203 protein-coding genes, 3 tRNA genes, 2 pseudogenes and 2 riboswitches (2 of these 210 running past the window's edge) are annotated in these 229,159 nt (G+C 73.0%); of the genes and pseudogenes, 105 read left to right on the top strand and 103 right to left on the bottom strand.

The genetic code is table 11. The annotated features are described in order from the left end of the window. The 4 genes from AC6CH9_RS11175 to AC6CH9_RS11160 all read right to left on the bottom strand — a co-directional run. Window positions 1–134: the 5' portion of a helix-turn-helix domain-containing protein gene (locus tag AC6CH9_RS11175; protein WP_082140876.1), read on the bottom strand. It extends 121 nt beyond the left edge of the window; 134 of the gene's 255 nt are visible here — the first part of the coding sequence; the start codon lies at window positions 132–134; its stop codon lies beyond the left edge, outside the window. A gap of 171 nt (window positions 135–305) precedes the next feature. Beyond that, entirely contained in the window at window positions 306–590 is a 285-nt protein-coding gene (locus AC6CH9_RS11170) for a hypothetical protein (protein ID WP_498154933.1), read from the bottom strand. Between the two features lie 109 nt (window positions 591–699). Further along, window positions 700–999 (bottom strand): Hpt domain-containing protein, encoded by a 300-nt coding sequence (locus AC6CH9_RS11165; protein ID WP_498154957.1) that lies wholly within the window; start codon window positions 997–999, stop codon window positions 700–702. A 41-nt stretch (window positions 1,000–1,040) separates the two neighbouring features. Then, window positions 1,041–1,436, bottom strand: a complete 396-nt coding sequence (locus tag AC6CH9_RS11160; protein ID WP_498154956.1) for a response regulator — start codon at window positions 1,434–1,436, stop codon at window positions 1,041–1,043. A gap of 70 nt (window positions 1,437–1,506) precedes the next feature. Between AC6CH9_RS11160 and AC6CH9_RS11155 the strand changes: the two genes are divergently transcribed. The 3 genes from AC6CH9_RS11155 to AC6CH9_RS11145 are packed head-to-tail and all read left to right on the top strand — an operon-like array spanning window position 1,507 to window position 5,452. Beyond that, window positions 1,507–4,416: a response regulator gene (locus tag AC6CH9_RS11155; RefSeq protein WP_498154932.1), complete on the top strand. Its 2,910-nt coding sequence runs from the start codon at window positions 1,507–1,509 to the stop codon at window positions 4,414–4,416. Then, window positions 4,386–4,889 (top strand): pyruvoyl-dependent arginine decarboxylase, encoded by a 504-nt coding sequence (locus tag AC6CH9_RS11150; RefSeq protein WP_498154931.1) that lies wholly within the window; start codon window positions 4,386–4,388, stop codon window positions 4,887–4,889. Before AC6CH9_RS11155 ends, AC6CH9_RS11150 begins: the two co-directional genes overlap by 31 nt. Next, window positions 4,886–5,452, top strand: coding sequence for a hypothetical protein (locus AC6CH9_RS11145; protein ID WP_498154930.1), 567 nt, complete (start codon window positions 4,886–4,888; stop codon window positions 5,450–5,452). The genes AC6CH9_RS11150 and AC6CH9_RS11145 overlap by 4 nt, the downstream gene beginning before the upstream one ends. 54 nt (window positions 5,453–5,506) lie before the next feature. Here the strand turns inward: AC6CH9_RS11145 and gcvH are convergent, their stop codons facing one another. From gcvH to gcvP, 3 genes are read right to left on the bottom strand one after another with little or no spacing between them, the layout of a single operon-like run. Next, on the bottom strand, window positions 5,507–5,884 hold the full coding sequence (gene gcvH, locus AC6CH9_RS11140) for a glycine cleavage system protein GcvH (protein ID WP_498154929.1): 378 nt from the start codon (window positions 5,882–5,884) through the stop codon (window positions 5,507–5,509). A 36-nt stretch (window positions 5,885–5,920) separates the two neighbouring features. After that, a complete protein-coding gene (gcvT, locus tag AC6CH9_RS11135) occupies window positions 5,921–7,153 on the bottom strand; it encodes a glycine cleavage system aminomethyltransferase GcvT (RefSeq protein ID WP_498154928.1) in 1,233 nt (410 codons plus the stop codon). Further along, entirely contained in the window at window positions 7,150–10,215 is a 3,066-nt protein-coding gene (gcvP, locus tag AC6CH9_RS11130) for an aminomethyl-transferring glycine dehydrogenase (RefSeq protein ID WP_498154955.1), read from the bottom strand. The genes gcvT and gcvP overlap by 4 nt, the downstream gene beginning before the upstream one ends. Before the next feature lie 131 nt (window positions 10,216–10,346). Beyond that, window positions 10,347–10,453, bottom strand: a riboswitch (glycine riboswitch). A 119-nt stretch (window positions 10,454–10,572) separates the two neighbouring features. Here gcvP and AC6CH9_RS11125 point away from each other — a divergent pair. After that, on the top strand, window positions 10,573–10,899 hold the full coding sequence (locus AC6CH9_RS11125; protein WP_498154927.1) for an SdpI family protein: 327 nt from the start codon (window positions 10,573–10,575) through the stop codon (window positions 10,897–10,899). Here the strand turns inward: AC6CH9_RS11125 and AC6CH9_RS11120 are convergent. The 3 genes from AC6CH9_RS11120 to AC6CH9_RS11110 form a co-directional block, all read right to left on the bottom strand. Further along, on the bottom strand, window positions 10,812–11,675 hold the full coding sequence (locus AC6CH9_RS11120; RefSeq protein WP_498154926.1) for a formate/nitrite transporter family protein: 864 nt from the start codon (window positions 11,673–11,675) through the stop codon (window positions 10,812–10,814). The two genes, AC6CH9_RS11125 and AC6CH9_RS11120, sit on opposite strands and share 88 nt — an antisense overlap. A 122-nt stretch (window positions 11,676–11,797) precedes the next feature. Beyond that, window positions 11,798–13,288: a lactate/malate family dehydrogenase gene (locus AC6CH9_RS11115; protein WP_498154925.1), complete on the bottom strand. Its 1,491-nt coding sequence runs from the start codon at window positions 13,286–13,288 to the stop codon at window positions 11,798–11,800. A 184-nt stretch (window positions 13,289–13,472) separates the two neighbouring features. Then, window positions 13,473–14,390 carry a LysR family transcriptional regulator gene (locus AC6CH9_RS11110; RefSeq protein ID WP_498154924.1) on the bottom strand — a complete coding sequence of 306 codons (918 nt, stop codon included), beginning with the start codon at window positions 14,388–14,390 and terminating at the stop codon, window positions 13,473–13,475. A 216-nt stretch (window positions 14,391–14,606) separates the two neighbouring features. Here AC6CH9_RS11110 and AC6CH9_RS11105 point away from each other — a divergent pair, with 216 nt between their 5' ends. After that, window positions 14,607–14,993 carry a CBU_0592 family membrane protein gene (locus AC6CH9_RS11105; protein WP_498154923.1) on the top strand — a complete coding sequence of 129 codons (387 nt, stop codon included), beginning with the start codon at window positions 14,607–14,609 and terminating at the stop codon, window positions 14,991–14,993. On the opposite strand, the gene AC6CH9_RS11100 is transcribed toward AC6CH9_RS11105, so the two are convergent. The 3 genes from AC6CH9_RS11100 to AC6CH9_RS11090 are packed head-to-tail and all read right to left on the bottom strand — an operon-like array spanning window position 14,994 to window position 17,586. After that, entirely contained in the window at window positions 14,994–15,422 is a 429-nt protein-coding gene (locus AC6CH9_RS11100) for a DUF1761 domain-containing protein (protein ID WP_498154922.1), read from the bottom strand. A 44-nt stretch (window positions 15,423–15,466) separates the two neighbouring features. Further along, window positions 15,467–16,357, bottom strand: coding sequence for an endonuclease/exonuclease/phosphatase family protein (locus AC6CH9_RS11095; RefSeq protein ID WP_498154921.1), 891 nt, complete (start codon window positions 16,355–16,357; stop codon window positions 15,467–15,469). 44 nt (window positions 16,358–16,401) lie between these two features. Next, window positions 16,402–17,586: a pyridoxal phosphate-dependent aminotransferase gene (locus AC6CH9_RS11090; RefSeq protein ID WP_498154954.1), complete on the bottom strand. Its 1,185-nt coding sequence runs from the start codon at window positions 17,584–17,586 to the stop codon at window positions 16,402–16,404. 247 nt (window positions 17,587–17,833) lie between these two features. Between AC6CH9_RS11090 and AC6CH9_RS11085 the strand changes: the two genes are divergently transcribed. The 5 genes from AC6CH9_RS11085 (at window position 17,834) to AC6CH9_RS11065 (ending at window position 21,731) form a co-directional block, all read left to right on the top strand. Then, complete coding sequence (locus AC6CH9_RS11085) at window positions 17,834–18,424, top strand: hypothetical protein (protein ID WP_498154920.1); 591 nt, start codon at window positions 17,834–17,836, stop codon at window positions 18,422–18,424. 65 nt (window positions 18,425–18,489) lie between these two features. Then, window positions 18,490–19,092: a DnaJ family domain-containing protein gene (locus AC6CH9_RS11080; RefSeq protein WP_498154919.1), complete on the top strand. Its 603-nt coding sequence runs from the start codon at window positions 18,490–18,492 to the stop codon at window positions 19,090–19,092. 176 nt (window positions 19,093–19,268) lie between these two features. Next, window positions 19,269–20,438: an alpha/beta hydrolase gene (locus AC6CH9_RS11075; RefSeq protein WP_498154918.1), complete on the top strand. Its 1,170-nt coding sequence runs from the start codon at window positions 19,269–19,271 to the stop codon at window positions 20,436–20,438. A gap of 91 nt (window positions 20,439–20,529) precedes the next feature. Further along, complete coding sequence (gene arr, locus AC6CH9_RS11070) at window positions 20,530–20,940, top strand: NAD(+)--rifampin ADP-ribosyltransferase (protein WP_498154917.1); 411 nt, start codon at window positions 20,530–20,532, stop codon at window positions 20,938–20,940. Window positions 20,941–21,095: 155 nt separating this feature from the next. Next, window positions 21,096–21,731, top strand: a complete 636-nt coding sequence (locus tag AC6CH9_RS11065; RefSeq protein WP_498154916.1) for a VanZ family protein — start codon at window positions 21,096–21,098, stop codon at window positions 21,729–21,731. Here the strand turns inward: AC6CH9_RS11065 and AC6CH9_RS11060 are convergent. Continuing rightward, window positions 21,644–22,165 (bottom strand): low molecular weight protein-tyrosine-phosphatase, encoded by a 522-nt coding sequence (locus AC6CH9_RS11060; protein ID WP_498154915.1) that lies wholly within the window; start codon window positions 22,163–22,165, stop codon window positions 21,644–21,646. The genes AC6CH9_RS11065 and AC6CH9_RS11060 overlap by 88 nt on opposite strands. 85 nt (window positions 22,166–22,250) lie before the next feature. On the opposite strand from AC6CH9_RS11060, the gene AC6CH9_RS11055 reads away from it, so the two are divergent. Then, a complete protein-coding gene (locus AC6CH9_RS11055) occupies window positions 22,251–23,159 on the top strand; it encodes an SDR family oxidoreductase (protein ID WP_498154914.1) in 909 nt (302 codons plus the stop codon). 325 nt (window positions 23,160–23,484) lie between these two features. Here AC6CH9_RS11055 and AC6CH9_RS11050 read toward each other — a convergent pair whose 3' ends face one another. From AC6CH9_RS11050 to AC6CH9_RS11015, 8 genes are read right to left on the bottom strand one after another with little or no spacing between them, the layout of a single operon-like run. After that, window positions 23,485–24,525, bottom strand: a complete 1,041-nt coding sequence (locus AC6CH9_RS11050) for a sugar phosphate isomerase/epimerase family protein (RefSeq protein ID WP_498154913.1) — start codon at window positions 24,523–24,525, stop codon at window positions 23,485–23,487. Next, window positions 24,522–25,778 (bottom strand): dihydrodipicolinate synthase family protein, encoded by a 1,257-nt coding sequence (locus AC6CH9_RS11045; protein ID WP_498154912.1) that lies wholly within the window; start codon window positions 25,776–25,778, stop codon window positions 24,522–24,524. Before AC6CH9_RS11045 ends, AC6CH9_RS11050 begins: the two co-directional genes overlap by 4 nt. Next, complete coding sequence (locus AC6CH9_RS11040) at window positions 25,775–26,983, bottom strand: Gfo/Idh/MocA family protein (RefSeq protein ID WP_498154911.1); 1,209 nt, start codon at window positions 26,981–26,983, stop codon at window positions 25,775–25,777. The genes AC6CH9_RS11045 and AC6CH9_RS11040 overlap by 4 nt, the downstream gene beginning before the upstream one ends. Window positions 26,984–26,991: 8 nt before the next feature. Continuing rightward, on the bottom strand, window positions 26,992–27,774 hold the full coding sequence (locus AC6CH9_RS11035) for an ABC transporter ATP-binding protein (RefSeq protein WP_237841047.1): 783 nt from the start codon (window positions 27,772–27,774) through the stop codon (window positions 26,992–26,994). Further along, a complete protein-coding gene (locus tag AC6CH9_RS11030; protein WP_472862814.1) occupies window positions 27,767–28,525 on the bottom strand; it encodes an ABC transporter ATP-binding protein in 759 nt (252 codons plus the stop codon). The genes AC6CH9_RS11035 and AC6CH9_RS11030 overlap by 8 nt, the downstream gene beginning before the upstream one ends. After that, the gene (locus tag AC6CH9_RS11025; protein ID WP_498154910.1) at window positions 28,522–29,757 is read right to left on the bottom strand and encodes a branched-chain amino acid ABC transporter permease; all 1,236 of its coding nucleotides are present in this window, start codon (window positions 29,755–29,757) and stop codon (window positions 28,522–28,524) included. Before AC6CH9_RS11025 ends, AC6CH9_RS11030 begins: the two co-directional genes overlap by 4 nt. Then, window positions 29,741–30,625, bottom strand: a complete 885-nt coding sequence (locus AC6CH9_RS11020; protein WP_024841626.1) for a branched-chain amino acid ABC transporter permease — start codon at window positions 30,623–30,625, stop codon at window positions 29,741–29,743. The genes AC6CH9_RS11025 and AC6CH9_RS11020 overlap by 17 nt, the downstream gene beginning before the upstream one ends. Before the next feature lie 7 nt (window positions 30,626–30,632). Further along, window positions 30,633–31,871 carry an amino acid ABC transporter substrate-binding protein gene (locus AC6CH9_RS11015; protein ID WP_498154909.1) on the bottom strand — a complete coding sequence of 413 codons (1,239 nt, stop codon included), beginning with the start codon at window positions 31,869–31,871 and terminating at the stop codon, window positions 30,633–30,635. Between the two features lie 217 nt (window positions 31,872–32,088). Between AC6CH9_RS11015 and AC6CH9_RS11010 the strand changes: the two genes are divergently transcribed. Then, on the top strand, window positions 32,089–33,153 hold the full coding sequence (locus tag AC6CH9_RS11010) for a LacI family DNA-binding transcriptional regulator (RefSeq protein WP_498154908.1): 1,065 nt from the start codon (window positions 32,089–32,091) through the stop codon (window positions 33,151–33,153). Between the two features lie 70 nt (window positions 33,154–33,223). Here the strand turns inward: AC6CH9_RS11010 and AC6CH9_RS11005 are convergent, their stop codons facing one another. After that, the gene (locus AC6CH9_RS11005) at window positions 33,224–34,072 is read right to left on the bottom strand and encodes a class I SAM-dependent methyltransferase (RefSeq protein WP_498154907.1); all 849 of its coding nucleotides are present in this window, start codon (window positions 34,070–34,072) and stop codon (window positions 33,224–33,226) included. 191 nt (window positions 34,073–34,263) lie between these two features. On the opposite strand from AC6CH9_RS11005, the gene AC6CH9_RS11000 reads away from it, so the two are divergent. The 3 genes from AC6CH9_RS11000 to AC6CH9_RS10990 are packed head-to-tail and all read left to right on the top strand — an operon-like array spanning window position 34,264 to window position 36,841. Then, a complete protein-coding gene (locus AC6CH9_RS11000) occupies window positions 34,264–35,268 on the top strand; it encodes a WXG100 family type VII secretion target (protein ID WP_498154906.1) in 1,005 nt (334 codons plus the stop codon). Next, window positions 35,265–36,080: a hypothetical protein gene (locus AC6CH9_RS10995; RefSeq protein WP_498154905.1), complete on the top strand. Its 816-nt coding sequence runs from the start codon at window positions 35,265–35,267 to the stop codon at window positions 36,078–36,080. Before AC6CH9_RS11000 ends, AC6CH9_RS10995 begins: the two co-directional genes overlap by 4 nt. Next, window positions 36,077–36,841, top strand: coding sequence for a hypothetical protein (locus AC6CH9_RS10990; RefSeq protein ID WP_498154904.1), 765 nt, complete (start codon window positions 36,077–36,079; stop codon window positions 36,839–36,841). Before AC6CH9_RS10995 ends, AC6CH9_RS10990 begins: the two co-directional genes overlap by 4 nt. Before the next feature lie 28 nt (window positions 36,842–36,869). Here the strand turns inward: AC6CH9_RS10990 and idi are convergent, their stop codons facing one another. Further along, window positions 36,870–37,466 (bottom strand): isopentenyl-diphosphate Delta-isomerase, encoded by a 597-nt coding sequence (gene idi, locus AC6CH9_RS10985; protein ID WP_498154903.1) that lies wholly within the window; start codon window positions 37,464–37,466, stop codon window positions 36,870–36,872. Between the two features lie 230 nt (window positions 37,467–37,696). Here idi and AC6CH9_RS10980 point away from each other — a divergent pair, with 230 nt between their 5' ends. The 4 genes from AC6CH9_RS10980 to AC6CH9_RS10965 all read left to right on the top strand — a co-directional run bounded on the left by AC6CH9_RS10980 (window position 37,697) and on the right by AC6CH9_RS10965 (window position 41,954). Next, the gene (locus tag AC6CH9_RS10980) at window positions 37,697–38,791 is read left to right on the top strand and encodes an iron chelate uptake ABC transporter family permease subunit (protein WP_498154902.1); all 1,095 of its coding nucleotides are present in this window, start codon (window positions 37,697–37,699) and stop codon (window positions 38,789–38,791) included. A 38-nt stretch (window positions 38,792–38,829) separates the two neighbouring features. Then, window positions 38,830–39,903, top strand: a complete 1,074-nt coding sequence (gene fepG / locus AC6CH9_RS10975) for an iron-enterobactin ABC transporter permease (protein ID WP_498154953.1) — start codon at window positions 38,830–38,832, stop codon at window positions 39,901–39,903. A 122-nt stretch (window positions 39,904–40,025) separates the two neighbouring features. Next, window positions 40,026–40,808 (top strand): ABC transporter ATP-binding protein, encoded by a 783-nt coding sequence (locus tag AC6CH9_RS10970; RefSeq protein WP_498154952.1) that lies wholly within the window; start codon window positions 40,026–40,028, stop codon window positions 40,806–40,808. A gap of 93 nt (window positions 40,809–40,901) precedes the next feature. Then, the gene (locus AC6CH9_RS10965) at window positions 40,902–41,954 is read left to right on the top strand and encodes an ABC transporter substrate-binding protein (protein ID WP_498154901.1); all 1,053 of its coding nucleotides are present in this window, start codon (window positions 40,902–40,904) and stop codon (window positions 41,952–41,954) included. On the opposite strand, the gene AC6CH9_RS10960 is transcribed toward AC6CH9_RS10965, so the two are convergent. From AC6CH9_RS10960 to AC6CH9_RS10950, 3 genes are read right to left on the bottom strand one after another with little or no spacing between them, the layout of a single operon-like run. Beyond that, on the bottom strand, window positions 41,879–42,970 hold the full coding sequence (locus AC6CH9_RS10960; RefSeq protein ID WP_498154900.1) for a squalene cyclase: 1,092 nt from the start codon (window positions 42,968–42,970) through the stop codon (window positions 41,879–41,881). The genes AC6CH9_RS10965 and AC6CH9_RS10960 overlap by 76 nt on opposite strands. A gap of 40 nt (window positions 42,971–43,010) precedes the next feature. Beyond that, the gene (locus AC6CH9_RS10955) at window positions 43,011–44,390 is read right to left on the bottom strand and encodes a permease prefix domain 1-containing protein (protein ID WP_498154899.1); all 1,380 of its coding nucleotides are present in this window, start codon (window positions 44,388–44,390) and stop codon (window positions 43,011–43,013) included. After that, window positions 44,390–44,764: a PadR family transcriptional regulator gene (locus tag AC6CH9_RS10950; protein ID WP_498154898.1), complete on the bottom strand. Its 375-nt coding sequence runs from the start codon at window positions 44,762–44,764 to the stop codon at window positions 44,390–44,392. The genes AC6CH9_RS10955 and AC6CH9_RS10950 overlap by 1 nt, the downstream gene beginning before the upstream one ends. A gap of 154 nt (window positions 44,765–44,918) precedes the next feature. Between AC6CH9_RS10950 and AC6CH9_RS10945 the strand changes: the two genes are divergently transcribed. Next, window positions 44,919–46,202, top strand: a complete 1,284-nt coding sequence (locus tag AC6CH9_RS10945; RefSeq protein ID WP_498154897.1) for a glycosyltransferase — start codon at window positions 44,919–44,921, stop codon at window positions 46,200–46,202. A 4-nt stretch (window positions 46,203–46,206) separates the two neighbouring features. Then, a complete protein-coding gene (locus AC6CH9_RS10940; RefSeq protein WP_498154896.1) occupies window positions 46,207–46,554 on the top strand; it encodes a DUF6389 family protein in 348 nt (115 codons plus the stop codon). Between the two features lie 169 nt (window positions 46,555–46,723). Here AC6CH9_RS10940 and AC6CH9_RS10935 read toward each other — a convergent pair whose 3' ends face one another. Further along, entirely contained in the window at window positions 46,724–49,435 is a 2,712-nt protein-coding gene (locus AC6CH9_RS10935; protein WP_498154895.1) for a pectate lyase family protein, read from the bottom strand. A 428-nt stretch (window positions 49,436–49,863) separates the two neighbouring features. Next, window positions 49,864–49,946: transfer RNA gene (locus AC6CH9_RS10930), tRNA-Leu, on the bottom strand. Between the two features lie 326 nt (window positions 49,947–50,272). Between AC6CH9_RS10930 and AC6CH9_RS10925 the strand changes: the two genes are divergently transcribed. The 7 genes from AC6CH9_RS10925 (at window position 50,273) to pknB (ending at window position 59,797) form a co-directional block, all read left to right on the top strand. Further along, window positions 50,273–50,980: an FHA domain-containing protein gene (locus AC6CH9_RS10925; protein ID WP_047230883.1), complete on the top strand. Its 708-nt coding sequence runs from the start codon at window positions 50,273–50,275 to the stop codon at window positions 50,978–50,980. Between the two features lie 10 nt (window positions 50,981–50,990). Beyond that, entirely contained in the window at window positions 50,991–51,494 is a 504-nt protein-coding gene (locus AC6CH9_RS10920; RefSeq protein ID WP_498154894.1) for an FHA domain-containing protein FhaB/FipA, read from the top strand. Between the two features lie 6 nt (window positions 51,495–51,500). Then, window positions 51,501–52,916, top strand: coding sequence for a Stp1/IreP family PP2C-type Ser/Thr phosphatase (locus AC6CH9_RS10915; RefSeq protein WP_498154893.1), 1,416 nt, complete (start codon window positions 51,501–51,503; stop codon window positions 52,914–52,916). Continuing rightward, the gene (locus AC6CH9_RS10910; RefSeq protein ID WP_498154892.1) at window positions 52,916–54,562 is read left to right on the top strand and encodes an FtsW/RodA/SpoVE family cell cycle protein; all 1,647 of its coding nucleotides are present in this window, start codon (window positions 52,916–52,918) and stop codon (window positions 54,560–54,562) included. The genes AC6CH9_RS10915 and AC6CH9_RS10910 overlap by 1 nt, the downstream gene beginning before the upstream one ends. Next, entirely contained in the window at window positions 54,559–56,025 is a 1,467-nt protein-coding gene (locus AC6CH9_RS10905) for a peptidoglycan D,D-transpeptidase FtsI family protein (RefSeq protein WP_498154891.1), read from the top strand. The genes AC6CH9_RS10910 and AC6CH9_RS10905 overlap by 4 nt, the downstream gene beginning before the upstream one ends. Further along, the gene (locus tag AC6CH9_RS10900; protein WP_498154890.1) at window positions 56,022–57,623 is read left to right on the top strand and encodes a serine/threonine-protein kinase; all 1,602 of its coding nucleotides are present in this window, start codon (window positions 56,022–56,024) and stop codon (window positions 57,621–57,623) included. The genes AC6CH9_RS10905 and AC6CH9_RS10900 overlap by 4 nt, the downstream gene beginning before the upstream one ends. Before the next feature lie 110 nt (window positions 57,624–57,733). Beyond that, on the top strand, window positions 57,734–59,797 hold the full coding sequence (gene pknB / locus AC6CH9_RS10895) for a Stk1 family PASTA domain-containing Ser/Thr kinase (protein WP_498154889.1): 2,064 nt from the start codon (window positions 57,734–57,736) through the stop codon (window positions 59,795–59,797). Between the two features lie 146 nt (window positions 59,798–59,943). On the opposite strand, the gene AC6CH9_RS10890 is transcribed toward pknB, so the two are convergent. The 4 genes from AC6CH9_RS10890 to AC6CH9_RS10875 are packed head-to-tail and all read right to left on the bottom strand — an operon-like array spanning window position 59,944 to window position 62,391. Then, on the bottom strand, window positions 59,944–60,603 hold the full coding sequence (locus AC6CH9_RS10890) for an aminodeoxychorismate/anthranilate synthase component II (RefSeq protein ID WP_498154888.1): 660 nt from the start codon (window positions 60,601–60,603) through the stop codon (window positions 59,944–59,946). Beyond that, on the bottom strand, window positions 60,600–60,794 hold the full coding sequence (locus AC6CH9_RS10885; RefSeq protein WP_253051602.1) for a hypothetical protein: 195 nt from the start codon (window positions 60,792–60,794) through the stop codon (window positions 60,600–60,602). The genes AC6CH9_RS10890 and AC6CH9_RS10885 overlap by 4 nt, the downstream gene beginning before the upstream one ends. Continuing rightward, window positions 60,794–61,573: a class E sortase gene (locus AC6CH9_RS10880; RefSeq protein WP_498154887.1), complete on the bottom strand. Its 780-nt coding sequence runs from the start codon at window positions 61,571–61,573 to the stop codon at window positions 60,794–60,796. The genes AC6CH9_RS10885 and AC6CH9_RS10880 overlap by 1 nt, the downstream gene beginning before the upstream one ends. Further along, window positions 61,570–62,391 carry a DUF881 domain-containing protein gene (locus tag AC6CH9_RS10875; protein ID WP_498154886.1) on the bottom strand — a complete coding sequence of 274 codons (822 nt, stop codon included), beginning with the start codon at window positions 62,389–62,391 and terminating at the stop codon, window positions 61,570–61,572. Before AC6CH9_RS10875 ends, AC6CH9_RS10880 begins: the two co-directional genes overlap by 4 nt. Before the next feature lie 320 nt (window positions 62,392–62,711). Here AC6CH9_RS10875 and AC6CH9_RS10870 point away from each other — a divergent pair, with 320 nt between their 5' ends. Further along, the gene (locus AC6CH9_RS10870; protein ID WP_141389771.1) at window positions 62,712–62,963 is read left to right on the top strand and encodes a cell division protein CrgA; all 252 of its coding nucleotides are present in this window, start codon (window positions 62,712–62,714) and stop codon (window positions 62,961–62,963) included. Between the two features lie 135 nt (window positions 62,964–63,098). On the opposite strand, the gene AC6CH9_RS10865 is transcribed toward AC6CH9_RS10870, so the two are convergent. Then, window positions 63,099–63,911, bottom strand: coding sequence for a rhomboid family intramembrane serine protease (locus tag AC6CH9_RS10865; protein WP_498154885.1), 813 nt, complete (start codon window positions 63,909–63,911; stop codon window positions 63,099–63,101). 107 nt (window positions 63,912–64,018) lie between these two features. Continuing rightward, window positions 64,019–64,558, bottom strand: coding sequence for a peptidylprolyl isomerase (locus tag AC6CH9_RS10860; RefSeq protein ID WP_498154884.1), 540 nt, complete (start codon window positions 64,556–64,558; stop codon window positions 64,019–64,021). Between the two features lie 142 nt (window positions 64,559–64,700). Here AC6CH9_RS10860 and AC6CH9_RS10855 point away from each other — a divergent pair, with 142 nt between their 5' ends. After that, complete coding sequence (locus AC6CH9_RS10855; RefSeq protein ID WP_498154883.1) at window positions 64,701–65,822, top strand: hypothetical protein; 1,122 nt, start codon at window positions 64,701–64,703, stop codon at window positions 65,820–65,822. A gap of 93 nt (window positions 65,823–65,915) precedes the next feature. Beyond that, a complete protein-coding gene (locus tag AC6CH9_RS10850; protein ID WP_498154882.1) occupies window positions 65,916–66,665 on the top strand; it encodes a hypothetical protein in 750 nt (249 codons plus the stop codon). A 26-nt stretch (window positions 66,666–66,691) separates the two neighbouring features. On the opposite strand, the gene AC6CH9_RS10845 is transcribed toward AC6CH9_RS10850, so the two are convergent. The 6 genes from AC6CH9_RS10845 to gyrB form a co-directional block, all read right to left on the bottom strand. Then, window positions 66,692–66,764: transfer RNA gene (locus AC6CH9_RS10845), tRNA-Ala, on the bottom strand. Window positions 66,765–66,803: 39 nt separating this feature from the next. After that, window positions 66,804–66,923, bottom strand: coding sequence for a DLW-39 family protein (locus AC6CH9_RS10840; RefSeq protein WP_208863433.1), 120 nt, complete (start codon window positions 66,921–66,923; stop codon window positions 66,804–66,806). A gap of 28 nt (window positions 66,924–66,951) precedes the next feature. Next, window positions 66,952–67,025, bottom strand: a tRNA-Ile gene (locus AC6CH9_RS10835). Window positions 67,026–67,150: 125 nt separating this feature from the next. After that, window positions 67,151–68,095, bottom strand: coding sequence for a DUF3566 domain-containing protein (locus tag AC6CH9_RS10830; RefSeq protein WP_498154881.1), 945 nt, complete (start codon window positions 68,093–68,095; stop codon window positions 67,151–67,153). Continuing rightward, window positions 68,092–70,731: a DNA gyrase subunit A gene (gene gyrA / locus AC6CH9_RS10825; protein ID WP_498154951.1), complete on the bottom strand. Its 2,640-nt coding sequence runs from the start codon at window positions 70,729–70,731 to the stop codon at window positions 68,092–68,094. The genes AC6CH9_RS10830 and gyrA overlap by 4 nt, the downstream gene beginning before the upstream one ends. A 174-nt stretch (window positions 70,732–70,905) precedes the next feature. Continuing rightward, the gene (gyrB, locus tag AC6CH9_RS10820; RefSeq protein ID WP_498154950.1) at window positions 70,906–72,978 is read right to left on the bottom strand and encodes a DNA topoisomerase (ATP-hydrolyzing) subunit B; all 2,073 of its coding nucleotides are present in this window, start codon (window positions 72,976–72,978) and stop codon (window positions 70,906–70,908) included. Between the two features lie 566 nt (window positions 72,979–73,544). Here gyrB and AC6CH9_RS10815 point away from each other — a divergent pair. Then, window positions 73,545–75,092, top strand: coding sequence for a hypothetical protein (locus tag AC6CH9_RS10815; protein WP_498154880.1), 1,548 nt, complete (start codon window positions 73,545–73,547; stop codon window positions 75,090–75,092). Window positions 75,093–75,225: 133 nt separating this feature from the next. On the opposite strand, the gene AC6CH9_RS10810 is transcribed toward AC6CH9_RS10815, so the two are convergent. From AC6CH9_RS10810 to dnaA, 5 genes are all read right to left on the bottom strand, one after another. Then, entirely contained in the window at window positions 75,226–75,726 is a 501-nt protein-coding gene (locus AC6CH9_RS10810; RefSeq protein WP_087472626.1) for a DciA family protein, read from the bottom strand. Between the two features lie 160 nt (window positions 75,727–75,886). Further along, window positions 75,887–77,197: a DNA replication/repair protein RecF gene (gene recF, locus AC6CH9_RS10805; RefSeq protein ID WP_498154879.1), complete on the bottom strand. Its 1,311-nt coding sequence runs from the start codon at window positions 77,195–77,197 to the stop codon at window positions 75,887–75,889. A 43-nt stretch (window positions 77,198–77,240) separates the two neighbouring features. Next, window positions 77,241–78,179 (bottom strand): phosphogluconate dehydrogenase (NAD(+)-dependent, decarboxylating), encoded by a 939-nt coding sequence (gene gnd, locus AC6CH9_RS10800; RefSeq protein ID WP_498154878.1) that lies wholly within the window; start codon window positions 78,177–78,179, stop codon window positions 77,241–77,243. Between the two features lie 61 nt (window positions 78,180–78,240). Then, window positions 78,241–79,371: a DNA polymerase III subunit beta gene (gene dnaN / locus AC6CH9_RS10795; RefSeq protein ID WP_378230279.1), complete on the bottom strand. Its 1,131-nt coding sequence runs from the start codon at window positions 79,369–79,371 to the stop codon at window positions 78,241–78,243. 1,345 nt (window positions 79,372–80,716) lie between these two features. Beyond that, window positions 80,717–82,135, bottom strand: a complete 1,419-nt coding sequence (dnaA, locus tag AC6CH9_RS10790; protein WP_053370370.1) for a chromosomal replication initiator protein DnaA — start codon at window positions 82,133–82,135, stop codon at window positions 80,717–80,719. Window positions 82,136–82,680: 545 nt separating this feature from the next. Between dnaA and rpmH the strand changes: the two genes are divergently transcribed. The 8 genes from rpmH (at window position 82,681) to AC6CH9_RS10750 (ending at window position 88,942) form a co-directional block, all read left to right on the top strand. Continuing rightward, window positions 82,681–82,818 carry a 50S ribosomal protein L34 gene (gene rpmH / locus AC6CH9_RS10785; RefSeq protein ID WP_034225701.1) on the top strand — a complete coding sequence of 46 codons (138 nt, stop codon included), beginning with the start codon at window positions 82,681–82,683 and terminating at the stop codon, window positions 82,816–82,818. Between the two features lie 6 nt (window positions 82,819–82,824). After that, on the top strand, window positions 82,825–83,193 hold the full coding sequence (gene rnpA, locus AC6CH9_RS10780) for a ribonuclease P protein component (protein ID WP_498154877.1): 369 nt from the start codon (window positions 82,825–82,827) through the stop codon (window positions 83,191–83,193). Further along, on the top strand, window positions 83,190–83,528 hold the full coding sequence (yidD, locus tag AC6CH9_RS10775) for a membrane protein insertion efficiency factor YidD (protein WP_498154876.1): 339 nt from the start codon (window positions 83,190–83,192) through the stop codon (window positions 83,526–83,528). Before rnpA ends, yidD begins: the two co-directional genes overlap by 4 nt. Window positions 83,529–83,588: 60 nt before the next feature. Then, complete coding sequence (gene yidC, locus AC6CH9_RS10770) at window positions 83,589–84,677, top strand: membrane protein insertase YidC (RefSeq protein WP_498154875.1); 1,089 nt, start codon at window positions 83,589–83,591, stop codon at window positions 84,675–84,677. A gap of 40 nt (window positions 84,678–84,717) precedes the next feature. Then, window positions 84,718–85,245: a Jag family protein gene (locus AC6CH9_RS10765; protein ID WP_498154874.1), complete on the top strand. Its 528-nt coding sequence runs from the start codon at window positions 84,718–84,720 to the stop codon at window positions 85,243–85,245. Window positions 85,246–85,562: 317 nt separating this feature from the next. Further along, complete coding sequence (rsmG, locus tag AC6CH9_RS10760) at window positions 85,563–86,249, top strand: 16S rRNA (guanine(527)-N(7))-methyltransferase RsmG (RefSeq protein WP_498154873.1); 687 nt, start codon at window positions 85,563–85,565, stop codon at window positions 86,247–86,249. A gap of 237 nt (window positions 86,250–86,486) precedes the next feature. Further along, window positions 86,487–87,548, top strand: coding sequence for a ParA family protein (locus AC6CH9_RS10755; RefSeq protein WP_498154872.1), 1,062 nt, complete (start codon window positions 86,487–86,489; stop codon window positions 87,546–87,548). Beyond that, window positions 87,545–88,942 carry a ParB/RepB/Spo0J family partition protein gene (locus AC6CH9_RS10750; RefSeq protein WP_498154871.1) on the top strand — a complete coding sequence of 466 codons (1,398 nt, stop codon included), beginning with the start codon at window positions 87,545–87,547 and terminating at the stop codon, window positions 88,940–88,942. Before AC6CH9_RS10755 ends, AC6CH9_RS10750 begins: the two co-directional genes overlap by 4 nt. A gap of 1,540 nt (window positions 88,943–90,482) precedes the next feature. Here AC6CH9_RS10750 and AC6CH9_RS10745 read toward each other — a convergent pair. The 8 genes and pseudogenes from AC6CH9_RS10745 to AC6CH9_RS10710 form a co-directional block, all read right to left on the bottom strand. Next, window positions 90,483–91,403 (bottom strand): D-alanine--D-alanine ligase family protein, encoded by a 921-nt coding sequence (locus AC6CH9_RS10745; protein WP_498154949.1) that lies wholly within the window; start codon window positions 91,401–91,403, stop codon window positions 90,483–90,485. A 204-nt stretch (window positions 91,404–91,607) separates the two neighbouring features. Continuing rightward, entirely contained in the window at window positions 91,608–92,960 is a 1,353-nt protein-coding gene (locus AC6CH9_RS10740) for an aminotransferase-like domain-containing protein (protein ID WP_498154870.1), read from the bottom strand. 79 nt (window positions 92,961–93,039) lie between these two features. Then, the gene (gene trxA, locus AC6CH9_RS10735) at window positions 93,040–93,372 is read right to left on the bottom strand and encodes a thioredoxin (RefSeq protein WP_087470418.1); all 333 of its coding nucleotides are present in this window, start codon (window positions 93,370–93,372) and stop codon (window positions 93,040–93,042) included. 46 nt (window positions 93,373–93,418) lie between these two features. Then, window positions 93,419–94,447, bottom strand: coding sequence for a thioredoxin-disulfide reductase (gene trxB, locus AC6CH9_RS10730; RefSeq protein WP_498154869.1), 1,029 nt, complete (start codon window positions 94,445–94,447; stop codon window positions 93,419–93,421). A 195-nt stretch (window positions 94,448–94,642) separates the two neighbouring features. Next, entirely contained in the window at window positions 94,643–96,508 is a 1,866-nt protein-coding gene (locus tag AC6CH9_RS10725) for a protein kinase family protein (protein WP_498154868.1), read from the bottom strand. Between the two features lie 97 nt (window positions 96,509–96,605). Then, complete coding sequence (murJ, locus tag AC6CH9_RS10720) at window positions 96,606–98,519, bottom strand: murein biosynthesis integral membrane protein MurJ (protein ID WP_498154867.1); 1,914 nt, start codon at window positions 98,517–98,519, stop codon at window positions 96,606–96,608. Then, window positions 98,516–100,843, bottom strand: a complete 2,328-nt coding sequence (locus AC6CH9_RS10715) for a DUF6049 family protein (protein WP_498154866.1) — start codon at window positions 100,841–100,843, stop codon at window positions 98,516–98,518. The genes murJ and AC6CH9_RS10715 overlap by 4 nt, the downstream gene beginning before the upstream one ends. Before the next feature lie 128 nt (window positions 100,844–100,971). Further along, a pseudogene (locus AC6CH9_RS10710) lies at window positions 100,972–101,559 on the bottom strand (NUDIX hydrolase); the annotation flags it as partial. Between the two features lie 171 nt (window positions 101,560–101,730). On the opposite strand from AC6CH9_RS10710, the gene AC6CH9_RS10705 reads away from it, so the two are divergent. Beyond that, entirely contained in the window at window positions 101,731–103,164 is a 1,434-nt protein-coding gene (locus AC6CH9_RS10705) for a CCA tRNA nucleotidyltransferase (RefSeq protein ID WP_498154948.1), read from the top strand. A 111-nt stretch (window positions 103,165–103,275) separates the two neighbouring features. Here AC6CH9_RS10705 and AC6CH9_RS10700 read toward each other — a convergent pair whose 3' ends face one another. Then, window positions 103,276–104,814 carry an MDR family MFS transporter gene (locus AC6CH9_RS10700; RefSeq protein WP_498154865.1) on the bottom strand — a complete coding sequence of 513 codons (1,539 nt, stop codon included), beginning with the start codon at window positions 104,812–104,814 and terminating at the stop codon, window positions 103,276–103,278. A 388-nt stretch (window positions 104,815–105,202) separates the two neighbouring features. On the opposite strand from AC6CH9_RS10700, the gene AC6CH9_RS10695 reads away from it, so the two are divergent. After that, window positions 105,203–106,420 (top strand): epoxide hydrolase family protein, encoded by a 1,218-nt coding sequence (locus AC6CH9_RS10695; protein WP_498154864.1) that lies wholly within the window; start codon window positions 105,203–105,205, stop codon window positions 106,418–106,420. 35 nt (window positions 106,421–106,455) lie between these two features. On the opposite strand, the gene AC6CH9_RS10690 is transcribed toward AC6CH9_RS10695, so the two are convergent. Beyond that, entirely contained in the window at window positions 106,456–107,841 is a 1,386-nt protein-coding gene (locus tag AC6CH9_RS10690; RefSeq protein ID WP_498154863.1) for an MFS transporter, read from the bottom strand. 180 nt (window positions 107,842–108,021) lie between these two features. Here AC6CH9_RS10690 and AC6CH9_RS10685 point away from each other — a divergent pair, with 180 nt between their 5' ends. Further along, entirely contained in the window at window positions 108,022–109,740 is a 1,719-nt protein-coding gene (locus AC6CH9_RS10685; protein WP_498154862.1) for a glycosyl hydrolase family 18 protein, read from the top strand. A gap of 179 nt (window positions 109,741–109,919) precedes the next feature. Here the strand turns inward: AC6CH9_RS10685 and AC6CH9_RS10680 are convergent, their stop codons facing one another. After that, on the bottom strand, window positions 109,920–111,011 hold the full coding sequence (locus tag AC6CH9_RS10680; protein ID WP_047230909.1) for an inositol-3-phosphate synthase: 1,092 nt from the start codon (window positions 111,009–111,011) through the stop codon (window positions 109,920–109,922). Continuing rightward, window positions 111,008–111,700 (bottom strand): PadR family transcriptional regulator, encoded by a 693-nt coding sequence (locus AC6CH9_RS10675; protein ID WP_498154861.1) that lies wholly within the window; start codon window positions 111,698–111,700, stop codon window positions 111,008–111,010. Before AC6CH9_RS10675 ends, AC6CH9_RS10680 begins: the two co-directional genes overlap by 4 nt. Window positions 111,701–112,104: 404 nt before the next feature. On the opposite strand from AC6CH9_RS10675, the gene AC6CH9_RS10670 reads away from it, so the two are divergent. The 5 genes from AC6CH9_RS10670 (at window position 112,105) to rplI (ending at window position 116,461) form a co-directional block, all read left to right on the top strand. Next, a complete protein-coding gene (locus tag AC6CH9_RS10670) occupies window positions 112,105–114,522 on the top strand; it encodes a transglycosylase domain-containing protein (protein WP_498154860.1) in 2,418 nt (805 codons plus the stop codon). 153 nt (window positions 114,523–114,675) lie between these two features. Then, window positions 114,676–114,966: a 30S ribosomal protein S6 gene (rpsF, locus tag AC6CH9_RS10665; RefSeq protein ID WP_172819989.1), complete on the top strand. Its 291-nt coding sequence runs from the start codon at window positions 114,676–114,678 to the stop codon at window positions 114,964–114,966. 145 nt (window positions 114,967–115,111) lie between these two features. Beyond that, on the top strand, window positions 115,112–115,657 hold the full coding sequence (locus AC6CH9_RS10660; protein ID WP_047230913.1) for a single-stranded DNA-binding protein: 546 nt from the start codon (window positions 115,112–115,114) through the stop codon (window positions 115,655–115,657). 101 nt (window positions 115,658–115,758) lie between these two features. Further along, window positions 115,759–115,995 (top strand): 30S ribosomal protein S18, encoded by a 237-nt coding sequence (rpsR, locus tag AC6CH9_RS10655; protein WP_021481584.1) that lies wholly within the window; start codon window positions 115,759–115,761, stop codon window positions 115,993–115,995. Window positions 115,996–116,014: 19 nt separating this feature from the next. Beyond that, window positions 116,015–116,461: a 50S ribosomal protein L9 gene (gene rplI / locus AC6CH9_RS10650; RefSeq protein ID WP_047230914.1), complete on the top strand. Its 447-nt coding sequence runs from the start codon at window positions 116,015–116,017 to the stop codon at window positions 116,459–116,461. 76 nt (window positions 116,462–116,537) lie between these two features. Here rplI and AC6CH9_RS10645 read toward each other — a convergent pair whose 3' ends face one another. After that, entirely contained in the window at window positions 116,538–117,833 is a 1,296-nt protein-coding gene (locus AC6CH9_RS10645) for an MATE family efflux transporter (RefSeq protein WP_498154947.1), read from the bottom strand. Between the two features lie 473 nt (window positions 117,834–118,306). Here AC6CH9_RS10645 and dnaB point away from each other — a divergent pair, with 473 nt between their 5' ends. Continuing rightward, window positions 118,307–119,674 (top strand): replicative DNA helicase, encoded by a 1,368-nt coding sequence (gene dnaB / locus AC6CH9_RS10640; RefSeq protein WP_313662838.1) that lies wholly within the window; start codon window positions 118,307–118,309, stop codon window positions 119,672–119,674. A 143-nt stretch (window positions 119,675–119,817) separates the two neighbouring features. Here dnaB and AC6CH9_RS10635 read toward each other — a convergent pair whose 3' ends face one another. Further along, the gene (locus tag AC6CH9_RS10635) at window positions 119,818–120,573 is read right to left on the bottom strand and encodes an SAM-dependent methyltransferase (RefSeq protein ID WP_498154859.1); all 756 of its coding nucleotides are present in this window, start codon (window positions 120,571–120,573) and stop codon (window positions 119,818–119,820) included. Window positions 120,574–121,349: 776 nt separating this feature from the next. Here AC6CH9_RS10635 and AC6CH9_RS10630 point away from each other — a divergent pair. Next, complete coding sequence (locus tag AC6CH9_RS10630) at window positions 121,350–121,616, top strand: hypothetical protein (RefSeq protein ID WP_498154858.1); 267 nt, start codon at window positions 121,350–121,352, stop codon at window positions 121,614–121,616. Between the two features lie 357 nt (window positions 121,617–121,973). Here the strand turns inward: AC6CH9_RS10630 and AC6CH9_RS10625 are convergent, their stop codons facing one another. Beyond that, window positions 121,974–123,920 (bottom strand): sigma-70 family RNA polymerase sigma factor, encoded by a 1,947-nt coding sequence (locus AC6CH9_RS10625; protein WP_498154857.1) that lies wholly within the window; start codon window positions 123,918–123,920, stop codon window positions 121,974–121,976. A gap of 536 nt (window positions 123,921–124,456) precedes the next feature. On the opposite strand from AC6CH9_RS10625, the gene AC6CH9_RS10620 reads away from it, so the two are divergent. The 9 genes from AC6CH9_RS10620 (at window position 124,457) to AC6CH9_RS10580 (ending at window position 136,527) form a co-directional block, all read left to right on the top strand. Then, the gene (locus AC6CH9_RS10620) at window positions 124,457–126,505 is read left to right on the top strand and encodes a DUF6923 family protein (RefSeq protein ID WP_498154856.1); all 2,049 of its coding nucleotides are present in this window, start codon (window positions 124,457–124,459) and stop codon (window positions 126,503–126,505) included. Between the two features lie 108 nt (window positions 126,506–126,613). Next, the gene (locus tag AC6CH9_RS10615; RefSeq protein ID WP_498154855.1) at window positions 126,614–126,775 is read left to right on the top strand and encodes a hypothetical protein; all 162 of its coding nucleotides are present in this window, start codon (window positions 126,614–126,616) and stop codon (window positions 126,773–126,775) included. A gap of 26 nt (window positions 126,776–126,801) precedes the next feature. Continuing rightward, on the top strand, window positions 126,802–128,220 hold the full coding sequence (locus AC6CH9_RS10610) for an XrtP-associated glycosyltransferase (RefSeq protein ID WP_498154854.1): 1,419 nt from the start codon (window positions 126,802–126,804) through the stop codon (window positions 128,218–128,220). After that, window positions 128,217–128,765, top strand: coding sequence for an exosortase S (gene xrtS / locus AC6CH9_RS10605; protein ID WP_498154853.1), 549 nt, complete (start codon window positions 128,217–128,219; stop codon window positions 128,763–128,765). The genes AC6CH9_RS10610 and xrtS overlap by 4 nt, the downstream gene beginning before the upstream one ends. After that, complete coding sequence (locus AC6CH9_RS10600; RefSeq protein ID WP_498154852.1) at window positions 128,762–129,910, top strand: acyltransferase family protein; 1,149 nt, start codon at window positions 128,762–128,764, stop codon at window positions 129,908–129,910. The genes xrtS and AC6CH9_RS10600 overlap by 4 nt, the downstream gene beginning before the upstream one ends. Before the next feature lie 23 nt (window positions 129,911–129,933). Continuing rightward, window positions 129,934–131,178: a non-hydrolyzing UDP-N-acetylglucosamine 2-epimerase gene (gene wecB / locus AC6CH9_RS10595; RefSeq protein ID WP_498154851.1), complete on the top strand. Its 1,245-nt coding sequence runs from the start codon at window positions 129,934–129,936 to the stop codon at window positions 131,176–131,178. 295 nt (window positions 131,179–131,473) lie between these two features. Next, a complete protein-coding gene (locus tag AC6CH9_RS10590; protein WP_498154850.1) occupies window positions 131,474–133,573 on the top strand; it encodes an SGNH/GDSL hydrolase family protein in 2,100 nt (699 codons plus the stop codon). Window positions 133,574–133,735: 162 nt separating this feature from the next. Next, window positions 133,736–135,658 (top strand): sensor histidine kinase, encoded by a 1,923-nt coding sequence (locus AC6CH9_RS10585; RefSeq protein WP_498154849.1) that lies wholly within the window; start codon window positions 133,736–133,738, stop codon window positions 135,656–135,658. After that, the gene (locus AC6CH9_RS10580) at window positions 135,655–136,527 is read left to right on the top strand and encodes a VOC family protein (protein ID WP_498154848.1); all 873 of its coding nucleotides are present in this window, start codon (window positions 135,655–135,657) and stop codon (window positions 136,525–136,527) included. The genes AC6CH9_RS10585 and AC6CH9_RS10580 overlap by 4 nt, the downstream gene beginning before the upstream one ends. A 12-nt stretch (window positions 136,528–136,539) precedes the next feature. On the opposite strand, the gene AC6CH9_RS10575 is transcribed toward AC6CH9_RS10580, so the two are convergent. Genes AC6CH9_RS10575 through AC6CH9_RS10565 form a run of 3 tightly spaced genes read right to left on the bottom strand, consistent with a single transcriptional unit; the run spans window position 136,540 to window position 139,408 of the window. Next, window positions 136,540–137,532, bottom strand: coding sequence for a DUF8320 family protein (locus tag AC6CH9_RS10575; protein ID WP_498154847.1), 993 nt, complete (start codon window positions 137,530–137,532; stop codon window positions 136,540–136,542). Then, a complete protein-coding gene (locus AC6CH9_RS10570) occupies window positions 137,529–138,731 on the bottom strand; it encodes a sensor histidine kinase (RefSeq protein ID WP_498154846.1) in 1,203 nt (400 codons plus the stop codon). Before AC6CH9_RS10570 ends, AC6CH9_RS10575 begins: the two co-directional genes overlap by 4 nt. Beyond that, window positions 138,728–139,408 (bottom strand): LuxR C-terminal-related transcriptional regulator, encoded by a 681-nt coding sequence (locus AC6CH9_RS10565; RefSeq protein ID WP_498154845.1) that lies wholly within the window; start codon window positions 139,406–139,408, stop codon window positions 138,728–138,730. Before AC6CH9_RS10565 ends, AC6CH9_RS10570 begins: the two co-directional genes overlap by 4 nt. A gap of 329 nt (window positions 139,409–139,737) precedes the next feature. On the opposite strand from AC6CH9_RS10565, the gene AC6CH9_RS10560 reads away from it, so the two are divergent. The 3 genes from AC6CH9_RS10560 to AC6CH9_RS10550 all read left to right on the top strand — a co-directional run bounded on the left by AC6CH9_RS10560 (window position 139,738) and on the right by AC6CH9_RS10550 (window position 148,560). Next, entirely contained in the window at window positions 139,738–140,016 is a 279-nt protein-coding gene (locus tag AC6CH9_RS10560) for a hypothetical protein (RefSeq protein WP_498154844.1), read from the top strand. A gap of 985 nt (window positions 140,017–141,001) precedes the next feature. Beyond that, window positions 141,002–146,506, top strand: coding sequence for a DUF7927 domain-containing protein (locus tag AC6CH9_RS10555; RefSeq protein ID WP_498154843.1), 5,505 nt, complete (start codon window positions 141,002–141,004; stop codon window positions 146,504–146,506). A gap of 230 nt (window positions 146,507–146,736) precedes the next feature. After that, on the top strand, window positions 146,737–148,560 hold the full coding sequence (locus tag AC6CH9_RS10550; RefSeq protein WP_498154842.1) for a DUF5979 domain-containing protein: 1,824 nt from the start codon (window positions 146,737–146,739) through the stop codon (window positions 148,558–148,560). A 347-nt stretch (window positions 148,561–148,907) separates the two neighbouring features. Here AC6CH9_RS10550 and AC6CH9_RS10545 read toward each other — a convergent pair whose 3' ends face one another. Further along, window positions 148,908–149,444 carry a hypothetical protein gene (locus AC6CH9_RS10545; protein ID WP_498154841.1) on the bottom strand — a complete coding sequence of 179 codons (537 nt, stop codon included), beginning with the start codon at window positions 149,442–149,444 and terminating at the stop codon, window positions 148,908–148,910. Window positions 149,445–149,856: 412 nt separating this feature from the next. Between AC6CH9_RS10545 and AC6CH9_RS10540 the strand changes: the two genes are divergently transcribed. Further along, a complete protein-coding gene (locus AC6CH9_RS10540; protein ID WP_498154840.1) occupies window positions 149,857–151,758 on the top strand; it encodes a glucoamylase family protein in 1,902 nt (633 codons plus the stop codon). A 142-nt stretch (window positions 151,759–151,900) separates the two neighbouring features. Here AC6CH9_RS10540 and AC6CH9_RS10535 read toward each other — a convergent pair whose 3' ends face one another. Genes AC6CH9_RS10535 through AC6CH9_RS10525 form a run of 3 tightly spaced genes read right to left on the bottom strand, consistent with a single transcriptional unit; the run spans window position 151,901 to window position 154,523 of the window. Then, entirely contained in the window at window positions 151,901–152,917 is a 1,017-nt protein-coding gene (locus AC6CH9_RS10535) for a LacI family DNA-binding transcriptional regulator (RefSeq protein WP_498154839.1), read from the bottom strand. Next, on the bottom strand, window positions 152,914–153,576 hold the full coding sequence (locus AC6CH9_RS10530) for a beta/alpha barrel domain-containing protein (RefSeq protein ID WP_498154838.1): 663 nt from the start codon (window positions 153,574–153,576) through the stop codon (window positions 152,914–152,916). The genes AC6CH9_RS10535 and AC6CH9_RS10530 overlap by 4 nt, the downstream gene beginning before the upstream one ends. Continuing rightward, entirely contained in the window at window positions 153,573–154,523 is a 951-nt protein-coding gene (locus AC6CH9_RS10525; RefSeq protein ID WP_498154837.1) for a sugar-binding transcriptional regulator, read from the bottom strand. Before AC6CH9_RS10525 ends, AC6CH9_RS10530 begins: the two co-directional genes overlap by 4 nt. A 151-nt stretch (window positions 154,524–154,674) precedes the next feature. Here AC6CH9_RS10525 and AC6CH9_RS10520 point away from each other — a divergent pair, with 151 nt between their 5' ends. The 6 genes from AC6CH9_RS10520 to AC6CH9_RS10495 are packed head-to-tail and all read left to right on the top strand — an operon-like array spanning window position 154,675 to window position 161,115. Further along, window positions 154,675–155,679 carry an ABC transporter permease gene (locus AC6CH9_RS10520; RefSeq protein WP_498154836.1) on the top strand — a complete coding sequence of 335 codons (1,005 nt, stop codon included), beginning with the start codon at window positions 154,675–154,677 and terminating at the stop codon, window positions 155,677–155,679. A 25-nt stretch (window positions 155,680–155,704) separates the two neighbouring features. Beyond that, the gene (locus tag AC6CH9_RS10515; protein WP_498154835.1) at window positions 155,705–156,715 is read left to right on the top strand and encodes a substrate-binding domain-containing protein; all 1,011 of its coding nucleotides are present in this window, start codon (window positions 155,705–155,707) and stop codon (window positions 156,713–156,715) included. Between the two features lies 1 nt (window position 156,716). Further along, window positions 156,717–158,276: a sugar ABC transporter ATP-binding protein gene (locus AC6CH9_RS10510; RefSeq protein WP_498154834.1), complete on the top strand. Its 1,560-nt coding sequence runs from the start codon at window positions 156,717–156,719 to the stop codon at window positions 158,274–158,276. 32 nt (window positions 158,277–158,308) lie between these two features. Continuing rightward, window positions 158,309–158,968 carry a KpsF/GutQ family sugar-phosphate isomerase gene (locus tag AC6CH9_RS10505; RefSeq protein WP_087470396.1) on the top strand — a complete coding sequence of 220 codons (660 nt, stop codon included), beginning with the start codon at window positions 158,309–158,311 and terminating at the stop codon, window positions 158,966–158,968. Window positions 158,969–158,970: 2 nt separating this feature from the next. Beyond that, window positions 158,971–160,446 (top strand): FGGY family carbohydrate kinase, encoded by a 1,476-nt coding sequence (locus tag AC6CH9_RS10500; protein ID WP_498154833.1) that lies wholly within the window; start codon window positions 158,971–158,973, stop codon window positions 160,444–160,446. 21 nt (window positions 160,447–160,467) lie between these two features. Next, window positions 160,468–161,115: a transaldolase family protein gene (locus tag AC6CH9_RS10495; RefSeq protein ID WP_498154832.1), complete on the top strand. Its 648-nt coding sequence runs from the start codon at window positions 160,468–160,470 to the stop codon at window positions 161,113–161,115. A 98-nt stretch (window positions 161,116–161,213) separates the two neighbouring features. On the opposite strand, the gene AC6CH9_RS10490 is transcribed toward AC6CH9_RS10495, so the two are convergent. From AC6CH9_RS10490 to AC6CH9_RS10475, 4 genes are read right to left on the bottom strand one after another with little or no spacing between them, the layout of a single operon-like run. Next, window positions 161,214–162,383 carry a glycoside hydrolase family 1 protein gene (locus AC6CH9_RS10490; RefSeq protein ID WP_498154831.1) on the bottom strand — a complete coding sequence of 390 codons (1,170 nt, stop codon included), beginning with the start codon at window positions 162,381–162,383 and terminating at the stop codon, window positions 161,214–161,216. 23 nt (window positions 162,384–162,406) lie between these two features. After that, the gene (locus tag AC6CH9_RS10485; protein ID WP_498154830.1) at window positions 162,407–163,300 is read right to left on the bottom strand and encodes a carbohydrate ABC transporter permease; all 894 of its coding nucleotides are present in this window, start codon (window positions 163,298–163,300) and stop codon (window positions 162,407–162,409) included. 1 nt (window position 163,301) lies between these two features. Further along, window positions 163,302–164,225, bottom strand: a complete 924-nt coding sequence (locus tag AC6CH9_RS10480) for a carbohydrate ABC transporter permease (RefSeq protein WP_047230920.1) — start codon at window positions 164,223–164,225, stop codon at window positions 163,302–163,304. 15 nt (window positions 164,226–164,240) lie between these two features. Continuing rightward, window positions 164,241–165,530: an extracellular solute-binding protein gene (locus tag AC6CH9_RS10475; RefSeq protein WP_498154829.1), complete on the bottom strand. Its 1,290-nt coding sequence runs from the start codon at window positions 165,528–165,530 to the stop codon at window positions 164,241–164,243. Between the two features lie 139 nt (window positions 165,531–165,669). Between AC6CH9_RS10475 and AC6CH9_RS10470 the strand changes: the two genes are divergently transcribed. The 3 genes from AC6CH9_RS10470 (at window position 165,670) to AC6CH9_RS10460 (ending at window position 170,521) form a co-directional block, all read left to right on the top strand. After that, a complete protein-coding gene (locus tag AC6CH9_RS10470; protein ID WP_498154828.1) occupies window positions 165,670–166,410 on the top strand; it encodes a TetR/AcrR family transcriptional regulator in 741 nt (246 codons plus the stop codon). Then, a complete protein-coding gene (locus AC6CH9_RS10465) occupies window positions 166,407–169,817 on the top strand; it encodes a GH36-type glycosyl hydrolase domain-containing protein (RefSeq protein WP_498154827.1) in 3,411 nt (1,136 codons plus the stop codon). The genes AC6CH9_RS10470 and AC6CH9_RS10465 overlap by 4 nt, the downstream gene beginning before the upstream one ends. A gap of 110 nt (window positions 169,818–169,927) precedes the next feature. Beyond that, a complete protein-coding gene (locus tag AC6CH9_RS10460; RefSeq protein ID WP_498154826.1) occupies window positions 169,928–170,521 on the top strand; it encodes a hypothetical protein in 594 nt (197 codons plus the stop codon). A 17-nt stretch (window positions 170,522–170,538) separates the two neighbouring features. Here the strand turns inward: AC6CH9_RS10460 and AC6CH9_RS10455 are convergent, their stop codons facing one another. Together AC6CH9_RS10455 and AC6CH9_RS10450 are read right to left on the bottom strand one after the other, a co-directional pair. After that, entirely contained in the window at window positions 170,539–171,339 is an 801-nt protein-coding gene (locus AC6CH9_RS10455) for a methyltransferase domain-containing protein (protein ID WP_498154825.1), read from the bottom strand. Window positions 171,340–171,383: 44 nt separating this feature from the next. After that, window positions 171,384–172,502 (bottom strand): 3-keto-disaccharide hydrolase, encoded by a 1,119-nt coding sequence (locus AC6CH9_RS10450; RefSeq protein ID WP_498154824.1) that lies wholly within the window; start codon window positions 172,500–172,502, stop codon window positions 171,384–171,386. A 144-nt stretch (window positions 172,503–172,646) separates the two neighbouring features. Here AC6CH9_RS10450 and AC6CH9_RS10445 point away from each other — a divergent pair, with 144 nt between their 5' ends. Next, window positions 172,647–173,303 (top strand): GntR family transcriptional regulator, encoded by a 657-nt coding sequence (locus AC6CH9_RS10445; protein ID WP_498154823.1) that lies wholly within the window; start codon window positions 172,647–172,649, stop codon window positions 173,301–173,303. Between the two features lie 40 nt (window positions 173,304–173,343). Here AC6CH9_RS10445 and AC6CH9_RS10440 read toward each other — a convergent pair whose 3' ends face one another. Beyond that, entirely contained in the window at window positions 173,344–173,781 is a 438-nt protein-coding gene (locus AC6CH9_RS10440) for a hypothetical protein (protein WP_498154822.1), read from the bottom strand. A 276-nt stretch (window positions 173,782–174,057) separates the two neighbouring features. Between AC6CH9_RS10440 and AC6CH9_RS10435 the strand changes: the two genes are divergently transcribed. The 6 genes from AC6CH9_RS10435 to AC6CH9_RS10410 all read left to right on the top strand — a co-directional run bounded on the left by AC6CH9_RS10435 (window position 174,058) and on the right by AC6CH9_RS10410 (window position 177,764). Next, a complete protein-coding gene (locus AC6CH9_RS10435; protein WP_498154821.1) occupies window positions 174,058–175,359 on the top strand; it encodes a hypothetical protein in 1,302 nt (433 codons plus the stop codon). A gap of 24 nt (window positions 175,360–175,383) precedes the next feature. Then, a riboswitch (Fluoride riboswitch) is annotated at window positions 175,384–175,458 on the top strand. 42 nt (window positions 175,459–175,500) lie between these two features. Next, window positions 175,501–176,049, top strand: a complete 549-nt coding sequence (locus tag AC6CH9_RS10430; protein WP_498154820.1) for a universal stress protein — start codon at window positions 175,501–175,503, stop codon at window positions 176,047–176,049. Next, window positions 176,046–176,483 carry a FluC/FEX family fluoride channel gene (locus AC6CH9_RS10425; RefSeq protein ID WP_498154819.1) on the top strand — a complete coding sequence of 146 codons (438 nt, stop codon included), beginning with the start codon at window positions 176,046–176,048 and terminating at the stop codon, window positions 176,481–176,483. The genes AC6CH9_RS10430 and AC6CH9_RS10425 overlap by 4 nt, the downstream gene beginning before the upstream one ends. After that, window positions 176,480–176,857: a fluoride efflux transporter FluC gene (locus tag AC6CH9_RS10420; RefSeq protein WP_498154818.1), complete on the top strand. Its 378-nt coding sequence runs from the start codon at window positions 176,480–176,482 to the stop codon at window positions 176,855–176,857. Before AC6CH9_RS10425 ends, AC6CH9_RS10420 begins: the two co-directional genes overlap by 4 nt. Before the next feature lie 104 nt (window positions 176,858–176,961). After that, window positions 176,962–177,447, top strand: coding sequence for an SRPBCC domain-containing protein (locus AC6CH9_RS10415; RefSeq protein ID WP_498154817.1), 486 nt, complete (start codon window positions 176,962–176,964; stop codon window positions 177,445–177,447). Next, window positions 177,444–177,764: an ArsR/SmtB family transcription factor gene (locus AC6CH9_RS10410; protein ID WP_498154816.1), complete on the top strand. Its 321-nt coding sequence runs from the start codon at window positions 177,444–177,446 to the stop codon at window positions 177,762–177,764. The genes AC6CH9_RS10415 and AC6CH9_RS10410 overlap by 4 nt, the downstream gene beginning before the upstream one ends. A gap of 10 nt (window positions 177,765–177,774) precedes the next feature. Here the strand turns inward: AC6CH9_RS10410 and AC6CH9_RS10405 are convergent, their stop codons facing one another. From AC6CH9_RS10405 to AC6CH9_RS10375, 7 genes are all read right to left on the bottom strand, one after another. Then, window positions 177,775–178,380 carry a flavodoxin family protein gene (locus tag AC6CH9_RS10405; RefSeq protein WP_498154815.1) on the bottom strand — a complete coding sequence of 202 codons (606 nt, stop codon included), beginning with the start codon at window positions 178,378–178,380 and terminating at the stop codon, window positions 177,775–177,777. A 137-nt stretch (window positions 178,381–178,517) separates the two neighbouring features. Next, window positions 178,518–178,964, bottom strand: a complete 447-nt coding sequence (locus AC6CH9_RS10400; protein WP_498154814.1) for a PDZ domain-containing protein — start codon at window positions 178,962–178,964, stop codon at window positions 178,518–178,520. Beyond that, window positions 178,961–179,389, bottom strand: a complete 429-nt coding sequence (locus tag AC6CH9_RS10395; RefSeq protein ID WP_498154813.1) for a hypothetical protein — start codon at window positions 179,387–179,389, stop codon at window positions 178,961–178,963. The genes AC6CH9_RS10400 and AC6CH9_RS10395 overlap by 4 nt, the downstream gene beginning before the upstream one ends. Beyond that, window positions 179,386–180,615 carry an NRAMP family divalent metal transporter gene (locus AC6CH9_RS10390; protein ID WP_472862718.1) on the bottom strand — a complete coding sequence of 410 codons (1,230 nt, stop codon included), beginning with the start codon at window positions 180,613–180,615 and terminating at the stop codon, window positions 179,386–179,388. The genes AC6CH9_RS10395 and AC6CH9_RS10390 overlap by 4 nt, the downstream gene beginning before the upstream one ends. After that, window positions 180,612–181,118: a hypothetical protein gene (locus AC6CH9_RS10385; RefSeq protein WP_498154812.1), complete on the bottom strand. Its 507-nt coding sequence runs from the start codon at window positions 181,116–181,118 to the stop codon at window positions 180,612–180,614. Before AC6CH9_RS10385 ends, AC6CH9_RS10390 begins: the two co-directional genes overlap by 4 nt. Before the next feature lie 74 nt (window positions 181,119–181,192). Next, window positions 181,193–181,846, bottom strand: a complete 654-nt coding sequence (locus AC6CH9_RS10380) for a response regulator (protein ID WP_047230933.1) — start codon at window positions 181,844–181,846, stop codon at window positions 181,193–181,195. Further along, entirely contained in the window at window positions 181,843–182,949 is a 1,107-nt protein-coding gene (locus AC6CH9_RS10375) for a sensor histidine kinase (protein WP_498154811.1), read from the bottom strand. The genes AC6CH9_RS10380 and AC6CH9_RS10375 overlap by 4 nt, the downstream gene beginning before the upstream one ends. A 168-nt stretch (window positions 182,950–183,117) precedes the next feature. Here AC6CH9_RS10375 and AC6CH9_RS10370 point away from each other — a divergent pair, with 168 nt between their 5' ends. Next, the gene (locus AC6CH9_RS10370) at window positions 183,118–185,271 is read left to right on the top strand and encodes a hypothetical protein (protein ID WP_498154810.1); all 2,154 of its coding nucleotides are present in this window, start codon (window positions 183,118–183,120) and stop codon (window positions 185,269–185,271) included. 146 nt (window positions 185,272–185,417) lie between these two features. Then, complete coding sequence (gene catA, locus AC6CH9_RS10365) at window positions 185,418–186,071, top strand: type A chloramphenicol O-acetyltransferase (RefSeq protein ID WP_498154809.1); 654 nt, start codon at window positions 185,418–185,420, stop codon at window positions 186,069–186,071. Window positions 186,072–186,105: 34 nt separating this feature from the next. Here catA and AC6CH9_RS10360 read toward each other — a convergent pair whose 3' ends face one another. The 3 genes from AC6CH9_RS10360 to AC6CH9_RS10350 form a co-directional block, all read right to left on the bottom strand. Continuing rightward, complete coding sequence (locus tag AC6CH9_RS10360; RefSeq protein WP_498154808.1) at window positions 186,106–186,768, bottom strand: ANTAR domain-containing protein; 663 nt, start codon at window positions 186,766–186,768, stop codon at window positions 186,106–186,108. 104 nt (window positions 186,769–186,872) lie between these two features. Continuing rightward, the gene (locus AC6CH9_RS10355; protein ID WP_498154807.1) at window positions 186,873–187,889 is read right to left on the bottom strand and encodes a zinc-dependent alcohol dehydrogenase family protein; all 1,017 of its coding nucleotides are present in this window, start codon (window positions 187,887–187,889) and stop codon (window positions 186,873–186,875) included. An 88-nt stretch (window positions 187,890–187,977) separates the two neighbouring features. Next, window positions 187,978–188,733: an ANTAR domain-containing protein gene (locus tag AC6CH9_RS10350; RefSeq protein ID WP_498154806.1), complete on the bottom strand. Its 756-nt coding sequence runs from the start codon at window positions 188,731–188,733 to the stop codon at window positions 187,978–187,980. 141 nt (window positions 188,734–188,874) lie between these two features. On the opposite strand from AC6CH9_RS10350, the gene AC6CH9_RS10345 reads away from it, so the two are divergent. Together AC6CH9_RS10345 and AC6CH9_RS10340 are read left to right on the top strand one after the other, a co-directional pair. Beyond that, window positions 188,875–189,504, top strand: a complete 630-nt coding sequence (locus tag AC6CH9_RS10345) for a PAS and ANTAR domain-containing protein (protein WP_498154805.1) — start codon at window positions 188,875–188,877, stop codon at window positions 189,502–189,504. Window positions 189,505–189,577: 73 nt separating this feature from the next. Next, window positions 189,578–190,243 (top strand): flavin reductase family protein, encoded by a 666-nt coding sequence (locus AC6CH9_RS10340; RefSeq protein ID WP_498154804.1) that lies wholly within the window; start codon window positions 189,578–189,580, stop codon window positions 190,241–190,243. A gap of 53 nt (window positions 190,244–190,296) precedes the next feature. Here AC6CH9_RS10340 and AC6CH9_RS10335 read toward each other — a convergent pair whose 3' ends face one another. After that, window positions 190,297–191,169, bottom strand: coding sequence for an alpha/beta fold hydrolase (locus tag AC6CH9_RS10335; RefSeq protein ID WP_498154803.1), 873 nt, complete (start codon window positions 191,167–191,169; stop codon window positions 190,297–190,299). A gap of 168 nt (window positions 191,170–191,337) precedes the next feature. Between AC6CH9_RS10335 and AC6CH9_RS10330 the strand changes: the two genes are divergently transcribed. Continuing rightward, on the top strand, window positions 191,338–193,281 hold the full coding sequence (locus AC6CH9_RS10330) for an AfsR/SARP family transcriptional regulator (RefSeq protein ID WP_498154802.1): 1,944 nt from the start codon (window positions 191,338–191,340) through the stop codon (window positions 193,279–193,281). 30 nt (window positions 193,282–193,311) lie between these two features. Here AC6CH9_RS10330 and AC6CH9_RS10325 read toward each other — a convergent pair whose 3' ends face one another. After that, a complete protein-coding gene (locus AC6CH9_RS10325; protein WP_498154801.1) occupies window positions 193,312–193,884 on the bottom strand; it encodes a TetR/AcrR family transcriptional regulator in 573 nt (190 codons plus the stop codon). 76 nt (window positions 193,885–193,960) lie between these two features. On the opposite strand from AC6CH9_RS10325, the gene AC6CH9_RS10320 reads away from it, so the two are divergent. From AC6CH9_RS10320 to AC6CH9_RS10295, 6 genes and pseudogenes are all read left to right on the top strand, one after another. Next, the gene (locus AC6CH9_RS10320; protein WP_498154800.1) at window positions 193,961–194,539 is read left to right on the top strand and encodes a dihydrofolate reductase family protein; all 579 of its coding nucleotides are present in this window, start codon (window positions 193,961–193,963) and stop codon (window positions 194,537–194,539) included. Window positions 194,540–194,773: 234 nt separating this feature from the next. Then, window positions 194,774–195,394, top strand: coding sequence for a hypothetical protein (locus tag AC6CH9_RS10315; protein ID WP_498154799.1), 621 nt, complete (start codon window positions 194,774–194,776; stop codon window positions 195,392–195,394). After that, window positions 195,391–195,642: a hypothetical protein gene (locus AC6CH9_RS10310; RefSeq protein ID WP_498154798.1), complete on the top strand. Its 252-nt coding sequence runs from the start codon at window positions 195,391–195,393 to the stop codon at window positions 195,640–195,642. The genes AC6CH9_RS10315 and AC6CH9_RS10310 overlap by 4 nt, the downstream gene beginning before the upstream one ends. Before the next feature lie 281 nt (window positions 195,643–195,923). Beyond that, window positions 195,924–196,247: a transposase gene (locus AC6CH9_RS10305; protein ID WP_498154797.1), complete on the top strand. Its 324-nt coding sequence runs from the start codon at window positions 195,924–195,926 to the stop codon at window positions 196,245–196,247. Beyond that, a complete protein-coding gene (locus tag AC6CH9_RS10300; RefSeq protein ID WP_498154959.1) occupies window positions 196,247–196,408 on the top strand; it encodes a hypothetical protein in 162 nt (53 codons plus the stop codon). The genes AC6CH9_RS10305 and AC6CH9_RS10300 overlap by 1 nt, the downstream gene beginning before the upstream one ends. A 13-nt stretch (window positions 196,409–196,421) precedes the next feature. After that, window positions 196,422–196,844: pseudogene (locus tag AC6CH9_RS10295) on the top strand (IS5 family transposase); the annotation flags it as partial. Window positions 196,845–196,902: 58 nt separating this feature from the next. Here AC6CH9_RS10295 and AC6CH9_RS10290 read toward each other — a convergent pair. The 5 genes from AC6CH9_RS10290 to AC6CH9_RS10270 all read right to left on the bottom strand — a co-directional run bounded on the left by AC6CH9_RS10290 (window position 196,903) and on the right by AC6CH9_RS10270 (window position 200,347). Beyond that, on the bottom strand, window positions 196,903–197,049 hold the full coding sequence (locus AC6CH9_RS10290) for a hypothetical protein (RefSeq protein ID WP_498154958.1): 147 nt from the start codon (window positions 197,047–197,049) through the stop codon (window positions 196,903–196,905). A 243-nt stretch (window positions 197,050–197,292) separates the two neighbouring features. Further along, window positions 197,293–198,057 carry an anti-sigma factor domain-containing protein gene (locus AC6CH9_RS10285; protein WP_498154796.1) on the bottom strand — a complete coding sequence of 255 codons (765 nt, stop codon included), beginning with the start codon at window positions 198,055–198,057 and terminating at the stop codon, window positions 197,293–197,295. Then, a complete protein-coding gene (locus AC6CH9_RS10280; RefSeq protein WP_277514315.1) occupies window positions 198,041–198,613 on the bottom strand; it encodes an RNA polymerase sigma factor in 573 nt (190 codons plus the stop codon). Before AC6CH9_RS10280 ends, AC6CH9_RS10285 begins: the two co-directional genes overlap by 17 nt. Window positions 198,614–198,743: 130 nt before the next feature. After that, on the bottom strand, window positions 198,744–199,466 hold the full coding sequence (locus AC6CH9_RS10275) for a class F sortase (protein ID WP_498154795.1): 723 nt from the start codon (window positions 199,464–199,466) through the stop codon (window positions 198,744–198,746). Next, on the bottom strand, window positions 199,463–200,347 hold the full coding sequence (locus tag AC6CH9_RS10270) for a DUF4397 domain-containing protein (protein ID WP_498154794.1): 885 nt from the start codon (window positions 200,345–200,347) through the stop codon (window positions 199,463–199,465). Before AC6CH9_RS10270 ends, AC6CH9_RS10275 begins: the two co-directional genes overlap by 4 nt. 370 nt (window positions 200,348–200,717) lie before the next feature. Between AC6CH9_RS10270 and AC6CH9_RS10265 the strand changes: the two genes are divergently transcribed. Both AC6CH9_RS10265 and AC6CH9_RS10260 read left to right on the top strand, forming a co-directional pair. Next, complete coding sequence (locus tag AC6CH9_RS10265; protein WP_498154793.1) at window positions 200,718–205,745, top strand: glycoside hydrolase domain-containing protein; 5,028 nt, start codon at window positions 200,718–200,720, stop codon at window positions 205,743–205,745. Between the two features lie 159 nt (window positions 205,746–205,904). After that, window positions 205,905–206,516 carry a hypothetical protein gene (locus AC6CH9_RS10260; protein ID WP_498154792.1) on the top strand — a complete coding sequence of 204 codons (612 nt, stop codon included), beginning with the start codon at window positions 205,905–205,907 and terminating at the stop codon, window positions 206,514–206,516. Window positions 206,517–206,523: 7 nt separating this feature from the next. Here the strand turns inward: AC6CH9_RS10260 and AC6CH9_RS10255 are convergent, their stop codons facing one another. The 3 genes from AC6CH9_RS10255 to AC6CH9_RS10245 all read right to left on the bottom strand — a co-directional run bounded on the left by AC6CH9_RS10255 (window position 206,524) and on the right by AC6CH9_RS10245 (window position 209,802). Further along, window positions 206,524–208,185 (bottom strand): ATP-dependent DNA ligase, encoded by a 1,662-nt coding sequence (locus tag AC6CH9_RS10255; RefSeq protein ID WP_498154791.1) that lies wholly within the window; start codon window positions 208,183–208,185, stop codon window positions 206,524–206,526. Window positions 208,186–208,357: 172 nt separating this feature from the next. Beyond that, a complete protein-coding gene (locus tag AC6CH9_RS10250) occupies window positions 208,358–209,389 on the bottom strand; it encodes a cation diffusion facilitator family transporter (protein ID WP_498154790.1) in 1,032 nt (343 codons plus the stop codon). After that, a complete protein-coding gene (locus AC6CH9_RS10245; protein WP_498154789.1) occupies window positions 209,386–209,802 on the bottom strand; it encodes an ArsR/SmtB family transcription factor in 417 nt (138 codons plus the stop codon). The genes AC6CH9_RS10250 and AC6CH9_RS10245 overlap by 4 nt, the downstream gene beginning before the upstream one ends. 89 nt (window positions 209,803–209,891) lie before the next feature. Between AC6CH9_RS10245 and AC6CH9_RS10240 the strand changes: the two genes are divergently transcribed. The 3 genes from AC6CH9_RS10240 to AC6CH9_RS10230 are packed head-to-tail and all read left to right on the top strand — an operon-like array spanning window position 209,892 to window position 212,183. Beyond that, entirely contained in the window at window positions 209,892–210,227 is a 336-nt protein-coding gene (locus AC6CH9_RS10240) for an ArsR/SmtB family transcription factor (protein ID WP_047230949.1), read from the top strand. Continuing rightward, complete coding sequence (locus AC6CH9_RS10235) at window positions 210,224–210,961, top strand: cation efflux transmembrane domain-containing protein (protein ID WP_498154788.1); 738 nt, start codon at window positions 210,224–210,226, stop codon at window positions 210,959–210,961. Before AC6CH9_RS10240 ends, AC6CH9_RS10235 begins: the two co-directional genes overlap by 4 nt. Window positions 210,962–210,998: 37 nt before the next feature. Beyond that, complete coding sequence (locus tag AC6CH9_RS10230; protein ID WP_498154787.1) at window positions 210,999–212,183, top strand: SLC13 family permease; 1,185 nt, start codon at window positions 210,999–211,001, stop codon at window positions 212,181–212,183. A gap of 71 nt (window positions 212,184–212,254) precedes the next feature. Here the strand turns inward: AC6CH9_RS10230 and AC6CH9_RS10225 are convergent, their stop codons facing one another. Further along, the gene (locus AC6CH9_RS10225) at window positions 212,255–212,800 is read right to left on the bottom strand and encodes a GNAT family N-acetyltransferase (RefSeq protein ID WP_498154786.1); all 546 of its coding nucleotides are present in this window, start codon (window positions 212,798–212,800) and stop codon (window positions 212,255–212,257) included. Window positions 212,801–213,070: 270 nt separating this feature from the next. On the opposite strand from AC6CH9_RS10225, the gene AC6CH9_RS10220 reads away from it, so the two are divergent. Together AC6CH9_RS10220 and AC6CH9_RS10215 are read left to right on the top strand one after the other, a co-directional pair. Continuing rightward, window positions 213,071–213,556 carry a SigE family RNA polymerase sigma factor gene (locus AC6CH9_RS10220; RefSeq protein ID WP_498154946.1) on the top strand — a complete coding sequence of 162 codons (486 nt, stop codon included), beginning with the start codon at window positions 213,071–213,073 and terminating at the stop codon, window positions 213,554–213,556. Beyond that, entirely contained in the window at window positions 213,553–214,560 is a 1,008-nt protein-coding gene (locus tag AC6CH9_RS10215) for a hypothetical protein (RefSeq protein WP_498154785.1), read from the top strand. Before AC6CH9_RS10220 ends, AC6CH9_RS10215 begins: the two co-directional genes overlap by 4 nt. 63 nt (window positions 214,561–214,623) lie before the next feature. On the opposite strand, the gene lepB is transcribed toward AC6CH9_RS10215, so the two are convergent. Then, on the bottom strand, window positions 214,624–215,424 hold the full coding sequence (gene lepB, locus AC6CH9_RS10210) for a signal peptidase I (RefSeq protein WP_498154784.1): 801 nt from the start codon (window positions 215,422–215,424) through the stop codon (window positions 214,624–214,626). A 4-nt stretch (window positions 215,425–215,428) separates the two neighbouring features. Further along, window positions 215,429–215,569 (bottom strand): hypothetical protein, encoded by a 141-nt coding sequence (locus AC6CH9_RS10205; protein WP_498154783.1) that lies wholly within the window; start codon window positions 215,567–215,569, stop codon window positions 215,429–215,431. A 386-nt stretch (window positions 215,570–215,955) separates the two neighbouring features. Here AC6CH9_RS10205 and AC6CH9_RS10200 point away from each other — a divergent pair, with 386 nt between their 5' ends. Both AC6CH9_RS10200 and AC6CH9_RS10195 read left to right on the top strand, forming a co-directional pair. After that, window positions 215,956–219,339, top strand: a complete 3,384-nt coding sequence (locus AC6CH9_RS10200; protein ID WP_498154782.1) for a CARDB domain-containing protein — start codon at window positions 215,956–215,958, stop codon at window positions 219,337–219,339. A 312-nt stretch (window positions 219,340–219,651) separates the two neighbouring features. Further along, the gene (locus AC6CH9_RS10195) at window positions 219,652–220,542 is read left to right on the top strand and encodes a hypothetical protein (protein WP_498154781.1); all 891 of its coding nucleotides are present in this window, start codon (window positions 219,652–219,654) and stop codon (window positions 220,540–220,542) included. A 124-nt stretch (window positions 220,543–220,666) separates the two neighbouring features. Here the strand turns inward: AC6CH9_RS10195 and AC6CH9_RS10190 are convergent, their stop codons facing one another. Next, window positions 220,667–221,956, bottom strand: coding sequence for an MFS transporter (locus AC6CH9_RS10190; protein WP_498154780.1), 1,290 nt, complete (start codon window positions 221,954–221,956; stop codon window positions 220,667–220,669). Between the two features lie 3 nt (window positions 221,957–221,959). Between AC6CH9_RS10190 and AC6CH9_RS10185 the strand changes: the two genes are divergently transcribed. Further along, window positions 221,960–222,640 (top strand): FadR/GntR family transcriptional regulator, encoded by a 681-nt coding sequence (locus AC6CH9_RS10185; RefSeq protein WP_498154779.1) that lies wholly within the window; start codon window positions 221,960–221,962, stop codon window positions 222,638–222,640. A 27-nt stretch (window positions 222,641–222,667) separates the two neighbouring features. On the opposite strand, the gene AC6CH9_RS10180 is transcribed toward AC6CH9_RS10185, so the two are convergent. Genes AC6CH9_RS10180 through AC6CH9_RS10170 form a run of 3 tightly spaced genes read right to left on the bottom strand, consistent with a single transcriptional unit; the run spans window position 222,668 to window position 224,526 of the window. Next, window positions 222,668–223,105 (bottom strand): VOC family protein, encoded by a 438-nt coding sequence (locus tag AC6CH9_RS10180; protein ID WP_498154778.1) that lies wholly within the window; start codon window positions 223,103–223,105, stop codon window positions 222,668–222,670. A gap of 9 nt (window positions 223,106–223,114) precedes the next feature. Next, a complete protein-coding gene (locus AC6CH9_RS10175) occupies window positions 223,115–224,353 on the bottom strand; it encodes an MFS transporter (RefSeq protein WP_498154777.1) in 1,239 nt (412 codons plus the stop codon). Further along, a complete protein-coding gene (locus tag AC6CH9_RS10170; protein WP_498154776.1) occupies window positions 224,350–224,526 on the bottom strand; it encodes a hypothetical protein in 177 nt (58 codons plus the stop codon). Before AC6CH9_RS10170 ends, AC6CH9_RS10175 begins: the two co-directional genes overlap by 4 nt. A gap of 72 nt (window positions 224,527–224,598) precedes the next feature. On the opposite strand from AC6CH9_RS10170, the gene AC6CH9_RS10165 reads away from it, so the two are divergent. Beyond that, window positions 224,599–225,246 carry a nucleoside/nucleotide kinase family protein gene (locus AC6CH9_RS10165; RefSeq protein ID WP_498154775.1) on the top strand — a complete coding sequence of 216 codons (648 nt, stop codon included), beginning with the start codon at window positions 224,599–224,601 and terminating at the stop codon, window positions 225,244–225,246. Window positions 225,247–225,294: 48 nt separating this feature from the next. On the opposite strand, the gene AC6CH9_RS10160 is transcribed toward AC6CH9_RS10165, so the two are convergent. Further along, a complete protein-coding gene (locus tag AC6CH9_RS10160; protein ID WP_498154774.1) occupies window positions 225,295–225,777 on the bottom strand; it encodes a glutathione peroxidase in 483 nt (160 codons plus the stop codon). A 134-nt stretch (window positions 225,778–225,911) separates the two neighbouring features. On the opposite strand from AC6CH9_RS10160, the gene AC6CH9_RS10155 reads away from it, so the two are divergent. From AC6CH9_RS10155 to AC6CH9_RS10140, 4 genes are all read left to right on the top strand, one after another. Beyond that, on the top strand, window positions 225,912–226,478 hold the full coding sequence (locus AC6CH9_RS10155) for a DUF6993 domain-containing protein (RefSeq protein WP_498154773.1): 567 nt from the start codon (window positions 225,912–225,914) through the stop codon (window positions 226,476–226,478). 141 nt (window positions 226,479–226,619) lie between these two features. Next, window positions 226,620–227,414 carry an SDR family NAD(P)-dependent oxidoreductase gene (locus AC6CH9_RS10150; RefSeq protein ID WP_498154772.1) on the top strand — a complete coding sequence of 265 codons (795 nt, stop codon included), beginning with the start codon at window positions 226,620–226,622 and terminating at the stop codon, window positions 227,412–227,414. A 75-nt stretch (window positions 227,415–227,489) separates the two neighbouring features. Continuing rightward, the gene (locus AC6CH9_RS10145; RefSeq protein WP_498154771.1) at window positions 227,490–228,185 is read left to right on the top strand and encodes a DNA alkylation repair protein; all 696 of its coding nucleotides are present in this window, start codon (window positions 227,490–227,492) and stop codon (window positions 228,183–228,185) included. 136 nt (window positions 228,186–228,321) lie between these two features. Next, window positions 228,322–229,159: the 5' portion of an N-acetylglucosamine kinase gene (locus AC6CH9_RS10140; protein ID WP_498154770.1), read on the top strand. Its footprint extends 266 nt past the window's final position; only the first 838 of its 1,104 coding nucleotides appear in the window; its start codon is at window positions 228,322–228,324; its stop codon lies beyond the right edge, outside the window.

The raw sequence follows: 229,159 nt of genomic DNA, 5'->3' as shown, positions 1-229,159 counted from the left end.
GCGATCTGCTCGAGCGTGACGTCCTCAGACAGGTTCGACAGGACGACCCGCTCGCGGCGGGTCAGCGGGGCGATCGGCGTGGCGATCAGCTCCGACGGGGCCGCCATGGGGCGGACCAGCTCGATGGTGCTCATGTTCTCCTCCAGGTGCTCTCCGGGCACGTCATCCCCACGTGGCGTAGTTCCGGTGTGGTGCTACATGAAGAGATGGACCAGGAGCCGATTCATGACGCGACTTCTCGCGGCGAGTTTCAGGACGTCGGTCCCGAGCGGGGCAGATCGTCAGATACCTCGTGTTTGACCAGGTCAGGAGGCGTGCGCGTAGGAGAGGAGCAGCAGGGCGACCGCCGTGAAGTCCTCCGCGGACCCCACCGGACGCACCACGACGCTCACGCTCATCTGCTCGACGGTGGGAACCATGCCTTGGGCGAGGTCCTCCTGCAGCGTGCGCTCGACCGCGTCGCTCAGGGCGGCCATGGCCGCGTCGACGGAGTTCTGCGGCCCCGACGAGAGATAGGTCGGCGTCGGCACGCGCGGGCCGCGGTGCTCGCGAGAGAACGCGGGGTCGGGTGCCGTCACGGTGTCGATCATGGGATTACCCCCTGCCTGTGCGGGGGGACCGTCCCCTCCGTACGACCCACAGTGGAGTGCCGCCCTTGAGGGAATCTCACGGCCTCCGCAGGAGAACCTCAGGATTGGCTCAAGACCCGGGATCGCGGACGTCGCCCCGGCCGGCGGTCAGCGCGCGCAGGTGTTGCAGGGCCGGTCCGACGGCGCGGTTCCCGCCCGCACGCAGCGCCGTCTCGAGCGCGCGTGCGGCGGCGGTCGTCCGGTCGTCCCCGAAGGTCCCCGCGGAGCCGGCGACCGCATGGCAGAGTGACGCGGCCTCGAGCACGGCCTCGGGCGTCGGCGCGCCCGCGTCCCCGTTCCGCAGCAGTCGGGTCACCTCCTCCACCCGCGCGGCGTTCCGGGCGCGCGCACGCTCCCGTAGAAGGTGCATCACGGAGTCGAGACGGTCCTCCTCTTCCCCGGGCGCCGCCGTCACGACGACCACCCGAGGAGAGCGGCCAGCCGAGGGGCGAGGTCGAGGGCGTCGAACGGCTTGGTGATGACCCCGGCCGCGCCCAGCCCGTCGAGACGGGAGATCTCACTCGCCCCGACCTTGGCCGTGAGGAACACGACCGGCACGTCGCGCAGCGCCGGACGGGCCCGCAACCGTGCGAGGACCGTCGGCCCGTCGAGCACCGGCATCATGACGTCGAGCACGATGGCGTCCGGCAGCACCCGCTCCGCGACCTCCGTGCCGCTGTCCCCGTCCTCGGCGACGTGGACCTCGTACCCGCCGACCACGCGGAGCGCGAGATCGACCACCTCGCGGATCGACGGGTCGTCGTCGATCACGACCACCCGCCGCCTGCTCGCCCCTGCCGCCTCCATCGTCACGACGCTAGCGGACAAGCGCCCGCCAGGCAGCGCGCGCGCCCGGTCGGTCCCCTACGCTCGACGCATGGAGGCACAGCGGGGGGACGCCGAGCGCGTGCACGACCCGTTCGTCCGCTGGTGCTGGGTGGTCGGCGCGCTGCTCGTCCTGCTCGTCGTCCTGCTGGCGAGCCCTCTCGACGAGCCGACCCGACGCGGCATCTCGCAGGTCTCCATCGTCGTGGCCGGCGCGACCGCCGCCGCGAGCTGCGGCTGGCGGGCCGCACGCTCGACAGGACGTCGGCGGCGGGCGTGGAGCCTCCTGTCCATCGGTGGCGCGATCGGCCTCGTGGGGAACCTCTACGCGGGGCTGGTCGCCGACCCCACCACGGGCGACGTCGCGTACATCACGGCACTGCTCCTGGGCGTCGTCGGCCTGGCCTTCTTCCCGACCGTGCGCCCGCGCGGCAAGGAGATCGGCCGGATGCTGCTCGACAGCGTCGTCGTGGGCGGGTCCGTCCTGTACATCGCCCTGTACGCCGTGACGATCGGCCCGGACACCGGGTCCGGCTCCGGCTCCGCGGCCGTGACCGCCTACCTGCTGCCGGTGGTGGACGCCCTGCTCGCGACGTTCGCCGTCCTCGTCATGACCCGGTCGAGCGCGTCCGAGCGGGTGCCCCTCGTGCTCGTCGGGAGCGGCTTCGTGCTCTACGCCGTGGCCGACGTCGCGTTCGCCCTGCTCTCCGCCGACGGGACCTTCACGTTCGGCAGCCCGATCGACGTCGGCTGGGTCGGTGGGTACCTGATGATCGCTCTCGCCGCGCGGCACCGGACCGCCTCCGGGAGCCCCGTCGCGGACCAGCCCGCCGAGGGGTCGGCGGTGCTCGGTACGACCGTGACGTTCTGCCTGTTCCTCGCCGCGGCGCTCGTCCGCGTGGCCCAGTCGTCGACGGGCGTCTCGTGGGCGCCCAACGCCCTCTGGGTCGTCGTGCTGGTCGCGGTCGTCGCGCGCCAGGTGCTCGTGGTCGCGGACAACGAGTCGCTGCTGCACGGCCTGGAGCGCCGGGTCGAGGAGCGGACCTCCCAGCTGCGCGCCCTGGCGAGCGAGCGCGCCCGCACGCTCGAGTCCGTCGCCGACGGCATCTACGGCGTCGACCCCGACGGCCGGGTCACGTTCGTCAACCCCGCCGCCTCCCGGACGCTCGGCGCGAGCCAGGAGGCCCTCATCGGGCAGGACGCGCACGCGGTCTTCCACGCGCCGGACGCGGACGGCAACGCCTACCCCGCGGGGTCCTGCTACGTCACCGAGGCCGTGCGCGACGGCGTCACCACCGTCGCGGAGCAGGACCTCTACCTGCGGGGGGACGGGTCGGAGGTCGCCGTCGAGGTCACGGCGAGCCCGCTCAAGGACGACGGCCGCACGCTCGGAGCGGTCGTCGTCTTCCGCGACATCACGGACCGCCGGGAGGTCGAGCGGCTCAAGGACGAGTTCGTCTCCGTGGTCAGCCACGAGCTGCGGACGCCGCTGACCTCCATCCGCGGTGCTCTGGGCCTGCTCGACAGCGGGACGCTCGGCCCCCTGCCCGAGCGGTCCGCACGCATGGTCCACGTCGCGCGCCTGAGCAGCGAGCGGCTCAACCGGCTCGTGGACGACATCCTCGACATCGAGCGCATGGACTCCGGGACGACGCCCCTCGAACGCGCCGACCACCGCGTGGCGGACCTCGTCACGACGGCCACGGAGCAGGTCGGGCTGCTGGCGCGCGAGGCGGGGGTCGAGATCGTGCAGGAGCGCACCGACCAGGTCGTGCGCGTCGACGGCGACCGCATCGTGCAGATGCTCACGAACCTGCTGAGCAACGCCGTGAAGTTCTCGCCTCGCGGGACGACCGTCCGCGTGTCTGCCCGGGGCGCGGGCGACCTCGTCGAGCTCCAGGTCGAGGACGAGGGCCGCGGCATCCCGCCCGACAAGCTCGAGGCGATCTTCGGCCGGTTCGAGCAGGTCGACGCGTCCGACTCGCGCGAGCGGGGCGGGAGCGGCCTGGGCCTCGCGATCTCGCGGAGCATCGTCGAGCGCCACGGGGGACGGCTCTGGGCCGAGAGCAGCGGGGAGGGGACGGGCTCGACCCTCCGTGCGACGCTCCCGTCGGCCGTGCCGCAGGCCGACCACCCGCCGCGCGTCGTCGTGGTGGACGACGACCTGTACGTCGTCGACGTCCTCCGCTCGGTCCTCGAGTCGCGGGGGTACGACGTCGTCGGGGTGACCGACAGCGCGCGGGCGTTCGCCGCCATCGAGGCCGCCCGGCCCGCCGCCGTGGTGCTCGACCTCGCCATGCCGGGTCGCGACGGGCACAGCGTGCTCGACCGGGTCCGTCGTACTGCCGCGACGGCCGACGTGCCCGTCGTCATCGTCTCCGGGTCGCAGCCCTCGAAAGCGGTCACGACCGCCTCGCTCGCCGACCGGTGGCTCGTCAAGCCGGTCGATCCCGCCGAGCTCGAGCGCACCGTCCGGGAGGTCATCAGCCTGCGCCCGCACCACGAGCACGTCCTCGTGGTCGAGGACGACCCGGACCTGGGTGAGGTGCTGCGCGCCCTCCTGCAGGGCGCCGGGCTCGTCGTGACCCTCGCGCGGAGCGTCGGGGAGGCCCGGGACGTGCTCGCTACGCCGGAGGAGCCGGCGCTCGTCGTCCTCGACCTCGCGCTCCCCGACGGCGCCGGCCGCGAGGTCGTCGCGGCGCTCCGGCAGGACGGACGCCTGAGCCGCGTCCCGCTGGTGGTGTACACCGGGGCGCGGCTCGACGCGCGCGAGCGCGCGGGGCTCCGGCTGGGAGATACGGTCTTCCTGCGCAAGGGGAGCACCTCCCCCGAGAAGCTGCTGGAACCTGTGCTCGAGCTGTTGGACACGGCCGCGGGCCGGACGAGCATCGAGCCAGGACGACCAGGCGAGAGCCTGAGGACGGAGGACGCATGGCGCCCCGAGGCCCCACCATCTACGTGAGCCACGGCACGGGCACCGGGAGGACCGAGCTCTCGGCCTTCGACGCCGCGCTCGCGGACGCCGGTGTCGGCGACTTCAACCTCGTCCGGCTGAGCTCGGTCGTCCCGCCCGGGTCCCAGGTCGTCGAGGTGGACCGGCTCGAGCAGGGGTACGGCGACCACGGAGACCTCCTCTACTGCGTCTACGCCGAGGCGCACGCCGTCATGCCGGGCCACGAGGCGTGGGCCGGCGTGGCCTGGTCGCTCCGGGACGACGGGAGCGGCGCCGGGCTCTTCGTCGAGCACGAGGCGCCGTCGCACGAGCAGCTCGAGCTCGACCTCACGCTCAGCCTCGAGGACCTCTCCGCCACGCGCGGGCACCGCTTCAGCCCGGCGGGACGACGAGTCACCGGCGTGCGGTGCGAGACCTTGCCGGTGTGCTCCGTGGTCGTCGCGGCCTACCGCCGTCAGGGCTGGGACGGAGCGGAACGGTGACCGGCGGCGCGACGGGTGCCGGGCGCGCCGCGGTCACCTTCGAGGAGGCGGTGCACGGCGACCTCGCCGACCGGTTCTGGGAGCTCTATCTCGAGGCGTTCGAGCCGCTGCGGACGCGCGCGGCCGCCCGGCACGTGCTGCACCGCGAGGAGTTCGACGAGGAGATGAGCGACCCGCGGGTCCTCAAGCTTCTCGCCCACGACCACGACGGGACCGCGGTCGGGCTCACCACCCTGGCGACCGACCTCGCGGCCGTACCCTGGGTGAGCCCCGAGTTCTTCGCTGCGCGGTACCCCGAGCACGCCGCGCGGGGCGCCGTCTGGTACATCGGCTTCACGCTCGCCCACCCTGGTCGCCGCGCCAGCCGGACGTTCATGGACATGATCGACGCGCTCGTCGCGCACCTCGCCGCGCACCGCGTCGTGTGCGCGTACGACGTCTCGCGGTTCAACGACGACTCGCTCCGCTTCGCGGAGAACCTGCGCCGTCATCTCGAGCGGACGCAGGACGTCCAGGTCGAGACGGTCGACCAGCAGACCTACTACGCCACGACGTTCCGCTGAACCTCGTGGCGTGCGGCTCGTGCCGGGGCGGTCCGCACCGCCCCGGCACGGGCGTCAGTTCCCGACGTGCGCCGCGTACTGGTCCGGGGTGAGCAGGTCGCCCGTCTCCACGACGTCGACCTTGAACAGCCAGCCGTCCGTGTACGGGTCGGAGTTGACGACCGCCGGGTCGTCGATCGCGGCCTGGTTCACCTCGACGACGGTGCCCGTGACGGGCGAGAAGAGCTCCGACACGGACTTGGTGGACTCCACCTCGCCGATGACGCTGCCCGCGGTCACCTCGGAGCCCACCTCCGGCAGCTCCAGGTAGACGATGTCACCGAGCGCCTCGGCAGCGGTCGCCGTGATGCCGACGACGGCCGGGCTCGAGCCGTCGATCCACTCGTGCTCCGCCGTGTACTGCAGGTGGTCCGGGAACTTGGCCTCGGTCATGGGGTACTCCTTCGAGCTCTGGGACGGCTGGGCGGGTCAGGACTGCTGGGGACGACGGTAGAACGGGAGCGGCACGACCACCACGGGCTCCGCGCGGCCGCGCACGTCGACCGCGAGCTCGGTGCCCTCCGCCGAGAGCTCCGGCGTCACGTACGCGAGCGCGATCGGGTGGCCCAGCGTCGGCGAGGGCGCACCGGAGGTCACGGTGCCGACCCGGCGCGCGGACTCCCCCACCGCTCCCCCGGGCTCGGCGTCGGTGAGCACGACGGCGTAGCCCGCGCGGGCGGGACGGCGCCCCAGGCCCTTCAGGCCGACGAGCACGCGCGCGGGCGCGGACGCCCGGCGCGCCGCGAGCGCGGCCCGACCGACGAACTCGAGCGGCGTGCCGTCGTCGGCGACCTTGTCGAGCTTCACCACGCGGCCGAGTCCTGCCTCGTACGGCGTGGTCGTCGTGTCGAGCTCGTGCCCGTACAGCGGCATGCCCGCCTCCAGGCGCAGCGAGTCGCGCGCGGACAGGCCCGCCGGGACGAGGCCCAGCGGCGCACCGGCTGCGAGCACCGTGCGCCACAGGTCCGCGGCACGGTCCGCGGGCACGAACAGCTCGAAGCCGTCCTCCCCCGTGTACCCGGTCCGTGCGACGAGCGCGTCGACCGGACCGGCGGCCGTCGACAGCGCGAGCGGGACGGCCGCGTAGTACTTCAGGTCGCGCACGGCCCCGGCGGCGTCCGAGCCGGCCGCGTCCGTCAGGCCGACGACGATCTCCTCCGCGCGGGGGCCCTGGACCGCGACGAGCGCCGTGTCCGCGCCCTGGTCCGTGACCGTGGCGTCGAACCCCGCGGCGCGGGCCACGAGCTCGCGCGCGACGAGGTCCGCGTTCCCCGCGTTCGCGACGACGAGGAACCGCTCCGCACCCAGCCGGTACACGACGAGATCGTCCAGGACCGCCCCGTCCTCCTGGCAGATCATCGTGTAGCGCGCCCGCCCCGGCGCGACCGCCGTGAGGTTGCCGACGAGCGCATGGTCCAGCGCGGCCGCCGCCTGCGGGCCGGCGACCTCGATCTCCCCCATGTGCGAGAGGTCGAACAACCCCGCGGCCTCCCGGACCGCGCGGTGCTCCGCGAGGTCGGACGTGTAGCGCAGCGGCATCAGCCAGCCGCCGAAGCTCGTGAGGTTCGCACCCAGCGCGACGTGCTCGTCGTGCAGCGGGCTGCGCCTGTCGGTCGGCCCGCCGGTCGGCTGGTCGATCAGGTCGGTCGGCTGGTCGGTCATGCGAGGTCTCCCGTCACGTAGGACTCCACAGGCGGGCACGAGCACACCAGGTTGCGGTCGCCCCGCGCACCGTCGATGCGGCGCACCGGCGGCCAGTACTTCCCGGCGCGCAGGCTCGCGACCGGGTACGCCGCGAGCTCGCGCGAGTACGGCTTGTCCCACTCCTCGGCGACGAGAGCCGCCGCCGTGTGCGGGGCGCCACGCAGCGGCGACTCCTCCACGCTCCAGCGGCCCGAGGAGACGGCGTCGATCTCGCCGCGGATCGCGACGAGCGCGTCGACGAACCGGTCGAGCTCGGCGAGGTCCTCGCTCTCGGTCGGCTCGACCATGAGCGTGCCCGCGACCGGGAACGACAGCGTCGGCGCGTGGAACCCGTAGTCCATGAGCCGCTTCGCGACGTCCTCCGCCGTCACGCCGGTCTCCGCCGTGATCGGGCGCAGGTCGAGGATGCACTCGTGCGCGACCAGGCCGTTCGGCCCGGTGTAGAGCACCGGGTAGTGGTCGGCGAGGCGGCTCGCGACGTAGTTCGCCGTGAGCACCGCCGTCTTCGTGGCCTCGGTGAGCCCGTCCGGACCCATGAGCGCGACGTACGCGTACGAGATCGGCAGGATCCCGGCCGACCCGTACCGCGTCGCCGAGACGGGGGTCGCGGTGGACGCGCCCGGCGCGAGCGGGTCGCCGGGGAGGAACGGGACGAGGTGCTCGGCGACGGCCACCGGGCCGACACCCGGTCCTCCCCCGCCGTGCGGGATGCAGAACGTCTTGTGCAGGTTCAGGTGCGAGACGTCGCCGCCGAACTCGCCCGGGCGCGCGAGGCCGACGAGCGCGTTGAGGTTCGCCCCGTCGATGTACACCTGACCACCGGCCTCGTGTACGAGGTCGCAGACCTCGCGAACGTGCTCCTCGTAGACGCCGTGCGTCGAGGGGTACGTGATCATGATCGCCGCGACCCGGGGCCCGTGGTCGGCGAGCTTCGCCCGCAGGTCTGAGAGGTCGACCTCGCCGCTCTCCGCGGTCTTCACCACGTCGACCTTCAGACCCGCGAGCGCCGCCGACGCTGCGTTCGTCCCGTGCGCCGACGCCGGGATGAGGCACACGTCGCGCTCGGTGTCACCGCGCGACACGTGGTAGTCGCGGATCGCCAGCAGGCCCGCGAACTCGCCCTGCGACCCGGCGTTCGGCTGCACCGAGACCCCCGCGTAGCCCGTGATCTCCGCGAGCGCGGACTCCAGGCCGCCGATGAGCTCTGCGTAGCCGCGCGCCTGGTCGGCAGGCACGAACGGGTGGAGGTCCGCGAACTCCGGCCAGGAGATCGCCTCCATCTCGGCCGTCGCGTTGAGCTTCATGGTGCACGAGCCCAGCGGGATCATCGTGCGGTCCAGCGCGAGGTCCTTGTCCGAGAGCCGGCGCAGGTAGCGCAGCATCGACGTCTCGGAGCGGTGCAGGTGGAAGATCGGGTGCTGGAGGTACGGCGTCGCGCGGCGTGCCCACGTCGGGAGCTCGCGGTCGGTCCCGGCGGGGGAGACGGCCTCGCCGTCCGCCTCGCTTCCGCTCATGACCAGGCCGCTACCTCGCGAGGTAGAGGCCTGGTCCGACGAGGTAGAGGCCCGGTCCGCGAGGCCGAAGGCCTGAAGCACCGCAGCGAGGGTCGCGGAGGTGGTGGTCTCGTCGCAGGCGATCTGTACATGGTCGGCATCAGGGTTGTACAGATTGATTCCCGCTGCTGCCGCGGCTCGCACGATCTCCTCGCCACGGCCGGGGACGAGGGTGCGGACGGTGTCGAAGAAGGCGTCGTGCTCGACGGTGACGCCGCCCGCGCGCAGGGCATCCGCGAGGGTGGTGGCGTGCGCGTGCGTGCGCTCGGCGATCGCGCGGAGGCCGTCGGGGCCGTGGTAGACGGCGTACATCGACGCCACGACGGCGAGGAGCGCCTGCGCGGTGCAGATGTTGCTCGTCGCCTTCTCGCGGCGGATGTGCTGCTCGCGCGTCTGGAGCGCGAGGCGGTAGGCGGTGTCGCCGTCGGCGTCGATCGAGACGCCCACGAGCCGGCCGGGGAGCGAGCGCTCCAGACCCTTGCGCACGGCCATGAAGGCCGCGTGCGGTCCGCCGTAGAACAGCGGGACGCCGAACCGCTGGGCGGAGCCCACGGACACGTCGGCGCCGAGCTCACCGGGAGAGACCAGCAGCGTCAGGGCCAGCAGGTCGCTCGCGACCGTCACCAGCGCACCCGCGGCCTTGGCCTGCGCGACGACGGGGCGCCAGTCCACGACGCGTCCCGACGCCCCGGACTGCTGGACGACGACGCCCACGAGCTGTGCGTCGTCGTCCACCCCGGCGGGGAAGGCTCCTGCGGCGCGGGCCGCGGCGAGACCGGCGTCCAGGCCACCCGACAGGTCGGCGACCACCACGGGCAGGCCGACGGCGTGCGCGCGACCGAGCGTCACCGCGAGCGTCTGGGGGAAGAGGTCGGCGTCGAGGGCCACGTAGCCGCTCTTCGCACGCGACGCCCGCCACATGAGCGCGACGGCCTCGGCCACCGCGGTGGCCTCGTCGAGGAGCGACGCGTTCGCGACGTCCAGGCCCGTGAGGTCCTCGACGACCTGCTGGAAGTTGAGGAGCGCCTCCAGACGACCCTGCGAGATCTCCGGCTGGTACGGCGTGTACGCCGTGTACCAGGCGGGCGACTCGAGGACGTTGCGGCGGATCACCGGGGGAGTGACGGTGCCGTAGTAGCCGAGCCCGATCATCTGCGTCTTGACGACGTTCTTTCCGGCCAGCGCGCGCAGGTGCTCCAGCACCTCGGTCTCGGTGCGCGCCGCGGGCAGGTCGAGCGGACGCTCGGAGCGGATCGACGCGGGGACCGCCGCGTCGACGAGCGCGTCGAGCGTGGCGTAGCCGAGCTGGTCGAGCATCGCCCCGACCTCGCGCCCGCGCGGGCCGAGGTGGCGCGGCGCGAACGCGCCGGACGCGGCGTTGTGCCGTGAGCTGGGGTCGAAGGACGGCTGGGTCACGAGGGACTCCCGGTGGAGGGGACGACGGCGGGTCCCTCCCCGCTCTGTCATCGGACGCACGCGTCGACCTGAGAGTTTTGCCGGTCCGCCGTGCCGCGAGGGCCGGGGCGCGCCGACTTGCACCGTCGGTGGGCCGAGGCCGCCGGGGGTCCGACGGGCGCACGGCCGCTTTCCAGAGTTGCCTCACCTCGACGGTACGGGGGCCTGAGAGATTCCCGGGGAGGGTTTGCTCCTTCGGCGCCGGCGCCGGTCCGCTGGACCAGGTGCCGAGCTCTCCCGTCGTGGTTCGGGCGGCAGTACTGCAGTTGTGGGCTCGATCATACCGGGCAGCCGTGTGCCGCCGCCGCGACGTCCGGAGCGTCCCCGCGCTCTCTGCGAACCCGTCCGCACCGCACCGGTCGTGGCAGGGTGGGTGCCGTGAACGCCGATGCGTGGGCCGACGTCGTGCTCCTGCTCGTGCTCGCCGGTGCCGGGGTCCTGCTCGTCTGGTGCGCCCGGGCGACGGCGTCCGGGTGTGTGGGTCGCAACCAGGTCGCCGGGATCCGCACCGCGACGACGCTCGCGAGCGACGAGGCGTGGCGGACCGCCCACCGTGCGGCGCGAGGCCGACCGGAGCCGGTGACGCGCGCTCGGCGGGCGGGATCGCGTCAGGCGGGCTCGGAGACCAGCTCGCGCTCCGCCGTCGGGCCGGGCTGCGGCTCCTGCACCCCACGGCGCGCCGCCGGGCGGCCGTAGGTGAGGTAGAGCGGGAGGCCGGTGAGGAGCAGGCCGCCGACGAGGTTGCCGAGCACGGTGGGGATCTCGTTCCAGACGAGGTAGTCCATGATCGTGAACTCGCCCCCGAGCAGCAGCCCGGACGGGAACAGGAACATGTTGACGATCGAGTGCTCGAACGCCATGAAGAAGAACAGCATCACGGGCATCCACATCGCGATGGCCTTGCCGGGCACGTCCTTCGCGATCATCGCGCCGACGACGCCCATGGACACCATCCAGTTGCACAGCATGCCGCGCACGAACAGCGTGAGCATGCCCGACGCCCCGTGCTCCGCGTACCCGACCGTCCGGCCCTCGCCGATGTGCCCGATCGCCTGACCGACCTCGTTGGGCGGGGTGTCGAACCCGTACGTGACGACGATCGCCATCATCACGGCGACGGCGAACGCGCCGAGGAAGTTCCCCACGAACACGAGGCCCCAGTTGCGCAGGACGCCGCGCACCGTGATCCCGGGCCGCTTGTCGAGCCAGGCCAGGGGGCCGAGGACGAACATGCCGGTGAGCAGGTCGTACCCGAGCAGGTACAGCAGGATGAACCCGACGGGGAAGAGGACGGCGCCGGGGATCGCGTGGCCCGTCGTGACCGTGACCGTCACGGCGAACGCGGCGGCGATCGCGAGGATCGCGCCGCCCATCGTCGAGCGCACGAGCGTGTCGCGCGTGGACAGCAGGACCTTGTTGGCGCCGGCGTCGATGATCGTCGGGACGAGCTCGGCGGGCTTGACGTAGGACATGGGCGGGCTCCGGTCTCTGAGGCGACGTCGCGGCAGGGGAGCGCCCGACGGCGCGTCCCACGCTAGGAACCCGCGGTTTCGACCGCGTTCCCGCGGGGGAGCGACCTCGTTACCGGGGTCGCTCAGCGCGTGGGGAGGCCCTGTGAGAACTCCGTACCGGGCGCGGGCTCGACCGTGACGGACCGGACCGTCGCGAGTCGCCGGACCGCGCGCTCGAGGGCCCGCGTGCGGCGCGGAGTCGCGCGGAAGGTCACGACGATCCGCCCGGCCCGGCCGTCGTCGTCCACCGGCTCCGTCGCCAGCGAGTCGAAGCTGACCCCGCGCGTCGAGAACACTCCCGTGAGCGCCGTGAGCGTGCCGGGCTGGTCGAGGCCGTGCACGGTCGCGACCCACGCGGTCTCCGCACCGCCCCGGCCCGACGGCGCCCGGTCGCCGGTCGCGGTCGACGCACCCGGGGCGGGCGCACCGGTCCGGGCACGCTCCCGGCCGGCCGGTCGGTCGTCGTCCTGCGGCGCCGTGCTCGCGGCGACCATCCGCTCGATGCCGTCTGCCGCGTGCGCGAGGCGGCGCCCCTCGTCGTCGGGCAGGTCGTCGAGGAGCACGCGCGTCCACCCGCCCGGCCCGAGGACCACCGGGACGCCGAGTACGCCGCGGAACGGGCCGCCGTCGGGCGCCCCGCGGCCGCCGGTCGGGCCGGCGAGCCGTCCGCCGAGCTCGCCGTCGAGGGCCACCTGACCGGCGACGACGATCTCGCGGCCGTCGAGGATCACCTCGAGCAGGTCGACGGTCGCGCTGGCCGTCCCGGCGGGCGTCTTGGCGCCCGACTGGTGCGTCATCCAGGGCCGCGTGACGAGCCGCAGGTCCGCCGGCCACGTGTCGATGCGGTCGAACGCCGCGCCCATGTCGTCGGCGGCGACGCGCGCGAGCTCGTCCTTCGCGGCCGCGATCTCGGCGGGCAGCGCGTCGAGCGTGCGGCCCCGGCGCAGCGCCGCGACGGCGCGGGACAGCTCGTCGGCGTCGAGCCCGCTCACCCGGACCGTCGACCACAGCGGCACGGCGTCCTCGCCGTGCTGACCCCCGACGAACCCGCCGACGCGATGCCGACGCACGCCCAGCTCGACCGCGAGCTCACGCCGGAAGCGCAGCGTGTCGAGCCACGCGCCCATCCCGAGCACGCGGTGCCGACCGAGGCGCTCCGCCATGACGGCGACGCCGAGCTCCACGGGGTTCGTCACGACGATGACCACCTCGTGCCCCGACCCGTGGCGCGCGATCGCGTCGGCGTACTCGGCGAGCACGGCGCCGTTCGTGGCGGCGAGGACCCGGCGGTCGGGATCGGCTCCCGTCCGGGCCGGGGGCGTCAGGCCCGCGGCGACCACGATCACGTCCGCCGTGACGTCCTCGGGGGAGTGCGCGACGTCGAGGAGCGGCGCGTGCTCGTCGTACGCGTCGACCAGGTCGGCGCGCAGCCCGTGCACGGCCCGGCCCGACGCCCCGCCCGCACGTCCCACGAGCTGGAGCCGCGCCGTCGGCGGGAGCACCCGCCGCTCGACGATCTGCGTGCACACCTGCCGGCCGACGTCTCCCGTCGCCCCCACCACCGCTACGTCCACCCCGGCAGGCTACGTCCCGGCCGACGAGCCCGGGAGATCTTCCTGTGCTCCGGCGAGGGCACGCGCAAGAACCGCAACCTGGGCGCGCCGAGGTAGAGCCATGGTTCGCCGAGGTAGAAACCCGGTCGACGACCTCCGCAAACCACGGCTCTACCTCGCACGACCACGGCTCTACCTCGACGCGTCAGGCGAAGGCGATGTCTGCCGCGGCGGCGACCATCTCGTCGAGCACCGCGGAGACGACCGGGCGGGGTTCGTGGCGGGTCGCGCGGTGACGCGCGACGAGGCGGCGCGAGCCGAGGCCGGGCAGGCCGACGACCGTGACGCCGTCGGGCACCTCGTCCGACGCGCCGCCCTCGACCGCGAGCGCCGGGAGCATCGCGACGCCGAGCCCGGCCGCGACGAGCGACAGCGCGACGTCGAAGTCGTAGTAGTTGTGCTGCGTGCGCACGGTCCCGCCGAGACCGCGGGCGAGCCGGCGCAGGGCGCGTGCCGCGGCGGTGCCGGGCTCGGGTCCGAGCCAGACGACGTCGCGCACGTCGTCGAGGCGGGTCGGGGTGGGCATGCTCGCCGGGACCACGAGCCGCCACGGCTCGTCGAGCAGCACGATCTCGCGCGTCCCGCGCGGGGCGGGGGAGTCGGCCTCGTAGTCGCGCTCCAGGAGCACGACGTCGAGCTCGCCCGCGCGCAGGAGGCGCAGCGCCTCGGTGGGCTCGCGCTCCTGCACGTCGAGCTCGATGCCCGGCGCCGTCTCCGCCAGACGCCCGGCGACGGGCGCGACGACGGCTCGGATCGCCGTCTGGAACGAGCCGACCGCGACGCGGCCGCTGACCTCGTCGCCCAGCGCCGCGAGCGCCTTGCGCGCCTCGACGAGCTCGGTCTCGATGCGCTCGGCCGTCTCGGCGAGCACGCGCCCGGCCGGGGTGAGGGTCACGCCGCGCGGGCCGCGGTCGAGCACGACGACGCCCTCCTCCGCCTCGAGCCGCTGGATCTGCTGCGAGACCGCGGACGGGGTGACGCGCAGGAGATCTGCTGCCGCGAGAATGCCCCCGCCACGGTGCACGGCAAGGAGAAAACCAAGTCTGCGTGGGTCCGTCGCCATGTAGAGATGCTAAACGGCCGGTGCAGAATACTTCGATTGTGCTGAAGCCCCGGAGGCCTCACACTTGTCGTGGCGCCGGTCGGTTACCTCCTCCTCCTTACGGGTCGGCGCCCGAGCTTCCGCACCACCCGCGCCACCAGCCACCGGCCCGGAGCGCACAGCCACCGCAGCGTCGCGGTACCCCCCTCCACCCCTCTTCGTCACCGGAGTACCGCTGTGCCCGTCACCCTCGACGCGTTCGTCATGTTCCTCGGCTGGATCGGCGCCGCCGCCGGCGTCGTCGCCTACGCGATGGTCAGCCGCGGCCGCTGGGCCGCGTCGTCCGCCCCGTTCCAGCTCACCAACCTCACCGCCGCCGGCCTCATGGGCATGGTCGCCGCCGCGAACGGGGTGTGGCCGTCGGTGGCCGCCAACATCGTGTGGATCCTCATCGGCGTGCAGGCGATCGTCGTGATCGTCCGCGCGCGGGCGCGCCGCCGCGCGACCGTCGTCGACGAGGCGACCCCGGCTGCGGTCGTCCCGGGGGCGGCCACGACCGTCGCCGCCGACCCGGTCCTGCCCGACGGCGACCCCTCGCCGCGCGAGGTCGGGCTCGCCGCCTGACTACACCCCGGCGGGCGTGATGAGCCCGATGAGCAGGCCCATCACCAGCACCGTGACCAGCTCGTGCGCGGCGTTGAGGACCGTGAGCCCCGCCGGCCGGCCCTCGAACGCGTCGTGCGTGACGAACCGCGCCGCGGTGAAGCCCGCCCACAGCACGACGGCGGTCAGCAGCGCGTTGCCGAGGTAGCCACCGCCGTAGAAGGACCACGCGAGGTAGGTCGCCCCCGCGAGCACCCACGCGGTGACGAAGCTGACCACGAGGGTCACGACGATCGGCACGACCGCGTCGCGGCCCTCCCCGGACGGGTCGACCTTCGCGACGCGTATCCAGTACGTGCCGAACACCTTCGGCGTGTACCAGACCGAGCCCACGACCATGCTCGACACCGTCGCGGCCAGCACCGCCCAGTAGTTGATCTCCGGAACCATCGGACCGCTCCCTCGCGTCGACGCCGTCGCTCGGAGCGTAGCGCTCAGGCCGTCGCGTCCGCCTGCGGTTCGACCACCACGTCGACCACGACCGCGCGGTGGTCGGACAGGCCCGTGTCGACGGCGGTCGCGGGGCCGAGGGCCCGGACCGTCGCCTGCCCGGGGGTGGAGTCGGCGAGCACGTGGTCGATCTGCCGCGCGGGCCGGTCGACGGGGTGGGTCAGCACGTCGGCGAGCGACGTGAACCCGGTGATCTCCGCGGGCTCGGGCGCCCGCAGGTTGAGGTCGCCCAGCAGCACGAGCGGGCGGGGGAGCGGCGCGCAGGCCCCCGCGAAGGACCGGAGCTGGTCGGCCGTGAACTCGGGCCGGGACGTGGTGTGTGCCGTCACCACCGTCAGCGGCCCCCACGGCGTCACGACGGCGGCCGCGAGCGCCGCGCGGGGCTCGTCCGGGACGACGCGGAAGGGGACGAGGCGCGCGGCACCGGTGCTCGTGCCGGGCGTCCGGCGGCGGATCCGCGAGCGCCACGGCATCCGGTCGAGCTCGAGCCGCGACCACCGGGCCACCGGGAACCGGCTGACCAGCCCGATCCCGTAGGACGCGACGCCGGGCACGCGCCGCACCCCCGATCCGGGTCGTGCGGCGCGGACCCACGCGCCGGAGACGCCGCGCAGCGTGGGAGAGAAGTGCCGGTGTTCTGCGCGCAGCGCCTCCGCCGCGACGGCGACGAGGTCGGCGCGCTGCGAGCGGGGCGAGTCCCGCTCGACCTCCTGCAGCGCGAGCACGTCCGCGTCGAGGTACGCGACCGCCCGGGCGAACCGCTCGACGTCGACCGTCCCGTCGAGCGCGGCGCCGTGCAGCGCGTTGAACGTCGCGAGGCGCAGCACGCCGTCGGGTCGCGGGGGCAGTCCGGGAGCGGCGGGGTCGGTCGGCACCGCACGATCCTCGCGCGAGCCCGCGACGGTCGCGACCAGACGCGTCAGAGGGTGCGCCGCCAGGCGACGATCCGTTCCACGGCCTCGGCGACCGTGGCCGGGGCCGCCGCGAAGGAGAGCCGCACCCAGTCGCCGCCGCGGACGCCGTCGAAGTCGGTGCCCGGGGTGAGCGCGACGCCTGCCTCGGCGAGCAGCCGCTCGCACCACGTCACGGAGTCGAGCCTGTCCTCGGAGACGTCCGCATAGACGTAGAACGCGCCGTCGGCCGGGGCGACGCGAGACCACCCCAGGTCGTCGAGCCGCGACAGCACGAGCGCGCGCGACGCCGCGTAGCGCGCGACGTTCTCGGCCGCGGCCGCGTACCCCTCGGGCGAGAACGCCGCGACGCCCGCGTGCTGAGCGAGCGCGGGAGGGGACAGCGCGACGTTCCCCGCGAGCGCGTCGACCGGCCCGACGAGCTCGTCCGGCAGCACGAGCCACCCCAGTCGCCAGCCCGTCATCGCCCAGTACTTGGAGAACGAGTTGACGACGACGGCGCCCTCGCCGACGTACCGCGCCGCGGTCGGCAGCGCCGCGGGCGAGGCCCCCGCCGCGTCGTCGTACGTGATGCCGTGGTAGATCTCGTCGCTCACGAGGCGGACGTCGTGGTCGGCGCACCACGTCGCGACGGCGTCGAGCTCGGCGGGCAGGATCATCGTCCCCGTCGGGTTCGCCGGGCTCGCGACGACCAGTCCGTCGAGGCCGCCGCCGTAGTACGCCTCCATGAGCTGCGACACCGTGGGCTGGTAGCGCGTCTCGGGTCCGCAGTCGAGCTCGACGACCTCGCAGCCCAGCGCGCGCAGGATGTTCTTGTACGCGGGGTAGCCGGGGCGGGCCAGCGCGACGCGGTCGCCGACGTCGAACGCCGCGAGGAACGCGAGGAGGAACCCGCCGGAGGACCCGGTCGTCACCGCGACACGCCCGGGGTCGACCTCGATGCCGTACCAGCGGCCGTAGTGCTCCGCGATCGCCCGGCGCAGCGCCGGGACGCCGAGCGACTCCGTGTAGCCGAGGTCGCCGTGCTCCAGCAGCTCGATCGCCCGGCGGCGGACGACGTCCGATGCGCCCGTCGACGGCTCGCCCGCGCACAGGTTGAGGACGGACGCCCCCGCGTCGCGCAGCCGGTTCGCCTCCGCGAGCACCTCCATCACCGCGAACGGCGGCACGTGCGAGCGGCGCGAGACCTTCATCGACCCAGACATGGAGCCATCATGCCGGGTCAACGGGACCCGACCGCCGCCGACCCAGAGGTTGTCGCCGTCGCACGGCGCCGAACCTGGGGTGACGGGCGGTTCGGCGGTCGGACGGCGCACGAACCCCGGGTTCGACGCCGGGTCAGCGCCGGGTCGGTCATCCGTTCGAGGGATGTCGGCGACGGCGAGGTGTCGGTCGTCCGGGCGACGCGCCGTCGTCGGCCGACGGGGTCGGATGGACGGTATGACCGAGGACGTGTGGGACGACGGCTCCGACGACGGCCGCGGCGAGGCGTTCCGGCCGGTCCGGGGGTGGGGCGTCCTGTGGCGCAGCGCGTTCGTGCTGTGGCACGGCGGGCACGAGTACGTCGTGGACGTGGACTTCCTCGACTGGGACGAGCGGATCCGGCTCTACCGCGATCGCCGCCTCGTCGACGAGCAGCGGTCCCGGGCGCGCTTCGACCTCCCCGGTGCGCGGATCGAGGCCCGGATGAGCCTCTACGGGATGCGGTACGTGCGCGTCGTCGACGCCGTGGGAGACGTCCGGGACGTCCCGCCGATGCCCGGGACGGCCGAGGCGTGGCGGGACCGTATGGACCGCGAGCGCCCGACGGCGAGCCGCGCCGTCGGCGTCGCCGCGTGGGTCGTGCTCGTGGTCGCGCTCGTGACGCAGGTGCCACAGCTTCTCGACCTCGTCTCCGGGTTCACCGGCTGGACGCCACCGTTCGTGCCCGACCTGCCCGCCTCCGTGAACACGGTGCTGTCCGTCGCCGGCGTGGTCGCCGCCGTCGACCGCGGGCTGCGGCGTCGCTACCACCCGCTCCTGGACGGCTGACCGGCGGCTCGTGCGGCGTCGCACCACGTGCCTAGGGTGGAGGGACGCCGACAGAGGAGGTTCTCGTGTTCCGACGACGGTCCCGCAGCGCCCCCGACGACGACCCGGTCCGGCGAGCCGCGCACTACCGGGTCGACCGCGAGACCGCGCGCGAGAAGTCGGAGCTCGGAGACCCGGGACAGGCGGGTGCGCCCGGTCCCGCCGGGCACGGGGCGCCCGCCGCCGAGTCCCAAATGCCCGACGACGCGGCCGCACCCCGCGGCCCGCGTCGTGTACGACCCGAGGACCGCGCGTTGTACGTCGATGCGGTGATCGACCAGGCCATCCGACGAGGGGAGTTCGACGACCTCCCGCTCGCGGGCAAGCCGATCCCCGGGCTCACCGGGACGCACGACCCCGACTGGTGGCTCAAGTCGGTCATCGAGCGCGAACAGCTCACCGGGCTGGGCCCTCCGGCGATGCTGCTCAAGCAGGAGGACCGAGAGCTCGACGACCGGCTCGACCGCGAGCTCGACGAGACGACCGTCCGCGACATCCTCGCGGACTTCAACGCGCGCGTCGTCGATGCCCGCCGCCAGCTCCTGGGCGGGCCGCCCGTGGTCACGCCGACACGCGACGTGGACCACGAGGTCGCACGCTGGCGCGCACGGCGGGAGCAGAGCACCTAGCCCGACGATCTCGCCCGCCTGCGGTCCGGCCGACCGCCGTCGAGCACGACATGGGGGTCGCTATCGGGCTGAAAACGGCCCGCATGTCGTGCTCGGCGTTGCTTCTGGAATCCCTGGACGGTCCCGGCGCCGGCCGCACCGAGCGGCTTTCGGCCCGCGCGCCTAGGGTCGGCGGCATGGTCGACTGGCAGCCCGACGTCCTCGGGGACGACTACGAGCAGCTCACGCTGCCGCTCGCCCCCGACGACGAGGGCGACGTCGTCGCCACGCTCGTGCGCCGCCGTCGGGCGGGGGGAGACGACGCGGACGGGCGCGGCCAGCACCTCGACGTCCTGTACGTCCACGGGTGGTCCGACTACTTCTTCCAGACCGAGCTCGCCGACTTCTGGGAGGCGCACGGCGCGCGCTTCCACGCGCTCGACCTGCGCAAGTACGGGCGCAGCCTGCGCCCCGGCCAGACGCCGGGGTACGTCACGGACCTCGCGACGTACGACGAGGACCTCGAGGCCGCGCTGGCGGCGATCGGCCACCGCGGTGACGGGCGCTCGCCGCGCGAACTCGTCCTCATGGGCCACTCGACGGGCGGCCTGACGCTCAGCCTCTGGCTCGCCCGGAACCCCGGCCGTGCGGCGGCCCTCGTCCTCAACAGCCCGTGGCTGGAGTTCCAGACGCGCGAGGTGGGGCGCCTCCTGCTCGAGCCCGTGATCGGGGCCCGGGCGCGCCTCACGCCGACGCGGCCCCTGCCCAACGTCGATCTCGGCTTCTACACGCGCTCGGTGAGCAAGGACTTCGACGGCGAGTGGACGTACGACCTCGCGTGGCGTCCCCAGCACGGGTTCCGCACCACGCCCGCGTGGCTGTCCGCCGTGTTCCGCGGGCAGCAGACCGTCGCGCGCGGCCTGACCATCGGGGCGCCGGTGCTCGTGCTGCTCTCCGCGCGGAGCACGCTGCTGCCCCGCTGGACGCCCGAGATGATGCACACGGACACGGCGATCGACGTGGACGGCGTCGCGCAGCGGTCCGTCCAGCTCGGCGACCTCGTCACCGTCGCGCGCCTCGACGGCGCCCTGCACGACGTCGTGCTCTCCGCCCGGCCCGTGCGCGCGCTCGCGTACGGGCGCATCGCGCAGTGGGTCGGTGCGTACCTCCCGCGTCCCGCGCCCGTCGTCCCGGACGTGCCCGACGACGCCGCCCCCGTTCCCGACGCCGCACCACCCGCGTCGCGCCGGCTGGGCCTGCTGCTCTCCCGCCTCAGCGCGGGCGCCCACCGCGCCGGGCGCGCCGTCGCGCGCACGGTCGGCTCCGCCGTCGGGACGCTGCGCGGCACCCGGGCCGGCCGCCGGTGAACGGCGTCCGCACGAGGCCGGCCCACGACCCCGCACCCCCGTCCTGGGCGTCCCGCCGCACCGAGCGTGGTCACGGGCCTACGGTGGGCTCGTGAGCCAGGCACTGGACGAGGGGCCGTTCTTCCACGGCACGAAGGCCGATCTCCGGACGGGCGACCTGCTGACCGCGGGCTTCCGGTCGAACTACCGGCCCGAGGTCACCATGAACCACGTGTACTTCACCGCCCGCGTCGACGGCGCCGGCCTCGCCGCCGAGCTCGCGGCCGGCGACGCGGTACCTCGGGTCTACCAGGTCGAGCCGACGGGTCCGTTCGAGGACGACCCCAACGTCACCGATAAGAAGTTCCCGGGCAACCCGACGCGGTCGTACCGGAGCAGCGCACCGCTGCGGGTCGTCCGCGAGGTCACCGACTGGCCGCGCCTGAGCGAGGAGGCGCTGGCGTCCTGGCGCGCGCGACTCGCGGCTCTGCGGTCCGACGAGCGGGGCGAGATCATCAACTGAGGGCTGCGCGCCCAGGCATCGTGCAGGGGCCGTCTACCCCCGCAGGGGGAGGGCGCCGGGTCCGGGTTCGCCCTGTCGGTGGATACCCCGGCGGCGGGGCACCGCTACCGTCGACGGCGTCGTGCGCGGCGTCGCCAGCTGAAGGAGCGGTTCGAGTGTTTCGCGAGGTCCCCGTCCTCCCCGTCGTCGTCCCGCTGGGGGCGGTGGTCCTGGCGGTGCTGCTGTGGCGTCTGCGCCGGGCCGGGCGGCTCACCGTGCCGCGGGCCGCCGTCGCGCTCGCGCTCGCCGTCTACGCGGCCGGGGTCGTGGCCAACACGGTGTTCCCGATCTTCCTCGACAAGCCGGTGAGCAGCGCCCCGTGGAACGCCCACCTGGCCCTCGTGCCCCTGGCGGACTACGAGGTCGCCGACGCGGTGATGAACGTCCTCGTGTTCGTGCCGCTGGGGCTGCTCCTGCCGCTCCTCCTGGCGCGGACGTCGTGGTGGCGCGCCGTGGCGGCGGCGGCGGCCTTCAGCCTGGCGATCGAGGTCGTCCAGTACGTCACCTCGCACCTGCTCGGGGGCGGCCACATCGCCGACGTGGACGACCTGCTCTTCAACGTCGTGGGCGGCGTGCTCGGCTACGCGCTGTTCACCCTCCTGTGTCGCGTCCCCGCGCTCGACGCGTTCCTCGACCGTTTCCGCTGGTCCTCGGGTGCTCCTGCTCAGGCGTCGAGCTGCGCGCGGACGAAGTCGACGATCCCGTCCGCGGCGGCCTCCACCTCGGCGAGGCAGTCCTCGAAGTCCTGCTGACCGCCGTACCAGGGGTCGGCGATGTCGAGCACGTGCTCGGGCTCACCCGCCGCGACGCGGGGCGCGGCCGGGTCGAACGAGCGGTACATCCGCACCGGGCCGGTGGCGTCGAGGCGGCGCAGGGCGCGGGCGTGCTGGGACGTCATCGCGAGCACGAGGTCCCGCGCGACGAGGTCCCCCGCGCGCACCTGGCGGGCACGGTGCGTCCCGTCGACGACGTACCCGTGCTCGGCGAGGACGGCCCGCGCGCGACGGTCGATCGGGTTCCCCCGCTCCTCGTCGCTGATCCCCGTCGAGTCCACCACGACGCGGTCACCGAGCCCGGCCGCCTCGAAGCGGTCGCGCAGGACCACCTCGGCCATGGGGGACCGGCAGATGTTCCCGGTGCAGACGGTCATGACGCGGTAGGGCGCAGGGGCCTCGGCACTGGTCATGGGCCCATTCTGCGCGAGGCGCGCGCGGTCCTCACGTGCGGTCGGTCGCCGGGCGACCCGCGAGCGCCGCGTCTACCGTGAGGACATGATGATCGGGGCGGGGTCGGGGCGGATCGCCGTGACGGGCGCGAGCGGGCTCCTGGGGTCGAAGCTCGCGTTCCGCCTCGCCGCCGAGGGCGCGAGGCAGCGCCTCGTCGTGCGCGACGCCGCACGCGCGCCCAGCCTCGGCGACGACCCGCTCCCGGAGTCGGACGTCGCCGTCGTCGGCGGGTACACGGACACGCGCGGGATGGTCGCGGCGTTCACGGACGTCGACACCGTGTTCCTCGTGTCCGCCCGCGAGGACCTCGACCGCGTCGCGCAGCACCGCGCGGCGGTCGACGCCGCCATCGCCGCCGGGGTCGGGCACATCGTCTACGTGTCGTTCGTCGGCGCGGCGCCGGACGCCGTCTTCACGTTCGCGCGCGACCACTGGCGCACCGAGGAGTACATCCGTGCGACGGGTGTGCGCCACACGTTCCTGCGCGACAACCTCTACCACCGCGGGCTCGCGCTCATGGTCGGCGACGACGGCGTGATCCGGGGACCGGCGCGCGACGGGAGGGTCGCGGCCGTGTCGCACGACGACATCGCGGACGTCGCGACCGTCGTCCTGCTCGACGCCGACGCGCACCGCCACGACGGTGCCACCTACGACGTCACGGGGCCCGAGGCCCTCACGCTCGGCGAGGTCGCGGAGGCCCTGTCCGCCGCGACGGGCCGCGAGATCACGTACCACCCCGAGACGCTCGACGAGGCGTACGCGTCACGCGAGCGCTACGGGGTGCCGCGGTTCGAGGTCGACGGCTGGGTGTCGTCGTACACGGCGATCGCGGCGGGCGAGCTCGAGCGCGTGAGCGACACCGTCCCCCGGCTCGTCGAGCGCCCCGCGCAGTCGTTCGCCGCATGGCTCGACGACTACCCCGAGGAGTGGGCGCACCTGCGTCCCGCCTGACCCGGCGTCTCCACGCCGTGCGCGAAAACCCCTGGCGCGGTCCGTGGGCGCGGACGTACCGTCGTCGTACACGCGAAAGGAGGTGGTCCTGGAAGTGAAGATTCTTCGGACTCGTGAGGTGGTTGCGCGCTAGTCGTCGCGCAACCGATCCAGCAACGGACCGGATGCGGTGAGCCCGTGAACCGGGCGGGGTCTCCCGAGGGGAGGCGCCCGACGGCGAGCGAGTACCACGCAACCACCGGAGCCCGCGGGTGTCGTGCCCTCGTCCAGCACGACAGGAGGAACCCTCCAGCCCGCGGGCTTCCTGCTGCCCACCCCCAGGCACTCACCCCAGGGAGAGGTGGGGCTCCACGAGCTCGGTGTAGCGGCGGGCGAGGGTGGCCACGACGTCCGCGCCGGGGGCGGCCCAGATGTCGCCGTTGAAGATCTCGACCTCCACGTCGCCCGTGTAGCCCGCCGCGGCGACCGAGCGCGTGAACGCCGTGAAGTCGACGTGACCGTCGCCCATCATGCCGCGGCCCAGCAGCGTGTCCGCGGGGAGCGGGGTGATCCAGTCGCACACCTGGTAGCTGACGATGCGGCCCCCCGCGCCGGCTCGCGCGATCTGCTCGTGGACCCTCGGCTCCCACCACAGGTGGTACGTGTCGACGACGACGCCCACCTCCGCGGGTGCGAACGGTTCCGCGAGGTCGAGGGCCTGCTCGAGCGTCGAGACGACGCCGCGGTCCGCCGCGAAGATCGGGTTCATCGGCTCGATGCCGAGCGTCACGCCCGCGTCGCGCGCCGCCGGGACGAGGGCGGCGATCGCCTCCGCCGCGCGCGCCCGTGCACCGATCAGGTCGCGGTCGCCGTCGGGCAGGCCGCCCGGGACGAGGACGAGGGTCGGCGCTCCGAGCGCGGCCGTCTCCGCGATCGCGGCGAGGTTGCTCGCGTGGGCCGCCGCGCGCGCGTCCGGGTCGCTCGCGGTGAAGAAGCCGCCGCGGCACACGGAGGACACCCGTAGCCCGACGTCGCGCACCCACCGCACGGCGGTGTCGAGCCCGACCTCCGCGACCGGCTCGCGCCACAGCCCGATCGCCGGGAGCCCCGCGGCCACGCACCCGTCGATCGCCTCGCGCAGCGACCACCGCGCCGTCGTGCGCTGGTTCAAGGAGAGCCGCGCGAGCCGCGGGTCGCCGGGCTCCGGGGTCGGCACCCGTGCGGCCACCCCGCTCGGCACATCCACGAGACCCGCCCCGCCGAGCAGGTGGTCCTGGTGCGTCCCGCCACCAGCACGTGCCGAGACCACCCGGTCGGCGGGCAGGATCACCTGGTCGGCGGAAGACCGGGGGCCGGAGGACGGGAACTCCGAGATCTCGGTGCTCATGCGACCACCTCGTCGGCACGGGCGGGGACGGACACGACGGTGGTGGACGTCGCCGGGCTCGTCCCGGGACCGGCCTCGGTGCCGACCTCGATGCCCGCCGCGGCGAGGACGAGGCCGAGGCGGTGCGCGGCGAGGTCCGGGTCCGGCAGGAGGCGGGCCTCGTTCGCGAGCTCGAACGCGCGCGCGAGGTGCACGACGCTCCGGGCCGACTGCAGGCCGCCCACCATCGTGAAGCCGGGCTGGTGGCCTGACAGCCACGCGAGGAACGCGATGCCGGTCTTGTAGTAGTACGTCGGCGCCTCGAACACGTGCCGCGAGAGCGCGAGCGTCGGCGCCATCTCGGCGTCGTAGCGCGAGAGGTCACCGTCGTCGAGCGCCGTCAGCGCGGCCGAGGCGGCAGGCGCCACGGCCGCGAACGCGCCGAGCAGCGCGTCGGAGTGCCGCTCCCCGTCGCCCCGGACGAGCTCGGGGTAGTGGAAGTCGTCGCCCGTGTACAACCGGACGCCCTCGGGAAGTACGGCGCGTAGCCCGACCTCGTGCGCCGCCGAGAGCAGGGACACCTTGACCCCGTCGACCTTCGCGGCGTGGGCGCGCACGAGGTCGACGAACGTCGCGGTCGCGGTGTCGACGTCCTCGGACCCCCAGTACCCGCGCAGGTTCGGGTCGAACGCCTCGCCGAGCCAGTGCAGCACGACCGGCTCGCGCACCTGGGACAGGATCGCGTCGTACACGCGCACGTAGTCGTCGGCCGACGTCGCGACGCGCGCGAGGTGCCGCGACGCCATGAGGACGACCTGCGACCCCGTGCCCTCGACGAACTCGACCTGCTCGGCGTACGCGCCGATCACGTCGTCCACGGTCCGCAGGTCCTCGGGCGACCGGTGGTCGGTCCCCGCGCCCGACGCGATGCGCGCGCCGAGCTCGTGGGCCTGAGCCGCGCTGCGCGACACGAGCTCCTGGACCGCGGGCCAGTCGAGACCCATGTTCCGCTGCGCGGTGTCCATCGCCTCGGCGACGCCCAGCCCGTACCGGAACAGGTGCCGACGGAACGCGAGCGTCGAGTCCCAGTCCACGACGGCCGGCGCGCCCGGGACGTTCTCGCCCCGCGGGTCCGCGACGACGTGCGCCGCCGCGAACGCGACGCGCGAGGCGTACGGGCCGGGGTGGTCCGCCCACTCCCGGGGCGCACGCAGCTCGACGAGCCGCGTACCGCCGTCAGCCAGCGGGATCCGCACCCCGCGCGCGCCGCTCACGCCCCCGCCCCGGACGCCGCGCCCAGCTCGACCCGCCGCCCTTCGCGCGACGACGTGTACCCCGCGTCCACGAGGCGCAGGCCGCGCACGCCGGCGTCGAAGTCGTAGGGGTGCGGCCGCCCGCCGTGGACGTCGCGCAGGAACTCCTCCCACTGCGCGCGGAACCCGTTGACGAACTCCTGGTTGTCCGGGATCTGCTCCCACTGGGCGCGGAAGTCCTGGTCTGTGGGCAGGTCCGGGTTCCACACGGGCTTGGGCGTGCGGGCGCGCGACTGGATGCGGCACCCGAACAGCCCCGCGACCGCGGACCCGTGCGTCCCGTCGACCTGGAACTCGACGAGCTCGCCCCGGTCCACGCGCACCGCCCACGAGGAGTTCACCTGCGCGAGGATGGGGCCGTCCGCCCCGGCGAGCTCGAAGATCCCGTACGCCGCGTCGTCGGCCGTCGCGGCGTAGGGCTTGCCGTGCTCGTCCCAGCGCTCGGGGATGTGGGTCACGGCCTTCGCCATGACCGCCTCGACCGGCCCGAACAGGTTCTCCAGCACGTAGTTCCAGTGGCAGAACATGTCGAGGACCATCCCGCCGCCGTCCTCGGCGCGGTAGTTCCAGCTCGGGCGCTGCGCGGGCTGCCAGTCGCCCTCGAACACCCAGTACCCGAACTCGCCGCGGACGGACAGGATGCGGCCGAAGAACCCGCCGTCGATCAGTCGCTTGAGCTTGAGCAGGCCGGGCAGGTACAGCTTGTCGTGCACGACGCCGTGGATCACCCCGGCCGCGCGCGCCGCCTCGGCGAGCTCCTCGCCCTCGGCCACGGACTCCGCGATCGGCTTCTCCGTGTACACGTGCTTGCCCGCCGCGAGCGCCTTGAGGATCGCTTTGGTGCGCTCCGACGTGACCTGCGCGTCGAAGTAGATCGTGGCCGTCGGGTCTGCGAGCGCCGCGTCGAGGTCGGTCGTGTACTCGGCGACGCCGTGGCGCGCGGCGAGCTCCGCGAGCTTGGCGCGGTTGCGGCCCACGAGCACGGGCTCGACCTGGAGGTGCGTGCCGTCGTCGAGCTCGACGCCGCCGTCGTCCCGGATCGCGAGGATCGAGCGCACGAGGTGCTGGCGGTACCCCATGCGACCCGTCACGCCGTTCATGACGATGCGCACGGTGCGGGTGATCGGTCGGTCGCCCCCTGCGGCGTCCGTGGTCTGGCTGGTCATGCGGGCGGTCATCCGTTCTGCGAGAGCGAGCGCTCGGCGGGCCGGCCGCCGAGGTAGAGCTCGGAGAGCTGGGGGTCGGCGAGGAGCTCGGGCGCGGGTCCGGTGATGTGGACGCGGCCGAGGTCGAGCACGCACCCGATGTCCGCCGTCTCGAGCGCGCGGCGCGCGTTCTGCTCGACGAGCAGCACCGCGACGCCGGCGTCGCGCATGCGCACGACCTGCTCGAACACCGTCGACGTCGTCTTGGGGTCGAGGCCCATGGACGGCTCGTCGAGCAGCACGACCTCCGGGCTCACCATGAGCGAGCGCGCGAACTCGACCTGCTTCTGCTGCCCGCCCGAGAGCAGGCCCGCGAGCTGCTTCCACCGCTCGCCCACGATGGGGAAGAGGTTCTGCACGAACGCCACGCGCTCCGCGATCTTCTGCTTGTCGCGCAGGGTGTACGCGCCGAGGAGCACGTTCTCCGCGACCGTCATCTCGCGGAACACGCTGTGGCCCTGGAGCACGTGCGCCAGTCCGGACGTGAGCATCTCCTGCGGCCCCTGGCCCGTGACGTCGCGCCCGCCGACGAGGATGCGGCCCGAGCGCGGCTTGAGCAGCCCGCTCGCGACCTTGAGCACCGTCGACTTGCCCGCGCCGTTCGGCCCGACGAGGCACACGACCGTGGCCGCCGGGACCTTGATCGTCAGCCCGCGCAGCACCATCGCCGCGCGGCCGTACCCGGCCTGGATGTCGTCCAGCTCGAGGAGGTACTCCTGCTTCGCCCCCGTCCCGGGGGTCGGGTCAGACACCAAGGTAGGCCTCCAGCACTCGCGGGTCGGCTTGCACGACGGCGGGGGTGCCCTCGGCGATCGGCCGGCCCCGGTCGAACACGATGACGTGGTGGGACAGGCTCATGACCATGTCCATGTTGTGCTCGACGACGAGGAACGTCTTGCCCTCGGCGTTGAGCTCCTGCACGAGCGTCCCGATGCGGCCGATGAGCGCCGGGTTCACGCCGCCGGCCGGCTCGTCGAGCATGATCGTGTCGGGGTCGCCCATGAGGACGCCCGCGAGCTCGAGCAGCTTCTGCTGCCCGTAGGACAGGTTGCGCGCCTCGACGTTCTCCAGGTGGTCGATGCCGACGCGCACGAGCAGCGCGCGCGCCTTGTCGATCTCCTCGGGGTTGCGCGCCCCGGCGAGCAGCTCGCGCACCTTCGTGCGCCGGACCGCCACGAGCATGTTCTCGAGGACGGTCATGCGCGGGAACACACGGCAGAGCTGGAAGCTGCGCCCGATCCCGGCGCGCGCGATCTTGTGCGGCGCGCGCCGCGTGATGTCCTCGCCGCGGAAGGTGACCGTGCCGGAGTCCGGCTTGATCATGCCCGTCACGCAGTTGAAGAACGTCGTCTTGCCGGACCCGTTCGGGCCGATGAGCGCGTTGATCTTGCCGTGCTGGAACGTGACCGTCGCGTCGCGGACGGCGTGGACGCCGCCGAACGACTTGGTGAGGCCGACGGTCTCGAGGTTGCGGGTCGTCGGGGGTGCGGTCGTCGTGCTCATCGGTCCTTCTCCTCTCCCGTGCCCTCCGCGGTCGGCTCGCCTGCCGCGTGCTGTCCCTGCTGCGCGACGGCGGCGGGCGGCTCGGCAGGCGGTTCACCGGTCGGCTCGGCGGCCGCGGCGCGGTTGCGCTCGAGCAGCTCGGCCGCGGTCATCTCGCGGATCGAGGAGTCCTGCGGGCCGAAGCGCTTGAAGAGGGCCTGGGCCGCGGGGATGATCCCGTCCGGCATGAAGAGGACGACGACGCCGAGGAGCAGGGCCGTGGCGACGAGGTGGAACTGGGTGTCGCCGAACTCGAGCTTGAAGTACTCCAGGCCCGTGCCGACGACGACAGCGCCGAGGAGCGGGCCGAACAGGTGCCGGACACCCCCGAACAGGGCCATGAGCACCATGTAGGAGCCGAGCATGATGGAGAACTGGAAGATCGGGTCGAGGTCGCCGAACCACAGGGCGTACATGCCGCCCGCGAGTCCCGTGAACGTCGCGGAGACGACGTAGGCGACGAGCTTGTAGTTGCGCGTCGGGACGCCGAGCGCCTGGGCCTTGTCCTCGTCCTCGCGGATCGCCTTGAGCCCGGTGCCGAAGCGCGAGCGGTCGATCGCCCACCACGCGACGAGCATGACGACGAGCAGCGCGGCGAACAGGTAGAAGAACGTGCGGTGGTGCTCGGGCCGCAGCAGGTCAGGGAACGGGCGCGGGACGACGAGGCCGTCGGACCCGCCCGTGAAGGACCCCCACGCCTGGAAGACGAGCAGCAGGATGAGGACGAACGAGATCGACACGATGACGAACGACGCGCCGCGCACGCGCAGCGCCGCGATCCCGACGGGGATGGTGACGAGCAGGACGAGCGCGCCCGCGACGAGCCACGCGACGAAGCTCGGGAGACCGAGGTCGCGGATCAGCAGGCCGGTGCCGTAGGCGCCGAGCCCGAAGAACGCGGCGTGGCCGAGCGAGACGTACCCCGTGAAGCCGCCCATGAAGTTCCAGGCGGTCGCGGTGCACGCGTAGCTGAGGACGACGATGCCGGCCGACAGGATGTACGCGTTGGGTGCCATCGTCGGGAAGGCCAGGACGAGCACGGCGAGGACGACGAGCGCGGCGAGGCGGACGACGCGCCCCCAGGGGCGGCGTGCGGTGGGTGCGACGACGGCCGAGGCCGTGCCTGCGCCGTCGGGCACCGCGCGGGCGGCCGCGCGGCGGCTCGCGGGACGGGTGTCAGAAGCGTTGGGCAAGGCGACCTCCGAAGAATCCCTGGGGTCGCAGCATCAGCGTCGCGAAGAGGGCGACGTAGAAGATGGTCTGCGCCCACGTGGTGCCGAGCGGCACCTGGAGCAGGCTCTGGCCGATCCCGAGCACCATGGCGGCGATCGCGGCGCCCGGGATCGACCCCAGGCCGCCGACGACGATGATCGCCATGAGCGGGCCGATCCAGTGCCAGTGCAGCGACGGGTAGATCGTCGCGTCGAGCGACAGCGCGGTCCCGCCGATCGCGGCGGTCGCGAGGCCGAGGCCGAAGCCGTAGCCCGCGACGCGGTCGGTCTTGATGCCGACGAGCTGCGCGGCCTCGCGGTGCTGGATCGTCGCGCGCAGCGCCTGGCCGAACCGGCTGTGCTTCATGAGCAGGTACAGCAGCGCGAGCGAGAGCGCCGCGAGCCCGAAGGCGACGAGCTTCACGACGGCGATCCGCGCCCCGAAGAACTCGATGCTCGCGCCCGAGTACGGGAGCTGGATGCGCCGCTGCGTGCCGCTCCAGACGAAGCCGATCATGCCCTCGATGAAGAGCGCGACGGCGAACGTGAGGAGGACGGACATCATCGTGAGCGTCGCGGGCCGCAGGCGCGTGATGAGCAGGCGCTGCATGCCCACGCCGACGAGGAAGAACAGCGGCACCGTGATGACGAGCGACAGCAGCGGGTCCATGCCGGTCTGCTGGTTGAAGAACCAGGCGAGGTACGCGGCGAGGATGAGGAACGCCGAGTGGGCGATCATCACGACGCGCATCACGCCGAAGTACAGGGTGAGGCCCGCTGCCAGGAGGGCGTAGAGCCCTCCCAGCAGCACGCCGAGCACGAGGCTCTGGAAGAGGAGCGTTCCTGTCACGAGGCGATCACCAGGCCGGCTTGGGGAAGACGAAGTCGGCTTCCTTGGCGTCCTGCGGCAGGACGATCTGGATCTCGCCGTCCACGTACTGCTGGATGAGGTGGGCGCCCTGCGGCTTGCCCGTCTCGTCCCAGGTCAGCGGCCCGACGACGGTCTCGACCTCGTTGCTGCGCAGCCACGAGATGAGCTCCTGCTGGCACTCGCCCTGCTCGGCGCACCCGACGGCCTCGACCGCGGCGGCGACGACCTGGCCGGTCGTGTACGCGTTGGCCTCGTCCTCGCCGGGCGGGTTGCCGTGCAGCTCCGTGTACCGCTCGACGAAGTCGACGTTGGACGGCCAGCTCGCGGTCTCGGTGTAGCCCGTGGGCGAGAGGATGCCCTCGGTCTTCGAGCCGATCGCCGCGGAGAACTCGGGGTTGGTCGGCGCCGTGGAGAACGCCGCGAGCTGCGGCTGGTAGTTGAGCTGCTGGAGGGCGACGATGAGGTTCACCGCGTCCTGGTACTGCGTGCCGCCGATGACCATGTCCGCGCCCGAGTCGTTGATCTTCGCGGCGATCGAGGAGAAGTCGGTCGTGTTGGGCGGGTACACCTCGTCGACGACGATCTCGAGACCGGCGTCGGCGAGCTTGTCGCGCAGGCCGTAGGCAGTGCCCTGGGCGAAGGGGTCGTCCATCGAGGCCACCGCGACCGTCTGGGGACGCTCGCCCTCGGGCATGTCGAGGATGTGGTCGGCGAGGTAGTTGTAGTGGTCGTCGGCGACGGCGGGGGCCGCGTAGAAGAGGTTCTCGAAGCCCTGCTCGAACACCTCGTTCGCGGCGCCGGCCGGCTCGACGAAGAGCATCCCGTACTCCTCGGCGACGCGGGCGCTGGGCACGACGAGGCGCGTGGAGAACGGCCCGAACACGAGGTCGACCTCGTCCTGCGCGATGAGCGCCTCGTAGTCCTGGACCACGCGGTCCGCGTTGGACTGGTCGTCGAGGATCTTGAGCTCGACCTGTCGCCCGAGGAGGCCCCCGTCCTCGTTGACGAACTGCGCCCAGGCCTCGTAGCCGCGCTGGACGCCCTTGCCGGGCTCGGAGAAGTCGCCGGTGAGCGGGAGGGAGATGCCGATGACGATCGGGTCGTCGGACCCGCCGCCCCCGCCCTCGCCGTCGGACCCTCCGGAGCACGCCGTGAGGACGAGCGCGGTCGCGGACACGCCGGCCGCGAGGGCGAGCGCGCGGCGTGAACGGGGGCGGGTGGACATCCGTGGAGTCGACCGAGAATGCATGGACGTGACTCTCCCTACTTCGTCGTAGTGAAGACCTGAGGCCGTACTGCTCCGTACGAGACTGCTTGTTTGCGAAAGCGCTTTCGTAAGCGCTTCCGCTAGAGTACGGTGCGGACAGCGGATGTGGCAAGCGTCACGTCGGGGAGGGCCCTCGGGCCGCCGACCGGGCGACGCACGGACGAGCGGAGCAGGGGTGCGTCGAGAGAGTCGGACCACGAAGGGTCGCAGCGCGCTGCGGCTGGTCGACGTCGCCGAGCGGGCGGGCGTCTCGCTCGCGACGGCGTCGCGCGCGCTGTCGGGCAGCGACGGCGTCTCGGAGGTGCTCGCGGAGCACGTCCGCGAGGTCGCGACGGAGATGGGCTACATCGCCAACCCGCACGCGCGCACGCTCGCCGGGGGCACGACGTCGGTCGCGGGCCTGCTCGTCTACGAGATCGGCGACCCGTACTTCTCCGAGATCGCGAGCGGCGTCGTGCGGGTCGCCACCGAGCACGGCTGGAGCGTGCAGATCAGCCACACCGAGCGCGAGCCCAGCGCCGAGGTCACGCAGATCCGGCTCATGCGCGCGCACCGCGTGGGCGCGATCCTCGTCGCCGGGTCCGGGTACGTCGAGCCTGCGATGGAGGCCGACGCCGCGCGCGAGCTCGAGGCGTTCCAGGAGGCCGGGGGGCGGGTCGTCGTCATCGGGCGGCACCACCTGCACAGCGACGCGGTGCTCCCGGACAGCGAGGCGGCGGCCGCGAGCCTCACGGACCACGTCCTCGGTCTGGGCCACCGGCGCCTGGCCGTCGCCGCCGGGCCCGAGCGGCTCACGACCGTCGCGGACCGCATGGCCGGCATCCGGAGCGCGGTCGCGGCCCACGGCCTCGACCCGGACGAGCTGTTCGTCGTGCACGCGCCGTTCACGCGCGAGGGCGGGCGCGACGCCACGCAGCGCATCCTCGCCCAGCGCCCGGACACCACGGCGATCCTCGCGCTCAACGACGCCATGGCCACGGGCGTGCTGTCACTGCTGCGCGAGCGCGGCGTCGTCGTGCCGCGCGACATGTCCGTCACGGGGTTCGACGACATCCAGGTCGCCCAGGACCTCGCGCCCGCGCTGACCACGGTGCGCCTCCCGATGAGCGAGATGGGAGCGACGGCGTTCGAGCTGGCGCTCCGGCCGCCGTCGGGCCGCCCCCGCCGCAAGCGCACCGACCACGAGCTCGTGGTCCGCGACTCGACGGCCCCACCCCGCCCCGGCCCGCTGTGGGCATGAATTGGGCCCGGTTCTCGCCGCAGAACCGGGCCCAGTTCATGCCCACAGCGGTGGGGCGGGTGGGGGCATCTCAGAACGGCTTGCGGGCCACGACGAGGAACCGCGGGGCCTCGTCCACGAACTCGTGGCCCGCGGCGAGGTGCAGGTGCAGGGCACGGAGCGGCGCCTCGTACCGCGCGACCGCGTCGGGGGAGAGCGACGCGAGGTCGGGCACCTGCCACGCGATGAGCTTGAGGTACCAGAGCACGGACGACAGGTCGCGGAAGCGGCGCAGTCCCTCGTGCTCGCGCGCGACGTCGACGACGAAACCCGCCTCGCGCAGGACCTCGACCGCGGCCTCGAGCGTCACCGAGTCCGGGTCCCACGGGAGCTCCGTGCCGAGCGCGGTGTTGAGACGCAGGCCGTCGCGGGTGTCGACCTGCTGGGTGAGGAACACCCCGCCCGGCTCGAGCACACGCAGCACCTCGTCGGGATCGAACTCCTCGTGCCGGTCCAGCACGACCGCGAACTGGCCGTCGAAGAACGGCAGGAGCTGCTCGTCGTCGCCCTCCACGGACCGGACGTCGACGCCCAGGGGCTCGAGCCGGCGCCGTGCCACGGGCAGGTTCGGCGCCCAGCCCTCCGTCGCCGCCGACCCGGCGGGCAGCGGCCCGAGCGTGGACAGCAGCTCGCCGCCGCCGGTCCCCAGGTCGAGCACCGGCCCGCGGCCGCTGCCGACCAGCTCGCGCGCGAGCGCGGCGTAGTCCCACGGCAGCGGGTCCTCGACCACGCGCTCCGCCACGGGCGAGAGGTCGAACCCGACCACAGGCACCGCACGGGCCCAGGCGACGTGCTCCTCGAACGAGGCGTCCCGGGCGGGGACGGGCACGTCGGTCGCCCGGTCGGAGGTGGCGGGGGTGTCGGGGACCGCGGCAGGCATGCCTCGATTGTCACCCGCTCCGGCGCCGACGCCGAACATGCGCGCCGGGCCCGTCGCGCACCGACGGGGAGTCCTCCCCATCGCCGCCGGGCGGCCGTGCACGGTAGCCTCCCCGATGCCCGTTTCGTGCGTTCCGTGATGCGCGGGGCGCGGCGGGGACACGGATCGACCGACGAGGGGACGAGGACGACGTGAGCGGGATGTGGGGCGCCGACGTCACCGAGCTGAGGAGGCTCGCGCAGTCGCTGCGCTCCGCCTCCGACCAGCTCGTGAGCACGACGTCCGAGGTCAGCGGCCTCGTGGAGGCCGCCGGCCGGTGGCAGGGCGGCGACGCCGACCAGTTCCGGGGCGAGTGGACCGGATCCTCGGTGGCGCTCCTGCGCGGGGTGAGCCAGACGCTCGCCGAGGCGTCGCAGGCGGTGCTGCGCAACGCCGACGAGCAGTACCTGACGAGCACCGAGGGCGGCACGATCCCGTCCCCCGGGGTGCCCGGCCCGGGCGTGCCCACGGGCCCCGGCGGCGGGCCGCTCGGTGGCGGGACCCCGCTCGCCGGGTCGATCTGGGACGTCGGCGAGACCCTCGTGGAGGCGGGGACGTACGTCCTCGACGGGCTGAAGGCCTGGAAGGTCGGCCAGTCCCTCACCGCGTTCCTCCAGGCCAGCCGCCTCGCCGACCTGTCCGACGCCGCCGCGAGCGCGTCGGTCTTCGCGCGCGGCATGGTCCTCGACGACGCGATGGGGTTCCTGGGCGGGCTCGGGACGGCGGGCCGGCTCGTGGGCGGCGTCGGCGGCCTGTTCGGCGTCATCGGCGGCTTCAACCAGATGTTCAACACCGAGTACGACGGCGTCCGGGGCGGCGTGGACCGGGTCATGGGCGGCCTGTCGGTCGTGGGCGGCGCGGGGACGATGCTCATGATGGCGGGCATGCTCACCAACCCGGTCGGCATCGGGATCGTGGTCGGCGCGGGCGTCGTCGCGGGCGCCTGGGCGCTGGGGAACCTGGTCGTCGACAACTGGGACGCGATCTCCGGGTTCGCCACCAACCCCGGCCCGTACCTCGCCGACGGGTGGAACACCGTGACGGACTTCGCGGGCGACGCGGTCGATACGATCGGGGACGTCGCGTCCGACGTCGGGGACGCGATCGGCGACGGTCTCTCCGCCGCCGGTGACTTCGTCGGAGGGCTCTTCTCGTGACCCAGCAGACCATGCGGTGGTCCGCGTCGGACATCGCCGCGGCCGAGAGAGCGCTGGAACGGGCCGTCGCGGGCGAGGTCACGCACGTCGTCACGCTCACCGACGAGGAGATCGTCATCCTCGACGGGCTCCAGAACCCCCAGCTCGTGGCCGTCCCGTGGCTCGACGCGCAGGAGGGCGCGGACCGCGCGCTCGTGGGCCGCGTCGCGCTCCGCTCGCTCCTCGCCCGCGGCATGGTCGTGCCGAGCGAGGACGCGGGCGCGGCCGAGCCCGTGGACGGCCGGCCGGCCGTCGGCATCGAGGCCGTCCCGGAGATCACGGGCCCGCTCGTCCTGCGCCGCACCGCGCACGCGATCCTGTCCGTCGAGCGCACGACGTCGATCGGCCGGCACTGGGTGTACGTCTACCTCCACGAGGACGACCGCGTGCTCGAGGAGGAGGTCGCCCCGAGCGGCCACCACGCGTTCAGCGTCTACCCGCTGGCCGAGCTCCCGGGCCGGCTCGCGGTCTTCGTCGACCCGCGCTCCCAGGCCCTGCTCGACGGCCGCTCCCAGACGTTCACGCCCGACGAGTTCGCGGCCCAGGCGCCCACCCTCCCGGAGCTGGCCGGGGCGCTGGCCGTGACGACGATCGGCGCGGTGCGCGCCGGCTCCGACGTCCTGGAGCAGGTGAGCGTCTACGCGACCCCCGACGGCGTGTACACGGTCCGGGGCGGCGAGCACGGGGCCGACGGCGCGCCGACGTCGCTCACGCTCTCCGAGGTCGGGTCGGCCACGGTCCGCCGTCTCCCGCTCGAGCTGCTCGGCCGATGAGCGGGCCGACGCCGGCGACCGGTGCGCGCGCGACGCGCAAGGTGCGGTACCACGCCGAACGGTCGGGCCTCGGCACGGTCCGGCACGTGTCGGCGGCGACGCCGAACGCCCCGGCGTGGGCGGTGACGGTGGTCGTGGTGCTCGTGTTCTCCGTCGGGCCGGCGCTCGTGGGGAACGCGGGGCCCGCCGCGATCGGCTACCTCCTGCCGTCGTTCGCGGCGATCGCCGCCGTGATCCTCTGGTTCCTCGGGTCCGAGAAGCTGGTCGTGCTCGACCACGGGATCCTCGTCGGCTCGTTCGCCCCGTTCCTGCGCCCGGTCGCGGTGCCCTTCGCGGCATTCGACGTCCGGACCGTGCGCGCCGCCGTCGCGAGCCCGCGCACCCTCGGTCTGCTGCTCACCGACCGCGGCGTGTCGACGGCGTCGCGCACCGTGCTCTGGTCGCGCCGTACCGTGACCTTCGTGGGGGTCGCGCCGAGCCAGCTCCGGCAGGCGCGCGCGCGGGGGCTGCACGTCGACCTCGCGACCGCGACCGCCGTCGACCTCTGGGTCTTCTCGGCGCGCGACCCGCGTCGCCAGGAGCAGGTCGTCCGCGCGCTGGGCGACGCCGCGCGCGCAGCCGGGGTGCCCGGCGCGGAGCACGTCGAGGCGCTCGCCCTGCCCGCGCAGCCCGTGGAGGTCTCGCCGGAGGGCGCCGACCGTCTCGCGGTCCCGGAGCGGCTGCGCAGCGCCCGGGCGCGGCACCCGCAGACGACGCGCTGAGCGTCTCGCGGACCATCGGCCGCCGGCGTCAGGCGGAGGTGGGTCCGAACGCCGCGGCGAGGCGCGCCGCCGGGCCCTCGCCCTCGGTGCTCGCGGCGCCGAGAGCGGCGACCTGGAGCACCATCCACGGACTGAACGCCCACGGGGTCGCGGCGACCGCGCGCGCGACGTCGCGCGGGTCCGCCCAGGCGGTCTCCATGACCTCGTCGGGGTTCGGCACGACCGTGCCCGCCGCGCGCGCCGCGTAGACCGGGCAGATCTCGTTCTCCACGACGCCGGAAGCGTCGACGGCGCGGTAGCGGAAGCCCGGCACCGCGACCTCGAGGCCCGCGACCTCGAGGTCGAGCTCGTGCCGCGCGTGGCGGACGATCGACTCCTCGGTGGTCTCGGTCCAGCGCGGGTGCCCGCAGAAGGAGTTGGTCCACACGCCCGGCCACGTGCGCTTCGCGAGCGCGCGCCGCGTGAGCAGGAGGCGGCCCGCGTCGTCGAGCACGTAGCAGGAGAAGGCGAGATGGAGAGGTGTCTCGGTCGTGTGGACCGCGGCGCGCTCGAAGGTGCCGGTCCGGCGACCCTGGTCGTCGACGGTGACGACGTGGTCGGCGGCGACGGGGACGTGCGAGGTCATGCGGCCACTCTCGCACACGCCGGACCTGCACGGGGAAACGCTGTCAGGACTCCGCGGGACCCCGCGGCGGGGCCCGGGAGGAAAGCCTGGCGAGGCTCGGCCGTGAGGGGAGTCACCCCGACGGCGCGCCCCACCGCCTTGCCGGGCCCACCCTGGCGTGAATTAAGGTGAGGGTAACCTCACTGGGCCTCCACCGACCGGGCACGCGCCCCCGAGCAGATCCGAGCACCATGACCTCGCCCGCGACCGCCGACGCTCCGGTCGGCGTCCCCGACGGGACCCTCCGGCCCGCGACGGACCGCGTCGACCGCCCGGCCGGGGTCGCCCGCACGAACGCGGGGCGCAGCCTCGGGCTCCTCGTCGCCGTCGTGGTCCTCGTGCTCGCGATCGTGCTCAGCCTCGTCGTCGGCTCCAAGCCGGTCCCGCTCGGCACCGTCTGGGACGCGCTCACCGGGTACGACGGCTCGGGCGACCACGTGATCATCCGCGACCTGCGGCTGCCCCGCACGATCGTCGGCCTCCTGGTCGGCGCCGCGCTCGGGGTCTCGGGCGGGCTCATCCAGGCCATGACGCGCAACCCGCTGGCCGACCCGGGCATCCTCGGCGTCAACGCCGGGGCGGCCTTCGCCGTCGTGCTCGCGGTCGCGTTCCTCGGGTTCACGGACATCCAGTCCTTCATCTGGTTCGCGTTCGCCGGGGCGGTCGTCGCGACCGTGGCGGTCTACGCCATCGGGTCGCAGGGGCGTGGGGGAGCGACGCCGGTGCGCCTGACCCTCGCGGGCGTCGCGCTCGGGGCCGTCCTGGGCGGCATCTCGCAGGGCATCACGCTGCTCGACCCCGCGGCGTTCGACCGCATGCGCTTCTGGGGCGCCGGCTCGCTGGCCGGCCGCACGATGGAGATGGCCGGCACGATCGCGCCGTTCGTCGTGGTCGGGCTCGTCATCGCGCTCGTCGTCGCCCGCCCGCTCAACACCATCGCGCTCGGCGACGACCTCGCGAGCTCGCTCGGCGCGCACGTCGGGCGCACGCGCATCCTCGTCGGCGTCGCGGTGATGCTCCTGTGCGGCGCCGCGACGGCGGCCGCCGGGCCGATCGCGTTCGTCGGGCTCATGGTGCCGCACGTCGCGCGCTGGACGGTCGGCCCCGACCAGCGCTGGATCCTCCCGTACTCGGCCGTGCTCGCGCCGGTCCTGCTGCTCGTGTCCGACGTCGTGGGCCGCGTCGTCGTGATGCCCGGCGAGCTCCAGGTCGGGATCGTCACGGCCTTCGTCGGTGCGCCCGTCCTCATCGCGCTCGTGCGCCGCTCGAAGGCGAGCGGGCTGTGAGCGCCCCGGTCCGGGACGACGCGCCCGTGGGACCGCGCGTGGGCGAGCCCGCGCCCGACCGCACGCACCGCCTCGACTTCGGCCGCCCCACGCGCGTCGTGCGCGGGCTCGGCGGCCGCGCGAGCCTCCGGCTCGACCTGCGCACGCTCGGGGTGTGCGGGGCGCTGCTGCTCGTCGCGCTCGCGATCGGCGTCGTCGCGCTGACCACCGGCGACTACCCGCTCACCGTCCCGCAGGTCCTCCAGGCGCTCGTGGGCGCGGCCGACGGCCCGGTCCACATGGTCGTCGTCGAGTGGCGCCTGCCGCGCGCGCTCATGGCGCTCGTGCTCGGCGCCGCGCTCGGTGCGAGCGGCGCGATCTTCCAGTCCCTCACGCGCAACCCGCTCGGCAGCCCCGACGTCATCGGGTTCAACACCGGCGCGTACACGGGCGCGCTCGTCGTCATCATGCTGCTCGGCGGCGGGTACGTCGGCGTCGCGGCGGGCGCGCTCGTCGGCGGCATCGTCACCGCGGGCGTCGTGTACCTCCTGGCGTACCGGCGCGGGGTCCAGGGGTTCCGGCTCATCATCGTCGGCATCGCCGTGTCCGCGATGCTCGCGTCCGTCAACCAGTGGCTCATCATCAAGGCCGACCTCGAGACCGCGATGGCGGCCGCCGTGTGGGGGGCGGGGTCGCTCAACGGTATGACGTGGGCGCAGGCGGTGCCCGCGTGCGTGCTCGCGGCGCTCCTCGCGCTGCCGCTCGTGTGGCTGGCGCCGCGCATGGGGCTGCTGGAGCTCGGGGACGACGCCGCGGCCGCACTCGGCCTGCGCAGCGAGCGGGTGCGCCTCGCCCTCGTCATCGTCGGCGTCGCGCTCACGGCGCTCGTCACCGCGGCGGCCGGGCCCATCGCATTCGTCGCGCTCGCTGCCCCGCAGCTCGCGCGCCGCCTCACCGGCGCCGCGGGCGTGCGGATCCTCCCCGCCGCCGTCATGGGCGCCGTCCTGCTCGCGGCGAGCGACCTCGTCGCCCAGCGCGCGTTCGCGCCCACCCAGCTCCCCGTCGGCGTCGTCACCGTGAGCGTCGGCGGCGCCTACCTCGTCTGGCTCCTCGTGCGCGAGGCCCGCAAGTGACCACGAACCCGCAGACCGGAAGGACCTCGGTGGCTCTCACGAACCTCGCGGCCGCCCCGAGCGGCGCCGTCGCCGACGCGTCGACCGACGCGCGCGCGGACCGCGTCGCGCCCGCCGACCGCCTGCACGCCGAAGGGATCACGGTCGGCTACGACGACCGCGTCATCTCCTCCGGCCTCGACGTGAGCATCCCCGACGGGTCGTTCACCGTGATCGTCGGGCCGAACGCGTGCGGCAAGTCGACGCTGCTCCGCGCGCTGTCGCGCCTGCTCAAGCCGTCGCAGGGACAGGTCGTGCTCGACGGCCGCTCGATCTCCTCGATCCCCGCGAAGGAGGTCGCGCGCCGCCTCGGGCTCCTGCCGCAGACGTCGATCGCCCCCGAGGGCATCACGGTCGCGGACCTCGTCGCGCGCGGGCGCTACCCGCACCAGAAGCTCCTGCGGCAGTGGTCGCGCGAGGACGAGGCCGCCGTGGTCGGGGCGCTCGCCGCGACCGGGACGACCGAGCTCTCGGGCCGCCTCGTCGACGAGCTCTCCGGCGGGCAGCGCCAGCGCGTGTGGGTCGCGATGGTCCTCGCGCAGGAGACCCCGATCCTCCTGCTCGACGAGCCGACGACGTTCCTCGACATCGCGCACCAGATCGAGCTGCTGGAGCTGTGCGCCGACCTCAACCGCGACCGCGGGCACACGCTCGTCGCCGTGCTGCACGACCTCAACCACGCGTGCCGGTACGCGACCCACCTCATCGCCATGAAGGACGGCGCGATCGTCGCCGAGGGAGCCCCGGCCGACGTCGTGACGGCGGAGCTCGTCGAGGGCGTGTTCGGCCTGCCGTGCCGGATCATCGCCGACCCCGTGACGGGCACCCCGCTCGTCGTGCCCGAGGGTCGTCCCCGCCGCGTCTGACCGCGACCCCGTTCCCCGCCGGTCGACCCACCCGCCCGACCGGCCCCCCACCGTCCTGCGCTCGCCCGCACCGCCTCGTCGGAGGAGCATCGCATGACCCGCAGCACCCGTCCCTCGTCCACCCTGCCCACGCTGGCCCACGAGACCCGGCCCCGGCGCGCGGTGCGTCCCCTCGCCGCCGGCACGATCGCCGTCGGGCTCGCGGCCACGCTCGCCGCGTGCTCGACCGCCACCGACCCGGGCGCCGACGGCGCGGCCCCGTCCGCGGCCGCGGAAGACTGGACCTGGACGTCCTCGGGCTACGGCACGACGTACGAGCTCGACGAGGCGCCGGACACCCTGGTCGTCGACGGCTACACCGCCGCGGCGCTGTGGGACTACGGCGTGCGGCCCGCCGGGGTGTTCGGCTACGGCTTCTCCGACGCCGGCGCGCTGTCGATCGGCAACGCCCGGGTCGACGAGATGGAGGTCGTCGGAGCCGACGCCGAGCTCAACCTGGAGAAGCTGCTCGCGCTCGAGCCCGACCTCGTGATCGGGTTCGGCAACGAGGACGGCACGGCCTGGACCTGGTGGGACGACAAGGTCACCACGGAGGCGACGGCGGTCGCGCCGTTCGTCGGCATGAAGTTCTCGGGCCGCCCCGTGGTCGAGGTGATCGAGGACTACGCGTCGCTCGCGCAGTCGCTCGGCGGCGACGTCGACTCACCGGAGGTCACGGAGGCGAAGGCCGCGTTCGACGACCGGCTCGACACGCTGCGCGGCATCGCGGCCGAGAAGCCGCTGACGATCCTGCCGCTCAACGGCGCGGAGCAGCTGTGGGTCGGTCAGAAGAACCTGGGCCAGCTCGCGCTGCTCGAGGAGCTGGGCTTCACGATCGGCGGGCCGCAGGACCAGGAGGGCTGGGCCGAGCTGAGCTGGGAGCGCGTGCCCGACCACCCGGCCGACGTCGTGCTGAGCTACACGGGATCCGACGAGGCGATGGCCGCCACCCCGGTCTACGCCGAGCTGCCCGCCGTGCGGGCGGGCCAGGTCGTCGGGTGGGACGACAAGCGGCCGTTCACCTACGCGAGCTACGTCGAGTGGTTCGACGAGCTCATCGCGGTGCTCGACGGCGCGGAGGTCGTCTCGGGACCGCCCGCGTCCTGACCGTCCCACCAGTCGAGGACGACTGTCGCGTGGTAGGTGAGCCAGCGTGACGGCTCGCCCGCGGGGGCGTCGACCTCGAACCACACCCGGCCCGGGTGCCGCCGGCCCTGGAGCCAGGTGCCGTCCGGGCGCCGGGCGCGGCGGACGTGCTCGACGGCGTCCGCCGCGCGCGGGTCCGGCGGCGTCCCGTCGAGGAGCGAGGCCTCGCGGAGGTAGACCAGCGCGTTGAGCACGCTGTAGTACCAGCGGAACGGGTACGCGAGGCGGAACACCCAGTCGCCGACAGGCTCGCCCGTGCTCAGGCGGCGGAACAGGCCCCGGCGCAGCAGGTACTCCTCGCCGGACCGTCGCGCCGCGCGCAGCTCGTCGCCACCGCCCGCGAGCTCCTGGTACGCGAGGAGGCCCTTGAGCGCGTTGAGCGTCGAGTGGAACGACGACACCGTGGCGCCCTCCACCCACTCGCAGTTCCACCCGCCGTCGGGCAGCCGGCCTCGGAGCACCGCGGCGAGCAGCTCCGACACGTCGACCCCGAGCCATGCACCCGCCGCGAGCGTGTAGCCGTTGATGCACCAGTCGACCTCGCCGCCCCAGTAGGGCAGGTCGTCGTACTCCCAGCGGCTGTGCGCCGCGAGCAGCTCGGGCGTGCGGCGCGCGCGCAGCACGCCCGGGTCGAGCCCCCACTCGCGCAGCGCGACGAGCGACCAGGTCGTCGCGGTCCAGGGCTGGCCCTCCTCGGGCCTGCCACCGGCGTCGTACGCGGCGTCGGTCGCGGCGTCGACGGCGCCCACGTCCGCGGGGAAGTACGCGCCGCCGGCCCACTGGCCGTCGGGGTCCTGCAGCGCGAGCAGGCGCGCGCCGAAGCCCTCGGTCGCCACGCGTGCGCGCGTCGCCTCCCACACCTCGGGTGGCGCGTGCACGACGTCCCGCTCGACCCTCCAGCGCAGCGCCGGGTCGGCGTCGAGGAGCCAGTCGACCAGCCCGCCGTCGGGCGGCCCTCCGGGAGCGGTGTCGGCCATCCCGTCACGCTACGCCCGGACCGCAGCCGGCGTCAGCCCGTCAGACGAACCCGAAGACCGGCGGGAAGACGACCACGACGACCGCGGCCCACACCGCGTACACGGGCAGGAACCGGGTCTGCCAGGCCACGAGGTCGGCGAACGGGCGGCGCCCGCGCAGGAAGGCCGTCGCCAGCACCGCGGACCACACGAGGTGGACGAGCAGGAGCAGGTTGAGCCCGAGCGCCGCGGCCTTGTTGGGGCTCACGCCGAACTCCGCGATGCGCGTGAGCATCGCGGTGAGCGCGACGGCGTCGACAGCGAGCGCCGCGACGACGAGGACGACCTGGAGCCCGTCGAAGAGCGACCGGGGCGCGAGCGGGTCGCGCGCCGAGACGGAGTACAGGAGCAGGCACAGGACCAGCACGAGGATCGCGTCCATGAGGATGAGCAGCTCGCGGTCGACGGCGGCGAGGTTCCCCGCGGTCGCGAGGACGACGAACACGGCGAGGAGCATGACGAGCGTCAGGGGCGTGAAGACGCGCGTGAGCACGGGAGCGATGTTCTCGACGACGTTCTGCTTGGCCTCGACGAGCCACGCGGCGACGATCAGCGCGGCCGGGACGCACAGCGGCAGGATCCAGTCCTCGAGGTAGGGCTCGAGGTCGACGTCGGCGAGGGAGAAGACGCCCGCGGTGAGGCCGAGCAGGACCCCGCCGCCGAGCGCGAGGAGCGTGTAGTACACGGCGAGCTCGCCGGTGAAGCGCGCAAAGTCCATGCGACGCGCGTCCGAGCGCCAGCGGCCCCCGACGTACGCGAGCCCGACGACGGCCCACAGCGTCACGGGCGCGGCGAGCGCCGCGAGGACGAGGGTCGAGCCCGTGGGCTGGAACGGGTACACGTTGAGGACGACGCCCAGCACGACGAACGGCACCGCGAGCGCCCCGACGACCCGCGCGGTGACCTGGCGCTTCCACGCGAGGTAGGCGGTGAGGAACGGCAGCACGAGGAGCCCGACGTTGAGGCCGACGGTCTCCGGGTCGAGGACCGCGGTCGCGACCTTGACCGTGATGCCGGTGGCGACGGCAAGCCCGAGCACGACCGCGAGCTCGCGCCACGAGCGCGTGCGGCCCGTGGGCTGCTCGCCGACGAGGACGAGCTGCTTCCACAGCCGCTCGGAGTGCTCCTGCGCGAACTCGCGCGACAGGTCGTCGAGCGTACCCATGCGCTTCACCGCGACGAGGAACGCCTCGTCGTCGTCGAGCCCGGTCGCGCGCAGGTCCTCGACCCGCTCGCGCAGGTGGTCCTCCATCTCGTCGACGTCCGCGCCGGAGATGGCCTCGCGGCGGCGGACGTACCCGCGCCACTGGTCGATCTGGGCCTCGAGCGCGGCGTGCGGGCCGGGGCTGGCCCCGTCCGTCGGCGCGGTCGCGGCGCCCATCAGGCCCACCCTTCCGCGACGCGCGGCGGGCTCTGGAGCCCGTCCTGCGCCGTGCGCCAGACCTGGTGGAGCGCGTGCGCGACGACGTCCCACTGCGCCTGGCGCTCGACGAGCGCCTCGCGCCCGGCAGCGGTGATCGCGTAGTGCTTGCGGCGCCGGCCGACGTCGGACGTGCCCCACGACGCCTCGACGAGCCCGAGCCGCTCCAACCGGTGCAGCAGCGGGTACAGCATGCCGTCGGTCCACCGCATGCGGCCGCCCGAGAGCTCGTCGACGCGCTTGAGGATCGCGTAGCCGTACGACTCGCCGTCGGCGAGGATCCCGAGCACGAGCGGGGTGGCCGACGCGGCCACGAGGTCCTTGTCGATACGCATGGCACTCCTATGCCTAGTTCTTCTAGGGTTACTGACCCTAGCAGATCTAGGGTTGGCTCGGCGGCCTCGCGGTCTAGCGTGGTTCCTGCCGACGCGGCCGTGACGTCCCGACCGGAGTCGCACCTCGCGCCGACAGCGACCTGGGGGGCCCGCCATGCCTCGCACGTACCTCTTCGCCCTGACCGACGGCGGCGGGACGGTCCCGCCCGAGGTGGGGGCCGCGCGTCGGCTCGTGGAGCGCGGGCACCGCGTCCGGGTGCTCGCGGAGGACTCGATGGCGCCAGAGGTGCGCGCGACGGATGCGACGCTCGTCCCGTGGCGCACGGCGCCCAACCGCCCCGACCGCGACCCGGCGCACGACCCCCTCCAGGACTGGGCGGCGCCGAGCCTGCTCGCCCAGGCACGCGACATGGGCGACCACCTCATCGCCGGGCCGGCGGCGGACTACGCGCACGACGTCCTCGACGCCGTCGACGACGAGCGACCCGACCTGGTCGTCACCTCCGTCTTCGCGTTCGGCGCGATGGTCGCGGCGCAGTCACGCGGGATCCCGTTCGACGTCCTGATCCCCAACGTCTACGCGCTGCCCACGCCCGGCCGCACGCCGTTCGGCGCGGGACTCACGCCCGCGCGCGGGCCGCTCGGCCGGCTGCGCGACCGCACGATCACCGGCCTCTCGACGCGCGTGTTCGACCGCTACACGCGCGACCGGCTCAACGCCCTGCGCGCCGACCTGGGCCTCGACCCGCTCGCGCGCTCGTGGGAGCAGCTGAGCGCCGCGCGCCGCCAGCTCGTCATGACGAGCCCCGCGTTCGACCTCCCCGGCCCGCTCCCGGCGAACGCCCGGTACGTGGGGCCCGTGCTCGACGACCCGGCGTGGGCCGACGACGCCCCCTGGACCGCGCCGCCGGGCGACGACCCGCTCGTCCTCGTCGCGCTGTCGTCCACGTTCCAGGACCAGGCCGCGCTGCTGCGGCGGATCGTCGCGGCGCTCGCGACGCTGCCCGTGCGCGGCGTCGTCACGACCGGGCAAGGGCTCGCGCCGGACGCGGTGCCGGGCACGGCGAACGTCGCCGTGGTCGCGTCCGCTCCCCACCACGAGGTGCTGCGCGACGCCGCGCTCGTCGTCACGCACGGCGGCCACGGCACGCTCCTCAAGGCGTTCGCGGCGGGCTGCCCCGTCGTCGTCCTCCCGCACGGGCGCGACCAGGGCGACAACGCCGCGCGCGTCACGCTGCGCGGCGCGGGCGTCGCGCTCTCACGGAAGGCGTCCGCCGAGCGGGTCGCGCGCGCCGTCCGGCAGGTCCTCGACGACCCCGCGTACACGCGCCGGGCCACCGCGCTCGGCGACGCGGTCCGGCGCGACGCCGAGCACAGCACCCTCGTCGCCGAGCTCGAGGACCTCGACGCCGGGAGCACCGCGCCGCCGCTACGGTGACCCGATGGACGCCGAGACCCACGCCCGCCGGCTGCGCGACCACCTCGACGCCGCGGCGCCCGAGGCGGTCCGTCGCCTGCGCGCCGTCGTCGACGCGCTGCCCGACGCCGCCGAGGAGGTCGTCGTGACGGTGTTCCCGGACCAGGACGGCGAGGGCACGCTCGACGTCGTCGTCTCGCTCGACGGTCCCGACGTCTTCGTCCTGAACCGGCGCCGTCGAGCCGTTCCGCACCCTCTTCGAGGTCGTGCACGGCGAGGCGGCCCCGTCCACGCCGTGCCCCTCCTCACCCCCGGGCGGGTGGAGGGGCACGACGGGCACGGCACCTGCGTCCCGCTCGTGCTGGCACCCTGAACCCGTCCGACGCGCTCTGCCGTCCGAGGCGGCGTGGCGTCGCCACTCCGACGACGGGCGGGAGGCGACGGCCCCGCCGCGGACGGCGCGGCGGGGCCGTTGTCGAGCCCGGGCGGGACCGGGTGGTCCCGCCCGGGGTCGTGCACGGGTCTCCCGGAGGAGGGTCGGGCTACCCGGCGTAGGTCTCGAGCTCGGCGACGCGGGGAGTGCCCGACGCGCCGGTGATCTCGAGGTTGATCTTCTTGAGCGACGTCGCGGTGAACGTGATGGCCCCCGCACCGCTACCCGTCTTCAGGACGGCGCCCGTGTCGTTGTTCACGAGGCGCCACGTCCCGATTGTGCCGCCGCCGGCGGCCTCCTTGACGACGACCCGGCCCACGGTCGTCGCGGTGCCCCACTTGACGGAGAGGGTCCCCGTCGAGCCGCTGGGCGACCACCAGGTCGCGGTGCTGCCGTCGATCGCGTTGCCATAGCTCGTCCCGCTGCCCTTGCTCGAACCGTCGGCGCCGGCACCGATGCTGAGGTTGGTGCCCGACGGCGGGCCGGTCGGGTCCGTCGGGTCCGTCGGGTCGGTGGGGTCAGTCGGGTCCGTGGGGTCGGTCGGGTTCGTCGGCTCGCCGCCGAAGGTGACCCGGAGCGAGCCGTCCGCCGCGAACGACCAGCCGAGCTCACCGTCGTAGGCGGAGCACGCCGACCCGTTCGAGCCGGACCAGAACGAGTTGCCGCCCGCGTCCGTGCCGACCGTCTTGTCGTTCGCCCCGGAGTCGCACGACACGTTGCCGGTGAACCGGTGGGTCCCGGCGTCGAAGCTGAAGTTGCGCTCGGCGTTGCCGACCGCGACGTTGCCGCTGACGGTGATCGAGCCCGGGTTCGAGTTGTACGTGAACCCGTGCTTGCCGTTGTTCACGGCGAACGAGTTGCGCACGACGTGGTCGACCTTGATGTCCTCGCCGCCGAGCTTGTACCCGTTGCGGTCGCCCGCACCGGCCTGCCCACCGTCGGAGAGCGTGCCGTTCTCGTAGGCGAGCGAGCTCTCGATCGTCACGGGCCCGATCGGTCCGGTGTCGGACTTCGTGTACAGGTCCCAGCCGTCGTCGATGTTGTGGTGGGAGACGGTGTGCCGGAACACGTTGCCCGGACCGGACGTGAGCTTCGCCGCGAACCCGTCCGCGTCCTCGCCGTCCGAGTCCGCGTTGTCGTGCGACTCGCTGCTGAGGACGAGGTTGTCCGACGGCCACTCGCTCGCCGGGGCGCCCGCCACGAGACGGGAGAGCTGCAGGCCGGTGTCGTGGTTGTAGCGGGTCACGACGCGCTCGATGACGTTGTTGCTGCCGCCGAGCAGGATGCCGTTGTCGCCCGCGTGCTCGACCACGATGCCGTAGACGTGCCACCAGTCGCCGCCGATCGCGAGACCGCGGTTCGCCGGGTCCTCGGCCTGCGCCGAGAAGTTGAGCACGGGCCGCTCCCCGGGGTACGCGGACAGCAGGGTGCGGTCGCCCGACGTGCCGTCGTTGCCCGGCTCGATCGTGACGGTCGACGACAGGTCGTACGTGCCACCGCGCAGGAAGATCTCGCCGCCCGAGGCGACGCGCTCGATCGCGGCGGGGAGCGTCGTCGGCGCCGACAGCGTGCCGGCGGCGCTCGCGCTGCCGTCCGGTGCGACGTAGATCGTCTCCGCCGTCGGCTCCGGCGGGTCCGTCGGGTCGACGGGTCCCGGGTCCGTCGGGTCGGTCGGGTCCGTCGGGTCGGTGGGGTCGGGGTCCGGCGTCTGCGGCGTGCACGAGCCGTCCGAGACCTTGAGGCCCTTGTTCGCGCCCGCGGTCTGGTTCACGAGGTTCGGCACGCAGCTCGCGCCGTCGAGCGTGTAGGAGTACGGGATGCTGACCGACGTCGTGGAGGTCAGGTTCGGGCCGGCCGGCTGGATGTCACCGCTCGGGCTCGACCACGTGACGTTGTCGAGGACGTTCCCGGCGACCTGCCAGGTGCCCTTCTGGTCGGTGTAGAACGTGCCGAGGACGTCCTTCGAGTCCTCGAAGTAGTTGTTCTCGACCTTCGCCCTCGCCCCGGCCCGCGAGTTGATCCCGGACTCGTTGAGCTGCACGTAGTGGTTGTTGTAGATGTGGGCGATGCCGCCGCGCAGCAGCGGCGTGCGCGAGTCGAGGTTCTCGTACTTGTTGTGGTGGAACGTCACGAACCCGTTGGACGTGTCGCTCTCGCTCGAGCCGATGAGGCCGCCGCGGCCGGAGTTGCGCAGGATGCTGTAGGACAGCGTCACGTACTGGACGCCCGCCTTCATGTCGAAGAGGCCGTCGTAGCCCTCCGACTCCCCGCCCGACGCCTCGAGCGTCACGTGGTCCACCCACACGTTGCGGACGCCGCTCTCCATGCCGATGGCGTCGCCGCCGTTGGACGTGGGCGAGCCGGACTTCTTGACGTTCTTCACGGTGACGTTCTGGATGATGATGTTGCTGGCCTCACGGATGTGGATGCCCAGCTGATCGAACGTCGCGCCGTTGCCGACGCCGATGATCGTCACGTTGCTGATCTGCTTGAGCTCGATCACGCCGGCCGCCGTGTTGCAGCTGTCGCCCGAGACCTTGGCCGTGTTGCCGTGGTTGATGGTGCCCTCGACCTCGATGACGATCGGGGTGTCGTCGCTGGCCCTGCTGCACAGGGCCGCGTGGATCTGGGTCCCGGTCGTGGCGCGGACGGTCTGGCCGCCGGCGCCACCGGTCGTGCCGCCGTTCTGGGTCGCGTAGCCGGTCGGGCTGCCGGTCACGGCCGCGCTCGCGGTCGTGGTCAGGGCCATCACGCCCATCGTGGCCGCCAGGGCCGTCGCGGCGGTGGCCGCGAGCAGTCGTCGTGCGACGGGTCGTCTCATCGTGGTGCCTCACCTTTCGTCATCGAACTGGGGGGCAGTGCGTGGTGACTCACGGCTCCAGGTCCGCGCTCGCGTCGGTCGACGCGGCGACCTCGTCCTGGTGCGTCGGCGCCGGGTCGTGCGCCCTGCGCGGCGGCCGACGACGACGTCGGGCAGCCCGCCTCGGAAGAGCTCGTCGAGGCGCTCGGATGAGGTCGAGACCTGGGTAACCGGTTTCCCGATCGTAGGATACCGGTTTCCCATCGCGCAAGCCGCAACTACTTGACGAATTCTTGACCCCTGTCGACCCGATAGCGGGGGAGCGCTCCACGCTCCTGGCGCGGGGATCGGATCAGGAGGAGCCCGGGATGCAAGAAGTCCCGGTCAGGCTCACCTGACCGGGACTCTTCCGCGGGTCTTCCGACTGAGTAGTCGAAGCCCTCGCCACGTGCGCGAGGGGGGACTTGAACCCCCACGCCCTTTCGGACACTGGCACCTGAAGCCAGCGCGTCTGCCATTCCGCCACTCGCGCGTGCCGCAGAAGACTAGCACGATGCACGACGACGCCTGGAACCGCGCGGCAGGGCGTGACGGCCGCCACGTGCCGGTCGTCGCGCACCGCCACGAGGCGCCGAGGGCTGCGCGCCCGACGTTCACACGCTCCGCCCCGAACGCGCCACATCCGTCCGGAGATCGTGCGACGAATCGGGCCTCCGTCGCAGACGTGATCGATACGATCTAGGTAGTCTGCCCGGGACGCAGGTGTGCACCAGGGGCCGTCGGGAGCACGGTCCGGGAGGCGCAGACGAGCACCGCGGCACGAGCCGCAGCACGAGCGAGCACGAGGGAGGAGGTGGCATGGGAGTCCTGGACCGCTTCGAGAAGGGCGTCGAGCGCGTGGTGAACAACGCGTTCGCCAAGGTCGGACGCAGCGAGGTCAAGCCCGTCGAGCTCGCGAGCGCGTTGCGGCGCGAGGTCGACGACCGCGCCGCCGTCGTGGACCGCGAGCGCACGGTCGTGCCCAACGAGTTCACCATCGAGCTGTCGGTGGACGACTTCGGCCAGGTCGAGGGGTGGGGCGCGGAGACGCTCGCCGACGAGCTGGCGTCGAACGTCACGCAGTACGCGGCGTCGCAGCACTACGCGTTCGTCGGCCCGGTGAGCGTGAGCTTCGAGCAGAACGACACGCTCGACGTCGGCCGCTTCCAGCTCCGCTCGGCCAGCGTGCGCGGAAACGTGGCGCCCGCGACGTCCGCGTCCCCGAGCACGCGGCACCCGCTCGTCGACATCGACGGGCAGCGCTACCTGCTCACGGGCCCGGTCACGGTCATCGGCCGCGGCTCGGAGGCCGACATCGTCGTCGACGACCCGGGGGTCTCGCGCCGCCACCTGGAGATCCGCGTGACGCCGGAGGGCGTCATCGCGACGGACCTCGGCTCGACCAACGGCCTGTTCGTCGAGGGGCACCAGGTGCCGGCCGCGACCCTGCTCGACGGCAACTCCCTGACGATCGGCCGTACCCGCATCATGTTCTGGACCGGCGCGTCCGACAACGAGGAGTGGTGATCCGGCCCGCATGACCGACCTCACGTTCACCCTGCTGCGGCTGGGCTACCTGGTGCTGCTCTGGGTGTTCGTGCTCTCCGCGATCGGGGTGCTGCGTCGGGACCTGTACGGCACCAAGATCACGCCACGCCGCGGCAAGAAGGGCGGCCCCGCCCCGGCCGCCCGCCCGACGTCGGGCGCCACCCCGGCCGCGCCCGAGCCCTCGCGGCCCGCCGCGCCCGCGGGCCCGTCGCGGCTCGTCGTCACCGCCGGCCCGCTGACCGGCACGACGATCCCCCTCACGACGTCGTCGATCCTCATCGGCCGCGCACCGAGCTGCACGCTCGTCCTCGACGACGACTACTCCTCGTCGCGCCACGCGCGCATCTTCCCGCAGCACGGGTCCTGGTTCGTCGAGGACCTCGGCTCCACCAACGGCACCTACGTCGAGGACCAGCGCATCGGCCAGGTGACGCCGCTGGGTCCGGGCACGCGGGTGCGGATCGGTCAGTCCGTCGTCGAGCTGCAGAGGTAGCCCGCAGTGAACATCGCCCTGCGCTACGCCGCGCGCTCCGACGTCGGGCTCGTGCGGTCCAACAACCAGGACTCCGGGTACGCCGGGCCGCACCTGCTCGTCGTCGCCGACGGCATGGGCGGCCACGCCGGGGGCGACGTGGCGTCGTCGATCGCCATCGCGGCGCTCGCGCCGCTCGACGGGGAGTCGCACGGCCCCGACGACGCGCTCGCCGAGCTCGAGCGCTCGATCGACCACGCGCGCCAGGACCTCGTGGACCGCAGCGTGACCGACCCCGAGCTCGTGGGCATGGGCACGACCGTCACCGCGATCCTGCGGGCGGGCAACAAGCTCGCGATGGCGCACCTCGGCGACTCGCGCGCGTACCTGCTGCGCGACGGCGAGCTCACCCAGGTGACGACCGACCACACCTTCGTGCAGCACCTCGTGGACACGGGCCGCATCTCGCCCGACGAGGCGGAGACGCACCCGCAGCGCAACGTCGTCATGCGCGTGCTCGGCGACTTCGACATCGACCTCACGCCGGACATGTCGGTGCGCGAGGCGAAGCCGGGCGACCGCTGGCTCCTGTGCTCCGACGGCCTCTCGGGCTTCGTCAGCCCGGAGACGATCGCCCAGACGCTCGAGGACACCCCCGACGTCGACGAGTGCGCCGACCACCTGCTCCAGCTCGCGCTGCGCGCCGGCAGCACGGACAACGTGACGGTCGTGGTCGCGGACATCGTGGACCTCGACGTCCTGCCCGACGGCACGGCGCCCGGCACCGGGGCGCAGATCGTCGGCTCCGCGGCGATCGACCGCGACGCCCCGACGTCGGCCGCGGACGGCCCCGCCGCGCGGGCGGCAGCGCTCATGGCCAGCGCGAACGCCCCCGCCGCGACCGAGGAGCCCGCCGCGGACGGCGCGGCCGAGACCGCGGAGGGCGAGGCGGCCTCGGGCGGCGTCGCGGAGGAGGGCGAGGGCGACGTGCGGCCCGGCCGTGCGCCGCGCCGCTGGATCACCGTCGTCGCGATCCTCCTCGTCGTCGCCGGCCTGGGCGTGGCAGGGTGGGCGGGCTACCGCTGGACGCAGACGCAGTACTACGTCGGGGTCGCCGACGGCCAGGTGGCCGTGTTCCGCGGCATCCCGGAGAACGCGGGCCCGGTGACCCTGTCGACGCCGATCGAGCTCACCGGGACGCGCGTCGCGGACCTTCCGGGCTACGTCGTCGACCGCCTGGAGACCACCATCCCCGCGGAGTCGCTCGAGGACGCCCGTGCGCGCGCGGAGCGCCTCGTCGCCGAGGCCACGGAGGAGTCCACCGACGCCCCCGCGACCGACGGCACCACCCAGACGCCCACCGAGGGCGCGACCGAGACCCCGGAGGCCGGGGCGCCCGACGTGACCCCGGCACCCACCGACGGCGCCGGCTCGGAGGCCTGATGGCCACGGTGGAGACCACCGAGGTGCGCCCCGGCCGGGGCGCGGAGCTCGGTCTGCTCGTCCTCGCGCTCGCGCTGGGCATCGGGGCGTACGCGCTCGTGGGCCTCCAGCTCACGGGCGAGCTCCCGGGCCGCTTCTACGTGTACAGCATCGGCACCGTGGTGCTCGCGGGCGCCGCGCACCTGCTGCTGCGCTTCAAGGCGCCGTACGCGGACCCGGTGATCCTGCCGATCGCCGTCGCGCTCAACGGCATCGGCCTCGCGATGATCTTCCGCCTCGACCTCGGCTCGCAGGTCACGGGCGGCACCCAGGACCTCGCGCCGCGCCAGCTCCAGTGGACCGCGCTCGGCATCCTCTGCGCGTTCGCCGTGATCTGGTTCCTGCGCGACCACCGGACCCTGCGGCGCTACACCTACACCGCGATGATCGCGGGCATCGTGCTCGTCGCGCTGCCGCTCGTCCCGGGCCTGGGCACGCGCATCAACGGCGCGCAGATCTGGATCAACGTCTTCGGCTTCTCGCTCCAGCCCGCGGAGTTCGCGAAGATCGCGTTCGCGATCTTCTTCGCCGGCTACCTCGTGACGAACCGCGACACGCTCGCGCTCGCCGGACCCAAGGTGCTCGGGCTCCAGCTCCCGCGCCTGCGCGACCTCGGGCCGATCATCATCGTCTGGCTGGTCTCGCTCGCGATCCTCGTGTTCGAGCGCGACCTGGGCACCTCGCTCCTGTTCTTCGGCCTGTTCGTCGCGATGCTCTACATCGCGACCGAGCGCGTGAGCTGGGTCGTCATCGGTCTGGTGCTCATCGCGGTCGGCGCGGTGCTCGCCGCGTCGACGTTCGGCCACGTGCAGGCGCGCGTCGACGTGTGGCTCCATCCGTTCGACCCCGAGATCTTCGGCCGCAGCCCCGGCGGCTCGGGCCAGCTCGTGGGCGGCCTCTTCTCGCTCGGGAACGGTGGCCTGTTCGGCACGGGCTGGGGCGCGGGCTACCCGCGCACGGTCCCGTACGCGTTCTCCGACTTCATCTACGCCTCGCTCGGCGAGGAGCTCGGACTCACGGGCCTGATCGGCATCCTGCTCGCCTACCTCATCCTCGTGGAGCGCGGCCTGCGCACCGCGATCGGCGTCCGTGACGGGTTCGGCAAGCTGCTCGCGGGCGGGCTCGCGTTCGTCATGGCGTGGCAGCTCTTCGTCGTCGTCGGGGGGATCACGCGGATCATCCCGCTCACGGGCCTCACCATGCCGTTCGTCGCCCAGGGCGGGTCGTCGCTCCTCGCGAACTGGCTGGTCGTGGGCCTGCTGCTGCGGATCTCCGACGACGCGCGCCGGCCCTCGTCCCTGCCCGTACGAGGCCAGGTGGCGCCCGGCGGGGCGCGCACGCGCCCCGACTCCGAGCCGGTCGAGGTCGTGGGCAGCGGGGCCCCCGCCGTCGGCGCGCGGCCCGACGACGCGCCCACCACGGTCGGGACGCCCGCCGCCGTCGGGCCGCCCACCGGTCCGACGCGCGCGACGACGGGCGTGCAGCCCGCCGTCGGGCAGACGGGTGAGGTCTCCGCCCACCCCGACGAGCTGCGCACGGAGGTCGTGCGGCGCCCCGGTCCCGACGGCCCCCACCCCGAGACCGACCCCTGGGGAGGAGCCCGGTGAACGTCCCCCTGCGTCGCGTCGCGACGGTCGTCCTCGTCATGTTCCTCGCGCTCATGGTGTCGACGACGTACATCCAGTTCGTCCAGGCGGACTCGCTCAACAACGACTCGCGCAACGCCCGCACGATCTACCGCGAGTACAACAAGTTCCGTGGCCCGATCGTCGTCGCGGGCGACGCGATCGCGTCCTCGACCCCGGTGGACGACGCGTTCGGCTTCCAGCGCCAGTACGCGAACGGCCCTCTGTACGCGCCCGTCTCCGGGTTCCTCTCGCTCACCAACGGGCGCACGGAGATCGAGGACAAGGAGAACGACTACCTCAACGGCGAGGCGAGCTCGCTGTGGCTCGACCGCCTCAGCGCGCTGTTCACCGGCAAGCAGCCCCAGGGTGCGTCCGTCGAGCTGACGATCGACCCCGCGGCGCAGCAGGCCGCCTGGGACGCGCTGGGCGACCAGCGGGGTGCGGTCGTCGCGATCGAGCCCAAGACCGGGCGGGTCCTCGCCCTCGTGTCGAAGCCCAGCTACGACCCCAACGAGCTCGCGACGCACGACACCGCCCTCGCGCGCGAGCGCTACCAGGAGCTGCTCAACGCCGACGGCAACCCGATGTCCAACCGGGCGATCCGCGGCAACACGTACCCGCCGGGCTCGACGTTCAAGATCGTCACCTCGGCCGCGGCGCTCGAGAGCGGGCAGTACACGGCCGAGACCGTGATCCCGGCCCCGGACGAGCTCCCGTACCCGCAGTCGACGCAGACGATGAAGAACTTCGGCGGGTCGCGCTGCTCGCCGACGGGCGAGATGACCCTTGCCGACGCGCTCCGCATCTCCTGCAACACCGCCTTCGGCGACCTGGCCATGACGCTCGGCGAGGACGCGATGCGGGACCAGGCCGAGGACTTCGGCTTCGACGCCCCGCTCGAGATCCCGATGGACGTCACCCCCAGCCAGTTCCCCGCCGAGGGCACCCCCGGCGCGGACCCGGCGGGTATCGCGCGCGCGGGCATCGGGCAGGGCGAGGTCAAGGTCACCCCGCTCCAGATGGCGATGGTCGCCGCGGCGATCGCGAACGACGGCGTGCAGATGGCCCCGTACACGGTCGAGACGATCCGCAACCCCGACCTCGACGTCGTGCGCCAGTCGGAGCCGCGCCGCCTGCGCACCTCGGTGTCGCCGTCGACGGCCGACCAGCTCACGCAGATGATGCTCGGGGTCGTCGAGAACGGCTCCGGGAAGGCGGCGCAGATCCCGGGCGTGCAGGTCGCGGGCAAGACCGGCACCGCCGAGACCGGTGGCGAGGCCGCCCCGCACGCCTGGTTCACGAGCTTCGCGCCCGCCGACGACCCCCAGGTCGCGGTCGCGGTCATCGTCGAGAACGGCGGCTCGCTGGGCAACGAGGCGACCGGCGGCGCGATCGCCGCGCCGATCGCGCGCGCCGTCATGGAGGCGGTGTTGAACGGATGAAGCCCGTGAGGGGGCTGACGCTCGGCAACCGCTACCGCCTGGTGCGGCGCATCGCCGTCGGCGGCATGGGCGAGGTGTGGGTCGCGGCCGACGACGCGCTCGGCCGCGAGGTCGCGGTCAAGGTCCTGCGGAGCGAGTACGCGGGCAACGAGGACTTCCTCAACCGCCTGCGCACCGAGGCCCGCAACAGCGCGGCGCTCTCGCACCCCAACATCGCGCAGATGTACGACTACGGCGAGACCAACGGCTCCGGGTACCTCGTCATGGAGCTCGTCGTGGGCGAGCCCATGGCGGACCTGCTGGAGCGCGAGCCGGTGCTCCCGCCCGCCCGGCTCCTGCCGATCCTCGCGCAGACGGCACGCGCGCTCCACGCGGCGCACCTGTCCGGCGTCGTGCACCGCGACGTCAAGCCGGGCAACATCCTCATCGACCGCTCCGGCACGGTGAAGATCACCGACTTCGGCGTCTCGCTCGCGGCCAACCAGGTCCCGATGACCGCGACCGGCATGGTGATGGGCACCGCCCAGTACCTGTCGCCCGAGCAGGCCGTCGGGCAGGCGGCCACGGGGGCGTCGGACATCTACGCGCTGGGCATCGTCGCGTACGAGTCGATCGTCGGGAACCGGCCGTTCACCGGGTCCACCCCGGTCGACATCGCGGTCGCGCACGTCAACGAGCCCGTGCCACCGCTCCCGTCGTCGGTCGACCCGGAGCTCTCCGAGCTCGTCATGGTCATGCTCGCCAAGGACCCGCTGGCGCGTCCGCACCCGGCCGACGCCCTCGCCCGCGTCTTCGAGGAGATCCAGGCGCGCCTCGCGGCCGACCCGTGGTCCGCGCGTGCCGGCGCGGCCGCCACCACCCGGCGCGGCCGGCGCGCCCGCACGACGACGGACGACGCCCCTCCGGCGCCCGAGCCGGACCCTGCTCCCGTCATCACGCCGCTCGTCATCCCGGCCGCCGTGCGCGACCCGCACCCGGTCGACCCCGCGACGCCGTGGATCGCCCCGGAGGCCCGACCAGGCGCCCACGCCGCCGAGCCCGCCGGCGGCCACCTCGCCGAGAGCGACGCCGAGCCCGTCGGTCAGCCGACCGCTCCGCCGTCCGACACGCCGCCCGCCTCCGGGCCCGCCCTGCCGTGGGAGCGCCCCGTCCCCGCGCCGTCCGCCGAGGACCCGGCCGGTCCCCGCGCCTACCCGCCGCGCCGCGAGATGCACGGCGGCACCCGCTCGTCGCGACGACCGCAGCCCGCTCGCGGCGGCGCTCGACCAGGCGCCGGCTCCCCCGCGAGCACCCCGTCGGCGGCGCCGGCCACGCGGGCCGAGGCCCGTCGGCAGTCGCAGGCGGCCCCGTCGCGATCGTCCTCCGGCCGCCGCACGTCCACGACGACGGGGCGGCGCCTCGGCGGGCTGCCGAACGGCCTCACGTGGCCCCTGGTGGCCCTGCTGGGCCTGCTCCTCGTGCTGGTCGTCGCGACGATCGCCTCCCTGGGCGACCGGGACCGGGACGACGCGGACGCAGCTCCGGCGACCGTCGTCGAGACGGTCACCCACGCCTCCCTCCCGGGCTCCGCGGCTCCCTCCGGACGGGTGACATCGTGACGACATCGTTGCGTTCCCGGCTTTCCCGAAAGCCCTCCAGTGGGATGATTGCGCCAGATGTGCCGCGTGCGGACGCGCCCGCGGCTCCGACGACACCGAAGGACGAATGAGTGGTGGACAACGCTCCCCGAGTGCTTGCCGGGCGCTACCAGGTCGGTGAGCTCATCGGCCGTGGTGGCATGGCCGAGGTGCACATCGGGCACGACAACCGCCTCGGTCGCACCGTCGCGATCAAGATCCTGCGGTCCGACCTCGCCCGCGACCCCACCTTCCTCGCGCGCTTCCGCCGCGAGGCCCAGGCGGCCGCGTCCCTCAACCACCCGGCCATCGTCGCGGTGTACGACACCGGCGAGGACGTCCACGCGGACGCCACGGGGAACTCGGTGCACGTCCCGTTCATCGTCATGGAGTACGTCGAGGGCCACACCGTCCGCGACATCCTCCGCGACGGCCAGGCCGTCCCCATCGACGAGGCGGTCGAGATCACGGCGGGCGTGCTCGCGGCGCTCGAGTACTCGCACCACGCCGGCATCGTGCACCGCGACATCAAGCCCGCGAACGTCATGATCACGCCCACGGGCGCCGTCAAGGTCATGGACTTCGGCATCGCCCGCGCGATGGCGGACTCGGCCGCGACGATGACGCAGACCCAGGCCGTCATCGGCACCGCCCAGTACCTCTCGCCGGAGCAGGCGCGCGGCGAGACCGTCGACGCGCGCTCCGACCTGTACTCCACCGGCTGCCTGCTCTACGAGCTGCTCACCGGCCGTCCGCCGTTCATCGGCGACTCGCCCGTCGCGGTGGCGTACCAGCACGTGCGCGAGGCCCCGGCGACGCCGAGCGCCGTCGCACCCGACGTGCCCGAGGTCCTCGACCGCATCACGCTCAAGGCGCTCGCCAAGGACCGCACGGCCCGCTACTCGAACGCGGCGGAGTTCCGCGCCGACCTCGAGAACGCCGTGCGCGGCGGGGCGATCACGGCCCCCGCGCTCGGGGTCGCCGCGGCCGCGGCCGGCCTCGGTGCCGCCGCCGCGGCTGCCGACCTCCAGCCCACGATGGTGGAGTCCGCCACGCAGGTGATGGCCCCTGCGGCCGCCGCCCCGAACCCGTGGGCGACGAGCGTGGCGCCGGCCGTCCCGCCCGGCGACGAGGTCCCGGGCGAGGACGAGGAGGAGCCCAAGAGCCGCAAGGGCCTCATGTGGACCCTCATCGCGATCGGCGTGCTCGCCCTCGCCGCGATCATCACGATGCTCGTCATCAACAGCCAGGGCGAGGAGGAGCCGACGACGGGCACGGTCCCGACCCTGTCCGCGGGCGTGACGCCCGAGGAGGCCGAGCAGAAGATCACCGACGCCGGGTTCGCGTACGAGCAGGCCATCGACCAGGAGTCGACCGAGGCCGAGGGCACGTTCACGAAGACCGATCCCGCCGGGGGCACCGAGGCCGAGCTCGGCTCGACCGTCACCGCCTTCTTCTCCGCCGGACCCGACGCCGTCGTGATCCAGGACGTCAAGGGCAAGTCCCAGGACGAGGCGCGCCAGATCCTCGAGGGACAGGGGCTGACGGTCACCTCCGGAGGCTCCGAGGACTCGAAGGACGTCCCGAAGGACGCGGCGACGCGCACCGACCCCGCGGCCGGTCAGTCCGTCGCCGGGGGCTCGACCGTCACGCTCTATGTCTCGTCCGGACTCGTCGCCCTTCCTGAGCTCGTGGGCGACCAGCGCCAGAGCGCCGAGCAGAAGATCACGGACCTCGGCCTCAAGCCGGTCGTGAACGAGGTGGAGTCCGACGAGCCCGAGGGCCAGGTCGTCGCGCAGCGCCCCAACGCCGGCAGCGTGCCGCAGGGCTCGGAGGTCACCATCGACGTCGCGATCCCGCGCGCGGCCGAGACCACGAACGTCCCGAACAACCTCGTCGGCATGACCCTGGAGCAGGCGCAGGACGCTCTGGGCGGCGCACAGCTCAACCCCGGAAGGCAGCAGAACCAGGAGTCCGACCAGTGGCCGGCCGGCATCGTCATCGGCTCCGATCCCGGGGGCGGCACCGAGGTCGAGGTCGGCACCGAGGTGTCGCTCATCGTCTCGACGGGCCCCGGCCCGTCGACCGGGGGCGACAACGGCGGCGGAGGCAACGGCGGCCCCGGCAATGGCGGTGGCGGTGGCGACGAGGGCTGATCCCTCCGCCGATCCGGCGCCATGACGAAACGGGCCCCCACCTCGTGAGGTGGGGGCCCGTTTCGTCGTGCTGGCAGAGGCGGTGTCTCCACCGGTGGGGGCGGGGCTGCGGTCTCCGCCCGGACGGCGCCGCAGGGTCGACCCGGCTACTGCCGCACGAGCGGCGCCATGCCCGCCGAACGCTCGACGGCGCCGTCGAGCCCGCAGGTCTCGAGCCAGTTCGCGAGCAGACGGTGGCCGCCCTCGGTGAGCACGGACTCGGGGTGGAACTGGACGCCGTGGAGGGGCAGGTCCTTGTGCTGGAGTCCCATGATGACGCCGCCGGAGGTCGACGCGGTCACCTCGAGCTCGGCGGGCACGGTGTCGCTGACGACGGCGAGCGAGTGGTAGCGCGTCGCGGTGAACGGGGCGGGGAGCCCGGCCAGGACGCCCTCGCCCTCGTGCACGACGAGGCTCGTCTTGCCGTGCATGAGCTCGGGCGCGTGCGTGACCGTCGCGCCGTACACCTCGGCGAGCGCCTGGTGGCCGAGGCACACACCCAGCATCGGGGTGCGCGAGGTGGCGCACGCGCGGATGACCTGCTCGCTCTGCCCTGCCTCCTTGGGCGTTCCCGGTCCGGGGGAGACGAGCACGCCGTCGAACACGGTGCCGTCTGTGTCGTGGAACCGACCCTCGGCGTCGGGCTCGGGCACGGCGTCGTTGCGCACGACGACGGTCCGTGCGCCGAGCTGGTCGAGGTAGCCGACGATCGTGTAGACGAACGAGTCGTAGTTGTCCACGACGAGGATGCGGGTCTGGTGGGTCATCGCGGGGCCTCCACGGACACTGCGCCGGCGGCGTCGGTCTGGATGTTGGGGTCGTTGAACGGCATGTACTCGGACACGATCGGGAACAGCCACTCGAAGCACGCGAGCACGACGGCGGCCGCGAGGACGAGCAGGATCAGCACCCGGACCCACGCGGGCCCGGGCAGCACGCGCCACAGCGCCCCGTACATCACGCGCTCCCTTCGGCCGCAGGTGCGGCCTGGCCCACCAGGTCGGGCGGCGTGCCGTCCTCGACGGGCATCCAGTAGTCCAGCTTCGCGTTGACGATGAACCGCGCCACGAGCGAGTTCAGCCCGATCGGGTGGCACGTCGTCAGGGTCAGGTACCGCTCCGTCGGCTCGACGCCGGGCTGCCACGGGACGGGCGCCACGGCCTCCACCTGGTCGGGCTTCACGGCCTGCATGTGGTCCACGCGGTACACGTACCAGACCCCGCCCGCCTCCACGACGATCGGGTCACCGATCTCGAGCTCCTCCACGTCGTGGAAGATCTTGCCGTACGTCTGCCGGTGCCCCGCGAGCGAAAAGTTGCCGATGGCGCCCGGCATGACGGTCTCCGGGTAGTGCCCCGCCTGACCCTGGTCCAGGATCGAGCGCTTGTCCGTGCCCTCGGCGATCGGCATCATCTTGCCGTCCCAGCGCGGCACGTAGAGCGTGCCCCACACCTCACCGAGGGCGGGCGCCTCCATGACCGGAGGCTCGTCCCGGCGCACGGTCGTCCCGACGTCCGCGGCGTCCGGCGTGGGCGCGTCCATCTCCTCCAGGACCTGTGCCTGCACGCGGTCCGCCTGCACGTCCGTCCACCAGAGCTGCCAGACGACGTACAGCCCCAGCAGGATCCCGAGCGTGATGAGCAGCTCGCCGACGACGCCAACGACCGTGGACACGGCCCCGCGCCCCGAGGCGCGGCGGCCCGCGTGCCGCACCGGCGCGGGAGTCGTGGCCGTCACGACGCCACCGCGTCGGAGGGCCGGGCATAGCGGAGCTCGAGCGCGCCTTCGTAGCCGGGGAGCTCGAGGTCCGACTTGTCCTCGACCGACCAGCCCAGGTTCACGGCGTCGACGTACTCCTGGTACACCTGCACGCCGGGTGAGCGCTCCAGGGCGTCGCGCAGCGCATCGGGGTCGCCCACGGCCTCCACGACGTAGGGCGGCGAGTACACGCGGCCGTGCAGCAGGAGGATGTTGCCCGCGCAGCGGAACGCCGACGTCGCGGTGACGCGCTGACCCTGGAGCGTCATCGCCTCCGCGCCGCCGGCCCACAGGGCGTTGACGACGGACTGGATGTCCTGCTGGTGCACCACCAGGTCGTCCGGGCGGATCTGCGGCGGGTAGTTGCCCTCCGGGGGTGCGTCGTCGAGCGAGACGGACAGGCCCGTGCCGGTGACCGGCGTCGTGCCCGCCGCGACCGCGGTGCGCGCCGCGAGGTCGGGGTCGACGCCGGCCGGTGCGTCGCCGGCCTGCGACAGTCCCGCGATCTCCTCCGTGAGCGCGTCGACCTGAGCGGACAGGTCCGCCACGCGGTCCGACTCGCGGTCGACGAGCTGCGCGAGGTTCTCGGGGTGACGCGAGTCGTCGCCGCGGGCGAGGCGCGCGTTGGCCGTGAACATCACGCCGGCGAGCGCGAGGACGAGCGCGACGGTCACGGCGGACCGCACCCTGCGTGAACGCGGCGGTGCGGCAGGGGCTACGGGCGACGGCGCGGGACCGGCCGCGACCGCCTCGGTGGGCTCGTCCGGCGTCGCGGAGGCGGGGTCGGTGCTGCTCACGCGACCGTCTCCTTCCTGGGCGGACGAGGTCGTCGGCCGTCTCTCCGGCATGACTCTGCCGTGCGTCTGTCGTGTCGTCGTCGCCGCGACAGGGCCGTTGCCCGCGCGCGGTGTCCGTGCCTATTGTGTGCGCCCACTACGCTAGTCGACGAACGTCGTCCACGATCGTGACGGACCCGTGCTCCTACGGAGCCTCGCGGCGCGTCGACGACCTTCGCCCGAGCCATGCACGGTTCCTGCACGACGACGGCAGGCGTCCGCTCCCGCGGTGCGTCCCGACGCCGCCGCAGCGGACCCCACCAGGACAGGAGCCCACCCTCGTGCCCGAGTCGAAGTCGCGCAAGAAGCCCAAGCCGCAGCGCCCGCCGAGCGTGCCCAAGCCCGAGTCGGGCAACCCGCGCTGGCTCGTGCCCACGATGCTCGGGCTCATGCTCCTCGGGCTCGCGTGGATCGTGCTGTTCTACCTCAGCGGGTCCGCGCAGCTCCCGATCCCGGCGCTGGGCGCCTGGAACCTCGGCGTCGGCTTCGCGTTCATCATCGCGGGCTTCGCGCTCACCACGCGCTGGAAGTAGGCGGTCCGACGGCGGCCGCGCTCCTCGCGGGGCGCGGCGAGCCGATCGGCCCGTGAGACGGGGAACCACACCGGCGTAGTTCCACACCTGTGAGTAACCCTGGGGATAACTCGGCGGGGCCACCACCACCGGGGATCAGCCGACGAGGTGCCCGACCTGGTCGGCCGAGGCATAGGTCAGCCATGCCGCTGCGACGAGCACGACCGCGACGAGCGCCGTCGCGCCCACGGAGACCAGGGTGCGGCGGTCCTTCGGCGCGTACGCGTACGCGGCCCCGAGGACGAGACCGACGACGAGCCCACCGAGGTGCGCCTGCCACGCGATGCCGGTGAAGAACAGCCCGATGGCGAAGTTGATGCCGATGAGGACGACGATCTGCATCGCGTTGCGTCCCGTCCGGCGCAGCACGAGCAGGATGGCGCCGAAGAGCCCGAACACGGCGCCCGAGGCACCGACCACGGGCTGGTACCACCCCTCCGACGTCGGACCTCCGGCGAGGACGAGGTACCCGACCGAGCCGCCGATCGCCGACAGCAGGTAGAGCGCGACGAAGCGCCAGCGGCCGAGCATCTGCTCGAGGAACGGCCCCGTGACCCACAGCGCGTACATATTGAAGAGGATGTGGACGGGGCTCGTCGAGTGCAGGAACGCCGACGTGAGGAAGCGGTACGGCTCGTCCTCGCCGATGACCGGCGCGAACCACCACAGCCGCGTCCACTCGCCGCCGGTGACGAGCTGGAGGATCCAGCTCACGACGCACAGGCCGATGATGGTGAACGTCACGACCGGAGGGCCACCGCGCACCGCGCCGCCGAGCGCGGTGCGCTGCGTCGGCGCCTGCCGGGCCGCCTCGCGCACGCAGTCGACGCACTGCACGCCGACGGCCGCCGGACGTTGGCACTCGGGGCACGCGGGGCGGCCGCAGCGCTGGCAGCGCACGTACGACACCCGGTCCGGGTGCCGCGGGCACACGGGCGGGACGGCAGGACCGTCGTGCGGTCCGGCCGTCCCGTACGCGGGCGGGCCGGGAGGCCCGGGAGGTGTGGTCGAGATGATCAGTCCTCGACGGTGACCGACGTGATGACGATGTCCTCCTGCGGACGGTCGCCGGGGCGCGTCGGCGTGGCGTTGATCGCGTCGACGACCGCGCGAGACTCGTCGTCCGCCACCTCGCCGAAGATCGTGTGCTTGCCGTTGAGCCAGGTGGTGGGGACCGTCGAGATGAAGAACTGCGACCCGTTGGTGCCCTCGGCCTCGCCCGTGACCGGGTTGCGGCGCAGGCCCGCGTTCGCCATCGCCAGGAGGTAGGGGCGGTCGAACTGGAGCTCGGGGTGGATCTCGTCGTTGAACGTGTAGCCCGGACCGCCCGTCCCGGTGCCCAGCGGGCAGCCGCCCTGGATCATGAAGTCCTGGATCACGCGGTGGAAGATCAGGCCGTCGTAGAAGGGCTCGGTGCGCTCTGCGCCGGTGCGGGGGTCGGACCACGTCGTGGTGCCCTTCGCGAGCCCGACGAAGTTCGCCACCGTCTTCGGGGCGTGGTTCGGCAGGAGCTCGATCCGGATGTCACCTGCGGTCGTGTGGAGGGTTGCGAACATGGGCACCATCCTCCCACGAGACCCGCGCGCGACCCGTCCGACGCGATGTCTCGCGGGGTGGGCACGGTGGTGGCAGAGTGGTCGGAAACGCCCAACGCATCCGCCCTTTCGTCCCGTCGGACGACGACCCCGGGGAGCACGCATGACCCGTTCTCGCTCAGCGAGCGACTCCGTCAAGGACACGCTCGAGTCGATCGACACCGAGAAGCTCAAGGACCAGGCCGCGCAGGCCGCCGCGACGGCGCAGAGCGCCGCCAGCCAGCTCGCCGACCAGGCCAAGGACGCGGCCGTCCACGCCAAGGAATGGAGCACGCCCAAGGTCGAGGCGTTCCTCGAGTGGCTCCAGCCCCGCGTCGAGAAGGCGTGGCAGGACAGCATCCAGGCCGCCGCGCCGCGCGTCGAGAAGGCCGCGGGCAAGGCCGCGCCCGCCATCGACACCGCGCACGACAAGCTCGTCGACGACGTGCTGCCGAAGATCGTCGCGAGCTTCAACGCCGCCGCCGCCAGCGCCGCAGACTCCGCCCAGCGCGCGGCCGACAACGCTGCCGAGGCGACGGCTGCGGCATCCGCCGCCGCCGCAGCGGCGACCGGCCGGAAGGGGCGCAAGCTCGCCAAGCAGGCGCAGAAGGCCGCCGCCGAGGCCGCGAAGCAGGCGCAGAAGGCCGCGGGCAAGGCCGGTAAGAAGGCTTCGAAGCACGCGGACAAGGCGGCGGAGAAGGCGGCAGCCAAGCTCGCCGCCGCCGCCGACAAGGCGGCGGCCAAGGCCGCCGAGGCCGACGCCTCGAAGGGCAAGGGCCGCACCCTCTGGTGGATCGCCGGCGGCGTCACCGCCGCGGGCGTCGGTTACGTCCTCTACCGCCGCGCCCAGCCCACGACCGACCCCTGGGCCGAGCCGTGGGAGCAGGAGGAGCAGCAGGTCCACTTCGACGACGTCGTCGGCGACGCCCGGCACGCCGTCGGGGACGCCGCCGAGTCGCTGGGCGAGGCCGCGGGCGTCGCCGTCGCGAAGGGCCGCGAGGCGACCGACAAGCTCGCCGAGCGTGCCGCCGAGGTGCGAGACGACGTCAGCGACGCCGTCTCCGACGCCAAGGACGCCGCCAAGAAGGCCACCAGCCGCGCCCGCAGCACCACCCGCAGCGCGGCCTCGTCCGCCAAGGACGCTGCCGCGGACGCGAAGGACGACCTCGGCGACGCCGGCAAGAAGGCGCGCGAGGCGGCCGAGACCGCCGCGGAGGACGCCGCCGAGAAGGCCGACGACGTCTGAGTCGCCCGCCCCAGGCTGTTGACAGCTCGCAGGACGAAGGGTCCGCACCTCACGGTGCGGACCCTTCGTCGTGGTGGCCACTATGCTCCGACCGTGCATCGCGTGTGGCTGGCGCCACGTCCCGGCCGGCTCCTGGCATTCATGTGGCTTGTCAGCGCGCCAGGATCGATCCTGCGCCTGGACTGGGGGCCCGTGCTCTCGATGGCACTCGATCGGTACGTCGTCGTGATGCACCCTGCGACGCCGGGAGCCGAGGTCGTGCGGGCCAGAGACCGTCTGGAGTCCGTCGGACGCGTCGCGCGCGCTCGCTACCGATGGTCACGGGTCTCGAACGCGCTCGTGGCCGCCACCCCTGTCGTTTTCGTCTTCGTCGCTGCCGCGGCCTCCGAGAGCGCAGGGGGATCGACCGAAGCCGGCCTCGGACCGGCAGTACCGGTCTCACTCGTGTGGGCGGGGATCACGTTCTCCGTCGCCCAGTGGTGCGACACCCGGAGCCGTCGCTCCGTGCGGCAGATCGCCCGGATCTCTGCTCGCCACGTGCTCGTCTGCGCGCGTCTCGGCGAGAGCGCGGCGGTCCGTCGCGAGATCGCACGATCCGGGTCACGATCCATCGCGGAGCAGGACCACCTGGTGCAGCTCCTGTGGCGGGCCGCTGAGGCCGACCGAGCGCGTCGCCGATACCTCGAGGGTCCCCTGTTCGCCGACGACGAGTTCGCGACGATCCTCGACGCGGCGGAGTCGTCGCACACGGCGCTGGTCTCCTGGACGAGGAGTTCCGTCGCCACGGGGCTGGCAAGCCACTGTACCGGCTGGAGAACGCGAAGGGCCGCTGACAGGTCTTGACGACCTGTCAGCGGCCTTCCGCACGGTGGAGCCAGGGGGACTCGAACCCCCAACCCCCTGCTTGCAAAGCAGGTGCGCTACCAATTGCGCCATGGCCCCGGGTGACGCGGCCTGGGGCCGGTCAGGAGTGAGACGTGCTCACTCGAAGGTGTCGGTGACCTCTGCCCAGAGGTCACGCTCGGCGTTGTCCTCCGTGTACTTGCGCCACAGGAGATATCCGGCGCCGGCGGCGAGGAGCAGGACGAGAAGCTTCTTCATGACGTTCCCCCTCGAGTGGGTTCGGCAGTGGGCCTAAGAGGACTTGAACCTCTGACCTCTTCCTTATCAGGGAAGCGCTCTAACCGTCTGAGCTATAGGCCCGTGCGCGCCTCGACGGACAGCCCCGGGGGGCCGCTCCGCTCGCAGGCAGCGATTGAGGTTACCCCACCGGGAGCCGCAGACCCAAACCGAAGGGTCCGTGCCCCCGGTCGGGGCGCCGTCCTGGGTCAGTCGTCCGTGAGCGTGAGGTGCACGCCGCCCACGAGCGCTGCGACGATGTTGTACAGGAACGCCATGATCGTCGACAGCGCGGTGATGATCACCACGTTCACCACGCCCAGCAACGTGGCGATCGAGATCACGCGGCCGAACGCGACGTACTGCTGGATGTCGACGTCGGTCTCGGTGCCGACGATCTGCGTGAACAGGTCCTCGATCTTCGAGAAGACCATCATGCCGTCGAGGACGTACCAGACCACGGCCGTCGCGACGACGGTCATGATGCCGATCGCGACGGCGAGCAGGAAGCCGAGCTTCATCGCGGACCAGGGGTCGATGCGCGAGACCGCGAGCCGGACGCGGCGCGGGCCGCCGTCGTGCCGGACCGTGGGCGTCGCGCCCGTCGCCGGTCCCACGGCGGGCGTGGCACCGGTGAGCGGGGTCGCGGAGCCGGACACGCCGGCCGCGGAGTAGTGCAGCGAGGCCGCCGCCGGGGCGTTCGTCGCGGCCGAGGCCGCCGAGGTGGTCGTGGGCACGCGCCTCACCGTCTCGTCGTCGATCTCGTCGTGACCGGGCTGAGGTTCGGACTCCGCCGGCGCGGCCGGGACCGCCGCGGAGACCTTCTTGGCCGCGGTCTTCGCCGCGGCGATGGCAGCAGCGGCCGCCTTCACGGCACCCGCGCGCGCGACGGCGACGCGGCTCTCGCCCGACGCCCGCTCCATCCCGTCGTCGTCGACGCCGCGCTCCGGGGCGGCCTGGCTCCCGGACTGGCTCGGAGGCGGCGGCGGAGGAGGAGGCGGGACGGCGCCCGACGCCGAACCGTTCGACGCGCCCTTCGACTCCGCGTGCTTGCTCGCCGTGGACGCACCCGCGCGCGAGGTCGTGTCCGTGTCGGGACGCGGCACGGTCAGCCGGGGCGTGATCGTCGGCGGTGCGTTGTTCTCGCTGCTCATCTGGTTTCCTCGGTGGTTCCGGGGGCCGGCTCGGTCCCGCTCGCCCCGTCGGACGAGGCGGTCGGGTCGACGATCGGTGCGCTGCTCGTGTCGGTGCCGACCGGGGCCGTACCGGTCCCGTCCTCGCCCTCCACGGTATCCCGATCCTCTCCGAGACGACGCTCGACGTTCCGCGCGACCGCGATGATGCGGTCGCCCTTGTCGGGCTTCGCGAACGTCACCCCCTGCGTGTTGCGGCCCGTGAGGTTCACCTCGTCGACCGCGGACCGCACGATCTTCCCGCGTTCCATGATCACCAGCACCTCGTCGTCGGCCTCTGTCACCAGAGCCCCCACGAGATCTCCACGAGCCTCCACCAGGTTCGCGACCTTGATGCCCAGCCCGCCGCGTCCCTGGACCCGGTACTCGTCGATCCGCGTGCGCTTGGCGAACCCGCCCTCGGTCACGACGAAGAGGTCGGAACCCTCCTCGACCACGTCCGCCGAGAGGAGCTCGTCGCCCTCGCGGAACTTCATGCCCGTCACGCCCGACGTCGCGCGCCCCAGCGGCCGCATCGTGTCGTCCCCGGCGGGGAAGCGGATCGACTGGCCCTTGCGCGAGACGAGGATGAGGTCGTCGTCGGCGTCGACGAGGAGCGCCGCGACGAGCTCGTCGGGCGTGCCCGCCTCGTCCTCGCGCAGGTTGATCGCGATGAGCCCGCCCGAGCGCGGCGAGTCGTACTCGGACAACCGCGTCTTCTTGACGAGCCCGCGGCGCGTCGCCAGGACCAGGTACTCCGCGGCGTCGTAGTCGCGCAGGTCGAGCACCTGCGCGATCTTCTCGCCGGGCTGGAACGCGAGCAGGTTGGCCACGTGCTGGCCCTTGGCGTCGCGGCCGCCCTCGGGGAGCTCGTACGCCTTGGCGCGGTAGACCCGCCCGAGGTTCGTGAAGAACAGCAGCCAGTGGTGCGTCGTCGTCACGAAGAAGTGGTCGACGATGTCGTCCTCGCGCAGCTGCGCGCCGCGCACGCCCTTGCCGCCACGCTTCTGCGCGCGGTAGTTGTCGCTGCGCGTGCGCTTCACGTAGCCGCCGCGCGTGATGGTGACGACCATCTCCTCCTCGGCGATGAGGTCCTCGATCGAGACCTCGCCGTCGAAGGGGAGGATCGTCGTGCGGCGCTCGTCGCCGTACTTGGCGACGATCTCGCCCATCTCCTCGCCGACGATCGTCCGCTGGCGCTCCGGCTTGGCGAGGATGTCCTCGTAGTCGAGGATCTTGCGCTCGAGCTCGTCGTGCTCGTCGAGGATCTTCTGCCGTTCGAGCGCCGCCAGACGGCGGAGCTGGAGGTTGAGGATCGCCGTCGCCTGGACCTCGTCCACGCCCAGCAGCTCCATGAGGCCCGCGCGCGCCACCTCGACGTCGGGGGAGCGACGGATGAGCGCGATGACCTCGTCGAGCGCGTCCAGCGCCTTGAGGTAGCCGCGCAGGATGTGGATGCTGCGCTCGGCCTCGGCGAGCAGGTAGCGCGTACGCCGCACGACGACGTCGAGCTGGTGGGTCGTCCAGTGACGGACGAACGCGTCGAGGCTCAGGGTGCGCGGGACGCCGTCGACGAGCGCGAGCATGTTCGCGCCGAACGTGTCCTGGAGCTGCGTGTGCTTGTAGAGGTTGTTGAGCACGACCTTCGCCACGGCGTCGCGCTTGAGCACGATCACGAGGCGCTGCCCCGTGCGACCCGACGTCTCGTCACGGATGTCGGCGATGCCCTGGACGCGGCCGTCCTTGACGAGGTCGGCGATCTTCGCCGCGAGGTTGTCGGGGTTCACCTGGTAGGGGAGCTCGGTGACGACCAGGCACACACGGCCCTGGATCTCCTCGACGTTGACCACCGCGCGCATCGTGATCGAGCCGCGGCCGGTCCGGTACGCCTCCTCGATGCCCTTGTGGCCGAGGATCGTCGCGCCGGTCGGGAAGTCCGGGCCCTTGATGCGCAGCAGGAGCGCCGCGAGGAGCTCCTCGCGGGTCGCCTCGGGGTGGTCCAGGTGCCACTGGACGCCCTCGGCGACCTCACGCAGGTTGTGCGGCGGGATGTTCGTCGCCATGCCGACGGCGATGCCCGCCGAGCCGTTGACCAGCAGGTTCGGGAACCTCGACGGCAGGACCGCCGGCTCCTGCGTGCGGCCGTCGTAGTTGTCCTGGAAGTCGACGGTGTCCTTGTCGATGTCCCGGACCATCTCCATGGCGATCGGGGCCATGCGGCACTCGGTGTACCGCGGGGCGGCCGCCGGGTCGTTGCCGGGGGATCCGAAGTTCCCCTGGCCTGCCACCAGCGGGTAGCGCAGCGACCAGTCCTGCACGAGGCGGACGAGCGCGTCGTAGATCGCGCTGTCGCCGTGGGGGTGGAACTTGCCCATGACGTCGCCGACGACGCGCGAGCACTTCGAGTACGACCGGTCGGGTCGGTAGCCGCCGTCGTACATCGCGTACAGCACGCGGCGGTGCACGGGCTTGAGCCCGTCGCGCACGTCCGGCAGCGCACGCCCGACGATGACGCTCATCGCATAGTCGAGGTACGACCGCTGCATCTCGAGCTGGAGGTCGACCTGCTCGATGCGCCCGTGGTGCACGGCGACCGCCGTACCGTCGGCGTGCACGATCTCCTCGGCCCCGTCGCCGGGAGCCGTGGGCTCGGTCTCGGGATTCTGCTCGTCGGTCACGGTCTACCTCGTTCGTTCGTTCCTGCGTGCTCGCTGCGCTCGTCGTCTGCCGCGGTCCGCGCCACCGGGGCGCGTTCGCGGGCCGGCCGCCCGCGCGGGGCGGGCACCGGCTGGTCAGATGTCAAGGAACCGCACGTCCTTCGCGTTCCGCTGGATGAAGCTGCGGCGGGACTCGACGTCCTCGCCCATGAGGACGGAGAAGATCTCGTCCGCGGCGGCGGCGTCGTCCAGCGTGACCTGGTTGAGCGTGCGGTGCTCGGGGTCCATGGTCGTGTCCCACAGCTCCGAGTAGTCCATCTCGCCCAGACCCTTGTAGCGCTGGATCCCGTTCTCCTTCGGGATCCGCTTGCCGGCCGCCTGCCCGGCCGCGAGGAACGCGTCGCGCTCCTTGTCCGAGTAGACGTAGTCGTGCGGGGCGTTGGACCACTTGAGCCGGTACAGCGGCGGCTGCGCGAGGTAGACGTGCCCGTTCTCGATGAGGGGGCGCATGTACCGGAAGAGCAGAGTGAGCAGGAGCGTCGCGATGTGCTGGCCGTCGACGTCCGCGTCGGCCATGAGGACGATCTTGTGGTACCGCAGCTTCGCGAGGTCGAAGTCCTCGCCGATGCCCGTGCCGAACGCCGTGATGATCGACTGGACCTCCTGGTTGGACAGGGCCCGGTCGAGGCGCGCGCGCTCGACGTTGAGGATCTTGCCGCGGATCGGGAGGATCGCCTGCGTCTGCGGGTTGCGACCGCGGACGGCGGAACCGCCGGCCGAGTCACCCTCGACGATGAAGATCTCGCACTCCTCGGCGCGGTTCGACTGGCAGTCGCGCAGCTTGCCGGGCATGCCGCCCGACTCCAGCAGGCCCTTGCGGCGCGTGGCCTCGCGCGCCTTGCGGGCCGCGATGCGCGCCTGGGACGCCTGGATCGCCTTGCGGATGACGTCGCGCCCCTCGTTCGGGTGCGAGTCGAACCAGTCGGTGAGCTGCTCGTGGACGACGCGCTGGACGAACGTCTTCGCCTCGGTGTTGCCGAGCTTCGTCTTCGTCTGGCCCTCGAACTGGGGCTCGCCGAGCTTGACGGAGACGACGGCGGTCAAGCCCTCGCGGATGTCGTCGCCCGTGAGGTTGTCGTCCTTCTCCTTGAGGATGCCCTTGTCGCGCGCGTAACGGTTGACCAGCGAGGTCATCGCGGCGCGGAAGCCCTCCTCGTGCGTACCGCCCTCGGTCGTGGAGATGGTGTTCGCGTACGTGTGCACGGACTCGGAGTACGCGCTGGTCCACTGCATCGCGATCTCGACCGAGATCCGCTTCTCGGTGTCCTCCGACTCGAAGTCGATGACGTCGGGGTGGACGAGCTCGACCTTCTTCGCCGAGTTGAGGTGCTTGACGTAGTCGACGAGGCCGCCGTCGTACTTGTACGAGACGGTGCGAGCCGGGGTGGCCGCGCCCGACGTCGCGTCGTCCGCCCCGGACACACCGTCCGCGTCGGCCGTCCCGTCGCCCCCGGTGACCTCGTCGCCCGTGTCGAGGTGGGCGGGACGCTCGTCCGTCAGCGTGATGTGCAGGCCCTTGTTGAGGAACGCCATCTGCTGGAAGCGGGCGCGCAGGGTCTCGAAGTCGTACTCGGTCGTCTCGAAGATCCCCGGGTCGGCCCAGAACGTCTGCGTGGTGCCCGTCTCGTCCGACGGCTCGAGCCGCTCGACTGGCGTCACCGGGTTGCCGCCCTCGGTGAACTCCTGGCGCCACGAGTACCCGTCACGACGGACCTCGGACACCATGCGCGTCGACAGCGCGTTGACGACGGACATGCCGACGCCGTGCAGCCCGCCGGAGACCGCGTACCCGCCGCCGCCGAACTTGCCGCCCGCGTGGAGGATCGTCATGACGACCTCGAGCGTCGGCTTGCCCTCGGTCGGGTGGATCGCGACGGGGATGCCGCGGCCGTTGTCGACGACGCGGACGCCGCCGTCCGCGAGGAGGGTCACGTCGATCGTGTCCGCGTGCCCGGCGAGGGCCTCGTCCACAGAGTTATCCACAATCTCGTACACAAGGTGGTGGAGGCCGCGCTCGCCGGTCGAGCCGATGTACATGCCCGGACGCTTGCGGACCGCCTCGAGGCCCTCGAGGACGGTGATGTTGCTCGCGTCGTAGCCGCCGCCCGCCGAGGGTGCCGCCTCCGCGGACGCCGTCGGGTCGGAGATGGCGGTGTCGGTGTGGTCTGCCACGGGCAGGACTGCTCCTCGTCGTCGTGCAGACTGCGCCCGCGTTCGCGCGGAAGCAGGGCGCTGCTGCTCAAGGGTTCCGGGCCCGCACCACGGTCGGCGTCGGCTCCTCCGCGAGGGTGGGCGGTCGGCCGTGGACGGCTGGCCGCGCCTCCTCGGAGGGGCTGCGCGCACGGGTGGTGAACAGACCCGGAATGACCTCCCCAGTCTACCCGCCACGACCCGAATTCCGCGGATTGTGGCGCCCCTGGGGACATCTCCGAGGGCGTTTCCGACGTGATCCGTGCGGTGCCGTCGTGAGTTCTCCACATCGTTGTCCACAGGCCGTGCGTACAGGCGGCCCGACGGTCCGGCCACCCATCGCCGGAACGCGGGCAGACCACCGCGCCGGGGCAGTCGTGGGAACGCTCCCGGTCCTGACAAGTCGGGAATCGGCATTTCGCCGCGAAGGTGGTCTAATACCACACACCATCCTGATTCGCGCGTCGTCCGCGCACGGAGTGATCGGCGCGCGGGCGGCCCGACACCGAAGGGACCCTCACCCCGTGAAGAGACTCCTCGCGAGCGCTGCGGCGACAGCGCTCGCACTCGGCGGCCTGCTCGTGGCCACCGCGGCCCCCGCCTCCGCCCACAGCGGCGGACCCGTCGCCGACTGCCAGAGCCTGAAGGTCGACCTCTGGGCCTACGCACCCGGGAACGGCCTGACCGTCGTCGTCGACGGCAAGACGCTCGAGCCCCGCAGCTTCGACGGGCACTTCAAGAAGACCTACGATCTCGACCCGACCCAGGACCACACCTGGAGCGTCGCCGTCGACGCCTCGGACAACGACAGGTACGACAAGTCCTGGAAGGGCACGACGACGGCCTGCGAGGCTCCCGAGGAGGAGAGCCCGGTCCAGGTCGGCGTCTACGTCTACCCCAAGCTCGACCCGACGCGGGGTGCTGCCTGGGAGAACTCGGGACCGCAGAAGCTCGTCACGAGCGACGAGGTCGCGCTGCCCGAGGAGCCCTGGGACAAGACGTGGCTCGTCGCGCCTCTCGACCTCGAGGCTGTGCGCGAGGTCGCCAGGACTATCGAGCCCGACGTGACCACCGAGGAGCTGTGCACCGCGTGGGCGGTCCAGCAGGACCTCGTCGACCTGCCCGGTGGCCTGGCCGAGCTCCCGGCGGACATCCGCTACTCGCCCGACGGCAAGCACCTCGGCGAGTTCCCCGACGGCACCCTCATCTCCTGGGACCACCAGGACCTCGTGAAGCTGTTCCCCGAGGGCGCGTGCGACACGCCCGAGCCGGTGGACGAGGAGGTCGTCGCCCCCGCGACGCCGGTCGTCCCCTCCGCGGTCGAAGTGTGCGGTACCGAGCTGACGGAGGAGAACGTCCCGGCCGAGTCCGAGGAGTTCCGCTACACGGTCACGGCCGAGGGCGTCGTCGCGGAGCCGAAGGACGCCACCGTGGAGTTCTCGGCGGAGACGACCGAGCTCGGCTACGTCGTCGCCGAGGACGGCCGCAGCGCGCTCTTCCCGATCGCGGACCTGCTGCCGTCCGAGGAGGCCTGCGCGCTCGTCCCGGGCGCGATCGAGGCGGTCTGCGAGGGTGACGTGCCCTACCTCGGCTACGAGGTGGCGCTGCCCGAGGGGATCACGGTCGACGACGAGAACCCGCTGACGATCACGTTCCTGCACCCGAACGGTGGCGAGAACTACGTCGTGGAGGGCCAGCCGTTGAACGGGACGATCCTGTGGCCCGGCGCCTCGGCGGAGGAGCCGCAGCAGTGGCCCGGCTTCGTCCGCAACGAGGACGGGTCGTACACCGAGACCGAGGGCAACTACGCCTGGACGCGTGACGGTGTCGAGGTCCTCTTCGAGGTCAACCCGGCGTACTCGACGGTCGTGTCCTACCCGCCGGCGACGAGCGCGTGCGCCAACCCTCCCGTCGCGCCCGTCGCGGCCGAGGACGTCCCCGCACCCGTGGGGGCGAGCGGTCCCGAGCTCGCCACGACCGGTGCGACCGTCGCCGGTGCCGCGGCGTTCGCCGCGCTGCTCGTCGGGGGCGGCGCCCTGGTGTTCTGGCTGCGTCGCCGCGTGCAGTCCTGACCCCATGACGTGGTGACCAGCGCCCCGGTCACCGCGCGCGAGGCCCGCCGTGACCTGGTCACGGCGGGCCTCGTCGTCTGTCGGCACCGCTACTGGTGCGCCTCCGGCCGACGGTGGCGGCGCCGTCGGGCACTCAGCCCCAGGTGTCGCGCGGCCCGGGTCCGCGGACCGACTTCTTGCCGCGACGGAAGCTCGGCCCCGCCGGGCCGAGGACCGTGACCGTCTCCACGACGCCCTCGCCGACCTCGCGCGCGAGCCGCTCGAGGAGCTGTGGTGCGAGCAGACGCACCTGCGTCGCCCACGCGGTCGAGTCCGCCCGCACGACGAGGACCTTGTCCTCGAACGTCTCCGGCTCGCAGTGGTCCGCCACCTGGTCGCCGACCACCTCGCGCCACCGCCCGACCACACCGCCCACCGACACGTCGGCGACCCAGTCGCGCTCCCGCAGCAGGCGCGCGACGACGTCGCCCAGGAGCTGCGGGTCGCGTCCGCCCGGCCGGGCGCCCGACGTGGGCGGGTCGGCCAGGATCCGACGGCGAGGCTCCTGCCCCGGCCGCAGTCCCTTCGCCCGGGCCGCCGCCTTCGCGCGGTTGAGCGCCTGCCGTGCTACCTCCGCCGGCGGCGTCAGCTCCACGACGTCTCCGACAGGCACCCCCGTCGCCCGAGGCTCCACCTCGTCCCGGTCTTCGACAGGCGGGCCCGCCGACGCGGCGCGGACGGATGGCGAGGCCGCGTCCTTCTTCCGCTCCCAGGGCGGCCCAGCGCCACCGGACGACGCCGCGCCCCGCGATCCGTCACGGTTCGACACGAGTCACCGTCCCCTCGTGGACGGCGAACCGCGCCCCGTCCAGGAGGGCGGGGACGTCGTCGGGCACGGCCGCGGTGATGATGACCTGGCCGGCGCCCGCGACGAGCTCGGCCAGCCGCTCGCGGCGCCGCACGTCGAGCTCGGCGAACACGTCGTCGAGCACGAGCACGGGCTCGCCGTCAGGACCCCACTGGTCCGCCCACAGGAGCGAGTCGAGCCCTGCCGGCGCCCCGTCCTTGAGGAGGCGGTACGACGCGAGGCGCAGGGCGAGGGCGAACGACCACGACTCGCCGTGGCTCGCGTAGCCCTTCGCCGGCAGGCCGCCCAGGGTGAGCACGACGTCGTCGCGGTGCGGCCCGACGAGGTTCACCCCGCGTTCGATCTCCTTGGCCCGCACCACCCGCATGGCATCCAGCATGCGCTTCTCGAGCGTCGGCGCGTCGGGGAGGCCCGACGTCGGTCCGGCGCCGTCGGGGCCCGGCGCACCCGTCGCGGGGGCACCGTCGCGGGCACCGTCCGGGTCGAGCGCCTCGTCGACCGACGAGCGGTAGGCGATCCGCGCCTCGCCCTGCCCGGCGCTGACCTGCTCGTACGCCTCCGCGACGTAGGGCGTGAGGGCCGTCACGAGCTGGAGCCGCAGGGCCGTGATCTCGGCGCCGAGGCTCGCGAGCCGGGCGTCCCAGACCTCGAGCGTCGCGAGCGGGGACGACGCCCCCTCGGGCGCGGCGTCGTCCGCCGGCGGCTCCGCGATCGCGGGACGGCGGGTCCCGCGGCCGCGCCCCCGGAGCGCGGTCGCGGACTTGAGGAGTGCCCCCCGCTGGCGCAGCACCCGCTCGTAGTCAGCGAGGAGCGCCGAGACTCGTGGGACCAGGAGGACGGCGAGCTGGTCGAGGAACCGTCGGCGACCGTCCGGGTCACCCTTGACCAGGGCGAGGTCCTCCGGCGCGAAGAGGACGGTCCGCACGATGCCGAGGACGTCGCGGGGCCGCTGCGCGGGCGATCGGTTGATGCGAGCGCGGTTCGCGCGGCCGGAGGCGATCTCCAGCTCGACCGTGCTCGCCCGGTCTCCCCGGACGACCCGCGTCCGGACGACGGCACGCGTGGCGCCCGCGCGGACGAGCGCCGCGTCGCCCGCGACCCGGTGGCTCGCGAGCGTCGCCACGTACCCGATCGCCTCGACGAGGTTCGTCTTGCCCTGGCCGTTCTGCCCGACGAGGGCGTTCACGCCCGGGACGAGCTCGACGTCGACGGACTCGTAGGACCGGAAGTCGACGAGGGACAGGTGCGAGACGTACATCGGTTCAGCGAGAGGTCGAGGACGAGGCGGGCGGACGCCCCGGTCAGGCCGGAGGCTCGAGCGGTCCGGCCCCCGGGGAGGCCGGGCCGGCGGCCTTGACGGCGTGCCCGCCGAACTGCTGGCGCAGCGCCGCGACGGCCTTGAGCGCCGGGGACTGCTCCTGGCGGGAGGCGAAGCGCGCGAAGAGCGCGGCCGAGATGACGGGCAGCGGGACGGCGTTGTCGATGGCCTCGTCGACCGTCCAGCGACCCTCGCCGGAGTCGTCGACCCAGTCGTCGATCGCGGCGAGCTGGGGGTCCTCCTCGAGCGCCTTGACGAACAGGTCGAGGAGCCAGGACCGCACGACGGTGCCCCGCGTCCACGCCTTCATGGTGCCGTGCACGTCCTTGACGAGCTCGCTCTTCGCGGCGAGCAGCTCGTAGCCCTCCGCGTACGCCTGCATGAGGCCGTACTCGATGCCGTTGTGGACCATCTTCGCGAAGTGGCCCGCGCCGACCTCGCCCGCGTGGACGAAGCCCTCCTCACGCGGGCCCTCCGGACGCAGGGCGTCGAAGACCGGCATGGCGGCCTCGACGTGCGTGCGGTCGCCGCCGACCATGAGGCCGTAGCCGTTCTCGAGGCCCCAGACCCCGCCGGAGACGCCGACGTCGAGGTAGCCCACGCCCTTCTCGCTCAGCTCGGCGGCGCGCGCCTGGTCCTCGGCGTAGTACGAGTTGCCGCCCTCGATGACGAAGTCGCCCGCGCCGAGCAGACCGCCGAGCTCGGTCACCACGCCTCGGGTCGGCTCGCCCGCGGGCACCATGACCCACACGATGCGCGGGCCGTCGTCCGGCAGGGCCGCGACGAGGTCGGCGAGGGTCGCGACGTCCGAGACCTCGGGCCGCGGGTCGTAGCCCACGACCTCGATGCCGGCGGCACGGATGCGCGCCCGCATGTTGTTGCCCATCTTGCCGAGGCCGACGAGTCCGATGCGCGTGACCATGCGAGTCCTCCGGGTGCGGTGATGCGGTCGAGGCGGTGGTGCGAAAGACGGTCCTCGCGGGTCAGCCCGCGAAGCGGATCGGCACGAGCAGGTAGCGGTAGTGCGACGAGTCCTCGCCGTCCAGGGAGTCCTGACCGGTGAACTCCACGGGCTTGTTCGGGTGCGTGAAGCTCAGGCGCACGAAGTCCGTCCCGAGGGCCCCGAGTCCGTCGAGGAGGAACTGCGGGTTGAAGGCGACCGAGATGTCCTCGCCCACGAGCACGGCCTCCAGCGCCTCGGACGCCTGCGCGTCGTCGCCCTGACCCGCGTCGAGCACGACCTGTCCGTCCGTGAACGACAGCCGGATCGGGGTGTTGCGCTCCGCGACGAGCGACACGCGCTTGGCCGCGTCGATGAGCGGAGCCGTGGGGACGACCGCGTGGATCGGGGTCTCGTCAGGGAACAGCCGGCGCACGGCGGGGTAGTCCCCGTCGACGAGCTGCGACGTGGTGTGGCGGCCGCCCGCCTCGAAGCCGATGAGGTCCACCCCGGCTCCGGTGTTCAGGCCGACGTTCACGAGACCCGAGCTGCCGAGCGACTTGGCGACGTCGTTGAGAGTGCGGGCGCGGACGAGCGCGACCGCCGAGTAGCTGGGGGTGACGGGCGTCCACGTGAGCTCGCGAAGGGCGAGGCGGTAACGGTCCGTGGCCAGGAGCGTGATCTTCTCGCCCTCGATCTCGACGCGGACGCCGGTGAGCAGCGGGAGCGTGTCGTCACGGCTGGCCGCCACCGTGACCTGCGCGACGGCGTTCGTCAGCTCGTCGCCGGACACCGTCCCGGAGAGCTCGGGCATGGCCGGCAGGGCGGGGTACTCGTCCACAGGCATGGTGAGGAGCGTGAAGCGGCTCGCGCCACAGGTCACGGTGACCTTGGTGCCCTCGAGGACGACGTCGACCGGCTTCGCCGGGAGCGCGCGGGAGATCTCGGCGAGCAGGCGGCCGGACACGAGCACCGTGCCGGGCTCGCTCACCTCCGCGGGGATCTCCGAGCGGGCCGAGACCTCGTAGTCGAAGCTCGACAGGCCGATCGTCCCGGACGCGTCGGCCTCGAGCCGCACACCGGCGAGCACCGGAGCAGGCGGGCGGGTCGGCAGGGTCCGCGCCGTCCAGGTCACCGCGTCGGCCAGGACATCACGCTCAACCCGGAACTTCATCCCACACCCTCTCGTCCCAACGTCCTGATCGGACTCGATCTTCACATGTGCCGTCCGGCTGCGCCTCGGCGCACGGCTCGTCGTCGGGCTGAGTGACGTCCTGGCCGTCCGAGCGAGAGCCCGTGGCGGGGGACGCGAGAAGCTCGGGTCGCAGGTCCGCGCACACGTGTCGTGCATGAACCCTACGCGAGGAGCAGGTCGGGAGGAACTGGAACGAGGTGCCTGGGGATGGTCCTGTGCACCGACGTCGCCGTCGCGTCGGCCGGTGCGGCCTGCCCCTTCTGCCGGTACGCCGATGGCTGGTCGGTGGCCGGTGCGGGATCGTGGTCGGAGCAGCTGACTCGGGTCGGCCGTCGGAGCCTGATGAAGGCGTGTGGAATTCCCCCTTGATCAAACCTTCGTCGTCGTCATAGGGGTTGTGGAATCCGTGGAAAACGGGTGTCGGCGCAGGTCAGAGGGTAAAACTGCGTGTGGACGAACCCGTGGCTGCGATGTGGGAAAGTCGCGCGGCCTGTGGGCGACCGATCTGTCCCCACACGTCGTCCACCGGCGGGCACCTCTCTGTCCACACCGTAGGGCTGGTCGTCCACAGTTATCCACAGGCGCGTGCACAGCAGGCTTGGCCGAGTGCCGTCCACAGACTGTGCACGACGGACCGTTTCCACAGCCTTCCCGGGAAAAGCGCTCGAGACTTGGCGGTTTGTGGAGAGCCACCCGGTGCTGTGGTCGATCCCGGCTCCACTGATCACGCGGATGTCACAACCCACAGGTGCCCTGTGGATGACTGTGGACAACTCGACCCACACGCTGTGTACGAAGCGGCTTCTCATGGTCGCCGGGCTGCGGCGGAACGTTCGCGAGGTCTGTATCCACAGGATCATGCACGCCGGTGGGCATCTCTGTGGATCGGTGTGGACGAGGCCGTCGAGGGTCTCGACGGTCCACACGTCGGGCTCACCGGCCGCCGTCGACCTGACCGCGCGGCGCACGGTCGCGCGAGGACGCTGGTGCGACAACGCGCCACGGTCCAGCTCGCGGAGCGGCCCCCTGTGGACCATCGACGGGAATGAGCCGGGCCGCGCGTCGGCGCGACGGGACGCGTCGACTGCGTCGATGTCGGACGCTGCTCGCGCGCGACGGCGAGGGTGCGGTCGTACCGGAACCGAGCAGCCCCCGCTCGGGGCCCGCGGGGCTTCATGGGCGGGAGGCCCAGAGGGTCTGCGGGCATGCCGGGCAAGCGGATCTGCGGGGCGTACCGAGGAGCTGGCGGGGTCGACGGACCGGACCGAGCCTCCCCGGCACGGTCGGCGGTGTGCGTGGGTGGATGGGCCCACGGCGACGCGCCTCAGCCCCGGTGCTGCTGCTTGATCCTGCTCGTCAGCTCGGTGACCTGGTTGTAGGTGGACCGTCGCTCCGCCATCTGCTCCGTGATCTTGCGGTTCGCGTGCATGACCGTCGTGTGGTCGCGCCCGCCGAACTGCTGGCCGATCTTCGGCAGCGAGAGATCGGTCAGCTCGCGGCACAGGTACATCGCGATCTGACGCGCGGTGACGAGGACGCGCGAGCGGGAGCTCCCGCAGAGGTCGTCGATCGTCAGGCCGAAGTACGCGGCCGTCTGCGCGATGATCGCGGCGGGCGTGATCTCCGCGCTGTCCTCGTCCGTGATGAGGTCCTTGAGGACGATCTCGGCGAGCGGGAGGTCGACCTGCTGACGGTTGAGGTTCGCGAAGGCGGTCACCCGGATCAACGCGCCCTCGAGCTCGCGGATGTTCGTCGAGATGCGGGAGCCGATGTAGGAGAGCACGTCGTCCGGGGCTGCGAGCCGCTCGCTCGACGCCTTCTTGCGGAGGATCGCGATGCGCGTCTCGAGGTCCGGCGGCTGGACGTCGGTGATGAGACCCCACTCGAACCGGGAGCGGAGCCGGTCCTCGAACCCGTTGAGCTGCTTGGGCGGCAGGTCGGACGTGATGACGACCTGCTTGTTGGCGTTGTGAAGCGCGTTGAAGGTGTGGAAGAACTCCTCCATCGTCTGTTCCTTGCCCTGGAGGAACTGGATGTCGTCGATGAGGAGGACGTCCACGTCCCGGTAGCGGCGCTGGAACGCGCCTGCCTTGCCCTCACCGATCGAGTTGATGAAGTCGTTGGTGAACTCCTCGGAGTTCACGTAGCGCACCCGGACGTTCGGGTAGAGGTTGTGCGCGTAGTGGCCGATCGCGTGCAAGAGGTGCGTCTTGCCGAGGCCGGAGTCCCCGTAGATGAACAGCGGGTTGTAGGCCTTGGCTGGCGCCTCCGCGACGGCGACCGCCGCGGCGTGCGCGAACCTGTTCGACGACCCGATGACGAACGTCTCGAAGACGTACTTGGGGTTGAGCCGGCTCGGCTCGGCCTGGGGGCGCGGCGGGGGAGGGGGCGGCAGGTCGGGCAGGCCGTCGTCGGGCTCGATGTACGGGCGCTCCACGGCAGGGCGGGAGGCGGGCGCCACGACCGGGTCGGAGCTGAGCTCCGGGTCGACCGTGATGCCGAACCGGACGTCGCGGCCGAGGCACGAGGACATCGCCGTCACGAGCTCGTCGCGTACGCGGGTCTCGAGGTAGGTGCGGGTCTGCTCGTGCGGCACCGCGATGAACACCGTGTCGTCGAGGATCGCGAGCGGCTTGGCGAGCCGGATGAACGCGATCTGCCGCGGTGTGATGTCCGGGCTCGCCTCGAGGATGCTCAGGGTCTGCGCCCAGACGTCGGCGATGTTCTCGTCCGGGTTGGCCACGGGCAGATTCCTCACAGGTCGAGGGCGTGCGCCGACGCGCGGAGCCGACCGTCGAGCGCGCGCTGACGGGCCGGGCGGGGTGCGCCGACGAAGGAGGGTCATGGGTGGGGTGATGCTGAGGTCGATCGTGCCATGGGAACCCCTCGTCCACATAGTTGTCCACAGGCTGTGGGTTGTAAGGTGAGGATGCTCTCAGCCTCGGAGGGCTCCGGTGGGACCGCGATGCCGCGTCGCCCGAGCCGCGGCGCATCTCACGCCTCCTGGTTTGACCCGGAGGGGTCGCGCAGCGTAACGTCAGACAGCCGTTCCAGGTGTTCTTGGCGCGCCCGCGTGGAGGAGACTCGACACGAGGCCTCGCGTCGTGAGCTGCCTGCAAGGATCCGGTGCCCCCAGCAATGGCCCACTCGATCCGCGTGCCTGGACGGCGACCGGGCGGGTGACCGCACGGTGCACGACCTGAACCACCGACAGGCTCCAACCGGGACCTGTCACTGCATCGTCGAGGACATAGACGGTGTACCTCCCCGACGTTCTTGGAGTACCTCGTGAGCAAGCGGACCTTCCAGCCGAACAACCGGCGCCGGGCGAAGACCCACGGCTTCCGGCTGCGCATGCGGACCCGTGCCGGCCGCGCCATCCTGGCTGCCCGCCGTCGCAAGGGCCGCACCGAGCTCTCTGCCTGATCCCAGGTGCTCCCCGCGGCGCACCGACTGCGCCGTTCCGTCGATTTCGAGCGGGCGGTGCGCCGCGGCGTGCGTGCGGGTAGGTCGACCGTGGTCGTGCACCTCTCAGAGGATCTCGAGGGTGATGCGCGACCACAGGTCGGCTTCGTCGTCTCCAAGGCAGTGGGGAACGCGGTGCACCGCAACCTCGTGAAGCGTCGGCTGCGTGCCGCCACCGCGGCGCGCCTCGACATGCTGCCCGAGCACGGACGCGCTGTCGTCCGTGCGCTCCCCGCCTCCTCTGCGGCGACGTTCGACGCCTTGAGCGACGACCTCGTCCGCGGCCTCGATCGCGCGGTACGGCGCCTCCACGAGCGTGCGGACGTGGATCGATGACGACCACCCACCCGGTCGATGCTCACGCCGCGACGTCCCCCGAGGACGCCGCCGACCGCGGAGCTCCCGGAATCGTGCGTCGCGTCGTCGCGGTACTGCGTCGCGTCCCGGCGCTCACCCTCATCGGCATGATCCGGGCCTACCAGTCGGTGATCTCCCCGATGACCGGGCCCACGTGCAAGTACTACCCGTCCTGCTCCCAGTACGCCCTCACGGCGGTGCGTCGCCACGGCGCCCTGCGCGGAACGGGCCTCGCCCTCTGGCGGCTGCTGCGCTGCAACCCCTGGAGCCTCGGTGGGGTCGACGATGTTCCGCCGGCACGACACACGCACTAGTCCGTAGCCCGACATCGGGCGATTCACAAGCTTTGTCTGAAGTTGAGGGAGCAGTCACCGATGGACTTCTTCGCGTTCCTCGCCCCGATCGAGTGGGTCGTGGCGTGGATCATGTACCTGTGTCACCAGGGTCTGGTGTTCCTCGGGTTCTCCGACGGTCCCGGGCCGGCGTGGGTCCTGTCGATCGTCGGGCTCGTGATCATCATCCGCATCCTGCTGATCCCGCTGTTCTTCAAGCAGATCAAGGCATCGCGCGGCATGCAGATGCTCCAGCCCGAGATGCAGGCGATCCAGAAGAAGTACAAGGGCAAGACAGACCCGGCGTCCCGCGAGGCCATGAGCCGCGAGACGATGGACCTGTACCGCAAGCACGGGACGAATCCCTTCGCGTCGTGCATGCCGATCCTCTTGCAGTCGCCGATCTTCTTCGCGCTCTTCCGGGTGCTCAACGGCCTCGTGCCGATCTCCAACGGCACGGATGACCCGATCGGACCGATCAACTCGGCGGTCGCGAGCGACATCGAGAGTTCTTCGGTGTTCGGAGCACAGCTGTCCGACGTGTTTCTGCGCACCGACGATCTCCAGACCAAGATCGTCATCGCCGTGCTCATCGTCGCGATGTGCGCCACCACGTTCTTCACGCAGCGCCAGCTCACGATGAAGAACATGCCGAAGGCCGCCCTCGAGGGGCCGATGGCGTCGACGCAGAAGATGATGCTCTACGTCTTCCCGTTCATCTTTGCCGTCTCCGGTGTCAACTTCCCGGTCGGTGTGCTCGTGTACTGGACGACGACGAACCTCTGGTCCATGGGTCAGCAGTTCTACACGATCCGTCGCATGCCGGCGCCGGGCTCCGAGGCAGAGCGACTCCTCAAGGAGCGCCAGGCGCGCAAGCGCGCGGCGAAGGGCATCGTCGAGGACGCCACGCCGGTGATCGAGCAGCCGCGCGGGCAGCGTCAGCAGCCGAAGCGCAAGGACCGACAGAAGGCTGCGCCCCGTCCGGTCGGGACGAACCCGCCGAGCGTCGAGGACGCTCCCGTCGAGGATGCCCCCGAGGCGACGGACGGATCTGAGAAGAACGACGGCGCGAAGGGCTCTCCGGCCTCCGGGGCGTCCAAGCCTGCGCCCAAGAAGAAGAAGCAGAAGTAGAACCGCGCGCGTGCGCGCCCCCGCCGTGAGGAGCACCGTCATGACGCCTACCGAGACCCCAGCGCCTGAAGACGCTGTCACCGACGAGTCGACGCGCGAGACCACCAGCCTGGAGGAGGAAGGTGAGATTGCAGCGGACTACCTCGAGGAGCTGCTCGACATCGCCGACCTCGACGGTGACATCGACATCGACGTCGAGCATGACCGCGCAGCCGTCGAGATCGTCGCCGATGATCCCACCGCGCTGCGTTCGCTCGTCGGTGATGGCGGCGAGGTCCTCGACGCGCTTCAGGAGCTCACCCGTCTCGCCGTCCAGGCGCGGACCGGGGAGCGGAGCCGACTGATGCTGGACGTCGCCGGCTTCCGCGCCGCGCGACGTCGTGAGCTCACGGCGCAGGCCGAGGAGGCGATCGGTCGCGTTCAGTCCGGTGGGGCGAAGGTCTCGCTGGCACCGCTGAACGCCTTCGAGCGCAAGGTGATCCATGACGCGGTGGCCGCCGCCGGCCTTCGCAGCGACTCCGAGGGCGTCGAGCCTCAGCGCTACGTGGTGATCTATCCCGCTGACTGACGCTGTTCGATGTGAGACCCCGTCCGCCCTCCGTTTCACGTGAAACGGGGGGCGGACTTCGTTTGTCGTAGCGAGCGCACCTTTTCGATGTCACGGCGGGGCGACCGGGCGGGATCCAGCCTGACCCCGCGTCGCCGTGCTCCCGACGAGTGTCCTTCGGTCCGATCGAGTCTGTTCAGAGCGGCGGGGGATCGCTCGTGCGGTTGGGCGTGTGCCCGTGAGCCCAACGGAACGAACGGATCACCTCGTGATCGGGTGCGCCGGCGGATGATCGGGCACGCCGTCGGGCGTTTCACGTGAAACGATGTGGGGTGCCCATGGACAAGAAAGCAGAGGTGCCGATGCGCGACCTGGTGGACGGCAACGCGGAGCCGGAGTTCTCGCGGGAGGCGCTGACCGAGTTCTTCGGTGCGGCGTACCCGACCATCGAACGGTTTGCGGACCGCCTGCGCGGGGAGGGTGAGCTGCGCGGGCTGATCGGCCCCCGCGAGGTTCCTCGCATCTGGGACCGGCACATCCTCAACTCTGCTGCGGTCGTCCCCTTCCTGCCAGAGACCGGGCTCATCGCAGACATCGGGTCCGGGGCAGGGCTTCCGGGGGTCGTGATCGCTGCGATGCGTCCGGGTGCCTCCGTCTACCTGGTCGAGCCGATGGAGCGTCGCTGTGCCTGGTTGACGGAGATCGCCACGGACCTGAACCTCTCAAACATCGAGGTGAAGCGGGGGCGTGCGGAGGAGTACCACGGTGCCTTCGAGTGCGACGCGGTGACCTCTCGGGCAGTGGCCGCCCTGGACAAGTTGGTCAGGCTCTCGCTGCCGCTCGTCAGACCGGGCGGCGAGATGATAGTCCTGAAGGGACGCAACGTGGCGCGCGAGGTCGAGCCTGCCCGCAAGGTGTTGCGACGGCTCAAGGGGGGCGAACCCCAGATCGTGGACGCGCCGACGATCCCCGGTGTGGAGAGCACCACGGTCGTGCGCATCGTGCGGCAGACTGGGGCACGCTGAACCCGACCCTCGACATCGGCACCGCAGCGTGACGACGACACAGGGGAGACGAGTGCCTGACATCCACAGATGAGTGGGCTGGACGGCGCATGCTGGGACGCGACGACGGAGAGGATGAGACGCGTGACGGAAAGCCCTGTCGACCCTGGAGAACTTCAGGATCGGTCGACGTCTCTCCCGCAGGACGGGGGAGGGGCGCGGAGTTCCGGGAGCGAGGACGACCGGAGAGCAGCGCTGATGGCGAGCCTGCCGGTCACGGACGAGTCGACACCGCTCGCGGCCCAGCTTGCCGAAGACGCAAGGCGCCGCATCGACCTCCAAGGACGCCGCTTCCCGCGTCCTGCGTCGACGCGCATCATCACGGTGGCGAACCAGAAGGGCGGCGTGGGGAAGACCACGACGACGGTGAACCTCGCTGCTGGCCTCGCGCTGGCGGGGCTCAATGTGCTTGTCATCGACAACGACCCCCAGGGCAACGCGTCGACGGCGCTCGGGGTCGAGCACCGCGCGGGAACGCCGTCGGTCTACGAGGTCCTGGTCGACGGCGATCCGCTCGCCAGCGCCGTCCAGCAGTGCCCCGACATTCCGACGCTCTGGTGCGTGCCGGCGACGATCGACCTCTCGGGCGCCGAGATCGAGCTCGTCTCCCTCGTTTCACGTGAAACACGGCTCCGCCGCGCGCTGGACGACTACCTGGCAGGGCGCGAGCGCGAGGGTCTGGCCCCCATCGACTATGTGTTGGTCGACTGCCCGCCCAGCCTGGGCCTTCTCACCGTGAATGCGTTCGTCGTCGGTCGGGAGGTGCTCATCCCGATCCAGTGCGAGTACTACGCCCTCGAGGGACTGAGCCAGCTTCTGAAGACGATCGAGCTCATCAAGTCGCACCTCAACCCCGGCCTGCACGTCTCGACGATCTTGCTGACGATGTACGACGGGCGAACCAATCTTGCGCAGCAGGTGGCGGCAGAGGTACGCGAGCACTTCCCTGACCAGACGTTGCGGACGACCGTGCCGCGCTCCGTGCGCATCTCCGAGGCACCGAGCCACGGGCAGACCGTCATGACCTACGATCCAGGCTCGACGGGTGCGCTCGCGTACCTGGAGGCCGCACGTGAGCTGACGCAACGCGGTGAGAATCGGGCTGGCGATCACGACCTCGGTGCCCTCCCCGGGCAGGATCTGAAGCGCGAGAACGGTGACGTTTCGGAGGTTGCCCCCGTGCCTGAGGTGGTCCGAACTGAACATGAGTTTGCCGGCACCATCGGTGGTCCCGGCCTGCGGCAGGAGGAACTGCGATGAGCGAGAAGCGCCGAGGGCTCGGCCGGGGGCTCGGGGCTCTCATCCCGACGAGCTCGGAGGGAAAGCGACCAGTTGACGTCTTCTTCCCGAGCCCGACGCCTGAGCCAGCGCACGACGACGCTCCGTCCGAGGGCGTTCCCGCAGGCGACGGAGAGGTAGAGGGTTCGGTGGCGAGCGGGACCCAGGGCACTCCTGTCGTCACCCTCGTTGCGGAGTCCGGTTCCGGTCCGGCGGACGTGGACGCCCTGACGTCGCTCTCGCCCCATGACCTCGCCGAGCTGGATGCTGTCAGCGCGGGTGATCGCGGTGCGCTCGGAGGGAGTGACCACGAGCACGCGCAGAGTGCTGAGCAGGACCGCGCGGAGGTCAGCGAGCAGCGCGTCGAGGGCGCGAAGCCGATTCGCAGCGATGCCGCGACCGCTGTTTCACGTGAAACGGCCCCCGCCACGACGGATCGCGGGGACTCGGCGGGGAACGGGATCGCGGGGTCGGCCGGGGAGAACCCCGGCGAGCCCCCCTCGAGCACCGACACGTGGACGGGGAGCGCGGCTGACGACCTCGTGCCGGTTCCCGGTGCACGCTTCGCCGAGGTACCCACGGCGTCGATCCGCCCGAATCCACGCCAACCGCGTACCGTCTTCGACGAGGGCGACCTCGACGAGCTCGTGGGCTCGATCCGCGAGATCGGCGTTCTTCAGCCGATCGTGGTTCGTCCCGTCCCCGGGGACGACGGTTCGTTCGAGCTGATCATGGGGGAGCGCCGGTGGCGCGCGACGCAGGCTGCTGGCCTCGACGTCATTCCTGCGATCATCCGCGACACGGATGACGCCGACCTGCTGCGCGACGCACTGCTCGAGAACCTGCACCGCAGCGCCCTCAATCCCCTGGAGGAGGCGGCGGCGTACCGCCAGCTGCTCGACGACTTCGGATGCACTCACGAGGAGCTCGCGGAGCGTATCTCGCGCAGTCGACCGCAGATCTCGAACACGCTGAGGCTCTTGCGCCTCCCTCCACTGGTGCAGCGGAGGGTCGCGGCGGGAGTCCTCTCCGCCGGTCACGCTCGCGCACTCCTGGGCCTCACCGATGGCGCGGAGATCGAGCGCCTCGCCCAGAGGATCGTGGCTGAGGGTCTCTCGGTTCGTGCGACCGAAGAGATCGTCGCGATGGGCGGACTGGACGGTGATCGACGTGCGCCGCGCGCGCCACGAGCGGGTCAGCGATCCGCCGCGATCGACGAGCTCGCTCACCGTCTCTCCGACCGCTTCGAGACGCGCGTCAAGGTCGACCTCGGCAAGAACAAGGGGCGCTTGACCGTCGAGTTCGCTTCCGTCGAGGACCTGAACAGGATCCTCGACGTGATGGCACCCGACGACCCGGGCCTCCTGCGCAAGTAGCGATACCCGGCGGGCGCCACGCAACGCGTGACGGCAGTTTCCCTTCCGATGCCGGGGCCGGCGTGAGGTGCATGTGTGCACCCACGCCAGTCCCGGCTCGTTGTTTCCGCCGACGTCGTCCGAAGGAGATCGTCGGCACCCCCTTCCCTTCAGTGCGCATCGGTGTCGCCGGTGAAGTCGTCCAGAGCGCGCGGTGACCGCCGCGGGAGCCGCCAGCTCGGTACGACGGTTCTTCTCCCGCTATCTGGGCATTCCACCCCTGCACCAGGAATCGATTGTCATGCCGCCCGCTTGCCGCCTTGTCGATGCCTGCGTACCGGTCACATCCGGGTGCCTCCTCACCTTCCCGCGACTCAGTCCGCGGGAAGGTGGTGCGAGTCGGTCTCCGGTGACGCTCACGTGCACGTCGCCGGGGACGTTTCACGTGAAACGCCGGCCCCAGCTTCCGTCGGCGCGCTTGCGATGGCGACAGTGCCTCGGGTGGGAATGGCGTGGTGGAGCCATCGCGAGCAGCGGACGGAGGACTCGAGGCCGGAGTATTTGGAACGAGAGTGCGGAGCGAAGCGTTGCTCGCGGCAGGTCCCCGATCCGGCGGCACTCGGATGCGCAACCCGGTGGGTGGGTGATTCCACGCGAGGGCTTGACGTGGCTCCGTCCATCGCCCGGCGGTGTCGATGCACTGAGACATGGTGGCCCATGTCGACGTCCTGGACCTCGTGCCGACTGGCGCTGTATCAGCACGGGGGAGTGTCCAGGCAGGACGGCCCTACCTCTGGAGGCCGTTGCCCCTCCGCTGTTTCACGTGGAACAACGTGCCAGCGGTGCCGCACGCGAAGAAGTGCGCGGTTCCACGTGAAACAGGCCCATCACGACGACGGTGTGCCTACTGCCCCGCCCTGCCTACCGATCACTGCCCGCTTGCTCGTGGGCCGAGGACGGCGCTTTCCCGTGGCGTAGGGGGCTTTCGGGCGCTCCCAGCGACCCTGGCCGCCTTCGGGGGCCCACGCGCGCATGCCGGTGCCCGCCTCGTTCAACGCTCAGGACAGCTCCGACGAAGGGAGTCGTTCGGTCACACAACATCTCGTGAGATTCCGGTCCGTCAGGCTCGCAGGTGACGGCAACCGACACCCTCCGGCCCGAAGCATGGTCCGACCTAGCGCCCGTGGCCGCGTTCGTGGGAAAGGCTCACGTCCGGGATCCGTGACGAGGGGCAGGCGGAAGCCGGGTTCTCCGCCATACCATGCAAGAGGGTGTAGTCCGCGCTCAGACCAGAACCGAGAGACCGTCCGCTGGCACGACCGGCAAGGAGGCCATTGGCGCACGACCGGGCGCACGACCGGGTGCGAGATCAGGCACGCGTGAACCAGCACGCCTGATCCAGCACGCCTGATCCAGCACGCGAGACGATGACAGAGTCCCGCGCGCCGACGGCGACCGCCAGCTACCACGAGGGAGCGAGGAGGGTCGACGGTCGAGCCATCATCAGCGCGACGTTCCACGTGAAACAGCGACCGTCGATGCGTCGGTCGGACCGCCGTCCTCAGTGCCGCACGTGAGCGTTGACGAGCGACCGGTAGAGGTGACCGAGGTCGAGCCCGGCGGCACGGGCGGCCTGGGGGAGGAGCGACGTCTCGGTCATGCCCGGTGCGACGTTGACCTCGAGGAACTGCACGACACCGTCCTGGTCGAGGATCACGTCGGTCCGTGACAGGTCGCGCAGGCCGAGCGCGACGTGCGCCCGGATGGCTACCTCGCGGACGATCCCGAGCACGTCGTCGTCCAGGCGGGCGGGGGCGAAGTACTCGGTGCGTCCAGGGTTGTACCGCGCGTCGAAGTCGTACGGTCCCGCCGTGACGATCTCGACGGGCGGCAGGGCCTCAGGGCCGTGACCGAGGTCGACGACGGTGACCGCGAGCTCCACGCCGCGCACGGCGCGCTCGATCAGGGCGACGTCGCCATAGGCGAAGCAGTCGACCATGGCGCGGGGGAGCTGGTCGGCCCGCTCCACGAGGGTCACGCCGAGCGCCGAGCCACCGTGGGTCGGCTTGACGACGAGAGGAAGTCCGAGACGCGCGACGACGGCGTCCAGGACAGGCTGCGCACCGAGCTCCCGGAACAGGCTCTGTGGGAGCGTCACGTACTCGGGTGAGCACAGGCCTGCAGCGAGCACGACGCTCTTGGCGACAGGCTTGCTCCAGGCTGCACGACTCTCCCGCGGCCCGGTCCCGACGTAGGGAACCCCGACGAGCTCGAGCACGTCGCGGATCGAGCCGTCCTCGCCGCTCGCGCCGTGCAGGAGCGGCCACACGACGTCGGGGCGGGTCGCGGCGAGGAACGGGAGGAGGTCGGCGTCGACGTCGTGGACCGTCACCTCGAGACCGGCGGCGCGCAGGGCCTCGGCGACGCGACGCCCCGACCGCAGGGAGACGTCGCGCTCGTGGGAGAGCCCGCCGGCGAGGATGGCGACATGTCCGCCCGGGGGGACGTCGTCGTCAGGCCGGAGAAGGTGAAGGTACTGGTCAGGGCGCTGCGCGTCGGACTGGGCTGCGGTGGCAGCCTCGCCCGTGGCCGCCGAGGTACCCGTGGTCGTGTCCACTGTTGACGGACTCCTGTTCGGTGCCGGCGTCGGACCGTGGGGGCCGCCGCGGCGTCGTGGTGAGGTGCTTCAGGCCAGGTTGGGCGAGGGGTTCTCGACGTCCGTGACGTCAGGGTCGAGCTCGGCGTTGGTCCCGAAGATCTCGACGAGCTCCTGCTCGGCGTTGACGACCCCGGCGAGGCGTCGGACTCCCTCGCGGATCCGCTCGGGGGTCGGGAAGCAGTAGGAGAGGCGCACGTGGCTCGAGCCCGTGCCGTCCGCGTAGAAGGCGGTGCCCGGTACGTAGGCGACGCGCGCCGTGACGGCGCGCGGGAGCATGGACCGTGCGTCGAGGCCCTCCGGGAGCTGGACCCAGGTGTAGAAGCCGCCGTCGGGCACGGTCCAGCGAGCCGAGGGGAGGTGCTCGGAGAGCGCGCCGATCATGGCGTCCCGGCGCTCCCGGTAGAGCTCGCGGAACTGCTTGATCTGACCCTTCCAGTCGCACGTGTCGAGGTACGCGGCGATGGCGAGCTGCGAGGCGTTCGAGGGGCAGAGGATCGCAGACTCGCTCGCGAGGACGAGCTTCTCGCGGACGGCGTGGGGCGCGACGACCCAGCCCACGCGATATCCCGGCGCGAAGGTCTTGGAGAAGGACCCGAGGTACAGGACGCCGTCCTCGTCGAGCGAGCGGAGGGCGGGGAGCGTCTGCCCGTCGAAGCCGAGGAGGCCGTAGGGGTTGTCCTCGATGACCAGGACGCCGTAGCGCTGCGCGATCTCCAGGATGCGCGGGCGACGCTCCGCGGTGAGGGTCACCCCGGCCGGGTTGTGGAAGTTCGGCACGGTGTAGAGCAGCTTGACGCGGCGACCGTCCGCCGCGAGCCGGGCGAGCGTCTCCTCGAGGGCCTCGGGCACGAGACCGTGCTCGTCGAGGGGCACGTGCACGACGTCCGCCTGGTACGAGCGGAACACGCCGAGCGCCCCGACGTAGCTCGGCGCCTCGGCGACGACGACGTCGCCGGGGTCGACGAAGATCCTCGTCACGAGGTCGAGCGCCTGCTGCGACCCCGTCGTGACGACGACGTCGTCGGGGTGGCACTCGATCCCCTCGAGCCGCACGACCTCGAGGATCCGCTCGCGCAGGGACTCGTCGCCCTGGCCGGAGCCGTACTGGAGCGCCGTGGCACCACGCGTCGCGACGAGGCGCTGCATCGTGTCGGCGATCTGGTCGAGGGGGAGTCCTTCGAGGTACGGCATGCCGCCCGCGAGCGACACGACCTCGGGTCGGTTCGCCACCGCGAACAGCGCCCGGATCTCCGACGCTCGCATCCCGTGCGCTCGCTCTGCGTAGGCACCGAACCACGGGTCGAGGCGGGTGCCGCTGGGAGCGGGCTGCTGCGGGGGAGTCGTCGGTCCAGTCACGACGCCCAGTCTCGCACGGGGCATCGGGGGATCCCGTGAAGACGCCGGAGGGCGGACCGCGGTGCTCGCGGTCCGCCCTCCGGCGGCATGGTGGTCGTGAAGATCAGACGGCAGTGGCGAGCACGGCGTCGATCTCCTCGGTGAGCGCCCGCTTGGGACGCGCCCCGATGATCGACTTCTGGAGCTCGCCGCCCACGTAGACGTTCAGCGTGGGGATCGAGACGATCCCGTAGGCACCGGTCGTCTCGGGGTTCGCGTCGGTGTCGAGCTTGGCGATCTTGATCTTGCCGTCGTACTCCTCGGCCAGCTCCTCGAGGATCGGCGCGACCTGGCGGCACGGGCCGCACCACGTCGCCCAGAAGTCGACGAGGACGGGGACCTCGGACTCGAGGACCTCGGCCCGGAAGGTGTCGTCGGTGACCGGAACGGTCGGCATGGTTGACCTCCTGCGGTAGGACTCGGTGGGAGTGAGGGACGCTGGTTCAGGCCTGGAGCTCGGCGAGCGCCTCGGGCAGCTCGTCCGGGTTCGGCGTGGTCGGCGTACCGGCGAGGTCCGCCAGGCCGGCGGCGTCGGCGAGCTCGGTGAGGTAGCGCTGCGCATCGAGTGCGGCGGCGCACCCCGAGCCTGCCGCGGTGATGGCCTGGCGGTAGGTGTGGTCGACGGCGTCGCCGCACGCGAACACGCCCTCGAGGTTGGTCGCGGTGGTGCGCCCGACGACCTGGATGTAGCCCTCGTCGTCCAGGTCGATCTGCCCCTTGACGAGCTCGGTGCGGGGCTCGTGACCGATCGCGACGAACAGGCCGGTCGCGGGCAGCTCGCGCTCCTCGCCGGTCACGGTGTCGCGCAGCGTCACGCCCTCGACCTTGTTCTCGCCGTCGATGCCGGCGACCTCGCTGTTCCAGGCGAACTCGATCTTGGGGTCGTTGAGCGCGCGGTCGGCCATGATCTTCGACGCGCGCAGCTCGTCGCGGCGGTGGACGAGGGTGACCTTCTCGGCGAACCGGGTGAGGAACGTGGCCTCCTCCATCGCGGAGTCCCCGCCGCCGACGACGGCGATGTGCTGGTCGCGGAAGAAGAACCCGTCGCACGTCGCGCACCAGGACACCCCGCGCCCGGACAGGCGCTTCTCGTCGTCCAGTCCGAGCTCACGGTAGGCGGACCCGGTCGCGAGGATGACCGCGCGGGCGCGGTAGGTCTCACCGTTGCCCGTCACGACGGTCTTGACCGGCCCCTCGAGGTCGAGCAGCGTGGCGTCGTCCCACTCGATGCGGGCGCCGAACCGCTCGGCCTGCTTGCGCATGTTCTCCATGAGGTCCGGGCCCATGATCCCGTCGGGGAAGCCGGGGAAGTTCTCGACGTCCGTCGTGTTCATCAGCGCACCACCGGCGGTCACGGAGCCTGCGAGCACGAGCGGGGCCAGCCCCGCGCGCGCCGCGTAGATCGCCGCGGTGTACCCCGCGGGACCGGACCCGACGACGATCAGGTTCTGGACGGCAGACTGCTCGGTCACGTGCTCTCCTCGATGCTCGGTGCGTGGCGGCCGACCACGCGAGAGTGTGAACGCCGCCGAGGCGGCTTCTGTTCCACGGTACGGGTGTTCGCCACGCTACGGGGCACCGGCGCACGGCGCGTTTGCCGTCCATGCACCGTGCGCCGGCGACGGTCGGACCGGACGGGACCGACCGTCACCCATCCCCGGGGAGCGTCAGGAGACGAGGATCTCGTTGATCTCCGCGCGGTACTCCCCGGCCGGGTTCTGCGGCAGCTCGGTGAACCACAGCACGATCGACTCCGCCTCGACCGGCTGGTCGAACGTGAACTCGACACCGGGAGAGAGCGGCCCAGAGGCGAGGACGGTGCCCTCGGTGGGAGCGTCCGGGCTCGTGGCACGGATCTCGACCTTGCCTCCGGTGGTGGCCGTGTCGAGAACGACCGTCGAGACCGGTGCCTTCTGCTCGAGCGTGACCGCGAACCCGATACCGGAGCGCAGACCGGCGAAGTCCGCGGCGTTGTAGCGGCGCGAGATCCAGGTCGTGTCGGGCTGCTGGTCGTAGGCGAGCGGTGCGAGCTCGGGGTGCTCGCCGTCGTTGTTCCCGGACGCGTCGCCCTCGGGGTCCAGGGCCTGGCCCGAGGCGATCACGGGCCGGACCTCGGACGCGGGAGGGGCCTCCTCGCCGCCCGCGGTGCCCTCACCACCCTCGGACGGGGCCTCCGACCCCTCGCCCGTCGGCTCCTCGCTCGTCTGGAGCGCAGGACCGAACCCGTCGAACGCGGTGTTCACCGCCCACACGACACCCCACACCACGAGGCCGAGGACGAGCACGAGGACGATCGGGGTCGCGTTGAACCGGCGGGGGCCGCGCCGGCGCGGGGCCGGCTCGCTCCAGGCCTGCGGCGCCTCCGTGGTCGGCGGTACGGGCGGCGGCGCGGCCGCGTACTGGACGGGCGCGGTGCCGGCGTCGTAGCCGGCGGGGGGCGGGGGAACCGCGTACGCCGCGGTCGCCGGGTCCGGCGCGGGCGGCGGGACCGCTGCCGTGGCGCCCGTGGCGACCCCGGCGGCGTACGCGACGCCCGGTCCGGCGGAGCCCGGCACGTCCCCCACGCGGTGGATGCGCCCCGTCGTCGGGCGGCGTACCGGCGGGGCGGGCGGAGGCGTCCCCGGAGGCGCGCTCGTCGCACCGTCGAACGCCGTCCGGACGGACTGGCGGCTCACGCCCGCCGTCGCGGGCTGGACGAACGAGGGGAGGGCCGCGACGACCGAGACCTCGCCCCAGGGCTCGACCGCGCCGACGACGTCGGCGGGGGAGCGGGGCGCGTCGCCTGCGGGCGGCGCCGTCCACTCCTCGACCGTGCCGTGGGTGCCCGCGAACGCCTGGGTGCAGAGCGCGTCCAGCTCCGTGGGGACGTCCGGGCGGACGGCGGAGAGCGGGAGGATCCCGTCTCCCGCGCGCTGCGCGGGAAGGGGGTGGATAGCCTCGGGGGCGATCCAGGGGACGTCCAAGGACGGTCCGGCCCAGCGGGCCGTCATCGCGTAGTAGAGGAGCGCGACGAGCCCGACGGCGTCCGTGCGCGACGTGAGGTCGGCGTCGTGCTGGTCGTGGCCCGCGACGCCGGCGTCGAGGCCGAGGCCCGTGAGGACGACGCGGCTGCCGTCGACGCGGAGCGCGTCGGGTCGGAGCGCGAGGTGGTGGACCCCGCGCCGCCGGGCGACCTCGAGCGCGGCCGCGGCCTCGCCGACGATCGCGCGCGCCTGCTGCGGGTCGACGATGCCGCCCGCGACGACCTCGCTCAGCGTGATGCCCGTGTACCGCTCGGTCACGACGTACGCGACGCCGTCCTCCGTCCCGACGTCGAGCACGCGCGTCAGGCGCGGGTCGACGACGAGCGCGGCGCGCCGGGCGGAGTCGAGGGCGTCGGCGACGTGCGGGCCGGTGACCAGCGAGATCCGGACGGGCCGGTCGAGGATCTGGTCGTGCGCCGACCATGCGGTGACGTCCGACAGGTCGGACGTGAGCTGCTCGTCGAGCCGGTAGCGCGCGACGAGCAGTGTTCCTGGGGCCACGCCGTTCACCGGACCTCCTCCGTGGGACTCGTGGTCGACACACCATGGTACGCGGGCCCTGATTGCCCGCGTATCACCCGATTGAGGCCCGGTAGCCGCGCACCGCTCACCGCCGCACGAGCCGACGGACGCGTCCCACGATCGGACCGGCGAGCTGGTCGAGCTCGCGCACGCGCATGAGCTTGAGCCCGCCTGCGTAGACGGCGCTCATCACGGCCCCGGCGACGGACACCACGACGACGGCCTGCCACCACGAGAGCCCGTAGACGCCGTCCGGGCCGTCGCCGGTGAGCACGACGAACCCGCGCAGGACGCCCCAGCCCGCGACGCCGCTGACGAGCGCGGCGAGCCCGGCCTTGACGTGCAGGCGCAGGATCCGGGCGCCGTCGAGCCCGCGGAGCGTGCGTCGTAGCCCGACGGTGCGCAGCGCGACGGCCACGAGGTTGGACACGCTCATCGCGAGGCCGATGCCCACGACCCAGAGCTGGGGTGCCAGCACCTGCGTCGCGAGCCAGGACACGCCGACGAGGACGAGCGTGCCCGGCACCTGGATCCAGAAGACGGTCCGGCCGTCCTCGAACGCGTAGTAGACCCACTTCATGAGCACCATGCCGCCCAGGGGGACGAGCCCGAGCGCCATGGCGCGCAGCACCTCGGAGACGGCCTCGCCGGACGCGGCGTCGACGGAGGGGACGAGCAGCTTGGTGATCGGCAGGGCGAGGACGACCAGCACGACGGTCGCGAAGACGGTGAAGACCCCCACGGTGCGCACACCGCGCGAGAGGTCGTGCCGGACGCGCGCGAGGTCGCCCGCGTGCGCCGCGGCGCTCATGCCCGTGAAGAGCGCCGTCGCGATCGACACCGTCACGAGCGAGTGGGGCAGCAGGTAGATCATGAGCGCCTGCGTGTAGGCGGCGTTGCCGGCCACGGCGAGGGCTCCCGAGAACGCGTCGGGCGCGCCCGTGATGAGCCCGGTGACGGCACCGAGCGTCCCGGGGTCGTCGCGGTAGGGCCCGAACGTCTGCGCGAGCGCCGCGCGGGGCGCCTCGCTCGCGAAGCGTGTGGTGAACAGGACCCCGACCTGCTCGAGGAGGACGGCCGCGAACGTCCACAGCGCCACCTGGCCCGCGGACCGCAGGCCGATGCCGTGCAGGCCGAACCGGAGGTGCCAGCGGAAGCCGGCCCGCCACAGCGGGACGACGAGGATGAGCGCCTGCGCCGCGACCCCGAGCGTCGCGGTGCCGGCCAGCAGCGCGATCTTGGGCCCGTCCCACTGCGTGAGGTCGTCGACGTTCCCCGTGGCCGCGGGGCCGTAGATCGCGATGAACGCCGCGAACCCGACGATCGACACGACGTTGTTGAGCACCGGTGCCCACATGAAGGGTCCGAACTGGCCCCGCGCGTTGAGCACCTGCCCGAGCAGCGTGTACAGCCCGTAGAAGAAGAGCTGTGGCGTGCACCAGAAGGCGAAGGCGACGGCGAGCGACGTCTGCGGGGCCGTCCAGCCCGGCCCCGTGTAGACCGCGACGAGGATGCTCGACCCCGCCGTGAGCAGCGCCGAGAGCGCGACCAGCACGACGCCGGAGAGCGTGAGCAGCTTGTCGAGCCGCTCCTGGGTGTTGCGCGCACGGTAGGCGCGGACGATCTGCGGCACGAGGACGGCGTTGAGGACGCCGCCCGCGAGGATCGCGAAGAGGACGTTGGGGATCTTGTTCGCGACGTCGAACGCGTCCGCGACCAGGCCCGTGGTGCCGATCGCGGCCACGAGGAGGACGTTGCGCACGAGGCCCAGCCCGCGCGAGACGAACGTGCCCGACGCCATGAGCGCCGACGAGCGCCCGAGCCCGCCCGTGCGGGGGGCGGGCGCCTCCGTGGCCCCCGCCTCCGCGGTCTCGTCCGGGGTGCCCGGCGCTGCCGGGTCGCCCGGGAGCGCACCGGACGGGAGGTCGCGCGTCGTGCCGGGCCGCGTGCCGTGCCCGGCACCCGGGGGCCGGACGTGCCGGGGCTGGTCGGGGCTCACTCGACGCGCTCCTCGTCCCGACGGGCGGGCTGCACGGGCGGCGTCTGGTCCTGCGCGGGCGGCGCCGGCTGGTCCACCGTGGCGCCGGCCAGGCGGCGGGGCGAGCGGCCGCGGCGCACCGAGCGCCAGATCCCCGCCACCAGGGTGAGGGCCAGGAGGACCGCCACGACCACGGTGCCCACCGACTCCCAGTCGGCGCGCACACGCACGACGAACTCCTGCGGCTCCGCGACGCGGACCTGGGGCTGCGCCGCGCTGACGAGCTCGACCTCCACCGTGACGTTCCCGCTCCCGAACCCCTCGACGGGCACCCCGACGCTCGTCTCGGCCGCGACCAGGTCGCCGTCGGCGTCCCGGGTGGCGGCCGGGATCGTCACGGTCCGGCGCTCCGGTGCGCGCAGCCGCGGGTCGTCCGGCCGCAGCACGACCTCGACCGTGGCCTCCTGCTCCAGGGTGCTGCGCACCCGGACGGGGAGGTCCTCCTGCTCGGCCACGAAGAGGAACGGGGCGCGCGTCTCCACCGAGAGCGTGCCCCGGACGGCGGCGGACCGCTGCTCGGCGTGCTGGACGGCGAGCACGCGCGACGGCTGCGCGGCGCGGAACGCGACGGCGGTCGGGGTGACGAAGCCGGGCTCGAGCGGGCGCGTGATCGTCGCGGGGTCGGCGGCGACGGTCGCGAACGCGGCGAGGTCCGTGCGCGACCGGTCGAGGGCGCGGAGCTGGGCGACGGTGATCTCCCCGTCGCTCGCGGCGTCGTCCGGCAGCGGCGTGCGCTCGACGGCGGGCGGCGCGGACGCCAGGAGGTCGTCCACCGGCGCCAGGTCGACCCAGGCGGCCGCGCGGAGGGCGTCGAGCCGTGCGGTGAAGAGCGCCGGCTCGGCCTCCCAGCTCCGGGGCAGGGCCACGACGACGTGGCGCTGCTCGGCCGGGCGCTCGCGGGCGATCACGGCGGTCTCGGCGAGGATCCGCTGCGTCGCCGTGACGCCCGAGCCGTCGCCGGCGGACAGGAGAGCGGTCAGCACCGTGTCCGCGACGAGCGCCTTCACGGGCCCGGCGGCCGTCCTGACCTCGGCGACGCCGGACGGCGTGTAGGTCAGCGACCCGTCCGGGACGAGCCCGCCGGGACCGACGACGGTCGCGGTCGCGCCCGACGCCGCGGCGAGCGTCGTCGTGGGCAGGTCGGGGACGGCGTCGCCCGGCCAGGCGAGGTCCGTCCGCCACCCGGCCGTCGGGTCGGCCGCGGCGTCCGTGCCGGGCGTCTCGTCCGCGGCGGCCGCGTCGCCGTCGGTCGCGTCGCCGTCGGTCGCCTCGTCGGTCGTGTCGTCGGTCGGCAGGTCCTCGGTCGTCGGTGCGGGTGCGGCCGGGAGCGGGGTCCCGGCCGGCAGCGCGAGACCGGCGTGCGCGAACGCCGCGACGTCCGGGTCGTAGGCGCGCAGCGCGAACGTCGACCTGCCCCCGGTGGCGGCGCTCACGGCGTCGGCCCAGGCGTTCACGGTCGGGTCGTCGGCTCCCGTGGCCGCGGCGAGCAGGGCCGGGTCGGCGACCCACGCGACCTCCGGAGCGCTACCGGTCGCCGCCAGCAGGCGCCCGAGGCGACCGTCCGTCGCCACCGCCGCCGAGAGCGCGTCGTCGTACGCCTGGGGGTCGGGGTCCACCGGCGGGCCGGTCATGGCGGCGACCACGCTCAGGCGCAGCGGGGTCACCTCGCCCGACGGCTCCCACAGGACGAAGGTGCGTTGGACGGCCTGGCGTGCGCCGCCGTCGGACACCGTGAGCGAGATGCCGCGCGGGCCCCAGTCGCTGCCCGCGTGCAGGTCGAGCTCCGCGACCGGGACGGTGAGCGTCGTGTCCACCGACCCGCCCGGCGCGAGGGGGGCCTCGAGGTCCTCGCCGGTGACGCGGACCCCGACACGACCGTCGAGCCCGATCGTCGTCCAGCTCTCGAGCGCCGACCGGGTGCTCAGGACCCGCCGGTCGATGCCGAGCGCCACCACGGGCGACCCGATCGTCTCCGCGGTCCCGTTGGTGATGCGCACGGTCACGGTGAGCGTGCCGCCCGGGCCGAGGACGGTCGGCTGGAGCGACATGACCTCGAGCGTCACCGCGTCCTCGGTCTCGGCCGCCGTGCTCGTCGAGGTGCTCGTCGAGGTGCTCGTCGTCGTGCTCGCCGTCACGCCCGCCGCCGCGGCGGCACCGCCGAGGACGACGCCGAGGGTCAGCACCAGCAGCGCGACCAGGGCGACGAGGAGGTGAGCGGACCTGCCGAGGAGCGGAACCGACGCGGCGCCGCCGGGGCGCGCGCCGCTGCTGGTGGAGGGCGTCATGAGTGGTCGGTCGAGCTCCGTGGGGCGGGCGGTGCCGGGCCGCCGCGGCCGTCGTGCGGACGGCCGGGCGAGCGGACGATCGTCCGGGTCACCCTACTCTCGACCACCCCGTGGAACCGCGCCGGCCTGCCCTCGAGGACGCTCTGCGCGACGGCGGCGATCCGGCGCTCGTTGGGGTAGGCGAGCCGGTCGGGCAGGTCCGCCACCGGGATCCACGCGACGTCCTCGGCCTCGCCGTCCGGGTCGCCCTCGACCGTGAGGTAGCCGCCCGTCGCACGCAGGAGGAAGTGGTGGACGACCTTGTGCACGCGGCGGTCGTCGCCGGTGAACCAGTAGTCGATGACGCCCAGCGGCTCCTGCACCGCACCATGGATGCCCGTCTCCTCCGCGATCTCGCGGACCGCGGCCTGCTCCGGCGTCTCGTCGCCCTCGAGATGCCCCTTGGGCAGGCACCACTCGAGGCGCCCTCCCCGGTTGCGCCGCGCGATGATCGCCGCGCAGAGGTCCCCGTCCGCGACCGTGACGACGAGACCGCCGGCCGAGACCTCGTCGACCACGGGCAGCGGCGGCGGCGCGGGAGCCGGGCGCGAGCGCGGGTCGATGCGCAGGGCGTGACCGCCGGGCGGGGCGGGCACCGGGAGGGGCTGCCCGCGACCGCCGTCACGCCCGCCCGCCGGATCCCTCCGGGGCTCGTCGGCGTGCGCGGGGGTGGACATGTCCCAACTTTACCGAGTGGACGTCGGCTCCCCCGGACCGGCTCCCCGGTGCGGGCGTCGCATCTGGCAGGCTTGGGTGTCGTGCCCCAGCCTTCGTCGCCCCAGCCGTCGCCCTCGCCGGCATCGCAGCCGACGCCGCAGTCCCTCGAGCTCCAGCGCCGCGCCCTCGCCGTGCTCACCGAGATGGCGCCCGCGGCGATCGAGCTCGGTGAGGTGTTCCGAGCGGCCGGTCACGAGCTCGCGCTCGTGGGCGGGCCCGTGCGCGACGCGTTCCTCGGCCGGACGAGCAACGACCTCGACTTCGCCACGTCCGCGTCGCCCGACGAGACCGAGGCGCTCCTCGCGCGCTGGGGCGACGCGCACTGGGACATCGGCAAGGAGTTCGGCACGATCGGCGCGAAGCGCTTCGGCCGCGGGGGCCCGGGGGACGACCTCGTCGTCGAGGTGACGACCTACCGCACCGACGAGTACGACCCGACGTCGCGCAAGCCCGTCGTCGCGTTCGGCGACACGCTCGAGGGCGACCTGTCGCGCCGGGACTTCACCGTGAACGCGATGGCGGTGCGTGTCCCGGAGATGACGTTCGTCGACCCGTTCGACGGCCTCGACGACCTCGCGCGACGCGTGCTGCGCACGCCGATCGCCCCCGAGCGCTCGTTCGACGACGACCCGCTGCGCATGATGCGTGCCGCTCGGTTCGCGGCCCAGCTCGGGTTCGACGTCGACGGCGGGACCCTCGCCGCGCTCGTCCTGATGACCGAGCGCATCGAGATCGTGTCCGCCGAGCGTGTGCGGGACGAGCTGTCGAAGCTGCTGTGCGCGGCGTCCCCGCGTCGCGGGCTCGAGGTGCTCGTGGACACGGGCCTCGCCGACCACGTGCTGCCCGAGCTCCCCGCGCTCAAGCTCGAGATCGACGAGCACCACCGGCACAAGGACGTCTACGAGCACTCGCTCACGGTCCTCGACCAGGCGATCGCCCAGGAGACCGGGCCCGACGGCGCGGTCCCGGCCCCTGACCTCGTGCTCCGCCTGGCCGCGCTGCTGCACGACGTCGGCAAGCCGCCGACGCGGCGCTTCGAGTCCGGGGGCGGCGTGAGCTTCCACCACCACGAGGTCGTGGGCGCCAAGATGGTCGCCAAGCGCCTCAAGGCGCTGCGGTACGACAAGCAGGTCGTCAAGGACGTCGCGCGTCTCGTCGAGCTGCACCTGCGGTTCCACGGCTACGGCGACGGCGCCTGGACCGACTCCGCGGTGCGCCGGTACGTGACCGACGCCGGTCCGCTGCTCGAGCGGCTGCACCGCCTCACGCGCGCCGACTGCACGACGCGGAACCGGCGCAAGGCGCAGCGGCTGCGCGAGTCGTACGACGACCTCGAGCGCCGCATCGCCGACCTCCAGGAGAAGGAGGAGCTCGACGCCGTGCGCCCGGACCTCGACGGCCAGCAGATCATGGCGATCCTGGGGATCCGCCCGGGACCGGTGGTGGGGAAGGCGTACAAGCACCTGCTCGAGCTGCGCCTGGACCGCGGGCCGGTCGACGAGGAGACGGCGCGCGCGGACCTCCTGGCCTGGTGGGCCACCCAACCGGAGAAGTCCAGCTCCTGAGGTTGGTCTGCGCTGGGCCGAACACGACATGGGTGCCGTTATCGGGCTGATAACGGCACCCATGTCGTGTTCGAGGGGGAGCGACGTCGTGGTCGACGGGGTGGTGACGGGTCAGACGTCGTCGGTGGCCAGTGCGGCTTCGACCTTGACGTCCTCGACCGGCGCGCCCTGCGTCCGGTCCTGCGCGGGGCCGTGGCCCGGGCCGTGGTCCTGCGGCGCGGGGCGGCGCAGGAGGAACGACAGGCCCACGGCCACGAGCATGACGGCCGTGCCCCAGACGAACGCGTCGCCGACGCCCTCGGCCAGCGCGGCCTGCGGCGACGCGCCCGCCTCGCCGTAGGCGATGGAGCGGGTCGTCATGACGGCGACGAACATGGCCGTGCCGGCGGCGCCCGCGAGCTGCTGGACGGTGCCGATCGAGGCCGACCCGTGCGAGTACTGGTGCGGCTCGAGCGCCGAGAGCGCGGACGTGAACAGCGGCGTGAACATGAAGGCGAGGCCCAGGCTCAGCGTGACGTGCAGCGCAAGGACGAACCACGGCGACGAGTCCGCGTGGATCGTCGTGAACGCCGCGAGAGCGACGGCGACGACGCTCACGCCGGGGATGACGAGCGGGCGCGGACCCACCCGGTCGTAGAGCCGACCGACGGTCGGGCCGAGCAGACCCATGAGGAGCCCGCCGGGGAGCACGATGAGCCCGGTCGCGAGCGGCTCGAGCCCCATCGCGTCCTGGAGGAACAGCGGCAGGAGGATGAGCGAGCCGAACATCGCGACCATGCCGACCGCCATGATGCCGAGCGGCACGCTGAAGCCACGGTGCGTGAACACGCGCAGGTCGAGCAGCGCGCGGTCCTCACGCTGGAGGACGAGCTGGCGCCAGACGAACGCCCCGAGCGCGAGGGCACCGAACGCGATGGGCACGGCCGGCGGGACGACGGGCGTGTGGCGTGCCGCCTCGCCGATGCTCGAGAGCCCGTAGACGAGCCCGCCGAACGCGAACGCCGCGAGGACGAGCGAGAACGGGTCGAGCCGCGAGTGCGTACGGTCGGCGACGTCCCGGATGTACAGGAAGCCGAGGACGAGCGCGACGAGCGCGATCGGGAGCACGATCCCGAACACCCACCGCCAGCTCAGCGAGTTGAGGATGAGGCCGGAGAGGGACGGGCCGAGCGCGGGCGCCGCGGCCATGACGATCGAGATGTTCCCCATGACCTTGCCGCGGATCGTCGGCGGGACCAGCGTCATGATCGTCGTCATGAGCAGCGGCATCATGATCGCCGTGCCCGACGCCTGCACGACACGGCCGACCAGCAGCCACGCGAACCCGGGGGAGACGGCGGCGAGGAGCGTGCCCGCGCTGAACAGGGACATCGCGAGCAGGTACGCCCCCCGCGTGCCGAGGCGCTGGAGCAGGAACCCGGTCGCCGGGATGACGACCGCCATCGTCAGCATGAAGGCCGTCGTGAGCCACTGGCCCGTGCTCGCCGTGATGCCGAGGTCCTCCATGAGCGGCGCCAGCGCGACGCTCATGGTCGTCTCGTTGAGGATCACGACGAACGCGGAGCCGAGCAGCAGCGCGATGACGAGGAAGTCCGCCCTGGGGAGCCGGTCGACGGGTGCCGAGGTGTCGTGGGTGGAGGGGGCTGTCACGGGGTGTCTCCGCTCGCGTCGGGTGGCGGCCCGGGCTCCGTGTCGGACCCGGTTCGGGGAAGGCTGCGCAGGGCAGCACGTGGGTCGCGTGCGGAGCGCACGCGACGACGGTGTCGGTTCTCGGTCGGGGGGCCACGGGGAGGGTGGGTGACCCGGGACGATCGGCGCGGCCCAGCCACATCGATCCGTACCCTGTACGACCATCCACCATCCTGCGTTATTCCCGTCCGACGTGACGACCTCTTTTTGCACGCGAAGTCATCGGTGCTGCCGACAGCAGAACGGCGCGGTCGCGCGGCGGGGAGGGGCGACGAGAAGAGGACGGCGGCTGGCCGCTACCCCGCCTAGCGTCGAGGACGGACCCACCACCCAGACACCGGAGGCCCTGATGGAGTTCCGACCGTTCACGATCGACGTCCCGCAGGCCGAGCTCGACGACCTGCGCGAGCGCCTCTCCCGCACCCGGTGGCCCGCCGAGCTCCAGGAACGCGGCTGGGAGCGCGGCACCGAGGTGGCGACGATGCGCCGCCTCGTCGCGCACTGGCTCGACGGCTACGACTGGCGCGCGCAGGAGGCGCGACTCAACCGTCTCCACCACGTCGTGGCCACGGTCGACGGCCGCGACCTCCACGCGATCCACGAGCGTGCGGTGCGCCCGGGCGCCCCGGCGATCCTGCTGCTGCACGGCTGGGCGGACTCGTTCTACCGGTTCGCGCACGTCGTCGACCGCCTCACGGGCCGCGATCCCGCGGTGGGCCCCGACGAGCCCGTGTTCGACGTCGTCGTCCCGTCGCTGCCGGGCTTCGACTTCTCGGAGCAGCCCGATGCCGGGACGGTGAGCGGTGCCCAGAGCGCCAAGGTCGTCGCGAGCCTCATGGAGGGCCTCGGCTACGACCGCTACCTCGTGCACGGCGGCGACTGGGGCGGTGTCGTCGCGCAGGAGGTGGCGCGCGCCCACCCCGACCGCGTCGTCGGCCTCCACCTCACCGACGTCCCGTTCCCCAACCTGTTCCTCGTCGACCGCGGTACGGCGAGCGAGGGGGAGCGCGCCATGTTCGCCGCCGTGGACGCGTGGGGCGAGACGCACGGCGGGTACGTCGGGATCCAGTCGTCGCGCCCGCTCACGCTGTCCTACGGCCTGAGCGACTCGCCCGTGGGCCTCGCGGCGTGGCTCGTCGACCACTTCGGCTACCTCTCCGACACCCTGCCGTCCGACGACGACCTGCTCACCAACGTGATGCTCTACTGGCTCGGCAACTCGATCCACTCCTCGATGCGCCTCTACAACGAGGGGCTCGACGGTGACTGGGGCGTTGAGGCAGGGGGTGACTCCGGGGACGACGCCGCAGGGTCGGGCGGGGAGGGCGCGGACGGAGCATGGTCGGGCGGGGAGGGTGCCGACGCCGGCTGGTCAGTCCGCATCGACGTACCGACGGCGCTCGCCGTCTTCCCGCGCGACATCTCGCAGCCGCCGCGCGAGTACGCGGAGCGGTTCTTCGACGTCCGGCGGTTCACCACGATGCCGCGCGGCGGGCACTTCGCCGCGCTCGAGGAACCGCAGCTCGTCGTCGACGACCTCCGGGCCTTCGCCACGGAGCTCGGCTGAGCCCGTCGGGCGGCTGTGCCCGGTCAAGTGCCCCGTCAGTCGCCGGGCCGCGCGGCCGGGACGCCGTCGCCGGCGGCCGAGCCCTCGCCGGGTGCGGCGGCCTCGGAGGCCGGCCGTGCGCCGTCGTGCCCGACGGCGTCGCTCACCCCGGCCGGGGTCCGTGCCCCGCGCGTCCACATCACCAGGGCGGCGAGCGCGTACGCGACCGCGAGGGCGACGAACACGCCGCGGGACCAGCCCGTGTCGGGGAGCGTGAACGCGGCCAGGGCGGCCGCGCCGACGAACGCCGCGTTGTACAGGACGTCGTAGAAGGCGAAGGCTCGACCGCGGAACGCGTCGTCGGTGTCGCGCTGGACGATCGTGTCGACCGCGATCTTGGTGCCCTGCGCCGCCAGCCCGAGCAGGGCGGCGCCCGTGTACACGACCGCACGCTCCGGCGTCGTCACGAGCAGGAGCTGGCTCGCCGCGGCGAGCAGCAGCATGATCGCGATCCACACCTGCGGCCCCGTGTAGCGGGACAGCGTCGGGGTGAGCACCATCGCGCCCGCGCCACCGAGGCCCGTGAGCCCGACGACGATCGCGAACGTCGCCATGCCGGCCGTCTGGCTCCCCGGGTCGAGGAGGTTCCGCGAGATGAGGATCGACGCGATGAAGACGACCCCGTAGAGGAAGCGGTGCGTCGCCATCGCGAGCAGCGCCTGCCCCGGGGTGCGCCGTGCGACCAGGTACCGGGCGCCGTCGGCCAGGCCGCGCGCCACGCGCGCGATCTCCGACCGGATCGCGGCCTCGGCGGGGTGCTCCGGACCGAGCTGGGTGCGCCCGAGGCGCAGCGCCAGGAGCGACGCGATCCCGAACACGAGCGCGGCACAGATGAGTGCGGACGAGTCCTTGACGCGGCCCGGCTCGAACGCGAGCCCGAGCAGGACGCCGATCCCGCCCCCGAGGAACGCCGCGCCCGCGCCGAGCGTGGGCGTGAGCGAGTTCGCGGTGAGGAGCAGCGGGCCGTCGACGACGCGCGGCAGCCCCGCGGACAGGCCCGCGAGGAGGAAGCGGTTCACCGAGAGCGCCGCGAGGCCGAGCGCGTAGATCCACCCGCTCACGCCGCCCGAGAGCATGAGCACCGCCATGCCCAGCGTGATGACCACGCGCACCGCGTTGCCCCACGCGAGCACCTGCCGGCGCTGCCAGCGGTCGAGGAACACGCCCGCGAAGGGCCCTACGATCGTGAAGGGCGCGAGCATCACCGCGAACGCGCCCGCGATCGCCGCCGCCGTGCCCTGCGACTCGGGCGAGAAGAACAGCAGCGACGCCAGGCCGACCTGGAACATGCCGTCCCCGGCCTGCGAGACGAGGCGCACGGCGAACAGCCTGCGGAACCCACGCAGCCGCAGCAGCGCTCGCAGCTCGGCGACGACACTCACCCCCCAACACTAGGCGGTCGCCACGGTCCCCTGGACCGACGGCGGCCTCCCCGGCGCCCGACGTGCCCTTCTCGCATCCTGGGAACCCCCTGGGCAAGAATGCTTAGGAAGGTTACCTTTGCGTTTTCGTCACGACCCGCCGCAGCGGCCGGGCCCGGAGAAGCAGCGAGGCATTCTCGAATGACACGAACCCCTAGGACGGCAGCCGCAGGGCTCGCCTTCGCAGCGACGGCGGCGCTCGTCGCCGGCACGGTCGGGGCGGCGCACGCCGCACCTGCGACGGCCGGCGGAGACGGCGCCAACGGCTACAAGACCGTCGGCTACTACCCCGCGTGGGACGCCGGCAACGAGGACGGCTACCAGGTCGCCGACCTCCAGACCACCGGGGCGGCGTCCGACCTGACGCACCTCAACTACGCGTTCGGCAACGTCACGACCGACCTGGTCTGCGACATCACCGACCGGGAGGACCCCGTCGACGGCGGGCTCGAGGGCGACCCCCTCAACGACTACGTGCAGCTCAAGCCGGCCGGGCAGGCCGTCGACGGCGTCGCGGACACCGCGGACCAGGCGCTCGCGGGGAACTTCAACCAGCTCAAGAAGCTCAAGGAGGCGAACCCGGGCCTGAAGGTCCTCATCTCGCTCGGCGGCTGGACCTGGTCGGACAACTTCTCCGACGCCGTCTCCACGCCGGAGAACCGCGAGCGGCTCGTCGAGTCCTGCCTCGACGTGTACTTCCGCGGGAACCTGCCCGTCGTCCAGGACGCGGAGAACGGCACCAAGGGCGGCGACGGCGTCGCCGCCGGCATCTTCGACGGCGTCGACCTCGACTGGGAGTGGCCCGGCGCGACCGGGGAGCACCCCACGCCGCGACCCGAGGAGGACGCGGAGAACTTCGTCCAGTTCGCGCAGCTCCTGCGCGCCGAGCTCGACGCGCTCGGCACCGAGACGGGCGAGGACTACCAGATCACCGGCTTCGCACCGGCCGGCTGGGCCCCGCGCACCTACGGCGGCTGGCTCGACCCGCGCTTCGTCGAGGCGCTCGACTTCATCAACGTCCAGGGCTACGACTACCACGGCGACTGGAACATCACCCGGACCGGCCACCAGGGCAACCTGCACGTCTACGAGGACCCGACGACGGGCGAGCCTGCCAACTGGGGCCTCGCCGCCGACGGCGTCCTCGGCGCGTACCACGCCGCCGGGTGGCCCAAGGAGAAGCTCGTGCTCGGCATGGCCGCCTACGGCTACGGCTGGAAGAACGTCAGCGACCCGACGCCCGGTGCCGCGGCCGACGGCGCCCTCCCGTTCACCTACTACTCCGAGATCAAGGCCAAGGGCCTCCCGGAGTACTACGACGAGGTCGCCGGGCAGGGCTACTTCTACGGCGACGGCGAGTGGTGGAGCGCGGACACCCCGCGCTCCGTGACGGCCAAGGCCGAGTACCTCGCCACCCACGGTTACGGCGGCGGCTACTTCTGGGACCTCGCCGGTGACGACGACAACGAGCTCCTCGGGACCCTCCGCGGCACGTTCGAGACCGCCACCCCCGGCCCGCTCGTCCCCGCCGACGCGGCGGCACCCTGGTACGCGTCGGGCGTGTACACCACGGGCGACGTCGTCTACCACGACGGCGTCGAGTACCGCGCCGCCTGGTGGACCCGGAACCAGGAGCCCGGGCAGCCCAACGGCCCCTGGCGCGCCATCGGCGGTGCCGGCACCGCCCCGGCGGGAGAGGCGCCCGCCTGCGGCGACGCCTGGGACGCCGGCCGCACCTACACCACGGGCGACGTCGTCACCCGTGCGGGCGTCAACTACACCGCGCAGTGGTGGACCACCGGGTCCCAGCCCGGCACCGACGTGCACGGCGCCTGGGACGCGGGCAGCCCCTGCGCCTGACGCACCGCACCACGAGCACACGAGCGAGGCCCCTGCCGATCACCGGCAGGGGCCTCGCCCGTGTCTCAACCTGCTCCGCGCTCCAGGTCAGCGCTCGACCCTTTCGGTCGCGCTGGCCTTGCGCTCCGTTCCGGGCGAGTGCCTCGTTCCTCGGCCCTCACCCTGCACTGCGCTCCAGGTCAGCGCTCGACCTCACCGGCGATGAAGGCCTCCAGCTGCGCACGGCCCTTCGTGTCCTCCATCTGGACCGGCGGGGACTTCATGAAGTAGGTCGAGGCCGAGAGGATCGGGCCGCCGACGCCGCGGTCCTTGGCGATCTTCGCGGCGCGCACGGCGTCGATGATGATGCCGGCGGAGTTGGGGGAGTCCCAGACCTCGAGCTTGTACTCCAGGTTCAGCGGGACCTCGCCGAACGCACGGCCCTCGAGGCGCACGTACGCCCACTTGCGGTCGTCGAGCCACGCGACGTAGTCCGACGGGCCGATGTGGACGTTGCGGTCCTCCTTCTTGCCGCCGAGGGGACCCTCGAGGTTCGAGGTCACGGCCTGCGTCTTGGAGATCTTCTTGGACTCCAGGCGCTCGCGCTCGAGCATGTTCTTGAAGTCCATGTTGCCGCCGACGTTGAGCTGGTAGGTGCGGTCCAGCACGACGCCGCGGTCCTCGAAGAGCTTGGCGAGCACGCGGTGCGTGATCGTCGCGCCGACCTGAGACTTGATGTCGTCGCCGACGATCGGGACGCCGGCCTCCTCGAACTTCGCGGCCCACTCCGGGTCGGACGCGATGAAGACCGGCAGGGCGTTGACGAACGCCACGCCCGCGTCGATCGCGGCCTGCGCGTAGAACTTCGCGGCCTGCTCCGAGCCGACCGGGAGGTAGCAGACGAGCACGTCGACCTGGGCCTCGCGCAGCGCGGCGACGACGTCGACCGGCTCCGCGTCCGACTCCTCGATCGTCTGCGCGTAGTACTTGCCGATGCCGTCGAGGGTCGGGCCGCGCTGGACGGTCACGCCGAGCGGCGGGACGTCCGCGATCTTGATCGTGTTGTTCTCCGAGGCGTTGATGGCCTCCGAGAGGTCGAACCCGACCTTCTTCGCGTCGACGTCGAACGCCGCCACGAACTCCAGGCTCGACACGTGGTAGTCGCCGAACTGCACGTGCATGAGGCCCGGGACGGTGCTGCTCGGGTCGGCGTCACGGTAGAAGTGCACGCCCTGGACGAGGGACGATGCGCAGTTGCCTACGCCGACGATGGCGACGCGGATGGAGGTCATCCTCGCTCCTTGGTGTTCGTTGTTCCAGGGTCCTCGGGACGCCTCGCGCCGTCGGGCTCCTGCTCGGATGGTTCCGCAGGATGCGGGGTGCTGCTGGTCCGCGCACGGGTGCTCCGGGAGTGCCCGGAGCTCCGGTCGCGTTCGGTGGTGATGAGACCGTCGAGCCAGCGCACCTCGCGCTCGACCTGCTCGAGTCCGTGACGTTGCAGCTCGAGCGTGTACTCGTCGAGCCGCTCGCGGGTGCGAGCCGCGGACTCCCTGACCGCCTCCAGCCTCTCCGTGAGCCGGGTGCGCCGGCCCTCGAGGATGCGGATGCGGGTCTCGGCGTCGGTCTGCGCGAAGAACGCGAACCGGACGTCGAAGCTCTCGTCCTCCCACGCGGCCGGCCCCGACGAGGCCAGCACGCTCTGGAGGTGCTCCTTGCCCTCGGCCGTCAGCTCGTAGACGATGCGCGCGCGCTTGCCCGAGAGGGCGGGCGCGAGCGTCGACTGCGCCGCGGACTGCTCGGTGCCGGTGATGAGCCCGCGGGCCACCAGCGACTTGAGGGCGGGGTACAGCGAGCCGTAGGACAGCACGCGGAAGGACCCGAGCATGAGGTTGAGCCGCTTGCGCAGCTCGTACCCGTGCAGGGGCGACTCCTTGAGGAGGCCGAGGATCGCGGTCTCGAGCACAGGCGTCTTGCTGCGCACGATCCCACCTCCTGACGCTCGCTCGGCGTGCCCCGGCGGGACCGCTGTGAGACTCGATGTATCGAGTCGATACATCGACAGGTTAGGTCGTCTCGATGCGTCGTGCAATCTTCGGGGAGTGTCGCGCATCGCGCCACAGATGTGAAGGACCCGCGGAGGCGGCGGGACGCCGCGGCGAATCAATGGCGCACGATCGCGCTGTCCGTGCCGCGGACCCTTGTCCCGACAGGGCGACGCCCTATTGTTCAGGGTGGTCCGGCGTGTGCCGACCCCGTGCCCGACGACGTCCCGCGCCCGAGGCGGGGACGCGGCGTCGGGCAGGCGGTCCGCTCGCGGCGGGCCACGAGCAGGTCCGCGGACGACGTGGGACCGGCTTCCCGTTGCCCCCCAGAGGAAGGTAGACCGTGGCGCGATCCACGAGGACGAACGGACGGACGACCCCGCGCGGGCGCCGTCGGTTCTTCAACTACCCGCGCTCGCACGTCAAGAGCTTCCGCCGCTGGCTGCCGTCCTGGCGCGTCGTCGTCGGGACCATGCTGACCGGGGTCGCGCTCGTCGCGGGCGTGCTCGTCGCCGCGTGGGTCACGACCGACGTCCCGACGAAGCTGCCGAGCGTGGGTGCCCAGACCTCGACGGTCTACTGGGGCGACGGGACGACCGAGATGGGGAAGTACGCCTCGGAGGACCGCACCCTCGTCGACTACGAGACGCTGCCCGACTACGTGGGCAACGCCGTCGTGGCCTCGGAGGACAGCACCTTCTGGACGAACTCGGGCGTGGACTTCCGTGGCATCGCGCGTGCCTTCTACAACAACCTCAAGGGCGGCGGCCGCCAGGGCGCCTCGACGCTGACGCAGCAGTACGTCGAGCGGTACTACACGGACACGGTCACGGACTACGCGGGCAAGGCCCGCGAGGCGATCCTCGCGCTGAAGATCACGCAGCAGCAGAAGAAGGAAGTCATCCTCGGCAACTACCTCAACACGATCTACTTCGGTCGCGGCGCGTACGGGATCCAGGCGGCCGCGCAGAAGTACTACGGCGTGAACGCGGCCGACCTCACGGTGTCGCAGGCCGCCATGATCTCGGGCATCATCCCCAACCCGACCAACTGGGACCCGGCGAACAACCCGGAGCAGGCCGAGCACCGCTGGAAGCGGTCCCTCGACAACATGCTCAAGGACGGGCACATCGACAAGGCCCAGTACGACGAGGCGATCGGGGCCGGTTTCCCGGCGGCGATCGAGTACGTGAAGTCGGACAAGTACGCCGGGCCGACCGGGTACCTGCTCGCCATGGTCGAGAAGGAACTCGCGAGCGAGGGCATCGACATCTCCGAGGCCGACCTGACGAGCAAGGGCTACCAGATCACCACGACGATCGACCCGGCGATGCAGAAGGCCGCGGTCGACACCATCGACACGCTGCCTCAGGAGAGCCGCGGCGACGACAACCCCGTCTCCCCGAACCTCCGCGCGGCGCTCGTGTCCATCGACCCGAACGACGGCTCCATCCGCGCGCTGTACGGCGGTGCCGACTTCCTCCAGAACCAGTACAACAACGCCACGCTCGGCGCCGCCCAGGGCGGGTCGACGTTCAAGCCGTTCACGCTCGTCGCGGCGCTGGAGAACGAGCACACGCTGGACGAGCGCTACGACGGCAACAGCCCCAAGACGTTCCCGGGCGCCAACGACGGCAGCGACTGGAAGGTGCGGAACTTCGGCGACGCGTCGTACGGCAACATCGACCTGGTCAAGGCCACGGCGAACTCCGTGAACACCGTCTATGCCGAGCTCAACATCGAGACCGGGCCGGAGAAGACGGCCGAGGTGGCGCACCGCCTGGGCATCTCCGAGAAGACCGAGGTGCTGGGAAACGCGGCGAACGTGCTCGGGACCGCGACGGTCACGCCGCTCGAGCTCACCAACGCCTATGCGACGATCGCGGCCGGTGGGCAGAAGGCGACGCCGCACATCGTCGCGAAGGTCGTCGACGCGCGCGGGAACGTCAAGTACGAGGCGCCGGGCGCCGACAAGCGCACCGCCGAGTTCGACACCGAGACGATGGCGGCGACGCAGTACGCGCTGTCCCAGGTCGTCGAGCAGGGCTCCGGGGAGCCGGCCAAGGCGCTCGGTCGTCCCGCCGCCGGGAAGACCGGGACGTCGAACGAGAACAAGTCGGCGTGGTTCGCGGGGTTCACCCCCGGCCTCGCCACGGTCGTCGGGCTCTACCAGTCCGGCGAGAACAACGAGCAGGAGCAGATCACGCCGTTCGGGCGCTGGGCCGACATGCGCAACCCCGAGATCACGGGTGGTTCGTGGCCGGTCGAGGCGTGGACGACGTACATGCAGGCCGCGACGGCCGACCTGCCGGTCGGCGAGTTCCTGCCGTACACGCCGCCCAAGCCGAAGCCGACGGAGACGCCCACCGAGACGCCGACGGAAGAGCCCACCGAAGAGGCGCCGGCGACGGAGGAGCCCGAGGAGCCGCAGCAGCCGGAGAACGTCACGGTGCCCTCCGACCTCCAGGGAAGGACCGTCGACGACGCCAAGGCAGCCCTCCGGGCGCTCGGCCTCAAGTGGGCGGTCACCGAGGAGTTCTCGAACGAGCCCCGCGGCATCGTCATCAAGGCCGGCTCCGCCGGTGCCGAGGTCCCGCCGGGCTCGACGATCGCGCTCGTGGTCTCGAAGGGCGTCGACCCCGGGCAGCAGCCGACGGAGGAGCCGACCGAGGAACCGACCGAGACGCCTGACCCCGGCGACGGGGGCGGGGGCCCGGGTGGCGGGCCCGGGGGCGGCGGCGGGAACGGTAGCAACCCCTGACCTCGGCCGTTCCGCAGATTTCCAGGGGCCCGCGCCGAGCGGGTACCCTGGGGAGCTGCCGTCCGCTCGTCGGACGGCAGCAGCACGAATGCATGAACCCTCCTGTCACGGAGAGACCGTGACCGCGAAGACCAGAGGAGGTGGGTTATCCGCATGCGTCAGTACGAACTGATGATCATCCTCGACCCCGAGATCGAGGAGCGCACCGTCGCCCCGTCGCTCGACAAGTACCTGTCGGTCATCAAGACCGACGGCGGCTCCGTCGACAAGGTGGACATCTGGGGTCGTCGCCGCCTGGCGTACGACATCAAGAAGAAGTCCGAGGGCATCTACGCGGTCGTCGACTTCACGTCGACCTCCGATACCGCCAAGGAGCTGGACCGTCAGCTCGGCCTCAACGAGGTCGTCCTGCGGACCAAGATCCTGCGCACGGACGCTCGCTGATCCTCCCCGCGTCCCCCGTTCGACCGTCCCGCACCGGGATGCTGCACGCCGTAGCGCGTGTGGGCGCCGCGTGATGGGATGAGCGACGCGAGACCCGTTACGAGCACGAACGCGACGATGCTGACGACACACGAAGGAGCTGGCCATGGCAGGTGACACCGTCATCACGGTGATCGGGAACCTCACGGGAGACCCGGAGCTGCGTTTCACCCCCTCGGGTGCGGCGGTGGCCAACTTCACGGTGGCGTCGACGCCGCGGACCTTCGACCGCCAGTCGAACGAGTGGAAGGACGGGGACACCCTGTTCATGCGCTGCTCGATCTGGCGCGAGGCCGCGGAGAACGTCGCGGAGTCGCTGACGAAGGGCATGCGCGTCATCGTGCAGGGCCGCCTCGTCCAGCGCTCGTACGAGACTCGCGAGGGGGAGAAGCGCACCGTCGTCGAGCTGCAGGTGGACGAGATCGGTCCCTCCCTGCGCTACGCCTCCGCGAAGGTCACCCGCGCCCAGCGCTCGGGTGGCGGTGGCGGCGGCTTCGGCGGCGGTGGCGGCTACGGAGGTGGCGCCAACTCCGGCGGTGCCTCCGGCGGCGGATTCAGCTCCGGCGGCGGTCAGCAGCAGAGCGACGACCCGTGGGCCTCGGCCGGCCCCGCGTCGTCCGGCGGTTCGTTTTCCGACGAGCCCCCGTTCTGATCGCCCGCCACTCCCAGAACACACACCCGTCCCCGTGGGTGCCGCACCGCTCGTCGGCGCGGACCGCGCGCGGGGATCGCACCTTGTAGAGGAGCAACACCATGGCGAAGCCTGTGGTGCGCAAGCCCAAGAAGAAGTCCAACCCGCTGAAGTCGGCCAAGATCGAGTCGGTCGACTACAAGGACACCGCGCTGCTGCGCAAGTTCATCTCCGACCGCGGCAAGATCCGCGCGCGTCGCGTGACCGGCGTCTCCGTCCAGGAGCAGCGCCAGATCGCCCGTGCGGTGAAGAACGCGCGCGAGATGGCGCTGCTGCCGTACACGTCGACGGCTCGCTGAGCGGGAAGGGAGAGAACTCATGGCCAAGCTGATCCTGACCCACGAGGTCACCGGTCTCGGTGAGCCCGGCGACGTCGTCGAGGTGAAGGACGGGTACGCCCGTAACTTCCTCGTCCCGCGCAAGCTCGCCACGCCGTGGTCCAAGGGCGCCGAGTCGCAGGTGACTGCGATCCGCAAGGCGCGCAAGGCCCGCGAGATCGCGTCGCTCGACGACGCGAAGGCGATCCGCGACTCGCTGCAGTCGAAGCCGGTCGTCGTCGAGGCGAAGGCCGGCGCTGCCGGTCGCCTCTTCGGTGCCGTGACGACGGCGGACATCGCGTCCGCCGTGACCGCCGCGGGCGCGTCGGTCGACAAGCGCAAGATCGAGATCGGCCAGCCGATCAAGGCGACGGGGGACTACACGGTCTCCGTCCGCCTCCACCCGGAGGTCTCCGCGACCCTCGCGGTGAAGGTCGTCGCTGCCTGATCTGCTGCTGAGCAGTCCTCGAAGGCCCGGTCCCCTCCTCGGAGGGGCCGGGCCTTCGTCGCGCCCGGCCGGCGCCTCAGGCGGTGCCGGTGACCATCCAGGCGCTCCCGCGCGCGCGGAGCCCGGTGGTGAGGGCGCGTGCCGCCATGAAGACCCCCGCGAAGGCGAGCCAGAGCCACGCGAGGCCTGCTGCGCCGTCGGGCGCCCAGTGTCGGACGGCGAGCGCGAACGGCACGTAGACCACGAGCGTGAGCATCCCCGCCCAGGCGAGGAAGCGGCCGTCCCCGGCGCCGATGAGGACGCCGTCGAGGACGAACACCCACCCCGCCATGGGCATCAGGAGCCCGCACACCGCCATGCCGACCGCCACCGCGGTGCGGACGTCGGGGTCGGACGTGAAGAGCAGCGCGAACCACCAGCCGCCCGCGGCCATGACGAGCCCGATCACCGCGCCCGCCGCGACGCCCCATCGGAGCGTGCGCCGCAGGACGGCGCGGACGCGTGGGACGTCGTCGGCCCCGAGCCCGTAGCCGACGAGCGCCTGCGCGGCGATGGCGAGCGCGTCGAGCGCGAACGCGGCGAGCCCCCAGACGGAGTTCACGACCTGGTACCCCGCGAGCGTGACCTCGCCGAGCCCGGTCGCGACGAAGACCGTGAGGAGGATCGCGAGCCGCAACGAGAGGGTGCGGACGAAGAGCGGGGCGCCCGCGCGCGCGTTCGACCAGATGCCGCCCGCGGCGGGGCGCAGCGACGCGCCGTGGCGGCGCGCACCGCGCACGACCACGACGACGAGCACCCCGCCCATGGTGAGCTGCGCGACGGCAGTGCCGATGCCCGACCCGGCGATCCCGAGGCCCACCCCGTAGACGAGGACGACGTTGAGGACGGCGTTGAACGTCGCGCCGCCCGCCGCGACCCACAGGGGCGTCCTCGTGTCCTGCATGCCGCGCAGGACGCCTGTGGAGGCGAGGACGAGGAGCATCCCGGGGAGGCCGAGGGCGGACCAGCGCAGGTAGACGACCGCGTGCTCGGCGACCTCGCCGGTCCCGCCCATCGCGCCGACGGCCCAGGGAGCGGTCGCCCACAGCGCGGCGGCGAGCAGGACGCCGAGCCCGACGGCGAGCCACAGGCCGTCGACGCCCGACTGGAGCGCCTCGCGCGCGTGCCCGGCACCGATGCGGCGGGCGACGGCCGCCGTGGTCGCGTAGGCGAGGAAGACGCACAGCCCGACGAGCGTGACCAGGAGCGTCGAGGCGAGGGAGAGCCCGGCGAGCTGGGCGGTGCCGAGGTGACCGACGACCGCGCTGTCCACGAGGACGAAGAGCGGCTCCGCGACGAGCGCGCCGAGAGCGGGGACGGCGAGCGCGAGGATCTCGCGGTCGAGCCGGGAGCGGGTGCGGCGGCCTGTGGACGACGACGCGGGGTCGGGTGGCGTCCGGGTGTCGCCGGAGTGGCCGGGCGGTGTCCGGCGTGTCGTCGGCGTGTCGTCGGACTTTCTTTCTTCCACACCCCTGAGGGTAGTGACGAGGCAGGTCAGGGGCCGCTCGCGCCGATGTACACAGGGAGATCGTGAGGTTGTCCACACCGTTTTCCACCGGGTGTGCACAGCGACGGGGACTGTGTCCACAGGTTCGGGGGTCCCTGTCCACCGGGCGTGCACAGGGCCGTTTGCGGGGCGTGGAACAGCGATCTAGTGTCGCGGGGTCGTGCTTGTCGGAGGCGGGAGGCGCGGCCACCGGGACAGTCGTGTGGGTGGCCCGCTGTAGAACACGTGTACGACGAAGGTTTGTCCCGGACGCGCGGTCCCTCGGTGGGTCGTGACGGGCTCGGGGGAGCGAGGGGCGCATGTCGATCGAGGAGCTCGAGGAGAGCTACGGGGGACCGGGGCCGTCAGGTTTCGACCGGACGCCACCCCAGGACGTCGCGGCGGAGATGAGCGTGCTCGGCGGCATGCTGCTGTCCAAGGACGCCATCGCCGACGTCATCGAGCAGATCCGTGGCTCCGACTTCTACCGGCCCGCGCACGAGGTCGTCTACGAGTCGATCATCGACCTCTACGGCCGTGGCGAGCCCGCCGACGCCATCACCGTCGTCGCGGAGCTGACCAAGCGCGGCGAGCTCCAGCGCATCGGTGGCGCCCCGTACATCCACGACCTCATGGCCGGCGTCCCGACCGCCGCGAACGCCGGGTACTACGCGCGCATCGTGCGCGAGCGCGCCGTCCTGCGCCGCCTCGTCGAGGCCGGCACGCGCATCGTGCAGCTCGGCTACGCGACCGACGGCGGCGACGTCGACGAGATCGTCAACAACGCCCAGGCCGAGGTCTACGCCGTCACCGAGCGTCGGACCACCGAGGACTACCTCCCGCTCTCGGAGATCCTCGGCCCGACGTTCGACGAGATCGAGGCCGCCCAGGGCCGCGGCGAGGGCATGACCGGCGTCCCGACCGGCTACTCCGACTTCGACCGGCTCACCAACGGCCTGCACCCCGGCCAGATGATCGTCGTCGCGGCGCGACCGGCCATCGGCAAATCCGTTTTAGGAATCAATGTTGCGACGCACGCCGCGGTGCACCACCAGATGTCGTCCGTCATCTTCTCCCTGGAGATGAGCCGCAACGAGATCACGATGCGTCTGCTCGCCGCCGAGGCACGGGTGCCGCTGACGCGGATGCGGTCCGGGAAGATGGACGAGCAGGACTGGCAGAAGCTCGCGTCGACCATGGGCAAGGTCGCCGAGGCGCCGCTGTTCATCGACGACTCGCCCAACATGTCGCTCATGGAGATCCGGGCGAAGTGCCGCCGCCTCAAGCAGCGGCACGACCTCAAGCTCGTCGTGATCGACTACCTCCAGCTCATGAGCTCCGGAAAGCGCGTCGAGTCGCGCCAGCAGGAGGTCTCGGAGTTCTCGCGTGCGCTCAAGCTCCTCGCGAAGGAGCTCGAGGTCCCGGTCATCGCGATCTCGCAGCTGAACCGTGGTCCGGAGCAGCGCGGGGACAAGAAACCACAGATGAGCGATCTTCGTGAAAGTGGATCTATTGAACAAGATGCTGACGTTGTGATTCTTTTGCATCGCGAGGACGCGTACGAAAAAGAATCACCGCGGGCGGGCGAGGCCGACCTCATTGTTGCGAAGCACAGAAATGGTCCGACCGACACCATCACCGTAGCGTTCCAAGGTCATTATCAGCGGTTCGCCGACATGCAGATGTAGCGAGTATTTTGCAGAGTCCTCCGCACATGCTGCATGGGGAGTGTGGTGCCTGAGCAACCACAGGCGTACGCGCGACGTGTGCGGTGGCGGCGGCGTCTGGCGGTGCGGCTGCAGTCATCACGTGAAAGCGACGCGCACGCCGGTCAGTCACTCGTGCTGACGGCGATGTCGTGCAGGACGAAGGTGGCAAACCCTAGTTCGCGTCGTGCGCCGCTCAGCCAGGCGTCGCGATTCTCACGTGCAGCGGCAAGTGCCTGGTCGCGATCCTCGGTCGTCGGGGCCTCCCGCACGGCCCAGTCGACGAGCGACCCGGTCCAGCTGAAGTGGTAGTCGTCCCACTCGGCCAACGTGCTGACGTGACCGTACGACGGCTCGAACCCGTGCTCGTGGACGGCTCGCACGAAGCCGACGAGGTCGGGATAGGCGTCGGCGGAGACCTCGAGCGCTGCCAGGGCAGGAGCCGACGGGGTGCCCTCCCAGATGCTGTCACCGATCAGCGCTTGGCCACCGGGGCGCAGGCGCCGCCGGACAGCGGCCAGCATGTCCTCCAGCCTGCCGAAGGCGTGGCTTGCACCGATGCACAGCACCACGTCGAAGACCCCGTCGTCCCAGGTGGCGGCATCCGTCTCGATCCAGCGCACCCGGTCGCTCAGTTTCCGCTCCTCGGCACGCCGGGCGGCAGAGGCCGGGAGCATGTGGTCGATCCCCACGCCGGTGATTCCGGGGTGGGCGAGCAGCAGCTCCTGCAGCCACTCGCCCTCGCCGCACCCGAGGTCAACGGCGCGGGCGCCCTCGCTCGGGCTCAGCCAGCCGACCAGTTCGCGTAGCCGCTCGGGCGCCACCGGCGCCCCGATCGGATGGCGCAGGTGGGCGATGTCGAAGATCTTGGAGCGTTCCATCTCGGCGACGCTACAGGCCACCGCCTACCCGCCGACGCCGTCCGGCGAGCCATCACCCTTTGGCTCACGCGGCGACGGGACACGCCCTCTTCCGCCGCTGTGGGGCGGCTGAGGGCAATCAACCCTGCGCGACCCGACCGACACGCCCGAGGTCGTGCTCGGTACAGCGGCGGGTCCGCGCCATCTGCGCTGCACGTCGACAGGTGCCCGATTTCGAGATGCGGGTTACCTTGCCCGATCTTCCTTCCAGTCAACCCTGCAAGAGGTCGACTGCTCGGGGATGTGCTGCCTCTTCTGGTCGGCAGTGGACCATGAATGGCCTCGTACCCCGGCCACCGCTCGCTGTCGAGACGCAGGTCGTTCGGCCGGTCCTCTTCCTCGTCAACCCACGACCGAGACACCAGCTCACCTGGCTCTTCGTCGGTGGTCCAGCCGGGTGGCGGGCCGGTGCCCGACCGTTGAGCCACGAGACCCGGCCGAGACGCGTCAGCGCTGCACCGCCGAAGAGGCCTACCTCCGGCAGGTCACCACCGTGGCACGGCACATGACGACCATGACGCGCTGGCTCGCCGTCGCCTTGGCGGAATCTCGCCCGGACGTCATGAAGTGCCGTGAGCCGTGTCCTGACAGATGTGACACGTACGGAGACGGGCGACCTCGCAGTGGCCTTGCCGCTGCCAGGACGAACCTTGCGACAGGCCGTGGACCGGTACACCCGGGTGGCGCGCGCACGCCATGACGGCCGAGACGAGGAGCTCTCTCGCGGGGTGATGGGGGTGGTGCGGCTGATGGAGGCGGCGCTGGCGTCGTCGGGCTCGCCGGAGGAGCTCAGGGACGAGCTCCTCAAGGTCTTCATCCTCGCCCTCGCCGAGTCGGACGGCCACTCCGGTCGATGGTGGACGGGAGCCAGGCTGGTGATCGGTGACATCGAGCTCGCCCTGCTCGGCTGGGGAGGGCCCGTGCCGAGCCCCTTCGCTGCGATGGCCTTCGAGGCGGCGGCGCACACCCTGACCACCCCGACCCACCCGGCTCAGCTCGCCTGAGCCCGTCCCCGTAGCTGGAGATCCCACCATGAAGTCCCTGCGTCGCGTCGCTCCGTTCTCGCCACGCGTCGGTGTCCCGGTCGCGATCGTCATCGGTGCTGCCCTCGGAGTCCTGGCATCGGTCCTGCTCCGGTAGTCGAACCCTCGGGTCTTCCGCACCGCGTTCGACGGCGTGACTCGACCGGCCCCGCTGCAGAGCCTCGCCCGCGCGAGACGCCGGCGCGCGGGCGAGGCCGTCCTGAGGCTCGGCAGGCGTTGCGCACGCCGAGCGAGGTCACCGGGGACGAGCGGAGGAGGCTGCCGACGGTCGTGCGCCTCGCATCTCGAGGTGGAGGGCCGGCAGTCTCCCCGTGGGTCTCAGAGCGCCGGTACTGACGTGCCGGTGTCGTCCGTGCCGTCCCCCGGGTTGCCGACCGACTGAGGGCGTCCCTCAGCGACGACGAAGTCGACGGTGCGAGCCGCGCCGACACGGCCGGTCGCGGGGTCGACGTAGCGCAGGGAGAGTGTGTGAGTACCCGGGGTGAGGCCCGCGACCTGACGCAGCAGGGAGGAATCCCCGAGCTCGTGGAGGTTGCCGGTGGGCACGCCGTCGACGAGAGCCTCGACCACGGTCCCTGCGCGACCGGCGAAGACGACGGTGGGCACGGCGACATCGTCGTGCAGCTCCACGACGTCGGGCGCCTCGAGGAGGAAGGGACCGATCAGCTCGCTCGGGTCCGAGGTCAGGCCGTCGACGCTCTGTCGCGCGGACACGTAGAGGGAGGCGGCAGGGATCTCGGCGAGCTGAGCGGTGACGGTCCACGTGCCGTTCTCGCTCACGACGGTCTCTCCCAGGGCGATGCCGTCGGACGAGCTCACGGTCACCAGCGCACCCGGCACGCCCGTGCCATGCAGCTGCGGGAGGTAGATCGCGCCGTCCCGGAAGCCGAGCATGCCGGGAGCCGCCGGAGGCTGCGGAGCCCGAGGAGGATCCGTCGGCATCGGCTCGACCGGACCGCGAGGAGTCGCGTCCGTGGGCTCGACGGGTACCGGCGGGGTTGCGCCGGTCGGCGCAGCCGTGTCGCCGGGGTCGGGGGTGTCGGCGGGCTCGTCGTCACCCACCGCCGGGGGAGTGCCCGTCGAGGGGGGCACCGCCGACGGCGAGGACGCGTCGTCCTGCGCGACCGTCGACGGCTCGACAGGGGTGACCGCCGGCTGACGCACTCGCGGGACCTCGGCCTCCTCGGACCGTGCCGGCGCCGGCATGGCGGCCGTACCCGTGACGTACTCCGGAGCGGCGTGGGCGACGGGTTCTGGTGCCGTCGGGGTCTCCGGGGGCGGAGAGTTGAGCGCGGCGACCGTGACCCCGACGACGACCGAGACGGTCGCGAGCACTGCCGTGAGACTGGTAAGGCTCGCGAGACCGAGGGCCGGTGGCGTCGCGGCGAGCGTCGCACCCGACGCGGCGCCCACGGCTGGGGCGGAACCCGCGTGAGCGGCGGAAGCGGCGTGAACGGCGACCCCGGCGTCAGGCAGCGCATCGAGCGCGAGGATGCCGGCTCCCGCGACGAGCGGGAGGATCACGATCTTGAAGTTCCCGGCGATGTCGTCCAGTTCCTCGAGGAGGATCGCGCACCGCAGGCACGCGGTCAGGTGCTCCTCGAGGACGTCCCGATCACGCCGGGCGAGCGAGCCGCGCTTGTAGGGGCTGAGCCGCTCGACGGACCACTTGCACGTGTCGGAGACACCCCCGGAGTTCACGTGCGCCCGGAGCCACGCGATCCTGAGCCCCTCGCGGGCCCGGTAGGCGAGCGCTGCCGCAGCGTTCGGGCTCAGGCCCAGGAACGTGCCGGCCTCGCGGGCCGGGATGCCCTCGACCTCCGTATACCACAGGATGGAGCGCCACTCGCTGCGCAGGCTCGCGTACGCCCGGCCGGTGATCGTCCGCTCCAGAGCGGAGTCCTCGAAGATCGCCTCGGGGTCCATCTGGTCGGCGAGGTCCTCGAGCGGTGCCGCCTCGCTGTCGTCCCGCGTCCAGTTCATGGAGATGCGGCGGATCGCCGAGTACAGGTAAGGGCGGAACGCGTCCGTCGGGCCATGGCCGCGACGGATCGCGGCGAGCACGCGAGTGAACGCCTCCTGGACGAGGTCCTCGGGGTCGAACCTCCGGGTGATCTGGCGCGCGGCGCGGAGCCCGGCGTCGCCGTGACGAGTCCAGAGCGCCCCGAAGGCGTCGGTGCTCCCGGCGCGAACCTGGTTGATCAGCTCCAGGTCCGACACGGGCGCGGCGGTCGACGCCCATTCAGCGATGGTGGCGGCAGACACCGTTCGAGCTCCCTTCCTCGTCCAGTCGGGGCGCGACGCGCCGACGTACTCCCTGGACACGGGATGGCATGTGAGATGACGAGGGCCTTCGACGGGCCTCTGGAGCGTGGTCGTCGGACCACGCGACGGCTCCTCGTGATGCCGGGCGGGAGGCCGGGCGAGAGGGCGAACGCCTACGACGGTAGAAGGCAGACACGCCCCTGATGAGGGGACCCCCTACTTCTTGGGGCGGGCGAATCCGGTCGTCGGCACCCCCGTCAGGGCGGCGCCGACGGGAGCGGCACACGGGGTCGGTGGGGAGGGCGCGGACCTGCTCGACACCACGAGAACGGCGCCAGGTCGCGGTTCTTCCCCAGGCGTCACCGGGCGAGCCCGTCTCACGGGACGGCGTGCGCGGGGGTGTCGGCTCCGCGTGTGTCGTGCGCCACGTCGACGGCGATCTCCGAGGCGGCGTCACAGTCGCGACCGGCCGGTGTCCGGACCCTCGGAAGGTGCTCCACGTCGCCTTCTACCGACACACAGCAAGGAGACTCCACATGAAGAACGCCCGAGCACCCTGGCGACGGAACGGGTGGATCACCCGTTCCGTCGCGGGGCTTGCGGCCGCGATGGCGATCGGCACGTCCGTCGTCGCCGTGGCCGGCCCGGCGAACGCCGCTGCCGGTGCCTTCCCCGCCGACCCGCCGCTCGTCTTCGTGGCGCAGGACAACCCGACGGGGCTGTACACGGCCGTCCAGGGTGCCGGCGCCGTCGAGTTCCGGCATGAGGGGGGCGTCTCGCCGTACGGGTACAACGCCATCGGGTACCGCGAGAGCGACGGCTACGTCTACGGCATGCGGCGCTCGACGGCGACGGCGGAGAAGGACCAGCTCGTCCGCGTCGGACAGGGCGGCGAGGTGACGGTCCTCGGTGCCGTCTCCGGCCTGTACCCGCTGGCTGACGGGACGCTCGAGTACTGGAACCAGGGCACCGTCGGTGACGGCCAGTTCGCCGACACGCTCTTCGTCCGCGCCTGGGTGCGCGTCGAGGAGCAGCCGACCCACCCGGTGATGAAGCAGCTCTACGCGATCGACATCGACACCCGCACCGCCCGCGTGATCGAGCTCGACAAGCAGGTCCCCGACCTGTCCGACATCGTGTTCAAGGACGGTTTCATCTGGGGGCAGAGGGGCTACGAGACGAGCAGCGCGTTCTACCGCATCGACCCGGTCAGCGGTCACGTCGACGTGTTCGACGTGACCCAGGCTCTCGGCCTGCTCGACGCGACGGGTGGCCAGTGGGTCTACGGCAACGGGAACATCGGCCTCTCCCGCAACATGGACGGCAGGGTCTTCCAGGTCGCGATCGACGGCCCTGCGTCGGCGAACCCGACCTTCCGCCTGATCAGCGAGCAGGCCGGTCCGGCCAGCGGGAACAACGACGCCGCGGCGATGCCCGGGCAGCCCGTGGACCTCGGGATCGTCAAGAGCGCGCCGGCCACCTTCACCAGCGGCGACCCGGTGACGTTCACCCTCACCGTCACGAACCACGGGCCGGGGACGTCCAGCGGCTTCGTGGTCCGTGACGCGCTGCCGGCGCAGCTGTCGAACGTCACCTCGGTCACCCCGGGCTGCACCGTGAGCGGCAACGTCCTCACGTGCACGGGCGGTGTGCTCGCCTCGGGGCAGAACGCCGTCATCCAGGTGACCGGCACCACCACCGCGGACTTCGACGGCTGCATCGACAACACGGGCACCGTCCTCGGCAACGAGGAGGACCCGACCTCCGCGAACAACTCCTCGACCGTGAGGACCTGCGGTGAGCCGGTGCCGGTCAACCCGACGACGGACCTGGAGCTGGTCAAGTCCGCGCCCGCGACGATGGCCACCGGGGACACGCTCACGTACACGTTCACCGTGACGAACAAGGGCGACAGCGACTCGACCGGCTACACCGTCACCGACAACCTGCCCGCGGAGCTGACCGACGTCACGGCCGTGAGCCCGGAGTGCACCATCGACGGTGGCAGCGTCACCTGCGTGGGTGGGGCGCTCGCCGTCGGGCAGTCCCGCGAGTTCTCGATCACCGCGAAGGTGCCCGCCGACTTCGTCGGCTGCGTCGAGAACACCGCGTCGGTCGTCGGGAACGAGGCCGACCCGAACGCGATCAACGACACGTCGAGCGTCAACACCTGTGTCGAGGCGCCGGTGTGCCCGCCCGACGCGCTGAGCGCCGTCGACGACCAGGCGGTCGCGAAGCGTGGGGAGACGGTCGACATCGACGTCCTGGCGAACGACAAGAAGCCTGACAACGCGTCGCCGCACATCATCGCGGGCCCGGAGCACGGGTGGGTCCGCATCAACGCGGACGGGACGGTCACCTACCTGGCGGACGCCGACTACACCGGCACCGACACGTTCGAGTACACGATCCACGTCGACGGCTGCGAGTCGACGACGGCGATCGTGACGATCGGCATCACGGACGACGAGATCCCGCCGATCCCGGTCGCGGACCCGGCCGCGCTCGCCTCGGTCGGCCTCCTCGGGCTGGCCGGCCTCGGCCTCGGCGTCCACCGGCGCCGTCGCCAGGCGATCGCCGCCTGATCTGACCACGTGCCCTCGACGGCCCGTTCGCTCGGGCCGTCGAGGGCAGGTGGCGGCTCCCCGGACCCGTCACCACCCCTGTCTTCACCAGCGTCACGAGAGGTACCCATGTACAAGCCCGTCGGAGGGGGCGTCGTCGGAGCGGCGACGGTCTCCACGCTCGCGGTCACCGGTTTCAGCTCCTTCGTCTACGTCGCCGTCGCCGTCGGAGCGGTCGTCGCCGGCGTCCTGCTGCTCCGCACGGCACGACTCCGCGACGTGCGGCGCTGAGCCGCGGCCCGGGAGATCCGTCCACCATGTTGTCGACCCTGACCTATGTTCACGTTCTGGCGTTCGTGCTGCTCGTCGCCTTCCTGACCTACGTCGTCGCGATCCTCGTGCCGTTCGTCCGTAGGTCTCGGACCGTGCCCGGCGACGCGTCGGCCTACGAGTGGCACTTCTTCGTCCCGTGCCTGAACGAGGAGCTGGTCATCGGCCAGACGCTCGACCGGTTCGTGCGCGACTTCCCCGACGCTCACGTGTGGATCGTGGACGACGACAGCGATGACGCGACGGCTGCGATCGTCGCCGCACGCGCGGCCCGCGACGGCCGGGTTCACCTGGTCTCGCGGAAGCGGCCCGACGCGCGGATGGGCAAGGGAGCAGCGCTCAACGCGGCCTACCGCGTGCTCGGGGAGCACCTCGCGGGCCGTGAGGTCGCGTCGGACCGGGTGATCGTCGGGGTCCTCGACGCGGACGGCGAGCTGGTGCCCGGCGCGCTGGAGCTCATGGCCGCCACGGACGTCTTCGGCGATGCGGCGGTAGGCGCGGCCCAGGCGTCGGTCGCCATGAACAACACCGGCATCGACCTGCACACGAGCGGCCCGGGCTGGGAGCGCTGGGCGAAGAACCTGTGGTCGCGGTGGCTGCTGCGCTGCCAGGACATCGAGTTCCGGACCACGATCGCCGCGATGCAGACCCTGCGGCTGCGGACCTCGTCGTCGGGGATGGGCGGCAACGGCCAGTTCACGCGGCTGTCGGCCCTGGACGCGATCGCTGCGACGTACGGCGAGCCCTGGCACGGTGCGCTGCTCGAGGACTACGAGCTCGGGATCCACGCGATCCTCGTCGGGTACGAGACGCGTTACGTGCACGACGCCGTGGTCCGGCAGGAGGCCCTGCCCTCGATGCGGGCCTACCTGCGCCAGCGCACGCGCTGGAGCCAGGGCGGCATGCAGTGCGCTCGATACATCCCCGAGATCTTCAGCTCGCGCAACTTCACGAACGCCGCGGCCCTGGAGAGCACGTACTTCCTGCTCATCCCGTGGACCGGTCTCGTCGGAGTGTTCCTGTGGCCCATCGTGGGCCTGAGCGTCGTGGCCGACGGCGCCGCGAACTTCGACTCGATCCTCGAGTGGGCGCGGTTCGTGTGGTGGCTCTGGCCCCTGACGATCCTGACCGGGATCCTCCCGTTCGTCATCTGGGCGTTCGTCTACCGCGTCACGGACGACCCCCAGGCCGGCCTGCTGCGGACCACGGCGCGTGGTCTCGGCTACTGGCTCTACACCTACGCCACCTACCCCGTCCTGCTCCGCGCTCTCGGGCGCGTCGTACGCGGCCGCTCGGGGTGGGAGAAGACCAACCGGGTGGGTGCGCAGGGCGCACCCGTCACCGCGCCGCCCGCCGCAGCCGCCCCTGTCGAGCATCGACAGCCCTCCCTGGAGATCGCAGCATGACCGACCACACCCTTCCCCCCGTCGCTTCCTACCGGGGCGCTCGTGCCCGGGTGACCGCTCCGCGCCTCGCACTGACGATCGCGCTGATCGCCGCGACCGTCTTCCTCCTGGGCGCCAACGAGACCGTGCGCACCGTGGAGGCACGGGTCGTCGCGTTCACGATCGGACTCGTCGTCCCCGGAACGTCCGACTCGGTCGCGGACGTGGTCGTCTTCGCCGCGGGAGGTCCGGGCGGGCTCGGCCTCCGGATCTCGTTCATGTGCTCGACCGTCGTGCTCCTCGCGCCGCTGCTCCTCACGGCGGCGGTCGTCGCTCCGTTCCAGCGCTTCTCGGCGCGGAACGTCGTGCGTGGGCTCGCGGTGTCGAGCCTGATCGCGGTGACCGCGAACCTCGTGCGCTTCGTCATGATCGCCTACGCCTACTACTCGTGGGGCGGTGACGGGTTCAACGTGACGCACCACCTGGTCGGCTCGCTCTTCGTCATCGCGTGCTTCGTGGCCGCCTTCGCCGTGCTCGTGCGGACGGTGGGCAGGCCGACACCATGAGAACGACGACGACCACGCGCCAGCGGTCGTCACGACGAGGTGAGCCCGTCGTCCGGACGGTGGACGACCACCTCGCCTGGCCCCTCCTCACGCTGCTCGCGCTGGTCGTGGTGATCATGGACGACGCCAGCGGCGGTGTCGACCGCGCGCTGTTCCCCGGCCTGGGTCCGGTGCCCTTCGCGCACGGGTCGACGGGCGCCGGCGTCCCCCTGTTCTTCGCGGCGTCAGCCGCGCTGATCTGCCGGGCGGTGCGCCGGCACGGTCGCGGCGGAGTGTTCCTGCGGTGGGTGACGCGCGTGATGCCGACGTACTGGGTGCTCGTCCTCGTGGTGCTCGTCGTCGCCGTCCTCCAGCCGCTCCCGGCGAGCGTGTCCGCGGAGCACCTCTCGGTCCCCGACGTCATCGACAACCTGATCCTGGTGCCGCGCCTCGTCGCGACGCCCTGGGTGGACGTGTCGTACTGGCTGCTCGGCGCCCAGCTCCTCGCCCTGATGGGTGCCGTGGTCCTGTGGCCCGCGGTGCGCAGCTCGCGGCACGCCCTCGACCTGCTGCTCGTCCTGCTGCTGATCACGCCCTGGGTCGCCGGGCGGACGGCCGGTGGGCCGGTCGCGTGGGACGAGCTCACCGGTCGCCTCTGGCTCGCCACGGGGGCCGAGCACCTGTACGGCTGGGTGATCGGCGTGGCGTTCTGGGCGTACGCGACGGGTGCCATGAGCCGTTCCCGGGCCGGGGTCTACCTGTGCGCGGCCGTCGCCGCCGCGGTGCTCGGGAGCGGGACCATCCGGACGGCGCTCGTGCTCGGGGCCGTCGTGATCGTCGTCGCCGCGTCGTTCGCGTTGCCGGACTCGCGCGCGCCGCACCCGGGGTTGCGCTTCGCCGCGAACCTCTCCCTACCGGTCTTCCTGACGCACAACGCCCTGTCGATCGCGCTCGCGCTCGCGCTGTCGTCGTCCGGTGCCCTGAACGGGTGGAGCGTGACCGCAGTCCTCGTCCTCGCCCCCTGGGCGCTCGGGACCGTGGTCTGGTTCGCGGTCCACCGGCCGCTCCTGCGAGGGCTCTCCCTCGAGGTCGATCTCTTCCCGGTGCCGTCCCGGCGGCGCTCGCGCGGACGACGTACCGCCCCGACGGCGCCGTCCCTCTCCTGAACTCCCGAAAGGCAAGCAGAACGATGACACCTCACCACTCCACCGACAGGATCCCCGAGGTCGCGGTCGTGTACGGAACGCGGCCCGAGGCGATCAAGATGGCACCGGTCGTGCACGCCCTGCAGGCGCAGGGCGCCGTGCGACCGCGCGTCATCGTCACCGGGCAGCACCGGCACATGCTGGATCCCGTCAACCAGCTCTTCGGCATCGTTCCGGACCATGATCTCGATCTCTTCCAGCCCGGGGCGTCGCTCGACCAGATCGTCGCCGGTGCACTGAGCGGCGTCGGCCAGGTCATGCGCGAGCACGACATCCGCGCAGTGATCGTCCAGGGAGACACCAGTACCGCGTTCGCGGGGGCGCTGGCCGGCTACCACGCCAAGGTGCCCGTCGTGCACGTCGAGGCCGGTCTTCGTACCGGGAACCTGTACTCACCGTTCCCTGAGGAGGGGAACCGCCGCCTCGTCAGCGCGATCACCGCGTTGCACTGTGCGCCCACCAGCGTCGCGGCGGCTCAGCTCCATGCCGAGGGGATCGCGCCCGAGTCGGTCGTGACCACGGGTAACACCGTCATCGACGCGTTGATCGAGGCGGCGGGCCGGGCTCGCCCCACAGGAGACGCCGTCGTCGACGCCGCGATGGAGTCCGGCCGCCCGATCGTCGTCGCCACGGCACACCGCCGCGAGTCGTGGGACGGCGGCATCGGCGCGATCGGCACGGCACTCGGGCAGGTGGCCCGGAGCCGGCCAGACGTCCTCGTCGCGGTGCCGGTGCACCTGAACCCCCGGGTGCGGGAGCTCCTTCTGCCTCCGCTCGCCGGGCTCGACAACGTGCGGATCCTCGAACCGCTGGCGTACGGGCCCTTCGCCCGCCTGCTCTCCAGGGCGCGCGTCGTGGTCACCGACTCCGGCGGCATCCAGGAGGAGGCGCCGGCGCTCGACGTCCCCGTCCTCGTGACGAGAGACACCACGGAGCGTCCCGAGGCCATCGCGACGGGCGCAGCAGAGCTCGTCGGGACCGACCCACGACGCATCGTCGACTCGCTCGAGCGGCTCCTGAGCGACGAGGCGCACCACCGGACCATGGCTGCTGCGGTGAGCCCCTTCGGGGACGGGAAGGCGTCGAGCCGGGTCGCTGCCGCCGTGGCGAACCTCCTGGGGCTCGCCGACCGGCTCCCGGAGTTCACGGGCGACGTCGACACAGTCGCTCGGATGCCGGCGGAGCCCGCCGTCGCGCGGGCGGACGCGGACGTTCAGGCGGGAGCGTAGGCACGTGACGGGAGACCCTCGGACGGTCGTCGCACTCCCGACCGGCGAGGCGGACCGCGACGCGTCGGACGCCAGCACCACGCCCCGCCCGCCCATGATGACGCGTCGAGAGCGACGGTTGCTCCGAGAGCGAGAGCGAGAGCGAGAGCGGGCGCTCGAGGCGTGGCCACGCCGTGGTCACGGCGAGCTGGTGGCCCTGCCGCGGCACGCGAAGCCCGACGACAGCGGCCTCGCACGTCCGGAAGAGGTAGCGGTGCCGACGCGACGGCCGGGCCCGCCAGAGACGGTGGTCCCGGTGTCCGGGCCCGCGTGGCACGGGACGTCGACCGTCGCTCCGGCACCCCCGGTCCTGCAGTTCGTTCCCGACGAGCCCCGATCTGCCCCGCAGGGCGTCTCGCCTGTGCTCGTTCCTGTCGCGTCCGCTCCCGCCGGTCCGCCGACGGCGGACGAGGTGCGCACCGCCGAGCGTCCTGCGCCCCAGGGCCCCTCACCGTGGTTCTTCCCCGCTGTGGACGGCCTCAGGGGGATCGCGATCGCGTCCGTCCTGCTCTACCACACGAACTGGTCGCCGCGAGGACTCTTCGGCGTCGACGTCTTCTTCGTCATCTCCGGCTTCCTCATCACCCTGCTGCTGTTGCGCGAGCTCGGTCGGACGGGCCGGATCGATCTCGGCTCGTTCTTCGTCAAGCGTGTCAAGCGGCTCGTTCCCGGCCTGCTCGTCACGCTCGCCGTCGTGCTCCTGCTCGTGTGGATCTGGGGAACGCCCCAGGAGCTCCGGGCGGCCGCCGACAAGGCGGTCTTCTCGGTGCTCCAGATCGCGAACTGGCGCCAGCTGACGTCCGGCGACGCGTACTGGGACCAGGCGGGCCAGATCAGCCCCCTGGCGCACATGTGGTCCCTGTCGATCACCGAGCAGTTCTACGTGGTCTGGCCGTTCGTGCTGCTCGGGCTGTGGTTCGTGTGCCGCGGACGGCCTCGGGTGGTCGTGGCCGCCCTGGTCGGCCTCGCTCTGGCGAGCGCCGCGGTGGCGCCGCTGATGTGGGACGGGAGCAACAGCGACCGTCTCTACCTCGGGACGGAGACCCGTGCCGTCGGCTTCGTCGTCGGCGCGCTCATGGCCGCAGTCGTCTACGCGCGGACCGCGCGACGGATCGAGAGCGGCGTGCAGGGCGAGCCCACGGCGGCTGCCCGGTTCGGGGTGACGACCGTGAGCGTCGTGAGCCTCGCGGCGGTGCTCGCCGCCTCGCTCCTGACGACCTCCTACCACGAACCCTGGCTCTATCAGGGCGGGATCGCCGCCGTCGCTCTGGCCGCGGCGATCTTCACGGCGTCGCTCTGCTCCGACGCGAACGTGCTCTCCCGCTTCTTCGCGGCACGGGTGTTCACCTCGTTCGGGCGGGTCTCGTACACGGTGTACCTCCTCCACCTGCCGGTGTACTGGTTCCTCATCGCGTCGGGACGCGGCATCGAGCCGCTGGGGCTCTTCATCGTCGGGGGCGGTGTGACCTGGCTCCTCGCGCTGGCGCTGCACCACGGACTGACCGAGCGCCTTCGGCGCGCGCCCTGGCGGGTCTCGCGAGCGGTCCCCGCACTCGGTCTCGCGTCCGCTCTCGTGCTGGTCGCGGGCGTCTACGGCCCCGGAGTGAAGGACGCCCAGCTCAGCTCGACCGACGTGCTCGTCACGGACGCGGATCGTGACTTCACGCTCGAACCGGGGCACGCGGGAGGGAGGCCCGTCGTCCTGACTCTGGGCGACTCCCTGGCCAACGACGTCGCGACGATGCTCGTGGAGCACGGCACCGGCTCGTTCGGGGTCGTCGACGGGGGGGTCGGCGGGTGCGGGATCTTCGAGCCTGACGGGAAGGTCCGGGCGTCGAGCGGGTACGAGTGGACGGATCAGGCACGGTGCGCCTCGTGGAGAGAGTCGTACCCCCAGCTCATCGAGTCCCATCAGCCGGACCTCGTTGTCGTCCACTCGTCGTGGGACGCGGCCGAGCAGCTGCTGGGGGAACGCTGGCTCGAGCCGCGTGACCATGAGTGGGTCGACCGCTACCGGGCGCACCTGGACCAGCTCGTCGGCTGGGCCGCCGCGAGCGCGCCCCATGCGCGGATCGTGCTCATGACGGACCGGCCGACGAACGGGATCATCTCGGATCCTGGCCAGATGCGGGCGTTCAACGACGTCCTGGAGACCTATGCCGCCGAGAGGCCGGGCGTCCTCCTCCTCGACCTGCAGGCAGCCCTGTGCCCGAGCGGAGGGTCGTGCCGCAGCGAGACGGAGGACGGGCAGGACATCTACCTGGCGGACGACGTCCACCTCGCGGACGAAGGCATGAAGCTCCTGGTGCCCTGGCTCGAGCGTGAGCTCGCGCGGATCCAGAGCACGGAGGGCTGAGGTGCGGACGCGACGTCATCGTCGGGGCGGCGACGGGTCCTGGAGGACGTGAGGAGAATGAGGCGCCCCGCGGTCCGGACCGTAGGCGACGGCGACCAGGGCCGCCGGCCGATCGGCCCACCGAGCCGTCGGCGCCCAGGCTCGCTCCGGGCACGACTGCTCGTGGCGTCGTGGATCCCTGTGCTCGTCGTCGCGTGCGGTGCGGGCTGGATCATCAAGGATCGGGTGTCGGCGTACGAGCAGGTTCGGGCGGCGGAGCACATGGTGTCGATCGCACCGGGGCTCGTGGCGTTCGACGTCGCCCTCGAGCGGGAGTCCCGGGCCGCCGTCGGGCTCCCGGGGCCGACGGCCGAGCGGGCTCACGAAGCGACCGACATCGCCCTCGACACCCTGCTGGACGAGATGCGGCCCCTCACGGGCACGCTCCCCGAGAACGTGGCGCAGCACGCCGACGAGCTGATCGCGCGAAGCGGCCCGGAGCGGCTCGACCTCCGGGAGAGGGCTGCACGCGGGGATGCCGGCGCGGTCGAGCTCGCGACCGCGTACGCGCGCATGCGCCACGAGGTGGCGACGCTTCCCGCTCTCCTCGCCCGGGGTCTCACCGACCGGGCGCTGGCTCATGAGCTGGATGCGCTCTCCGCCGTGAACGTGCTCGCCGTCGATGCGTCGACCTGGGACCTGCTCGCACGGGCGGGGACGGCATCGGGCGAGCCGGACCTGCTGGCCGACGCCGCGTTCCGCACCGCCGCCGAGAGGAGCGCCCGCGCGGCGGAACAGGCCGTTCAGGACGTCTCCGACCCGCCGGCGATCCCCGCGCTCGTCCCGGCGAGGGACGGAGGCCCGGCGGGGTACGGCGCCTACGCGGCCAGTCTCCGCGAGGCTCAGGACCACCTGGCGGAGCGATCGGCGGAGGCCGCTCGTGCCGCGACCAGGGCCTCCCTGGTGACCGGAGCGGCCGCCGGACTGGTCGCGCTGGTGACCGTCACAGGGCTTGCGGTGGCCGCACCGGTCCTCGCGCGAAGCGTGATCCGGCCGCTGGAGGAGCTCGCGGCTCGGACCGAGGAGAGCGTTGCCGCGTTGCCGACGAGGTTGCGGTGGATCGAGGAAGGCCGGACCGTGGTCCGCGTCGACCCGCAGAGGTCTCCGGCGACGGGCGACGACGAGATCAGCCGTGTCTCGCGGCGGATCGACGAGCTGGTGTCGACCACCGTCGACATGGCGACCGCCCAGGCGAGACACCGAGCGTCCTTGAAGGAGGCCCTCAGCACCGTTGCGCAGCGCGAGTCGAGCCTCGTCCGGCGCCAGCTCGTCCTGCTCGACGAGTTCGAGCGCTTCGAGGAGGATCCCGAGGCGCTCTCCCGCCTGTTCCGGCTCGACCACCTCGCTACCCAGCTCCGCCGGAGCTGCGACTCGTTGCTGGTCATCGCCGGGGCGAGGACGACCCGGCGGACGGCCCCCCCGATGAGCCTCGTCGACGTCCTCCGGTCAGCGGCGTCCCAGGTCGAGCAGTACGCACGGGTCGACATCGTCGCAGCGTGCGACCCGTTCGTGCGAGGACCGATGACGGGTGACCTCATCCACCTCTTCGCCGAGGTGCTGGACAACGCGACGACGTACTCCCAGCCCTCCACACGCGTCGAGGTGCGGGTGGCCACGGACGGCGCCTGCGTGATCGTCCGCGTCCGGGACCACGGCATCGGCTTCGACGGGGCTGCGCTGGAGAAGGCCCGCGCCCGGATCGCCAGGCCGGACGACGCCCTGATCGATCTCGGGAGGCTCGGGCTGCTCGTCGTCGGCCGCCTCGGCGAGAGGACGGGCGCCCGCACCACGATCGAGAGACCGGGCGTGGGGGAGGGGACCGTGGTGACGACCCTCCTGCCCCCCGAGGTTCTCGACCACGCCGACGCAGGCACGCCCTCGTCGCGGGACGTCGCCGGACCGTGGCACCAGTTCGACGAGAGCGCCGCGCGCCCTGGGGTGGTCACCCTCTACGGGCAGCGCACGGTCGTGCCTCTCGGTGGCGACCAGGACCAGGACCGCACAGCGGTCCGCCGGACGGACCCGACGGACGGGAGCACCCCATGACCACGACCGGAAGAGTGCGCCGGACAGCCGGCTCGCCGCGATGGCTCACCCTGGCGACGACCGATCCGGAGGCAGCTGCCGCGTACTACGCGAGCCTCTTCGGCTGGCGGTTCGAGGTGACGTCGGGCCCGGCAGGGGTGACTGCGACGTGCCCTGCCGACCACGTCCGCATCGGACCGATGGACGTCGACGCGTCGGAGGGCTGGACGCCGCACTTCGAGGTCACGGACCTGGCAGCGTCGGTGCAGATCATCCGGGACGCGGGCGGGTACGTCGGTCCGGTGCGCTCGGGGCGCTCCTCGGAGTTCGTCCATGCCCTCGATCCGAACGGGGCAGCGCTGGCGTTGCGGGACCCCGGACGTCGGGTGCTGAGCTCGAGCCCCGGCCCGCGCCACGCGCTCGCCTGGAGCGACCTGCACACGCGGAGCTACGAGACCGCGCTCCAGTTCTACAGCAGGCTCTTCCACTACACGTACCTCACGGTCGACAGTCCTCGAACGCCCTACAGCATGTTCCATGCGCTGGACGGTGGTGAGCTCATCGGCGGTATTCAGCTCAACACCGCGCTTCCCGAGTCCGTACCGGCGTTCTGGCTCCCTTGGCTGAACGCCACCGACGCCGACCTCGCCGTCGACCGCGCCGTACGCCTCGGCTCGACGGTTCTCTCCCCTGTCACCGACGGTGTCTTCGGTCGGATGGGCATCGTGAAGAGCCCCTGGGGCGAGGTGTTCGGCGTCGTCGACGCGAGCGTGCAGCGCCTTGCCGTGCCCTCGTTACGAGGTACCTCGGCGCTGGGCGGGGCGGACACCCGCGTACCGACCTCGGGCGCCCCGCCCGTGAGGGCCACGGACCCCACCGTTCCGTGGTGAGGTCTGCACGGTTCAGTCGTCGAACTCACGGCGCACGGTCCGGTCCCCGTCGTCGACGACGACCGTCAGGGCATGGTCCCGCCCCGGGGGGAGCGCCCTGACTGTCGCGCGTCCGCGACGGAGGGCCGCGACGAGGGTCGCGACCTCGCTCAGGATGCGCGAGTCCACGGGGCCCGCGCCGGGCCCGCGGTCGTCGAGCAGGAGGACGTCGACCCCGCGGCGTCGCGCCAGCGCGACCGCTTGAGCGAGAGGCGCCACGGCCACCATCGGTGCACGCAGCTCGTCGCGGAGCCCTGCTTCGACCTCGCGGGCTCGCGCTCGATCGTCAGGTGAGAGTCCGCCGGACTCGACGATCTCGTGAAGGAGGGGAGCCGCCCGCTCCTGGACGGCGACCAGGCGCGCACGGCTGCGGGCCGTCTGGTCCCGTGTCACCTCGGCCTGCAGCTGTGCGCGCAGCTGTGCCGCTCGGTAGGCGGTGATGCGGGACGTGGTCCGGACGAGCAGACGTCGCCACACCGTACCGATGGCGAGCGCGATCGCCGGCTGGACGACCAGCTCGAACGCCTCGGGAGCGCTCGGTCGGTGCACCGTGATCCAGGCGAGCAGCCCCAGCAGCAGGGCGCCTCCGCCGATCCAACCGAGAGCGACCGACCCTCGCACCATCAGAAGTGCTGCGAGATAGGCGCCGATGTCGAGCAACCACACCTCGTCGTGCGCGACCGGCAACGTGGGGAGCAGGAGGACGGCGTTCACCACCGGCACGGCGGCAACGATCGAGGCGCGCACGACGGGCAGGTCGTCGTCGCCCGGCGACGTGAGGACGAGCGAGCCGACGAGGACGACCGCGAGCCCGACGACGGACTGCCACCAGGCACGTTCGTGCCAGTCCAGCGCGACGCGCACGACACCGGTCGCCCAGACGATCATCAGCGTTGCTCGCGCGGCGCGCGTCCCGAGGCCGGAGGCGGCGCCGGTAGTCCGGGTCGGCCTCGACAGGACCGTCACGCGTGCCACCGGAGGGTCACACGCGTGCCCTCGGACGGGATGGAGCGGACCAGTCCGGAACCGTTGGTCAGCGCCTGCATGCGCCCGACGATGCTGTGTCTGATGCCGAGCCGCTGCACCGGGACGGCGCGTGGGTCGAACCCTGGACCGTGGTCGCGGACCTCGACGCCGATGGACTGCGCGTCGACACGGGCGTCGACCTCGACTGCTCGAAGAACACCGGACTCAGGGTCGCGGGCGTGCCGCCACGTGTTGCGCAGCGCCTCTACCGTCGCGGCGAGCACCGCCTCGGCCACGTCCTGCGGAACCGATCCCGTGCCGACCTCGACGTGAAGCCGTGCGGAAGGGACGATCTCGTCGACCCGGGCGGTGATCTCCTCGGCGAGCTTGCGCACACTGGTCGGGCCGCCCTCGTCGCGTTCGAGGCCGGTCTCCAGGTCGAGCACGCGCTGGGCACGGGCGGCCTGCGCGACGAGGGACGGCGTAGCCGTCGAGTCGGAGCGTGCGGCGAGGGCAAGGGTCGCCAGGATCTCGTCGTGCACGATCGTGGCCGTCCTCTGGTGCTCGGCGGCGGCGACGACTGCCGCGATGCGATCTCGTTCCTTCTCTGCGGCGGCTGCCCCGGCCGCGGCGAGTCGGCTGAGCTGGGTCCTGATCGCGACGAAGATCGCGACGAAGGCCACGTTGCCGACGTGGGTCGCCACCTGCGCCCAGGTCGAGGTCGTGACGGGGAGGTCGGCGAGCCACATCGTGGCAGGCACCACCAGCGGGGTGACGAGCGCCATCCCGGCAGCCAGCTGCCACGGCGCGACGAGGAGGACGACGGTCACCGCGTACGCCTCGACCTCCCAGATCCAGGGGACCTGCCCGGTGGTGTCCGCAGGAGCCGTCGCCGCGGCGGCCCAGGTGAGGAGAAGGACGAGGTAGACGGGCGGAGTGAGCGTCCACAGGACTCGGAGCGCGGGGAACGGCAGGACGTCGCCGAGGACGGCGGGGACCAGGCACAGGGCGAGAAGTGCGATGGCCGCCGCGTTCCACCACGGCTCCATGAGCACCCAGCCCTGACGCGCACGAGAGAGTGCGACCAGGACAAGAGTCGCGCCACCGAGAGACATGAGCCAGCCGAGCCGGCGGTCGACGTGCTCGGCCGGGCTCGCGTCGCGTCCCCAGAGCCGCTCGGTGTGCCGCCGTCTGCTCATGAGGGTGGCCCGATGATGCCGTCCTCGATCGCTCGTCGGAACAGGTCGATCTTCGTCTTGGCGGGCCGGTCGACGGAGGCATACTTCGCCCGGATCTTCCGGACGTGGTCCAGCACGGTCTCGCGCGAGATGCCGAGGATGTGCGCGACGCGCTCGGCCTTCTCGCCCGAGGCGTAGAGCTCGAGGACCTGCGCCTCGCGCGACGTGAGCCCGGCCTCGGGGATGGCGTCGTCACCGTCGAGGGCGGCCGCCCAGTCGGTCGAGGCGACGACGTCGCCGCGGAGGGCGGACCTCACTGCCTCGACGAGGACGTCGGGGGGTTCCGACTTGCGGATCATGCCGACGACGTCCGCACGGGCGGCCTCGCGGACGAGTGTCGGGTCGTCGCCGGAGGTGTAGGCGAGAGCGTCGATCCCGGCGGCAGCGAGCAGCCGCACGTTCTGGCTCGGGGTCGACCCGTCGGCCAGGCGAAGATCGAGCAGGACGAGGTCGAGGTCGTCCGTCGCGTTGAGCAGCGGGCGGACTCCGCTCGCGCCGGCGACGACCCGGATGTCGGGGGTCTGGGCGAAGAGCCCTGCCACCCCGAGCCTCATGGCGGCGTGGTCGTCGACGACCCCGAGCCGAGCGCCGCGCCAGTGTCCAGCGGCGTCTGAAGGGCGGACGGGTGGTTCGCTCACGGCCATCCACGCTCCTCTCGTCAGGGCCATCGAGCACAGGCCCCCGGAAACAGTCACGCCGGCACGTCATGCGAAGTCTTCCAGAGGTGGGGAATTCGCGCCCCCGTTTCCAGGGTGAGCACAGGACCGACCGGTCTCCGATCCGGGACTCGCGTCATCGCCGTCCCGTGGTACGGGTCATGTCGGGTGTGAGTGTGCTTGACGACGGCCGGCACGGACGGCCCAGGACCCGACGATCGATGAGGACCCTGCGGCAGGCGACGGCGGCCTATGTCCTGCGTGCACGCCGTCGGCACGGCGACGGGTCGGAGCCGTACTCACGGGGTGTGATGAGCGTCGTCGACTCGATGTCCGCGTCGCTGCACAGCGCCGAGACGGATCAGGAGCTCCGCCGTGCGCTGGTGTGGGTCTTCGTGGACGGCCTCGCTCGCTCAGAAGCACGGAGCGGGTCGTGGTGGGCCGGCGCGGCCGCGGTGATCGGTGACCTGGAGCTCGCCCTGCTCGGGTGGAGCGACGAGCACGTGATCGACGTGTGGTCGGCGCTGGCCTTCCAGTCCGCCGCGGACACGCTCTCCGGCGCCGAGGGCTGCGTGGCGCTCCGTGACTGACCGTCCGCCGTCATCCGGGCCCTGGGACGGGGTCATGGGAGTCGACACAGTCTTCTCGGCATCCGATGGGAGCCCCGTGCCCGACCTCACCCTCGACATCATGCACCGCCACTGCAGAGAGCTTCCTCCGGCGGCGGCCGTCCGTGAGGCTCGCGACGCGCGTCTCACGGTCCTTCGAGGTGACGCAGCGCTCGCGCGGCGTCAGCTCGAGGGGTTCGAGAGCGCGATCCGGGTCGGCGGGCGGGTGATCGGGATGCAGGTGCACCCACCTGCGGTGGGCGCCTACCGCGCGCAGCTGCGCGCCGAGCTCGGTCGGCTGGAGGCGCGGATCGCTCGTCTCGAGCACGGCTTCCGTGCGTCTGCTGTGCTCGTCACCTCCTCGGGACCGGACTCGGCGACGCGAGTGCGTCCGACCGACAGTCCCCCGGGCTCAGGCCACCAGACCGACGGGCCAGACGACGGCGAGAAGGACCGTTGAGACCGACGCGAGGACGCCGACGACCAGGTGGGCTCGTCGGCGCCGATCGTGCCGCGCGACCCGCTCGGGCCAGGGCGGCAGCGACGGTGGTGCGTGACGGGTCTGGCTGTCTGTCCTCATGTACTGCCTGGACACGGCGCCCGGCCCACGGTGACGCACACCGCTTCATCGGGACCGACCCCGTGGTGCCGCGTCGGCCGACTTGGCCGTTTTCTCCCGTGCGCCTGGTTGTCGCCCACAACTTCATCCCCCTAGAAACAGGGGGTCTCGGGTGTCGCCCAGGAGATACCTCCGTAGCGTCGGAGCCGATGCCAGCGCCGGGACGAGCAGGGAGGTTCGGCGCGCACGGGGACGGCGACCGTCGACGTCTTCGAACGGTGGAACGCAGCTCTGGTACCGGACGCGCCCAGCCCCCGGAGGGGCAGGACACAGGTACCTCTGGTGGACGAGGCACGCACGCGCAGCGGTGAACCGGGAACGCACGACCCAGCCGACAGGGAGCGATTGATGAGGATCGATCGAACGTCAGGGACGAAGAGTCCGCGCCGCGGGTCCGTCCGTCGCCGCACGGCGTGGAGGCGGTTCGCCGCCGCGGCGACGGCGCTCGTCGTGTCGTCAGCGCTCCTGCCCTGGACGGCGTCCGACGCGGTCGCCGCGCCCGGCGACCCGTTCCCCGTGGACCCGGCCCGTGTGTTCGTGGCGCAGAACGACCCCACCGGTATGTACACCGCGATCCAGGGTGCCGGCTCGGTGACGTTCGTCCCCGACGGCCCGACGTCGGGCATCGGGTACAACGGGATCGGCTACCGGGTGTCCGACAACTACATCTACGGGATGCAGCGGACCCCCGTCGCGTCGAAGAACGACCTGGTCCGGGTCGGACAGGGTGGCGTCGTCACGGTGCTCGGCACCGTCAGCGGGCTCCCCGCGCTCCCCGGCATCCAGTACTGGAACGCCGGCACGTTCGGGGCGGGCGCGTCGGCAGACACCTTCTTCGTCCGCGCGTCGCTGCCGGACACGTCCGACCCGGTCATGTCGCGGTTGTACGCGGTCAACGTCACGACGCTGGTGGCGACGCCGATCACGCTGTCCCAGCCCGTCCCCAACACGTCGGACATCATCTTCAAGGACGGGTTCGTCTGGGCGTTCCACGAGGGAACGGTCGCCTACCGCATCAACCCGACGACCGGCCAGACCTCGGCCTTCAGCACGGCGTCCCTCGGGTTGAGCGGGGCGTTCGGTGCCCAATGGGTCTACGGGAACGGGAACGTCGGTCTGTCCGACAACGCGTCCGGCGTCGTCACGCAGGTGCGCATCAACAACCCCACGTCGGCGAGCCCGACCTTCGAGATCGTCAGCCAGCAGGCGGGGCCGTCGAGCAGCAACAACGACGGCACCGCGTCGCCCGGCCTGCCCACGGACCTCGCGGTCGTGAAGGACGGCCCCGCCGAGGTCGCGCCAGGGGGTACCTTCACGTACACGCTGACGGTCACGAACAACGGGCCGGGGACGTCCAGCGGGTTCACGCTGAGAGACGCCGTCCCGTTCTCGCTCACCGGAGTGTCCTCGCCCACCCCAGGGTGCACCGGGGGCTTCAACCTCATCACCTGCACGGGCGCGGTTCTGCCGCCGGGGGGGTCGACGACGATCCAGATCGTGGCCACCATGCCGCCGGGAGCGACCGCGTGCGTCGTGAACACCGCCTCCGTCCTCGCGAACGAGAGCGACCCCAACTCCCTCAACAACGTGGACGACGCGACGACGTGCCCGACGTCCCCGGCGTTGAGCATCACGAAGTCGTCGGACGCGACCGAGGACACACGGATCGGCGACGTCGTGACGTACACCGTCACCGCCACGAACACGGGCGATGCGCCCTACACGAGCGCGAACCCCGCCATCGTCACCGACGACCTGACCGGAGTCCTGGACGACGCGACGTACAACGCCGACGCGACCGCGAGCGTCGGCGCCGCGCCGTCGTTCACCAGCCCACGGCTGTCCTGGTCGGGGCCCCTGCTCCAGGGGTCCTCCGTCGTCCTGACCTACTCCGCGACGCTCACGGGTAGCGGTGACGGCCTGGTCCGCAACGTCGCCTTCCGCGGCAACGGACCGACGCCGCCGTGCAGTCCGCCGGTGGGAGGCGTCGACCCCGGCACGGGGGTGCCGTGCGCGGAGACGAGACTCGAGCTGCCTCGCCTGACGATCGCGAAGACGGCGAGCACGTCGACGCTCCCCGCGGTCGGCAACACCGTCACGTACACGGTCACCGTGACGAACGTCGGGCCCGGCGACGCGACGGCCTCGGCGCCCGCGCGGATGGACGACGACCTGAGCGACGTGCTCGACGACGCAGACCTCGACGAGTCGAGCATCACCGCCTCGTCGGGGACCGCGGGCTTCACGTCTCCCGTGATCTCGTGGGAAGGGCCGCTCGCGGCCGGTGAGTCGGCGACGGTCTCCTACACGCTCACCTACACGGCGGGCGGTGACCACGTGCTGGAGAACCTGGCCTGCCTACCGGGGTCGGTCTCCCCAGGAACCCCCCCGTGCGCGACGGTGGTGGTGCCCGGTTCGAACCTCCGCCAGTGGAAGGAGGCCGAGGCATCCTCGGACCCGGTCGTCGCCGGCTCGACGATCACCTACACGCTGTTCTTCGAGAACCTCGGTGCGGCGCCGGCCGACGTCGACGCGGTGGACGACCTCGCGTTCGTGGCGGACGACGCCGACGTGACGCAGGGGCCGGTGGCGGGCGTCGGGCTCGCCGCGACCCGGACCGGTGACGAGATCGCGATCACGGGCTCCGTCGCTCCCGGACAGACCGCCGTCGTGAGCTACGTCGTCACGGTCCGCCCGGACGGCGAGCGAGGCGACGACACGGCGGTGAACTTCCTGCTCGGGCCGGACGAGACTCCGCCGTCGACGCCGGACTGCGATCCGGCAGACCCGGATCTCCCGAACTGCACGAGCACGCCGATCGCCGCCGTGGTCTACACGAAGTCGGTGGCTGCGTCCGACGACCCCGTGCGCGCGGGCACCGTCCTCACCTACACGGTGACGATCGAGAGCACCGGCGCCGTGACGGCACCCGTCGCACGCGAGGACGTCCTCGCGGGTGTGCTCGACGACGCCGAGCTCACCGGCGTCCCGGAGTCGGACACGCCGTCGGTCACGGTGAGCGGTGTCGCGGCCGAGCGGTTCGCCATCGGCGGTGAGCTCGCGCCCGGTACGACGGCGACCGTCACCTACGAGGTGACCGTCCGGCCCGACGCCGAGCGGGGCGACAACCGCGCGGACAACTTCCTCGTCGCGCCGGGCGGTACGCCCCCTGCGGAGTGCGACGAGGGTGACGCGGGGTGCACCAGCACCCCGATCCCGCTGGTCGTGGCGTCGAAGTCGTCCGATCCCGCCCCGGGGACCACGGTGCAGGCAGGTGACGAGGTCACCTACACCCTCACGTTCGTGAACGAGGGGGAGGCGACCGGACCGGTCGACCACACCGACGACCTCGCGGACGTGCTCGACGACGCCACGCTCGTCACCGATCCCGCGGCCTCGGACGGCACGCTCGTCGCCTCGGCCGTGACCGACGGGTCGTTCACCGTCACGGGCTCGCTCGCGCCCGGTCAGTCCGTCACGGTGAGCTACACGGTGTCGGTCGACCCTGACGGTCAGCGGGGGGACAACCTGCTCGGCAACGTCCTCGCCCCGACGGGCACGACCGACCCGCAGTGCGAGGACGACGCCGTCTCCTGCACCGAGCACCCCGTGGCGCAGCTCGTGTCGTGGAAGTCGGTGGAACCCGATGCGACGCCGGTGGTGGCGGGGACGGTGCTGACGTACACGTTGTTCTTCGAGAACGTGGGTCGGGGTGTCGGTCAGGTCGATCATGTGGACGACCTGACGCACGTGCTCGACGACGCGGACGTGACGGTCGAGCCGGGTTCGGACGACCTGTCGGTGGTGCGTGACGGTGCGGTCATCACGATCGCGGGGCCGGTTCCTGCGGGGGAGACGTTCACGGTGACGTACCAGGTGACGGTGCGTGGTGACGGTGAGCGCGGTGACGACCTGGCGGCGAACTTCCTGCTGACTCCGGGTGAGACGCCACCGGTGGATCCGGTGTGCCAGCCGAGCGACGCGCAGCGGCCGGACTGCACGCTCACGCCCGTCGGGCGGCTCGCGGTCGGGAAGGCGGTCTCGGCCTCCTCCGACCCCGTGGTCGCGGGGACGGTCCTGACGTACACGCTGACGTTCGACAACCAGGGCCAGGGGCCGGTCGCGGTCGACAGCACGGACCTCCTCGACGACGTCCTCGACGACACGACGATGACCACTCCTCCCTCCGCGTCGGACGACGCCCTGGTCGTCTCCGACGTGGTCGACGGTTCGTTCCGGGTGACCGGCGAGCTGGCCGCCGGCCAGACCGTCACCGTGACGTACCAGGTCGAGGTCAACGACGAGGCGAGCCGAGGCAACGACTCCGCGGACAACTTCCTCGTCAGCACCGGTGAGGCACCGCCCACCACGTGCGTGGACGGCGATGCGACCTGCACGGTCACGCCGCTCCCGAACGTCGGGGCAGCAAAGTCCGCCGACCCGGCCTCGGGGACGACGGTCCTGCCGGACCAGGACGTGACGTACACCCTCACGTTCGCGAACACGGGCCAGGCGCCCGGCCCGGTCGACTACGTCGACGACCTGTCGGGCGTGCTCGACGACGCGGACCTCACGGTGTCCCCGCAGTCGTCGGACCCGGCGCTGACCGTCAGCAGCGGGACCGACGGTGCCATCGCCGTGACCGGAACGCTCGCCGCCGGGCAGACGGTGACGGTCTCCTACACCGTGACCGTCCGGCCGGACGGTGCTCGCGGCGACAACCGGTTGGGCAACGTGCTCCTGGAGCGGGGAGAGGAGCCACCCGCGACCTGCGAGGCAGGCGACCCGAGGTGCACCGAGCACCCCGTCCCGGAGATCGTCGCGGGGAAGTCGGTCGACCCCGCGTCCGGGACACCGGTCGTCGCGGGGCGACGCCTCGTCTACACGCTCACCTTCGCGAACGTGGGTCAGGCGCCGGGTTCCGTCGACCGGGTCGACGACCTGACCCACGTGCTCGACGACGCCGACCTGACCGTCGAGCCCGCGGCGTCGGACACGGCGCTCGTCGCGACGCGAGACACGAACCGGATCTCGATCACCGGGTCGCTCGAACCGGGCCAGGTCGTCACCGTGACGTACGAGGTGCTCGTGCGGCCCGCGGGCGAGCGCGGGGACGACGTCATCGCGAACTTCCTCCTCCGGCCCGGCGAGGAGGCCCCGACCGAGCCGGTGTGCGAACCAGGCGCTCCCGTCGCGGCGTCGTCCCTGGCGACGGGCGCGGAGGAGCTGGTCGAGGCGCTGGCAGCGCTCGACATTTCTGACTGCACGACGAACCTCGTGGGTGAGATCGCGCCGTCGAAGAGCGTGTCGCCCGAGTCCGGGACGACGGTTCGGGAGGGACAGGTCCTCACCTACACCCTCGCGTTCGAGAACACCGGGCAAGGGGCGGTCGCGGTGGACTTCACCGACCACCTCGCGGGCGTGCTCGACGACGCGGTCTGGGTCGGGAACGTGACCACCACGGGCGGTCTCGACGTGTCGGGGCCGACCGCGGACGCGCTGCTCGTGACGGGCACCGTGGAGCCCGCGGAGACGGCGACCGTCACGTACCAGGTCCGCGTGCGACCGCATCCGGATCAGGGCGACCACCTCCTGGTGAACTTCCTCGTGCCGACGGGCGTGTCACCGGCCTCGGAGTGTGTCGCGGAGAACCCGCTCTGCACGCAGAACCCGACGCAGCCGCCCGCTCCGGTGGTACCCGATCCTCCGTCGAAGGGCCTCGCCCACACAGGCTCGGCACTCGTCGGGGTCGTCGGTGTCGGGTCGCTGCTCCTGCTGCTGGGGATCGCGCTGCAGCTCAGCGGGCGGCGGCGTGGCGTGGACCGCGGGACAGGAGCGCTCTCCGACAGCTGACGAGCGGACACGACGCTCTCGGCCCGGACTCGCGACGGTCGGGCCGAGAGCGTCGTGCTGCCGGAGACCACCTGGGACGTGGTCAGCAGGCCCGCCACGCCGGTTCCGCGCTGGGCCGCACGCCAGGTGACGACTCCCACGCGACGGCGTCAGAGTGAGCACGGACATGTGTCCAGGAGTCATGTACGGGGATCCGACGGATCCCCTCCATGATCTCTGCGAGGAGGAGCATGTCCACCCAGCCCTCGGCACGCCCGGCGCGGGCGAGCAGACGACCAGCCCTCGCGTGGGCGCTGGCATCGACCATGACGCTGCTGCTCGGGCTCGTCGGCGTGACCGCCGCCGCGTCGTCCGCGGCAGCCGTCGAGATCGACGCGATCACCGGCGTCACGGTCTCGCACCCGAGCGGCACCGTCCAGCAGTGGGACTCCGTCCGCGTCGACGCGACGTGGGCCGTGCCCGACAGCGCGCACCCTGGCGACACGTTCCGACTGGCTCTTCCGACGACGCCGCGTGTCGTCGGGTTCCGGGACGCCTTCGACCTGAAGGACCCGTCCGCGGCCGTCGTCGGCTCGTGCACCGTCGAGGTCGAGGAGATCGTGTGCGTCCTCGGCGAGTACGTCTCGACGCACACGGGTGTCCACGGGAGCCTGCACTTCCTCGCCCAGGTGACGGAGACGTCAGAGGAGGACACGATCGTCTTCACGACGGGTGGAGGCGTGGAGATCCCTGCCGGCGTTCCGGGTGGTGGGGTCGGCGTGCGAGAGAACCCCGCACCCGCGACGCCCCGCAAGAGCGGTCAGCTCGATCTCGCGAGGTCGACGATCGCCTGGCAGGTGCTGATCCCCGGCGAGTACCTCACGGACGAGGACGGGGAGCCCGTCGTGCTCACCGACACGCGGGACCCGCGCCTGGAGCTCGACCCCGCCAGCTTCTCGATCGCCTACTTCGCGGCGGAGGACTGGAACGGCGGGAGCTTCGCGGCTGCCGCGACCCCGCTCACCAGCGACCAGTTCACCCTCGAGCACGGGCCGGGCGCCCACCAGCTCACGTTCAGCGTGCCGGACGCCCGCGGTGCGGGCTTCGTCTACGCGATCAGCTACGAGACGGCCCTCCCGGACGACGTCCGTCCGGGGGACAGGTTCGAGAACACCGTCGCGGGCACGTCCGTCGGGGATGTCACGGCGCTGGCGCACTACGTGCGGGCCGGCGGCAACGCCTTCGGTGAAGGCGTGCGCTCGATCCTCCTGCTCAAGCAGGTCGACGGCGACGGCGCGGGGACAGCGGTTGGGCCGTTCGAGTTCGAGCTCGCGTGCGTCGACGACGAAGGCAGCCCGCTGCCGGGGTTCCCGCAGTCCGCCGAGGTGTCGGCCGGCGGGACGATCAGCTTTGCCGCAGTGCCCGTGGGCGCCACGTGCGAGCTCGCCGAGACGCACGACGGCGGCGCCGACAGGGTCGCCTTCGCCCCGGCGGGGCGGATCGAGGTCACCGCGGACTCGCCCGAGGTCATCCAGGTCGTCGCGACCAACACGTTCGACGCGCACGTGGGCCGGATCGCCGTGACCAAGCTCGTCGAAGGGGACGCCGCGGACGCAGTGCCCAGCGCGACCGAGTACACGGTCGCCTACACGTACGACACCGGCACGGGTGAGGTGTCGGGCGAGGTGGTCGTGTCCGACGGGACGACGTCCGACCTCGCGAACCTCCCGGTGGGCGCCGTCGTGACGCTCGACGAGGTCGAGCCGGCGACCGTCGAGGGAGTGGTGTGGAAGGAGCCCGTGTTCTCGGGCCACGGCGTCGAGGCCCTGGCGGACGGCACCGCGCGCGTGGTCGTCGGCGACGGGACGACGGTGCAGGTCACCTTGACCAACCACGCCGACGTGCCGACGGTGCCCGTCGAGCCCGCAGAGCCGGCAGAGCCTGGGCCGGCCGAGCCCGGGTCGTCGCTCGCGACGACGGGCGCCGGAGTGGCCGCGGCGGTCGCCGTCGCCGCGGCGCTCCTCGCTCTCGGTCTCGCGGCCGTGCTGCTGTCCCGAAGGGCGCGAGCCTCGTGACGGAAGCGCACGGTCGTGACCGACGGCGGACGACCGTCCGGCGTCATCCGCTCCGACTTCTCGTGTCCTGACAGATGTGGCGGTCGCCCGACTCCGTCCCGACCGTCACACCCACGGCCACGCGTGCTCTCCTCCCGTCTGCGCGTGGCTCGCCCGAGGCGTCACAGCCTCGGGTGGCGCGCGGGTCGCTCTCGCCCCCACCCTTCCAGGCGAGGCGGCCCGCGCGCCTCCCTCGGATCGCTGCCTGCGCATCGGTCTCCGGGACGACGAGGGCAGCGAAACCCTCCGCGTCGTGACCGGCTTCGAGCGTTCGCGGGGGCCCGGCGCTCGCGGTTCCGCTGGGCCGGTCATTCTCGGTCCTGCGCGTCACGGACCGCAGCCGTCGCAGCTGCGACGGACGTGGAGTGCCGCTCGAACGAGGCGCGCTCGAGGTCTGCGTCTCGGATCGACGCCTCCGCGTGGGCGAAGAAGCGGAAGCGCGGATCCTCGTAACCGGGCCTCTCCTCGTCGGGCAGGACGTCCTGGGCGTCCTCGAGCGCGCCGGCGAGCGCGACGCGCACGGCGTCGTCGGGGACCCGCCCCGCGGAGGTGCGGTAGACCTGGTTGCCGGTGGAGACCGCCTCGCGCAGGAAGTCCTCTGCCTGCCGAACCCGGGTGTCCGCGGTGCGGTGGGTGAGGGTGAGCGCTTCGAGCTGTCGCTGCGTCGAGAGGCTGACGGTCGCGGTGACGACGAACCCGGTGGTGAAGGCGCTCAGCGCGAGGCACGCGCTCACGACGAGCGCCCGGCCCGGGAGCCCGCGCCCGGGGCTCCGGTGCCGCGTCCGGGGCGGGTCCGCACGAACCCAGACGGCCCGATCGACGACCCGCGACTTCTCCAGCACCATTCTTCCTTCGCTCCCTCGGCCCGCCAGGGCCTTGACCGCTGGACCACGTCGACGCGCACCAGGTGGGGTGGCGTCCCACCCATGTGGACACGAGGGGGTGGGCTGCATGACGCAGGCGCCTGAAGGGGTGGTGCGCACCCGTCTGGGCCCGTCGCCGAGGTCGCGTCATAGCGCGACGCGCCCCGTGTCCTCCATAGCGACGCCCGAGGTCCAGGTGTGGGGGAGTTCTTCCCCGCGGCGCCTCCGGGTCGTCACCGTCGACGTCTCCGGGGCGGCGCAGGGGGCCGGCCCGGAGACGTCGACGGTCGGTCTCGCGTCGAGACCGTTGACGCTCTCCGGTGGCCGGGCTATCCTCCGGCGCCACGTTCGGAAATCTGCTGCGAAATTTCGAACCGACACGAAGGAGTGCCTGATGCAAGGATCGACCGACCGCGTGCACCGGCCGACGCGACGCCGCCGGAGGGCCGTCGCCGGGATCGTCGGCGGGGTGACGCTCGTGACCGGACTGACCGTCCCCGCGGCGGCAGGAGACGTTCCGACCGCGGCGACGTCCGACGTCGGGCGGCCCGATCTGACGGGGGCTCAGCGGGCGACGCTCGAGACGTACGTGGGGGACACCTACGCGTCGCTGGTCGCCATGACGGACGAGCGGACCGGCCTGCCCGCGGACAACATCGAGGGCGACCTGGACCCGGCGTCGAGCAGCGCGTACACGTCGCCGACGAACATCGGCGGGTGGCTGTGGTCCACCGTCGTCGCGCGCGACCTCGGTCTGGTGGACGCTGCGGTGGCGCACGACCGTCTCGCGACGACGCTCGACACGCTGGCTGCTCTCGACCGGCACGACGCGAGCGGGATGTTCTACAACTGGTACGACCCCGCGACCGGCGACAGGGTCGAGACCTGGCCGGACGACGGCAACCAGGTGCACCAGTTCCTCAGCTCGGTGGACAACGGCTGGTTGGCCGCGGGCCTGCGCGTCGTCGCGGAGGCGGAGCCGAGCCTCGCGGACGAGGCGCGCGCGATCTACGACGACATGCACTTCGGTGCGTTCTACAACCCCGACGCGCGTCCGGACCTCGGCGTCGGGCTGCTGCGTGGCGGGTTCTGGGACGAGGAGCCGCCCGGCTGCTCGGTCGCGGGCGACTACCTCGGCACGGGCACGGACGTGTTCTACACGTGCCACCACTACGACACGACGGTCTCGGAGACGCGCATCGCGACGTACCTCGGCATCGCGGAGGGCGAGGTGCCTCCCGAGGCGTACTACGCGAGCTACCGGACCTTCCCGGACACGTGCGACTGGTCCTGGCAGGAGCAGAAGCCGATCGGCGAGACGCGCGAGTACCTGGGCGTGCCCGTCTTCGAGGGCGCGTACCGGTACCGCGACCTCGCGGTCGTGCCGGGCTGGGGCGGCTCGATGTTCGAGGCGCTCATGCCGGACATGCTCGTCCCCGAGGCGGAGTGGGGGCCGACGTCGTGGGGCGTCAACCACCCGCTCGTCGTGCGCGCGCACAAGGAGCACGGCCTCGACGAGGCCGGCTACGGGGCCTGGGGCTTCTCGCCCGCGAGCAACCCCTTCGGCGGGTACGCGGAGTACGGCGTCGACGCGATCGGCCTGCGCTCGGACGGCTACCTGTCCGACGGCGAGACCGACGTCGACCTCGGGTTCGAGGGCTGCCGCGAGGCGACCAACCCCGCGCCGGAGTTCGGCGACGGAGTCGTCACGCCGCACGCGTCGTTCCTCGGCCTCGCGTACGACACCGAGGGCGTGCTCGACAACCTGGCCCACCTCGCCGACGACCTCGGCGCCTACGGCCCCGGCGGGTTCTACGACTCCGTCGCGGTCCGCTCGGGCACGGTCGCCGAGCGTTACCTGTCGCTCGACCAGGCGATGATCGTCGCCGCGATCGGCAACGTCCTCGACGACTCGCGCCTCAAGGACTACTTCGTCGACGACGAGCTCGAGCAGCGCCTGCGCCCCCTCATGGAGGCGGAGACCTTCTCGGCCACGGCGGACCTCACGCCCGGTGTGGGCGCCGACGTCCAGGTCCAGGCGCGCTGCCTCGCGGGCCGCGCCCACGTCGCCGTCCGGGCGACGAGCACGGGTGACGGGCGCGCGGACGTCACGCTCGCCACCCCCTACGGGACGCGGTCGTTCGACGACGTCGTCCCGCACCGCAGCGCGTACCAGTCGTTCGCGGCCCGCGCGGCGGAGATCCCGGCCGGCACCGCGACGGTGACGGTCACGTCCGGCGACGGGTCGTCGACCCAGGAGCTGTCGTACCGCTACGCGGGCGTCTCCTGCGGCTGACCGGCCGCCGCCGCGTCGATGGACCGGCACCGGTGACGGGAGGGACGCGAACGCGTCCCTCCCGTCCGTCGTGGTCCGGGCGTGCCGAGGCGGGCGTCCGGACCTCGCCCCAGAGCTGGGCAGGGGTCGTGTCGGGACCGCGTCAGGACCGCGGGGGAGCGGTGGACTCCCGGACGACGAGGCGCGTCGCGAGCTCGGTGCGCAGCGTGTGCCCGCTCGCGGTGCGCGCGCGGTGCACGAGCCCGACGGCCGAGGCGCCCATCTCGACGAGAGGTTGGCGGACCGTGGTGAGCGGCGGGTCGGTCCAGGGTGCGACCGGCAGGTCGTCGAACCCGACGAGCGAGACGTCGCCCGGCACCGACCTCCCCGCCTCGCGCAGCGCCCGCAGCGCGCCGAGTGCCGTGTCGTCGCTGCACGCGAAGATCGCGGTCGGCGGCTCGTCGAGGGCGAGCAGCCGCTGGACTCCTTCGTAGCCCGCGGGTACGCCGTACGTGCTCAGGCAGACCAGGTCGTCGCCGACCGGGACGCCCGCCCGGATCATCGCGGCGCGGTAGCCGGCGAGCCGGGCGATCGCGTTGTCCTGCTCCGGGACGCCGGTGATCGTCGCGACGCGCCGATGCCCGAGCTCCAGCAGGTGCGTCGTCGCCTCGAGCGCCCCCTGGAAGTTCGCCGCCCCCACGCTGAGCACGTCCTCGGGCGGGCGTCGCCGGGGGTCGACGACGACGAGCGGCACGCCCGCCTCGGCCAGCGTGGCGCGCGCCTCGGCGTCGGGCACGGCGACGACGCTCACGAGCCCGTCCGTGCCCCGCGTGAGCGCGTGCCGGACCCAGGCACCGCAGTCGTCGGGGTCCAGCTCCACGGACAGCACGACGTCCAGGCCCAGGCGTCGCGCCTCCGCGACCGCGCCGCGCACCACCGCCTCCGACCACGGACCCTCGAAGTCGACGATGCGGACGTCGACGAGGCCAGTCCGCCTGGCCGTGGGAGGCCGGATCTCGTAGCCGTGGCGCCGCAGGACCTCGGCGACGCGCTCACGCGTCGCCGCCGAGACGTCCGGGCGCGCGTTGAGCACCTTCGACACGGTCGGGACGGACACCCCGGCCTCGGCTGCGACGGCTGCGAGCGGGACGTTCCGCCGACCGGGGCGCGCGGTGCTCATCCGGCTCCTTCGTCCCCGTCGCGCGACGGAGCGACCCCCGTGGCGCGCGCCGCCGTCAGCCAGCCGAGCGGGTCCTCGCTCGCGACGAGGTCGGTCCCGGACACGAGCCACGAGGCCCCGGCGCGGAGCGCCCGGGGGACGATCGCGCGCGTGACGCCGCCGTCCAGGCCGACGGCGTGACCGGGGCGGGCGACCTGCCCGACCGTGGCGAGCGCGTCGACCTGGAACGTCGAGCCGGCGTGGCCGGGGGAGATCGACATGACGAGGACGTCGGTCCCGGGCTCGACCTCCGGCACCTCGACGCCGGGCGAGAGCGCGACGCCGGCGCGTGCACCCCGCGCGCGGACGCGGTCGAGGGCGGTGCGCCAGTCACGCGTCCCGGCGTGGACCACGACGAGCTCGCAGAAGTCGGTCCAGCGGTCGACCTCGTGCAGCGGTTCCTCGACCATGAGGTGCGCCTCGGCGGCCAGCCCGCTGCCGGCCGTCACCTCTGCCGCCTCCGCCGCGGTGAAACCCCCCGCCGCGGCGAAGCGCCCGTCGGTGTGGTCCCAGTGGACGGTGCGGAGCCCGGCCCGGGCGAGCCGGTCGGCCTCCGCGGCGACGCGGTCGCGCGGCGTGGACCAGAACGATGCGGCGACGCGGGTGCGGGGGTCGCTCATCGGCCCGTGCCGCGCGGGACGGGGGGGAGCTCCAGCAGGGCCTCGGCGCACCGCTGCTCGGTGACGAGGGCGGAGACGAGGCCGGACCGCGTGACGGCGTGGACGGCGGCCGCCTTCTCGTGCTCGGCGGCGACGGCGATCACCTGGGGCACGCGGGCGAGCTGGCGCGCGGAGATCGAGAGGCACCGCTCGGCGAAGTCGGGGACGAGGTCGCCCTCCGCGGTGAGGAGGATGCCCGCGATCTCGGCGCGGACCCCGCGCGCGGTGAGGTCGTCCCGCTCGTCGCGCCCGAGGACCTCGCGGAGCTGGGAGATCGGCGGGTCCCACGAGCCGATCGCCACGACGGCGACGTCGACACGGTCGAAGAGCGAGAGGGCGCGGGCGATGTCCGGCTGGCGGCGCAGCGTGGCCGCGGTCGCGGCGTCCTCGACGACCAGGGGCGCGAAGATCGCGTGCGCGTCGCCCCCGGCGCGCAGGGAGACTCGGCGGATCACCTCGACGGGGGAGTCGGAGAGGTCGGAGCCGACCGCACCGGTGAGCTGGACGACGGTGACGGGGGGCAGTGCGGTGAGGCGCTCCGTCATGGCGGTGAGCGTCCGCCCCCAGGCGAAACCGAGGGTGTTCCCCGGGCGCAGGGACCGGGTGAGCAGCTCCGCGGCGGCCGCGCCGACGTCCTCGCGCAGCTCGGACACGGTGTCGCGGCCCTGGACCACGAGGCACTCGTCCAGGCCGAGGTGCGAGCGCAGGCGCGCGGAGAGGGCCGGGTCGACGACGCCGGCGTCGTCGATGGTGATGGTCACGATCCCGGCCTCGAGCGCCTGCTCGAGCATCCGGGCGACCTTGAACCGTGAGACGCCGAGCTCCTCGCCGATCTCGACCTTGGATGCCGAGTCCACGTAGTAGCGGCGGGCCACGTGCGCGAGCTCGTGGCGCGAGAAGTCCGTCATGTCACCCATTCTTGCTCATCTGAGCGCTCGTCTGCACATATGTTACCGATCTGTGATCGAGGCGCGTTGCTTGCGGCCTCGTCGTGTCCATACTATCGACATACGAGCAATCGCGTGCTCATATGAGCACCCGCAAGGAGGCGAGAAGTACATGTCGCGACGACGCGTCCCCGACGAGGTCGGGATCGCGGGGATCTTGGTCCTCGTGGTGGTGGTGATGAGTCTGCTGTCCCCGAACTTCCGCACCGCCGGGAACTTCGAGGTCCTGCTGCTGAACGGTGCCGTGGTGGCACTGCTCGCGCTGGGCCAGACCTTCGTGCTGCTCACCGGTGGCATCGACCTCTCGACGGGGTCCAACCTCGCCCTCACGGGCATGGCCGCGGCGCTCGGGATGCAGGCCGGCCTGCCCTGGTGGGCCGCCACGGTCCTCGCGCTCGTCGTCGGCGTCACGGTGGGCCTCGTCAACGGGATCTTCGTGCACTACCTGCGCCTGCCCCCGTTCATCGCGACGTTCTCGATGTTCGGCATCGCCGGCAGCATCCCGATGATCCTCACGGGCGCCGCGTCGGTCACCGTCCGCGACCCGATGTTCGCCTTCCTCGGGCGCGGCGGGGTCTTCGGCATCCCGACACCGATCCTCATCGTGGCGCTCGTCGCCGTCGTCTTCAGCGTCCTCCTGGCGCGCACGAGCACGGGCGTCCACATCTACGCGCTCGGCGGCAATAAGGAGACGGCGCGCCTCGCGGGCATCCACACCGGGCGCACGACCCTCTTCGTCTACGCGGTCTCCGGCCTGTGCGCCGCGCTCGCCGGCGTCGTGACCACCTCGCGCCTCATGGTCGGGTACCCGTCCGCCGGGTCGGGCAACGAGCTCTTCTACTCGATCGCCGCCGCGGTCGTCGGCGGGGTGAGCCTGTTCGGCGGGGTCGGCTCGATCGGCGGCGCCCTGCTCGGTGCGGTGCTCATCGCGACCGTCTCGAACGGCATGAACGTCGTCGGCGTCGACAGCTTCTGGCAGCCCCTCGTCATCGGCGTGATCATCCTCGCCGGCGTCAGCCTCGACACCTACCGCCGCTCGCTCTCGACCACCGGGGGGAGAGGGCGCCTCTTCCTCCAGCTCCTGCAACCACGCCGCGCCTCCGGCGCCACGTCCTGACCCCACCGCTCGAAGGAGAGTACTCATGCGACGCAAGATCATCGTCTCGGCCCTCGCCGTGACCGCCCTCGCCCTCGCGGGCGCCTGCTCCGCCGTCGACACCGGCACCGGCACCGGCGACACCAGCGGGAGCGGCTCGACCGACCAGGCCCAGACCACGCTGCCCGCGTCCTGCGACGGGGAGAACCCGTACGTCGCGGTCAGCCTCCCGAACCTCACCAACCCGTACTACGTGGCGATGAAGCAGGGCTTCGAGGACGGGGGCGCCGCCAACGGGTTCGACGTCGAGGTGCAGGTCGCGAACGACGACGACGCCCAGCAGCTCGCCCAGGTCGAGGCGATGTTGCAGAAGGACCCGTGCGCGCTCGCGCTGAACCCCGTGAAGTCGGAGCCCGCCGCCGGGATCGTCAAGGCGGCGAACGACGCGGGCGTGCCCGTCTTCACCGTGAACGTCATCGTCGACGAGGACGCGCTCGCCGCCCAGGGGGCGACGATCGTCCAGTACCTCGGCGCGGACAACGAGGCGGGCGGCCGCGCGATGGGCGAGAAGGTCCTCGAGGACCTCGGCGCCGACGCGGCGCTGAGCATCGGCTTCATCACCGAGCCCGACGAGCGCCCGGTCGTCATCCGCGACGAGGGCTTCACCGACGCCGTGTCGGCCGACCCGAACGCGGAGGTCGTCGCCAAGGTCGACGGCAACGTCAAGCCCGACGACTCGCTGCGCGTCACGGGCGAGATGCTCCAGGGCAACCAGGACATCAACGTCATCTGGGCCTCGACCGGCCCCGCCGTCTACGGCGCGCTCCAGGCGCTGGGCAACCGCACCGACGTCGCGCTCTACGGGTTCTGCGCGTCGGAGGAGCCGCTCACCGAGGTGTACCGCGGCTGCGTCGCCCAGGAGCCGGAGAGCTACGGCACCCAGGTGACCGAGCAGATCCGCGCGTACGTCGACGGCGAGGACGTCGAGCCGGAGATCCTCCTGCCGCTCAAGGCGTTCACCGTCGGCGAGACCCCCGCGCCGGGGGAGGTCGGCTGACATGACCGACGTCGCCACGTCGGTCCCGCGGGGCGCCGCCGAGGGCGGCGCCCTGCGGGCCAGCGGGATCGTCAAGAGCTTCTCGCACGTGCGGGTGCTCAAAGGCATCGACCTGACGCTCGCGGCGGGCACCGTCACCGGGCTCGTCGGGCACAACGGCGCCGGCAAGTCGACGCTGCTCCGCGTCCTCGCGGGGGCGCACCCCGCCGACGAGGGCACGGTGTCCGTGGACGGCCAGGCGCTGCCCCAGGGCTCGCCGACCGCCGCGCTCGACGCGGGGATCTCGACCGTCTACCAGGAGCTGTCGCTCCTGCCGAACCTCACGGTCACGCAGAACGTGTTCCTCGGTCGTGAGCTGACGCGCGGGGGAGCGCTCGACCGCCGCGCCATGCGCGAGCAGTCCCGCGCGCTCGCGGACCGGTTCGGGCTCGCGGTGGACGTCGACCGCAAGCTCGGCGCCTACCCCGTCGCGACCCGCCAGCTCCTCGAGATCGCGGTGGCCGTGGCGCGCGACGCGCGCTACCTGCTGCTCGACGAGCCGACGACGAGCCTGGAGGGCGGTCAGGTCGAGCGGTTCCTCGAGACCGTGCGCGGCCTGGCCCGCACCGAGGGCCTGGGGATCCTGCTCGTCGACCACAAGCTCGACGAGCTGTACGCGGTCGCCGACCACGTCGTCGCGCTCGTCGACGGCGAGGTCCGCATCGCCGGCCCGGCCGGCACGGTCGACCGCCAGGCGGTCGTGCACGCGATCGCCGGGGACGAGGCCGTCGCCTCGACGGGCGGCGTCACGGAAGCGGCGCACCGCGACGACGTCGTCCCGCTCGACGCGGGCGCACGCCCGTCCCTCGTGGTGCGGAACCTGCGCACGCCCGCGCTCGCCGACGTCAGTCTCACGGCCCACCCCGGCCGCGTGCTGGGGGTCTACGGGCTCATCGGTGCCGGCCGCACGGAGCTGCTGCGCACGCTCGTCGGCCTCGACAGGGTCCTGGCCGGGAGCATCGAGCTCGACGGCGCGCCCTACCGTCCCGCCACTCCCGCAGAGGCCCAGCGCCGCGGACTCGTCTACCTCACGGAGGAGCGCAAGGTCGACGGCATCGTCGGCGGCCTGGACGCCACGACGAACGTCGTCCTCCCGGTCCTCGACCGGTACCGCCGCCTCGGCCTGCTCGACAAGCGACGGATGCGCCGCGAGGCGACGGCCCTCATGGACCGCATGCAGGTCCGCGGGGACCGCGAGGGACCCGTCGAGCGCCTGTCCGGCGGCAACCAGCAGAAGGTGCTGCTCGCCCGGGTCCTGGCGCAGGCGCCGCGCGTGCTGCTGCTCGACGAGCCGACCAAGGGCGTCGACATCGGCGTCAAGACCGAGATCCACCGGCTCCTGCGCTCGCTCGCGCACGACGACGGGCTCACGGTCGTCGTCGTGTCCAGCGAGGAGGAGGAGATCCTCGAGCTCGCGGACGACGTCGTCACCCTCACGGAGGGCCGGTGCGACGGCGACGTCGTCGCGGCCGTCGACCTGTCCTCCGTGGACCTGCGGCACGCGGCCTGGAGCGCCGCGTGACCACACCGAGAACCCCTGGACGAGGAGTACCCATGACCATCCCCGACACCACGACGCGCCGCCGTGCCGCCGTGCTCGAGACCGCCCGGGCAGTCGTCGCGCACGAGGCGCAGGGGGTCGCCGCGAGCGTGACCGACCTGGGCGACGTGTTCCTGGACGTGGTCCAGCGGGTGTACGAGTGCACGGGCAAGGTCTTCGTGACCGGGGCCGGCACGTCCGGCGCGGTCGCGCGCCGCATGGCGCACCTGCTCTCCGTGTCCGGCACCCCGTCGGTGTTCATCTCCGGCGCGGACGCGCTGCACGGCACGATGGGCGCGATGGCCCCGGGCGACATCCTCGTCGCGATCTCCCGCGGGGGCGGGAGCGACGAGATCAACGATCTCGTCGTGCGCGCCAAGGAGCGCGGCGTCGACACCGTCGTCGCGGTCACCGCGGACGCCTCCTCGCGCCTCGCGCGCAACGCGGACGTCGTGGTCGAGCTGACGATGATCCCCGGGATCGACCCCGGCGAGGTCATCGCGATGGGCTCTACCCTCGTGACGGCAGCGTGGGGCGACGCGCTCGCCGTGGTCCTCATGCGGATGCGCGGGTACTCGTGGGCGAACGTCCTGCACTCGCACCCGTCGGGGGCCGTCGGCAAGATCGACGAGGCGCCCCAGGAGCTGCCGCCCCTCGAGCCCTACTGGAAGTAGCCATGGACCTTGTCGCAGGGGTCGACTCGTCGACCCAGTCCTGCACCGTCGAGCTGCGCCGCCGGGACGACGGCGCGCTCGTCGGGACCGCGTCGGCCCCCCACCCCCGGACCGCGCCCCCGGTCAGCCGGCAGGACCCCCGGGACTGGTGGGCCGCGTTCCGGGCGGCGTTCTCGGGCGCCCTGCGCGACGCCGACGCCGACCCGGCGCAGGTCGTCGCGCTCGCGGTCGGCGCCCAGTGCCACGGGCTCGTGCTGCTGGACCGGACCGGCGAGCCGCTGGCTCCCGCGCCGCTGTGGAACGACACGACGGCCGGCCCGGCGGCGGCGCGGATCGCCCGTGCGTACGGGCTCGGGCAGTGGATGCAGGACGTCGGCATGGCGCCGTCGTCCGCCCTGACGATCATGAAGCTCGCGCACGTGGCGGAGACCGACCCCACGCTCCTCGAGCGCGTCGCGCACGTCCTCGTGCCGCACGACTACCTCACCTACCGCCTCACCGGGGCGACGGTCACCGACCGGTCCGACGCCGCCGGCACCGGCTACCTCGACGTCCACCGCGGCGTCTGGCGGCCCGAGCTCCTGGAGCGCTTCGTCTCACCGGGGGTCGGGTGGGCAGACGCCCTCCCGACCGTCCTCGGGCCCGACACCCCGGCCGGGACCGTGCGCCCGGACGTCGCGGCCGAGCTCGGGCTCGGGCCGGGGGTCGTCGTCGGACCGGGCGGGGGAGACCAGCACCTCGCCGCCGTCGGGCTCGGCCTCGTCGAGGGCGACCTCGGGGTCTCTCTCGGCACCTCCGGCGTCGTCTTCAGCCCGCGCCGCACGTCCGTCGTCGACCCGCTCGGCACGGTCGACTCCGTCTGCGACGCGACCGGCGGATACCTGCCCCTCGCCTGCACGCTCAACGCCGCCAAGGTCACCGACACCTTCGCGCGGCTCCTCGACGTCGACCACGCGACCCTGGAGCGCCTCGCGCTGGCCGCGCCCGTCCGGGAGGGGCGGCCCACGCTCGTCGCCTACCTCGACGGGGAGCGCACGCCTCGGCGGCCGGGCGCGACCGGCGTGCTCGGCGGGATCACCGGCGAGACCACCCGGGAGGACCTGGCGCTGGTGGCGTTCGAGGGCGTGGTGGCCGGCCTCGTCGGGGCCGCCCGCGCGCTCGAGCGGGTGGGCGTCGACACGAGCGGCGAGGTCGTCGTCAACGGCGGGGGTGCTCGGTCGCTCGCGTACCGGCAGGTCCTCGCCGACGCCCTGGACCGCCCGGTCGTGCGCCGCTCCGCCCCCGAGGCGACGGCGCGCGGGGCGTGCGTCCAGGCCGTCGCCGTCCTCGAGGGCACCACCGTCGCGGGCGTCGCCGCGTCGTGGACGCCGCCCGTGCTCGACGTGGTGCCGCCCCGCGACCGACCCGCGACGATCGACGCCCCCTACTACGACCTGCTCGCCACGGTCGCGGACCGGCCCCGGCCGCCCGCGGCCTGACCGCACCACCTGGGAGAACGCATGCTGTACATCGACTCCGCCGACCGCGATCAGGTCGAGCGGCTCCTCGCGACCGGACTGTTCGCCGGCGTCACCACCAACCCGACGATCCTGCGCCGGGCAGGCCTCACCGTCGACGACGTCCCCGCCGTCCACCGGTGGGCGCGCGCCGCAGGCGCCGGGACGGTGTTCCTCCAGGCCGTCGGCCCGGACAAGGCGGCGCTCGAGGCGCACAGCCGGGAGCTCGTCGCCCTCGGGCCGGACGTCGTCGTCAAGCTGCCCGCGACGCGCGACGGCCTCGCCGTCTCCCGCCGGCTGACGCGCGAGGGCGTGCCCGTGCTGGTCACGGCGGTCTACCACGCGTCCCAGGCGCTCCTCGCGGACGCGGCCGGCGCGGGCTGGGTCGCGCCCTACGTGGGACGGATGGGGGACCTCGGGCTCGACGGCGTCGAGCAGACGGCCGACCTCCACGCGACGTTGCTCGCCTCGGGACGGGGATGCCGGGTGCTCGCCGCGAGCCTGCGCGACACGACCCAGGTCGCGGCGCTCGCAGCCCGCGGGGTCGAGGACTTCACGCTGTCCACCGCGCTCTGCGCGACGCTCCTGGACAACCCGGACACCGTCGCTGCGGCGGCGCAGTTCGAGACGGACGCCCGCGCGGCGGGGTGACGACATCTCCGGACGGACGACGACGCGGGGCGGGGACGATGTCCCCGCCCCGCGTCGAGACCTGCGAGGGGGTGCGGCGCGGTCGTGACCGCGTCGCGTCAGCCGTCGAGCGCGACGGTGCCGCGCGCGACGCCGCCGAGCCAGCCGAGGCTGGGCTTGGGCGTGCGCTCGAACGTCTCCGGGTCCCAGGCGACGAGCCCGAAGGTCGGGGCGAACGAGCCCCACTCGTAGTTGTCGAGCAGCGACCAGTGCAGGTAGCCCAGCAGCGGGAGGCCCGCCTCCATCTCGGCGTGCAGCGCGCGCAGGGCGTCGCGCGTGTAGTCGATGCGCCGCGCGTCGTCGGCCGTCGCGATGCCGTTCTCGGAGACGAGGACCGGCAGGCCGGTGATCTCGTGGCCGAGGCGGGCGGCCTCCGCGATGGCGGCCGGGTAGTACTCCCAGCCGGTGAGGGTCTTCTCGGAGTCCTCGGGCGCCGGCAGCGGGCCGTCCACGGTGATGCGCGTGCGGGTGTAGGCCTGGACGGCGACGAAGTCGTCGCCGCGCGCGGCCTCGAGGAAGACGGTCTCGCGCGGGTAGGCGTACTCGCGCAGGACCTCCTCGGCACCCGGGTCGGCGAAGAACTGCTGCGGCGCGACGGGCCACCCGACGGGCACCCCGACGGTCCGCACGAGCTCGACCGCCCGGCGGTGCGCCGCGATGAGGTGCTCGGTCGCGACCGGGTCGGGCGCGTGCATCGTGCCGGCCTGGAGCTGCTCGGCACCCTTGGCGGCCGTGATCATCATCGCGAGGATGTTCGGCTCGTTGATGGTGAACACGTGCGACGCGCGGTCGAGCAGCGGCAGCACGTGCTCGACGTACCGCGCGAACCGCTCGACGGACCGCGGGTCCGTCCAGCCGCCGTCCTCCGCGAACCAGCGCGGCGACGTGAAGTGGTGCAGCGTGATGAGCGGCGTGACCCCGTGCTCGACGCAGCAGTCGACCATGCGGCGGTAGTGGTCGAGCTCGGCGCGCGAGAAGCGGCCCTCGGCGGGCTCGATGCGCGCCCACTCGATCGAGAACCGGTACGCGGTGAGCCCGGACTCGGCGAGCAGCCGGATGTCCTCGGCGTACCGGTGGTAGGAGTCGGCGGCGTCGCCCGACGGCTCCGCGAGCGTCGAGGCCGGGTCGACCTCGCGCGCCCACCAGTCGCTGTTGACGTTGTTGCCCTCGATCTGGTGGGCCGCCGTCGAGGCGCCCCAGACGAAGTTCTCGGGGAAGGTGATCGACACAGGATCTCCTCGTCGGTCGCCGGTCACTTGATGCCGGTCATGGCGATGCCCTGCACGAAGTAGCGCTGCAGGAACAGGAACAGGATGAGGATCGGCGTCACGACGAGCACGGACCCGGCCATGAGCAGGCCGTAGTAGGTGCCGTTCGAGCCGACCGAGTACAGCGAGAGCGCGACCGGGAGCGTGTACATGTTCTCGGTCTGCGCCACGACGAGGGGCCACAGGAAGTTGTTCCACGACCCGAGGAACGTGAGGATGCTCAGCGTCGCGAGCGGCGGGCCGCACTGGGGCAGCACGATCTTGAAGAAGACCCGGAACTCGCCGGCGCCGTCGATCCGGGCGGCCTCGATGAGCGCGTCGGGGATGCCGAGCATGAACTGCCGCATGAGGAACACGCCGAGCGGCCCGGCGAGGAACGGCAGGATGAGCGCCGGGTAGGTGTTGACGAGCCCCATGTTGGACACGAGCACGAACATCGGCACGAGCGTGACGACGCCCGGCACCATGAGCGTGAGCATGACGAGCGCGAACAGCACCCGCTTGCCGGGGAAGCTCATCTTCGCCAGGGCGTAGCCGACCATCGAGCAGAACACGATGTTGCCGAGCACCACGGCGACCGCGACGACGATCGAGTTGGTGAAGTACTGCCCGTAGTTGAGCTGGGAGAGCCACCGCTCGTAGTTGTCGAGAGTCGGGTTCTGCGGCCACCACGTGATGGGGCGCTGGAGGAGCTCGCCCTGCGTCTTGAAGCTGCCAAGCGCCATCCAGATGAACGGCATGAGGGTCAGGAGCAGCCCGACGACGAGCGCCGTGTAGGTGGCGCCGCGCGACCAGCGGATCGGGCGTCGCGGCCGACGGCGGGGTGCGCCCTCCGGCGTCGACGTCGCGGGGGTGGTCCGCGAGGACGTGACGGTCATGTCAATCCTCCTTCGACCGCAGCAGGCGGAACTGGACGGCGGCGAGGGCGGCGATCAGCGCGAAGAGCACGTACGCGGCTGCGGAGGCGAACGCGTAGTTGCCGTACCCGAACTGGTTGTAGACGTAGTAACTGATGGTCAGCGTGGAGTTGACCGGGCCGCCCTTGGTCATGACGAACGGCTCCTCGAACACCTGGAGGAAGCCGACGGACAGCAGCACCGCGCCGAGCAGCAGGGTCGGGCGCATGAGCGGGACCGTGATGGAGCGGAAGCGCCGCCACGAGCCGGCGCCGTCGACCTCGGCGGCCTCGTAGACGTCGCGCGGGATCGCCTGGAGACCGGCCAGGAAGATGATCATGAGCGTGCCCATGTTGCGCCAGGCCGCCATGACGATGATCGACGGCATCGCCGTCGCGCTGTCGTTGAGCCAGTCCGGGCCGTCGATGCCGACCCAGCCGAGCACGGTGTTGACGAGGCCCGAGTCCTGGAGGATGAACCGCCAGACGACCGCCACGGCGACGATCGACGTCACGACGGGCGTGTAGAAGCCGACGCGGAAGACGCTGCGGAACTTCTCGATGCCCGAGTTGAGCGCGACGGCGAGCGCGAGCCCGAGCACCATCGTCAGCGGGATGCCGACGAGGACGAAGTAGAAGGTGTTGAGCAGCGCCTTGCGGAACAGCTCGTCCTGGAAGACGCCGGTGAAGTTCTCGAGCCCGACGAAGTTCACCGCGAACGGCGTCTTGATGTCACGGATCGTGAGGTCCGAGAACGACATCCCGAACGACGCGAGCAGCGGCCCCAGCATGAAGACCGCGAAGACCGCGACGAACGGGAGAGCGAACAGCCAGGCGACGAGCGCTTGCCGTCGCCGGTGGACGGCGCCGGCCGTACGCCGGCGCCGTCCCTCGGTGGTGGTGGTCATGACTGACGGGCCCTGTTACCAGCCGAGCCCGAGCGTGTCGGCCTTGGCCTGGATCGCCTTGGCGGCGTCCTCGGACGTGACCTGACCGTTCGCGACCTTCTCGGCCTCGGTCTCGATCGTCGCGGAGAGCTCGTCCCAGCTCGGCACGGTCGGCGGGGCGATCGTGTTGTCGAGCTGCTCCTGGAGCACCTGGGTGCGCGGGTTGGACGTCAGCGGCTCGTAGTCCCACGCGGTGGTGAGGGCGGGCAGGTCGCTCGTGGCGTCGAACCAGGCCTGCTGCGTCTCGGGCTGGGCGAGCCAGCGCACGAGCTTCCAGGCGCCGTCGGCGTTCTTGGCCTCGGCGAACACGCCGAGGTGGGCGCCGCCGATGTACGAGTCGTTGTTCGCGGAGCCCGCGGGCACCGGGACGGTCGCGACGTTCTGCTCGACCCAGTCCTCGCCCTGGAGGTCGGCGAGCACGTTGACCATCCACGGGCCGGAGATGAAGGCCGGGTCGGAGCCGTCGACGAACGCGCTGTTCTGCGAGTCGCCGTAGCCGGACAGCGGCGACAGGCCCTCGGTGAAGAACGAGGCGTAGTAGTCGAGCGCGTCGATCATCGCCTGGTTGTCGAGGTCGAACGCGTCGCCGGCCTCGTTGAGGACCGAGCCGCCGGCCTGCGAGTAGAACGGCAGGATGACCTGCGTGGAGTCCTCCGCGTCGCCCATCGGGAGCTGGAGGCCGTAGGTCGAGCCGTTGGCCTTCATCGCCTCGGCGAACGCGGTGAGCTCCTCCCACGTCGTGGGCGCCTCGACCCCGGCCGCCTTGGCCAGGTCGGAGCGGTAGTACAGGACGCGGGTCTCGACGTACCACGGCACGCCGTACTCGACGCCGTCGGCGACGGTCGAGGCCGCGGCGCCCTCGACGAAGTCCGCGCTGTCGACGAGGCCGTCCGGGACGGGCGCGAGGCCGCCGGTGGCGACCATCGTCGGCATGAAGGACGAGCCGATCATGATCGCGTCGGGCACGGTGCCCGCGGCGACGGCGGTCTGGAACTTCGTCATCACGTCGGCCCACGGGATCGTGGTGACCTCGACGTTCGCGTCGGGGTTCTCCTCGGTGAAGCCCTGGACGAAGTCGGGCAGCTTCTCGCCCTCCTCACCCATCGCCCAGATCGTGATGTCGCCCTCCGCGGGGGAGTCGTCGACCGTCGTGGTGGACCCGGCGGCGCTCTCGCCACCCGTCGAGTCGTCGTCCGCGCGACCGCACGCGGTCAGGGCCAGGAGTCCGACGACGCCGATGGCGACCGCCTTGCGTCCGAGCTTCATGAGCAATCCTCCTCATCGAGCAGTCGGCTCGTCTGGTGAGCCGCTGTGGAAACTACCTTAGCGTGCGCTCGGTTAGTATTTTCAACCGGGGCGTCCAGGCCGTACCGTTGGCGCCGACAGACTGGCGAAGGAGACGGTGATGAACGAGAGCGACTCCGCAGGTGGCGGCGCCACGACGGGGACGGGTGGGGGCTCGGTGAACCGCGGGGCGACGACCATGGCCCGTGGCACGACGGCGGCGGGGCTGCCCGACCGACGCATCGTCCGGGGCGAGCAGCGCCGTCGCGAGATCCTGCGCACGGCCGTCGAGGTGTTCGGCGAGCAGGGCTTCCGCGGCAGCTCGCTGCGCGAGATCGCGGCGCGCGTCGGCATCTCCGAGGCCGGGCTCCTGCACCACTTCGGCAGCAAGGCCGGCCTCCTGACCGCGACGCTCGAGGAGCGCGACCGGCGCGACCTCGTGCGGCGCACCGAGGACGAGGCCGCGGGCGCGGACCTCCTCACGACCATCCGTGACCAGGTCCGGCGCAACGCCGAGACGCCCGGTCTCGTCTCGCTCCACGTGGTGGTCGCCGCCGAGGCGACGGACGCCGCCCACCCGGCCCACGACGTCGTGCGCGACCGTTACCGCGCCCTGCGACACCAGGACGACACGCGCTTCCAGGACGCGGTCGCGCGCGGCGAGCTGCGCCCCGAGGTCGACCCGCAGGCGATCGGCCAGCTCTTCTCCGCCGTCATGGACGGCCTCCAGCTCCAGTGGCTGCTGGACCCCGACAACGTCGACATGGTCGCCCTCTTCGACCAGTTCCTCGCGCTGCTGCGCCCCGAGGGCACCCCGCCCGCAGCGCCCGAGCCCCGCACCACCGAGCAGGAGACCGCGTGACCCTCACCGCGACCGAGACCCCCGCCCGCGCCACGCTCACCTCGGGCGACCTGACCGTCGAGCTCACGGGCGGCGGCGACGTGCGCGCCGTCAGCACGGGCGGCCTGCTCGTCAACCAGTACCTGCCGGGCGAGCACGATCGCATGCCTGGTGGCGTCCTCCTGCGCGTGACCCGCGCGGACGGCACGGTCGAGGTCGCGCGGCTCACCGGCTCGGCGCCCGCGGTGACGTCGGTCGAGGTCGGCACCGACCGCGTCGTGTGGTCGGGCGAGGCGCTCGGGCTCGCCGCGCGCGTCGCGCTGACGCTCGACGGGCGCACGCTCGTCTGGCGCGTCGACCTCACGGCGGGCGCGAGCACGCCCGCGGACGCGCGCTACGACGTCGTGCACGCGCAGGACCTCGCGCTCGCGCCGCCCGCCGCCGCGCTGTCGAGCGAGCCGTACGTGTGCCAGTACCTGCTGCACCGCGCCCTGGAGCACCCCGACGCCGGGACCGTGCTCGTCAGTCGGCAGACCATGTCGGCCCAGCCGCGCCTCCCGCTCGCCGTCACGTTCCTCGTCGAGGGTGCGGTCGCGCACCTCACGGACTCGCTCCAGGTCTTCACCGCACGGGCGCGGCGCGACGGCGTCCCGCACGGCCTGCTCGGGCCCGTGGGCTCCGGGGTGCTCCAGTACGAGTACGCGATGCCGACCCTCGTGTCCGGCCCTCTCGACCTGTCGCGCGGGACGGCCCGCCTGCACGCCGTGACGGTCGTCGACCCGGACGCGCCCGGACCGCTCGCGGCACACCTCGACGAGGTGGCCGGCTGGGCGGCGGCCGCGGTCGCCGCCGCGGCGGAAGAGCGCTCGACCACCCCGCTGCCGCGGACCGCGTCCGTGCTGCGCGACGCCCCGCTCCTCGCGGGCGACGAGCTCGGCGAGGCCGACCTGCTCGCGGCCGTCGGGCTCGGTGCCGACGACGTGCTGCTGCCCGAGCGCGACGCCGACGGCACGCTGCTCTCGTTCTTCACCGCGGCCGGGACGCACGTCGTCGACGCGCGCAAGGACACCGTCACCGAGCGCTCCCACGGGCACGTGCTCAAGGCGGGCGACGACGTGCTGCCGACGGACGACGTGCTCTCCACGACGGCGTTCGCGCCGGGTGTCTTCGCGTCGCACGTCGTGCTCGGCAACACCACGGCGAACCGCCTCGCGACCGTGCACCGGCACCACCTCAACCTGCTGCGCAGCAGCGGCCTGCGGGTCCTCGTCGACGACGGCCGCGGGCCCCGCCTGCTCGGGCTGCCCTCCGCGCTCGTCCTCGACGTCGGCGGCGTCCGCTGGGTCTACGAGACGCCGCTCGGCCGCGTCGACGTGCGGACCGTCGCGCACGACCGCGAGAACCGCATCGACGTGGCCGTGCGCTGCGAGCGCCCGCTCCACGTCACGGCGACGCTCGAGCTCGACGACGAGGCCGGCGGCTGGGTCGTCGAGCACGTCGCCCCGACGGCGGACGCCGGCGAGGCCGTCGTCGTGCACCCCGTCCCGGGGGGCGACGTCGACGCGCACTACCCCGACCTGCGGTACGTCGTGTCGTCGAGCGCGCCCCTCTCGCTCGACGACGCCGATGGCGCGGGCGGCCCGGTCGCCCACCGCCTCACGAGCGCGGCCGACACCGGCGCGCTCCGGCTCTCGATCACCGGCTCGTTGGCCGGGGCCGACGCCGCTCTCGCCCTCGCCGCGTCCACCCACGACCCGCTCGCCGACCTCGACGCGACGCTCGCGGGCCACCTCGCGACCGTCCGCGGGGTCGTGCGCGGCCTGCGGTTCGCGCCCCACGCGGAGCTCGAGACGCAGGAGCTCGACCTCCTCGTGCCCTGGTACGCGCACGACGCCCTGATCCACTTCCTCGTCCCGCACGGGCTCGAGCAGTACTCGGGCGCGGCGTGGGGCACGCGCGACGTGTGCCAGGGACCGTTCGAGCTCGCGCTCGCGGGCGGGCGGTACGACGTCGCGCGCGCGATCGTGCTGCGCGTCCTCGCGCACCAGCACACGTGGGGCGAGTTCCCCCAGTGGTTCATGTTCGACGCGTACGGCGAGCGCTACAACGACTCCTCGCACGGCGACGTCGTCGTGTGGCCGCTGTTCGCGCTCGCGCAGTACCTCGACGCGAGCGGTGACCTCGCGGTGCTCGACGAGCCCGTCCCGTTCTGGGACCACGCGCACCGGCGCCCCGCCGCGTCGGGACCCGACGCCGCGGCGACCGTGCGCGACCACGTCGCGCGCCTGCTCGACCACCTCGACCGCGACCGCCTCCCCGGCACCGCCCTGCCCGCGTACGGCGAGGGCGACTGGGACGACACCCTCCAGCCCGCCGACCCGCGCATGCGCACGGACCTCGCGTCCACGTGGACGTCCGCGCTGCTCGTGCAGGCCGCCGCGCTGCTCGCCCGCACGACGTCCGGCAGCGACGACCACGCCGCCCTCTCGGCGCGCGCCGGGGCCCTGGCCGCCGAGGTCCGCGCCGACCTGCGCGAGCGCGCGCTCGTCGACGGGGTCATGGCCGGGTACGTGCGCCACGGCGCCGACGGCGACGAGCTCGTCATCCACCCGTCCGACACCGTGTCCGGGATGCGGTACCGCCTCATCCCCATGACGCAGTCGATCATCGCGGGCATCCTCACGCCCGAGGAGGCGGAGCAGCACGAGCGCCTCGTGGTCGAGCACCTGCACTTCCCCGACGGCGTGCGCCTCATGGACCACCCCGCCGCGTTCGACGAGGGGATCCCGCACACGTTCCTGCGGGCCGAGCAGGCGGCGAACGTCGGCCGCGAGATCGGGCTCATGTACGTGCACGCGCACATCCGCTACGTCGAGGCGCTCGCGGCCCTGGGCCGTGGCCGTGCGCTCGACGAGCTGCTGCGCATCAGCCCCGTCGACCTGGGCAGCCGCCTCGCCCACGCGGCGCCGCGCCAGCGCAACGCGTACTTCTCGTCGAGCGACGCCGACTTCCCGGACCGCCAGAGCTTCGCGCGCGACTTCGACCGGCTGCGCGACGGCACGGTGGGCGTGCGCGGCGGGTGGCGCGTCTACTCCAGCGGGCCCGGCATCTACCTGCGCCAGCTCGTCCAGGGCGTGCTCGGGCTCACGGAGCAGCCGGGGACCCTCGTCGTCGACCCCGTGCTGACGGCGGCGGCCGACGGTCTCGCCGTCGACCTCGAGCTCGCCGGGCGGACGCGTCGGGTCGTCTACCGTGTCGTCGAGCCCGGTCAGGGCGTCCGGGTGCGCGCAGGGTCCGACCTCGGCGCGCTCGTCGACGTCCCCACGACCCCGCGGGCGGGCGACTACCGCGAGCGCGGCGCCGTCGTCGCGACGCGCGACCTGGGTGACGCCGAGTTCGTCGAGATCACGCTGCCCGCGGGGTCGTAGGACCCAGAGGTCTCGCCGTCCCGGGCGTGGCCCCGCGCGTGGGCCCGAGGCGCTAGCCTTCGGACCACGCCGCCGTCGGGACGGCGCCAACCGCGACGAAGGAACACGCCGTGAGCCAGCCTCCGTACCAGCAGCACCCGGGCGGCGACGCCCAGCAGCCCCCGCAGGCCCCCGGTCCGTACGGGCAGGGCCAGCCCGCCTACGGGCAGCCGGCCGCCCCCGGGCCCTACGGCGCGCAGGCGCCCTACGGCCAGGGTCAGCCCGCCTACGGCCAGCCCGCGCCGCCCGAGCAGCACCAGCCCGCCTACGGGCAGATGGCGCCGCAGGCTCCTCCCGCGGCGCCGTACCCGCCGCAGGGCCAGCAGCCGTACGGCGCGCCGTACCCGCCGCAGGGCCAGCAGCCCTACGGCGCGCCCTACGGCCAGCCCGGCTACGGCGGTCAGCCGGGTTACGGCGCGTACGCCCCCGTCGGCCCGCAGCCGATGACGTGGCGCACGATCCTCGCGTACGTGTTCAGCCCGATCGCGGTGTTCTTCCTGCCGATCGTGTTCGGCGTGCTCGCGATCGTCTTCTCGGCGATCGCGGTGCGCCGGAACGAGAAGACGGCGAAGATCGCGCTCGGGGTCGCGATCGCGTGCACCGCGGTGGGCTTCATCCTCGGCGCGATCAGCGGCGTCCGGACCTTCCAGGAGCTCGCCGGCTGAGGCCGGGGCCGGGGGCCTCAACCAGGTCGGCGGGCCACGACCAGGTGGCGGGTCGAGTGCGCCACGAACGGGGTGGACGTCGTCCCGTCGGCGCGCGCGCCGGCCCGCATCCGCGCGTCGAGGCCCTGGAGCACGCCGCGGTAGCGGTCGACCGAGAAGTCCGGGACCCACCACACGCACTTGCGCAGGAGCCAGACGACGGCTCCGACGTCGTGGAGCTCCATGCGGCACGTGGCCGTGCGGAGGTCGACGACGTCGAGGCCGGCGGCGCGCGCCTGTGCGGTCTCGTCGTGGGGGTCGCGGCCCGCACGGGCCTCGGGCTGCGGCCCGAGGAACGCCTCGATGAGCTCGAACGCCGAGCCCGGGCCCACGTGCTGGGCGAGGTACGTGCCGCCCGGTCGCAGCACGCGGTGGATCTCCGACCATGCCGGGGCGACGGGGTGCCGCGCGGTGACCAGGCCGAACGACGCGTCGTCGACCGGGAGCACGCCGTCGCCCGGGACGACGACGCGCCCTCCCCACGGGGCGAGGAGCGAGCGGGCGCGCGCGGCGTTGGGCGGCCAGCCCTCGGAGGCCACGAGCGTCGCAGGGACGGGATCGCCCCGGTCGGCAGCGGCCTCCAACGCCTCCGCCAGGACCTCTCCGCCGCCGGTGTCGAGGTCGAGCGCCGCGTCGGCCCGCGCGAGGTGCCGCGACAGGAGCGACACGAAGCCCCACGGCGGGCGCTCCTCGGTGGCGCGGCCGTCGAGCCAGCCGAACCCCCAGCCGGTGACGTCCGCCTGCTCGGCCTCGGTGATCAGCTCGTCGAAGGGGCGCACGGACCCACCCTCACAGACGAGGCCGGTCGCCGCCCGCCCTTTTCTCAGCCGCAGTCGACCGCCGCGTACGGCGTCTCGACGACGGCCGGGCCGTCGGCGGTCGCCACGGCCAGCGTGGCCGTACCCGCCTCGACCGACGCGGCCCGCGCGCTGAACGACTGGTACGCGTTGCGGCCGGGCTGGACGTCCGCGAACGAGCGCTCACCCGTGGCCGTGCCCAGGGTGAGGTCCACCGCGTCCTCCCCGACGTTCAGCGCGCGCACGGCGACGTGCGCCGTCCCCGCCAGGCACCGCGCGTCCACCTCGACGTGGACGGGCGGGAGCTCCCGGACCCGGACGTCGCGGTACGACACGACGTCGGGCGCGGACCCGTGCGCCTGGAGACCGACATACCCGACGAGGCCGCGGCTGCTCGAGTCCGGGTCGAGCGGGCGGTCGGGGAACGGGACGCCGGGCAGGTTCTCGTACTCGTTGATGACGACCCCGTCCCGGATCACCGTGTAGTGCTGCCCGACGACGCGCACCTCCAGCTCGTTCCACGTGCCCTTGGCGGTGGGTCGCGCGCGGTCGAGGCCGATGTCGGCGAACCCGTAGACCGACCCGGTCTTGCGGGGGTCGTTCGACCCGCCCTCCGGGGAGTCGTTGACCTGGATCTCGTGCCCGCAGTTGACGGCGATCCACGAGAGGTTGCCCGTCTCGTTGCCGTTGAACGTCGTCGGGCACCCCTCGACCGGACCGGAGAGGTCGGGGAACCGGACCTGCACGCCGCTGTTGGCGCGCGCGTCCCCGGGCGCGTCGTCGCGGAGCTGCACGACGAGCGAGAAGTCGCCGTACTGCCGGACCGGGTACCAGAGGGTGCCGAACCCGCCGCCCGCGCCCGCCCGGGAGCGGATCGTGCCGTCGTCGAGCAGGTCGAACCCGCCGTCGCCCGCGTACTCCCAGGCGTCGAACGACTCGGCGGTGCCGTCGAAGATCACGTCGTACCCCTCGTCGGGCGCCGCGGCCACGGCCGTCGGGGCCTCAGGCGCCGTGGTCTCCGGTGCCGCGGGCACGACCGCCGCGGCCGGCGCCGCGAGCGCGACCCCGACGGCGAGCGCGGCCGCCCCTGCGAGGCGGGCGCGGTGCGCCCGGCGGAGGACGGGGGGACGGGTGGTGCTCGACATCGCAACTCCCTCGTTCGACGCGTGTCCCTCCACCCTCGCACGGATGCCGGGCGCTCTCCACGGCACGAGGAACGAGCGCGCACGCGGGGCCGCGCGCCGTCCGTACCCGCGTGCGCGCGTCGGGCGCGGTGGGAGAATCGACCGGTGTCCGGAGCCGAGGAGCGAGTGCTGGAGTCCGCCCGGGTCGCAGCGACGCTGCGCGACGAGATCCTCGACGGGGTGCGCCGCCCGGGGTCCCGGCTGGTCGAGCGGGACCTCGCGGCCGACTTCGGCGTGAGCCGCATCCCCGTGCGCGATGCGCTCAAGGCGCTCGAGGGGGAAGGGCTCGTCGTGCTGCGGCCGCACACGTGGGCCGTGGTGCGGGAGTTCTCCGACGCAGACCTCGCCGACCTCGACGAGGTCCGTGAGGTGCTGGAGCCGCTCGCGTTCCGCCTCGCGGCGGAGCGGCACGGCGCCGAGGGCCTGGAGCGGCTGCGGGGCGCGCTCGTGAGCGAGCAGGAGGGTGCTCGGACGGCCGACAGCGTCGGGTCGCGCCGGTCCGCGGCCGACTTCCACGAGATCGTGACCGAGCTCGCCGACAACCAGCTCCTGCGGGACCTGATGCAGGGCATCCGCAGCCGCGTGCGCTGGGCGCTGTCGCAGCACGACGACCTCGCGCACGTGACCGGGGAGCACGCGGAGCTGTTCGAGGCGGTCGCGTCGCGGGACGGCGAGCGGGCCGCCGCGCTGGCGGAGGCGCACGTCGACAGCAGCCGGCGCCAGCGCGCCGCGCACGTCGCGGCGCTGCGCTCGGGGGGCTGACCGGGCCCGTCGTCGGTGCCGTGGGCTCGCCCGGGCGAGCTCAGACGGGGCCCGCGGTCCCGTCGTGCGACGTGGCGGGCCGGGCGGGGATCTCGGTGGCCTTCTGCCACGACCCGACGAGCCGCCCGTCGCTCGTCTCGAGCCGGAACGGCGCGAGCGGGAGGTTGCCCGCACGGCGGCGAGCGCGGAGCACGTCGATCGCGTCCTCGTCGCTGTCCGCGCCGAACGGCTCGCCGCGGCGCGCGCCGGTGGCGGTGACCACGCGGTAGCGGGTCATCCTGTCGTCGTCGTGGTGCACCTCGTCGGCGAGCGCGGCGACCTCCTTGGCGAGCTCGAGGTTCGGCAGCGCGACCCAGGTGCGCTCCGGCCCGTGGAGCGTCCAGCCGTCGGTGTCGTCGCGCCGGATCACGTACTCGCGCGACGCGCTGCGGGCGCGCCAGGTCGCGTCGTCTTCGGCAGTCCAGGTGAGTGTGTTCATGAGCACTGGTGCGGGTCGGACGGCGGTCCGGTCTCTCGTCGGTCGAGCGGTAGTTCCCCCTGTCCGCCGTCCGGTGACCCACCCGCAGCGTACGCTGCCCGCCTCGCGGGCGTGTCCACCCTGGGGAGGAGATCACCCCGTCACGCAGGTCACACCACGCCGCCACGTCTGCCGGTCGCCACCGTAGCCGTCCAGCACGACCCACGGTCGCGTCCCGGCCCGCGTGCGGTGACCGGCTACCCTGCACGAGCCGCCTGCGACGAGAGGACCCGCCCGATGTCCCACCCCACCGACCCGTACGAGCCGGTCGACGACCACACCGTCATGCGGCCGCCGCGACGGTACGGGGAGGACGGGGGGGCGGGCCCGGGCGGGTCGGGTGCCCCGGCGCCGGGCTACGCGAGCCCGCACGCGCAGGCGCCGTACGACACCGACCCGTACGGCACGGGAGGTCGCCGGGGCCCTGGCCGGCCCGGCGACCCGCACGCGACGCTCCCGCCCGCGGACACGGGGGCGACCTGGCCGCCCGCGGGGACCGCGCCGGGGTACGCGCCGCCGCCCGGCGTCCCCGCGGGCCCCCACGCGCACGGCGCCCCGTACGGCACCCCGACGGCTCCGTACGCGACCACCCCGGGCTCCGTCTACGGCGCGCCCGACGACGCGACGGTCGTGCCGGGGCCGCCTGGCCCGCCGTCGGACCCCTACGGCTTCTCCCCGTACGGGACGCCGCCCGGCCGCGGGTCGCGCACGTGGCTCGTACCCGTCCTCGCGGGCGTGGGTGCGTTCGTCGTCGTCGCGGGCGGCCTCGGCGTGTGGCTCGCGGTGCGCGACGACGCCCCGCCCGCCCCGGAGCCGACGACCGCGGAGCAGGCGCCCGCGACGGACGCACCGGCGGAGCCGGAGGCCACCGAGGGGCCCGAGCCGACCGAAGAGCCGGCGGACACCGACGTCACGGACGACGAGCCGTGGCTCGAGCAGCAGTACCGCGCGGGGGCGGAGATGGACCCGGAGTCGGGCCCCGCGCTCGCGCCGATGTCGTGGGACTACTTCTCCGACAACGACTACCTGGTCAACGAGGACCGCATCGCGCTCGTGGCGCGGCGCGACTTCGCGTGCGACGACCTGCCCGCGATCCCCGCGATCGAGGCGCTCGCGGGCTCGTGCCAGGCCGGGTTCGAGGCCCGCGTCGTGTCCGACGACGGCCCGACCCTCGCGCTCGACCTGGTGCTGGTGGACGTCGGGTCTGAGGAGGAGGCCGAGCGCGCCGCCGCCGCCTTCAACGACGCACCGGAGGGCGACCCGATCGCCGACACCACGGGACCCGCGCACCCGACCCTCGCCGCCGCGGTGCCGCAGCCGGGGTTCCAGGGCTCGTACGCGCTGCTCGACGACGGGAACTCCCCGGGGGTCATGCTCAACACCGGGACCGTCGTCATGCTGTACCGGCTCGGCATCGACGACGGGCTGGAGCGCGACCAGATCCTGCCCGTCGCGCAGGCCGTCGGGTTCGTCATCACGGACCACGAGCTCGCGAAGTCGTTCGACGAGAAGAAGTGGCTGGACACGAAGGCGGGCTGAGCGCGGGTCGGCCGGGCTGGGTAGGCTGAGGGCGGTGATGGATCCCGCCGGGGCATAGCCGCCCGAACCGCCGCCAGGGCTGATGGTTCCTGTCTCGTCGCACGTCGGCGGGCAGGGTGCTGCCCGCGGGAAGAGGTCCGCATGAGAGCCAGACCCGTGCCCCAGCCCGCGCTCGACCGCATGGTCCCGTTCGCGGGGCACCCCGTGGTCGTCGGCGTGGTCCCCGGCGGGGACCCGCTCGTGGTCCGGACGGCCGCCGCCTGGGCGGGTGCCGCCGGGTCCCGCGTCGTCGCGGCCTACGCCGACACCTCCCGCCACGTCGTGGAGGAGCACCCCGACGGCTCGGTGACGCACGCACCGCTCGATCCGGACTCCGCCGACGACTCCTGGCGGGACGTCGAGGCGCGGCTGCGGGCCGAGGTCGCGGAGGCGCTGCGGGGCACGGGCGTGGTGGTGGACCTGCACTACCTCGCGGGCCGTCCCGACCGCGCGCTGACGCACCTCGCGCGGGCGGTCGACGCCGCGGTGATCGTCGTCGGGACGCGCGCGCCCGGGTCGACGGCGCACCTGCGCGAGCTCGTCGAGGGGTCCGTCGCCGCGCACCTCGCCCACCACCAGCACCGGCCGGTGCTCACGGTCCCGCTCGCGGTCGTGGACTGGAAGGAGCTCCGCACGCCGTGGGAGAGGTGAGACGACGGACGCCGCTCCTCGCGCTCGCGGGGCTCGTCGCGCTGGGGGGAGCGGTCGGCACGACGGCGCGCGCGCTCCTCGAGCAGGCGTTCGCCCCCGTGCCCGGGTCGTGGCCGTGGACGACGTTCTGGATCAACCTCGCCGGGTCGTTCGTGCTCGGCGCGCTGCTCGAGACGCTGCTCCGGTCGGGTCCCGACGCCGGGCGGCGGCGGGCCGTGCGGCTCGGCTGCGGGACGGGCGTGCTCGGCGGGTTCACGACGTACTCGACGTTCGCCGTCGAGGTCGAGCGGCTGGCGAGCGGCGGCCACGCAGCCCTCGGCGCGGCGTACGCGCTGGGGAGCGTCGCGCTCGGCGTCGCGGCCGCGGTGGGCGGGATCGCGCTCGCCGCTGCGGCCCGACGGCGGCTGGTCGCCCGGGGCGGTGCGGCGCGGTGACGGGCGTCCCCGAGCTGGCGCTCGTCGCCCTCGCCGGTGGGCTCGGCGCGGCGTCGCGGTTCCTGCTGGACACGCTCGTGGCCCGCCACAACCGGTGGTCGGCGCCGCTCGGCACGGTCGTCGTGAACGTCACCGCATGCTTCCTGCTGGGGCTGCTCACCGGGTGGGGCGCGACGCACCCGGGGCACGGCGACGTCGCCGCGGTGCTCGGGGTCGGCTTCCTGGGCGGCTACTCGACGTTCTCGACGGCGTCGGTCGAGGGCGCGCGCCTGCTGCTCGCCGGCCGCGGCGCCGTCGCGCTGGTCCACGCGCTCGGGATGCTCGTCGTGTGCCTCGCGGCCGCGGTGGCGGGGATCGCGGTCGGGAGCGCATGAGCGGGCGCGCCGTCGCCACGACGCAACCGAGGGGTTGCGTGGACCGACGCCATGTGCAACTCTGAAGTTGCAGAAAGCCGATCGTCCCACGGAGAGGAAGCATCATGACCACCACCAACGAGCCGGCCGTCGTGGACCGCGAGTCGTACACCGTGTCCCGGACCGTGACCATCGACGCCCCGGCGGCACGCGTCTGGGCGGCGCTCACCCAGGAGGACCTCATCAGCGGCTGGTTCGGCCAGCGGACCGAGCTGCCGGACCTGCGCGTCGGCGGCGAGGGCGTGTTCAGCTGGCCGGACGCACCCGACGTCCAGGTGCGCATCGAGGAGTACGACCCCACGACGGCGTTCGCCTTCCGGTGGGGGACCCCGGTGGGGCAGGTCATGGACGAGACCAGCTCGACCGTCGCGCGCTTCACGCTCGAGGCCCAGGGGCCGACGACCGTCCTGCGCGTCGTCGAGACCGGGTTCGACCTCGTCGCCGACCCCGACGGGCTGCTCGAGAGCCACCAGCAGGGGTGGACGAGCGAGCTCGACGAGCTCGTCGAGCTCCTCGAGGGGGCGCTCGCGGCCGAGGGCGGTCGCGCGTGACCGCACCCGCGACGGAGCTCGCCCCCGTGTTCTCGGCGCTCGCGGACGACACGCGATGGCGGATCCTCCAGGAGCTCGGCAGCGCGGACCTCTCGGCGTCCGCGCTCGCCGAGCGTCTGCCGGTGAGCCGCCAGGCCATCGCGAAGCACCTGAGGGTGCTCGCGGAGGTGGGGCTCGTGGAGTCCGTCCGCGTGGGCCGCGAGGTCCGCTACCGCGCGGTCGGCGCCCGGCTGGAGGAGACCGCGCGCGCCCTCGAGGCCATCGGCGCGGCCTGGGACCGTCGGCTCGCGGCGATCAAGCGCATCGCGGAGTCGTAGCGGTCGTCGGTCAGGAGCCGGGGGCGGGGACAGGGCGCGCCTCGAGCGCCGACGCGACGGCGTGCAGGTTGTGCGCCATGAGGCGGCCCGTCTCCCGCGCCCACTCGTGGCCGTGCCCCGTCTGGACGTAGTCGGGGCCCGGGCCGGGGCCCTGGTTCCAGTACGTCCAGGCCTGGCCGGGGATCGTGTACCCGATGTCGGCGAGCGCGCCGCTGACCTCCGAGATGACGTGGTGCGCGCCGTCCTCGTTGCCCGTCACCACCACGCCCGCGACCCGGTTGTAGGCGACGGGGACACCGTCGGGGCCGTCCTCGGAGATCATCGCGTCCATGCGCTCGAGCATGCGTTGCGCGAGCGACGACGGGCGCCCGAGCCACGTCGGCGTGAGCACCACGAGGATCTGCGCGTCCAGCAGCCGCTCGTGCACGCGCGGCCACTCGTCGCCCTCCCCGACGTCGGTGACGACGCCCGGCGGGACGTCGAGGTCGACGAGCCGGACGTGCTCGACCTCGACGCCGCGGTCCTGGAGCGCCTCGGCGACCACGCGGCCGAGCGCCTCGGTGTTGGACGGTTCCGGGGACTTCTTGAGCGTGCAGCTCACGAACAGCGCCTTCATGGGTCCTCCCGTGTCGCCGGGCGAGGCGGCGGGGTTCTCCTGCCTCCGTCCGGACGGCCGACGGCGGGTGGCTTCACCGTCCCGTCCAGCGTCACGGGGCCGCGCCCCGCTCGCAACGCGCCGAGCGGCGGCGCGGGTCAGGGCAGGGCCGCGTCCTCGCGCCGGTACCCCGCGGCGAGGCGCACCTCGCCCTGCGCGACGACGGCGACGTCGTCCCACGGCACGAGGAACGTCCCGCGGTGGCGGCGGCGGACGAGCTGCGGGACCGGCCACGGCGCCGTGACGTCCGTCCGCTCGTACCCCAGGAACGACGCGCCCGTGCGCGGGCTCACGAGGACGCCGACGACGCGCGCCCGCCCGACCCGGTCGCGGCGGCGGACGCCCTGGCTCAGCGCACGGTCGTCGGGGTGGGCGTCGTCGGGGTCGGCCTCGTCCGCCGCCCCGCCGGGGCGGTGCCGCCCGTCGCGGTCGGAGGGGCCGCCGTCGGGCAGCGTGTCGAGCGCGAGCCGGACGTCCACGAGGAAGCCGAGGTTCTCGCCGCCGGGCCCGAGGACGCGCGCGTCGAGCAGGTCGCCGAGGATCACGACCCCTCCTCGGGGTCGTGCCGGCCGCCGGGGATGCGCCCGACGACGTGCTCGCGCAGCCAGTCCTCGGTCCAGTGCAGGTCGAGCGAGTCCGCGCGGACGGTGAGCTCGATCGCCGTCCCCACGTGCCCGACGTCGGACCACGGCACGCGCTCCCAGCGCGACGCGGGCGGCCGGCCGCCGAGGAGTCGCGTGAGGAGCACCGGGCCGGTGAGGAGCGCGCCGACCTCCGCCGGCTCGCCGGGCACCGCGTCGCGCGGCCCGTCGTCCCGGGCGGTGCCGTCCGCGCCGCCCGCGGCGACGAGCTCGAGGTCGTCGACGGTCGTGATCGGCTCGCCGCCGACGTCGAGCACCTGGCGGCTGAGCAGGTGCAGGCGCGCGTCCACGACGCGCACCCCGGTCGGCACGGAGGCTTCCCGGCTCATGACCCCGCTCCCGTCGCGATCATCAGGGGGATCGCCGCGACGGCCGCGGCGACCACGATCACCAGGTACACCATGCCCAGCGCGTTGGTCGCGCGCCCGTTGACGTGCTCGCCCATGTACTCCGGGTCGTTCGCCACGAGGAGGATCGGCACGTACGTGAGGGGCAGCGCGACGGCCGAGAACACGACGGACATCTCGGTGACCGCCACCGGGTCGACGCTCGTCATGAGGATCGCGACGGCGAGCAGCAGCGCGACGACCATCGTCACGTGGAAGCGCGCGGCGCGCGCCGGGCGGCGGAACTTTCCCCACGACCAGCCGAGGTACTGCGCCAGGGTGTACCCGCTCGACAGCGCGGTCTCGAGCGCGGCGCCGAACGTCGCGGCGACGATCCCGACGATGACGAGCGCGAGCAGGAGCGTCCCGCCCGCCTCGGCCACCGGCAGCACGATCTGAGACAACGACGACACCTCGATGCCGGCCGGCAGGAGCACCACCGCCGCGCACGCGGCGATCGCGACGGACAGCAGCCCGCCGAGCGGGAACCCGACGAGCACGTTGACCCGGTTCTGCGCGAGGTCCTTCGCTGTCCACCCCTCCTCGACGGCGCCCGAGGAGAAGAAGAACACCTCGTACGGCGTCATCGCGGCGCCGAACAGGGCGACGGCGTAGTACCAGTACGTCGCGACATGCTCCGTCGCCGGGGGAGACGGGGGTACCGCCTGGCGCAGCAGCTCGCCCCAGTCCGGGCCGAGCAGGAAGAGCGCGACCCCGAACCCCACGAGCAGCAGCCCGAGCAGGCCCGCGACGTTCTCCATGACCTGGAACTTCACGCGCCACAGCACGAGCCAGACGGCGATCGCCGCCACGGGGATCCACAGCCGCGGCTCGACGCTGCTCGCGAGGTGCAGCGCGAGCGCGATGCCTCCCACCTCGGCCGTGAGCGTGAGCAGGTTGATCGCGAACGACGCCGCGAGGTTCGCGCCCGCGGCGCGCGGACCGAGGCGCTCGCGGATGATCTCGAACGTCGCGCGTCCGCTCACCGCCGCGACGCGGCCGGACATCGACGCGAACAGGCAGATGCCGACCACGCCGACGACCACGACCCACACGAGCGACAGCCCGAACCGCGACCCGACGACGGCGTTGGTCACCAGGTCGCCGATGTCGACGAACCCGCCGATCGCCGTGAGGATGCCGAGCGCGACGCCGAGGAGCCGCTTCACGCGCCACCCGCCAGCGCCAGCGCGGTGTCCACGTCGTCGGCGGCACGCGCGAGGTCGGCCTCGAGCTCGGACGCGGTCAGCGGGACGGCGCCCGCCTCCGAGAGGTCGCCGCCCGCCTCGCGCGCGACCCAGGCGCGCGCCGCGACGACCTCGCGCGTCGCGTCCGCGACGGCCACGAGACCGGCGTCGCGCTGCGCGGACGAGACGTCGTCGGGTGGGACGAGCGTCGTGAGCGCCGTGGTGGACTCCTCGAGCACGCGCACCTGGTCGAGCACGGCGGCGTCCGCGACCGGCGTGGTGACGCGGTCGGCGTCGAGCAGCCGCACGGTGAGCCGCGTCGTCTCGACCGCCGACCCGGCCTGCGCCAGCGCGTCGGCCACGGCGGCGGTCGCCTGCCCGGGGTCCTGCCGGCTCACGGTGCACCCCGTGGTCGTCCCGAGCGCGACCGCGAGCACGAGGCCCAGCAGAGCCTCGGCCCGGGCGGTGCGCGCGCGACGTCCCACGTCAGCGATGCTCCCGCCGGGGGCCGCCGCTCGCACACGGACGACTCCTCGTGACGAGTCGTCGCGACGCGCGGTCACCGTGCGCCGAGGCCCGCCTCGTGCGCGAGGATCGCGGTCTGCGTGCGGTTCACGGTGCCCAGCTTCGTCATGGCGTGCGCCAGGTAGGCCTTGACCGTCGACTCCGCGAGGTACAGACGCCGGGCGATCTCGGCGTTGGAGAGCCCGTCCGCGAGCGCCCCCACCACCTCCCGCTCCTGCGGCGCGAGCGCGTCGAGCCGCTGACGCGCGGCGGCGCGCCGGGCGGGCACGTCGTCGCCCGCGGCGGCGAGCAGGTGCCGCGCGACGGCGGGGGAGAGGATCGCGTCCCCGGCGACGGCCGCGCGGATGCCGTGGTGCAGCTCTTCCGGCGTGGAGTCCTTGAGCAGGTAGCCGACGGCGCCGGCTCGCAGGGCGGGCAGCACGTACTCGTCGCTGAGGAAGCTCGTCAGCACGACGACCGCGGTCTCGGGGTGCTCGCGCCGGACCGCCACGAGCGCGTCCAGCCCGTCCATGACGGGCATCTGCATGTCGAGCAGGAGGGCGTCCGGGGCGAGCTCGCGGACGAGCTCGACCGCGCGGGCTCCGTCGCCGCCCTCACCGACGACCTCGAGGTCCGGCGCCGTCCCGATGAGCCGGACCACGCCGGCGCGCAGCAGCGCCTCGTCGTCCACGACCACCACGCGGATCATGGCGTCCTCCTCGGGAGCGTCGCCCGCAGCCGGTAGCCGCCCGGCGGCGTGGGTCCGGACTCCAGGGTGCCGCCCAGGAGCTCGACCCGCTCGCGCAGCCCGGTGAGCCCGAAGCCGCCGGTCGTGAGGCCGGTCGCTGGGCGGGTGGGCGGGCCGTTGTCGACCGTGACGCGGACGCCGCCCTCGACCGGTGCCACCTCCACGGTGGTGTCGGCGCCCGGGGCGTGCCGCACGGCGTTCGTCAGGCCCTCCCCGACCACGCGGGCCACCGTCCGGTCCACGAGGTCCGGCGGGTTCGACGGCGGCGCGGAGGCGTGGACCCGGACGGGCTGGCCGGCGGTACGTGCCTCGGTGACGAGCGCCTCGATCGCGGCCGGACCAGGGGCGCCGGTCGCGTCCGTCGCCCCGTCCGCCCCCCGTGCGGGCTCCGGTGCGTCCGCCGCGAGCGCCGTGAGGACCTGCCGCATCTCGGCGAGCGCCGCGCGGCCGCTCGCGCCGATCTCGTCCGCGAGACGACGGACGTCGGTGTCCTCGGTCGTGGTCGCGAGCACCTCCGCCTCGACGACGGCGTAGCTCACCCGGTGGGAGACGATGTCGTGCAGCTCGCGGGCGAGCCGGGCTCGCTCGGCGGCCCGTGCCGCCTCCTCGGCGCTCGCCGCGGCCCGGCGGTCCGCCTCGGCACGAGCGCGCTCGGCGCGTCCCGCGACGTACGCGAACAGGGTCATGAGCGTCGCGACCCAGAGGGTCGTCGGTCCCGACGGCTCGGCCGTCGCACGCCATGCCGGCCACGTCGCGGCGACGACGCCGAGCACCGCGGCCCCGCTGGCGCGGGCGGACCGGACCTCGGTCCCCACGGCGTAGAGCGCCGCGAGGGTCGCGACGGCCGGGGAGACGAACGACAGGACGACGCACGCGCCCAGGACGGCGAGGGGGTACCGCCGCCGCACGAGGAGCAGGGACGACGCGGCGAGCTGGGCGGCGACCTCCGCGCCCGCCGACGCCCATCCCAGCCCGGACGACGCGCGCAGCACGACGAGGAGCGCCCCGGCGGCCCCGCTGGACACCGCGACGAGGACGTCGGCCCGCGAGACCTGGACCCCCACGCCGCTCAGGCTAGCCACGGCGGGGCGACCGGGCCCGCCGAGGACGTCGTAGGAGTCGACTTTCGGAGGTAGTCGTCGCCTTCGTTCGGGCGTGCCGGAGGGGTGCCCCCCGGGCGGAACGTGGAGTCATCGGGAAACACCCGCCACGACAGCCAGAGGAGCTCCACCATGAAGGTTCTTCGCACCGCCACCACGACCGCCGTCTCCGCCGCCCTCGTGCTGGGGGCTCCGCTGGCCGCGTTCGCGAACGACGGCGAGGCCCCGGCCCCCGAGGCGACCGCCCCGGAGGCCACCGCCACCGAGTCTCCCGCCGAGGGCGCAGCCACCGAGGCGACCACCGAGGCTGCCCCGGCCCCCGAGGCGCCCGTCGCGCCGACGCCGGACGAGACCCCGGCGCCTGCCGACCCGATCGTCGCCCCCGCGGCGGAGGACCCGGCCGCCGAGGTGGCGCCGACGCCCACCACGCCTGCTCCCGAGACCGGCGACGTGACCGACGAACCTGCCGCGGAGAGCGCCGGCGAGACCGCGACCGACGACGTCGTGGCGGAGCAGCCCGAGGACGTCGCGGACGACCCGGCTGGGGCCGAGGACGCAAGCACGGGGGCGGAGACGTCGACCGACGCTCCCGCGGGCATGGACGTCGCGACCACCCTGGCCACGGCGGCCACCGCCGGCCTGCTCGGCGCGACGCAGGCCGCCTACCCCGACGCCGAGTACGAGCCGCACTGGCACGACGGCGGGCAGGACGGCTTCGGCTGCGACTACTGGTACTTCCTCGACCCTGCTGAGGGCGGGTCGGGCAAGGACTGGTCCGGCTGGGGCGGGACGCCGCAGCTGCACATCCTGCACCACACGCTCGTGGACGACGACGGCACGGTGCACATGGTCTACGACCGGGACATCGCCGGGTACTGGTACCACGCGTGGTCCGGCGACGAGTCGGTCGCGCCCGACCCCGACGGGATCCACTGGGAGAACACGTCGGCCCAGCAGACCATCCTGGTCAACGGGTACAAGGGCGGCAACGACATGACCGCCCGCGCGGCGGACGCGCAGCGGCTCTTCGACCGGGCCGGGGTCACCGTGACGCCGACCACGGACTGGGAGACGTTCCTCGGCTGGTACCAGGGCAGCATCGACCAGGGCAGCTACACCCAGGAGCAGGTCCGGCAGATGTGGGAGGACCAGTACCTCGACCGCGCGCTGGACTACACCGCCTACGAGGCGACGCAGTTCGCCGTGTGGTACTTCTCCACCGGCCACGACGTCATGGGCCTGCTCTTCGACGTGGACGCGAACGACCACGTGACGCTGTCGCAGAAGGCGCTGCAGCAGTTCGAGGCCATGCCGTACCCGGAGGACGGGAACTGGGACGGCTACGACAACACCCGCAACTGGGCCACGGCCTACAACAGCGACCGGATGGCGACGCTGCAGACGGCGGCGTGGCTCATCGAGGAGGCGCTCACCACGAACGTCGTCATGCCCCAGCCGGGGTTCGTCTCCGACGGCTACGTGCGCCGGGCCGACGGCTCGACCGACTACGGCTTCACCGCGTCGCTCGTCGGCGGCACGGGTGACGTCCACGTCGAGCTCCGCACGGCAGGCGGCGCGCCGATGCCGGCCGGGGTCGTCCTCGTGGACGCGCAGGGCCGCGTCGTCGACAGCGTGACGCCGGGCCAGAAGGTCTTCGTCCGGGTCCCTGCCGGGACGAGCGTCGCGGACCTGCCGCAGTTCCAGCTCTGGGGCTCCGCCCAGGGCACCCAGCAGGGCAGCCCGCACTTCTACACCGGGTGGGACCACAACAACCACGGCGTCACGGCCGAGGACGGGACGTGGAGCGAGGCGACCTTCCAGCACTGGTTCATCGGCCTCGGCGAGCTGGACAGCCCGTCGACCGCCTGGGACTGGATCGGCGTCACCCTCGCGGACGAGCCGGAGGCTCCGGTCGACCCGACGGACCCGACGGACCCGACGGACCCGACCGCCCCGACGGACCCGGTCGACCCGACGGACCCGACGGACCCGACGGACCCCACCGACCCGGTCGACCCGACGGCGCCGGTCGAGCCCACGGCTCCGGTCTACGCCGACGCAGCCGGCAACGTCGTGACGACCGCGGCCTCGTCGTCCGACCCGGCGAACCTCGGTCTGACGGACGCGCAGCCGGTCGCCGAGGTCGAGCAGGCCGCGGCGCAGCGTGACGCGCTCGCGACGACGGGCGCGGACGCGAGCATCCTCGCCGCAGGGGCGTTCATCGTCCTCGCCGGCACGGGTCTCGTCCTCGCGTCGCGTCGCCGTCGGTCCACGGACGCGCGCTGACGACGACGCACGGCCCCTCGGTCCGTCCGGTCCCGCACCCACGGTGCGGGGCCGGGCGTCGTCGTGCACGGGGAGGCGCGGCGTCGGTGCGCCTGCCGCGCCGAAAAGCCCGTGCCGGAGGCGCGTCGTGCTGACAGGCTCGCGGGGTGGAACACCCCGTACCGATCGACCTCGAGACCTGGCCGCGCCGCGAGCACTTCGAGCACTTCCTCCACGCGTCGCCGTGCACGTACGCGATGACCGTCGAGCTGGACGTGACGGCGCTCGCGGCCGCGCTGGCCGGGTCGTCCCGCAAGACCTACGTCGCACAGGTCTGGGCGCTCGCGACCGTCGTGAACCGGCACGAGGAGTTCCGCCTGTGCCTCGACGACGCGGGCGCCCCGGCGGTCTGGCCGGTGGTGCACCCGTCGTTCACCGTGCTCAACCCGGAGCGAGAGACGTTCTCGGCCGTGTGGACGCCGTACGACGCGGACTTCGCCGCGTTCCACGCCGCGGCGTCGGCACTGCTCGCCGAGCACCGGACCGCCACGACGTTCTTCCCGCAGGGCGCGCCACCGCCGAACGCCTTCGACGTGTCGAGCCTGCCCTGGGCGTCGTTCACGGGCTTCACGCTCGCGATCCGCGACGGCTGGCGGCACCTCGCGCCGATCGTCACGCTCGGGCGGTACGTCGAGCGGGACGGGCGGACGTTCCTCCCGCTCGCGGTCCAGGTGCACCACGCGGCGGCGGACGGGTTCCACACCGCGCGCCTCGTGAACGAGCTCCAGGAGCTCGTCGACGACCCGTCCTGGCTCGACTGACGCGGCCGTGCCCCTGCGGCGGCGCGCAGGCCGTTCAGGCGGCCTGGTCCGCGCCGCCCCCGAGCACACGGTCGAGCACCGGGCGCGGGTCCGCGCCCGTCGGCAGGTCCTGCGCGACCGCGACGATCGCCTCCGCGAGCTCGCGCACCTTGACGTTGGCGAGGCTCGACGAGCGCCGCAGCGCTGCGAAGGCAGCGTCGGGGGTCACGCGGTACGCGAGCGCCACGATGCCCTTCGCCTGCTCGATCGCGGCGCGGGACTGCGCCCACAGGCCGATCTGCTCGTTCGCCCGGGCGCGCGCGCCCACGCCGACCACGCTCGTCACGTCGAGCACGACGCCCCGGGCGACGGGGACGCCCGTCGGGTCGCTCCACGCGACGTCCACGAGCACGACGACGGCGCGCTCGCTCCCGCGCGCGTCCTGCATGACCTGCACCTGGACGGGGGCCTCGCCGGACGCGGCGAGCGCGATCGCGGCGAGCGTCGTCTCGCGGTCCTTGCCCGTCGCGCGGTGGTGCCACAGGAGGAGCTCCGTCGTCGGCACGACCTCACCCGGGGCGTAGCCGAACAGCTCGACGAGCGCGTCCGACCACCACCAGGTGTCCGTGCCGGGGTAGTAGCGGAACTCGCCGGCGGCGACCGCGCCGGGCGAGGCCACCCACGTCGAGAGGACGGCGTTGCCGGCCGAACCGTTCACTGCTGCTCCTTGCGGCCAGGGAAGCGACCGTGGAGCCGCTGCATGACCCCGTCGCCCCGCCGGTCATGGTCCCGCAGCACGGGTCCCGGCGACGAATCCCGTGCTCAGGGGCGCAGCAGCGCCTTGATCGCGCGGCGCTCGTCCATCGCGGCGTACCCCTCGGCGGCGTCGTCGAGGGAGAGCTCGAGGTCGAACACGCGCGCGGGGTCGATGCGTCGGTCGAGGACGAGGTCCATCAGCTCGGGCAGGTACTGCCGGACCGGCGCCGGGCCGCCCGACCAGTGCACGTGGCGGTAGAACATGTCGACGACGGGGAGCTCCACCCCGTGCGGCAGCCCGACGACGCCGACGTGCCCGCCGGGACGCACCGATCCGAGCGCCTGGGCCACGGACTCCGGCGTGCCGACGGCCTCGACCACGCCGTGCGCGCCGAGCCCGTCGGTGAGGTCCAGGACGCGCGCCACGCCCTCGTCGCCGCGCTCCGCGACGACCTCGGTCGCGCCGAACGCCCGGGCGAGCTCCTGGCGGGGCGCGTGCCGGCTCATGGCGACGACCTGCTCGGCATCGAGCTGCGCGGCGGCGAGGACCGCCAGCAGGCCGACGGCGCCGTCGCCCACCACCACGATCGTCCGACCCGGCCCCGCCTGCGCCTCGCGGGCGCCGAACCAGCCGGTGCCCAGGACGTCGGACGCGGTGAGCAACCCGGGCAGGAGGTCGTCGTCGGGACGTTCGGGCGTCGCGACGAGCGTCCCGTCGGCGAGCGGGACGCGGAGCAGCTCGGCCTGGGCGCCGCGCACGGGCTCGCGGTGGACGCACGACGTCTGGTAGCCGGCGCGGCAGATCGGGCACGTGTTGTCGGACGCGAAGAACGACCCGACGACGAGCTGCCCGGGGCGCACGGTCCGGACGTCGTCGCCCACCTCCTCGACGGTGCCGACGTACTCGTGGCCCATCGCGACGGGGTGCTCGATCCGGTTGACGCCGCGGTACGTCCACAGGTCCGACCCGCACACGCACGCCGCCTCGACGCGCACGATCGCGTCGGTGGGCGCGAGCAGGCGCGGGTCGTCGCGCTGCTCGACGCGGACGTCGTACGGGGCGTGGATGACGGTCGCGCGCACGGTGGCTCCCTCGGCGGGCGGACGGGACGCCGTCGAGCCTACGGCCGTCCGCCTGCCGCGGCCCGTCCGGGAAGGCGCGTCCGGGGCGTCACGGTTCCTCGGTCCTCTGGGTCTGCACGGCGTTGCTCTCGTCGTAGGTGAAGCTCAGCCGCCGTCCGACCACCTCCTCGGCGACGTCCTCGAGCGTCGTCGACCGGGCGAAGGCGTGCGCCCGGAGCACGGCGAGCGCGTCGCGCGGGGCCACGCGGAGCTGGGCCGTGACCATCCCCGTCGCCTGGTGCACCTCGGCGCGCATCGACCAGTCGAGCGAGTCCAGGTCGGCCAGCAGCGCGAGCCCGACGATGTCCGCCAGGAGCTGCACGTCGTCCGGCTCGCGCGCGAGCCGGGCCGAGGCGGTGAGGAGACTGAGCACCCCCACGACCTGGCCTCCCGCGTGCATGGGGACGGCGTGGTACGTCGCGGGCCCGCTGATCGTCGCGGCGACGCCGGCGAACACGGGGAACGCGCTCACGTCGCGGTTCCCGTCGACCTCGCTGACCACGACGCGGTCCTCGGCCAGCGCGAGCTGGGCCGGACCCTCGCCGAGCGTCTCCTCGAGGTCCTCGATGCGGGCGGCGACGCCGTCGGACGTGGCGACCGTGAGTCGGTCGTCCGCCGTCGCGGCGACGGTGAGCGCGACGCTCTCGGCGCCGAGCACCGTGGCGCACGCCTGACACATGCGTGCGGGCGTCGACTGGGCGTCGTCGACGTCCGCGAGCGCGCGGGCCAGGAGTGTCAGCAGCTCCGACGCGCCCACGTCCGCCTCCGTCCGGTCCTCGTGCACCGCGGTCCAGTTTTTCACCACCTCGTGCGCTCGCTCGGCGACGCGACCTGCGTCGTCACAGGGGCGCAGGCGTCGGGTTGCAGAACCCCGCCGCCGGACTAGAGTCCGGGAGTCGAGTCTGGACCTGGCTCACGACCCGCAGAACGACGACGGAGACGACCCATGTCCGTGGAGGACCACGCAACCCTGCACCCGCTGTCCCTCGGCGACGACACGACGCTGGGGCAGTATCGGGTCGACCTGGCGACCGACACCTGGTGGTGGTCGGCCGAGACGTACCGCCTGCACGGCTTCGAGCCGGGCGACGTCGTGCCGACGACGTCGCTCGTGCTGGCCCACAAGCACCCCGACGACCGGGACAGCGTCCGGGACGTGCTGGAGCGCGCTCGTCGCGACGGCGCGCCCTTCTCGAGCCTGCACCGCATCATGGACGCGCGCGGCCGCGAGCGCGTCCTCGTCCTCGTCGGCCAGGGCCGGCGCGACCGCGACACGGGGCAGGTCGTCGAGCTGCTCGGGTACTTCGTCGACGTGACGCGACCCGTCCGGACGCAGGCCGGGCTCCAGGCGCAGCGCGACATCGCCGCCGCGGCCGACAGCCGGCGGCCGATCGAGCAGGCGAAGGGCGTCGTGGCCGCCGCGTTCGGGGTCGCCCCCGAGCAGGCGTTCGCGGTCCTCAAGCGCGTGTCGAACGACCGCAACGTCCGCCTGCGCGACCTCGCCCGGCAGGTCGTCGAGGAGGGCACGCGGCCCGACGCCGACCGCGTCGACCGGGTCGCCGCGCTGCTGTCGTAGCCGTCATCGGCTCCGCGGATGCGACGTCCGACGGCCGCCAGACGCCCCGCCCGCGCGCGACGAGGCTGGGTCCATGACCACCACCTCGACCCGCCCTGCCCCGTCGCACGTCGTCATCGACCCGGGGATCCTGTACTTCGGCACCCCCGTCGCGCTGCTCAGCACGGTCGACGCGGACGGCCACGCGAACCTCGCCCCGATGTCGTCGGTGTTCTGGCTCGGCCGGACGGCGGTGCTCGGCCTGGGCGCGCGGTCGCAGACGGCGCTCAACCTCCTCGCGACGCGCGAGGTGGTGGTGAACCTGCCCTCGACGGCCGAGGTCGACGCCGTCGACCGCCTCGCCCTGACGACCGGGCGCGACCCGGTCCCGGACCGCAAGGCGTCCGTGGGCTACCGCTACGAGCCGGACAAGTTCGCCCGCGCCGGGCTGACGCCCGTGGCGTCGGACACGGTGGCGCCGCCGCGCGTCGCGCAGTGCCCCGTCGCGGTCGAGGCGCGGCTCGTGCACGCCCATCCGCTCGGTCGCGACGACGCCGCGCGCGCCGGGTCGCTCGTCGCGTTCGAGGTCCGCGTGACCCGGGTGCACGTCCACGAGAGCGTCCGCATGCCGGGGACCGCGCACCGCGTCGACCCCGACCGGTGGCGCCCGCTCCTCATGAGCTTCCAGCGCTTCTACGGCCTCGGCCCCCAGGCCCACCCGTCGCGCCTCGCGACGATCGACGAGGACTGGTACCGCTGAGCGCTCGGCTGATCCCGCCGAGCCTCTGCCGAGCGGACCGCGTGGCCGGGCGGTCAGCGCCGAGCGAGCGCCCGGACAACCGCCGCGACGTCGGCGGGCGCCTCCTCGGCCATGAAGTGCCCGGCTGTCGTCGTGAGGTGCTCGAGGTCGGGTGCCCAGCGGCGCCAGACGCCCGCGGCGTCGTACCCGAGCTGCGCGCCCCAGTCCTGCTGCACCACGGTCACGGGCATGGCGAGCCGGTCGCCGGCGTCGAGCGATGCCTGGTCGTGCTCGATGTCGACGGTCGCCGTCGCGCGGTAGTCCGCGACGATCGAGTCGACGGCGTCCCGGCTCGCCGCGAGGTAGTGCGCGCGGACGTCGGCGGGGATCGAGGCGGGGTCCTGGGTCCACGCGTCGAGGAAGGACCCGAAGAACGCGTCGGCGCTGCTGCGGATCATCACCTCGGGCAGGCCCGGGGGCTGCGCCATGAGGTACAGGTGGAACGCGACCGCGGCATCCACGCCGTGGAGCACTCCCCACGTGTCGAGCGTGGGCACCACGTCGAGGATGCCCAGGTGGCTCACGCGGTCCGGGTGGTCGAGCGCGGCGCGGAACGCGACGAGCGCGCCCCGGTCGTGGCCCGCGAGGACGAACCGGTCGACGTCCAGCGCGTCGGCGAGCGCGACGACGTCGGCACCCATCGTGCGCTTGGCGTAGACGTCGGGCGTGGTCGCGACCGGCTTGGCGCTGTCGCCGTAGCCGCGCAGGTCGGGCACGACGACGCGGTGGTCGCGCGCGAGGTCGGCCGCGACGTGGCGCCACATGTGACGGGTCTGGGGGAAGCCGTGCAGCAGGACGACGGGCGTGCCCTCGCCCGCGGTCTCGGCGCGCAGCGCGACGCCGGGCGCGACCTCGACGGTGCGGGTCTCGAAGCCGGGGATGTGCATGGGGTGTCCTCTCTCGGGTGGTGACAGCGCCGGGACGGGTCGTGCCCGCCCGGCTCGTGGCCATCCTCCGATCGGCGGATCAGCGTCCGATCAGTGCCGCGTGCCGCCGCGTCGCGCGCACGCGCCACCGCATTCGTCGCCGTGTCACGGCGCAGCGAGAATGGCGGGGTGGTGGAGCTGCGCGTCGAGGTGCTCGGGCCCGTCCGGCTGCTGCGCGACGGCGCGGAGGTCGACCCGGGCGGGCCGCGTCAGCGCGAGCTCCTGGCGCGGCTGGCGGCGGCACGCGGTCGCCCGGTGTCGTTCGAGCGGCTCGCGGCGGACCTGTGGGACGCCGACGCGGAACGCGACGCCCGCGACCGGCGCGGCGCGCTCGCGACGTTCGCCGGCGACCTGCGCCGACGGCTGGAGCCCGAGCGACCCCCGCGCACCCGGCCGCGCGTGCTCGTCACCGAGCACGGTGGCTACGCGCTGCGGCTCCCGGACGGCGCGCTCGACGCGGCGCGCCTGGAGGCGGCCGTCGCCCGGGCGACCGCGCTCGACGATGCCGGGGACACGCCGTCGGGCACGACGCGTGCGCTCGCGGACACCGTCGCGGTGTGGCGAGAAGAGCCCTACGGCGACCTGCCGGACCGGGAGTGGGTCCGGACCGAGCGACGACACCTCGTGGAGGTGCACGCGCGCGCGGTCGAGCTGCTCGCGGAGGCGCTGCTCGCGGACGGGCGCCCGGGGGAGGCGGTCGCCGCGCTCGACCCGCACGCCGCCGCCCACCCGTGGCGCGAGCGCGCGTGGGCGCTGCTCGCGCTCGCGCTGTACCGCGAGGGCCGCCAGGCGGAAGCGCTCGACGTCGTGCGCCGCGCGCGCCGTCGGCTCGCCGACGAGCTCGGCCTCGACCCGGGGCCTGAGCTCGTCCGCCTGGAGCGCGACCTCCTCGACCAGGCGCCGTCGCTCGACGGCCCGACGCCGGGCCCCCGCCTCGCGGTCACGGCCCCGACCTCCCGCACGCACCTGCGGTCCACGGTCGACGTCGCACGCACGCTCGCGATCGCCGGGGGAGACCACCTCGCGACCGCGCAGCAGCAGCGGGTCGCCGCGGCGCTCGCGGCCGAGGCGACGGGCGACCCGGTGCTCACCGCGCGCACGGTCACGGCGTACGACGTCCCCGCCGTCTGGACGCGGAGCGACGACCCCGAGGCGGCCGACGCGCTCGTCGGCGTCGCGCGGCGCACGCTGCGCCGCCTCGGCCCCGACGCGGCGCCGGTCCTGCGGGCGCGGCTGCTCGCCGTCGTCGGGATCGAGCACCGGGGGACGCGCGACGCGTGGGCCTGGGCCGCGGCGGAGGACGCCGTGGGGATCGCGCGCGACGTCGGCGACCCGGGCACGCTCGCGCTGGCGCTCAACGCCCGGTTCCTCCAGTCGTTCCAGCGGCCGGGCGCGGGCGCCGAGCGGGACCGGACCGGCGCGGAGCTCGTCGCGCTGGCGGAGGCTCACGACCTGCCGACGTTCGCGATCCTCGGGCACCTCGTCCGGATGCAGGTGGCCGCCGGGGCCGGGCGGTTCGGCGACGCCGACGACCATGCCGCCGCCGCCGAGGGCGTGGCCGCGGAGTACGAGTCGCCCGTGGTCCCCATGCTCACGGCCTGGTACCGGGCGATGCGCGACGCCGAGACCGCGCCGCCCGATGCCGCGGCACGCGCGTACCGGGCCGCCGACGACCTGCTGGCCGGCGTGCGCATGCCGGGCGTGCGCGACGGGCTGCTCCCGCTCGCGCTGCTCACGGTCCGTCTGCGGCACGGGCGCCCCCTCGACGGGCTCGGCGACGCCGGCCAGTACGCGCCGTGGGTCGATCCGCTCGTCGCTCTCGACGCGGGTGACCGCGAGACCGCCGCCGACCTGGCCCGCGCGACCCCGGAACCGCCTGCCGACCACCTGCGCGAGCTGCGGTGGGCGCTCGTCGCGGAGACCGCCGTCCGGCTTGGGGACCGGGGCCTCGCGCGGCGAGCGCGCCACGCGCTCGCGCGCGTCCCGGACGAGCTCGCCGGGGGAGACTCGGGACTCGCGTCCGCCGGGCCGGTGCGGGGATGGCTCGACCGCCTCGACGGTCGCCGCGCGTGAGGGCTGGCGTCGCCCCGGGGGCGCGGCGGATCAACGCTCCGGGAGCAGCCCTGCCACGAGCGCGTCGATGACGTCGTCGGTCGCGACGTCGGGGTCGACCGGCGTGGTCAGCCGATCGAGCAGGAGCCCGTCGACGGCGTAGTGGAACAGGGCGATCTCGCGCGGCCCTCCGGGCAGGCCGGCGGACCGGTTGAACTCGACGTCGGCCTCGAACCCCGCGCGCAGCCACGGCCCGAGCAGGGCGGCGAGCTCGGGACGACGGCCGGACTCGAGCCGCAGCTCGAACAGGGCTCGCGTGACGTCGGCGTCCGCCGACAGCCGGCGCACGATGTCGCGGAGGTAGTCCGCGAAGAGCGCACGATCCGGCTCCTGGGCGGCGCGTCGCTCCAGGTCGTCCGGTGTGGGCGCGAGGCGTTCGCCGATGCGCTCGAAGAGCCCCGCGACGAGGGCGTCACGGCTCCTGAAGTAGTTCGACGTCGTGCCCGTCGGGACGCCCGCCTCGTCGTCGACCGCGCGATGCGTCAGGCCGCGCGACCCCTCGCGCGCGAGCACGGCGATGCCCGCGTCCGCCAGGGCGCTCCGCCGTGTGGAGTTCTTCGCCATGCGCCGACGGTATCGCAACCACTGCACCTGTTGTAGTCTGACATTGACCACTTCACCTGTAGTAGTTGGAGAGATGATGCGAGAACTGACCTACTACGTCGCCGTCAGCCTCGACGGGTACATCGCGGGTCCGGGCGGCGAGTTCGACGCGTTCCTCGCCGAGGGTGACCACATGGAGCCGATCTGGGAGCGGTACCGCGGGACGGCGCCGACCGAGCTGGCGCAGGCGGTCGGGTTCTCCGTCGACGGCGGCCCCTTCGACACGGTCCTCATGGGGTGGAACACCTACGCCGTCGGGCTCCCCGACCACCACCTGCCGAACCCCTACCGCCACCTGCACCAGGTCGTCTTCACCCGGACGCACGAGGCGCCGCAGGGGAGCGAGGGGGTGCGCTTCACGGACGCCGACCCGGTAGCGGTGGTCCGAGAGCTCAAGCGGGAGGACGGCAAGGGCATCTGGCTGTGCGGCGGGGGCGCGCTCGCCGCGGTGCTCGTCGACGAGATCGACCGGCTCGCGCTGAAGATCAACCCGGTGATGCTCGGGGCCGGGATCCCGCTGTTCGGCGAGCACGGCTACGCGCCCGTCTCCTGGCGGTCGACGAGCACGCAGACGTTCCGCTCCGGGGTGACGTTCGCGGAGTACGCGCGGGTGTGAGATCTGGGCGCGGGCCGCGACCGGCTAGACGCGGTGTGAACGAGCGTGCCCGCTCGGCCGGTCCGTCAAACGGCAGGTCCCCATGGGTTCACATCGCCGCACGCCCCGCCGACGACGGGGACGGTCCGGCCTTCGAGGTGACCACCAGCCTCGCCTCCACATCCTTCACCTGCGACCTGACGGGCACCCTGACGTCCGCACGCCTTCAGTCCTCGTTCTCAGGCCGAGGTCCTGGTGATCGACGTCGGAGAGGGGCCCGGAGACCAGAGCACTCTTGTCGTCGACGTCAGCGACCTGACCGAGCGTGAGCAGCACGAGGTGGCGAGCGACCTCGAGTCCACGCTCGACACTGACGCCATCGGGCAGGTCCTGCCCGCCGGTGAGGCCGAGAGTCAGCTCGCGCTCAACGCCACGGTCGGGGCGGCACTGCGCGACGCAGGCGCTCCCCAGGGAGGCGGGGGTTTCGTCACCGCGATGAAGACGGCCGCGGTCTCGTCGATCAGGTGCAAGGCCGACAAGGACTTCGTCGACTCCAACAACACCCTCAACATCCAGAACAACTGCCCTAACAAGAAGGTCAACTGGGCCATCAAGCTCAGCGCCGGCCTGCGTGGGATCATCAACTCCAACGTGCGCGAGGACGGTGCCCGAGGTTGGCGCAACGGTGTCGCCCTCGGCAAGAACGCCCAGCACCTCAGCGTGGCGAAGACCTACCTGTTCCACGGGACGTTCTCGATGAGCTCGGTTCCCGCCTCGTTCCGGATCGACGATCAGTTCGACTTCACCATCCGCAGCGGCGGCAAGACCCTGCCTGCGAATCTGTACATCTGCAAGACAGTCAACCTCACGAAGTGACCACGACCGAGAAGGTTCACATGGACGACCAGGCCACGGTGATCGACTGGAGCCCCGGCGACTCCCTCGGAGTGGCACGAACAGACAACGACGAGCGCGATGTCTGGATCCACTACACGATGCTCCGCGGTGAGCTTCACCCCGAGGACATGCGTGAGGGACTGCGCGTGCACCTCACCTACGAGGCCACCCCCGACCAAGACGGCTACAAGTGGATTGGGATCGCGGTAACGCCGCTACCCCGCTAATGTCCGGCGCAGGCCCGCAGACGCGGGCCTGCGCCCTCGCGCTGCTTGCCGCGTGACAGACACCGTCCACGATGCAGAACGCCAGTGTTCCCATCGATCTCCGGCACCTCGCTCAGGGGAACGCCTGTTCGACTCTGCCGCATGCTGATGGGGTGACAGCAGCCGGCTCCGACGCCCTTGAGGCGGCTCGCGCGGTCCTGCGTCGCGCTGAGCTGCGCACGGGCGAATGATCGGCTCCCACTCCCGGCGTTGATCTTGACGACGCTCCGCGACCGCTCGGCGTGGACCTCGACGGTGGGCGTCTAGCGCGTGTCTCCCAACTCGAAGGCGAGGCTGGATGCAGACTCGCGGGCGTGAGTCGGTTCCAGGTCCTGACGGACGAGCAGTGGGAGCGGATCGAGCCGTTGCTGCCGTCGAATGCTGGCAAGGTCGATCACCCGTCCGGTGATCACCGCACCGTGGTCGAGGGCATCGCATACCGTTACCGGACCGGGATCCCCTGGCGGGACTTGCCCCGCGAGGTGTTCGGCCATGGCAGACGGTGTGGAAGCGGCACAAAAAGTTCGCCGACGATGGCACCTGGGATCGCATCCTTGCGAAGTTGATGGCCGAGGCGGATGCCGCATGCCAGATCGACTGGACGGTGTCGGTGGACTCGACGATCAACCGTGCCCACCAGCACGCGACGAACACGACCCGCCCGGAGCAGGACACAGGGGGCGAGGTCGAATCACAAGAACCACGGCGCCTCGACCGTCAACAGTGAACCTGCGGGTCACGGAATCGGCCGGTCTCGTGGTGGGCTGACGAGCAAGATCCGTCACGCTGTCGACGGTCGGGGCCGGCCGCTCGCCGTCGTCGTCACGCCAGGCCAGTCGCACGACGGACGAGCGTTGGAGGTCGTGCCGGCCGACATATGTGTGCCCCGGCTCGGAATGGGCCAGCCGATGACGACGCCAGACGCCGTGCTCGGAGACAGGGCATACTCCTCGCGCGGCAACCGGGCGATGCTGCGCCGGCGTGGGATCAGGGTCGTGATCCCCGAACCGTCCGACCAGCAGGCGAGCCGGAAGCGTCGTGGCGCCAGCGGTGGGCGTCCGCCAAAGCTCGACCGAGAGACCTACAAGCGGCGAAACGTCGTCGAGCGGTCCTTCAACCTGCTCAAGCAGTGGCGTGGCCTGGCCACCCGCTATGACAAGCACGCCGTCGTATACCGCGCAGGCGCCGTCCTCTCGGCAATCATCACCGGCTGCACACGTCCTAGGCCAGGAAGTCCGCGACTCCCGAGACCACGACCGAGTACGCACCGTCCTCGTCCTGGAACTCGTGGCAGGCGGTGTGGACCTCAAAGCCGACCAGGGACTCGACGTCGGCCCAGCCGCCCGCATAGACGACGATCTCCAGCACGTCGTCGACGTTGCGCTTCCGGACGATCAGCCCCAACGATTCGGGAGTCCGAACACTCGCCCGATCGGGCGTGATCGGCCTCGGCCAGCCAACCTCTTAGTCGCGCCAGGTCAACGGGCCGACATCGACCTCGCGTCTCCACTCCTCGACCACCGACTGCAACCGGTCCGCAACGACATCCAGGTCAACAGGGTGCTGCTCCACAGGCACATCCTGTCCCCGGCGGTCATTAGGAGACGTGACCTAGACGTCGAGCGGACCCCGGACGACGGAGTCGCCCGAGTGCGCGGGGTCGCCGTCGAAGTGCTCCTCGGAGACGTCGACCACGGGGAACTGCGCGAGGTCCAGGCCGTCGGGCAGGTCGAACCGGCCCTCCGCGCCGTCGAGCACGCCGAGGCTCACGAGGCCGCTGAGGTCCTCGGCGAGGAGCCACACCTCGCGGTAGGTGCCCTCGGGCACCGGGGCGTCGACCGTCACGACGACCTGTCGCCGCCCGTCCGGCCGCTCCTCGACCCGCGCGTCACCGCTCGCGCCCTCCCAGTCGGGCAGCGGGTCGAGCGTCGCGCTGGCCACCGTCGTCTCCGGCGGCTCGGCCTCGCGCCGCTCCCACAGCACACCGCCCGCGACACCGACGAGGAGCGCGGCCGACGCCGCCGCGACCGGCACCCAGACCCGTCGGCGACGCGGTGCGAGCGGCACGACGACGGCCCCCGCGCGCTCGCCGTCCGGCCCGCCGGCCCGGGACGGGGTGCCGACGGCGGGCTGGTCGAGGTCCGTGCTCGCCGCCGGCAGGTCGAGCTCGGCACGGATCGCGGACCACACGGCCGGGGACGGCTCGACGAGCTCGTCGGGCGCGTCGGCGCCGTCGAACGCGTCGGCCACGCGCGCGAGCCGGGCGGCGGCGTCGGCGCACTCCGCGCAGGAGGCGAGGTGCGCGCGCGCGTCGTCGTCGAGCACGTCCTCGCCGAGCGCGAGGAGCGCGAGGGTCTCGTCATCGATGTGCTGCACCGTCCACCTCCAATCGGTCGCGCAGCCGGATCAGGCTTCGTCGTACGTGGCTCTTGACCGTACCCAGCGGGAGGCCGAGCTCCTCGGCGATCTGCACGTGCGTCAGGTCGCGGAAGAACGCGAGCTCGAGGATCGTCCGGCCGGGATCGCCGAGCCGCCGCAGCTCGTCGGAGAGGAGCACGCGGTCGGCGACGCGTCCGACGTCGGCGTCCTCGTCCACGGCGGGCCGGGGATCCGTGGCGGCCGCCTGCTCGGACCGGCGCACCCGGGCGCGGGCCTCGTGCGCGTCGGCGACGGTGTGCCGCGTGATCCCGACGAGCCACGCGGGCAGCCGCGCGCGGTCGGGGTCGAACCGCGACCGGCCGCGCCAGGCCGCGACGAACACCTGCTGCGTCACGTCCTCGGCGTCCGCTCGCGTGCCGAGCGACCGCAGGGCCATCGTGTGCACGAGCGCGGACCACCGCCGGTAGGCCTCCGCGAGTGCGCTCTCGTCGCCGTCCGCGAACGCGCGGCCGAGGCGCCACAGGTCCGGGTCGGGCGTCCCGGTCTCGGTCACGTTCAGGGCGGGTCCTCGAGGGTCGGCGCCGACCGCACGGGCGGCAGCGGCGAGCGGATAGCAGCGATCGTAGCGCCGGGGTCGTCGCACGCTCGCGGGGCGCTCCGCGAGCGCCGGCCGGCGAGTGGCGTCACCGGGCGGGCGTCGCGGTCACGACGACGTTGTCCGAGTACGAGCGCCGGTCGCGGTCCCACGCGCCCCCGCACGTCACGAGTACCAGGCGGCGTTCGCCCGTGCGGTCGAAGAGCTCGTCGAGCGGGACGTCGGGCTTCGGGACGCTGCGCACGTCCGTCACTGTGTAGGTGTACGAGGCGCCCGTCGCGTCGACGACGTCGACGCGCGCTCCCGTCGTGATCTCCGCGAGCCGGGCGAAGGGACCGACGCCGTCGGGGTCGTCCACGTGGGCCGCGACGACCGTCGTGCCGGCGGGGCTCGCGGGCGCCGGGCCGAACCGGTACCACGCGGCGACGTCCCCGCTGCCCGGCAGGGCCATCCGCCCCTCGGGGTCGACGCCCGCCGGCTCGACGGGGAGGTCGACGTCGAGGTCTGCGACGACGACGCGCGTCGGCGCGGGCGGCGCGGGGGCGGGCATGTCCCGGGCCGGTCGCACGGGAACGTCCTGCGCGGGGCCCGAGGTCCCTCCTGCGGTCCCCGCCCCGTCCCGGCGGGGGACCGGGACGGGCGGGGTGTCGGCCGTCGGTCCGAGGAGCCCGTCGGCCGGCTCGTCGGCGGACGGCGGGGAGCATCCGCCGACGACCGCTGCGGTGACGAGCACCGCCCCCAGGAGGGTCCGGAGCCCGGCCCGCGCACCCCGGGTGGGGTGCGCGAGACCGGGGATCGTGCGCTGGGTCATGCGTCCCGGTCGCTCCGGACGGGGTGCGTGGCGTGCGCGTGCTGCTCACGCCACGCGCGCGCGAGCATGACGACCGCCGCGACGAGCAGCAGCCCGAACAGGGACGCACCGAACGCGATCGCGACGCCCGTGGCGGTGCTGCTCGGGCCCTCGGCCGCGAGGCCGGAGAGGCCCGCGGGCACGCCGGACGGTGACGAGTGCAGCCCTTCGACCGTCTGCGTGGCCAGCGCGAGGTTGCCCGCCTCGAGGCTGCCCCACGCGTAGGCGATCGTGTTGACGCCCTCGGCGACCGTGAGGTCGGCCGGCCCGAGCACCGGGTCGGTCGTTCCGGCGGCGGCGATCGACGCCGACACCGTGCCGGCCGGCAGGTCGAGCACCGCCTCCTTCGGGTTCTCGAGCCCGGTGACGACGGCGGTGCCGCCCGCGAGCACGTCGACCGCGGGCGCCGCCGCGACGTGGCGGACGGTCAGGCGGCCCTGGCCGGCCGCCGTCGGCTCGGTCGAGTTGGTGAAGAGGGTTGCGGTCGGCTCGCCACCCGCGTCGAGGTGCGCGACGGCCGTGTAGCTCGTCCCGGCGGCGAGGTCGAGGTCGACCGGGCCGATGACCGGCGAGCTCGTGTCGGTCGCGTCCGGAGCGGTGATCGCGACGCTGTACGACCCGGCCGGGAGGTCGAGCGGGCCGGCGAGGTCGCCCGGCTGGAAGTCGTCGAGCGTGAGCTCGTCGTTCACCCAGACGTCGACGGGGGTGTCGGGCACGCCGTGCAGGACGGACAGGGAGGCGCCGTCGGCGGTGGCGGCGTGGGCGGGGAGCGCGACGGCTCCTAGTGCGACGAGGGTGGCTGCGCCCGCGAGCGCGGCGCTGCGTCGTGCGGTGCGGTGCATGGTGTCCTCCGGTGGTCGGCCCGGTCGGGACCGGGCGCTCGGGCTGTTGACACCCCCTCTTCCGGCGCAGAGGCCCGCGCGGATGCAGCGTCTCGACACCAGTTCTCGGAGGCCGCGGAGCGTGCGGCAGACCGGTGTCGGGGCAGGGAACCGCGCCCGTCGGGCAGGTGAACTTCGCGGACGGGGTCTTGAGGCGACCCGGTCCGGCACGTACCGTGGGCGCGGCGAGGCGGAGCAGCCTCGGCACGACCCCCCAAGGAGAGCTTTCGTGGCCAGACCATCTGCCGCGCGTCTTGACAGCGCTGTCGGACGACGCGGGGCCAGCCCGACGTCCGACCCCCACCCCCGACGAGGCGGTCGCAGCCGGCTCGTGGGTGCCCTCGCGGGCGCCCTCACCGCCGCGCTCGCGGTCGGCGTCCTGCCGCCCGCCGCCGCGGTCGCGGCCCCCGCGGCGAACGCCGCCGAGAGCGACCTCGCGTCGCTCGTCGACGTGTTCGTCGGCACCGAGGGCGACTACGGCAACGACATGCCGGCCGCGCAGGCGCCCAACGGCCTCGCGAAGGTGAACCCGCGCACCACGCCGGGCCGCAACAACACCGGGTACGACTACGCGCAGTCGAAGATCTCGGGCTTCACGCACACCAACCTCGACGGGGTCGGGGGCTCCGGCGGCGGCGGTGACATCCTCGTGGTCCCGACGTCGGGGTCGTACACCGCGCGGCCCGGCACGGGCACCTACGCGCACCCGTTCTCGCACGACGACGAGCAGGCCGGGCCGGGCTCCTACTCCGTCGGGCTCGGCAACGTCGCCGGCAAGGACGGCGCCATCGCCGCCGCGCCGGGCACCATCGAGGCCGAGGTCGCGGCGACCACGCGCTCGGGCGTGCACCGCTACGCGTTCCCCGAGGGATCGACGCCGAGCCTCGTCGTCGACCTCGAGACCAACAACACGAGCCGCCGGTCGTCCTCGGTGCAGGTCGAGACGCGCGCGGACGGCACCGTGGAGCTGTCCGGGCAGGTCACGGGCTACTTCTACAACGCCGCGTACACGCTGTACTACACCGCGCGGACGCTCCAGCCCGCGACGGTGCAGACCTGGGGCGACGACGACAAGCTCGTCGACGCGACGTCCCAGGACGGCGTCGACACCGGCGCGATCCTCACGTTCGACCCGGCCGACGCGGGGGACGTCGGCCTCCAGGTCACGCTGTCGCCCGTGAGCGTCGAGCAGGCGCGGGTCGACCAGCAGGTCGAGCTCGGGGACCTGTCCTTCGACGCGATCCGTGACCGCACGCGCGCCGAGTGGAACGCGACGCTCGGGCGGGTCGCGATCGACGCCTCGACGGCGACCGACCCGACGGGCGAGCTCCAGAAGCTCTTCTACACGCACCTCTACCGCATGTTCGCCATGCCGATGAACGCGACGAGCACGTCCGGCACGTACCGCGGCGTCGACGGCGCGGTCCACGCCGCGCAGGGCTTCACGTACTACGACTCGTGGGCCACGTGGGACGACTTCCGCAAGTTCTCCGTCATCGCCTACATCGACCCGGCGCTGTACCGCGACATGGTGCAGTCGCTCGTCTACCTGTTCGCGGACGCCGAGGCGACCGGCACGGGCAGCGGTCTCGGCGGGTTCGTGCACTCGGTCCCGACGGTCCGCTGGGAGCGGTCGTCCGTCGTGGTCGCGGACGCGATCGCCAAGGGCTTCGACGGGTTCGACCGCCTCGACGAGGCGTACCCGGCGCTGAAGCGCCTCGTGGGGCAGTACAGCGCGGACGAGCTCCAGCGGGGCTACGTGGCGGGCAACCCCGGCGCGTCGGTGCAGCGCGGCTACGACCAGTACGGCCTGTCCGTGATCGCGGACGAGCTGGGCCTGACGGACGAGGCGCAGACGATGCGCGAGCAGGCGTCGTGGCCGATCGAGAAGCTCACCAAGCCGGGTGCGTGGACCGCGGCCGACGGCACGCAGGTCGGCCTCCTCACCCCGCGCGCCGCCGACGGCTCGTGGCAGAGCGCCGACTACGCGAAGTTCGAGGCCGCGAGCCTCTACCAGGGCACGCTGTGGCAGTACCACTGGTACGACGCGTACGACATGGACGCGCTCGTCGAGGCGATGGGCGGCCCCGAGGCGGCGCGGCTCGCGATGCGCCACATGTTCGGTGAGCACGCGCCGGACGACGGCACGGCCATGCTCCACTCGAACGCCAACGAGATCGACCTCCAGGCGCCGTACCTCTTCAACTACACGGGCGAGCCGAGCCTCACCCAGAAGTGGACGCGCGCGATCTACACGAAGGAGACCTGGAACCGGTACATCGCGACCGGCTCGTCGAGCGCGGTCCCGAGCGGCGGCGGCGAGTTCACGCCGCCCGTGAAGACGAAGGTCTACCAGCTCGACCCGCGCGGGATGCTCCCCACGATGGACAACGACGCGGGCACGATGTCGACGATGTTCGTCGCCGCGGCCGTCGGGCTGTTCCCGGTGACCGCCGGGTCGTCCGAGTTCCAGATCGGGTCGCCGTTCTTCGACTCGACGACCATCACCTACGACGACGGCGGCGCCTTCACGGTGACGGCCGACGGCGTCTCCGAGGACGCGTTCTACGTCCAGTCGGCGACGCTCGACGGCGCGGCGTTCGGCAACACGTGGGTCGACTACGAGACCGTGATCGGGGGCGCGGACCTCGCGTTCCGCATGGGCGAGCGGCCGAGCGACTGGGGCACGGACACCGAGCCCGCGTTCTCGATGAGCACCGCCACCGACGAGCCGGCCGAGGGGCCGCGCGTCAGCGCCGACCCGACGACCGTGCAGACCGGCGACGGCGGCGCGCTCGACGCGACCGTGACGCTCACCCTCGACGGTGCGCGGTTCGCCGCGTCCGCCGGCACCGACCTCGTCGCGAGCGGGGCCGCGAGCGTCGTCGGGCTGCCGGACGGCGTCACGGCGGCCGTGACGGTCGCGTCGCCGACCGCGCTCACCGTCTCCCTGACGGGGACGGCGTCCGCCGACGCGCGCTTCTACGTCCACCTGGGCGACGGCGCGCTCGCCGACGGCATCGCGGCGTCGTCCCTGCGCGGACAGGGCGTCTCGGTGCTCTCCCCGCTGCGCCTGTCCGTGGCGTCCGCCGAGCGCGACGCGCTCGCCGCGCTCGTCGACGACGCCGTGCTCGTGCGGCACGGGAACTACTCCTCGGTGACGTTCGACCGGTTCTCCACCGCGCTGACGAAGGCGCAGGAGGCTCTCGGTGACGAGGCCGCGACGAGCATCGCGCTGCGGTTCGCGGCCGACCGGCTCGGCGCGGCGATCGACGCGCTCGACCTCACGGGCGGCGGCTACCGCACGCTCGAGGCCGAGCAGTCCGAGGCGTGGTCGGGCGGCGAGCTGAAGAACGAGGCGAACAGCTCGTCCGGCAACCTCGGTGGCGTGCGCTCCGGGTCGTGGGTGCAGTACCGCGACATGACCTTCGAGACCGCCGCCGGGGACACCCCGCCGCGCTTCCTCACGGTCCGGTACGACACAAGCTTCGCCCCGACGGACACGCCGAGCACCGTGCGCGTGCACGCCGGCGACGTGAGCGGCCCCGTGGTCGCGACCGTCGACCTCAAGGGCACGAGCGGCTGGGGCAAGTACACCGAGGTGACGACGGAGCTCGGCGACGTGCAGGCCCTCGTCGACGCGAAGGCCGTGACGTTCGAGCTCCTCGCGCCGTCGGGCCGGAGCTGGGTCGGCAACTTCGACTGGTTCCGGTTCAGCGCCGAGGACCCGGCCGCCCCCGGCCAGCCGGGCGAGTCCCCGACGGTGACGATCGAGGCCGAGGACTGGACCGCGAACTCCGGTCGTGGGCTCAAGAAGGAGTCCTCGACGTGGACGAGCGGGCCGGTGACGAACGTCGGCGGCACCGCGGACGGTGACTGGATCGCCTACGGCGAGGTCGACCTCGGCGAGCTCCCGCTGGGCGAGCTGTCGGTCCACTACGTGCACAACTCGAACCGGTCCGGGCGGAACTCGGCGCTGTCGGTGTACCTCGACGCGTTCGACCCGGCGAACCCGGGCGAGCCGTTCGTCACCGTTGCGCTGCCGACGACCGGGTCGAGCTGGACCACCGACGGGACGGCGACCGTCGTCCTGCCGGAGACGGTGCAGGGGACGCACGAGGTGTTCGTGCGGCTGACGACCGAGGCGTACGCCGACCACCCGTACGTCGCGAACCTCGACAGCCTGACCTTTGCACCGGGCGGCCCGACGTCGGTCGTCGTCGAGTCCGAGGCCTGGACGTCGAACTCCGGTCGCGGGCTGAAGAACGAGAGCTCGACGTGGACGAGCGGGCCGGTGACGAACGTCGGCGGCACCGCGGACGGCGACTGGCTCGCGTACGGCGAGATCGACCTCGGCTCCGCCGCGCTCGACCAGCTCTCGGTCCACTACGTGCACAACTCCAACCGGTCCGGGCGGAACTCCGCGCTGTCGGTGTACCTCGACGCGTTCGACCCGGCGAACCCGGGCGAGCCGTTCGTCACCGTCCCGCTGGCGAACACCGGGTCGAGCTGGACGACGGACGGGACCGCCGTGGTCGACCTGCCGAGCGCGGTGCGCGGCAAGCACCAGGTGTGGGTGCGCCTGTCGACCGAGGCGTACGCCGACCACCCGTACGTCGCGAACCTCGACAGCATGCGGTTCTTCACCGACGCGTACGAGGTCGAGGTCCCGCCGACCGACACGGCCGCCCTCGCGGCGTCGGTCGAGGACGCCGCGGCGTTCGAGGCGGAGATCGAGCGGTACGGCCGGATCGACGCGGGCGTCTTCTCGCGCGAGCTCGCCGCCGCGCGGTCGCTCCTCTCCGACGACGGCGCCACCCAGGCGCAGGTCGACGAGCGGGCGCGCCGTCTCGGGCTGGCGACCGACCAGCTCGTGCCGGCCGAGCGTCGTCGGCTCGAGAACCTCGTGACGAGCGCGGAGGCCCTGACCGACGAGGGGTACAGCCCCGAGTCGTGGCAGGCGTTCCGCACGGCGCTCGCTGCGGCGACGGAGACCCGGGACGACGCCGCGGCGTCGGACGAGGCGCTGCGCGACGCGCGCCTCGCGCTCCAGGCTGCGATCGACGCCCTGGAGGAGCCGGCCGACGTCGAGCTCGTCGAGGTCACGCTCAGCCCGCGCTGCCTCGCCGGCAAGCCGTACGTCGCGGTCCGCGCGGTGAACGTCTCCGACGCCGCGGTGGACGTCGAGCTCGCCTCGGCGCTCGGGGCCAAGACGTTCGCGGACGTCGCCCCCGGGGCGAGCGCCTACCAGTCGTTCGCGGCGCGCGGCGCGACCGGTGACCTCGTGGTCACCGTGACCGCCACCGGCCCGGACGGCGAGCAGACGGTCGAGCAGACGGTCACGATCCCGACCTGCTGACCCGCACCCGACGTGCCCGCGTCACGGCCTCGCGCCGTGACGCGGGCACGGTCGTCTCCGGGTGCCCTGTCGGGGTGCGGCAGAATTCCTGGAGGTCGGCCCCGGTCGAGGGGCCGGGACGGGAGGCGTGCGATGTCGGTCGAGGCGGAGAGGCGTCTGGTGACGGTGCTGGCGCGGGAGCTGGCGGCGGCGCAGACCGAGCGCTGGGACGAGCTGTCCTACCGGGCGTTCGTCGTGGCCGACCGGACGCAGGAGCACGTGTCGGTCGTCGGCGGATGGCCACCGCCCCGCGCACAGAAGCCGACCACCCCGGTGTTCGCGGAGGCGCTCGCCGAGCTGCGGAGCGTCACCGCGCCGGTCGGGCTCGGCGCCTGGTTCACCGTCTCGCTGACGGTGCGCGCCGACGGCGAGGTCGACGCGTCGTACGACTTCGACACCGAACCCGGCTTCCTGCCCCCGGCCCGCCCCGCCGACTTCGCCCGCGACCTGGAGCGGTTCCCGCGGTCGGTCGAGACGCAGCCGCCCTGGCTGCGCGAGCGGCTCTCGTGGGCGCGGCTCACGCCGGAGCAGAGGACGCGCGCCGAGGCCGGGGTGGGTGCGCTCCAGACGCTCCCGACGATCGGTGGGAGCCGGCCGCTGTTCACCGTGACGGTGACGCCGGAGGACGACGTCGTCGACGTCCTCGACCACGCGTCCGGCCGCCGGGCGCTCGTCGACCGGGACGGCGCCGTCCGGCTCGTCGCGCCCGACCCCTCGGCCTTCCCGCGCTGACCGCGCCCTACCGCGCGAGCGCGCGCACCGCGTCGATCGTGTCGGCCTCGGCGGCGGTCTTGTCGTCGCGGTACCGCAGGACGCGCGCGAACCGGAGCGCGAGGCCGCCGGGGTAGCGGGTCGAGCGCTGGAGCCCGTCGAACGCTATCTCGACGACCTGCTCGGGCCGCACGTGCACGACGTACCCGTCGTCAGAGGTCTCCAGCTCGCGGAACCGGCGGGTCTGCCACTCCAGCATCTCGTCCGTCATGCCCTTGAACGTCTTGCCGAGCATGACGAACCCGCCGTCCGGGTCGCGCGCGCCGAGCCAGATGTTCGAGAGCCACCCGCGGCGGCGGCCCGAGCCCTGCTCGACCGCCAGCACGACGAGGTCGAGCGTGTGCCGGGGCTTCACCTTGACCCAGCCCGCGCCGCGCCGCCCGGCCGCGTAGGGGGTGTCGAGCGACTTCACGACGACGCCCTCCTGGCCCTCGGCCACGGCGCCCTCGAAGAACTCGGTCGCGGCGGTGGAGTCGTCGGTGACGAGGCGACGCACGGCGTGGGGGCCTGCCACGTCGTCGAGCACCGCGAGCCGGTCGTGCAGCGGCTCGTCGAGCAGGTCGCGCCCGTCGACGTGGAGCACGTCGAAGAAGAACGGCGACAGCTCGAGCGACGCCGCGAGCTCGGCCTCCTCGGCAGCGCTGCGCTCGCCCTGGGTCGCGGAGCGGGCGGCGGTCTCCTGGAACGGGCGCGGGACGCCGTCGGGCCCGACGACGAGCGCCTCGCCGTCGAGCACGAGCGTCCGGGCCGGGAGGGCCCGCGCCGCGGCGACGATCTCCGGGACGCGCTCGGTGATGTCGTCGAGCGAGCGCGTGAACACGCGCACGTCGTCGCCGTCGCGGTGCACCTGGATGCGGATCCCGTCGAGCTTCACGTCCACGGCCACGGCGGTGCCCGACGGCGGGCGCTCACCCTCGGCACCGTCGTCGCCGTCCTCGCCGGCCGTCCGGGGTCCGGCGCCGAGCTTCTCGAGCGCGGCGCCGACGTCGGGCGCGGACTGCGCGAGCATGGGCCGGACCGGGCGCCCGACCGTGAGCCGGAACGTCGCCAGGGCGTCGGTCGCGGCCTCGGGGCTCCCCGCCGTGAGAGCGGCGCGCGCGACCGGTCCTGTCGCTCCGGCGAGCATGACCGCGCGGCGTACCGCGTCGGCGGGGACGCCCGACGCCTCGGCGACGGCGTCGACCACGACGGAGTCGAGCGCGCCCTGCCGCAGCTCGCCCGAGACGAGCCCCGCGAGCAGCGACTGCTCCCGCGCCGTCGCGGCACCGAACAGCGCCGCGGCCTCGGCCTGGCGGGCCGTCGCCGAGCCCGGACCGGAGAGGTCGGCCATGCGGGCGAACGCCGCGTCGACGGCCGTCAGCGTGAGGCTCGGCTCCTCGGCCGGGGTGGGCAGGTCGCGCAGCGAGCGCCACCCGAGTCCCGTGCGACGCTGGCGCAGCTCGCCTGCGAGGTACGCGACGGCGATCTCGACCTCGTCGCGCCCGCCCCCGTCGCCGGGGTCCTCGGTGCCGGCCGGGCCGGCGTCGGCTGCGACGCGGCGCAGCAGGTCCGCGATGGCTGCGCGCTTGGCGAGGCGCGAGCGCGTGGCGGCGACGGCGTCGGACGTGGCGGCGACCTCGGCGAGCAGCATGCTCCATCCTCACGCCGACCACCCACGCCCGCCCGCGCTCCCTCCGGCACCGAACCCGGGGTCGCTCCCGACGATCGCAGCCCCGTGGGGAGGAACCCCGGGTTCGGCGGCCCGGGGGAGCGCCCAATCGGGAGCGAGCCCCGGTTCGGCGGCGCGGGACGCCGGCGGCCGGTCAGCGGGCTGGCGCCACCACGACGTCGACCGTCCCGACCGACGGCAGCGCACGCCGCAGCGCGGCGTCGGCCGCGGCCGTGACCTGGTCGGCTGCGGCGACCGGCGTCTGCGGCGGCACGAGGACGCGCGCCTGGACGGCCAGGCGGTGGCCCGACCAGCGCAGCCGGACATCGTCCACACCGTCCAGCCCGTCCACGCCGTCGAGCGCGTGGCGCGCCCGGTCCGTGAGGTCCGGGTCGACGCCGTCGAGGAGCCGGCGCCCGACGTCGCGCGCGGTGCCCCACAGGAGCACCAGGATCGCGGCGGTGATGAGCAGGCCGACCAGCGGGTCCGCGAGGGGGAGGCCCGCGAGGACGCCGAGCGCGCCGAGCACGACCGCGAGGGACGTGAACCCGTCGGTGCGCGCGTGCACGCCGTCCGCGACGAGCGCGGCCGAGCCGATGCGCCGCCCGACACGGATCCGGTAGACGGCGACCGCCTCGTTGCCCGCGAAGCCGACGATCCCCGCCGCGATCACCCAGCCCAGGTTGTCCACAGGCTGGGGATCGGCGAGGCGCCGCACCGACTCGACGCCCGCGACGACGGCCGAGAGGGCGATCATCGCGACGATGAACAGCCCCGCGAGGTCCTCGGCCCGGCCGTAACCGTGGGTGTACCGGCGCGTCGCGGCACGACGGCCGAGCACGAACGCGATCCACAGCGGCACGGCCGTGAGCGCGTCGGAGAGGTTGTGGACGGTGTCCGCGAGCAGGGCGACGGACCCGCTGACCGCGACGATGCCGAGCTGCGCGAGCGCCGTCGCGCCCAGCACGACGAGGGACACCTTGACCGCCCGGATGCCCTGGCCGCTCGCGACGAGCTCGTCGTCGATCGAGTCCGCGGCGTCGTGCGAGTGCGGCACGAACACCTCGTGCAGCCAGCCCCGCAGCCCGGTCGGGTGAGGATGGTCGTGGTCGTGGTCGTGGTCGTGGTCGTGGTCGTGGTCGTGGTCGTGGTCGTGGCCGACGGCGGCCGGGCGGGTCGTGCTCACCGCCGTGCCTCGGCATCCACAGCGTCCCCGGCGGTGGGGGAGGACCCGTCGAGCGCGGCGTGCGCGTCGTCGGCGTGGTGCGCGGGATGGTCGTCGACGGCGTGCTGCGCCTGGAAGACCGCCTGGGTCACGAGCGTGCGCGCGTGCTCGTCGACGAGCGAGTAGAAGACGCGGTTGCCCTCCTGGCGCGCGCGCACGATGCGGCCCCAGCGGAGCTTGGCGAGGTGCTGCGAGACCGCCGTCGGGGACTTCCCGACGATCTCCGCGAGCGCGGTGACCGGCAGCTCGGTGTCGCGCAGGGCGAGGACGATCCGGACGCGCGTCGCGTCCGCGAGCAGCGAGAACACCTCCGCCGCGAGCTCGACGTACTGACTGTCGACCCCGAAGGTGCACGCCTTCGTATCTTCACGCATACGCAGATACTAACGGAAGGCGCCGCGGCCCGTGGCGCCGTGTTGATGCATGGCTTTATGAATACATGGGAGCGTGTACTGTCGCGGGCATGGTCGAGACGGTCACGCTCACCCACACCGCGGCGCTCGCGCGGCTGGGGCACGCCCTGTCGGACGAGACGCGCACGCGCGTCCTGCTCGCGCTTCGGGAGGCACCCGCCTACCCGTCCGACCTCGCTGACGCGCTCGGCGTCTCGCGCCAGGTGATGTCGAACCAGCTCGCGTGCCTGCGCGGGTGCGGGCTCGTCGAGGCGATCCCCGACGGCCGTCGTACCTGGTACCGCCTCGCCGACCCCCACCTGGCCCCCGCCCTCGACGACCTCCTGCGCCTCGTCGTCCAGGTCGACCCCACGTGCTGCGGCCCCGACGGGTGCACGTGCTCATGACGTCCGTCTCGATCGGCCGCACGCCGCCCGGACCCGCTGCCCCGACCGCCGCGCGTCGTGCCGTCCTCGAGCGGAGGGTCCGGTGGGTCGTCGCGGCGACGATCACGTGGAACGTCGTCGAGGCGGTCGTCGCGATCACCGCGGGCCGCGTCGCGTCGTCGGCCGCGCTCGTCGGGTTCGGGCTCGACTCGCTCGTCGAGGTGCTCTCCGCCGCCGCGGTGGCCTGGCAGTTCGCCGCGCCCGACCCGCACCGGCGCGAGCGGACCGCGCTGCGCGTCATCGCCGTCTCGTTCTTCGGCCTCGCCGTCTTCGTGTCCGTCGACGCCGTCCGCTCGCTGCTCGGCGCGGCCGAGCCCGCGCACTCCGTCGTGGGCATCTGGCTCGCGGCGGTGAGCCTCGCCGTCATGCCGTTCCTGTCCTGGTTCGAGCGCCGCACGGGCCGCGAGCTCGGGTCGACGTCCGCCGTCGCGGACTCGAAGCAGACGCTCCTGTGCACGTACCTGTCCGCGGTGCTGCTCGTCGGGCTCGTGCTCAACGCGACCCTCGGCTGGTCGTGGGCAGACCCGCTCGCCGCGCTCGTCATCGCCGCGGTCGCGGTCAAGGAGGGCGTCGAGGCCTGGCGCGGGGACGCGTGCTGCGTGCCCGTCGCGGCGCTCGTCGGCGACGGCGAGGTCGACAGCTGCGCCGACGGGTGCTGCGCGCCTCGGGGAGGCGGGCCCGCCGGCGCGCCCTGAGCGCACGTAGCCGTGTCGCGGGACCTACGATCACGACGTGAACGCCTCGGGAGCACCGGCGCGCCGCCGCGTGCCCCTGTGGCTCGTCGCGGCGGTGGTGGTCGTCGTGCTGCCCGCGACGGGGTTGCTCCCGGCCGCCGACGCGCGCGACCTGCTCGTGCGCACCGGGCCTGTGCTGGTCTTCCTCCTCGCCATCACCGTGGTCGCGGAGCTGTGCGCGGGCGCGGGCCTGTTCGACGCCGTCGCAGCCCGGGCGGCGCGGCTCGCCCGCGGGCGGCGATTCGCCCTGTGGGGTCTCGTCGTCGTGCTCGCGACGGCGAGCACGGTCGTGCTGTCGCTCGACACGACGGCGGTGCTCGTCACGCCCGTCGTGCTCGCCCTCGCGCGCCGCACGGGCACGCGGCCCCTGCCGCTCGCGCTCACGGTCCTCGCGCTCGCCAACACGGCGTCGCTGCTCCTGCCGGTCTCGAACCTCACGAACCTGCTCGCGTCGCACCGGTTCGGCACCGGGTACGTCGGGGTGATGTGGGCGCCCGCGCTCGCGGTCCTCGCCGTGACGGTCGTGGTGCTGCTCGTGCTGCACGGCCGTGACCTGCGCGGGCGCTTCACGCTCGCGGGAGCGGGCCCGACGCCGCCCGACCGGCTGCTCCTGCGCGTCACCGCCGCGGTCGTCGCGCTCCTGGCGGTCGCGTTCGCGGTCGAGCTCCCCGTCGCGCCGACGGCGCTCGCGGGCGCCGCGGTGCTCGCGCTGGCGACGTGGTGGCGGCGCGTGCGACCGCTCGTGCCGGTGCGGGAGATGCTGCCGTGGCGCTCGGCGCTCGTCGTCGCGGCGCTGTTCGTGCTCGTCGAGACGTGGCACGCGCACGGGCTCGGCGACCTGCTCGCCGCCGTCGCGGGCACGGGCAACGGACCGGGCGACCTCGCCCGCCTGGCCGTGACCGGCGTCGTCGCGGCGAACCTCGTGAACAACCTGCCCGCGTTCCTCGCGCTGATGCCCGCCGCGGGGGAGAGCGTCGACCGGCTCGCGACGCTCCTCGTCGCGGTGAACGCCGGTCCGCTGATCACGCCGTGGGCGTCGCTCGCGACCGTGCTGTGGTGGCAGCAGTACCGCCGCCACGCGTTCGAGCAGGGGCCGCCACCCGCATGGCACGTGGTGCGCCAAGGACTCGTGCTCGCACCCCTCGCCGTCGCGGCGGGGGTCGCGGTCGTCGCGCTCGGCTAGGAAGGGGCGGGCTCGTCACCCGGGTGCGTGGTCGGCGTCTCGCCGTCGTGCGCGCGGCGCGCGGCGTCACGTCAGAGGCGGTCGAACGGGGCAGCATAGGTGAACCGTCCCGCGTACTCGTCCCGCCAGGCGCTCAGGGCGCGCGCCTGGAAGTAGTCACCCCACGCCGGCTCGGGAGCCTCGATCCCCAGGGCGCTGGCGGGCACGAACCCGAACCGGGAGTAGAGGGCCGGCTCCCCGAGCAGCACCACGACGGGCTCACCGAGGGCGTCCGCCGCACCGAGGATCGTGTGCATCAGGGCGGAACCGACCCCGCGCTGCTGGTGGTCGCGCCGGACGCTGAGGGGCCCGAGCCCGAGGGCCGGCCGGTCCCCGAGCCGCCCGCGGGTGGCGACGACGTGTCCGACGACCTGCGGGTCGGGCAGCCCGGTCTCGGCGACGAGCGACAGCTCCGGGATCCACCCGCTGTCCTCGCGCAGCCACCCGACCAGGGTGGCCTCGCCGGGCGCGCCGTCGGGCTCGACCGGTGGTGCCGAATGCTCGACCGCGGAGAAGGCGTCCGCGGTGACCGCACGGATCGCCTGGACGTCCGACGGGCGCTCGCGTCTGATCAGCATGCCGACACTCTCGACGGGCGTGCGCCCGGGAGCAACGGAATTGCCCTCGGACGCGGACAATCGCCGTTCGAGGACTCAGGTCCCCGGGCTCTTCAGGGCGAGTGGATCGTCCTGACCTGGATCGGCGGGCAACCTCTCGGGATCCGGGTCCGTGTTCAGGGTATGACGGCGACGGGGGGCTTCGTGGCACCGATCGGTGAGAGCGACGAGGTCGTGCGTCTCGTCGGATCCGGCGCCCGGAGCCAGCGGGACACGGAGTTCACGGCGTTCATGGTTCACGCGCAGCCGGCGCTCTCTCGGACGGCGTGGCTGTTGTGCGGGGACGTGCACCGCGCGGAGGAGCTGGTGCAGCACGCCTTGGTGCGCACGTATGTGGCGTGGCCCCGTGCTCGGGAACGAGATCCGCTCGCCTATGCGAGGCGGGTGCTCGCGAACGCGCGCATCGACCACTGGCGCAAGCATCGACGAGAGCAGCTGACCGAACCCGACAGGCTGCCCCCGGGCGAGCAGCCGTCAGCCGCGCGCGGGCAGGCCGAGCGAGACGCGCTCGTCCGCGCCCTGGTGCAGCTGAGCCCGCAGCGTCGACGGGTGGTGGTGCTGCGCTACCTGCTCGACCTGCCCGAGCGTCAGGTCGCCGACGAGCTGGGCCTGAGCCTCGGCGCGGTGAAGTCGGCCGCGTCGCGGGGCCTGGCGCACCTGCGTCGGATCCTCGCGGACGAGACGATCACGACCGAGACCCTGAAGGAGGAGCGATGAACGACGAGGAGCTCGTCCTGCGGCTGCGCTCCGTCTCGCAGCACACCCCCGACGTCGAGATCGACCACGCCCGGGTCCTGCGGTCCGGTCGTCGTCGCCGCGCGGGGCGAGTGGTCGGGGCGGCGCTGGGCGTCGGAGCGCTGTGCGGCGGCCTGGTCGCCGGCGCGCTCGCTCTGAGCCCGCCCCCGTCACGCGAGACGCCGGTGTTGCCCGCCACGACGGCGCCCACGGAGACGCGCGGGCGATCCGGGGAGGGGCCGCGAGCGGTCGTCGACGCGGCCGCGGGGACCATCACCACCCCGCTCGACGACTGGGTCCTCAGCTTCGACGAGCTCACCGAGCTGCGCACCGCCGGCGACGTGTTCACCGCCCGGTGCATGACCGACGCCGGGTACGGGGACACGGTCACGCTCGATGGGCCCTCCTACCCCCTGAACACGGACGGGTTCGGCTTCGGGCTGTGGCGCCATGAGGCGCTCATGAGGTCCGGCTACGAGACTGATCTCACCGGGGCCAGCACCAACGGGATCACGGCCCCACCCGGGACCGAAGAAGCCGTCACCGCGCAGCTCGACGTCTGCGGTCAGCAGGCTGTCGAGGCGGGCCTGACGTACGACCCCGAACAGCTCGGGGAGGTTCCCCCGAGCCTGCTCACGTTGGCACGGGATACCCCTGATGGTGCCGTCGTCGTCGGCGAGTGGAAGCGGTGCCTGGCCGAGCGTGGTGTCGAACCGCCCGGACAGGACGACGGGATGGTCCCGCCCGCGGTCGACGACGCGTCGCCGGAAGAGGTCATCCGCATCGGCAGGATCGACCTGGCGTGCAAGGCCGAGCTCGACACCGTCCAGCAGCTCGCCGACATCCAAGCCGTGCAGGAAGCCGAGTACGTCGCTCGCGCCGAGGACTACCTCGAGCGGCGACTCTCCCTCGAGCGGGCCGCGCTCGAGACGTCCCGGGCGTACCTGAAGGAGCAGGGCGTGTCGATGGACCCTGCCGCCTGGTGAGCAACCCCGCCTGGACGGTGCGCCTGCCGGTTGGGTACGACGCCGACGACTTCGGCGCCGTCGTCACCCCTCGTCGACGGCGCCCGGAGCGGGGACGTCGGCGAACACGTCGCCGGGGTTGCGCAGCAGGCCCAGGTGGGACAGCGGCCAGACCTTGACGAACGCCGTCCCGACGACGTTGCCCATCGGCACGAACCCGCCCCCGGGCTTGCCCGTGTGGTAGCGCGAGTCTCCCGAGTTCTGCCGGTTGTCGCCCATGACGAACAGCATGTCCTCGGGCACGGTGGTGTCGAAGGCGAGCTCGCTCGGCTCGGAGCCGGGCTTGATGTAGGTCTCGTCGATCGACACCCCGTTGACGCTCACGCGACCCTCCGCGTCGCAGCAGACCACGTGGTCGCCCGGCGTGCCGATCACCCGCTTGATCAGGTGCTCGCCGGTGTCCTGCGGCAGCAGGCCGACGAAGGTCAGCGCCGCGCGCACCGCCTCCGACACCGGGCTCTCGGCCTGCGGCACCGGCGGCGGCAGCCACCCGCCCGGGTCCTTGAACACCACGACGTCACCCCGGTGCACGTCGAACGCGCCCGGCACGAGCCGGGACACCATCACCCGGTCGCCCTCGACCAGCGTGTCCTCCATCGACGGGCTCGGGATGAAGAACGCCTGCACCAGGAACGTCTTGAGGAGCAGCGAGAGCACCAGCGCGCTGACCACGATGATCGCCGTCTCGCGCAGCAGCGACGGTCGGCGTGGGCGGCGCCCGGTCGGCGCGGCGGCCCCGTCGTCGTCGGACGCCGCACGGGCAGCGGTCTGCGTGTCGAGGGTCGGATCAGGGAGCGGATCGCGCAGCGTGGCGTCGTCGGGCACGGGCCTACCCTGTCACGTCGCCGCTCGGCCGAGGGCCTCCCTGGGCCTCGCGCACGACCGCGTGCGCCGCGTCCACGGCCGCCTCGAGGCCGCCGGGACCGAGGTCCATCTCGCCACTGGGGAACGAGATCAGGTACTTCGCCATCGCACGGCCCCTTCGTCTCCGGGGATCCCGGTCCATCGTCGCGCCAGGTACCCGCTCCGCGCCCACCCTTGACGCCCCGGATGTCCGTCTCGTAACGTCCGTACTGCACGATGCAAGAAGTTGACAGAAGCCCAGCACAAAGCAGTGCACACGCTGCAACTCTCGAATGCCGCCACGGGTCCGACCGCCGACCATCCCTGACGGGTCGTTCGTGGCACCCCGGGCCGACCGGTCTCGACGTCGCGTCGATCCCGTCCCCGGCCTTGAACCAGCCCTGACCCGACCCACCCGTGACGGTGGCGCGGCACCAGCACGGTCGCGCCCGCCGTCGGGCACCGCTGCCCGCGGGTGGACGAGCCCGCCCCGGCGGGAGAACGAGGACGTTCATGAGAACCCCCTGGAAGCACACGGTCGTGGCGGGCGCCGCGCTGGCGCTCGTCGCGCCGCTCGGCGTCGTCGCCGTGGCGCACGCCGCGGACGCCACCAACCTGGCGCTCGGCAAGCCGATCGCCGCGTCGTCGGTGACGCAGACCTACGTCGCGGGCAACGCCAACGACGGGAACGCGAGCTCCTACTGGGAGGGCGCGGGCGGCCAGTACCCGTCGCACCTCACGGTCGACCTCGGGGCGGAGGCCGACGTCGACCGTGTCGTCGTCACGCTGCCCCCGCCCTCCGTGTGGTCGTCGCGGACGCAGACGTTCAGCGTGCTCGGCCGCTCCGACGGTGAGTCGTCGTTCCGGACGCTCAAGGCCTCGGCGGCGTACGGGTTCGACCCCGCGAGCGGCAACAAGGTCGAGATCCCGCTCGACGCCGAGGTCGACGAGGTGCGCCTCGCCTTCACGGCCAACACGGGCGCGGGCAACGGCCAGGTGTCCGAGCTCCAGGTGTGGGGCACGCCCACGGGCGGCACGGACCCGACCGACCCGACGGACCCGACCGGCACCAACTACGCGAAGAGCCGTCCCGCCACGGCGTCGTCGACGGAGTGGCAGTTCGTCGCCGCGAACGCGGTCGACGGCAGCGCGACGACCTACTGGGAGGGCGCGGGCGGGCAGTACCCGTCGACGCTCGACGTCGCGCTCGCCGCGCCCACGCAGCTCAGCAGCGTGCGCGTCCGGCTCAACCCCGACGCCGCGTGGGGGCCGCGCACGCAGACGTTCTCCGTGTGGGGCCGCACCGGCACGGGTGCCTGGCAGGAGCTCAAGGCGTCCGCCGGCTACGCGTTCGCGCCGGGCAGCGGCAACCTCGTCGACGTGCCCGTGACCGGCACCGCCACCGACGTGCGCCTGCGCTTCACCGGCAACACGGGCTCGGGCAACGGCCAGGTCGCCGAGCTCGAGGTCTACGGCGCTCCCGCGCCCAACCCCAACCTCACCGTCACCGCGGTGACCGCGTCCCCGGCGTCGCCCACGGCGACGACCCCCGTGACGCTCACGGCCACGGTGAAGAACACGGGCGACCGCGTGTCGTCGGCCACGACGCTCGACGGGAAGCTCGGCGGCTCGACCGCGGGCTCGGCCGCCGTCGCCGCGCTCCAGCCCGGCGCGAGCGCGCAGGTCCAGGTCGCGGCGGGCACCCGGCCCGCGGGCGAGTACACGGTCGGCGCCGTCGTCGACCCGGCGAACACGGTGGCCGAGCAGGACGAGACGGACAACGCGTTCACGGCTCCGGCGAAGCTCGTCGTGGGCGAGGCGCCCGGTCCGGACCTCGAGGTCGTCTCGGTGACGTCCAACCCGGCCAACCCTGCCGTCGGAACGGCCGTGACGTTCTCGGTGCAGGTCCGCAACCGCGGCAACCAGCCCGTCGCGGCCGGGTCGGTGACACGCGTCGTCGCCGGGTCCACCACGCTCCACGGCACGACGCCGGCCGTCCCCGCGGGCGCGACCGTCACCGTCACGCCGAGCGGCTCGTGGACCGCGACGAACGGCGGGGTCACCGTGACCGCGACGGCCGACGCCACGGGCGTGGTCGCCGAGACGAACGAGGGCAACAACACCGGCACGCTCGCCGTGACCGTCGGGCGCGGCGCCGCCGTCCCGTACACGACGTACGAGGCCGAGGACGGCCAGTACACCGGCACGCTGCTCCAGACCGACGCGCTGCGCACGTTCGGCCACACGAACTTCGCGACCGAGTCGTCGGGCCGCCAGTCCGTGCGCCTGGCCAGCACGGGCCAGTACGTCCAGTTCACGTCCACCAACGCGACGAACTCGATCGTCGTGCGCAACTCGATCCCCGATGCCCCCGGCGGCGGGGGCCAGGAGAAGACGATCAGCCTCTACGCGGACGGCCAGTTCGTGCAGAAGCTCACGCTGTCGTCCAAGCACGCCTGGCTCTACGGCACGACCGACCAGCCCGAGGGTCTGGTCAACACCCCGGGCGGCGACGCACGCCGGCTCTTCGACGAGTCCCACGCCCTGCTCGGCCGGTCGTTCCCGGCCGGGACGGTGTTCAGGCTCCAGCGCGACGCGGGCGACGACGCGGCGTTCTACGTCATCGACCTCGTCGAGCTCGAGCAGGTCGCGCCGCCGCTGAGCAAGCCCGCCCAGTGCACGTCGATCACCGAGTACGGCGCCGTGCCGAACGACGGGCTCGAGGACACGGCCGCCATCCAGGCCGCCGTCACCGCGAACCAGAACGGGGAGATCGACTGCGTCTGGATCCCGGCGGGGCAGTGGCGCCAGGAGAAGAAGATCCTCACCGACGACCCGCTCGACCGCGGCATGCACAACCAGGTGGGCATCCGCGACGTGACGATCCGCGGCGCGGGCATGTGGCACTCGCAGCTCTACAGCCTCATCCCGCCGCACCTCGCCCCGGGCGTCATCAACCACCCGCACGAGGGCAACTTCGGGTTCGATGTCGACGACAACACCCAGATCTCCGACCTCGCGATCTTCGGCTCCGGCACGATCCGCGGCAACAACGCCCAGGAGGAGGGCGGCGTCGGGCTCAACGGCCGGTTCGGCAAGAACACGAAGATCACCAACGTGTGGATCGAGCACGCGAACGTCGGCGTGTGGGTCGGGCGCGACTACTCCAACATCCCGGAGCTCTGGAACCCGGGCGACGGGCTGGTCTTCTCCGGCATGCGGATCCGGAACACCTACGCGGACGGCATCAACTTCAGCAACGGGACGCGCAACTCGACGGTGGTGAACTCGACGTTCCGCAACACCGGCGACGACGCGCTCGCCGTCTGGGCCAACCCGTACGTGAAGGACCGGGCCGTCGACATCGGCCACTCCAACACGTTCCGCAACAACACCGTCCAGCTCCCGTGGCGCGCCAACGGCATCGCGATCTACGGCGGGTACGACAACTCGATCGAGAACAACCTCGTCTACGACACCATGAACTACCCCGGCATCATGCTGGCGACCGACCACGACCCGCTGCCGTTCTCGGGGACGACGCTCATCGCCAACAACGGGCTCTACCGCACGGGCGGGGCGTTCTGGAACGAGGACCAGGAGTTCGGCGCGATCACGATCTTCCCGCAGACGCACGACATCGTCGGCGTCACCATCCGCGACACGGACATCGTCGACTCCACGTACGACGGCATCCAGTTCAAGAACGGCGGCGGGAACATGCCGGACGTGAAGATCACGAACGTGCGGATCGACCAGTCCAACAACGGCTCGGGAATCCTCGCGATGGGCGGCGCCCGTGGCAACGCGATCCTGTCGAACGTGACCGTCACGAACTCGCGCGACGGCGACGTCGCGAAGGAGCCCGGCTCGCAGTTCACGTTCACGGGCCAGTAAAGGAGGCCGCCCCGCCCTGGACCACCCTCGCGGTGCCGAGCACGACATGGGGGTCGTTATCCGCCGGATAGCGGCCCCCATGTCGTTCTCGAGGGCGGGGAACGTCGTGCTCGACGGCGGGCCGGCCGTCGTCCACGAGCGGCTGTCGCGACCACCTGACGCGCGGTCGCCCCGGTGCAGGGCCTCTGGGGTCCTGGGGTGGCACGTGGCCCGGCGCCAGGTCGTCCGCACGGAGAGTGCACCTGTGAGAAGGCCGCGCCGATCCTGTGCGCGGGGGATCCGACGGGCGTGACCGCACCTAGGGTGCGGAGCGTGACGACACCCCACCGTCCCGGTGCAGAGCCGACCGACGACCTCGACTCGGGCGCGGGGGACGGGGCCGTGGTCGGTGACGGGCCCGTCCGCGACCCGGCGCCGCGTGACAGACGACGGCGGCCCGGGACCGTGCTCGCGGTGTTCGCCGCGGCGGTGCTCGCGACCGGTGCGCTCGTCCCCGCGCTCGCCGACCGGTTGCTGCTGGTCGGTCCCGGGGGAGTGCTGGACCCGACCGTGACCTCGCTCGCCGCGCTGGGGGTGGCCGCAACAGCCGGCGTGGTCGCGCGTGCGCTGCTGCGTCGTCCCGGGCCGATGCGCGTGTGGGAGGGCGCGGTCGTCTGGGTGGTGGCCGTCGCGACAGCTCTCGCACTGGTGCTCGCGCTGACGGGCGGGTGGCCGCTCGCGAGGGTCCTGCAGGAACTCCTGGACCTCGCCGTCGCGCGGGCAGGGTGGCCTTTGGTCGTCCTCGTCTTCGGGGCGGTGCAGGTCGGCGCGGTCGTCACGCGGGCGCGGCAGCGTCACCGGGGCGCGCCGGTCATGCCGTTCGGGCGCTTGTGGTCTCGGGCGGGGTGTGCGGTCGGTGCGCTGCTCCTGGTGGGAGCCGTGACCGGGCACGCCGTGCGAGCGACGGGCACCGACATCGTGATGGTGCGTGACCCCGCGGGTGCCTGTGCGGTCGTCGTCCGCCAGACGACGGACCTCTTCTCCGGGCCGGTCACGCTCTACTCCGGGTCGGGCCCGGTCGTGACGCGCGTGACGACGATCCCCGACCTGGTCGGCTACCCCCTCCGCGACGGTCAGTACGCCGTGGGGTTCACGACGGACGGCGCGCTCGTCCAGCTCGTCGATTGGACGGAGACCCGGTCCGCGCTGCTGCCCTGCGGCTGACGTGCTCACGGGCAGTCCGCCCGCACGACCTCCCACGGGGTCTCCTGGTCGGAGACCGGAAGACCGTGGCCCACCGCGGCCGGTGCGCCCGACGTGCGAGGTTCGTGCAGGTCGCGCGGCGTCCTCAGTGCGGCGGCAGCCGGTCTGTGACGGGCTCCGGGGGCACCGTGTCCTCCACGTAGCGCGGGCGGCACGCGAACCAGCCGCCGACGACGCCGGGGACCGCGGTCGCGGCGAGGACGAGGAGCGGGACCGACCACGACCCGGTCGCCTCCCGCAGCAGGCCCAGGCCGATCGGGCCGAAGCACGCCAGCGCGTACCCGATCCCCTGGACGAAGCCCGAGACGGCGGAGGCGGACTGCGGCGTCCGGGTCCGCCGGTTGATGAGGGTCATGCACAGCGGGAACGTGCTCACCCCGACGCCGAGCGCGCACATCCAGAGCACGGTGCCGTCGAGCGGGGAGAGGAGCAGGCCGAGGTACCCGGTCACGAGCACGACGGCGCACGCGGCCACCACGACGAACGGGTTCGCCAGGCGCGTGGCGAGGTGGGGGACGACCAGCGCGGCGACCATGCCCCAGGCGGAGTAGAGGGCGACCATGGTGCCGCCGAGCGCGGCGCTGCCGCCCGCGTCGGTGAGGACGGCCGGGACCCAGGTGATGATCCCGTAGTTCGACCACGAGATCGCCGCGAACAGGACGACGAGGCCCCACACGGTCGACGACCGTCCGATCCGCGGCCTCGTCCCGGACGCGGCGGTCGCCGCGGGTGCGTGGTGGTCGGCGGGCAGGCGGGTCGCCAGGACGAGCCAGACGACGGCGGCCAGCGCCGCCGGGCCCGCCCAGATCCCGACGGAGAACCGCCAGCTGGTCGCCTCGGCGACCGGGACGGCCAGGAGCGGGGCGACGAACTGTCCCGTCTGCATGAGGATCAGGTAGAGCGACGTCCACAGGGCGATCCGGTCGGGGAACCAGGCCTTCACCAGGGGGACGATCACGACGTTCGCCGCGCCGATCCCGGCGAGGGCCAGCACGGTCGACGCCACCAGCCAGCCCGTCGACGGGGAGACGGCGCGCAGGACGAGCGAGAGGGCCGTCAGCCCCAGCGCGACCGTGGCCGTGCGCTCGAGCCCGAACCTGCGCGTCACCACCGGAGCGAGGAACCCGAACAGGCCGAACGACACCGCGGGGACGGTGCCGAGCAGCCCGGCGACGGCCACGCCGTAGCCGAGGTCGGCGCCGATGGTCTCCAGCAGCGGGGTGAACCCCGTGACGGCCGTCCGGAGGTTGATCGCCGTCAGCGCGACGGCGAGCCCGGCCCACAGGGTGAGGCGGACACGCCCTGCGGGGACGCGGGTAGGGGAGAGTGTGGCCATGAAGAGCTCCGCTGTGAGGTCGGCCGACGATAGGATCATGGGATGAATCCTGGGCAGTCTGACACGCGCGAGCCGCTGCGTCGAGTAGGACTCATCGACCAGGCGGCGGCACGGTTCCGCGACGAGGTGGTCTCCGGGCGGTGGCCGGTCGGCGAGCGCATCCCGACCGAGGCCGCCCTGGTGGCCGAGTTCGGCATCGGGCGGAACACGGTCCGCGAGGCGCTCCAGTCGCTGGTGCACGCGGGGCTGCTGCGCCGCGAGCAGGGGCGCGGCACGTTCGTCATCTCCCGCTCCGAGCTGACCGGCACCCTCGAGCGCCAGCTCGCCGGGGGGAGCCGCCGCCACTACCTGGAGCTGCGGCTCGCCCTGGACAGCACCGCGGCGTCGCTCGCCGCCGCGAGCCGCACGGACGCCGACGTCGTGCTCCTGCGCGAGCTGCGCGACCACCGCGAGGCGGCGTGGTCGGCCGACGACCCCGACGCGCGCGCGAGCGCCGACCTCGACCTGCACCGCGCGATCGTGGAGGCGACGCACAACCCGCTGTACGTGACGCTCTACTCGAGCATGCTCGACGTGTTCGCCGTCCACATGCGCGACGAGGAGAACGAGGACGAGGACGCGGCGCACCGGCACCACCACGAGCTGGTCGAGGCGATCGCGGACGCGGACGCTGACCGCGCCGCCGCGACGGTGGCCGCCATCATGGACCCGTTCCTGCGCTGAGCCGCGGCGCGGCAGCAGGGCCGGCGGTCAGTCCAGGCAGAACTCGTTGCCCTCGACGTCCTGCATGACGATGCGCGACTCGTTCTCCTCGTCCGCGACCATCACGCGCACGCACGTCGCGCCGAGGGCGAGGAGCCGGTCGCGCTCGGCCTCGAGCGTGGCGAGGCGCTCGGCACCGACGAGCCCGGTGCCGACGCGCACGTCGAGGTGCACCCGGTTCTTCACGACCTTGCCCTCGGGGACCCGCTGGAAGTACAGGCGCGGACCCACGCCGGTCGGGTCGCTGCACGCGAACCACGCGTCCCGCTGCTCGGGCGGGAGCGCGGCGTTCGCGTCGTCCCACCTCGCGAAGCCGTCCGGGGGCGACGGCGGGACGTAGCCCAGCACCTCGCACCAGAACCGGGCGACGCGCTCCGGCTGCGCGCAGTCGAACGTGACCTGGACCTGCCTGACCGTGGTCGTCATCCCGCCACCCTAGGCGCGCGGGTCCACCTGGTCGGAGGGCATTTCCGGCACCGCCGCGTCCGTCACCGCCGCGGGCGGCGTCGCAGGGAACGTGCGTCGCGCGACGAGGACCACGACGAGCGCCACGGCGACGATCCCCGCCCCGACGAACGGGACGACGTCGAGCCCGGAGCGGGCGAGGACGAGCGCGCCGAGCGCGGCGCCCCCGCCGATGCCGACGTTCGACGTCGCGTTGACGAGCGCGCCCGTGAGATCGGGTGACGCCCCGTGCGCGCGGATCGCCGCCGCCTGGAACACCGGCGCGACGGCGCCGAACCCCGCGCTCCACACCCCGATCGCGACGAGCACCCCGACGGTCCCGGGGAACGCGAGCCCGACCGTGAGCATGCCCGCCACGACCGCGACGAGCGTCACGACCGACGTCCGGCGCGGCCGGTGGTCGAGGCGCGCGGCGGCGAACGCCGTCCCGACGAGCCCGAGCGCGCCGAGCACGAGGAGCGCCGGGCCGAGCGCCGACTCCTGGAGGCCGGCGCCCAGGAGCAGGAGCGACACGAACGTGTAGACCGTGTACTGGCCCAGGTAGGCGAGCGCGTTGGTGGTCGTGGCCACCGCGAGCGCGGAGCGCCGGCTCGCGCTCGTCGCGTCCGACGGCGGAGCGCCACCCCCGGGCACGGGCGGCAGCAGGAACGCGATGAGCACGGTGGCCAGCGCGCACGCGCCCGCGAGGACGCCGAACGCGGGACGCCAGCCGATCGCCGTGCCGAGCGTCGTCGTCAGCGGGACCCCGAGCACGAACCCGACCGCCGCTCCCGTGGTGACGAGCGAGAGCGCGCGCCCCGTGAGGTGCGGCAGCACGAGCCGCGACGCGTACCCGATGCTCACCGAGAAGAACACCGCGTGCGAGGCGCCGCCCAGGGCCCGCGCCGCCGCGACGACGGCGAACGTCGGCGCGACGGCGACGAGCACGTTGCTCACGGTGTAGAGCACGAGCGTCGTCAGCAGCAGGCCCTTGCGCGGGAGGCGCGCCGTGCCGAGCGTGAGCGGCACGGCGAGCGTCGCGACCATGACTGCGTACGCCGTGACGAGCAGCCCGGCGACGGACTCCGTGACGTCCAGGTCCGCGCTGAGCAGCGGCAGCAGCCCGACGGGCACCAGCTCCGTCGTGATGGCGACGAACGTCGCGAGGCCCAGGGCGACGATGCCGCCCGTCCCCTCGCGGACCGTCCCCGGCCGGAAGGGTGCGGTCATGCGTCCGTCTCGACCTGGAGCGTCGTGCGGGGGTTGTCCAGGCCCTCGACCATGACGATGGCGCACGCCGTGACCCGGCCCTTCCACCGGACCGCGGCCTCGAGCTCGGTGACCTCCACCGTGTGCCCGACGGGCAGGGGTGCGGGGTGGTCGAGGGCGACGGTGCGCAGCATGCGTCCACCCTAGGAGCCCGACCTGCCGGACGTCCCCGGAGAGGCCGCTGCGCGACCTGGCATCCTGACGTCGTGCGCGTGGAACCGGTGACCGAGGACGTCCTCGTGGACCGGGTCGTGGACCTCGTCCTCGGGTTCCCGCACCGCGACCGGGCGACGGGGCCCGAGGGCGCGCTGCGGCTCCTCGTCGACGGCCACCCCTCGACGCACCCGGAGGCGCTCGCGGACCTGCTGGTCGCGCCCCTGCGGGCTGCCGGCCGACCGGTCGCGCGGGTGCGCGTGCAGGACTTCTGGCGGCCGGCGTCGCTGCGGCTCGAGCACGGCCGCGAGGACCCGGACGCGCTGCTCGACGAGTGGATCGACGTGGCGGGTCTCAACCGCGAGGTGCTCGACGCCGTCGGCCCGGGCGGGTCCGGGCGCTACGTGCCGAGCCTGCGCGATCCCGTGACGAGCCGGTCCACGCGCGCGGCGTACGTCGCCGCGGAGCCGGGGCTCGTCGTCGTGCTCGACGGCGCGCTGGCCCTCGGCCGCGGGCTCGCCGTCGACCTCGCCGTCCATCTGGCGCTGCGCGCGCCGACGCTCGCGCGCCGCACCGCGGCGCAGGACGCCTGGACGCTCGACGCGTACGCGCGCTACGAGCGGGAGGTACGCCCCGCGGAGGTGGCCGACGTCGTCGCGCGGGTCGACGACGCGCGGCACCCCGCGCTCGTCGTGCGCTGACGCGCCCTCGGGCACCGCGCGCCGACACCCCGCACCGGGGTGGTGCGCTCAGCGGGGCAGGTGCGTCTCGACGAGGTCGACGATCGCGGGGTCGTCGGGCAGCGTGCGCGGCCTGAACCGGTGCACCTCGCCGCCCGGCAGGACGAGGAACTTCTCGAAGTTCCACGTGACGCGACCGGCCTTGCCCTCCGCGTCCTCGGCCTTCTTCAGCTCCTGGTACAGCGGGTGGGCGTGGCGGCCGTTGACGCGCACGCGGTCGACCACGGGGAACGTCACGCCGTACGTGAGCGAGCAGAACTCCTGGATCGCCTCGTTCGTGCCGAGCTCCTGGAGGAACTGGTTGCTCGGGAACCCGATGACCGTGAACCCGCGGTCGCGGTACTTCTCCTGCATCGCCTCGAGCGTCGCGTACTGCGGCGCGAGGCCGCACCGCGAGGCGACGTTCACGACGAGCACGACGTCGTCCGCGTGCTCGCGCAGGGTGTGCGTCGTCCCGTCCATGGCGTCGAACGGGATGTCGTACAGGCTCATGCGGGACTCTCCTGACGGTCGGACGGGGTTGTTCGCCACCCATCCTGCACCCGACGACGCCCGAGATGTGAAGATCCGGGGTCGAGGTCGCGCCCGCGGTCGCCGCGGAGCACCCCGCCCGCAAGACTCGCCTCATGGCCACCCCGGACCCGGACGATCTCGGCTCAGACGGCACCTCGCGCCTCGGGCGCGCGGTCGTCGGCGTGGTCGTGGGGCTCGTGATCTTCGCGTGCGTGGGTGTCGTGGGGTACTTCCTGGTCGTCGGGGTCGCCATGGAGCGGTGGGCCCAGTCGTACGACTCGTCCGAGCCCGAGGCCACCGCGACGGCCGAGGACACGACCGCCGTCGGGCAGGAGACCGGGCTCGACGCGTCCAACGAGGCGTACCGGCAGCGGACGGGCACGCCCGAGAGCGACGCCGAGGCGGCGCTCGCGGTGCCCGCCGTCCAGGCCGCGCTCGACCCCGTCGCCGACGGGTCGGCCGTCGACGGCGACGAGGTCTCGGCCGCGCTCGTCGCGGCGGGCTTCGAGAACGTGCAGGTCGTGGACAGGAACGCCTTCGGTGACGTCGTCCCGGTCGTCGGGGTGGGGGTCGCGGTCCCCGGCGGCTGCGTGTACGGGGCGGTCGCGCCCGACGCCGTGACGCTCGACGCGGGCGGCCCGATCGCCGACGGCGGGTGCCTGGAGATGCCGTCGCACTGACGTCCACGGCGGTGCCGTCGCGAGATCGGCCCGAGCGCCCGAGATCGACCTTCGGTGGGTCGATCTCGCGACCTGCGGGTCGACCTGGGTACGGTCAGCGGGGCGGGCGACGGCGCCCGCGCAGGTGACGGAGGGTGAGACATGCGGATCGAGGGCACGGTCGCCCTGGTGACGGGAGGGGCCTCGGGCCTCGGGCGCGCGACCGCGGAGGGCCTGGTCGCGGCGGGGGCGCGGGTGGTCCTCGCGGACCTCGCGTCGTCCGACGGCGTCGCGGTCGCCGACGCGCTGGGCGACGCGGCGCGGTTCGTCCCCACGGACGTGACGAGCGAGGACGACGTCGCACGGGCGCTCGACGCCGCGGACGCCCTCGGCGGGGCGCGCGTCGTCGTGAGCTGTGCCGGGATCGTGCTCGCGCAGCGCGTGCTCGGCAGGTCCGGGGTGCACGCGCTCGACGCGTTCCGGCGGGTCGTGGACGTCAACCTCGTCGGGACGTTCAACGTCGTCCGGCTCGCGGCCGAGCGCATGCTCGCCCTCGACCCGGTGGGGCCGAGCGGCTCTGACGGGGAGGACTCTGCCGGGGAGGAGCGCGGCGTCGTGGTGCAGACCGCGTCGGTCGCGGCGTTCGACGGGCAGGTCGGCCAGGCCGCCTACGCGGCCTCCAAGGCGGGCGTCGCGGGCCTCACGCTGCCGCTCGCGCGCGACCTCGCGCAGCACCGGATCCGGGTCATGACGATCGCGCCGGGCATCTTCCGCACGCCGATGATGGCGTCGCTGCCCGAGGCGGCGCAGGAGTCCCTCGGCGCGCAGGTGCCGCACCCGAGCAGGCTCGGCCGCCCGGAGGAGTACGCGCACCTGGTGCGCGCGATCGTCGAGAACCCGATGCTCAACGGCGAGGTGATCCGCCTCGACGGCGCGATCCGCATGGCGCCGCGCTGAGCGCACGGACCACGGGCGCGCCGCGGCGCGAACCGCAGGAACGCGGGCGACCGCCCGCACGAGAGGAGAAGGACGATGCCGCCGTACACCACGGCGACCGACTTCCGCGCCGACCTGCTCGCGCGCGCGACCGCGGCCCAGCGCCGCGCGTACGCCCGGTACTTCCCGGGCGACTACACGCTCGCCGGGGTGCGCATGGGCGACGTGTTCACGCTCGCGAAGAGCGCGCTCGACCTGCCGGTGGACCAGATCGAGCTGCTGCTCGAGGACCGGGTCCACGAGGTCCGTGCGGGCGGCTGCTCGATCATGGGCAAGTCGGCGACGGCCCGGCGCGTGACCGTCGAGCGGCACGCGGAGCTCGTCGAGCTCTTCCTGCGGCGCCACGACCGGATCGACACGTGGGACCTCGTGGACCTCACGGCGTACCAGGTGCTCGGGTCGTGGCTCCTCGACCGGCCGCGCGACGTCCTCGACAGCCTCGCCCGGGCGCCGGACTGGCCGCGCCGGCGCACCGCCATCGTCGCGACGGCCGCCTTCCTGCGCCGCGGCCAGGTCGACGACACGTTCCGGCTCTCCGAGGTCCTCGTCGACGACCCCGAGCCGTACGTGCAGAAGGGCGTGGGATGGATGCTGCGCCACGCGGGCGACGTCGAGCCCGAGCGGCTGCGCGCGTTCCTCGAGGACCACGCCGCGACCATGCCGCGCGACGTGCTGCGCGCCGCGGTGGAGAAGCTGCCGCCCGCGGAGCGCAAGGAGTGGCTCGCGCGCTGACCCGGGCCGGCACGGCCGGGTCGGGCCGCGTCGTCGAGCGACGGCGTATCGTGGTCGCACGCGGGGGTGCCAGGGCGGGATGGCGACAATCTACACATCTCTGCTCCAGCGTGAAAGTTTGTGCCAGAATGGCCGCGTGAGCAGCAGCACGCCCGGCGCCGCATGGGTCGTCGGGCTCGACGTCGGGGGCTCGGGGAGCCGCCTCGTCGCGCGACCTCTCGACGACGTCCGGTCGCCCGACGCACCGCCGAGCGCGCGGGTCGTCGCCCTCACCGGCCGACCGGTCGCGATCGGACCCGCGGGGAGCGACGCGGCGGACGTCGTCCGCGACCTCCTCGCGCGGCTCCGCACCGAGGTTCCCTCGCTGGCGCACGACGGCGTCGCCGCGGCTGCCGTCGGGGCGACGGGCCTCGCGTCGCTCGTCCGCGACCCCGCCGAGCTTCACGCCGCCCTCCGCCACGGCGGCGGACTGCGGACCGCGCTGGCTGCCGACGCGCTGACCGCGCACCTCGGCGCGCTGGGCGGACGGCCCGGGGCCGTCGTCGCGGTCGGGACCGGCGCGATCGCGCTCGGCACGGACCTGCGCGACGTGTGGCACCGCGTCGACGGCTGGGGCCACCTGCTCGGGGACCTGGGCTCGGGGTCGTGGATCGGGACGCAGGGGCTGCGGGCCGCGGTCGCCGCGCACGACGGTCGCGACAACGGCGGTTCCGCGGCGCTGCTGGCCGCTGCGACGGACCGGTTCGGGCCCGTGCCGACCTGGCCCGGGCAGCTCTACACGCGTCCTGACCGGGCCCAGGTGCTCGCGTCGTTCACGCCCGATGTCGCTGCGGCGGCCCGGGACGGCGACGCCGTCGCCCGGCAGGTCCTGGCCGGCGCGGGCACGCACCTCGCGACGACGCTCGCCGCAGCGCTGGTCGACGACGTCCCGCCCCTGGCCGCCGCGACCGGCGGCGTGCTGGGGATCGGCCCGT

The sequence above is a fragment of the Cellulosimicrobium sp. GQ32 genome (genome assembly GCF_059758455.1).
The sequence above is the reverse complement of the archived record's forward strand: the minus strand, read 5'-3'. Positions and strand labels throughout refer to the sequence as shown.

Bases quoted from the DNA above. Each gene is read 5' to 3' on its own strand.
- AC6CH9_RS11170 (WP_498154933.1), bottom strand. From the start codon at position 590: ATGATCGACACCGTGACGGCACCCGACCCCGCGTTCTCTCGCGAGCAC.
- AC6CH9_RS11165 (WP_498154957.1), bottom strand. From the start codon at position 999: ATGCACCTTCTACGGGAGCGTGCGCGCGCCCGGAACGCCGCGCGGGTG.
- AC6CH9_RS11160 (WP_498154956.1), bottom strand. From the start codon at position 1,436: ATGGAGGCGGCAGGGGCGAGCAGGCGGCGGGTGGTCGTGATCGACGAC.
- AC6CH9_RS11155 (WP_498154932.1), top strand. From the start codon at position 1,507: ATGGAGGCACAGCGGGGGGACGCCGAGCGCGTGCACGACCCGTTCGTC.
- AC6CH9_RS11150 (WP_498154931.1), top strand. From the start codon at position 4,386: ATGGCGCCCCGAGGCCCCACCATCTACGTGAGCCACGGCACGGGCACC.
- gcvH (WP_498154929.1), bottom strand. From the start codon at position 5,884: ATGACCGAGGCCAAGTTCCCGGACCACCTGCAGTACACGGCGGAGCAC.
- gcvT (WP_498154928.1), bottom strand. From the start codon at position 7,153: ATGACCGACCAGCCGACCGACCTGATCGACCAGCCGACCGGCGGGCCG.
- gcvP (WP_498154955.1), bottom strand. From the start codon at position 10,215: ATGACAGAGCGGGGAGGGACCCGCCGTCGTCCCCTCCACCGGGAGTCC.
- AC6CH9_RS11120 (WP_498154926.1), bottom strand. From the start codon at position 11,675: ATGTCCTACGTCAAGCCCGCCGAGCTCGTCCCGACGATCATCGACGCC.
- AC6CH9_RS11110 (WP_498154924.1), bottom strand. From the start codon at position 14,390: ATGGCGACGGACCCACGCAGACTTGGTTTTCTCCTTGCCGTGCACCGT.
- AC6CH9_RS11100 (WP_498154922.1), bottom strand. From the start codon at position 15,422: ATGGTTCCGGAGATCAACTACTGGGCGGTGCTGGCCGCGACGGTGTCG.
- AC6CH9_RS11090 (WP_498154954.1), bottom strand. From the start codon at position 17,586: ATGAAGGTCTCGCGCCGCTCGCACGTGCCGCCGTTCGCGGTGATGGAG.
- AC6CH9_RS11085 (WP_498154920.1), top strand. From the start codon at position 17,834: ATGACCGAGGACGTGTGGGACGACGGCTCCGACGACGGCCGCGGCGAG.
- AC6CH9_RS11075 (WP_498154918.1), top strand. From the start codon at position 19,269: ATGGTCGACTGGCAGCCCGACGTCCTCGGGGACGACTACGAGCAGCTC.
- AC6CH9_RS11060 (WP_498154915.1), bottom strand. From the start codon at position 22,165: ATGACCAGTGCCGAGGCCCCTGCGCCCTACCGCGTCATGACCGTCTGC.
- AC6CH9_RS11055 (WP_498154914.1), top strand. From the start codon at position 22,251: ATGATGATCGGGGCGGGGTCGGGGCGGATCGCCGTGACGGGCGCGAGC.
- AC6CH9_RS11050 (WP_498154913.1), bottom strand. From the start codon at position 24,525: ATGAGCACCGAGATCTCGGAGTTCCCGTCCTCCGGCCCCCGGTCTTCC.
- AC6CH9_RS11040 (WP_498154911.1), bottom strand. From the start codon at position 26,983: ATGACCAGCCAGACCACGGACGCCGCAGGGGGCGACCGACCGATCACC.
- AC6CH9_RS11030 (WP_472862814.1), bottom strand. From the start codon at position 28,525: ATGAGCACGACGACCGCACCCCCGACGACCCGCAACCTCGAGACCGTC.
- AC6CH9_RS11015 (WP_498154909.1), bottom strand. From the start codon at position 31,871: ATGTCCACCCGCCCCCGTTCACGCCGCGCGCTCGCCCTCGCGGCCGGC.
- AC6CH9_RS11005 (WP_498154907.1), bottom strand. From the start codon at position 34,072: ATGCCTGCCGCGGTCCCCGACACCCCCGCCACCTCCGACCGGGCGACC.
- AC6CH9_RS10990 (WP_498154904.1), top strand. From the start codon at position 36,077: ATGAGCGGGCCGACGCCGGCGACCGGTGCGCGCGCGACGCGCAAGGTG.
- idi (WP_498154903.1), bottom strand. From the start codon at position 37,466: ATGACCTCGCACGTCCCCGTCGCCGCCGACCACGTCGTCACCGTCGAC.
- AC6CH9_RS10980 (WP_498154902.1), top strand. From the start codon at position 37,697: ATGACCTCGCCCGCGACCGCCGACGCTCCGGTCGGCGTCCCCGACGGG.
- AC6CH9_RS10965 (WP_498154901.1), top strand. From the start codon at position 40,902: ATGACCCGCAGCACCCGTCCCTCGTCCACCCTGCCCACGCTGGCCCAC.
- AC6CH9_RS10960 (WP_498154900.1), bottom strand. From the start codon at position 42,970: ATGGCCGACACCGCTCCCGGAGGGCCGCCCGACGGCGGGCTGGTCGAC.
- AC6CH9_RS10955 (WP_498154899.1), bottom strand. From the start codon at position 44,390: ATGGGCGCCGCGACCGCGCCGACGGACGGGGCCAGCCCCGGCCCGCAC.
- AC6CH9_RS10950 (WP_498154898.1), bottom strand. From the start codon at position 44,764: ATGCGTATCGACAAGGACCTCGTGGCCGCGTCGGCCACCCCGCTCGTG.
- AC6CH9_RS10945 (WP_498154897.1), top strand. From the start codon at position 44,919: ATGCCTCGCACGTACCTCTTCGCCCTGACCGACGGCGGCGGGACGGTC.
- AC6CH9_RS10940 (WP_498154896.1), top strand. From the start codon at position 46,207: ATGGACGCCGAGACCCACGCCCGCCGGCTGCGCGACCACCTCGACGCC.
- AC6CH9_RS10935 (WP_498154895.1), bottom strand. From the start codon at position 49,435: ATGAGACGACCCGTCGCACGACGACTGCTCGCGGCCACCGCCGCGACG.
- AC6CH9_RS10925 (WP_047230883.1), top strand. From the start codon at position 50,273: ATGGGAGTCCTGGACCGCTTCGAGAAGGGCGTCGAGCGCGTGGTGAAC.
- AC6CH9_RS10920 (WP_498154894.1), top strand. From the start codon at position 50,991: ATGACCGACCTCACGTTCACCCTGCTGCGGCTGGGCTACCTGGTGCTG.
- AC6CH9_RS10910 (WP_498154892.1), top strand. From the start codon at position 52,916: ATGGCCACGGTGGAGACCACCGAGGTGCGCCCCGGCCGGGGCGCGGAG.
- AC6CH9_RS10900 (WP_498154890.1), top strand. From the start codon at position 56,022: ATGAAGCCCGTGAGGGGGCTGACGCTCGGCAACCGCTACCGCCTGGTG.
- AC6CH9_RS10890 (WP_498154888.1), bottom strand. From the start codon at position 60,603: ATGACCCACCAGACCCGCATCCTCGTCGTGGACAACTACGACTCGTTC.
- AC6CH9_RS10885 (WP_253051602.1), bottom strand. From the start codon at position 60,794: ATGTACGGGGCGCTGTGGCGCGTGCTGCCCGGGCCCGCGTGGGTCCGG.
- AC6CH9_RS10860 (WP_498154884.1), bottom strand. From the start codon at position 64,558: ATGTTCGCAACCCTCCACACGACCGCAGGTGACATCCGGATCGAGCTC.
- AC6CH9_RS10855 (WP_498154883.1), top strand. From the start codon at position 64,701: ATGACCCGTTCTCGCTCAGCGAGCGACTCCGTCAAGGACACGCTCGAG.
- AC6CH9_RS10840 (WP_208863433.1), bottom strand. From the start codon at position 66,923: ATGAAGAAGCTTCTCGTCCTGCTCCTCGCCGCCGGCGCCGGATATCTC.
- AC6CH9_RS10830 (WP_498154881.1), bottom strand. From the start codon at position 68,095: ATGAGCAGCGAGAACAACGCACCGCCGACGATCACGCCCCGGCTGACC.
- recF (WP_498154879.1), bottom strand. From the start codon at position 77,197: ATGTACGTCTCGCACCTGTCCCTCGTCGACTTCCGGTCCTACGAGTCC.
- gnd (WP_498154878.1), bottom strand. From the start codon at position 78,179: ATGGTCACGCGCATCGGACTCGTCGGCCTCGGCAAGATGGGCAACAAC.
- dnaN (WP_378230279.1), bottom strand. From the start codon at position 79,371: ATGAAGTTCCGGGTTGAGCGTGATGTCCTGGCCGACGCGGTGACCTGG.
- yidD (WP_498154876.1), top strand. From the start codon at position 83,190: ATGACGACCACCCACCCGGTCGATGCTCACGCCGCGACGTCCCCCGAG.
- yidC (WP_498154875.1), top strand. From the start codon at position 83,589: ATGGACTTCTTCGCGTTCCTCGCCCCGATCGAGTGGGTCGTGGCGTGG.
- AC6CH9_RS10765 (WP_498154874.1), top strand. From the start codon at position 84,718: ATGACGCCTACCGAGACCCCAGCGCCTGAAGACGCTGTCACCGACGAG.
- rsmG (WP_498154873.1), top strand. From the start codon at position 85,563: ATGGACAAGAAAGCAGAGGTGCCGATGCGCGACCTGGTGGACGGCAAC.
- AC6CH9_RS10755 (WP_498154872.1), top strand. From the start codon at position 86,487: ATGGCGAGCCTGCCGGTCACGGACGAGTCGACACCGCTCGCGGCCCAG.
- AC6CH9_RS10750 (WP_498154871.1), top strand. From the start codon at position 87,545: ATGAGCGAGAAGCGCCGAGGGCTCGGCCGGGGGCTCGGGGCTCTCATC.
- AC6CH9_RS10740 (WP_498154870.1), bottom strand. From the start codon at position 92,960: ATGCCCCGTGCGAGACTGGGCGTCGTGACTGGACCGACGACTCCCCCG.
- trxA (WP_087470418.1), bottom strand. From the start codon at position 93,372: ATGCCGACCGTTCCGGTCACCGACGACACCTTCCGGGCCGAGGTCCTC.
- AC6CH9_RS10715 (WP_498154866.1), bottom strand. From the start codon at position 100,843: ATGACGCCCTCCACCAGCAGCGGCGCGCGCCCCGGCGGCGCCGCGTCG.
- AC6CH9_RS10695 (WP_498154864.1), top strand. From the start codon at position 105,203: ATGGAGTTCCGACCGTTCACGATCGACGTCCCGCAGGCCGAGCTCGAC.
- AC6CH9_RS10685 (WP_498154862.1), top strand. From the start codon at position 108,022: ATGACACGAACCCCTAGGACGGCAGCCGCAGGGCTCGCCTTCGCAGCG.
- AC6CH9_RS10680 (WP_047230909.1), bottom strand. From the start codon at position 111,011: ATGACCTCCATCCGCGTCGCCATCGTCGGCGTAGGCAACTGCGCATCG.
- rpsF (WP_172819989.1), top strand. From the start codon at position 114,676: ATGCGTCAGTACGAACTGATGATCATCCTCGACCCCGAGATCGAGGAG.
- AC6CH9_RS10660 (WP_047230913.1), top strand. From the start codon at position 115,112: ATGGCAGGTGACACCGTCATCACGGTGATCGGGAACCTCACGGGAGAC.
- rpsR (WP_021481584.1), top strand. From the start codon at position 115,759: ATGGCGAAGCCTGTGGTGCGCAAGCCCAAGAAGAAGTCCAACCCGCTG.
- rplI (WP_047230914.1), top strand. From the start codon at position 116,015: ATGGCCAAGCTGATCCTGACCCACGAGGTCACCGGTCTCGGTGAGCCC.
- dnaB (WP_313662838.1), top strand. From the start codon at position 118,307: ATGTCGATCGAGGAGCTCGAGGAGAGCTACGGGGGACCGGGGCCGTCA.
- AC6CH9_RS10635 (WP_498154859.1), bottom strand. From the start codon at position 120,573: ATGGAACGCTCCAAGATCTTCGACATCGCCCACCTGCGCCATCCGATC.
- AC6CH9_RS10620 (WP_498154856.1), top strand. From the start codon at position 124,457: ATGAAGAACGCCCGAGCACCCTGGCGACGGAACGGGTGGATCACCCGT.
- AC6CH9_RS10615 (WP_498154855.1), top strand. From the start codon at position 126,614: ATGTACAAGCCCGTCGGAGGGGGCGTCGTCGGAGCGGCGACGGTCTCC.
- AC6CH9_RS10610 (WP_498154854.1), top strand. From the start codon at position 126,802: ATGTTGTCGACCCTGACCTATGTTCACGTTCTGGCGTTCGTGCTGCTC.
- xrtS (WP_498154853.1), top strand. From the start codon at position 128,217: ATGACCGACCACACCCTTCCCCCCGTCGCTTCCTACCGGGGCGCTCGT.
- AC6CH9_RS10600 (WP_498154852.1), top strand. From the start codon at position 128,762: ATGAGAACGACGACGACCACGCGCCAGCGGTCGTCACGACGAGGTGAG.
- wecB (WP_498154851.1), top strand. From the start codon at position 129,934: ATGACACCTCACCACTCCACCGACAGGATCCCCGAGGTCGCGGTCGTG.
- AC6CH9_RS10580 (WP_498154848.1), top strand. From the start codon at position 135,655: ATGACCACGACCGGAAGAGTGCGCCGGACAGCCGGCTCGCCGCGATGG.
- AC6CH9_RS10570 (WP_498154846.1), bottom strand. From the start codon at position 138,731: ATGAGCAGACGGCGGCACACCGAGCGGCTCTGGGGACGCGACGCGAGC.
- AC6CH9_RS10560 (WP_498154844.1), top strand. From the start codon at position 139,738: ATGAGCGTCGTCGACTCGATGTCCGCGTCGCTGCACAGCGCCGAGACG.
- AC6CH9_RS10555 (WP_498154843.1), top strand. From the start codon at position 141,002: ATGAGGATCGATCGAACGTCAGGGACGAAGAGTCCGCGCCGCGGGTCC.
- AC6CH9_RS10550 (WP_498154842.1), top strand. From the start codon at position 146,737: ATGTCCACCCAGCCCTCGGCACGCCCGGCGCGGGCGAGCAGACGACCA.
- AC6CH9_RS10545 (WP_498154841.1), bottom strand. From the start codon at position 149,444: ATGGTGCTGGAGAAGTCGCGGGTCGTCGATCGGGCCGTCTGGGTTCGT.
- AC6CH9_RS10540 (WP_498154840.1), top strand. From the start codon at position 149,857: ATGCAAGGATCGACCGACCGCGTGCACCGGCCGACGCGACGCCGCCGG.
- AC6CH9_RS10535 (WP_498154839.1), bottom strand. From the start codon at position 152,917: ATGAGCACCGCGCGCCCCGGTCGGCGGAACGTCCCGCTCGCAGCCGTC.
- AC6CH9_RS10530 (WP_498154838.1), bottom strand. From the start codon at position 153,576: ATGAGCGACCCCCGCACCCGCGTCGCCGCATCGTTCTGGTCCACGCCG.
- AC6CH9_RS10525 (WP_498154837.1), bottom strand. From the start codon at position 154,523: ATGACGGACTTCTCGCGCCACGAGCTCGCGCACGTGGCCCGCCGCTAC.
- AC6CH9_RS10520 (WP_498154836.1), top strand. From the start codon at position 154,675: ATGTCGCGACGACGCGTCCCCGACGAGGTCGGGATCGCGGGGATCTTG.
- AC6CH9_RS10515 (WP_498154835.1), top strand. From the start codon at position 155,705: ATGCGACGCAAGATCATCGTCTCGGCCCTCGCCGTGACCGCCCTCGCC.
- AC6CH9_RS10510 (WP_498154834.1), top strand. From the start codon at position 156,717: ATGACCGACGTCGCCACGTCGGTCCCGCGGGGCGCCGCCGAGGGCGGC.
- AC6CH9_RS10505 (WP_087470396.1), top strand. From the start codon at position 158,309: ATGACCATCCCCGACACCACGACGCGCCGCCGTGCCGCCGTGCTCGAG.
- AC6CH9_RS10500 (WP_498154833.1), top strand. From the start codon at position 158,971: ATGGACCTTGTCGCAGGGGTCGACTCGTCGACCCAGTCCTGCACCGTC.
- AC6CH9_RS10495 (WP_498154832.1), top strand. From the start codon at position 160,468: ATGCTGTACATCGACTCCGCCGACCGCGATCAGGTCGAGCGGCTCCTC.
- AC6CH9_RS10485 (WP_498154830.1), bottom strand. From the start codon at position 163,300: ATGACCGTCACGTCCTCGCGGACCACCCCCGCGACGTCGACGCCGGAG.
- AC6CH9_RS10480 (WP_047230920.1), bottom strand. From the start codon at position 164,225: ATGACCACCACCACCGAGGGACGGCGCCGGCGTACGGCCGGCGCCGTC.
- AC6CH9_RS10475 (WP_498154829.1), bottom strand. From the start codon at position 165,530: ATGAAGCTCGGACGCAAGGCGGTCGCCATCGGCGTCGTCGGACTCCTG.
- AC6CH9_RS10470 (WP_498154828.1), top strand. From the start codon at position 165,670: ATGAACGAGAGCGACTCCGCAGGTGGCGGCGCCACGACGGGGACGGGT.
- AC6CH9_RS10450 (WP_498154824.1), bottom strand. From the start codon at position 172,502: ATGTCGAGCACCACCCGTCCCCCCGTCCTCCGCCGGGCGCACCGCGCC.
- AC6CH9_RS10440 (WP_498154822.1), bottom strand. From the start codon at position 173,781: ATGAACACACTCACCTGGACTGCCGAAGACGACGCGACCTGGCGCGCC.
- AC6CH9_RS10435 (WP_498154821.1), top strand. From the start codon at position 174,058: ATGTCCCACCCCACCGACCCGTACGAGCCGGTCGACGACCACACCGTC.
- AC6CH9_RS10430 (WP_498154820.1), top strand. From the start codon at position 175,501: ATGAGAGCCAGACCCGTGCCCCAGCCCGCGCTCGACCGCATGGTCCCG.
- AC6CH9_RS10415 (WP_498154817.1), top strand. From the start codon at position 176,962: ATGACCACCACCAACGAGCCGGCCGTCGTGGACCGCGAGTCGTACACC.
- AC6CH9_RS10405 (WP_498154815.1), bottom strand. From the start codon at position 178,380: ATGAAGGCGCTGTTCGTGAGCTGCACGCTCAAGAAGTCCCCGGAACCG.
- AC6CH9_RS10395 (WP_498154813.1), bottom strand. From the start codon at position 179,389: ATGAGCCGGGAAGCCTCCGTGCCGACCGGGGTGCGCGTCGTGGACGCG.
- AC6CH9_RS10380 (WP_047230933.1), bottom strand. From the start codon at position 181,846: ATGATCCGCGTGGTGGTCGTGGACGACGAGGCGCTGCTGCGCGCCGGC.
- AC6CH9_RS10370 (WP_498154810.1), top strand. From the start codon at position 183,118: ATGAAGGTTCTTCGCACCGCCACCACGACCGCCGTCTCCGCCGCCCTC.
- AC6CH9_RS10345 (WP_498154805.1), top strand. From the start codon at position 188,875: ATGTCCGTGGAGGACCACGCAACCCTGCACCCGCTGTCCCTCGGCGAC.
- AC6CH9_RS10340 (WP_498154804.1), top strand. From the start codon at position 189,578: ATGACCACCACCTCGACCCGCCCTGCCCCGTCGCACGTCGTCATCGAC.
- AC6CH9_RS10335 (WP_498154803.1), bottom strand. From the start codon at position 191,169: ATGCACATCCCCGGCTTCGAGACCCGCACCGTCGAGGTCGCGCCCGGC.
- AC6CH9_RS10325 (WP_498154801.1), bottom strand. From the start codon at position 193,884: ATGGCGAAGAACTCCACACGGCGGAGCGCCCTGGCGGACGCGGGCATC.
- AC6CH9_RS10320 (WP_498154800.1), top strand. From the start codon at position 193,961: ATGCGAGAACTGACCTACTACGTCGCCGTCAGCCTCGACGGGTACATC.
- AC6CH9_RS10300 (WP_498154959.1), top strand. From the start codon at position 196,247: ATGGCCGAGGCGGATGCCGCATGCCAGATCGACTGGACGGTGTCGGTG.
- AC6CH9_RS10275 (WP_498154795.1), bottom strand. From the start codon at position 199,466: ATGACCCAGCGCACGATCCCCGGTCTCGCGCACCCCACCCGGGGTGCG.
- AC6CH9_RS10270 (WP_498154794.1), bottom strand. From the start codon at position 200,347: ATGCACCGCACCGCACGACGCAGCGCCGCGCTCGCGGGCGCAGCCACC.
- AC6CH9_RS10255 (WP_498154791.1), bottom strand. From the start codon at position 208,185: ATGCTGCTCGCCGAGGTCGCCGCCACGTCCGACGCCGTCGCCGCCACG.
- AC6CH9_RS10245 (WP_498154789.1), bottom strand. From the start codon at position 209,802: ATGCGTGAAGATACGAAGGCGTGCACCTTCGGGGTCGACAGTCAGTAC.
- AC6CH9_RS10240 (WP_047230949.1), top strand. From the start codon at position 209,892: ATGGTCGAGACGGTCACGCTCACCCACACCGCGGCGCTCGCGCGGCTG.
- AC6CH9_RS10235 (WP_498154788.1), top strand. From the start codon at position 210,224: ATGACGTCCGTCTCGATCGGCCGCACGCCGCCCGGACCCGCTGCCCCG.
- AC6CH9_RS10225 (WP_498154786.1), bottom strand. From the start codon at position 212,800: ATGCTGATCAGACGCGAGCGCCCGTCGGACGTCCAGGCGATCCGTGCG.
- AC6CH9_RS10220 (WP_498154946.1), top strand. From the start codon at position 213,071: ATGGTTCACGCGCAGCCGGCGCTCTCTCGGACGGCGTGGCTGTTGTGC.
- AC6CH9_RS10215 (WP_498154785.1), top strand. From the start codon at position 213,553: ATGAACGACGAGGAGCTCGTCCTGCGGCTGCGCTCCGTCTCGCAGCAC.
- AC6CH9_RS10205 (WP_498154783.1), bottom strand. From the start codon at position 215,569: ATGGCGAAGTACCTGATCTCGTTCCCCAGTGGCGAGATGGACCTCGGT.
- AC6CH9_RS10200 (WP_498154782.1), top strand. From the start codon at position 215,956: ATGAGAACCCCCTGGAAGCACACGGTCGTGGCGGGCGCCGCGCTGGCG.
- AC6CH9_RS10190 (WP_498154780.1), bottom strand. From the start codon at position 221,956: ATGATCCTATCGTCGGCCGACCTCACAGCGGAGCTCTTCATGGCCACA.
- AC6CH9_RS10185 (WP_498154779.1), top strand. From the start codon at position 221,960: ATGAATCCTGGGCAGTCTGACACGCGCGAGCCGCTGCGTCGAGTAGGA.
- AC6CH9_RS10180 (WP_498154778.1), bottom strand. From the start codon at position 223,105: ATGACGACCACGGTCAGGCAGGTCCAGGTCACGTTCGACTGCGCGCAG.
- AC6CH9_RS10175 (WP_498154777.1), bottom strand. From the start codon at position 224,353: ATGACCGCACCCTTCCGGCCGGGGACGGTCCGCGAGGGGACGGGCGGC.
- AC6CH9_RS10170 (WP_498154776.1), bottom strand. From the start codon at position 224,526: ATGCTGCGCACCGTCGCCCTCGACCACCCCGCACCCCTGCCCGTCGGG.
- AC6CH9_RS10160 (WP_498154774.1), bottom strand. From the start codon at position 225,777: ATGAGCCTGTACGACATCCCGTTCGACGCCATGGACGGGACGACGCAC.
- AC6CH9_RS10155 (WP_498154773.1), top strand. From the start codon at position 225,912: ATGGCCACCCCGGACCCGGACGATCTCGGCTCAGACGGCACCTCGCGC.
- AC6CH9_RS10150 (WP_498154772.1), top strand. From the start codon at position 226,620: ATGCGGATCGAGGGCACGGTCGCCCTGGTGACGGGAGGGGCCTCGGGC.
- AC6CH9_RS10145 (WP_498154771.1), top strand. From the start codon at position 227,490: ATGCCGCCGTACACCACGGCGACCGACTTCCGCGCCGACCTGCTCGCG.